This window comes from Streptomyces pseudovenezuelae (genome assembly GCF_001513955.1).
In the GTDB taxonomy this organism is placed as follows: domain Bacteria; phylum Actinomycetota; class Actinomycetes; order Streptomycetales; family Streptomycetaceae; genus Streptomyces; species Streptomyces pseudovenezuelae.
The window spans coordinates 1,127,764-1,343,015 of record NZ_KQ948144.1 but is presented as its reverse complement, the minus strand read 5'-3'; the positions used below and the strand labels follow the sequence as shown (position 1 = coordinate 1,343,015).

The 215,252-nt window shown below is 71.4% G+C and carries 197 protein-coding genes and 2 riboswitches (1 of these 199 running past the window's edge); of the genes, 72 read left to right on the top strand and 125 right to left on the bottom strand.

Annotated features, from left to right (window positions below; genetic code table 11):
- From AQI94_RS42540 to AQI94_RS05875, 6 genes are all read right to left on the bottom strand, one after another.
- Positions 1–1,183, bottom strand: a 1,183-nt coding sequence (locus tag AQI94_RS42540; protein WP_225890154.1) for a lysine N(6)-hydroxylase/L-ornithine N(5)-oxygenase family protein, incomplete at its 3' end; no start/stop codon positions are given.
- Positions 1,180–2,574, bottom strand: coding sequence for a pyridoxal phosphate-dependent decarboxylase family protein (locus AQI94_RS05895; RefSeq protein ID WP_031041957.1), 1,395 nt, complete (start codon positions 2,572–2,574; stop codon positions 1,180–1,182). The genes AQI94_RS05895 and AQI94_RS42540, both read right to left, overlap by 4 nt.
- A gap of 116 nt (positions 2,575–2,690) precedes the next feature.
- Complete coding sequence (gene pepN, locus AQI94_RS05890; protein WP_031041960.1) at positions 2,691–5,177, bottom strand: aminopeptidase N; 2,487 nt, start codon at positions 5,175–5,177, stop codon at positions 2,691–2,693.
- Positions 5,178–5,233: 56 nt separating this feature from the next.
- Entirely contained in the window at positions 5,234–5,785 is a 552-nt protein-coding gene (locus tag AQI94_RS05885) for a response regulator (protein ID WP_031041963.1), read from the bottom strand.
- A gap of 139 nt (positions 5,786–5,924) precedes the next feature.
- Positions 5,925–6,275: a chorismate mutase gene (locus AQI94_RS05880; protein ID WP_031041965.1), complete on the bottom strand. Its 351-nt coding sequence runs from the start codon at positions 6,273–6,275 to the stop codon at positions 5,925–5,927.
- A gap of 598 nt (positions 6,276–6,873) precedes the next feature.
- Positions 6,874–7,746, bottom strand: a complete 873-nt coding sequence (locus tag AQI94_RS05875) for a helix-turn-helix domain-containing protein (protein ID WP_062229609.1) — start codon at positions 7,744–7,746, stop codon at positions 6,874–6,876.
- Between the two features lie 84 nt (positions 7,747–7,830).
- Here AQI94_RS05875 and AQI94_RS05870 point away from each other — a divergent pair, with 84 nt between their 5' ends.
- Together AQI94_RS05870 and AQI94_RS05865 are read left to right on the top strand one after the other, a co-directional pair.
- Positions 7,831–9,600 carry a glycoside hydrolase family 35 protein gene (locus AQI94_RS05870; protein ID WP_031052743.1) on the top strand — a complete coding sequence of 590 codons (1,770 nt, stop codon included), beginning with the start codon at positions 7,831–7,833 and terminating at the stop codon, positions 9,598–9,600.
- 53 nt (positions 9,601–9,653) lie between these two features.
- Positions 9,654–10,550, top strand: a complete 897-nt coding sequence (locus tag AQI94_RS05865; protein ID WP_031052740.1) for a hypothetical protein — start codon at positions 9,654–9,656, stop codon at positions 10,548–10,550.
- Between the two features lie 111 nt (positions 10,551–10,661).
- Here AQI94_RS05865 and AQI94_RS05860 read toward each other — a convergent pair whose 3' ends face one another.
- Together AQI94_RS05860 and AQI94_RS05855 are read right to left on the bottom strand one after the other, a co-directional pair.
- Positions 10,662–11,567 (bottom strand): SDR family oxidoreductase, encoded by a 906-nt coding sequence (locus AQI94_RS05860; protein ID WP_062229608.1) that lies wholly within the window; start codon positions 11,565–11,567, stop codon positions 10,662–10,664.
- Between the two features lies 1 nt (position 11,568).
- Complete coding sequence (locus tag AQI94_RS05855; RefSeq protein ID WP_031049410.1) at positions 11,569–12,309, bottom strand: SDR family oxidoreductase; 741 nt, start codon at positions 12,307–12,309, stop codon at positions 11,569–11,571.
- Positions 12,310–12,363: 54 nt separating this feature from the next.
- On the opposite strand from AQI94_RS05855, the gene AQI94_RS05850 reads away from it, so the two are divergent.
- The 4 genes from AQI94_RS05850 to AQI94_RS05835 are packed head-to-tail and all read left to right on the top strand — an operon-like array spanning position 12,364 to position 15,671.
- Positions 12,364–13,107: an enoyl-CoA hydratase family protein gene (locus AQI94_RS05850; RefSeq protein ID WP_031049409.1), complete on the top strand. Its 744-nt coding sequence runs from the start codon at positions 12,364–12,366 to the stop codon at positions 13,105–13,107.
- Complete coding sequence (locus tag AQI94_RS05845; protein WP_031049408.1) at positions 13,104–13,925, top strand: CoA transferase subunit A; 822 nt, start codon at positions 13,104–13,106, stop codon at positions 13,923–13,925. Before AQI94_RS05850 ends, AQI94_RS05845 begins: the two co-directional genes overlap by 4 nt.
- Positions 13,906–14,622 carry a CoA-transferase subunit beta gene (locus AQI94_RS05840; RefSeq protein ID WP_031049407.1) on the top strand — a complete coding sequence of 239 codons (717 nt, stop codon included), beginning with the start codon at positions 13,906–13,908 and terminating at the stop codon, positions 14,620–14,622. The genes AQI94_RS05845 and AQI94_RS05840 overlap by 20 nt, the downstream gene beginning before the upstream one ends.
- Positions 14,622–15,671 (top strand): NAD(P)H-dependent flavin oxidoreductase, encoded by a 1,050-nt coding sequence (locus tag AQI94_RS05835; RefSeq protein ID WP_031049401.1) that lies wholly within the window; start codon positions 14,622–14,624, stop codon positions 15,669–15,671. Before AQI94_RS05840 ends, AQI94_RS05835 begins: the two co-directional genes overlap by 1 nt.
- On the opposite strand, the gene AQI94_RS05830 is transcribed toward AQI94_RS05835, so the two are convergent.
- The 3 genes from AQI94_RS05830 to AQI94_RS05820 are packed head-to-tail and all read right to left on the bottom strand — an operon-like array spanning position 15,655 to position 18,245.
- The gene (locus AQI94_RS05830; protein ID WP_031049399.1) at positions 15,655–16,812 is read right to left on the bottom strand and encodes an acetyl-CoA C-acetyltransferase; all 1,158 of its coding nucleotides are present in this window, start codon (positions 16,810–16,812) and stop codon (positions 15,655–15,657) included. The genes AQI94_RS05835 and AQI94_RS05830 overlap by 17 nt on opposite strands.
- A 17-nt stretch (positions 16,813–16,829) precedes the next feature.
- On the bottom strand, positions 16,830–17,444 hold the full coding sequence (locus AQI94_RS05825; RefSeq protein WP_031049397.1) for a TetR/AcrR family transcriptional regulator: 615 nt from the start codon (positions 17,442–17,444) through the stop codon (positions 16,830–16,832).
- A gap of 15 nt (positions 17,445–17,459) precedes the next feature.
- Positions 17,460–18,245 carry an SDR family oxidoreductase gene (locus AQI94_RS05820; RefSeq protein WP_031049395.1) on the bottom strand — a complete coding sequence of 262 codons (786 nt, stop codon included), beginning with the start codon at positions 18,243–18,245 and terminating at the stop codon, positions 17,460–17,462.
- A 48-nt stretch (positions 18,246–18,293) separates the two neighbouring features.
- Here AQI94_RS05820 and AQI94_RS05815 point away from each other — a divergent pair, with 48 nt between their 5' ends.
- From AQI94_RS05815 to AQI94_RS05800, 4 genes are all read left to right on the top strand, one after another.
- Positions 18,294–19,424 carry an acyl-CoA dehydrogenase family protein gene (locus AQI94_RS05815; RefSeq protein ID WP_031049393.1) on the top strand — a complete coding sequence of 377 codons (1,131 nt, stop codon included), beginning with the start codon at positions 18,294–18,296 and terminating at the stop codon, positions 19,422–19,424.
- Positions 19,424–20,383 carry an acyl-CoA dehydrogenase family protein gene (locus tag AQI94_RS05810; protein ID WP_031049391.1) on the top strand — a complete coding sequence of 320 codons (960 nt, stop codon included), beginning with the start codon at positions 19,424–19,426 and terminating at the stop codon, positions 20,381–20,383. Before AQI94_RS05815 ends, AQI94_RS05810 begins: the two co-directional genes overlap by 1 nt.
- 118 nt (positions 20,384–20,501) lie before the next feature.
- Positions 20,502–21,419 (top strand): rhomboid family intramembrane serine protease, encoded by a 918-nt coding sequence (locus tag AQI94_RS05805; protein ID WP_031049389.1) that lies wholly within the window; start codon positions 20,502–20,504, stop codon positions 21,417–21,419.
- Positions 21,416–22,348, top strand: a complete 933-nt coding sequence (locus AQI94_RS05800) for a chitosanase (RefSeq protein ID WP_062229607.1) — start codon at positions 21,416–21,418, stop codon at positions 22,346–22,348. Before AQI94_RS05805 ends, AQI94_RS05800 begins: the two co-directional genes overlap by 4 nt.
- Here the strand turns inward: AQI94_RS05800 and AQI94_RS05795 are convergent.
- Together AQI94_RS05795 and AQI94_RS05790 are read right to left on the bottom strand one after the other, a co-directional pair.
- Positions 22,333–23,352 (bottom strand): glycoside hydrolase family 113, encoded by a 1,020-nt coding sequence (locus tag AQI94_RS05795; RefSeq protein ID WP_031045611.1) that lies wholly within the window; start codon positions 23,350–23,352, stop codon positions 22,333–22,335. The genes AQI94_RS05800 and AQI94_RS05795 overlap by 16 nt on opposite strands.
- Before the next feature lie 35 nt (positions 23,353–23,387).
- Entirely contained in the window at positions 23,388–25,190 is a 1,803-nt protein-coding gene (locus AQI94_RS05790) for a DUF2334 domain-containing protein (protein ID WP_225890153.1), read from the bottom strand.
- A 425-nt stretch (positions 25,191–25,615) separates the two neighbouring features.
- Between AQI94_RS05790 and AQI94_RS05785 the strand changes: the two genes are divergently transcribed.
- The 3 genes from AQI94_RS05785 (at position 25,616) to AQI94_RS05775 (ending at position 28,803) form a co-directional block, all read left to right on the top strand.
- Complete coding sequence (locus AQI94_RS05785) at positions 25,616–26,860, top strand: glycosyltransferase family 2 protein (protein ID WP_031045605.1); 1,245 nt, start codon at positions 25,616–25,618, stop codon at positions 26,858–26,860.
- A 120-nt stretch (positions 26,861–26,980) separates the two neighbouring features.
- Entirely contained in the window at positions 26,981–28,144 is a 1,164-nt protein-coding gene (gene wecB / locus AQI94_RS05780; RefSeq protein ID WP_051832215.1) for a non-hydrolyzing UDP-N-acetylglucosamine 2-epimerase, read from the top strand.
- On the top strand, positions 28,141–28,803 hold the full coding sequence (locus AQI94_RS05775) for a LamG domain-containing protein (RefSeq protein WP_037942407.1): 663 nt from the start codon (positions 28,141–28,143) through the stop codon (positions 28,801–28,803). The genes wecB and AQI94_RS05775 overlap by 4 nt, the downstream gene beginning before the upstream one ends.
- A gap of 110 nt (positions 28,804–28,913) precedes the next feature.
- On the opposite strand, the gene AQI94_RS05770 is transcribed toward AQI94_RS05775, so the two are convergent.
- The 3 genes from AQI94_RS05770 to AQI94_RS05760 all read right to left on the bottom strand — a co-directional run bounded on the left by AQI94_RS05770 (position 28,914) and on the right by AQI94_RS05760 (position 36,076).
- The gene (locus AQI94_RS05770; protein ID WP_031045597.1) at positions 28,914–30,374 is read right to left on the bottom strand and encodes a glutamate synthase subunit beta; all 1,461 of its coding nucleotides are present in this window, start codon (positions 30,372–30,374) and stop codon (positions 28,914–28,916) included.
- Positions 30,367–34,965 (bottom strand): glutamate synthase large subunit, encoded by a 4,599-nt coding sequence (gene gltB, locus AQI94_RS05765; protein WP_078902739.1) that lies wholly within the window; start codon positions 34,963–34,965, stop codon positions 30,367–30,369. The genes AQI94_RS05770 and gltB overlap by 8 nt, the downstream gene beginning before the upstream one ends.
- Before the next feature lie 379 nt (positions 34,966–35,344).
- A complete protein-coding gene (locus AQI94_RS05760) occupies positions 35,345–36,076 on the bottom strand; it encodes a VIT1/CCC1 transporter family protein (RefSeq protein ID WP_031045589.1) in 732 nt (243 codons plus the stop codon).
- 288 nt (positions 36,077–36,364) lie between these two features.
- Between AQI94_RS05760 and AQI94_RS05755 the strand changes: the two genes are divergently transcribed.
- From AQI94_RS05755 to AQI94_RS05725, 7 genes are read left to right on the top strand one after another with little or no spacing between them, the layout of a single operon-like run.
- The gene (locus AQI94_RS05755; protein ID WP_031045586.1) at positions 36,365–37,462 is read left to right on the top strand and encodes an ADP-ribosylglycohydrolase family protein; all 1,098 of its coding nucleotides are present in this window, start codon (positions 36,365–36,367) and stop codon (positions 37,460–37,462) included.
- Complete coding sequence (locus AQI94_RS05750; protein WP_225890152.1) at positions 37,459–38,769, top strand: ADP-ribosylglycohydrolase family protein; 1,311 nt, start codon at positions 37,459–37,461, stop codon at positions 38,767–38,769. Before AQI94_RS05755 ends, AQI94_RS05750 begins: the two co-directional genes overlap by 4 nt.
- Positions 38,770–38,777: 8 nt before the next feature.
- Positions 38,778–39,944 (top strand): ADP-ribosylglycohydrolase family protein, encoded by a 1,167-nt coding sequence (locus AQI94_RS05745; protein WP_031045581.1) that lies wholly within the window; start codon positions 38,778–38,780, stop codon positions 39,942–39,944.
- Positions 39,932–41,290: an ADP-ribosylglycohydrolase family protein gene (locus AQI94_RS05740; protein WP_062229606.1), complete on the top strand. Its 1,359-nt coding sequence runs from the start codon at positions 39,932–39,934 to the stop codon at positions 41,288–41,290. Before AQI94_RS05745 ends, AQI94_RS05740 begins: the two co-directional genes overlap by 13 nt.
- A complete protein-coding gene (rbsK, locus tag AQI94_RS05735) occupies positions 41,287–42,180 on the top strand; it encodes a ribokinase (RefSeq protein WP_031048169.1) in 894 nt (297 codons plus the stop codon). Before AQI94_RS05740 ends, rbsK begins: the two co-directional genes overlap by 4 nt.
- Positions 42,177–43,367: a CaiB/BaiF CoA transferase family protein gene (locus AQI94_RS05730; protein WP_031048166.1), complete on the top strand. Its 1,191-nt coding sequence runs from the start codon at positions 42,177–42,179 to the stop codon at positions 43,365–43,367. Before rbsK ends, AQI94_RS05730 begins: the two co-directional genes overlap by 4 nt.
- Positions 43,364–44,197 (top strand): HpcH/HpaI aldolase/citrate lyase family protein, encoded by an 834-nt coding sequence (locus AQI94_RS05725; protein ID WP_031048165.1) that lies wholly within the window; start codon positions 43,364–43,366, stop codon positions 44,195–44,197. Before AQI94_RS05730 ends, AQI94_RS05725 begins: the two co-directional genes overlap by 4 nt.
- A 57-nt stretch (positions 44,198–44,254) precedes the next feature.
- Here the strand turns inward: AQI94_RS05725 and lgt are convergent, their stop codons facing one another.
- From lgt to hisI, 11 genes are all read right to left on the bottom strand, one after another.
- Positions 44,255–45,205, bottom strand: coding sequence for a prolipoprotein diacylglyceryl transferase (gene lgt, locus AQI94_RS05720; RefSeq protein WP_031048163.1), 951 nt, complete (start codon positions 45,203–45,205; stop codon positions 44,255–44,257).
- 103 nt (positions 45,206–45,308) lie between these two features.
- Positions 45,309–46,082: a DsbA family protein gene (locus tag AQI94_RS05715; protein WP_031048159.1), complete on the bottom strand. Its 774-nt coding sequence runs from the start codon at positions 46,080–46,082 to the stop codon at positions 45,309–45,311.
- Between the two features lie 104 nt (positions 46,083–46,186).
- Positions 46,187–47,005, bottom strand: a complete 819-nt coding sequence (gene trpA, locus AQI94_RS05710; RefSeq protein WP_031048154.1) for a tryptophan synthase subunit alpha — start codon at positions 47,003–47,005, stop codon at positions 46,187–46,189.
- On the bottom strand, positions 47,002–48,288 hold the full coding sequence (gene trpB / locus AQI94_RS05705) for a tryptophan synthase subunit beta (RefSeq protein WP_031048151.1): 1,287 nt from the start codon (positions 48,286–48,288) through the stop codon (positions 47,002–47,004). The genes trpA and trpB overlap by 4 nt, the downstream gene beginning before the upstream one ends.
- 75 nt (positions 48,289–48,363) lie before the next feature.
- Positions 48,364–48,558, bottom strand: a complete 195-nt coding sequence (trpM, locus tag AQI94_RS46540) for a tryptophan biosynthesis modulator TrpM (protein WP_078902787.1) — start codon at positions 48,556–48,558, stop codon at positions 48,364–48,366.
- A gap of 22 nt (positions 48,559–48,580) precedes the next feature.
- A complete protein-coding gene (gene trpC, locus AQI94_RS05700) occupies positions 48,581–49,390 on the bottom strand; it encodes an indole-3-glycerol phosphate synthase TrpC (RefSeq protein ID WP_031048148.1) in 810 nt (269 codons plus the stop codon).
- Between the two features lie 138 nt (positions 49,391–49,528).
- Positions 49,529–49,969, bottom strand: a complete 441-nt coding sequence (locus tag AQI94_RS05695; protein WP_031048146.1) for a DUF2752 domain-containing protein — start codon at positions 49,967–49,969, stop codon at positions 49,529–49,531.
- A gap of 78 nt (positions 49,970–50,047) precedes the next feature.
- A complete protein-coding gene (locus tag AQI94_RS05690; RefSeq protein ID WP_031048141.1) occupies positions 50,048–50,296 on the bottom strand; it encodes an HGxxPAAW family protein in 249 nt (82 codons plus the stop codon).
- A gap of 162 nt (positions 50,297–50,458) precedes the next feature.
- Positions 50,459–51,100, bottom strand: coding sequence for a TIGR02234 family membrane protein (locus AQI94_RS05685; protein WP_031048140.1), 642 nt, complete (start codon positions 51,098–51,100; stop codon positions 50,459–50,461).
- Positions 51,101–51,171: 71 nt separating this feature from the next.
- Complete coding sequence (locus AQI94_RS05680) at positions 51,172–52,650, bottom strand: anthranilate synthase component I (protein ID WP_031048138.1); 1,479 nt, start codon at positions 52,648–52,650, stop codon at positions 51,172–51,174.
- Between the two features lie 11 nt (positions 52,651–52,661).
- Complete coding sequence (hisI, locus tag AQI94_RS05675) at positions 52,662–53,060, bottom strand: phosphoribosyl-AMP cyclohydrolase (protein ID WP_031048135.1); 399 nt, start codon at positions 53,058–53,060, stop codon at positions 52,662–52,664.
- 83 nt (positions 53,061–53,143) lie between these two features.
- On the opposite strand from hisI, the gene AQI94_RS05670 reads away from it, so the two are divergent.
- Entirely contained in the window at positions 53,144–53,779 is a 636-nt protein-coding gene (locus AQI94_RS05670; protein WP_031048133.1) for a TIGR03085 family metal-binding protein, read from the top strand.
- Positions 53,780–54,632: 853 nt separating this feature from the next.
- On the opposite strand, the gene AQI94_RS05665 is transcribed toward AQI94_RS05670, so the two are convergent.
- The 10 genes from AQI94_RS05665 to hisD all read right to left on the bottom strand — a co-directional run bounded on the left by AQI94_RS05665 (position 54,633) and on the right by hisD (position 62,321).
- On the bottom strand, positions 54,633–55,886 hold the full coding sequence (locus tag AQI94_RS05665; protein ID WP_031048753.1) for an MFS transporter: 1,254 nt from the start codon (positions 55,884–55,886) through the stop codon (positions 54,633–54,635).
- A gap of 67 nt (positions 55,887–55,953) precedes the next feature.
- The gene (locus tag AQI94_RS05660; protein ID WP_031048751.1) at positions 55,954–56,541 is read right to left on the bottom strand and encodes an ArsR/SmtB family transcription factor; all 588 of its coding nucleotides are present in this window, start codon (positions 56,539–56,541) and stop codon (positions 55,954–55,956) included.
- A gap of 72 nt (positions 56,542–56,613) precedes the next feature.
- The gene (hisF, locus tag AQI94_RS05655) at positions 56,614–57,369 is read right to left on the bottom strand and encodes an imidazole glycerol phosphate synthase subunit HisF (protein WP_031048748.1); all 756 of its coding nucleotides are present in this window, start codon (positions 57,367–57,369) and stop codon (positions 56,614–56,616) included.
- Positions 57,366–57,764: a RidA family protein gene (locus AQI94_RS05650; RefSeq protein ID WP_007381379.1), complete on the bottom strand. Its 399-nt coding sequence runs from the start codon at positions 57,762–57,764 to the stop codon at positions 57,366–57,368. Before AQI94_RS05650 ends, hisF begins: the two co-directional genes overlap by 4 nt.
- A complete protein-coding gene (priA, locus tag AQI94_RS05645; protein ID WP_031048746.1) occupies positions 57,761–58,498 on the bottom strand; it encodes a bifunctional 1-(5-phosphoribosyl)-5-((5-phosphoribosylamino)methylideneamino)imidazole-4-carboxamide isomerase/phosphoribosylanthranilate isomerase PriA in 738 nt (245 codons plus the stop codon). Before priA ends, AQI94_RS05650 begins: the two co-directional genes overlap by 4 nt.
- Complete coding sequence (gene hisH / locus AQI94_RS05640; RefSeq protein ID WP_391273112.1) at positions 58,498–59,145, bottom strand: imidazole glycerol phosphate synthase subunit HisH; 648 nt, start codon at positions 59,143–59,145, stop codon at positions 58,498–58,500. The genes priA and hisH overlap by 1 nt, the downstream gene beginning before the upstream one ends.
- Complete coding sequence (locus tag AQI94_RS44985) at positions 59,142–59,306, bottom strand: hypothetical protein (RefSeq protein ID WP_007381382.1); 165 nt, start codon at positions 59,304–59,306, stop codon at positions 59,142–59,144. Before AQI94_RS44985 ends, hisH begins: the two co-directional genes overlap by 4 nt.
- Positions 59,303–59,896 carry an imidazoleglycerol-phosphate dehydratase HisB gene (hisB, locus tag AQI94_RS05630; protein ID WP_031048741.1) on the bottom strand — a complete coding sequence of 198 codons (594 nt, stop codon included), beginning with the start codon at positions 59,894–59,896 and terminating at the stop codon, positions 59,303–59,305. The genes AQI94_RS44985 and hisB overlap by 4 nt, the downstream gene beginning before the upstream one ends.
- Complete coding sequence (locus AQI94_RS05625; protein WP_031048739.1) at positions 59,893–61,002, bottom strand: histidinol-phosphate transaminase; 1,110 nt, start codon at positions 61,000–61,002, stop codon at positions 59,893–59,895. The genes hisB and AQI94_RS05625 overlap by 4 nt, the downstream gene beginning before the upstream one ends.
- Positions 60,999–62,321 (bottom strand): histidinol dehydrogenase, encoded by a 1,323-nt coding sequence (gene hisD / locus AQI94_RS05620; protein WP_031048736.1) that lies wholly within the window; start codon positions 62,319–62,321, stop codon positions 60,999–61,001. Before hisD ends, AQI94_RS05625 begins: the two co-directional genes overlap by 4 nt.
- Before the next feature lie 157 nt (positions 62,322–62,478).
- Here hisD and AQI94_RS05615 point away from each other — a divergent pair, with 157 nt between their 5' ends.
- The 4 genes from AQI94_RS05615 (at position 62,479) to ybaK (ending at position 66,502) form a co-directional block, all read left to right on the top strand.
- Positions 62,479–64,056 carry a hypothetical protein gene (locus tag AQI94_RS05615; protein WP_031048735.1) on the top strand — a complete coding sequence of 526 codons (1,578 nt, stop codon included), beginning with the start codon at positions 62,479–62,481 and terminating at the stop codon, positions 64,054–64,056.
- Between the two features lie 162 nt (positions 64,057–64,218).
- A complete protein-coding gene (locus AQI94_RS05610; protein ID WP_031048731.1) occupies positions 64,219–65,229 on the top strand; it encodes a hypothetical protein in 1,011 nt (336 codons plus the stop codon).
- Positions 65,230–65,240: 11 nt separating this feature from the next.
- On the top strand, positions 65,241–65,981 hold the full coding sequence (locus AQI94_RS05605; RefSeq protein WP_031048728.1) for an LON peptidase substrate-binding domain-containing protein: 741 nt from the start codon (positions 65,241–65,243) through the stop codon (positions 65,979–65,981).
- Positions 65,982–65,998: 17 nt separating this feature from the next.
- Positions 65,999–66,502, top strand: coding sequence for a Cys-tRNA(Pro) deacylase (gene ybaK, locus AQI94_RS05600; RefSeq protein WP_031048726.1), 504 nt, complete (start codon positions 65,999–66,001; stop codon positions 66,500–66,502).
- Positions 66,503–67,020: 518 nt separating this feature from the next.
- Here the strand turns inward: ybaK and AQI94_RS05595 are convergent.
- The 4 genes from AQI94_RS05595 to AQI94_RS05580 all read right to left on the bottom strand — a co-directional run bounded on the left by AQI94_RS05595 (position 67,021) and on the right by AQI94_RS05580 (position 70,926).
- Positions 67,021–67,695 carry a DUF2567 domain-containing protein gene (locus tag AQI94_RS05595; RefSeq protein ID WP_078903013.1) on the bottom strand — a complete coding sequence of 225 codons (675 nt, stop codon included), beginning with the start codon at positions 67,693–67,695 and terminating at the stop codon, positions 67,021–67,023.
- Between the two features lie 34 nt (positions 67,696–67,729).
- Positions 67,730–68,554 carry an ABC transporter permease gene (locus AQI94_RS05590; RefSeq protein WP_062229605.1) on the bottom strand — a complete coding sequence of 275 codons (825 nt, stop codon included), beginning with the start codon at positions 68,552–68,554 and terminating at the stop codon, positions 67,730–67,732.
- A gap of 73 nt (positions 68,555–68,627) precedes the next feature.
- Positions 68,628–69,602 (bottom strand): ABC transporter ATP-binding protein, encoded by a 975-nt coding sequence (locus AQI94_RS05585; RefSeq protein ID WP_031048381.1) that lies wholly within the window; start codon positions 69,600–69,602, stop codon positions 68,628–68,630.
- A 106-nt stretch (positions 69,603–69,708) separates the two neighbouring features.
- On the bottom strand, positions 69,709–70,926 hold the full coding sequence (locus AQI94_RS05580; protein WP_031048384.1) for an NYN domain-containing protein: 1,218 nt from the start codon (positions 70,924–70,926) through the stop codon (positions 69,709–69,711).
- Positions 70,927–71,147: 221 nt separating this feature from the next.
- Between AQI94_RS05580 and AQI94_RS44980 the strand changes: the two genes are divergently transcribed.
- A complete protein-coding gene (locus AQI94_RS44980; protein WP_020119929.1) occupies positions 71,148–71,312 on the top strand; it encodes a hypothetical protein in 165 nt (54 codons plus the stop codon).
- A 94-nt stretch (positions 71,313–71,406) separates the two neighbouring features.
- Here the strand turns inward: AQI94_RS44980 and dnaE are convergent, their stop codons facing one another.
- Positions 71,407–74,946, bottom strand: a complete 3,540-nt coding sequence (gene dnaE, locus AQI94_RS05575; protein ID WP_031048387.1) for a DNA polymerase III subunit alpha — start codon at positions 74,944–74,946, stop codon at positions 71,407–71,409.
- Between the two features lie 203 nt (positions 74,947–75,149).
- On the opposite strand from dnaE, the gene AQI94_RS05570 reads away from it, so the two are divergent.
- The 4 genes from AQI94_RS05570 to AQI94_RS05555 all read left to right on the top strand — a co-directional run bounded on the left by AQI94_RS05570 (position 75,150) and on the right by AQI94_RS05555 (position 79,910).
- The gene (locus tag AQI94_RS05570; protein WP_007381396.1) at positions 75,150–76,475 is read left to right on the top strand and encodes a DUF2252 domain-containing protein; all 1,326 of its coding nucleotides are present in this window, start codon (positions 75,150–75,152) and stop codon (positions 76,473–76,475) included.
- Between the two features lie 91 nt (positions 76,476–76,566).
- On the top strand, positions 76,567–77,259 hold the full coding sequence (locus AQI94_RS05565; protein ID WP_031048390.1) for a hypothetical protein: 693 nt from the start codon (positions 76,567–76,569) through the stop codon (positions 77,257–77,259).
- A 96-nt stretch (positions 77,260–77,355) separates the two neighbouring features.
- Positions 77,356–78,171 (top strand): thioredoxin domain-containing protein, encoded by an 816-nt coding sequence (locus tag AQI94_RS05560; RefSeq protein WP_031048391.1) that lies wholly within the window; start codon positions 77,356–77,358, stop codon positions 78,169–78,171.
- 83 nt (positions 78,172–78,254) lie between these two features.
- Complete coding sequence (locus AQI94_RS05555) at positions 78,255–79,910, top strand: alkaline phosphatase D family protein (protein WP_031048394.1); 1,656 nt, start codon at positions 78,255–78,257, stop codon at positions 79,908–79,910.
- 7 nt (positions 79,911–79,917) lie between these two features.
- Here the strand turns inward: AQI94_RS05555 and AQI94_RS05550 are convergent, their stop codons facing one another.
- The gene (locus tag AQI94_RS05550) at positions 79,918–80,487 is read right to left on the bottom strand and encodes a dienelactone hydrolase family protein (RefSeq protein ID WP_031048398.1); all 570 of its coding nucleotides are present in this window, start codon (positions 80,485–80,487) and stop codon (positions 79,918–79,920) included.
- A 119-nt stretch (positions 80,488–80,606) separates the two neighbouring features.
- Between AQI94_RS05550 and AQI94_RS05545 the strand changes: the two genes are divergently transcribed.
- The gene (locus tag AQI94_RS05545) at positions 80,607–81,725 is read left to right on the top strand and encodes a mechanosensitive ion channel family protein (protein WP_031048401.1); all 1,119 of its coding nucleotides are present in this window, start codon (positions 80,607–80,609) and stop codon (positions 81,723–81,725) included.
- Positions 81,726–81,827: 102 nt separating this feature from the next.
- Here AQI94_RS05545 and AQI94_RS05540 read toward each other — a convergent pair whose 3' ends face one another.
- The 6 genes from AQI94_RS05540 to AQI94_RS42530 form a co-directional block, all read right to left on the bottom strand.
- Positions 81,828–82,568, bottom strand: coding sequence for an SDR family NAD(P)-dependent oxidoreductase (locus AQI94_RS05540; RefSeq protein ID WP_031053761.1), 741 nt, complete (start codon positions 82,566–82,568; stop codon positions 81,828–81,830).
- 53 nt (positions 82,569–82,621) lie between these two features.
- The gene (locus AQI94_RS05535) at positions 82,622–84,196 is read right to left on the bottom strand and encodes a Na+/H+ antiporter (protein WP_062229642.1); all 1,575 of its coding nucleotides are present in this window, start codon (positions 84,194–84,196) and stop codon (positions 82,622–82,624) included.
- A 92-nt stretch (positions 84,197–84,288) separates the two neighbouring features.
- Entirely contained in the window at positions 84,289–84,759 is a 471-nt protein-coding gene (locus AQI94_RS05530; protein WP_031042880.1) for a GNAT family N-acetyltransferase, read from the bottom strand.
- Positions 84,756–85,700, bottom strand: a complete 945-nt coding sequence (locus tag AQI94_RS05525; RefSeq protein WP_031042878.1) for an RluA family pseudouridine synthase — start codon at positions 85,698–85,700, stop codon at positions 84,756–84,758. The genes AQI94_RS05530 and AQI94_RS05525 overlap by 4 nt, the downstream gene beginning before the upstream one ends.
- 72 nt (positions 85,701–85,772) lie before the next feature.
- Positions 85,773–86,348: a signal peptidase II gene (lspA, locus tag AQI94_RS05520; RefSeq protein ID WP_031042875.1), complete on the bottom strand. Its 576-nt coding sequence runs from the start codon at positions 86,346–86,348 to the stop codon at positions 85,773–85,775.
- A gap of 61 nt (positions 86,349–86,409) precedes the next feature.
- On the bottom strand, positions 86,410–87,744 hold the full coding sequence (locus tag AQI94_RS42530) for a TraR/DksA C4-type zinc finger protein (protein ID WP_078902687.1): 1,335 nt from the start codon (positions 87,742–87,744) through the stop codon (positions 86,410–86,412).
- 587 nt (positions 87,745–88,331) lie between these two features.
- Here AQI94_RS42530 and ileS point away from each other — a divergent pair.
- Positions 88,332–91,463, top strand: coding sequence for an isoleucine--tRNA ligase (ileS, locus tag AQI94_RS05505; RefSeq protein WP_031042868.1), 3,132 nt, complete (start codon positions 88,332–88,334; stop codon positions 91,461–91,463).
- A gap of 150 nt (positions 91,464–91,613) precedes the next feature.
- On the opposite strand, the gene AQI94_RS05500 is transcribed toward ileS, so the two are convergent.
- The 16 genes from AQI94_RS05500 to rsmH form a co-directional block, all read right to left on the bottom strand.
- A complete protein-coding gene (locus AQI94_RS05500) occupies positions 91,614–92,780 on the bottom strand; it encodes a DivIVA domain-containing protein (RefSeq protein ID WP_031042865.1) in 1,167 nt (388 codons plus the stop codon).
- Positions 92,781–92,832: 52 nt separating this feature from the next.
- Entirely contained in the window at positions 92,833–93,123 is a 291-nt protein-coding gene (locus AQI94_RS05495) for a YggT family protein (protein WP_031042862.1), read from the bottom strand.
- A 50-nt stretch (positions 93,124–93,173) separates the two neighbouring features.
- Entirely contained in the window at positions 93,174–93,815 is a 642-nt protein-coding gene (locus AQI94_RS05490) for a cell division protein SepF (RefSeq protein ID WP_007381413.1), read from the bottom strand.
- Between the two features lie 129 nt (positions 93,816–93,944).
- Complete coding sequence (locus AQI94_RS05485) at positions 93,945–94,664, bottom strand: YggS family pyridoxal phosphate-dependent enzyme (protein WP_031042860.1); 720 nt, start codon at positions 94,662–94,664, stop codon at positions 93,945–93,947.
- A 6-nt stretch (positions 94,665–94,670) separates the two neighbouring features.
- Positions 94,671–95,399, bottom strand: a complete 729-nt coding sequence (pgeF, locus tag AQI94_RS05480; protein WP_031042857.1) for a peptidoglycan editing factor PgeF — start codon at positions 95,397–95,399, stop codon at positions 94,671–94,673.
- On the bottom strand, positions 95,396–96,592 hold the full coding sequence (gene ftsZ, locus AQI94_RS05475; protein ID WP_007381416.1) for a cell division protein FtsZ: 1,197 nt from the start codon (positions 96,590–96,592) through the stop codon (positions 95,396–95,398). The genes pgeF and ftsZ overlap by 4 nt, the downstream gene beginning before the upstream one ends.
- Before the next feature lie 287 nt (positions 96,593–96,879).
- Complete coding sequence (locus AQI94_RS05470) at positions 96,880–97,674, bottom strand: cell division protein FtsQ/DivIB (RefSeq protein WP_031042854.1); 795 nt, start codon at positions 97,672–97,674, stop codon at positions 96,880–96,882.
- Positions 97,675–97,693: 19 nt separating this feature from the next.
- On the bottom strand, positions 97,694–98,788 hold the full coding sequence (gene murG / locus AQI94_RS05465) for an undecaprenyldiphospho-muramoylpentapeptide beta-N-acetylglucosaminyltransferase (protein ID WP_031042851.1): 1,095 nt from the start codon (positions 98,786–98,788) through the stop codon (positions 97,694–97,696).
- A 6-nt stretch (positions 98,789–98,794) separates the two neighbouring features.
- Positions 98,795–100,156 (bottom strand): putative lipid II flippase FtsW, encoded by a 1,362-nt coding sequence (gene ftsW / locus AQI94_RS05460; protein WP_031042848.1) that lies wholly within the window; start codon positions 100,154–100,156, stop codon positions 98,795–98,797.
- Between the two features lie 166 nt (positions 100,157–100,322).
- Positions 100,323–101,765, bottom strand: a complete 1,443-nt coding sequence (murD, locus tag AQI94_RS05455) for a UDP-N-acetylmuramoyl-L-alanine--D-glutamate ligase (protein ID WP_199814311.1) — start codon at positions 101,763–101,765, stop codon at positions 100,323–100,325.
- Entirely contained in the window at positions 101,747–102,820 is a 1,074-nt protein-coding gene (gene mraY, locus AQI94_RS05450; RefSeq protein ID WP_031042843.1) for a phospho-N-acetylmuramoyl-pentapeptide-transferase, read from the bottom strand. The genes murD and mraY overlap by 19 nt, the downstream gene beginning before the upstream one ends.
- Positions 102,817–104,217, bottom strand: coding sequence for a UDP-N-acetylmuramoyl-tripeptide--D-alanyl-D-alanine ligase (locus tag AQI94_RS05445; protein WP_031042840.1), 1,401 nt, complete (start codon positions 104,215–104,217; stop codon positions 102,817–102,819). The genes mraY and AQI94_RS05445 overlap by 4 nt, the downstream gene beginning before the upstream one ends.
- A gap of 4 nt (positions 104,218–104,221) precedes the next feature.
- Positions 104,222–105,742, bottom strand: a complete 1,521-nt coding sequence (locus AQI94_RS05440) for a UDP-N-acetylmuramoyl-L-alanyl-D-glutamate--2,6-diaminopimelate ligase (RefSeq protein ID WP_031042835.1) — start codon at positions 105,740–105,742, stop codon at positions 104,222–104,224.
- A 237-nt stretch (positions 105,743–105,979) separates the two neighbouring features.
- Positions 105,980–107,956 carry a peptidoglycan D,D-transpeptidase FtsI family protein gene (locus AQI94_RS05435; protein ID WP_062229604.1) on the bottom strand — a complete coding sequence of 659 codons (1,977 nt, stop codon included), beginning with the start codon at positions 107,954–107,956 and terminating at the stop codon, positions 105,980–105,982.
- Between the two features lie 5 nt (positions 107,957–107,961).
- Positions 107,962–108,543, bottom strand: coding sequence for a septum formation initiator family protein (locus AQI94_RS05430; RefSeq protein WP_031059399.1), 582 nt, complete (start codon positions 108,541–108,543; stop codon positions 107,962–107,964).
- 51 nt (positions 108,544–108,594) lie between these two features.
- A complete protein-coding gene (rsmH, locus tag AQI94_RS05425; RefSeq protein WP_078902975.1) occupies positions 108,595–109,551 on the bottom strand; it encodes a 16S rRNA (cytosine(1402)-N(4))-methyltransferase RsmH in 957 nt (318 codons plus the stop codon).
- 417 nt (positions 109,552–109,968) lie between these two features.
- Between rsmH and AQI94_RS05420 the strand changes: the two genes are divergently transcribed.
- From AQI94_RS05420 to AQI94_RS05405, 4 genes are all read left to right on the top strand, one after another.
- Entirely contained in the window at positions 109,969–110,511 is a 543-nt protein-coding gene (locus AQI94_RS05420) for a beta-class carbonic anhydrase (RefSeq protein ID WP_062229603.1), read from the top strand.
- Positions 110,512–110,759: 248 nt separating this feature from the next.
- Positions 110,760–111,794, top strand: a complete 1,035-nt coding sequence (locus tag AQI94_RS05415) for an AAA family ATPase (RefSeq protein ID WP_031059407.1) — start codon at positions 110,760–110,762, stop codon at positions 111,792–111,794.
- Positions 111,794–113,161 carry a DUF58 domain-containing protein gene (locus tag AQI94_RS05410; protein ID WP_031059415.1) on the top strand — a complete coding sequence of 456 codons (1,368 nt, stop codon included), beginning with the start codon at positions 111,794–111,796 and terminating at the stop codon, positions 113,159–113,161. Before AQI94_RS05415 ends, AQI94_RS05410 begins: the two co-directional genes overlap by 1 nt.
- Positions 113,161–115,569, top strand: a complete 2,409-nt coding sequence (locus AQI94_RS05405) for a transglutaminase TgpA family protein (RefSeq protein WP_031059417.1) — start codon at positions 113,161–113,163, stop codon at positions 115,567–115,569. The genes AQI94_RS05410 and AQI94_RS05405 overlap by 1 nt, the downstream gene beginning before the upstream one ends.
- 205 nt (positions 115,570–115,774) lie before the next feature.
- Here the strand turns inward: AQI94_RS05405 and AQI94_RS05400 are convergent, their stop codons facing one another.
- The 3 genes from AQI94_RS05400 to AQI94_RS05390 all read right to left on the bottom strand — a co-directional run bounded on the left by AQI94_RS05400 (position 115,775) and on the right by AQI94_RS05390 (position 117,942).
- Positions 115,775–116,170 (bottom strand): DUF3040 domain-containing protein, encoded by a 396-nt coding sequence (locus AQI94_RS05400; RefSeq protein ID WP_031059418.1) that lies wholly within the window; start codon positions 116,168–116,170, stop codon positions 115,775–115,777.
- A gap of 276 nt (positions 116,171–116,446) precedes the next feature.
- Positions 116,447–117,217 (bottom strand): methyltransferase, encoded by a 771-nt coding sequence (locus AQI94_RS05395; RefSeq protein WP_031059420.1) that lies wholly within the window; start codon positions 117,215–117,217, stop codon positions 116,447–116,449.
- A 155-nt stretch (positions 117,218–117,372) separates the two neighbouring features.
- Positions 117,373–117,942 carry an SAV_6107 family HEPN domain-containing protein gene (locus AQI94_RS05390; RefSeq protein WP_031059421.1) on the bottom strand — a complete coding sequence of 190 codons (570 nt, stop codon included), beginning with the start codon at positions 117,940–117,942 and terminating at the stop codon, positions 117,373–117,375.
- Between the two features lie 186 nt (positions 117,943–118,128).
- On the opposite strand from AQI94_RS05390, the gene AQI94_RS05385 reads away from it, so the two are divergent.
- The 5 genes from AQI94_RS05385 (at position 118,129) to AQI94_RS05365 (ending at position 124,165) form a co-directional block, all read left to right on the top strand.
- Positions 118,129–118,878: an ATP-binding cassette domain-containing protein gene (locus AQI94_RS05385; RefSeq protein ID WP_037945317.1), complete on the top strand. Its 750-nt coding sequence runs from the start codon at positions 118,129–118,131 to the stop codon at positions 118,876–118,878.
- Positions 118,850–120,934 carry a YhgE/Pip domain-containing protein gene (locus AQI94_RS05380; protein ID WP_031059423.1) on the top strand — a complete coding sequence of 695 codons (2,085 nt, stop codon included), beginning with the start codon at positions 118,850–118,852 and terminating at the stop codon, positions 120,932–120,934. The genes AQI94_RS05385 and AQI94_RS05380 overlap by 29 nt, the downstream gene beginning before the upstream one ends.
- 47 nt (positions 120,935–120,981) lie before the next feature.
- On the top strand, positions 120,982–121,614 hold the full coding sequence (locus tag AQI94_RS05375; protein WP_031059424.1) for a TetR/AcrR family transcriptional regulator: 633 nt from the start codon (positions 120,982–120,984) through the stop codon (positions 121,612–121,614).
- Positions 121,615–122,002: 388 nt separating this feature from the next.
- A complete protein-coding gene (locus AQI94_RS05370) occupies positions 122,003–122,617 on the top strand; it encodes a DUF4126 domain-containing protein (protein WP_031059425.1) in 615 nt (204 codons plus the stop codon).
- A gap of 45 nt (positions 122,618–122,662) precedes the next feature.
- Positions 122,663–124,165: a phytoene desaturase family protein gene (locus tag AQI94_RS05365; RefSeq protein ID WP_031059426.1), complete on the top strand. Its 1,503-nt coding sequence runs from the start codon at positions 122,663–122,665 to the stop codon at positions 124,163–124,165.
- A gap of 27 nt (positions 124,166–124,192) precedes the next feature.
- Here the strand turns inward: AQI94_RS05365 and AQI94_RS05360 are convergent, their stop codons facing one another.
- The 6 genes from AQI94_RS05360 to AQI94_RS05335 form a co-directional block, all read right to left on the bottom strand.
- Positions 124,193–125,164 carry an SCO2102 family sporulation regulator gene (locus AQI94_RS05360; protein WP_031059427.1) on the bottom strand — a complete coding sequence of 324 codons (972 nt, stop codon included), beginning with the start codon at positions 125,162–125,164 and terminating at the stop codon, positions 124,193–124,195.
- A 56-nt stretch (positions 125,165–125,220) separates the two neighbouring features.
- A complete protein-coding gene (metF, locus tag AQI94_RS05355; RefSeq protein WP_051832955.1) occupies positions 125,221–126,144 on the bottom strand; it encodes a methylenetetrahydrofolate reductase [NAD(P)H] in 924 nt (307 codons plus the stop codon).
- 123 nt (positions 126,145–126,267) lie between these two features.
- Positions 126,268–126,918, bottom strand: coding sequence for a thiamine phosphate synthase (gene thiE / locus AQI94_RS05350; RefSeq protein WP_031059429.1), 651 nt, complete (start codon positions 126,916–126,918; stop codon positions 126,268–126,270).
- A gap of 94 nt (positions 126,919–127,012) precedes the next feature.
- Positions 127,013–127,384, bottom strand: coding sequence for an Rv2175c family DNA-binding protein (locus AQI94_RS05345; protein ID WP_031059430.1), 372 nt, complete (start codon positions 127,382–127,384; stop codon positions 127,013–127,015).
- A 132-nt stretch (positions 127,385–127,516) separates the two neighbouring features.
- Complete coding sequence (locus AQI94_RS05340) at positions 127,517–128,731, bottom strand: NAD(P)/FAD-dependent oxidoreductase (protein WP_208611832.1); 1,215 nt, start codon at positions 128,729–128,731, stop codon at positions 127,517–127,519.
- Positions 128,732–128,763: 32 nt separating this feature from the next.
- Positions 128,764–129,114, bottom strand: coding sequence for a hypothetical protein (locus tag AQI94_RS05335; RefSeq protein WP_031044487.1), 351 nt, complete (start codon positions 129,112–129,114; stop codon positions 128,764–128,766).
- 52 nt (positions 129,115–129,166) lie between these two features.
- Positions 129,167–129,279, top strand: a riboswitch (TPP riboswitch).
- On the opposite strand from AQI94_RS05335, the gene thiO reads away from it, so the two are divergent.
- The 5 genes from thiO to AQI94_RS05310 all read left to right on the top strand — a co-directional run bounded on the left by thiO (position 129,277) and on the right by AQI94_RS05310 (position 134,504).
- A complete protein-coding gene (gene thiO / locus AQI94_RS05330) occupies positions 129,277–130,434 on the top strand; it encodes a glycine oxidase ThiO (RefSeq protein ID WP_031044489.1) in 1,158 nt (385 codons plus the stop codon). It overlaps the preceding riboswitch by 3 nt.
- The gene (thiS, locus tag AQI94_RS05325; RefSeq protein WP_031044498.1) at positions 130,431–130,631 is read left to right on the top strand and encodes a sulfur carrier protein ThiS; all 201 of its coding nucleotides are present in this window, start codon (positions 130,431–130,433) and stop codon (positions 130,629–130,631) included. Before thiO ends, thiS begins: the two co-directional genes overlap by 4 nt.
- A 3-nt stretch (positions 130,632–130,634) precedes the next feature.
- On the top strand, positions 130,635–131,429 hold the full coding sequence (locus tag AQI94_RS05320) for a thiazole synthase (RefSeq protein WP_031044501.1): 795 nt from the start codon (positions 130,635–130,637) through the stop codon (positions 131,427–131,429).
- A 118-nt stretch (positions 131,430–131,547) separates the two neighbouring features.
- Complete coding sequence (gene pknB, locus AQI94_RS05315; RefSeq protein WP_031044503.1) at positions 131,548–133,521, top strand: Stk1 family PASTA domain-containing Ser/Thr kinase; 1,974 nt, start codon at positions 131,548–131,550, stop codon at positions 133,519–133,521.
- A 119-nt stretch (positions 133,522–133,640) separates the two neighbouring features.
- Positions 133,641–134,504 (top strand): deoxyribonuclease IV, encoded by an 864-nt coding sequence (locus tag AQI94_RS05310; protein WP_078902713.1) that lies wholly within the window; start codon positions 133,641–133,643, stop codon positions 134,502–134,504.
- A 40-nt stretch (positions 134,505–134,544) separates the two neighbouring features.
- Here the strand turns inward: AQI94_RS05310 and AQI94_RS05305 are convergent, their stop codons facing one another.
- From AQI94_RS05305 to AQI94_RS05285, 5 genes are all read right to left on the bottom strand, one after another.
- Complete coding sequence (locus AQI94_RS05305) at positions 134,545–135,033, bottom strand: Pycsar system effector family protein (RefSeq protein ID WP_031044510.1); 489 nt, start codon at positions 135,031–135,033, stop codon at positions 134,545–134,547.
- Positions 135,030–136,106, bottom strand: a complete 1,077-nt coding sequence (locus AQI94_RS05300; RefSeq protein WP_031044514.1) for a hypothetical protein — start codon at positions 136,104–136,106, stop codon at positions 135,030–135,032. The genes AQI94_RS05305 and AQI94_RS05300 overlap by 4 nt, the downstream gene beginning before the upstream one ends.
- Positions 136,103–138,304 (bottom strand): hypothetical protein, encoded by a 2,202-nt coding sequence (locus AQI94_RS05295; protein ID WP_051832169.1) that lies wholly within the window; start codon positions 138,302–138,304, stop codon positions 136,103–136,105. Before AQI94_RS05295 ends, AQI94_RS05300 begins: the two co-directional genes overlap by 4 nt.
- Entirely contained in the window at positions 138,301–139,041 is a 741-nt protein-coding gene (locus AQI94_RS05290) for a nucleotidyl cyclase domain-containing protein (RefSeq protein WP_051832171.1), read from the bottom strand. Before AQI94_RS05290 ends, AQI94_RS05295 begins: the two co-directional genes overlap by 4 nt.
- Positions 139,042–139,146: 105 nt before the next feature.
- Positions 139,147–139,845, bottom strand: coding sequence for a Crp/Fnr family transcriptional regulator (locus AQI94_RS05285; protein ID WP_031044523.1), 699 nt, complete (start codon positions 139,843–139,845; stop codon positions 139,147–139,149).
- Between the two features lie 234 nt (positions 139,846–140,079).
- Between AQI94_RS05285 and AQI94_RS05280 the strand changes: the two genes are divergently transcribed.
- On the top strand, positions 140,080–140,586 hold the full coding sequence (locus AQI94_RS05280) for a DUF4396 domain-containing protein (protein WP_031044525.1): 507 nt from the start codon (positions 140,080–140,082) through the stop codon (positions 140,584–140,586).
- Between the two features lie 3 nt (positions 140,587–140,589).
- Here the strand turns inward: AQI94_RS05280 and AQI94_RS05275 are convergent, their stop codons facing one another.
- Complete coding sequence (locus tag AQI94_RS05275) at positions 140,590–141,222, bottom strand: sulfite oxidase-like oxidoreductase (RefSeq protein WP_031044528.1); 633 nt, start codon at positions 141,220–141,222, stop codon at positions 140,590–140,592.
- Positions 141,223–141,399: 177 nt separating this feature from the next.
- Here AQI94_RS05275 and bfr point away from each other — a divergent pair, with 177 nt between their 5' ends.
- A complete protein-coding gene (gene bfr, locus AQI94_RS05270; RefSeq protein WP_031044530.1) occupies positions 141,400–141,879 on the top strand; it encodes a bacterioferritin in 480 nt (159 codons plus the stop codon).
- Here the strand turns inward: bfr and AQI94_RS05265 are convergent.
- Both AQI94_RS05265 and AQI94_RS05260 read right to left on the bottom strand, forming a co-directional pair.
- Positions 141,876–142,094 carry a (2Fe-2S)-binding protein gene (locus AQI94_RS05265; protein WP_031044533.1) on the bottom strand — a complete coding sequence of 73 codons (219 nt, stop codon included), beginning with the start codon at positions 142,092–142,094 and terminating at the stop codon, positions 141,876–141,878. The genes bfr and AQI94_RS05265 overlap by 4 nt on opposite strands.
- A gap of 122 nt (positions 142,095–142,216) precedes the next feature.
- Entirely contained in the window at positions 142,217–143,569 is a 1,353-nt protein-coding gene (locus AQI94_RS05260; RefSeq protein ID WP_020119869.1) for a class II 3-deoxy-7-phosphoheptulonate synthase, read from the bottom strand.
- A 96-nt stretch (positions 143,570–143,665) separates the two neighbouring features.
- Here AQI94_RS05260 and AQI94_RS46535 point away from each other — a divergent pair, with 96 nt between their 5' ends.
- Positions 143,666–143,722, top strand: a complete 57-nt coding sequence (locus tag AQI94_RS46535; protein ID WP_071528813.1) for a trp operon leader peptide — start codon at positions 143,666–143,668, stop codon at positions 143,720–143,722.
- Positions 143,723–143,831: 109 nt separating this feature from the next.
- Positions 143,832–145,712 carry an anthranilate synthase family protein gene (locus AQI94_RS05255; protein WP_031044537.1) on the top strand — a complete coding sequence of 627 codons (1,881 nt, stop codon included), beginning with the start codon at positions 143,832–143,834 and terminating at the stop codon, positions 145,710–145,712.
- On the opposite strand, the gene AQI94_RS05250 is transcribed toward AQI94_RS05255, so the two are convergent.
- The 5 genes from AQI94_RS05250 to AQI94_RS05230 form a co-directional block, all read right to left on the bottom strand.
- Complete coding sequence (locus AQI94_RS05250) at positions 145,664–146,659, bottom strand: 2-hydroxyacid dehydrogenase (protein WP_031044539.1); 996 nt, start codon at positions 146,657–146,659, stop codon at positions 145,664–145,666. The two genes, AQI94_RS05255 and AQI94_RS05250, sit on opposite strands and share 49 nt — an antisense overlap.
- A gap of 67 nt (positions 146,660–146,726) precedes the next feature.
- Positions 146,727–147,755 (bottom strand): 6-phosphofructokinase, encoded by a 1,029-nt coding sequence (locus AQI94_RS05245; protein ID WP_031044542.1) that lies wholly within the window; start codon positions 147,753–147,755, stop codon positions 146,727–146,729.
- Positions 147,756–147,808: 53 nt separating this feature from the next.
- Entirely contained in the window at positions 147,809–148,483 is a 675-nt protein-coding gene (locus AQI94_RS05240) for a response regulator (protein WP_031044545.1), read from the bottom strand.
- Complete coding sequence (gene macS / locus AQI94_RS05235) at positions 148,480–149,706, bottom strand: MacS family sensor histidine kinase (protein ID WP_062229640.1); 1,227 nt, start codon at positions 149,704–149,706, stop codon at positions 148,480–148,482. Before macS ends, AQI94_RS05240 begins: the two co-directional genes overlap by 4 nt.
- 40 nt (positions 149,707–149,746) lie before the next feature.
- Complete coding sequence (locus tag AQI94_RS05230) at positions 149,747–150,523, bottom strand: lysophospholipid acyltransferase family protein (RefSeq protein ID WP_037945525.1); 777 nt, start codon at positions 150,521–150,523, stop codon at positions 149,747–149,749.
- A 147-nt stretch (positions 150,524–150,670) separates the two neighbouring features.
- Here AQI94_RS05230 and AQI94_RS05225 point away from each other — a divergent pair, with 147 nt between their 5' ends.
- Together AQI94_RS05225 and AQI94_RS05220 are read left to right on the top strand one after the other, a co-directional pair.
- The gene (locus AQI94_RS05225; RefSeq protein WP_031061929.1) at positions 150,671–151,450 is read left to right on the top strand and encodes an alpha/beta hydrolase; all 780 of its coding nucleotides are present in this window, start codon (positions 150,671–150,673) and stop codon (positions 151,448–151,450) included.
- Positions 151,443–152,042 carry a hypothetical protein gene (locus AQI94_RS05220; RefSeq protein WP_031061932.1) on the top strand — a complete coding sequence of 200 codons (600 nt, stop codon included), beginning with the start codon at positions 151,443–151,445 and terminating at the stop codon, positions 152,040–152,042. The genes AQI94_RS05225 and AQI94_RS05220 overlap by 8 nt, the downstream gene beginning before the upstream one ends.
- Before the next feature lie 192 nt (positions 152,043–152,234).
- Here the strand turns inward: AQI94_RS05220 and AQI94_RS05215 are convergent, their stop codons facing one another.
- The 6 genes from AQI94_RS05215 to AQI94_RS05190 all read right to left on the bottom strand — a co-directional run bounded on the left by AQI94_RS05215 (position 152,235) and on the right by AQI94_RS05190 (position 157,299).
- Positions 152,235–152,942, bottom strand: coding sequence for an endonuclease/exonuclease/phosphatase family protein (locus tag AQI94_RS05215; protein ID WP_037945527.1), 708 nt, complete (start codon positions 152,940–152,942; stop codon positions 152,235–152,237).
- 134 nt (positions 152,943–153,076) lie between these two features.
- Complete coding sequence (locus tag AQI94_RS05210) at positions 153,077–154,030, bottom strand: ROK family glucokinase (RefSeq protein ID WP_031061936.1); 954 nt, start codon at positions 154,028–154,030, stop codon at positions 153,077–153,079.
- Between the two features lie 67 nt (positions 154,031–154,097).
- Complete coding sequence (locus AQI94_RS05205; protein WP_031061940.1) at positions 154,098–154,580, bottom strand: DUF5304 family protein; 483 nt, start codon at positions 154,578–154,580, stop codon at positions 154,098–154,100.
- Between the two features lie 57 nt (positions 154,581–154,637).
- Positions 154,638–155,795: an ArsA family ATPase gene (locus AQI94_RS05200; protein WP_062229602.1), complete on the bottom strand. Its 1,158-nt coding sequence runs from the start codon at positions 155,793–155,795 to the stop codon at positions 154,638–154,640.
- A gap of 182 nt (positions 155,796–155,977) precedes the next feature.
- Positions 155,978–156,418, bottom strand: a complete 441-nt coding sequence (locus tag AQI94_RS05195) for an SRPBCC family protein (RefSeq protein WP_031049743.1) — start codon at positions 156,416–156,418, stop codon at positions 155,978–155,980.
- A gap of 83 nt (positions 156,419–156,501) precedes the next feature.
- Positions 156,502–157,299 carry a metallophosphoesterase family protein gene (locus AQI94_RS05190; protein WP_078902819.1) on the bottom strand — a complete coding sequence of 266 codons (798 nt, stop codon included), beginning with the start codon at positions 157,297–157,299 and terminating at the stop codon, positions 156,502–156,504.
- A 292-nt stretch (positions 157,300–157,591) separates the two neighbouring features.
- Here AQI94_RS05190 and AQI94_RS05185 point away from each other — a divergent pair, with 292 nt between their 5' ends.
- Entirely contained in the window at positions 157,592–159,388 is a 1,797-nt protein-coding gene (locus AQI94_RS05185; RefSeq protein ID WP_031049748.1) for an AMP-dependent synthetase/ligase, read from the top strand.
- Positions 159,389–159,403: 15 nt separating this feature from the next.
- On the opposite strand, the gene AQI94_RS05180 is transcribed toward AQI94_RS05185, so the two are convergent.
- Positions 159,404–161,035 carry a GMC oxidoreductase gene (locus tag AQI94_RS05180; protein WP_455712791.1) on the bottom strand — a complete coding sequence of 544 codons (1,632 nt, stop codon included), beginning with the start codon at positions 161,033–161,035 and terminating at the stop codon, positions 159,404–159,406.
- Positions 161,036–161,067: 32 nt separating this feature from the next.
- Positions 161,068–162,210: a glycosyltransferase family 4 protein gene (locus AQI94_RS05175; RefSeq protein WP_031049755.1), complete on the bottom strand. Its 1,143-nt coding sequence runs from the start codon at positions 162,208–162,210 to the stop codon at positions 161,068–161,070.
- A 120-nt stretch (positions 162,211–162,330) separates the two neighbouring features.
- Here AQI94_RS05175 and AQI94_RS05170 point away from each other — a divergent pair, with 120 nt between their 5' ends.
- A complete protein-coding gene (locus AQI94_RS05170; protein ID WP_031049758.1) occupies positions 162,331–163,572 on the top strand; it encodes a glycosyltransferase 87 family protein in 1,242 nt (413 codons plus the stop codon).
- On the opposite strand, the gene AQI94_RS05165 is transcribed toward AQI94_RS05170, so the two are convergent.
- The gene (locus AQI94_RS05165; protein WP_062229601.1) at positions 163,530–164,843 is read right to left on the bottom strand and encodes an MATE family efflux transporter; all 1,314 of its coding nucleotides are present in this window, start codon (positions 164,841–164,843) and stop codon (positions 163,530–163,532) included. The two genes, AQI94_RS05170 and AQI94_RS05165, sit on opposite strands and share 43 nt — an antisense overlap.
- Before the next feature lie 106 nt (positions 164,844–164,949).
- Here AQI94_RS05165 and AQI94_RS05160 point away from each other — a divergent pair, with 106 nt between their 5' ends.
- Positions 164,950–165,480, top strand: coding sequence for a PadR family transcriptional regulator (locus AQI94_RS05160; protein WP_031050316.1), 531 nt, complete (start codon positions 164,950–164,952; stop codon positions 165,478–165,480).
- Here the strand turns inward: AQI94_RS05160 and AQI94_RS05155 are convergent.
- The 5 genes from AQI94_RS05155 to AQI94_RS05135 form a co-directional block, all read right to left on the bottom strand.
- A complete protein-coding gene (locus tag AQI94_RS05155) occupies positions 165,468–166,661 on the bottom strand; it encodes a hypothetical protein (protein WP_031050313.1) in 1,194 nt (397 codons plus the stop codon). The two genes, AQI94_RS05160 and AQI94_RS05155, sit on opposite strands and share 13 nt — an antisense overlap.
- A gap of 33 nt (positions 166,662–166,694) precedes the next feature.
- Complete coding sequence (locus tag AQI94_RS05150; RefSeq protein ID WP_031050311.1) at positions 166,695–167,711, bottom strand: C40 family peptidase; 1,017 nt, start codon at positions 167,709–167,711, stop codon at positions 166,695–166,697.
- 203 nt (positions 167,712–167,914) lie between these two features.
- Positions 167,915–168,949 carry a C40 family peptidase gene (locus tag AQI94_RS05145; protein ID WP_031050308.1) on the bottom strand — a complete coding sequence of 345 codons (1,035 nt, stop codon included), beginning with the start codon at positions 168,947–168,949 and terminating at the stop codon, positions 167,915–167,917.
- Between the two features lie 209 nt (positions 168,950–169,158).
- On the bottom strand, positions 169,159–170,502 hold the full coding sequence (locus tag AQI94_RS05140) for an NYN domain-containing protein (protein ID WP_031050307.1): 1,344 nt from the start codon (positions 170,500–170,502) through the stop codon (positions 169,159–169,161).
- A gap of 35 nt (positions 170,503–170,537) precedes the next feature.
- The gene (locus AQI94_RS05135) at positions 170,538–170,777 is read right to left on the bottom strand and encodes a hypothetical protein (protein ID WP_007381473.1); all 240 of its coding nucleotides are present in this window, start codon (positions 170,775–170,777) and stop codon (positions 170,538–170,540) included.
- Between the two features lie 171 nt (positions 170,778–170,948).
- Between AQI94_RS05135 and AQI94_RS05130 the strand changes: the two genes are divergently transcribed.
- Positions 170,949–171,689, top strand: coding sequence for a rhomboid family intramembrane serine protease (locus AQI94_RS05130; RefSeq protein ID WP_031050304.1), 741 nt, complete (start codon positions 170,949–170,951; stop codon positions 171,687–171,689).
- Entirely contained in the window at positions 171,686–171,967 is a 282-nt protein-coding gene (locus AQI94_RS05125; protein ID WP_020115829.1) for an Lrp/AsnC family transcriptional regulator, read from the top strand. The genes AQI94_RS05130 and AQI94_RS05125 overlap by 4 nt, the downstream gene beginning before the upstream one ends.
- Here the strand turns inward: AQI94_RS05125 and AQI94_RS05120 are convergent.
- The 7 genes from AQI94_RS05120 to ctaE form a co-directional block, all read right to left on the bottom strand.
- A complete protein-coding gene (locus AQI94_RS05120; protein WP_062229600.1) occupies positions 171,964–174,105 on the bottom strand; it encodes a protein kinase domain-containing protein in 2,142 nt (713 codons plus the stop codon). The genes AQI94_RS05125 and AQI94_RS05120 overlap by 4 nt on opposite strands.
- Before the next feature lie 68 nt (positions 174,106–174,173).
- A complete protein-coding gene (locus AQI94_RS05115) occupies positions 174,174–175,535 on the bottom strand; it encodes an aminotransferase class V-fold PLP-dependent enzyme (RefSeq protein WP_031058217.1) in 1,362 nt (453 codons plus the stop codon).
- A gap of 120 nt (positions 175,536–175,655) precedes the next feature.
- A riboswitch (SAM riboswitch) is annotated at positions 175,656–175,772 on the bottom strand.
- 72 nt (positions 175,773–175,844) lie between these two features.
- On the bottom strand, positions 175,845–176,909 hold the full coding sequence (gene trpD / locus AQI94_RS05110) for an anthranilate phosphoribosyltransferase (protein ID WP_031058214.1): 1,065 nt from the start codon (positions 176,907–176,909) through the stop codon (positions 175,845–175,847).
- Between the two features lie 226 nt (positions 176,910–177,135).
- Entirely contained in the window at positions 177,136–178,773 is a 1,638-nt protein-coding gene (qcrB, locus tag AQI94_RS05105; protein ID WP_031058211.1) for a cytochrome bc1 complex cytochrome b subunit, read from the bottom strand.
- Positions 178,770–179,825: a cytochrome bc1 complex Rieske iron-sulfur subunit gene (gene qcrA / locus AQI94_RS05100; RefSeq protein WP_031058210.1), complete on the bottom strand. Its 1,056-nt coding sequence runs from the start codon at positions 179,823–179,825 to the stop codon at positions 178,770–178,772. The genes qcrB and qcrA overlap by 4 nt, the downstream gene beginning before the upstream one ends.
- A complete protein-coding gene (qcrC, locus tag AQI94_RS05095) occupies positions 179,822–180,631 on the bottom strand; it encodes a cytochrome bc1 complex diheme cytochrome c subunit (RefSeq protein WP_031058207.1) in 810 nt (269 codons plus the stop codon). The genes qcrA and qcrC overlap by 4 nt, the downstream gene beginning before the upstream one ends.
- Positions 180,632–180,691: 60 nt before the next feature.
- On the bottom strand, positions 180,692–181,312 hold the full coding sequence (gene ctaE / locus AQI94_RS05090; protein ID WP_031058204.1) for an aa3-type cytochrome oxidase subunit III: 621 nt from the start codon (positions 181,310–181,312) through the stop codon (positions 180,692–180,694).
- 145 nt (positions 181,313–181,457) lie between these two features.
- Between ctaE and AQI94_RS05085 the strand changes: the two genes are divergently transcribed.
- Complete coding sequence (locus AQI94_RS05085; protein ID WP_031058202.1) at positions 181,458–181,859, top strand: response regulator; 402 nt, start codon at positions 181,458–181,460, stop codon at positions 181,857–181,859.
- A gap of 99 nt (positions 181,860–181,958) precedes the next feature.
- On the opposite strand, the gene AQI94_RS05080 is transcribed toward AQI94_RS05085, so the two are convergent.
- From AQI94_RS05080 to ctaC, 4 genes are all read right to left on the bottom strand, one after another.
- Positions 181,959–183,221, bottom strand: a complete 1,263-nt coding sequence (locus tag AQI94_RS05080; protein ID WP_031058199.1) for a L,D-transpeptidase — start codon at positions 183,219–183,221, stop codon at positions 181,959–181,961.
- Between the two features lie 131 nt (positions 183,222–183,352).
- Positions 183,353–183,751, bottom strand: coding sequence for a cytochrome c oxidase subunit 4 (locus AQI94_RS05075; RefSeq protein WP_031058197.1), 399 nt, complete (start codon positions 183,749–183,751; stop codon positions 183,353–183,355).
- Entirely contained in the window at positions 183,748–185,490 is a 1,743-nt protein-coding gene (gene ctaD / locus AQI94_RS05070; protein ID WP_031058195.1) for an aa3-type cytochrome oxidase subunit I, read from the bottom strand. The genes AQI94_RS05075 and ctaD overlap by 4 nt, the downstream gene beginning before the upstream one ends.
- On the bottom strand, positions 185,487–186,452 hold the full coding sequence (ctaC, locus tag AQI94_RS05065; RefSeq protein ID WP_031058193.1) for an aa3-type cytochrome oxidase subunit II: 966 nt from the start codon (positions 186,450–186,452) through the stop codon (positions 185,487–185,489). The genes ctaD and ctaC overlap by 4 nt, the downstream gene beginning before the upstream one ends.
- 247 nt (positions 186,453–186,699) lie before the next feature.
- On the opposite strand from ctaC, the gene AQI94_RS05060 reads away from it, so the two are divergent.
- A complete protein-coding gene (locus AQI94_RS05060) occupies positions 186,700–188,061 on the top strand; it encodes a cysteine desulfurase/sulfurtransferase TusA family protein (protein WP_031058191.1) in 1,362 nt (453 codons plus the stop codon).
- 4 nt (positions 188,062–188,065) lie between these two features.
- Here the strand turns inward: AQI94_RS05060 and AQI94_RS05055 are convergent, their stop codons facing one another.
- Complete coding sequence (locus tag AQI94_RS05055; protein ID WP_031058188.1) at positions 188,066–189,040, bottom strand: carbohydrate kinase family protein; 975 nt, start codon at positions 189,038–189,040, stop codon at positions 188,066–188,068.
- A 151-nt stretch (positions 189,041–189,191) separates the two neighbouring features.
- On the opposite strand from AQI94_RS05055, the gene AQI94_RS05050 reads away from it, so the two are divergent.
- Together AQI94_RS05050 and AQI94_RS05045 are read left to right on the top strand one after the other, a co-directional pair.
- Positions 189,192–189,401, top strand: coding sequence for a hypothetical protein (locus tag AQI94_RS05050; RefSeq protein WP_031058185.1), 210 nt, complete (start codon positions 189,192–189,194; stop codon positions 189,399–189,401).
- A 465-nt stretch (positions 189,402–189,866) separates the two neighbouring features.
- Positions 189,867–191,690, top strand: a complete 1,824-nt coding sequence (locus tag AQI94_RS05045) for a hypothetical protein (protein ID WP_404817883.1) — start codon at positions 189,867–189,869, stop codon at positions 191,688–191,690.
- An 80-nt stretch (positions 191,691–191,770) separates the two neighbouring features.
- Here the strand turns inward: AQI94_RS05045 and AQI94_RS05040 are convergent, their stop codons facing one another.
- Positions 191,771–192,127, bottom strand: a complete 357-nt coding sequence (locus AQI94_RS05040; RefSeq protein ID WP_020137379.1) for an iron-sulfur cluster assembly accessory protein — start codon at positions 192,125–192,127, stop codon at positions 191,771–191,773.
- A gap of 254 nt (positions 192,128–192,381) precedes the next feature.
- Here AQI94_RS05040 and nadA point away from each other — a divergent pair, with 254 nt between their 5' ends.
- Positions 192,382–193,566 carry a quinolinate synthase NadA gene (gene nadA, locus AQI94_RS05035; RefSeq protein ID WP_031058178.1) on the top strand — a complete coding sequence of 395 codons (1,185 nt, stop codon included), beginning with the start codon at positions 192,382–192,384 and terminating at the stop codon, positions 193,564–193,566.
- Positions 193,567–193,584: 18 nt separating this feature from the next.
- On the opposite strand, the gene AQI94_RS05030 is transcribed toward nadA, so the two are convergent.
- The 7 genes from AQI94_RS05030 to AQI94_RS05000 form a co-directional block, all read right to left on the bottom strand.
- Positions 193,585–195,828, bottom strand: a complete 2,244-nt coding sequence (locus tag AQI94_RS05030) for a serine/threonine-protein kinase (protein ID WP_031058176.1) — start codon at positions 195,826–195,828, stop codon at positions 193,585–193,587.
- A 92-nt stretch (positions 195,829–195,920) separates the two neighbouring features.
- Positions 195,921–197,066 (bottom strand): RNA polymerase sigma factor, encoded by a 1,146-nt coding sequence (locus AQI94_RS05025; protein ID WP_031058173.1) that lies wholly within the window; start codon positions 197,064–197,066, stop codon positions 195,921–195,923.
- Positions 197,059–197,481: a YciI family protein gene (locus AQI94_RS05020; protein ID WP_031058170.1), complete on the bottom strand. Its 423-nt coding sequence runs from the start codon at positions 197,479–197,481 to the stop codon at positions 197,059–197,061. The genes AQI94_RS05025 and AQI94_RS05020 overlap by 8 nt, the downstream gene beginning before the upstream one ends.
- Before the next feature lie 122 nt (positions 197,482–197,603).
- Complete coding sequence (locus AQI94_RS05015) at positions 197,604–198,281, bottom strand: response regulator (RefSeq protein WP_031058167.1); 678 nt, start codon at positions 198,279–198,281, stop codon at positions 197,604–197,606.
- Positions 198,278–199,507: a sensor histidine kinase gene (locus AQI94_RS05010; RefSeq protein WP_031058165.1), complete on the bottom strand. Its 1,230-nt coding sequence runs from the start codon at positions 199,505–199,507 to the stop codon at positions 198,278–198,280. Before AQI94_RS05010 ends, AQI94_RS05015 begins: the two co-directional genes overlap by 4 nt.
- Before the next feature lie 186 nt (positions 199,508–199,693).
- Positions 199,694–199,972, bottom strand: coding sequence for a PspA-associated protein PspAA (pspAA, locus tag AQI94_RS05005; protein WP_031058163.1), 279 nt, complete (start codon positions 199,970–199,972; stop codon positions 199,694–199,696).
- A 22-nt stretch (positions 199,973–199,994) separates the two neighbouring features.
- A complete protein-coding gene (locus AQI94_RS05000; RefSeq protein ID WP_234438850.1) occupies positions 199,995–200,774 on the bottom strand; it encodes a PspA/IM30 family protein in 780 nt (259 codons plus the stop codon).
- A gap of 217 nt (positions 200,775–200,991) precedes the next feature.
- Between AQI94_RS05000 and AQI94_RS04995 the strand changes: the two genes are divergently transcribed.
- The 3 genes from AQI94_RS04995 to AQI94_RS04985 all read left to right on the top strand — a co-directional run bounded on the left by AQI94_RS04995 (position 200,992) and on the right by AQI94_RS04985 (position 203,585).
- Positions 200,992–201,669 carry a DUF3043 domain-containing protein gene (locus AQI94_RS04995; protein WP_078902941.1) on the top strand — a complete coding sequence of 226 codons (678 nt, stop codon included), beginning with the start codon at positions 200,992–200,994 and terminating at the stop codon, positions 201,667–201,669.
- Positions 201,670–201,752: 83 nt separating this feature from the next.
- Positions 201,753–202,454, top strand: a complete 702-nt coding sequence (locus AQI94_RS04990; protein ID WP_031058154.1) for a class I SAM-dependent methyltransferase — start codon at positions 201,753–201,755, stop codon at positions 202,452–202,454.
- 57 nt (positions 202,455–202,511) lie between these two features.
- Positions 202,512–203,585: a S1C family serine protease gene (locus AQI94_RS04985; protein WP_031058152.1), complete on the top strand. Its 1,074-nt coding sequence runs from the start codon at positions 202,512–202,514 to the stop codon at positions 203,583–203,585.
- A 43-nt stretch (positions 203,586–203,628) separates the two neighbouring features.
- Here AQI94_RS04985 and AQI94_RS04980 read toward each other — a convergent pair whose 3' ends face one another.
- Entirely contained in the window at positions 203,629–203,844 is a 216-nt protein-coding gene (locus tag AQI94_RS04980) for a hypothetical protein (RefSeq protein ID WP_020115856.1), read from the bottom strand.
- 175 nt (positions 203,845–204,019) lie between these two features.
- On the opposite strand from AQI94_RS04980, the gene AQI94_RS04975 reads away from it, so the two are divergent.
- Positions 204,020–205,222 (top strand): bifunctional adenosylcobinamide kinase/adenosylcobinamide-phosphate guanylyltransferase, encoded by a 1,203-nt coding sequence (locus tag AQI94_RS04975; RefSeq protein ID WP_062229599.1) that lies wholly within the window; start codon positions 204,020–204,022, stop codon positions 205,220–205,222.
- Here AQI94_RS04975 and AQI94_RS04970 read toward each other — a convergent pair.
- Positions 205,211–205,804: a methyltransferase domain-containing protein gene (locus tag AQI94_RS04970; RefSeq protein ID WP_037943538.1), complete on the bottom strand. Its 594-nt coding sequence runs from the start codon at positions 205,802–205,804 to the stop codon at positions 205,211–205,213. The two genes, AQI94_RS04975 and AQI94_RS04970, sit on opposite strands and share 12 nt — an antisense overlap.
- A gap of 126 nt (positions 205,805–205,930) precedes the next feature.
- Here AQI94_RS04970 and cobT point away from each other — a divergent pair, with 126 nt between their 5' ends.
- The 3 genes from cobT to AQI94_RS45275 all read left to right on the top strand — a co-directional run bounded on the left by cobT (position 205,931) and on the right by AQI94_RS45275 (position 209,593).
- On the top strand, positions 205,931–207,031 hold the full coding sequence (cobT, locus tag AQI94_RS04965; RefSeq protein WP_031051440.1) for a nicotinate-nucleotide--dimethylbenzimidazole phosphoribosyltransferase: 1,101 nt from the start codon (positions 205,931–205,933) through the stop codon (positions 207,029–207,031).
- 61 nt (positions 207,032–207,092) lie between these two features.
- Positions 207,093–208,856 (top strand): phosphatidylglycerol lysyltransferase domain-containing protein, encoded by a 1,764-nt coding sequence (locus tag AQI94_RS04960; RefSeq protein WP_031051438.1) that lies wholly within the window; start codon positions 207,093–207,095, stop codon positions 208,854–208,856.
- A 38-nt stretch (positions 208,857–208,894) separates the two neighbouring features.
- Positions 208,895–209,593, top strand: coding sequence for a hypothetical protein (locus AQI94_RS45275; protein WP_031051436.1), 699 nt, complete (start codon positions 208,895–208,897; stop codon positions 209,591–209,593).
- 266 nt (positions 209,594–209,859) lie between these two features.
- On the opposite strand, the gene AQI94_RS04950 is transcribed toward AQI94_RS45275, so the two are convergent.
- Positions 209,860–210,615: a hypothetical protein gene (locus AQI94_RS04950; RefSeq protein WP_031051433.1), complete on the bottom strand. Its 756-nt coding sequence runs from the start codon at positions 210,613–210,615 to the stop codon at positions 209,860–209,862.
- 73 nt (positions 210,616–210,688) lie between these two features.
- Between AQI94_RS04950 and AQI94_RS04945 the strand changes: the two genes are divergently transcribed.
- A complete protein-coding gene (locus AQI94_RS04945) occupies positions 210,689–211,471 on the top strand; it encodes an adenosylcobinamide-GDP ribazoletransferase (RefSeq protein ID WP_062229598.1) in 783 nt (260 codons plus the stop codon).
- A gap of 10 nt (positions 211,472–211,481) precedes the next feature.
- Here the strand turns inward: AQI94_RS04945 and AQI94_RS04940 are convergent, their stop codons facing one another.
- Positions 211,482–212,264, bottom strand: a complete 783-nt coding sequence (locus AQI94_RS04940; RefSeq protein WP_031052243.1) for an endo alpha-1,4 polygalactosaminidase — start codon at positions 212,262–212,264, stop codon at positions 211,482–211,484.
- 231 nt (positions 212,265–212,495) lie between these two features.
- Here AQI94_RS04940 and AQI94_RS04935 point away from each other — a divergent pair, with 231 nt between their 5' ends.
- Together AQI94_RS04935 and lpdA are read left to right on the top strand one after the other, a co-directional pair.
- On the top strand, positions 212,496–214,028 hold the full coding sequence (locus tag AQI94_RS04935) for a leucyl aminopeptidase (protein WP_031052246.1): 1,533 nt from the start codon (positions 212,496–212,498) through the stop codon (positions 214,026–214,028).
- A 476-nt stretch (positions 214,029–214,504) separates the two neighbouring features.
- A protein-coding gene (gene lpdA, locus AQI94_RS04930) for a dihydrolipoyl dehydrogenase (protein ID WP_031052248.1) crosses the window boundary here: on the top strand, positions 214,505–215,252 show its 5' portion. The gene runs 641 nt beyond the window's last position; 748 of the gene's 1,389 nt are visible here — the first part of the coding sequence; the start codon lies at positions 214,505–214,507; its stop codon lies off the right edge, out of view.

Here is a 215,252-nt window from a genome sequence, read left to right as displayed (position 1 = left end):
TGACGGAGGGGTCGAGGACGAGGCGGAAGTGTTCGTCGACGCGGGGGCGTTCGCGGCTGTCGCGGCGCATGTAGGGGTCGAGTCCGGCGAGGATGCGGTCGAGGGGGCGTTCGCGGTGGCCGGTGGCGAGGACTACGGCGTCGGTGGTGAGGCGGGAGCGGCTGCCCTGCTGGATGTGTTCGAGGTGGAGCTCGATCTTCGTGGTGGCGATTCTGCCGGCGGTGCGGACGCGGACGCCGGGGGTGAGGACGGTGTCGGGCCAGCCGCCGTGCAGGGTGCGGCGGTAGAGCTCGTCGTGGATGGCGGCGATGGTGTCGGTGTCGATGCCGCGGTGGAGCTGCCACTGGGTGGTGCCGAGGCGGTCGCGGACGCTTTCGGACAGGGCGTGGAAGTAGCGGGTGTAGTCGGGGGTGAAGTGTTCGAGGCCGAGCTTGGAGTACTCCATGGGTGCGAAGGCCTCGGTGCGGCCGAGCCAGTGGAGTTGTTCGCGGCCGGTGGGGCGGTGGCGCAGGAGGTCGAGGAAGATCTCGGCGCCGGACTGTCCTGAGCCGACGACGGTGACGTGGCCGGCGGCGAGGAGGCTCTCGCGGTGGGCGAGGTAGTCGGTGGCGTGGACGACGGGCACGCCGGGGGCCTCGACGAGGGGCTTCAACGGTTCCGGCACGTAGGGCTCGGTGCCGATGCCGAGGACGATGTTCCTGGTGTAGGTGCGGCCCAGTGCTTCGGCTTCGCCGTCGGTGTCGAGCTGGGTGAAGTCGACCTCGAAGACGTCGCGTTCGGGGTTGAAGCGGACGGCGTCGACCTGGTGGCTGAAGTGGAGTCCGGGGAGGTTCTCGGCGACCCAGCGGCAGTAGGCGTCGTATTCGGCGCGCTGGATGTGGAAGCGCTCGGCGAAGTAGAAGGGGAAGAGCCGCTCGCGGGTCTTGAGGTAGTTGAGGAAGGTCCACTGGCTGGCGGGGTCGGCGAGGGTCACCAGGTCGGCGAGGAAGGGGACTTGGACGGTGGCGCCGTCGATGAGGAGTCCGGTGTGCCAGCCGAACGCGGGGCGCTGTTCGTAGAAGACGGTGTCGAGGGCGGGGAGGGGCTGGGCGAGGGCGGCGAGGGAGAGGTTGAAGGGGCCGATGCCGATGCCGACGAGGTCGCGGGGTGCGTCGGGCTCGTGGTGTGGGGGGTGGGGGTTCATCGGGGGGTGGTTCCTTCCACGAGGTGCAGGAGTCCGGCGAGGTCGGCCGGCCGGGTGGTGGGGTTGAGGAGGGTGGCCTTGAGCCAGAGCCGGTGCGCCGCGCGGGCTCGGCCGAGGACGGCGCGGCCGTCTTGGAGAAGTTGTCGGCGTACGGCGGCGACGGCGTCGTCGGTGGCGCCCGCGGGGCGGAACAGGACCGTGCTGATGGTGGGGGGTGCGTGGAGTTCGAAGCCGGGGTGGTCGTGGACGAGATGCGCGAACTCCCGTGCTTGCTCGCAGACTTGGTCGACCAGGGCGCCGAGTCCTGTGCGTCCCAGGGTTTTCAGGGTGACGGCGATCTTGAGGATGTCGGGGCGGCGGGTGGTGCGCAGGGAGCGGCCGAGGAGGTCGGGGAGGCCGGCTTCGGTGTCGTCGTCGGCGTTGAGGTAGTCGGCGCGATGGGTCAGGGCGGCGAGGTCTTGGGCGTCTCGGACGGCGAGAAGGCCTGCGGCGACCGGCTGCCAGCCGAGTTTGTGGAGGTCGAGGGTGACGGTGTCGGCGGCGGTGAGTCCGTCGAGCTTTCCGCGGTGGCGGGTGCTGAAGAGGAGGCCTCCGCCGTAGGCCGCGTCGATGTGCAGCCGGGCGCCGTGCTGCGCGCACAGGGCGGCGATCTCGGGCAGGGGGTCGATGAGGCCGGCGTCGGTGGTGCCCGCGGTGGCTGCGATGAGCAGCGGTCCTGGTGGGAGTGTTTCGAGGGCTGCGGGGTCGAGGGTGCCGTGCGGAGTGGGGACGATCACCGGCTCGGGCAGGCCCAGGAGCCAGGCGGCCCTTGGGAGGGAGTGGTGGGCGTTCTCGCCGCGGACGAGGCGGACGCCGGGGCCCAGGGCTTCTCTGGCGAGGAGGAGGGCGAGTTGGTTGGATTCCGTGCCACCGGTCGTGAGCAAGGCGTCGGGTCGGTGGGGGCTGGTCGCGCAGTTCCCCGCGCCCCTGGGTGTCTCGGCGTAGACCTCGTCTGCCAGTGCACGTGTCACCAGTGCCTCGAGTTCCGAGGCTGCCGGGGCCTGGTCCCACGAGTCCATCGAGGGGTTCAGAACGCTCACAGCCAGGTCTGCCGCTGCCGCCACCGCCAGCGGGGGGCAGTGGAGGTGGGCTGCGCAGAAGGGGTCCGCCGGGTCCGCGGAGCCTTCCGCCAAGGCGCGCACCAGGCGCCGTAGGGCCTGCGGGTCGCCCTCGTGCGGGAGTACGTCCCCCACCGCGGCCCGCATCCGCTCGGCGACCTCGGGCGGGCCCCCGGCCGGCAGCGGGCCGTTCCTCAGACGTGCCCCCTCCCCCAGCGCGTCGAGAACCGTGTCGAGCAGCGGGCGCAGCTCATCGGGGCCTTCGGGGCCCGAAGCCAGGGGCGGCGTGTTCATCGTCGACCTCCGGGGGCGCTGGGGGCTTCCAGCCTGGACGCGGTTGCCTGGGCGCGCCCGGAGAGTTCAACGATCCTGACCCGAAAGGGGGTACTCCCGTACGGGGAAAATCCGCGCTACGGCTGCCTCACCCGCAACGCCCGTCCCAGGTCGTCGAGTTGGTCGACCAGTTTGCGGCGCAGGGCGGGGATGGGGTCGGCGTCGCGCAGGCAGGCCTGGCCGAGAGCCTGGTTGTCCTCGTCGATGGCGTGGTCGGGGAAGGCCCAGCGGCCGGCGGCGTCGGCGATCGCGGGGCCCCGGCGGGCTGCGAGGGCGACGGCGTCCTCGTAGTAGCGGGGCACGTACGGGCGGACGAGGTCGGTCTGTTCGGGTTGCCAGAAGCCCTGGGCGGTGGCGGTGAACAGGTAGTTGGAGAGGTCGTCGCGGGTGAACATCGCTTCCCAGGCCTGTGCCTTGGCCTCTTCGGTGGGCAGGGCGGCGCGGCAGCGGGCGGCGCCTTCCTGGCCGGTGGCGGAGGGGTCGCGGGCGAGTTCGGCGGCGATCGCGGTCTCGTCGGTGGCGCCGAGGACGGCGAGGCGGGCGAGGACGCGCCAGCGCAGTTCGGGGTCGAGTTCGGGGCCGCCGGGGACGGTGCCGTCGGCGAGCCAGGCGGCGATGGTGTCGGGGTGGGCGGCGACGTTGATGCAGTGGCGCACGGCGATGAGGCGCAGGCCGGGGTTGTCGCCGTCCTCGGTGCGGCGGATGAGGTCGCGGCACAGGGAGGAGAGGGTGGCGAGGGCGGCGGGGCGCTGTTCGGGGGTGACGTAGCGGTCGGCGACGTAGGTGGAGGCGAAGGCGAGGACGCCCTGGACGAGGGCGAGGTCGGTCTCGTGCGGGAGGTGGGTGCGGGCCGCGTCCAGGTAGGCGGTGGGCGGGAGTTCGCCGTCGCGGACCGCGTCCCTGAGGGCGTTCCAGACGACGGCGCGGGTCAGGGGCGAGGGCAGGCCGGACAGGCTCGCGGTGACGGCTTTGAAGGACTCGGGGTCGAAGCGGACCTTGGTGTAGGTGAGGTCGCCGTCGTTGAGCAGGAGGAGGGTGGGGCGCTTGCCGATGGGCTGCGGGGTGCTCTGCGGGACGTCGAGGTCGAGGCGGTCGCGCAGGGCCAGGTGGCGGCCCTCGTCGGAGACGTCCTGGTCGTAGAGGCCGACGGCGATGCGGTGCGGGCGGCTGCCCTTGTGCTCGACCTGGAGGGTGTACGTGCCTTCCTCGCCGCGGGTGACCACGGGCCGCAGGGTGTCGACGCCGGTGGTGCGCAGCCAGGCGTCGGCCCAGGCGTGGACGTCGCGTTCGGTGGCGGAGGCGAGCGAGTCGATGAAGTCGGCGAGGGTGGCGTTGGCGAACTTGTGGCGGGCGAAGTGGGTGTTGATGCCGGCGAGGAAGTCCTTCTCGCCGAGCCAGGTCACCAGCTGGCGCAGAGCGGAGGCGCCCTTGGCGTAGGAGATGCCGTCGAAGTTCAGCAGGGCCGATGCCGTGTCGTCGACGGCTTCGGGGGCGACGGGGTGAGTGGAGGGGCGCTGGTCGGCGTCGTAGCCCCAGCCCTTGCGCATGACACCGAAGTCGACCCAGGTGTCGGTGAAGCGGGTGGCTTCGGTGAGGGTCTGGTAGCCCATGTACTCGGCGAAGGACTCGTTCAGCCAGATGTCGTCCCACCAGCGCAGGGTGACGAGGTCGCCGAACCACATGTGGGCCATCTCGTGGGCGATGACCATGGCGCGGGTCTGGCGTTCGGTGTCGGTGACGGCGGAGCGGTAGACGAACTCGTCGCGGAAGGTGACGAGGCCGGGGTTCTCCATGGCGCCGGCGTTGAACTCGGGGACGAAGGCCTGGTCGTAGGAGTCGAAGGGGTAGGGCTCCTCGAACTTCTCGTGGTAGCGGTCGAAGCACTGCCTGGTGATCTCGAAGATCTCGTCGGCGTCCGGGTCCAGGTAGGGCGCGAGTGAGCGGCGGCAGTGGATGCCGAAGGGCAGGCCGCGGTGCTCGGTGTGCACCGAGTGCCAGGGGCCGGCGGCGACGGCGACGAGGTAGGTGGAGATCAGGGGGGTGGTGGCGGCCTGCCAGTGGCCGTCGCCGAGGTCGGTGGTGATGCCGTTGGCGAGGACGGTCCAGTCCTCGGGGGCCTTCACGGTCAGGTCGAAGGCGGCCTTGAGGTCGGGTTGGTCGAAGGCGGCGAAGACGCGCTGGACGTCGTCCATGAACAGCTGGGTGTAGACGTAGGTCTCGCCGTCGGTGGGGTCGGTGAAGCGGTGCATGCCCTCGCCGGTGCGGGAGTACCGCATGACGGCGTCGATGCGCAGTTCGTGCTCGCCGGCGGTCAGGCCAAGGAGGGGCAGCCGGTTGTCCTGGAGGGTCTCCGGGTCGAGGGGGTGGCCGTCGAGGGTGGCCTGACGCAGTTCGGCCGGCTTGAGCTCGACAAAGGTGTCCGCTGCGGCGCGCGCCGTGAACCGGACGACGGTCCGGGACTCGAAGGTCTCGTCACCGGTGGTGAGGTCGAGCGCGATGGCGTAGTGGTGAACGTCGAGGAGCTTGGCACGGGTCTGCGCTTCGTCGCGCGTCAGTACGGACATGCAGGACATGCTGCCTGATGGCACGGGCAACTCACAGAGGCGGATCGGTACACGCCTTATGTCCGGTCCTGTTCGAGCTCCCCGGTGTGCGCCCCTTCGCCGCGCTGCAGCGGAACCCGGGCGTCCGGGTGGGGCAGGGCGCGGCGGGCGGCGGGCTCGCCGTCCTCGCCGTGGCCCTTGACGAGGGCGCGTAACTCCCGCACCTCGTGTTCGAGGGCGAGGTGGCGGCGGTGGGTGTCGAAGAGGTAGCGGACCTTGGTGCGCAGGGCCCAGGGGTCGATGGGCTTCATCACCAGGTCGGCGACGCCGAGGCCGAAGGCGGCGGAGGTGAGTTCGTTGTCGGGGCCGAAGCCGGTGAGCAGGACGACGGGGATGTGCTGGGTCTGCTCCACGCGCCGCATGTAGCGGACCACGTCGAGGCCGCTGACGCCGGGCATCCGTACGTCGAGGAGCAGGAGGCCGACCTGGCCCCGGAGCACCTGCTTGAGGGCCTCGTCACCGCTGGTGGCGCGGCCCAGCCGGTAGCCCAGCGGGGCCAGGGCGCTCTCCAGGGCGTAGAGCGTGTCCTCGTGGTCGTCGACGATGAGGATCTTGGCATCCGAAGGCATGGCCCGACGTCCCTCCCCTCGCGGACAGTCAGCCTACTCCCGCGTGTTGACGCGGTGTGCTCGTGGACTGACAAGGAGTGCTCAGCGCAGCATGCCGTGTGCCGGCCGCCGTGTCACCTCCCCGGGGCGTCGGCCGAGGTCAATCGGCCAGCGGGGCCGAGCCGTTCACGGTGTCCTCGGCGATGCGCTCGTGGTGTCTGATCACCTCGGCGATGATGAAGTTCAGGAACTTCTCAGCGAAGGCCGGGTCGAGTTTGGCGTTCCCGGCGAGGGTGCGCAGCCGCTCGATCTGGCGGGCCTCGCGGGCCGGGTCGGCGGGCGGCAGCTGGTGGCGGGCCTTGAGGTGGCCGACCTGCTGGGTTGCCTTGAAGCGCTCGGCGAGCATGTGGACGACGGCCGCGTCGATGTTGTCGATGCTGTCGCGCAGCCGGGCGAGCTCTTCGCGGACGGCGGGGTCGACGTCACCGGATCCGGTGTTGCTGGTGGTCATGGGCAACAACCCTACGGGGACACGGCGACCGCCTCACCGGCGGATCATCCGAGCGGACGACCACCCGCGGGGTGCCGACGGAACGGGCGGGGTCGGATCGGGGGGCCAGGGGTGGGCTGCCGCCTGAGCGGCCGCATCTGGCGGACCAGAGCCCCGACTACCCACGGAACGGCCGGCGCCGGATCAGAGGGCCAGAGGTGGGCGGCCGCCTGAGCGACCACATCTGGCGGACCAGAGCCCCGACCGCCGACGGAACGGCCGGCGCCGGATCGGAGGGCCTGAGCCTCGACTGCCGACAGAACGACGGCATCGGGTGGCCCTGAGCGTGGGCTGCCGACGGAACGGCCCGGACCCGGAGGGCCTGAGCCTCGGCTGCCGAGGGAATGGCCCGGGCCCGGAGGGCCTGAGCCTCGACTGCCGAGGGAATGGCCCGGGCCCGGAGGGCCTGAGCCTCGACTGCCGAGGGAATGGCCCGGGCCCGGAGGGCCTGAGCCTCGACTGCCCGGCGGATCGACCGGACCGGGGGTGGGCTGCCTCCGGATCCTCGGCAGACCGGCCGGCCCCGGCCCCGTGCACCCACCTCCCCCACCCCCACCCCTCAAACCCTCGGCGGATCATCCGGATCAGGGACCCGGTTGCTCCAGCCGCCCGGTACTGTCCGGCTCTCCTGGGCGCGGAAGCGGATCGGGGCCATGCCGACGCGGCGGGTGAAGAGGCGGGAGAAGTAGGCGGGGTCGTCGTAGCCGACGCGGCGGGCGACGGCGGCGACGGGGAGTTCCGTGGCGGCGAGGAGTTCCTTGGCGCGGCCGAGGCGGATGCCGAGGAGGTAGTCCTTGGGGCTGCACCCGGCGCCGCGGCGGACGGCGGTGCGCAGCTCGGCGAGGGTCATGCCGTGCCGGGTGGCGTGGTCGGCGACGGACATCGGTTTGAAGGCGTCGCGGGCGAGGGCCTTGAGGACGGGGTCGCCGTCGGGGGCGAGGTCGGCGCGGGCGCGGCGCAGGGCGACCAGGAGTTCGTGGACGGCGGCGCCGGTCTCGACCTCCAGGAGCGGGTTGTCGCGGCGGGCGGCCCGCGCGATGCGGGCGATGACCGCGCGCGGGCCGGTCGCGTCGGACAGGGGCACGACGGGACGGTCGGGTTCGATGTAGCCGAGTTCGGTGTAGGTGGCGGTCGCGGGGCCGGTGAAGCCGACGAAGCCCTCGTCCCAGCCGGTCTCCGGGTCGGGTCCGTAGTGGTGGGGAATGCCGGGGGTGAGCCACAGCAGCGAGGGCGCGGTGACCGTCGTACGGCGGCCGTCGGGGGTCTCGTACCACCCGGTGCCGGTGCTGATGACGACGGCGACGTGGCTGTCGAGGGTGCGGGGGCCGACGGTGGGCAGCGCGCCGTACTGGAGTCCGACTCCCAGACAGACCACGCCCAGGCGGTGGTGGACGGGGCTGGGACTGAGGAATCGCATCCAGGTGTGGTACATCGCGCTCCTTGCCTGCGCTTCGGTCCAAGCAGCGCCGATCTTTGTCCATGGACCTGATCGCCGCCAGTGGCGAAGGTGGAGCCTATGAGCGAGTTCACGGTGGGTGAAACCGATTTCCTGCTGGACGGCCGGCCGGTGCGGCTGCTGTCCGGAGCGCTGCACTATTTCCGGGTGCACGAGGCCCAGTGGGGGCACCGGCTGGCGATGCTGCGGGCGATGGGCCTCAACTGCGTGGAGACGTACGTGCCGTGGAACCTGCACGAGCCGCACCGGGGTGACTTCCGGGACGTGGAGGCGCTGGGCCGGTTCCTGGACGCGGCCCGGGAGGCGGGGCTGTGGGCGATCGTCCGTCCCGGTCCCTACATCTGCGCGGAGTGGGAGAACGGCGGGCTGCCGCACTGGCTGCGGGGTCACGCGCGTACGAGCGACGAGCGGTACCTCACCGAGGTCGAGCGCTGGTTCGGGCGGCTGCTGCCGCAGGTCGTGGAGCGGCAGATCGACCGCGGCGGCCCGGTGATCATGGTGCAGGCGGAGAACGAGTACGGCAGCTACGGGTCGGACGCCCGGTATCTGCTGCGGCTGACCGAGGTGCTGCGCGCCGAGGGGGTCACGGTCCCGCTGTTCACCTCGGACGGTCCCGAGGACCACATGCTCACCGGCGGCTCGGTCCCGGGTGTCCTCGCCACGGTGAACTTCGGCTCCGACGCCCGCACGGCCTTCGAGGTGCTGCGCCGGTACCGGCCGGACGGCCCGCTGATGTGCATGGAGTTCTGGTGCGGCTGGTTCGAGCACTGGGGCGGTGAGCCCGTCGTACGGGACGCGGAGGACGCGGCAGCGGCGCTGCGGGAGATCCTGGAGTGCGGGGCCTCGGTGAACCTGTACATGGCGCACGGGGGCACGAACTTCGCGGGCTGGGCGGGCGCCAACCGGGGCGGGGGCGCGCTGCACGACGGTCCGCTGGAGCCGGACGTGACGTCGTACGACTACGACGCGCCGATCGACGAGTACGGCGGGCCGACGGAGAAGTTCTGGCGCTTCCGTGAGGTGCTGGCTGCGTACGGCCCGGTGGCGGACCTGCCGCCCGCGCCGGAGGTCGTGGATGCCGACGCTGACGTGGACCTGACCGCGTGGGCCCCGCTGTCCGCCGTACTGGAGGAGCATGGCGGACCGCCCCACGAGGGGCCCGTGCCGCCGACCTTCGAGGAGCTGGACGTCGACCGGGGGCTGGTGCGGTACGAGGTGACCGTGCCGGGGCCGCGGCAGCCGTACCCGCTGATCGCGCGAGGGCTGCGGGATCTCGCGGTGGTGTACGTGGACGGGGAGCGGGCCGGGGTGCTCACCGAGGACGACCCGCAGCTCAAGGAGCCGGTCGCGGGGTACGCGCGCGTGGAGCTGTGGGTGGAGTCGCTGGGGCGGGTCAACTACGGGCCCAGGAGCGGGGAGGCCAAGGGGATCACCGGGGGCCTGCTGCACGAGCGCCAGTTCCTGCACGGGGTGCGGGCGCGCGGGCTGCGGCTGGACGCGCTGGACTCGGTGACCGGGATCGGCTTCGGGGCGGTTCCGGGGGACGGCTCCCCGGGGCTGTACCGGGGTGAGGTGAGTGTGCGGGGCGCCGGGGACGCGGTCCTTGAGCTGCCGGGGTGGACCCGGGGGTTCGTGTGGGTGAACGGTTTCAGCCTCGGCCGGTACTGGTCCGCGGGCCCGCAGCGGTCGCTGTACGTGCCCGGGCCGGTGCTGCGGGAGGGCGGCAACGACGTGTGGGTGCTGGAGCTGGAGGAGGCACCGGCGCACGGGCCCGCGCTCCGGCTCCGTGCGCCGGATCCGGCCCACGGGAATCCGCACGGGACCTCGTAGACACGCGACCTCGTAGAGTGGAACCGGGTTCAGGGCGTCTTGGGGGTACGGGCGTGACGAACGACGGACCGGTCCAGCACGGCTACCCGCACCTGGAGACGGTGCGGGCCTCGATCAACGCGCTCTACAAGCGGCTCTCCTACGACACCGTGCACACGTTCGAGACGAGCGTGGCGCCGGTGGACGTGGCGTTCTGCGACACCGACGATCTGTATCTCGGAGCGCAGCGGGTGGCCCGCGAGCTGGTGCGGCACTACCGGCTGCCGGACGCCCGGTTCGTGGTCAGCTTCCGGGAGATGACCCATGCGGCGAACGTCGAACTCACCGCGGGCCCCGAGTACTTCGTCGAGCTCAACGACCGCTTCCGCACCCATCGGCGGGACATCGGCGCTGCGCTGGCCCATGAGGTCATGCACGTGTACCTGCACCGGCTGGACCTGTCCTTCCCGGGGGTGCGCGAGAACGAGATCCTCACGGACACGGCGACGACGTACCTGGGCGCGGGGTGGCTGCTGCTGGACGCCTACCGGGAGGACGCGGCGTCCTCGCAGAAGCTGGGATATCTCACGCCGGAGGAGTTCGGGTACGTGCTGGCGAAGCGGTCGCTGGTGTTCGGGGAGGACCCCTCGGTGTGGTTCACGAGTGCGCAGGCGTACACGGCGTACGTGAAGGGGATGGCGCGGGCCCGGCAGGACGAGCAGCAGCCGCCGCTCACCGCCGCGGGGTGGGCGGGCAGGCGCCGGTACGCCCACGACCGGCGGCACGCGGGGCCGGGGCCGGGGCCGGGGCCGCAGCCCGGGGTGCCCTATACGTTCACCCCCGACGGGGGCGGGCGGCTGCGGGTGTCCTTCCCCTGCCCCACGTGTCACCAGCGGATCCGGGTGCCTGTGCGCGGGCGGGTGCGGGCACGATGTGCTGTGTGCCGGACGGTTCTGGAGTGCGACACCTAGGGTCTGCGCCCGTCTGCGCGTGTCCTGTGGCTGGGCGTCCGGGGCTTTGCGCCCGTCTGCGCGTGTCCTGTGACTGGTCGCGCAGTTCCCCGCGCCCCTGGGCAGGTTCCGTCACGCGCCATACACCGGGGCCGGTGTCTCCGCCTCGCCCAGCAGCTTCCGTGCCGTCTCTCCTGCCTCGGCCGGCGTCCACCTCGCGCTTCGGTCGGCGGTAGGGCCCGGTCGCCAGCCCTCCATCACCGTGATCCGGCCGCCCTCGGCCTCGAAGACCCGGCCCGTCACCCCCGCGCTCGCCTCCGAGCCCAGCCACACGACCAGCGGGGACACGTTCTCCGGGGCCATCGCGTCGAAGCCGTCGGAGGGAGCGGCCATGGTGTCTGCGAAGGCGCGCTCGGTCATCCTCGTCCGTGCCGCGGGGGCGATCGCGTTGACCTGGACGCCGTAGCGGGCGAGTTCGGCCGCGGCGACCAGGGTGAGGCCGACGATGCCGGCTTTCGCCGCGCTGTAGTTGCCCTGTCCCACCGAGCCCAACAGGCCTGCTCCGCTGGAGGTGTTGACGATCCTGGCCTGCGGGGTGCGGCCCGCCTTCGTCTCCGTCCGCCAGTGCGCGGCCGCGTGTTGCAGGGGGAGGAAGTGCCCCTTCAGATGGACTCGCATGACCGCGTCCCAGTCGTCCTCCGCCAGGTTCACCAGCATCCGGTCGCGCAGGAATCCGGCGTTGTTGACGAGGGTGTCGAGGCGGCCGTAGGTCTCCAGGGCTGCCCGGACCAGGGAGGCGGCACCGTCGGAGGTCGCGATGTCACCGCCGTGGGCGAGCGCCTCACCGCCCGCCGCGCGGATCTCCTCGGCGACGAGGCGGGCGGGGCTGTCGGGGTCCGGTGTGCCGTCGAGGCCGACGCCGAGGTCGTTGACGACGACCCGGGCGCCCTCGGCGGCGAAGGCGAGCGCGTGGGCGCGGCCGAGACCGCGGCCCGCGCCGGTGACGACGACGACCCGGCCGTCGCAGATTCCGGTCATCTCACGTCTCCTTGTTGACGGATGCGGCGTCCAGGAACGCCGGCCGCTCCCCGCCGCCGTGCACCAGCAGCGAGGCCCCGCTGATGTACGCGGCGGCGTCCGAGGCGAGGAACACGGCTGCCGCGCCCACGTCGGAGGGCTCGGCCAGGCGGCCGAGCGGGACCGAGCGGGAGACCGCCGCGATGCCCTCCTCGTCGCCGTAGTGCAGATGAGACTGCTCGGTGCGGACCATGCCGACGACCAGGGTGTTCACGCGGACGTCCGGCGCCCACTCCACGGCCATCGAGCGGGCGAGGTTCTCCAGGCCCGCCTTGGCCGCCCCGTACGCGGCGGTGCCGGGCGAGGGGCGGCCGCCGCTGACACTGCCGATCATGACAATCGAGCCGCGGGTCCGTCTCAGGTGCTCGTGCGCGGCGAGGGAGACCGTGAGAGGGGCGAGGAGGTTCAACTCCAGGACGCGGAGGTGCCGTTCGGGTCCGGCGTCGGCGAGCAGCCGGTAGGGGGCGCCGCCCGCGTTGTTGACCAGGACGTCCAGGCGCGGCAGTGCGGCGAAGAAGTGCCGTACGGCGTCGGTGTCCCGGACGTCCAGGGGTGCGAACCGCGCCTTCGGCAGGGGGACTTCGGGTGGTCTGCGGGCGCAGACGACGACTTCCGCCCCCGCCTCGGCGAAGGACCGGGCGATCCCGGCGCCGACTCCGCGCGTCCCGCCGGTGACGACCACGACCCTCCCGCTCAGCTCCATTCACCGCTACCCTTCACCTAACAAACGTTTGGTGGAAAGGTAGCTGATGCGGCCATGGGTGTCTCCACCTCGTCCCCGGAAAAGGGGATCGTCCTGGTCCGGGTCGACTTCCCGCCGGTGAACGCCCTGCCGGCGGACGGCTGGTTCGCCCTGGCCGACGCCGTGCGCGCGGCGGGCCGTGATCCGGAGGTCCGGTGTGTGGTCCTGGCGGCCGAAGGGCGTGGTTTCAACGCGGGCGTGGACATCAAGGAGATCCAGAGGCGCGGCGCGGCCGCCCTCGTCGGCGCCAACCGCGGCTGCTTCGAGGCCTTTTCGGCGGTGTACGACTGCGAGGTGCCCGTGGTGGCGGCCGTGCGGGGATTCTGCCTGGGCGGAGGCATCGGCCTGGTGGGCAACGCGGACGTGATCGTGGCGAGCGAGGACGCCACCTTCGGCCTGCCCGAACTGGACCGCGGGGCCCTCGGCGCGGCCACCCACCTGGCCCGCCTGGTCCCCCAGCACCTCATGCGCGCCCTGTACTTCACCTCGCGCACGGTCACCGCCGCCGAGCTGCACCGGCACGGTGCGGTGTGGAAGGTCGTCCCGGGCGAGGAACTCGCCGCCGCCGCCCTGGAGTCGGCCCGCGAGATCGCCGCCAAGGACGGCGAGCTGCTGCGCCTGGCCAAGGCGGCCATCAACGGCATCGACCCGGTCGACGTCCGCCGCAGCTACCGCTACGAACAGGGCTTCACCTACGAGGCGAGCGTCAGCGGGGTCGCCGACCGGGTCCGTGACAGGTTCGGCGGGGAGGCCGAGTGAGCGACAAGACCATGACGGCCGACGAGGTCGTCTCCCGGCTGCGCAGCGGCATGACCCTCGGCATCGGCGGCTGGGGTTCGCGCCGCAAGCCGATGGCGCTGGTGCGCGCACTGCTGCGCTCGGACGTCACCGACCTGACGATCGTCTCGTACGGCGGCCCGGACGTCGGGATGCTCGCCGCCGCCGGGCGTATCCGCAAGCTCGTCGCCCCTTTCGTCACCCTCGACTCGATCCCGCTCGAACCGCACTACCGGGCGGCCCGCGAGGCCGGTGCCTTCGCGCTCATGGAGATCGACGAGGCGATGTTCATGTGGGGCCTGCGGGCGGCGGCGCACCGGCTGCCGTTCCTGCCGGTGCGGGCCGGGATCGGTTCGGACGTCATGCGGGTCAACCCGGGCCTGCGGACGGTGACTTCGCCGTACGACGACCGGGAGACGTTCGTGGCCATGCCCGCGCTCGCCCTGGATGCCGCCCTGGTGCACCTGAACCGCGCCGACCGGCTGGGCAACGGCCAGTACCTCGGCCCCGACCCGTACTTCGACGACCTGTTCTGCGAGGCGGCCGACGCCGCGTACGTCTCCTGCGAACGGATCGTGGACACCGCGGAGCTGACCAAGGAGGCACCGCCGCAGTCGCTGCTGGTCCAGCGGCACACGGTGACCGGCGTGGTCGAGGCTCCCGGCGGCGCGCACTTCACCTCCTGCGCCCCCGACTACGGCCGGGACGAGGCCGGGCAGCGGGAGTACGCGAGCACACCCTGGCCGGAGTTCGCCGCACGGTATCTCGGGGGAGGACTGCATGACCGCGACCCGGAGTGAGTACTGCGTGATCGCCTGCGCCGAGGCCTGGCGCGACGCGGGCGAGATCCTGGCGAGCCCGATGGGCCTGATCCCCTCGATCGGCGCCCGCCTCGCCCGCCTCACCTTCTCCCCCGACCTGCTGCTGACCGACGGCGAGGCCCTCCTGGTCCGCCCGGACGGCACGCCCGAGGGCTGGCTGCCCTACCGCCGCCATCTCGCCCTGGTCACCGGCGGCCGGCGGCACGTGATGATGGGCGCGAGCCAGATCGACCGGTACGGCAACCAGAACATCTCCTGCATCGGCGACTGGGCGCGGCCGAAGCGGCAGCTGCTCGGGGTGCGGGGCGCGCCGGTCAACACCCTCAACAACCCGACGAGTTACTGGGTGCCGAGACACTCCCGGCGGGTGTTCGTCGAGAAGGTCGACCTGGTGTGCGGGGTCGGGTACGACCATGCCGCCGGGGCACGGTTCCACCGCATCCCGCGGGTCGTCTCCGACCTGGCCGTGTTCGACTTCGACACCCCGGACCGCTCGATGCGGCTGGCCTCGCTGCATCCCGGGGTGACCGTGGAGCAGGTGCGGGAGGCCACCGGTTTCGAACCGGCCGTCCCGGACGAGGTGCCGTTCACCCGCGAACCGACCGCCCGCGAGCTGGAGTTGATCCGTGAGGTGCTCGACCCGGCCGGTGCGCGCGCACGGGAGGTCGCTTCCTGATGGACACCGCGCTCACCCGGCTCGTGGGGGTCCGCCATCCGATCGTGCAGACCGGGATGGGCTGGGTGGCGGGACCCCGCCTGGTCTCCGCGACGGCGAACGCGGGCGCGCTGGGCATCCTGGCGTCCGCGACGATGACCCTCGACCAGCTCCGGGACGCCGTGCGGGAGGTGAGGTCCCGTACCGACGCGCCGTTCGGGGTCAATCTGCGGGCCGACTCGGCGGACGCCGGGGACCGGGTACGGGTGATCATCGACGAGGGTGTGCGGGTAGCGTCCTTCGCCCTGGCGCCCTCGGCCGAGCTGATCGGCGTGCTCAAGGAGTCGGGGGTGGTCGTCATCCCCTCCGTCGGCGCCCGGCGCCACGCGGAGAAGGTCGCGGCCTGGGGCGCGGACGCGGTGATCGTGCAGGGCGGCGAGGGCGGCGGACACACCGGGGAGGTGGCCACGACCGTCCTGCTGCCGCAGGTGGTGGACGCGGTGGACATCCCCGTCGTGGCGGCGGGCGGCTTCTTCGACGGACGGGGCCTGGTCGCGGCGCTGGCGTACGGGGCGGCGGGCGTCGCCCTGGGCACCCGCTTCCTGCTCACCTCGGACTCGACGGTGCCGGACGCGGTGAAGGCCCGCTATCTGGCGGCGACGGTCAAGGACGTGACGGTGACGCGGGCGGTGGACGGTCTTCCGCACCGCATGCTGCGGACCGACCTGGTGAGCGCGCTGGAGGACTCCGGGCGCGTGAGGTCCCTGTCGCGGGCCGTCCGCCGGGCGGCCGGATTCCGGCGGCTGTCCGGGCTCACCTGGCGGCAGCTGGTGCGCGACGGACTCGCCATGAAACACGGCAAGGACCTCACCTGGAGCCAGGTCCTCCTCGCCGCCAACACCCCCATGCTGCTCAGGTCCGCGATGGTGGACGGCCGTACGGATCTCGGGGTGATGGCCTCCGGGCAGGTCGCCGGGGTGATCGACGACCTGCCGTCGTGCGCGGAGCTGGTGGAGCGGATCATGAAGGAGGCCGAGGGCGTCCTTCAGGGCCTCACAGCCTCTCGATGACCGTCACGTTCGCCTGCCCACCGCCCTCGCACATGGTCTGGAGCCCGAACCGGCCGCCCCTGCGCTCCAGTTCGTGCAGCAGGGTCGTCATCAGCTTCACGCCCGTCGCCCCCAGCGGGTGCCCGAGGGCGATCGCGCCGCCGTTGACGTTGACCTTCTCCGGGTCGGCTCCCGTTTCCTTCAGCCAGGCCAGCACGACCGGCGCGAAGGCCTCGTTGATCTCGACGAGGTCGATGTCGTCGATGGTGAGGCCGGTCTTCTTCAGGGCGTGCGCGGTGGCCGGGATGGGGGCGGTGAGCATACGGATGGGGTCCTCGCCGCGCACCGAGAGGTGGTGCACGCGTGCGCGGGGGGTGAGGCCGTGTTCGCGCACCGCCCGCTCCGAGGCCAGCAGCATGGCCGCCGCGCCGTCGGAGACCTGCGAGGAGCAGGCCGCGGTGATGGTGCCGCCCTCGATCACCGGCTTCAGGCCGGCCATCTTCTCCAGGGAGGTGTCCCGGCGCGGGCCCTCGTCGACCGCGACCGGGCCGTAGGCCACGGTCTCGCGCTCGAAGCGGCCCTCGTCGATGGCCCGCAGGGCCCGCCGGTGGGACCGGAGCGCGAACTCCTCCTGGTCCTCGCGGCTGATCCCCCACTTCCCGGCGATCGTCTCGGCGCCGACGAACTGGTTCACCGCCCGGTCCCCGTACCGCGCCCGCCACCCCTCACTCCCCGCGAAGGGCCCCTGGGTCAGCCCGAGCGGCTCGGCGGCCTGCCGGGTCGCGAAGGCGATGGGGATCATCGACATGTTCTGCACCCCGCCGGCGACCACCAGGTCCTGCGTCCCGGACAGCACGCCCTGCGCGGCGAAGTGCACGGCCTGCTGCGAGGACCCGCACTGCCGGTCCACGGTCACCCCGGGCACCTCCTCGGGCAGCCCGGCCGCCAGCCACGCGGTCCGCGCGATGTCCCCGGCCTGCGGCCCGACCGCGTCCAGACACCCGAACACGACGTCCTCGACGGCACCGGGATCGACCCCTGCCCGCTCGACCAGCGCGCGCAGCACATGCGCGCCCAGATCGGCCGGGTGGACCGCGCTCAGTCCTCCCCCGCGCCGCCCGACGGGCGTACGGACCGCTTCGACGATGTAGGCCTCGGCCATGGCAACTCCCCAGTGAGTTACGTACGTACGGCGATCCCGTCCAGCACCATCGACAGGTACTGCCGGGCGATCTCCTCCGGGCTGTGCTGTCCGCCGGGCCGGTACCAGGACGCGGCCACCCACACGGTGTCGCGCACGAACCGGTACGTCAGCCGTACGTCGAGGTCGGCCCGGAACACCTCGGCCGCGACCCCGCGCTCCAGCGTGGACAGCCAGGCCTTCTCGAACCTGCGCTGCGACTCGGCGAGGAACGCGAACCGCTCCTGCGCCACCAGCTGCCTGCTCTCCTTCTGGTAGATCGCGACGGCGGCGCGGTGCCGGTCGATCTCCCGGAACGACTCGGTGACCAGGGCCTCCAAGGTCTCGCGCGGGCCCAGCTCGGCGCCCAGGACGGCGTCGTAGCCGCCCCAGAGCTCGTCGAGGAAGGTCCGCAGGATCTCCTCCAGCATCGATTCCTTGGAGTCGAAGTGGTAGTAGAGGCTGCCCGCGAGCATGCCCGCGTGGTCCGCGATCTTGCGTACGGTCGTGGCGTTGTAGCCCTGTTCGGCGAAGACCTCGGCGGCGGTGTCGAGGAGTTCACGGCGGCGCGCGGGCGCGGCGGCGCTCACCTGGGGCTTCTTCTTGGTCGGCACGGAGTCATTGTCGTCCTATGCGTGCTGGCTGCTGACGGCGACGACCTCGCCGGTCATGTACGAGGAGTAGCCGGACGCCAGGAACACGATCACGTTGGCCACCTCCCAGGGCTCGGCGTACCGCCCGAAGGCCTCCCGCGCGGTCAGTTCCTCCAGCAGCTCCGCCGACGTCACCTTCACCAGGTGCGGGTGCATGGCGAGGCTCGGTGACACGGCGTTGACGCGGACGCCGTACTCGGCGGCCTCCAGGGCCGCGCACCGGGTCAGCGCCATCACCGCGGCCTTCGCGGCGGCGTAGTGCGCCTGGCCGGCCTGGGCGCGCCAGCCGACGACGGAGGCGTTGTTGACGATCACGCCGCCGCCGGAGTCCCGCAGGTGCCGCAGGGCCGCCCGGGTGCAGCGGAAGGTGCCGTTGAGAGTGACGTCCAGGACGCGGGTCCACTGGTCGTCGGTCATGTCGACGAGCGCCGAAGTGCCGCCCAGGCCCGCGTTGTTGACGACTATGTCCAGCCGTCCGTGCTCCCGTACGGCCGCGTCGAAAAGTGCCCGCACCTGCGCCTCGTCGGTGACGTCGCACGGCATGAAGGTCACCGCGCCCTGGAACTCCCCTGCCAGCTCGGCGCCGTACTCCTTCAGCCGCCGCGCGTGCGCGTCGCTGATCAGGACGCGCGCGCCCTCCTCCAGGAAGCGGCGCGCGGTCGCCCCGCCGATGCCCGCGCCCGCGGCGGCGGTGATGACGGCGGTGCGTCCTTTCAGCAGCCCGTGCCCCGGTTCGTACACCGGACTCTCGACGCCTGTCATGGCGCCACGCTAACCTACCAAACACTTGTTAGGGAAGGACGGGTGTCCATGGATCTGGCGTTCACGCAGGAGGAAGAGGCCTTCCGTGCCGAGGCCCGCGCGTGGCTGCGCGCGCATGTGCCCGCCTCCCCGCTGCCCTCCCTGGAGACCGAGGAGGGCTTCGCGGCCCACCGCGGCTGGGAGGCCGAACTCGCCGCGGACCGCTGGTCGGTGGTCGACTGGCCCGCCCAGTACGGCGGCCGGGACTCCGGGCTGGTCCGCTGGCTGGTCTTCGAGGAGGAGTACTACGCCGCCGGGGCGCCCGGACGGGTCGGCCAGAACGGCGTCAGCCTCCTCGCCCCGACCCTCTTCGACCACGGCACACCGGAGCAACGCGCCCGCGTGCTGCCGTCGATGGCCACCGGCGAGGTGGTCTGGGCGCAGGCCTGGTCGGAGCCGGAGGCGGGCTCGGACCTGGCCTCCCTGAGGTCCAGGGGGGTGCGTACGGAAGGCGGCTGGCTGCTCAGCGGGCAGAAGACCTGGTCCTCCCGGGCCGCCTTCGCGGACCGCGCGTTCGGGCTCTTCCGCACCGACCCGGACACCCCGAGGCCCCACCAGGGCCTGACCTACCTGATGTTCGACCTGCGCGCCCCCGGAGTCACCGTCCGCCCGATCCGCCGCCTGGACGGGAAGCCGGCCTTCGCCGAGATCTTCCTGGACGAGGTGTTCGTGCCGGACGAGGACGTCATCGGCGGGCCCGGCCGGGGCTGGCGGATCGCGATGTCGACGGCGGGCAACGAACGGGGGCTGATGCTGCGCTCACCGGGCCGTTTCCTGGCGGCCGCCGACCGGTTGGCCGCGCTGTGGGAGTCGCGCGGCGAGCCGGGGAGCGCGCGGACCCGGGTCGCGGACGCCCTGATCGGCGCCCGCGCCTACCAGCTCTTCACCTACGCGGCAGCCGCCCGCTTCCTGGACGGCGAGACGCTCGGCCCCGAGTCCAGCCTCAACAAGGTCTTCTGGTCCGAGTACGACCTCGCGCTCACCGAGACGGCGCTGGACCTCCTCGGTGCGCAGGAGGACCCCGACTGGTCCGAGCGCTATGTCTTCGCCCTCGCCGGCCCGATCTACGCCGGCACGAACGAGATCCAGCGCGACATCATCGCCGAACGCCTGCTGGGCCTGCCGAAGGGACGCCGCTGATGCGCTTCCGCCTCGACCCCGAGCAGCGGCAGTTCGCCGACTCCCTGGACGCGATGCTGACGGCCGCGGACACCCCGTCGGTCGTACGGGACTGGAGCCGCGGCGACCACGGCAACGGCCGTGCGCTGTGGCGCCGGGTCGCCGGGGCGGGGGTCTTCGCACTGGCGGTGCCCGAGGCCTACGAGGGGCTGGGCCTGCGTCCTGTGGACCTCGCGGTCGCCTTCGTGGAGCTGGGACGGCACGCGGTACCGGGCCCCCTGGTGGAGACGGTGACGGCGGCGGCGCTGCTCACCGAACCCGGGGTGGCGAAGCGCCTGCTCCCGGCGCTGGCCTCGGGAGAGACCATGGCCACCGTCGCCCGCGACGGCGGGTACGCCCTGGACGGCCACATAGCGGACCTCCGCCTCGCCCTGACCGCCGAGGGCCTGAGTCTCGCCCCCGGCCACGGCCCGGGGCACCCCACCCTCGACCCCGCCCGCCTGCTCACCCCACTGGCCCCGGGCGGCGAACTGCTCGCCGGAGACCCGCCCGTCGCCGCCGCCCTCCTCCTCGCCCGCCTCACCACCGCCGCCCAGGCCCTCGGCGTCGGCCTCGCCCTCCTCGACAGGACCGTCTCCTACGTCGGGCAGCGCACCCAGTTCGGCGCCCCCGTCGGTTCCTTCCAGGCGGTCAAGCACCGGCTGGCCGACGCGAAGATCGCGCTGGAGTTCGCGCGCCCCCTGCTCTTCGGCGCCGCCCTGACGATGACCGCGGAGGACGTCGCCGCCGCCAAGGTCACGGCGTGCGAGGCGGCGTACCTGACCGCGCGGACCGCGCTCCAGCTGCACGGCGCCATCGGGTACACGGCCGAGTACGACCTGTCCCTGTGGCTCACCAAGGCCCGCGCCCTGCGCACCGCCTGGGGCAGCCCCGACGAGTGCCGCGACACGGTCCTCGGTGCCGGTGGCCGCCGCTGGTGAGCGGCCGAAGATCACGACCATGGCCCCGCCGCACTCCTCCCGTATCGGCGTTCGCTATTTTGTTCGCCGCCGACCCCACCGGCTCGATCATCGTCCCCGTCACTTCGAGGAGCCGGCCGTGGAACCCGAATCCACCGTCACCACCTGTTATCGCCATCCCACGGTGGAGTCCCATGTCCGCTGCACCCGCTGTGAGCGGTACATCTGCCCGCACTGCATGCGGGAGGCGGCCGTCGGCCACCAGTGCCCCGACTGCGTGCGGGAGGGCGCGCGGTCGGTGCGGCAGGCCCGGACCGCGTTCGGCGGGCGGATCACGGCCGTCCCGCTGGTGACGTACGTCCTCATCGGCCTCAATGTGCTCGCCTACGTCGGCGAGCTGGTGCGCCCGGCGATCGTGGACCGGTTCGAGATGCTGGGGGTCGGCCTGGTGGGCCCGGACGGCGGCCACTACGTGTGGCAGGCCGCCTATCCCGCCGCCTTCCACGCCGAGGGTGTCGCCGAAGGCGAGTGGTACCGGCTGCTGACCGGGGCGTTCCTCCATCTGCCGCCCACCGAGGGCACGTTCGGGATCCTGCACATCGTGATGAACATGGTGTCGCTGTGGAACATCGGCCGGGTCGTCGAGCTCCAGCTCGGCCGGCTCCGGTACCTCGCCCTCTATCTGCTCTCGGCGCTCGGCGGCTCGGTCCTGGTCCTGCTGATCGCGCCCACCGAGGCCACGCTCGGCGCGTCCGGCGCGATCTTCGGGCTCGGGGCCGCCTACTACGTGATGGCCCGCCGGCTCGGCGCCGACATGGCCCAGGTCAACCGCTTCATGGCGGGCCTGCTGCTGTGGCTGGTGATCTCCGCCTTGCAGACGTCCTGGCAGGGCCACCTCGGCGGCCTGCTCGCCGGTGCCGTCGTCGCCCTCGCCTACGCATACGCACCCCGGGACGGCCGTCGTGCCCTGGTGCAGGCGGGGACGTGCGCCGTCCTGCTCGTGATATTGCTGGTGTCCACCTGGGCCAAGGTCACCGAACTGACGGGAACTCAGTGAAACGCGCCCGCCTGCTGCTCCTCGCGGCCGTCCCCGTGCTCGTCACGGCGTCGGTCTATGTCCTCGCGCCCGAGGACCCCGGCGCGGGAGGGGCGGGCCCGGACCTCTCCTCCGCCTACCGGTCGCAGGCGGCCCAGGACACCAAGGGGGCCCAGGGCGCCAAGACCTGGGCCGAGGGGACCGCCGGCGCGGCGAGCGGCGACGTGCTCGCCGACGCGCCGGCCGGCCTGGCCGCCCCCGCCAGGAAGGACCTCGCGCAGCAGCTGGTGGCGAGCGCCGAGAACTCCACCCTCGACTGGCGCAGCGCCTACGCCTACATCGAGGACATCGGCGACGGCCAGGGCTACACGGCCGGCATCATCGGCTTCTGCACCGGCACCAACGACCTGCTGACCCTCGTCGAGGGCTACACGAAGGCCCACCCGGACAACGGCCTCGCCACGTACCTCCCCGCCCTGCGCGCGGTCGACGGCACGGACTCCCACGAGGGCCTGGACCCGGGTTTCACGGACGCCTGGAAGGCGGAGGCAGCGGTCCCGGCCTTCCGGAGGGCCCAGGACACAGCCCGCGACCGGGTCTACTTCGACCCCGCGGTCCGCCTCGCCAAACTCGACGGACTCGGCCCGCTCGGCCAGTTCGTCTACTACGACGCCATGGTCTTCCACGGCCCCGGCACCGACGCCACCGGCTTCTACGGCATGCGCGAGCGCGCCCTCGGGAAGTCCGACAGCCCGACCGAGGGCGGCTCGGAGAAGGCGTACCTGGACACCTTCCTCGACATCCGCCGCGCGGCCATGAAGAGCCGCGATCCGGACATCGACACCACCCGCGTCGACACCGCGCAGCGGCGCTTCCTGGACGAGGGGAACCTCCAGCTGCGGACGCCACTGGAGTGGCAGGTGTACGGGGAGACCTACCGGGTGCCCTGAGCGGGGCCCCACCTCTCCCGCAGCACCGCCTCCGCGGGCTTTCCGTGCGGGGTGTAGGCGAGCCGGGCCGGTGTCTCGCCGCTGTCCGGCCAGTCGTCCCACATCCACCAGCACACGCCCGCCCACCAGTCCCGGCCCGTGAAGGAGTCCAGCAACGCCCGGTAGGCGGCGGCCTGTTCGTCGGGAGCGGCCCGGTCGCTGACGGTCCAGGAGTACGGGGCGGTCGTGGCCCCGCGCTGACTGACGTAGCCGGCCTCGGTGAACAGGACGCGGCGGCCCTGTTCGCGGGCGAACGCGGCGAGTTCGGCACGGATCGGCCGCCAGGCGCGGCGCAGCCGGGCGGGGTCCGTCGTGGGTGTCCCGGACAGCGGCCAATAGGCGTCGATGCCGATGACGTCGAGGTCCTTCCAGAAGCGGACCCTGCGGTACTCGTCGTAGTTGGCGGCGTAGGTGAGAGGCCCGTCGTAGTGCTCGCGGACTTCCGCGACGACCTCCTTCCAGGCGGCCGTGTCGCCGGACACCCCGGCGAGTTCGGTGCCCACGGCGAGCTGCTCGGTGCCGGTGTCGGCGGCGAGGTCGGCGTAGTGGGTGAGGAAGCGGCGGTACGCGGTGAACCACGCGTGGCGGTCGCGCGGCGCGATCTCGGCGCGGTCCTGGTCGCCGGGCAGGTCGACGTGCGGCTTGATCATCACCTTGAGGCCGAGGGCGTGGGCGCGGCGCACGATCCGGCGCACGCTCGCGTCGCTCGCCGTCTCCTCGGTGGTGTGCATCCCGGAGTCGCTGACGCGGTTCTGGTACCAGGTCGGGGTGAGGGTGATCCAGCGGGCGCCGGTGGCGCGGATGCCCCGCAGATAGCGGTCGGCGGCCGGGCTGTCGTAGTCGGTGCGGTACCAGGAGGGCAGGGTGATGCCCCGCAGGGTCGCCCGGCCGTCCTTGCCGGTGTCCGGGGCCCCGCCCCCGGCGGTCGTGCAGCCGGAGACGACGGCGAGGAGGACCGCCACCACTGCGGCGACGGCCCTCCCCCTCGGATGCGGTGGCCTCACAGGCTCGTGGGGCTGACGAAGGTGTAGCCGAGGGCCTTGATGCCGTCGACGGTGTCCTTGAGCGGCTGGGTCGGGTAGTAGGGGTGGTAGAAGAAGCTGGCGAACCCGTCCCGGACGGCCAGGTTGGCCTTCGCCGAGGCGACGAGGTCGGCGGGCAGCCGGGCCGGGTGGTTGTTGAAGGCCTCGGGCTCGTAGTTGCCGATGTTCTCGGGCAGCACCTTGGTGCCGTACACGTCCTTCACCACGTACGGGAAGAACTGTCCGATGAAGGCATTGGGTCCCGCGGAGTTCCCGCCGAGCGTGCCGGAGAAGTACAGCGAACGCTCCAGGCGGGCCGAGAAGTTGGAGCTGAACACCTTGTAGTCGGCGGCGGAGGCGGCGTAGTGCGGGGTGGTCCACAGGGCCGGCTTCGGCAGCCCGGCGAGGGTGAACTGGGTCAGCGCGGCGGCCACCCGGCCCTGCGCCCACAGCGCGGAGTCCTCGGCGACCGGGCCGTCGTAGACCACGTTGTCCGCGGAGTCGACGTGGGCCCGGTAGAACTCGAAGTCGTCGCCGGTGACGCCGTTGTAGGGGTTGGCGACATTGCCGTACTGGTGCGTGTAGCCGTGGTCCATGAGGACCGCGCCGCGGGCCAGCATGTACTTGAGGGCGCTGACGACCTGCGGGCGCTGCACCAGCGTGATCGTCTGGGCGGTGCCGTTGTTGTAGGTGCCCTTGGGGTCCTTGTAGACCGGGATCACGTTGACGCCGTACGGGATCTTCTGCGCGTAGAGGTAGTCCGCCATGGTCCGCAGTTCGGCCGGGTCCGAGGCGGGGCTGATGTCCTCCAGGCGCAGCATCGCGCGGTGGCGTTCGGCGGTGGCCGGGGCGAGGGCGTCGAAGAGGAGGTCCTCGGCGGCGATGACGCGGTCGCTCTCGGAGACGTAGGCGAAGGGGATCTCGCCGACGTAGGTGAGGTTGGCGGAGCGGACCGCCCAGCCGAAGGTGTGCCCGTTGGAGCTGTCCAGTCCCTCGGCGAGCCGGGTGACCTCGGGATATCCGGGGCCGGTGAGGATGTTGGGGCGCAGCACTCCGCCGTCCTGGCCGGCCGGGATCTTCCGGGTGAGGGTCTGGTTCCGGTACGTCACCTGCGTGACGGTGCCGACGGAGCCGCCGTCCTCGTAGTACGAGCTGGTCGGGTCCCAGCCGTAGCGCTGCGTGAACTGGGCGGTGCCCACCGAGTTGGCCATGTTCCAGATGTTGGCACCCATCCAGATGACCGGCTTGGTGCTGGTGGAGACGTCCTGGTAGAAGGCGGCCGGGATGGCGTCCGGGACGTCACAGCAGTAGTAGGTCGAGCCGATGTAGATCACGGCGGTGTACGAGCCGATCATCCCAGCGGTGTACTGCTGGACCGGCTTCGCGGTCACCGTGCCGAAGTGGCCCGCGAGGTTGGCCGCGGCCATGGCGTACAGCTCGCCGAGCCGGCCGTAGGGGCCCGCGGTGTCGTAGAGCACGAGCGTGGTGGGGTCGGCCGCGGCGGCCGCCCGGACGAAGCCCGCCTGGCGGACCGCGGTGACGGCGCCGGACCTGGCGGCCGTGGGTGAGACCGCCGTCTTCGGCCGCGGCTGTGCGCGCCGTTCCTTGTCCGAGGCGATCTGCTCCTTCGCCCACCCCTTGAGGTCGACGCTGCCGAGTCCGGACCGCTCGCCGACGGCCTCGTGCCCGTGCCGGTGACCGGGTGGCGGCACGCTGCCCGCCTGTGCGCTCCAGGCGAGGAAAGTACCCCCGAGCACGGCCGCGACCAGCAACAGGATCACGGGGAACTTCGCTGTTCCCCGTCTCCTGTGTGAAATCAGTGGTCCCACATTCATCCCCCCGCCTTGCCGGTATTGGCAAGGTCTTTACCGATACGAAGTCACTGATTTTCATGACGACCATGAAGCGTGTCAAATGCAGGATCGAGGGGACCGGAAACCTGCTACGTTCCATTTCGCGCGTTGGGGACGCGCATCAGAACGTGGGGGGAAAATGTACGGACGACCTGCCCTGGGCTCTTTGCTGCCTCTGGCCGGGGCAATGACCGCCCCGGAGGCAATACCGGGGCTACCTCTGGCCAGAGCATTGCAGGAAACCGCGGGAGTCGGATTTCTGTTCTATTGCCTGACGGCTTGCGTCATATTGCTGGCCCGGGCACGGCTGCGGAGCCAGGCGCAAAGGATGCGCGCCGATACCGGGGGCGGCAATGATCACTGAACTGTTCCTGTGGTCGAGCATCTCGCTGATCGTGCTGGCCGCCTGCTACAACACGACACTTTTCGTGCTCTCCAGGCGAAGAATCAGACGCTCCCGGATCGAGAAGAGAGAGCGCTTCTACATATTCCTGCTCGCCTGTCTCAACGAGGAGAAAGTGCTCGCCGAAAGCCTGGCGCGCATCACCTCGCTCCCGACCGCCAACTACATGGCGCTGGTCATCGACGACGGCTCGGACGACCGCACCTCCGACATCGCCCTGGCCGCCGACCCGGCCGTCGTCCAGCTGCTCCGGCGCGACCCGCCGAACGCACGCAAGGGAAAGGGCGCCGCCCTCAACGACGGGGTGCGCCACCTCAGGGAGTCCGGTCTGCTCCTCGGCCGGGACCCCGCGGACGTGGTCGTGTGCGTGCTCGACGCGGACGGCCGGCTCGACCCGCACGTCCTCCAGTCGGTCGACCCGTTCTTCGACGATCCGGGCACCGGCGCGGTCCAGGTCTGCGTGCGGATGTACAACCGGGGCCTCGGGCTGCTCGCCCGCATGCAGGACATGGAGTTCGTCGTCTACGGCGACGTCTTCCAGAGCGCACGCCGCTTCATCGGCAGCGTCGGCATGGGCGGCAACGGACAGTTCATGCGGCTCGCCGCCCTCAACACCCTTGACGGGGACGGCCCGTGGAGCGACAGCCTCACCGAGGACCTCGACCTCGGGGTCCGGCTGATCGCCAAGGGCTGGACCAACATGCACTGCACCACCGCCGCGGTCTCCCAGCAGGCCGTGCTCAGCCTCAGGCGTCTGATCCGCCAGCGCTCGCGCTGGTTCCAGGGCCATCTCCAGTCGGCCGGACTGGTCCCGCTGATCCTGCGGGACGTACCGACCAGGCCCGCGCTCGACCTGCTGTACCACCTCTCCAGCCCGGTGCTCATCCTGCTCACCTCGCTGCTGCCGCTGTCCTTCCTCGTCGCCCTGTGCGCCACCACCGTGGCCTCGGTACAGGTCGGACACCCGCTCGTGTCGCCCATGTGGCTGCTCGGCCCGTATCTGCTCTCGTTCACCACCGCCTACGCGTACGGCTTCGTGTACGCCAGGCGGGAGCGCGAGCTAGGGCTGGTGCGCTCGGTGCTGCTCGCCCATGTCTTCGTCTTCTACGGCTACATCTGGTTCGCGGCCGGCTGGTGGGGGTTCTGGCGGATGCTCACCGGTCAGCGGACCTGGCTGAAGACCGCGCGCACCTGAAGTCCGCGCGCATCTGAGGACGTTCAGGCCGCGCCCCCACCCGGGCCGCGGGTCCTCGCTTCCTTTCTCTCATCACTTCACGCGGTCGCCGTGCCGACCGCGCACGCCCAAGGGGGGCTCATGTCCACACCCACGTCCGTCGTGCCCGTACGCGCCATGCTGGTGCTCGGCACGAGACCGGAAGCGATCAAACTGGCGCCCGTGGCACGGGCGATGGCCGCCGGTTCGCAGTTCGAGCCGATCGTCGTCACCACCGGCCAGCACCGCGAGATGCTCCACCAGATGCTCGGCCTGCTGTACGTCGACGTCCGGATCGCACTCGACGTGATGCGCCGACGGCAGCAACTGTCCGACCTCACCGCCCGGTTGGTGCGCGACCTCGGCGTCGTCATGCGGGAGCAGCGCCCCGACCTGGTCCTGGTGCAGGGGGACACCACGACCGCGCTGGCCGGCGCGCTGGCCGCCTTCTACGAGAAGATCCCGGTCGCCCACGTCGAGGCCGGACTGCGCACCGGAGTCATCGACAACCCGTTCCCGGAGGAGCTCAACCGGAGCCTGATCGGACGCATCGCCCGCTGGCACTTCGCGCCGACCCCGGCGGCCGCCCGGCATCTGACCGGCGAGGGCATCCCCGAGGAGCAGGTCTTCGTCACCGGCAACACGGTCATCGACAACCTGATGTGGGTGCTGGCCGAGGGCACCGGCACCTCCGCGTTCGGGGGCGCGGCGAAGCGGATCCTGGTCACCCTGCACCGTCGCGAGAACCAGGGCGAGCGGATGCGCGGCATGGGCCGGGCGCTGACCCGGCTCGCGGCGCGCGGGGACGTGGAGATCGTGCTGCCGTTGCACAAGAGCCCGGCCGTACGGGAGGTGCTGCTGCCCGAACTCGAAGGACAGCGGGGCATCTCGCTCGTCGAGCCGCTCGGCTACCTGGACTTCGCCGCCACGCTCGCCGAGTGCGACCTGGTCCTCACCGACTCCGGCGGGATCCAGGAGGAGGCCCCGAGCCTGAGCAAGCCCGCCCTGGTGCTGCGGACCACCACCGAGCGGCCCGAGGCGGTGGAGGCGGGCGCGGCCCGGCTGATCGGCACGGACCCGGAGGCCATCGTGTCCTGGGCGAACAGGCTCCTCGACGATCCGGCGGAGTACCGCAGGATGGCGACCGCGGGCAACCCGTTCGGCGACGGCACGGCCAGTGCCCGCATTCTGTCCCAGCTGGCCGAGGACTTCGCCGCCGACGTCCCGGTCGGGCTCACGGCGTCCGGACCGTACTCGACGGCATGACACACCGGGGTCGTACCGCCACGCGGCTGGCGCTGGCACTCACGCTGGCCGCGCTCCTCGCGCTCGCCCTGAGCCGGTGCCAGGGCGACGGCCCGCCACCGCCGAAGCCGTGGATCGACGGTACGACCCACGGCCGCTGGCTGTCGGTGTTCAACGGCATGGGCACCAACCACGGCGACGACACCTCGCTCTCGCTCTCCCCCCTGGCCGCCGAGGACCCCGGCACCACCCACGCGGGCCTGGTGGTGAGCACCGCCTCCTACACCGACGTGCGGTACGAGGCACGGATGCGGACCCTGAAGCAGCTGCGCTCCCCGAAGCCGAACCCGTGGGAGGTGCCGTGGCTGGTCTGGGCGTACACCGACCCGGAGCACTTCTACTACGTCACCCTCAAGCCGAACGGCTGGGAACTGGGCAAACGCGATCCCGCCTATCCGGGGGGCCAGCGCTTCCTGGCGACGGGCCGGACGCCGTACCCCGTCGGGGACTGGTACGACGTGACGGTCGTCCAGCGGGGCGCGGTGCTGTCCGTCGCGGTGGGCGGGAAGCCGCTGGTGACGTTCACCGACGCCGAACTGCCGTACCTGCGGGGCCGGGTGGGTGCGTACAGCGAGGACGCGACGGTGGAGTTCGAGGGCCTGGAGGCCGCTTCGGGGTGAGCTCTCCGCCGCAAAGGCGACGGTGCCCGCTCCCAGTCCGGTCGGGGACTTCGGGGGCGGACACCGTCGGCGTTCCGTACGGCTTTGTACGGGACGTTCTTGAGGGACCGTCAGACCATCAGGGAACGGTCCGTCGGGCGGATCGGCGCGGGCAGTTCGCTCGCGCCGGTCAGGAAGCGGTCGCAGCCGCGGGCGGCCGAGCGGCCCTCCGCGATCGCCCACACGATGAGCGACTGGCCGCGGCCGGCGTCACCGGCGACGAAGACACCCGGCACGTTGGTCTGGAAGTCGGCGTCGCGGGCGATGTTGCCGCGCTCGTCGAGCTCCAGGCCGAACTGCTCGACCAGGCCGTTCTCACGGTCGGTGCCGGTGAAGCCCATGGCCAGCGTCACCAGCTGGGCGGGGATCTTGCGCTCCGTGCCCGGCTTCGAGGTCAGCTTGCCGTCGATGAACTCGACCTCGCTCAGGTGCAGCCACTGGACGTTGCCGTCCTCGTCGCCCTCGAAGTGGGTCGTCGAGACGGAGTAGACCCGCTCGCCGCCCTCCTCGTGCGCGGAGGTGACCTTGTAGAGCATCGGGAAGGTCGGCCACGGCTGGTGCGGGGCACGGTCCTCGCCCGGACGCGGCATGATCTCCAGCTGCGTCACCGAGGCCGCGCCCTGGCGGTGGGCGGTGCCCACGCAGTCGGCGCCGGTGTCGCCGCCGCCGATGACCACGACGTGCTTGCCCTCGGCCGAGATCGGGGGCGTGACGTAGTCGCCCTCCTGGACCTTGTTGGCCAGCGGCAGGTACTCCATGGCCTGGTGGATGCCGTTGAGCTCGCGGCCGGGGACCGGGAGGTCACGCGCGGTGGTCGCGCCGGCGGCGATGACGACGGCGTCGTACCGCTTCTTCAGGTCGGTCGCCTTGAGGTCGCGGCCGATCTCGATGCCGGTGCGGAAGCGGGTACCCTCCGCGCGCATCTGCTCGATGCGCCGGTTGATGTGCCGCTTCTCCATCTTGAACTCGGGGATGCCGTACCGCAGGAGGCCTCCGACGCGGTCCGCGCGCTCGTAGACGGCGACGGTGTGACCGGCCCGCGTGAGCTGCTGCGCGGCGGCGAGACCGGCGGGTCCTGACCCGATCACCGCGACGGTCTTGCCGGACAGACGCTCCGGGGCCTGCGGCTCGACGTCACCGCTGTCCCACGCCTTGTCGATGATCGAGACCTCGACGTTCTTGATGGTGACGGCCGGCTGGTTGATGGCGAGCACACACGCCGACTCGCAGGGAGCCGGGCACAGCCTGCCGGTGAACTCCGGGAAGTTGTTGGTCGCGTGCAGACGCTCGGAGGCGGCGGACCAGTCCTCGCGGTAGGCGAAGTCGTTCCACTCGGGGATGAGGTTCCCGAGCGGACAGCCGTTGTGACAGAACGGGATGCCGCAGTCCATGCAGCGGCTGGCCTGCTTGCTGATGATCGGCAGCAGGGAGCCGGGGACGTAGACCTCGTTCCAGTCCTTCAGACGTACGTCGACCGGGCGGGACTTGGCGACCTCACGGCCGTGGTTCAGGAAGCCCTTCGGGTCAGCCATTGATCGCCGCCTCCATCATCTTCTCGGTGATCTCGGACTCGGAGAGTCCCGCCTGCTCGGCGGCGTCCTTGGCGGCGAGCACTGCCTTGTACGTGCTGGGGATGATCTTGCTGAAGCGCTCGACCGCGGTGTCCCACTCGGCCAGGAGCTTCTCGGCGACCGTGGATCCGGTCTCCTCCTGGTGGCGGCGCACCACGTCGTGCAGCCACTGCTTGTCGGCGTCGTCCAGGGCCTCGACCGCGTCCACGTTGCCCACGTTGACGTTGTCGCTGTCCAGGTCGATGACGTACGCGACGCCGCCGGACATGCCGGCCGCGAAGTTGCGGCCCGTCTCGCCGAGGACGACCGCGTGACCGCCGGTCATGTACTCGCAGCCGTGGTCGCCCACGCCCTCGGAGACGACCGTGGCACCGGAGTTGCGGACACAGAACCGCTCACCGGTACGGCCGCGCAGGAACAGCTCGCCGCCGGTCGCGCCGTAGGCGATGGTGTTGCCCGCGATCGTGGAGAACTCGGCGAGGTGGTCGGCGCCCCGGTCGGGACGGACGATCACCCGGCCGCCGGAGAGGCCCTTGCCGACGTAGTCGTTGGCGTCGCCCTCCAGGCGCAGCGTGACACCGCGCGGCAGGAAGGCGCCGAAGGACTGGCCGGCCGAGCCGGTGAAGGTGATGTCGATGGTGTCGTCGGGCAGGCCCGCGCCACCGAACTTCTTCGTCACCTCGTGGCCGAGCATGGTGCCGACCGTGCGGTTGATGTTGCGGATCGCGACCTGGGCGCGCACCGGCTGGGCGTCGGTGGCCGAGTCGGCGGCGAGCGCGTCGGCGGCGAGCTTGATCAGCTCGTTGTCGAGCGCCTTCTCCAGGCCGTGGTCCTGCTCGATGACCTGGTGCAGCGCGGCACCCTCGGGCAGTTCGGGCACGTAGAAGAGCGGGGCCAGGTCCAGGCCCTGCGCCTTCCAGTGGTTGACGGCCCGCTCGACGTCGAGCGTCTCGGCGTGGCCGACGGCCTCCTCGATGGAGCGGAAGCCCAGCTCGGCGAGGATCTCGCGGACCTCTTCGGCGATGAACTTGAAGAAGTTCACGACGTACTCGGCCTTGCCGGTGAACCGGTCGCGCAGCACCGGGTTCTGGGTGGCGATGCCGACCGGGCAGGTGTCCAGGTGGCAGACGCGCATCATGACGCAGCCGGAGACGACGAGCGGCGCGGTCGCGAAACCGAACTCCTCGGCGCCGAGCAGCGCGGCGATGACGACGTCACGGCCGGTCTTGAGCTGGCCGTCGGTCTGGACGACGATCCGGTCCCGCAGGCCGTTGAGCAGCAGGGTCTGCTGGGTCTCGGCGAGACCGAGCTCCCAGGGACCGCCCGCGTGCTTCAGCGAGGTCAGCGGGGAGGCACCCGTACCACCGTCGTGACCGGAGATCAGGACGACGTCCGCGTGGGCCTTGGAGACACCCGCGGCGACCGTGCCGACGCCGACCTCGGAGACCAGCTTCACGTGAATCCGCGCCTGCGGGTTCGCGTTCTTCAGGTCGTGGATCAGCTGGGCCAGGTCCTCGATCGAGTAGATGTCGTGGTGCGGCGGCGGGGAGATCAGACCGACGCCCGGGGTCGAGTGCCGGGTCTTGGCGACCCACGGGTAGACCTTGTGGCCGGGCAGCTGGCCGCCCTCGCCGGGCTTGGCGCCCTGGGCCATCTTGATCTGGATGTCGTCCGCGTTGACCAGGTACTCGGAGGTCACGCCGAAGCGGCCGGAGGCGACCTGCTTGATCGACGAACGCCGCGCCGGGTCGTACAGCCGGTCCGCGTCCTCGCCGCCCTCACCGGTGTTGGACTTGCCGCCCAGCTGGTTCATGGCGATGGCGAGGGTCTCGTGCGCCTCCTTGGAGATGGAGCCGTACGACATGGCGCCGGTGGAGAAGCGCTTGACGATCTCGGAGACCGGCTCGACCTCGTCGACGGAGATCGGCTGACGGTCCGACTTGAAGCCGAACAGGCCGCGCAGCGTCATCAGGCGCTCGGACTGCTCGTTCACGCGGTCCGTGTACTTCTTGAAGATGTCGTAGCGGTTCGCGCGCGTGGAGTGCTGGAGGCGGAAGACCGTCTCCGGGTCGAACAGGTGCGGCTCGCCCTCGCGGCGCCACTGGTACTCGCCGCCTATCTCCAGGGCGCGGTGGGCCGGCGCGATGCCGCTCGCCGGGTACGCCTTGGCGTGCCGGGCGGCGACTTCCTTGGCGATGACGTCGATGCCGACGCCGCCGATCTTGGAGGCGGTACCGCTGAAGTACTTCTGCACGAAGCCCTCTTCGAGACCGACGGCCTCGAAGACCTGGGCGCCGCGGTAGGAGGCGACGGTCGAGATGCCCATCTTCGACATGACCTTGAGGACACCCTTGCCGAGGGCGTAGATCAGGTTGCGGATGGCCTGCTCGGCCTCGATGTCGGAGAGGAAGGTGCCCGCGCGGACCAGGTCCTCGACGGACTCCATGGCGAGGTACGGGTTCACGGCCGCGGCGCCGAAGCCGATCAGCAGGGCGACGTGGTGGACCTCGCGGACGTCACCGGCCTCGACCAGCAGGCCCACCTGGGTGCGCTGCTTGGTGCGGATGAGGTGGTGGTGGACGGCCGCGGTGAGCAGCAGCGACGGGATCGGCGCGTGCTCGGCGTCCGAGTGGCGGTCGGAGAGCACGATCAGCCGGGCGCCGTTGGCGATGGCGGCGTCGGCCTCGGAGCAGATCTCCTCGATGCGCGCGGCGAGGGAGTCGCCGCCGCCGGAGACCCGGTACAGCCCGGACAGGGTCGCGGCCTTGAAGCCGGGCATGTCGCCGTCGGCGTTGATGTGGATGAGCTTGGCCAGCTCGTCGTTGTCGATCACCGGGAAGGGCAGCACGACGGAACGGCAGGAGGCGGCGCTCGGGTCGAGCAGGTTGCCCTGCGGGCCGAGGGCCGAGCGCAGCGAGGTGACGAGCTCCTCGCGGATCGCGTCCAGCGGCGGGTTGGTGACCTGCGCGAACAGCTGGGTGAAGTAGTCGAAGAGCAGTCGCGGACGCTCGCTCAGCGCGGCGATCGGCGAGTCGGTGCCCATCGAACCGATGGGCTCGGCACCGGCCTTGGCCATCGGCGCGAGGAGAACACGGAGCTCTTCCTCGGTGTAGCCGAAGGTCTGCTGGCGGCGGGTGACCGAGGCGTGGGTGTGCACGATGTGCTCGCGCTCGGGCAGGTCGCCGAGCTCGATCTCGCCGGCCTCCACCCACTCCGCGTAGGGCTGCTCGGCGGCGAGGCCGGCCTTGATCTCGTCGTCCTCGATGATGCGGTGCTCGACGGTGTCGACGAGGAACATCCGGCCCGGCTGGAGCCGGCCCTTGCGGACGACCTTGGCGGGGTCGATGTCGAGGACGCCGACCTCGGAGCCAAGGACGACGAGGCCGTCGTCGGTGACCCAGTAGCGGCCGGGGCGAAGGCCGTTGCGGTCGAGGACCGCGCCGACCTGCTTGCCGTCGGTGAAGGTGACACAGGCCGGACCGTCCCAGGGCTCCATCAGGTTGGAGTGGAACTGGTAGAAGGCGCGGCGGGCGGGCTCCATGGAGTCGTGGTTCTCCCACGCCTCCGGGATCATCATCAGCACGGAGTGCGGCAGCGAACGGCCGCCCAGGTGCAGGAGTTCGAGCACCTCGTCGAAGGACGCCGAGTCGGAGGCTTCCGGCGTACAGATCGGGAAGACCCGCTCGATGGCCTTGTCGTCGTTGCCGAACAGGTCGGAGACCAGCTGCGATTCGCGGGCCGCCATCCAGTTGCGGTTGCCCTTGACGGTGTTGATCTCACCGTTGTGCGCGACGAAGCGGTACGGGTGCGCGAGCGGCCACGACGGGAAGGTGTTCGTGGAGAACCGGGAGTGCACGAGCGCGATCGCGGAGGCGAAGCGGCGGTCGGACAGGTCCGGGAAGAACGGCTCCAGCTGACCGGTGGTCAGCATGCCCTTGTAGACGATGGTGCGCGCGGACAGCGAGGGGAAGTAGACGTCGACCTCGCGCTCGGCGCGCTTGCGCAGCACGAACGCCTTGCGGTCGAGGGCGATGCCCTCCGACGAACCGTCGGTCACGAAGACCTGGCGGAAGGCCGGCATCGTCGAGCGGGCGGTGGCGCCGAGCAGCTCGGGGGCGACCGGGACCTCGCGCCAGCCGAGGACGGTGAGGCCCTCCTCGGCGGCGATCGTCTCGATCTTCGAGACGGCGTCCTCGATCCGGTCCTCCGGAAGGAAGGCGATGCCTACCGCGTATCCACCGGCCGCGGGCAGTTCGAAGCCGGCGACCTCACGGAAGAACGCGTCCGGAACCTGGGACAGGATGCCCGCTCCGTCACCCGAGTCGGGCTCGGATCCGGTGGCACCGCGATGCTCCAGGTTGCGCAGAACCGTGAGCGCCTGCTCGACCAGCGCATGGCTCGCCTCGCCGGTGAGGGTGGCCACGAAGCCGACGCCACAGGCGTCGCGCTCGTTGCGGGGGTCGTACATACCCTGCGCAGCAGGGCGAGCATCCATGAACGACCACTTCTGGCCACTCGTGGAGTGCTGGGACGGCTGGCGCGGCGTACGCATCGGCTCTCCCGTCGTCGTCAATTGGCATATTCAGCTTGCCGAGGGACGACGTTGGCCCTCTGCGTAAGTGCAAAATTTCGTGCAGGTTACATGATGGGGCGGATCTCGGGAACCGGATACTCCGTTCCAGCATGCGGACGCCACGCGGTGCGAGGGGGGTGTCGCACACGTGGCTTGAAGTATGTGGGGACCGAGCCGGACTGATCGGTCAGATCGTCGCCCATCGGTCCCGGGGGCGGCGAAGGCGTCGTCGCCGACCCCGCGAGCGCGCCGCAAGCGTCATTGCCCGCAGCGCTTACGGCTCATGCCCAGCGGTTAAGCATTCGAAACCAGCGAGTAACGGCTACTTATGCGGCCCAACGCATAAGTAGCAGCCGACCTATCCTACGGCCGTTCCGAAGAAACTGCCCAGGGCGTACGTCACACCGGCCGCCGCGCCTCCCAGCACGAGCTGCCGCAGTCCGCTGTACCACCAGGTCCGCGCGGTCACCCTGGCCACGACGGCCCCGCACGCGAAGAGCCCGAGGAGGGCGAGCAGCAGGGCGGGCCACAGCACGGTCGCGCCGAGCAGATACGGCAGGACGGGGAGCAGGGCGCCCAGGGCGAAGGACCCGAAGCTGGACACGGCGGCGACCAGCGGCGAGGGCAGATCGCCCGGGTCGATCCCCAGCTCCTCGCGCGCATGGATCTCAAGGGCCTGCTCGGGGTCCTTCGACAGCTGCCGCGCTACCTCCCTGGCCAGCTCGGGCTCGACCCCGCGCCCCTCGTACAGGGCGGCGAGCTCGGCCTCCTCGTCCTGGGGGTGCTTGCGCAGTTCCCGGCGCTCCACGTCCAGCTCGGCCTCGACGAGCTCGCGCTGGGAGGCGACGGAGGTGTACTCACCGGCGGCCATGGAGAAGGCGCCGGCGGCGAGCCCCGCGAGTCCGGTCAGCACGATGGTGTTCTGGCCGACGGCCCCACCGGCGACACCGGTCATCAGCGCGAGGTTGGACACCAGTCCGTCCATGGCACCGAAGACGGCGGGCCTGAGCCAGCCGCCGTTCACATCGCGGTGCGTGTGGTTGTCCCGGTGCGCCTCGTGCAGTGGCGCCTCGATGTCGATGATGGCCATTCCGGTCCCCCAGGGAAGCTAAGCCAAAGCTAACTTTGGACACGTTCTAATTCTTAACAACGCTCACGGTACGACGGCCCATTCCTCTTCCGCCAGCAAGGAAAGGCTCGGCTAACCTGCGGATTTGCCTTCGCGCGCGCGGACGATCACGACGCTCCGCCCGGATGTCGACCGGGTGACGTTGAGGCGAGGGAGGCTGAGGTCAACCGCCGATGGTGGGACATATGCGGCAAAAGGTTCCGCTCCCTGCGCGAACCCCCTCTGCTCCCTGTCGTGGAGAGGCCGCGTATGACATCGATCGCCCGCGTTTCCTCGGTCCCGGCCCCCCAGGACGCCACCGAACTCCGCGAGCGGGCCCGCGGCGCCCTGCTGGGCCTGGCGGTCGGGGACGCCCTGGGAGCCCCCGCCGAGAACATGAAGCCGTCGCAGATCCGCGCCCGCTGGGGCCGTATCGAGGGCTATGTGGAGGACGAGCCGGCCGGCACGGACGACACGGAGTACGCGATCTTCTCCGGTCTGCTCCTCGCCCGCCACGGCTCCGCCCTCACCTCCTGTCATGTGGGAGCGGCCTGGCACGAGTGGATCGCGGACCGCGACGAGGGCCCGTTCCGGGGCGCCGGCTTCAGCGAGCGCGGCACGCTGGAGAACCTCCGCCGCGGTCTGGCCGCCCCCATCTCGGCCCAGCACCGCCACGCCTGGAGCGACGGCCTCGCCATGCGGGCGGCCCCCTTCGGTGTCTTCGCGGCGGGCCGCCCCGCGGAGGCGGCCCGCCTGGTGGCCGTCGACGGCTCGGTGAGCCACGACGGCGAGGGCATCTACGGCGGCCAGGCGGTCGCGGCGGGAGTGGCCGCGGCGATGGCGGGCGCCCCGACGATCGCCGTCGTCGCCTCCGCGCTGGCGGTGATCCCGGACGACAGCTGGACGGCCCGCTCCCTGCGCCGCGCCGTGGCGGTGGCCCACCGGGGCGAGCGCTCGATCCGGTCCTCCGTCGTGATCGGCGGCTATCCGTGGACCGACCTGGCCCCGGAGGCGGTGGCCCTGGCCTTCGGCGCGTACGCGGCGGCGGACGGCGACTTCCGCGAGGCGGTCCTCACGGCGGTGAACATGGGGAGGGACGCGGACACGACGGCGGCGGTGGCGGGAGCCCTGGCGGGCGCGACGCGGGGCGCGTCGGCGATCCCGGCGGAGTGGGCCGCGGCGATCGGCCCGGCGAAAGGCAGTTGTCTGCCCTCCATGGCGGGCCATCACGTGCTGGACGTCGCCGAGTTGCTGGTGGCGGGCGAGGACGGGAAGTGGGCCACGACCGGCCTCGCCCAGGAGTGGCCGCCACCCGACCCGGACGCCTTCACCCTGGCGGCGGGCACCGAGCCGGGGACGGACCGGTGAGGCCGCCGGGGCCGTGGGGCGAAGCCTCGACACAGGCACCGGCACCCGTAGCCGCAGTCGCCGACGGCGAGAACACCCCACAGGGGCCACCCGCACCCGACCACGAATCCCGCACGGCTGGTGCGGGTGGGAACACCCATGCCGAAGGCGAAGCCGAGGCCACCGACACAACAACCCTGCCGCCGGCAACACCCCGCCAAAGAGTCCAAGGCCTCCTGCTCGGCCTGGCCGCAGGCGACGCCGCCGGCTGGCCCGCCGCCCGTCACAGAGCCGCCCGCATGCCCGACTGGACCCGCCGCCTCACCCGCGAACTGGACACCTTCGCCGAACAGAACGCCACCACCACCCTCCCCGTCCCCATCGCCCTGAACCAACCCCCCGAACCCCTCCGCCTCGGCCCCTCCGACGACGCCGAATGGGCGGCCTTCACCGCGGAGGCCCTCCTGAGAGCGGGCGACGACACCGCCCTGGGCGACCTGACCAGACAACGCCGTACGAGAGCCGCCATCGACCTCGCCTGGAACGCCCTCGCCGCCGAAGTGGCCGCCGCCGCGGACCGCGCCCCCGAGATCGAGTCCGCCGTCCTGCCCCTCCGCGCGCGCATCTCCGTGCGAGCGGGACTGGGCAACCTCGCCACCGGACTGCGCCCACCCGCCACCGGCCACGACAACCCCCACTACTTCGACGACGCGGCCTGCGTCAGGGCCTGTGTCCTCGCCGTCGCCCACCCCGGCGACCCCCGACTCGCCGCGGACCTCGCCGAGTTCGACGCCCGCTACACCCAGGACGGAGACGGGGTGCACGGAGCGAGGGCGATGGCCGCGGCCGTCTCCCTCGCCCTGACCGGCGCCCCCGTCGAAGCCTGCGTGACCGCCGCCCTCGGCGAGCTCCCCGAGCGGACGGAGATCGGCCGCAACACCCGCCACGCCCTGCGCCTGGCCCGGACCGCCGGCCACGCCTTCGCCCTGATCCCGGCCCTGGAACACGAGATCGTCGACCACGTCTACAGCTACGGCATCGCGGCCGCCGAGACCGTCCCCGTGGCCCTCGCCCTGGCCACCGCCGCGCAGGGCCGCATCGCCGAGGCGATCCCCGCGGCCGCCTGTCTCTCCCGGGTCGCCGACTCGGCCCCGGCCCTGGCGGGCGCCCTGACCGGCGCACTCGGCGGGGCCGGCGCGATCCCCGCCTCGTGGCGGGACGCGTGCCGCACCCTCTCCGGCTGCGCACTCCCCCGTCTCACCGGTACGGACCTCGTGGAACTCGCCGGGCTCCTGGAAGCCGCACAACCGCCCCTCCCAGGAGGATGATTCCGGGCATGACGCCCAAAAACACAGAATGCAGCCTTGAGGACCGGATCACCGGAGCCCTCGTCGGCGCGGCGGTGGGCGACGCCCTCGGCGGTCCCGTCGAGGGCTACTCCCCCGACCAGATCCTCGAACGCCACGCCGGCCGCGTCCACGGCGTCGTCGGCCCCTGGAACGGCGACGCCTGGCGCACCGCCCGCCCCATCGCCCCGTACCACAAGGGCGACGGCCACGTCACCGACGACACCTTGATGACCCACGCGCTGATCCGCGTCTACGACCGCGTCGAAGACCACCTCGACGCGTACGCAATCGCCGACCACCTGGTCCCCGACCTGATGACGAACCCGCACTGGATCCCGGAACTGGAGTCGGAGGCCCTCCTGCTGCACCGCGTCTTCCTCGCGGAGAAGTGGCTGGTCACCCGCCTCCACTACGGCCACATCGACCCCCGCGAAGCAGGTGTGGGCAACATCGTCAACTGCGGCGCGGCGATGTACATGGCCCCGGTCGGCCTGGTCAACGCGGCCGACCCACGGGCCGCCTACGCCGAGGCCCTGGACATCGCGGGCGCCCACCAGTCGTCGTACGGCCGGGAGGCGGCGGGAGTCCTCGCGGCGGCCGTAGCGGCGGCGGCCGCACCGGGAGCGACGCCGGACTCCGTGGTGACGGCCTGCCTCTCGCTGGCCAAGGACGGCACCCGTACGGCGATCGAGCAGGTCTGCGAAGCGGCCGCCCGCCACACGGACTTCGAGTCGGCCCTACGACCGCTGCGGGACGCCGTGGCTCCCTACGACACGGTCGGCCCCGACTACCGCGCCCCCTCCCTCGGCGCCCGCCGCCCCTCCCGCCTCCACTCGATCGAGGAACTCCCCGTCGCGCTCGGGATGTTGGTGGTGGCCGGGGGCGACTACCGGCAGGCCGTGCTCGGCGCGGTGAACTACGGCCGGGACTGCGACTCGATCGCCACGATGGCCGGCGCCCTGTCGGGCGCCCTGGGCTCCCCGGTCCCGGACGACTGGTCGAAGACGGTCTCCGAGGCCAGCCGTCTGGACCTGTGGGAACCGGCGGCGACGCTGACCGCCGTGGCCCGGCGGATCTTCGAGAAGGACGTGGCCCGGCGCAGGACCCACGAGGCGGCCTTCGCGGAACTCGGAGGCCCGAGATGCTCCGACTGACCTGGGTGCAGCCGGAGGACCTCATCGGTCACGAACTGCGCCAGGCGGCCCAGGACGGCCGGGAGCCGTCGGCGATCGCGGCGAGGTGGCGGGCGGCGGGAGGCCGGCAGGCACCGGCCCGGGCGGGCGCCTCGGCGGAGCCCGCGTCCCGATACCTGCGCCAGCTCGCGGAGGACCTGCTGGACGAACTGGCGGACCTGCCGAGCGCGTTGGCGGACGACGAGCCCACCGACCTCGCGCGGATCAGGGCCCGCTGCCGGACCTGGCCGGCGCCCGCCTGCGCGGCTCCCCTCTCCGAGGCCCGCCTGGAGGCGGCCTGGCTGGGCCGGGCCGTGGGCTGCCTGCTGGGCAAACCCGTGGAGAAGCTCCCCCTCGAAGCCATCCGCGCACTCGCCCGCTCCACCGGCAACTGGCCCCTGAGCGGCTACTTCACGGCGAAGGGCGTCCCCGCCGACCTCCTCGCCGCGCACCCCTGGAACCGCCGCTCCGCCGCGACCTCCCTCGCCGAGAACATCGACGGCATGCCCGAGGACGACGACCTCAACTACCCCTTGCTGAACCTGCTGTTGCTCCAACGCCACGGCAGGCGCTTCACCACCGCGGACGTGGCGCGGCTCTGGCTCGACGAACTGCCCGCCGGCCGTACCTTCACCGCCGAACGCGTCGCCTACCGCAACCTCCTGCAGGGCCTGGAACCCCCCAGAACGGCCCGCCACCGCAACCCCTTCCGCGAATGGATCGGCGCCCTGATCCGCGCGGACGTCCACGGCTGGACCAATCCCGGCGATCCGGCGGCCGCCGCCGAGCAGGCCCACCGGGACGCCACCCTCACCCACACCGCGAACGGCGTCTACGCGGCGATGTTCACGGCCGCCGTGATCGCCCAGGCGGCGGCGACCCCCGACATCCACACCTGCCTGCGCACCGGCCTCACCGTGATCCCCCCGAAGTCCCGCCTCGCCAGGGCCGTCACCCACAGCGTCCAACTAGCTCTGGAGAACGCCGACTTCGACAAGGTCGTGGACGAGCTCCACGCCACCCACGGCGCGGCCCACCACTGGGTCCACGCGATCCCCAACACCGCGCTGATCGCCGCCGCCCTCACCCACGCCGACGGCGACTTCACCGACTCCGTCTGCAAGGCGGTCAGCGGCGGCTGGGACACCGACTCCAACGGCGCGACAGCGGGAAGCATCGCCGGTCTCCTCTCCGGCGCCCCGGAAAGCCTCCCCGACCGCTGGACCACCCCCCTGAAGAACCGCCTGGCCACCTCCGTCGCCGACTTCAACGGCACCGGCTTCGACACCCTGGCCCACCTCACCCACCGGGAGGCTGCTCGCCCATGACCCACATCGCCGTGCTCGGCAGCACCAACATGGACCTGGTCGTCTACGTCGAAAAGCCACCCCGGCGCGGAGAGACCGTCACCGGCAGGGAGTTCCGTACGATCCCCGGCGGCAAGGGCGCCAACCAGGCGGTCGCCGCGGCCCGCGCCGGAGCCACCGTCTCGATGATCGGCGCGGTCGGCCACGACACCTTCGGCACCCGCCTGCGCTCCACCCTCGAACACTCCGGTGTCACCACCGACCATCTGCGCACCGTCGAGGGCCCCTCCGGCACCGCGCACATCGTCGTGGACGACGAGGGCGGCAACGCGATCGTCGTCATCCCCGGCGCGAACGGCACCGTCGACCACCTCGTCCCCGGCGACGAGGGCCTGATCGCCTCCGCCGACGCCCTGCTCCTCCAGCTGGAGATCCCCCTGGCCGCGGTCCTCGCGGGCGCGCAGACGGCACGCGCCCACGGTGTCCGGACGATCCTCACCCCCGCCCCGGTCCAGCCCCTGCCGCCCGAACTCCTCGCCGCGACCGACCTGTTGGTCCCCAACGAGCACGAGGCGGCCACCCTCACCGGCCTCGCCGACCCGTTCGCCGCGGGCGCCGCCCTGCTCGACCGGGTCCCGCGTGTGGTGATCACCCTGGGCGCGGCGGGCAGCGTGTATCTGACCCGGGACGCCGAACCCCTCGCCGTTCCCGCACCGCGGGTCACCGCGGTGGACTCCACGGGTGCGGGCGACACCTACGTGGGCGCTCTCGCCGTCGCCCTCGGCGAGGAACGGCCCATCCGGGAGGCGATGACCTGGGCCGCCGCGGCGGCCGCGCTGTCCGTCCAGCGGGAGGGCGCCTCGGCGTCCATGCCCTACCGCTCCGAGATCGAGGCCCGGTACCCGTCATGACCGAGACCCCCCTCCACGGCCTGCGCGTGCTCGACACGGCCACCCTCTTCGCCGGCCCCCTGGCCGCCACCCTGCTCGGCGACTTCGGCGCGGAGGTCGTCAAGATCGAGCACCCCACGAAACCGGACCCCTCCCGCGGCCACGGCCCCTCGAAGGACGGCATCGGCCTGTGGTGGAAGGTCCTGGGCCGCAACAAGCGCACGATCACCCTGGACCTGTCCAAGCCGGGCGGCCGGACCACCTTCCTCAGGCTGGCCGCCTCCGCGGACGTGGTCGTCGAGAACTTCCGCCCCGGCACCCTGGAGAAGTGGGACCTCGGCTGGCCCGAGCTGTCCGCCGTCAACCCCCGCCTGGTCCTCACCCGCGTCACCGGCTTCGGCCAGTTCGGCCCCTACGCCCACCGCCCCGGCTTCGGCACCCTCGCCGAGGCGATGAGCGGCTTCGCGGCGATCACCGGCGAACCGGACGCGCCCCCGGTCCTGCCGCCCTTCGGCCTGGCCGACTCCATCGCGGGCCTGGCCACGGCGTACGCGGTGATGACGGCCCTCGCGGCCCGGGAGCGCACGGGCGAGGGCCAGGTCGTCGACATGGCACTCATCGAGCCGATCCTGACGGTCCTCGGCCCCCAGCCGACCTGGTACGACCAGCTCGGTCACGTCCAGGAGCGCACCGGCAACCGCTCCGCCAACAACGCCCCGCGCAACACCTACCGGACGGCCGACGGCACCTGGGTCGCCGTCTCCACCTCGGCCCAGTCGATCGCGGAACGCGTGATGCACCTGGTGGGGCGCCCGGAGCTGATCGACGAGCCGTGGTTCGCGACGGGCGCCGAGCGGGCCGCCCACGCCGACGTCCTCGACGCGGCGGTCGGCTCCTGGATCGCCCGCCGCAGCCGCGCCGACGTCCTCGCGGCGTTCGAGAAGGCGGAGGCCGCGATCGCCCCGATCCAGGACGTCCGGGACGTGCTGGCCGACCCGCAGTACCAGGCACTCGACACCGTCACCACCGTCGACGACCCGGATCTCGGTCCCCTGCGCATGCAGAACGTCCTCTTCCGGCTCTCCTCGACCCCGGGCGCGATCCGCTGGGCGGGCCGCCCGCACGGCGCGGACACGGACGAGATCCTGCGGGAACTGGGGCTGACCGAGGCCGAGTTGACGGCCCTGCGCACGGAGGGCGCCCTGTGAGGCCGTACCCTCTGACCTGGCTCTACGTCCCCGGTGACCGCCCCGCGACCGTCACCAAGGCACTCGCGGCCGGCGCCGACGTCGTGGTCGTCGACCTGGAGGACGCGGTCGCCCCCGACCGCAAGCGGTACGCCCGCGAGGCGACGGCCGAACGTCTCGGCGACCCTCAGCCGGTCCCGGTCCACGTCCGGGTGAACGCCCTCGACGGCCCCCTGGCGGCAGCGGACCTCGCAGCGCTCGCCCCGCTCCCTGGCGTCTGCGGTCTCCGCCTGCCCAAGGTCACCTCCCCCGCCCAGATCACCCGCGTCGCGCGGAGGACGGCCCGGGCCGAAGGAGGCGTCGCCCCACCCCTGTACGCCCTCCTGGAATCGGCCCTGGGCATCGAGCGCGCCTACGCCATCGCCACCGCCCACCCGAACCTGCGAGGCCTCTCCCTCGGCGAGGCGGACCTGCGAGCCGACCTGGGCGTACGCCACGACAGGGGCCTGGACTGGTCCCGCTCCCGCGTGGTGGTGGCGGCGAGAGCGGCGGCCCTTCCTCCCCCGCCGCAGTCCGTCCACCCCGACATCCGGGATCTGGAGGGCCTGCGGACCTCCTGCGCCCATGGCCGGGCCCTGGGCTTCCTGGGCCGGGCAGCCGTCCATCCCCGCCAACTCCCGGTGATCGAGCGCGCGTTCCTGCCCACCGAGGAGGAGATCGAGCAGGCGGAGACGATCCTCAAGGCGGCGGAGGCCCACCAGGGGGCCCAGGCCCTCGCGGACGGCACGTTCATCGACGCGGCGGTGGTGACCCAGGCCCACCGCACCCTCTCCCTCGCCCACCGCGCCTGACATACGACGAGGGCGCCCCGATCGCTCGGGGCGCCCTCGTCGACGTACGACGGACCGTCAGGTCTTCTTCGCGGACTCGGCCTCGTCGGACACCTCTGCGGTGTCGGCCTCGGCAGCGGGCTCGGTCTTCTCCTCGCCCTCGGCAGCGTCGCCGGTCTCGGTCTCACGGCCGGACTCGGTCTCGTCGTCGGTGGCGCCCGGCTCGACGGTTTCCTCGCGGCCGGGCCTCTTCTTCGCCGACAGCACGAAGTACGTCACCGCGAGCAGGAACACGATGATCGCGGTCCAGACGTTGAGCCGGACCCCCAGGATGTGGTGGGCGTCGTCGATGCGCATGTACTCGATCCAGCCGCGCCCCGTGCAGTACGCGGCGACGTACAGCGCGAACGCCCGTCCGTGTCCGAGCGTGAAGCGGCGGTCGGCCCAGATGACGAGAAGCGCGACACCGATGCACCACAGCGACTCGTAGAGGAAGGTCGGGTGGTAGTAGCCCGGTACCCGGCCGTCCGTGGAGGACGTGATGTGCAGGGCCCACGGCAGGTCGGTCGGCTTGCCGTACAGCTCCTGGTTGAACCAGTTGCCCCAGCGGCCGATGGCCTGCGCGAGGGCGATACCGGGGGCGAGGGCGTCGGCCCAGGCGGGCAGCGGGATGCCCCGGCGCCGGCAGCCGATCCACGCGCCCACCGCACCGAGCGCGATCGCGCCCCAGATGCCGAGGCCGCCCTCCCAGACCTTGAAGGCGTCCACCCAGTCACGGCCCTCGCTGAAGTACAGCTCGTAGTCCGTGATCACGTGGTAGAGGCGGCCGCCGAGCAGTCCGAACGGCACGGCCCAGACCGCGATGTCGGCCACCGTGCCGGCCCGCCCGCCCCGGGCGATCCAGCGCTTGTTGCCGAGCCAGACGGCAACGAAGACGCCGATGATGATGCAGAACGCGTAGCCACGCAGCGGGATGGGACCGAGGTGGTACACCCCGTGCGACGGGCTGGGAATGTAGGCAAGTTCCATGGCAGGGTCGACGCTACCCTGCCGGGCCGGGCCAACGGCAGGCGGCCCGGCAACGGGTCCATAACAGGCGGGTGAGAGAAGGCGGCCGCCGCCTTACCTCCCGTCACCCCTTGTTGGCGGCCTCCACCTGCTGCTTCAGCTTCGCCGGGGTCATCGTCCGGTCCTGGTAGATGTTCTTGCCGTCGAGCAGCACGGTCGGGGTGCCGGAGAAGCCGCCGTTGCGGAAAGCGGCCGCGGACTTCTCCACCCAGCTGTTGTGGGTGCCCTTCTCGACACAGGTGCGGAACGCGGGCGTGTCGAGGCCGTCGACCTTCTTGGCCAGGTCGAGCAGCTTCGCGTTGTCGGCGTAGTCGTCGCTGGTTTCGTCGGGCTGGTTCTCGTACAGCACGTCGTGGTAGCCCGGGAACTTCCCGGCGTCCTGGGCGCAGGCCGCGGCATTGGCCGCGTTGCGGGAGCCGGTGCCGCCCATGTTGCCGTCGATGATCGTCGCCAGGTGGTACTCGACCTTGAGCTTCCCCGATCCGGTGAGCTCGTGGACGGTCGGGCGGTACGCCGTCTCGAAGGCCTTGCAGGCCGGGCAGCGGAAGTCCTCCCAGACGACGAGCGTCGACCCGGCGCCCTCCTTGCCGACCGGGATGGCGAGACTGTCCTGGCCCTGGGCCCCCGAGGGCGCCACCACCGGTCCCGAGGATTTGTCCTTGTCCTTGCCGGTGTTGGCCGCGACCACGCCGACCACCGCCGCGAGACCGAGGACGCACACGACACTCGCGCCCACGATCAGCACCCGGCGCCGCTTCTCCGCGGTCTTCTGCTTCGCGCGCTCCTCCGCCAGCCGCTCCCGGGCGGTGCGCTTTCCCTCACGGTTCTTCTCGCTCACACCCGCAGAACGAACCGGGGAGGCGCACCGCGCCTCCCCGGCCCCAGGTCCACCCGTTCGAGTGACCGGCTGTCCCGTCGCACCATGACGGGCGTACGGCCTGTCTACGCCTGTCGGCGCACGCCCTTCGCCAGCTCGCCCGCGAGAGCGCGGACGCCCTCGATGCCCGCCTTGTCGTCGGGCGCGTCCAGCATCCGCTTCACGAAGGCCGAACCGACGATCACGCCGTCGGCGAAGCCGGCCACCTCGGCGGCCTGTGCGGCGTTGGAGACACCGAGCCCGACGCAGACGGGCAGACCGGCACCGGCGGCTCGGGTGCGCTCGACGAGGTCCTGGGCCTGCGCCCCGACCGACTCACGCGTGCCCGTGACGCCCATCAGCGAGGCGGCGTACACGAACCCGCTGCCCGCCGCGGTGATGTCGGCGAGCCGCGCGTCCTTGCTGCTGGGCGCGACCACGAAGACCGTGGCGAGCCCGTGCTTCTCGGCGTGCTCGCGCCACAGCGCCGACTCCTGCACGGGCAGGTCGGGCAGGATGCAGCCGGCGCCGCCCGCCTCGGCGAGCTCGGCGGTGAAGCGCTCGACGCCGTAGCGGTCGATGGGGTTCCAGTACGTCATCACGAGCACCGGCTTCCCGGTGGCCTCGTAGGTCTCCTTGACCGTGCGCATGACGTCCGCGATCTTGACGCCGCCGCGCAGGGCGATGTCGTCGGCGGTCTGGATGACGGGGCCGTCGAGGACGGGGTCGCTGTGCGGCAGACCGACCTCGACGATGTCCGCGCCGCCGTCGAAGGCGGCCTTGATCGCCTCGATGCCGCCGTCCACGGTCGGGAACCCGGCCGGGAGGTAGGCGATGAGCGCGGACCGGTCCTCGGCCTTGGCGGCGGCGAGGGTGTCCGACAGCAGTTGGATGTTCCCGCTCACTTGGCGTCCCCCTCGATCTCCGCGCCGGTGCCGGCCTCGTCCGCCGCGACCGCGGCGTCGGTGTCGTACAGGCCGAAGTAGCGTGCGGCCGTGTCCATGTCCTTGTCGCCGCGACCGGAGAGGTTGACGACGATCAGCCCGTCCTTGCCGAGCTCCCTGCCGACCTCCAGGGCGCCGGCCAGCGCGTGGGCGCTCTCGATGGCCGGGATGATGCCCTCGGTGCGCGACAGCAGGCGCAGGGCCTGCATGGCCGCGTCGTCGGTGACCGCGCGGTACTCGCCGCGGCCGGAGTCCTTGAGGTAGGAGTGCTCGGGGCCGATGCCCGGGTAGTCCAGACCGGCCGAGATGGAGTACGGCTCGGTGATCTGGCCCTCCTCGTCCTGGAGGACGTAGGAGCGGGAGCCGTGCAGGATGCCGGGCTCGCCCGCGGTGAGGGTGGCCGCGTGCTCGCCGGTCTCCACGCCGTGCCCGGCGGGCTCGCAGCCGATGAGGCGCACGCCGGCGTCCGGGATGAAGGCATGGAACAGGCCGATGGCGTTCGAGCCGCCGCCGACGCAGGCGATGGCCGCGTCGGGCAGCCGGCCGACCCGCTCCAGGAGCTGTCGGCGGGCTTCGACGCCGATGACCCGGTGGAAGTCGCGGACCATGGCCGGGAAGGGGTGCGGTCCCGCGACCGTGCCGAACAGGTAGTGGGTGCGGTCGACGTTGGCGACCCAGTCGCGGAAGGCCTCGTTGATGGCGTCCTTCAGCGTGCGGCTGCCGGACTTCACGGCGATGACCTCGGCGCCCAGCATGCGCATCCGGGCCACGTTGAGGGCCTGGCGCTGGGTGTCGATCTCGCCCATGTAGATGGTGCATTCGAGGCCGAAGAGCGCGCAGGCGGTGGCGGTTGCGACGCCGTGCTGGCCGGCGCCGGTCTCCGCGATCACCCGGGTCTTGCCCATGCGCTTGGTGAGCAGGGCCTGACCGAGCACGTTGTTGATCTTGTGGGACCCGGTGTGGTTGAGGTCCTCCCGCTTCAGGAAGACCGTGGCGCCGCCGGCGTGCTCGGCGAACCTCGGCACCTCGGTCAGCGCGGAGGGGCGGCCGGTGTAGTGCACGAGCAGGTCGTCGAGCTCACGAGCGAACTCGGGATCGTGCTTGGCCTTGTCGTACTCGACGGCGACCTCGTCCACGGCGGCGACGAGGGCCTCCGGGATGAACTTGCCGCCGAACGCGCCGAAGTAGCCCTCGGCACTGGGGACCTGACCCTCGGGGTCGGGAATGAAGAACTCGCTGGGCATGACGGAACCTCACGGTGAGTGTGTATCGAGCACTGATCGCCGTGGGGGCACAGGGGATCGGACGGCCTCAGACCGTCAGTGGCTGGTCGCGCAGTTCCCCGCGCCCCTGGAAGGTCGCCATCGGCGCCCGTTGACCTGCCCGGGTTCGTCTCCGATGACGTATCTGACCCTGCGGCCGTGCACCCGGCGGGCCGGGGCACGGCAGCCTCGCGGCCGGCAACCGCGCGCGAGGCGGGCGTGCCGGTCCACGGTGGTCAGGGTCAGAGTCATCGGCGCCAAGCCTATCGAAAGATCATCCGCGCCCGTGCCGCAGCGCGGGATGCTCGCCCGCCGCCACCAGGTCCGACACCGCCGTCTTCGGGTCCTTGCCCGTCACCAGGGACTCGCCCACCAGGACCGCGTCGGCGCCGGCGTTGGCGTAGGCGATCAGGTCGTGCGGGCCGCGGACGCCGGACTCGGCGACCTTGACCAGATGGGCGGGGATCTCGGGGGCGATGCGCTCGAACGTGCCGCGGTCGACCTCAAGGGTCTTGAGATTGCGCGCGTTGACGCCGATGATCTTCGCTCCGGCGTCCACCGCGCGCTCGACCTCGTCCTCGTCGTGCACCTCGACGAGCGGGGTGAGCCCGATGGACTCGGCGCGCTCGATCAGGGACTCCAGGGCGGGCTGCTCCAGGGCCGCCACGATGAGCAGCGCGAGGTCGGCTCCGTAGGCCCGGGCCTCCCAGAGCTGGTACGACGTGACGATGAAGTCCTTGCGCAGGACCGGGATGTCCACGCGCGCGCGGACGGCCTCCAGGTCGGCCAGCGAGCCGCCGAAGCGGCGCTGTTCGGTGAGGACGGAGATGACGGCCGCGCCGCCCGCCTCGTAGTCGGCGGCGAGGCCCGCCGGGTCGGCGATCGCGGCCAGCGCGCCCTTGGACGGGCTGGAGCGCTTGACCTCGCAGATGACCTTGACGCCGTCGCCGCGCAGTGCGGCCACGCCGTCCTTGGCCGCGGGAGCCTTCGCCGCGCGCTCCTTGAGCTCGTCGAGGCTGACGCGCGCCTGCCGTTCCGCGAGGTCGGCACGGACTCCGTCGATGATCTCGTCGAGCACACTCACGCGAGCGGCCCCCTTCCAGACGGTTGACAGTTCCAGCGACCGATGAAAACAGGTGGTCACTGCGATGGTATCCGCAGGAGGGCGTAGCCCTCGCATCCGGTTGACGCCGGTCCCACTACCTGGACGTTCGCCAGTTGATCAAGGATGTAGCCAGCCACCGAACGGCAGGTTCCGGACAACCGTGAAGACCAGCAGCAATGTCCCCGCCGTCCACAGGTGCACCGGCCCGAGTCCGAGCCTCAGCGGCCGGCCGCGGGCCGCGCGGACCACCCAGACGGTCCACAGCACGGCGAAGCCCAGATAGCCCAGCACGGCCGGCGCGTTGTCCTGGAGCGCGGCCAGGAAGTCGCCGTGGACGAAGGCGTGCGCGCTGCGCAGTCCGCCGCAGCCGGGGCAGTAGAGGCCGGTGATCCGGTAGAGCGGGCAGACGGGGTAGTGGCCGGGCTGGTTGGGGTCCACGGCCCCCACGTACGCGAAGGCCCCGGCGACGGCGGCCAGGATCCCGCCCGGGACGGCGAGGCGTCCCGGCAGGCCGGTCCGGGGCAGCGCCCGCTGCGTTTCGGCGTTCACGTCCGCCATTGTCCCCCGCCCTCCCGTCGAACGCGTGAGGGGCGGCCCCGGCACTTTCGCGGGCCGCCCCTTCACGAGGTGCGTGTGTCAGCTCTTGGCGTCCGCCGACTCGGGGCGCGAGGTCGCGAGCGGCTTGTGGGCGTCCTTGGGCATGCCCATCCCCATCGCGCTCATGATCCAGCCGACGACACCGCCGATGACCACGATCGCCATACCGGCCCAGAAGCCCGCCGGCTGGGCCATCACCATGAAGGCGCCCGCGACACAGAAACCGATGAAGGCGATAGTGACACCGGTCCAGGCGGCCGGGGTGTGACCGTGGCTGCTGCCCGCCATTGCTTGCTCCTAGGTGCTGAGGTACGAGTCCGAGCCGGAAGCTCGGGGCCCATTGTTCCGCACGCACGGCCGCGATGTGTCCGGGGGTCACCTAGACGCGTCCCGGCGGGCGCGCGGGGAGCCGCGCGCCCGGTCGCACCGCCTGAGCTCCGAGGACGACCGTCACGCGCCTGTCGGGTCCTCGCCCCGGTCGAGCGCCTTCCAGATGTCCTCGGGCCGGTCGGGATCCACGACAGCGGCCTTGCGGCGTGGCCGGGGTGCCCCGTCCCGCTCGTAGCGCCCGGACATCGCGGGCCACAGGCGTCCGTACCGCAGCGCGAGCAGCCCGGCGAGCAGAATCAGCGCACCGCCCACCACGGCGACGTACGGCCAGGCGGTGTGCGAGAGCGAGGCGACCGTCGCCGAGGTGTCGCCGGAGGCCTTCGCCGCCTGCTCGTCCAGTGCGGACGAGTCGCCGGCCCCGACCAGCGCGGCGGCGACGATGCCGGCGCCGGAGAGCGCGAGCACCCCGGCGACCAGGAGACGGCCGGCCTTGCGGACGGCGAAGACGGCGACGAGCGCGGCGAGACCCACTATGGCCAGGGCCGCGGGAACGCCCGTGACGTCACTGCCCTTGGCGGTCAGGGGGAAGGCGCCGCCCGCCACGGTCGCGGTGCCCTCCGCCCACTGCTGACGGGTGGCCAGCAGCGCCACGGCGGCGCCGAGCGCGCCGCCCAGCAGGGCTACGGCGAGACTCAGACGTCCGGCCCTTGCGGGTCCGGCGGCTTCGGAACGGGGGTGCGGTACAGCAGTCACGTACCCCACTATCACCCGAACCCCGGGCGAACGGGCACCCGGGGTTCCGTGAGAAGCGCCCCATTCGGCGCCGAAGCCCCCTACTTGCCGAGCCGGTTCGCCGTGTGCACCGCCCGCAGGACCGCCGCGGCCTTGTTGCGGCACTCCGTGTCCTCGGCGACCGGGTCGGAGTCGGCGACGATGCCGGCGCCGGCCTGGACGTAGGCCGTGCCGTCGCGCAGGAGGGCCGTGCGGATGGCGATCGCGGTGTCGGAGTCGCCCGCGAAGTCGAGGTAGCCGACGCAGCCGCCGTACAACCCGCGCCGGGACGGCTCCAGTTCGTCGATGATCTGCATCGCGCGGGGCTTGGGGGCGCCGGAGAGGGTGCCCGCCGGGAAGCAGGCGGTCAGGACGTCGAAGGCGGTGCGGCCCGGGGCGACCTTGCCGGTGACCGTGGAGACGATGTGCATCACGTGGGAGTACCGCTCGACGGACATGAAGTCGACGACCTCCACCGAGCCGGGCTCGCAGACCCGCCCCAGGTCGTTGCGGCCGAGGTCCACCAGCATCAGGTGCTCGGCGCGCTCCTTGGGGTCGGCGAGCAGCTCGTCGGCGAGGGCCTGGTCCTCCTGCGGGGTCGCCCCGCGCCAGCGGGTGCCGGCGATGGGGTGCACCATGGCGTGCCCGTCCTCGACCTTGACCAGGGCCTCGGGGGACGAGCCCACGACGTCGAAGCCGTCGAAGCGGAACAGGTACATGTACGGGGAGGGGTTGGTGGCCCTGAGGACCCGGTAGACGTCCAGCGCGCTCGCCGTGCAGGGCGTCTCGAAGCGCTGGGAGGGCACGACCTGGAAGGCCTCGCCGGCCCGGATGCGCTCCTTGATGTCCTCGACGGCCTCCTGGAAGTCGGGGCCGCCCCAGAGCGCGGTGTACTCGGGCAGCTCGGAGGGGGGCAGGACCGCCGGGGGCTGGGCCACCGCGCGGGACAGGTCCGCCTCCATGGCGTCCAGGCGGGCCACCGCGTCCGCGTGGGCCTCGTCGACACCGGTGTCGAGGTCGTTGTGGTTGATCGCGTTGGCGATCAGCAGGACCGAGCCCTCCCAGTGGTCCATGACGGCGAGGTCGCTGGTGAGCAGCATGGTCAGCTCGGGCAGCTTGAGGTCGTCGCGCTCCCCCGGGCCGATCTTCTCCAGACGGCGGACGATGTCGTAGCCGAGGTAGCCGACCATGCCGCCGGTGAAGGGCGGCAGGCCTTCCTGGTGCGGGGTGTGCAGGGCCTCGATGGTGGCGCGCAGGGCGGCCAGCGGGTCGCCGTCGACGGGGACGCCGACCGGTGGGGTGCCGAGCCAGTGCGCCTGTCCGTCACGCGCGGTCAGGGTCGCGGCCGAGCGGACGCCCACGAAGGAGTAGCGGGACCACGAGCGGCCGTTCTCCGCGGACTCCAGCAGGAAGGTGCCGGGGCGCTCGGCGGCGAGCTTGCGGTAGAGGGCGACCGGGGTGTCGCCGTCGGCCAGGAGCTTGCGCGTGACGGGGATGACACGGCGGTCGGTGGCCAGCTTGCGGAAGGTCTCGAGGTCCATGGCGGCTGACCTTACTGATCCGAGGCGGCGGGACCGGAATCAGCGCCGTCCTTGAGGAGCACGTCCTCGTCGAAGCAGGTCCGCGCGCCGGTGTGGCAGGCAGCGCCCACCTGGTCCACCTTGACCAGCAGGGTGTCGGCGTCGCAGTCCAGGGCGACGGACCTGACCCACTGGAAGTGGCCGGAGGTGTCGCCCTTGACCCAGTACTCCCGGCGGCTGCGCGACCAGTAGGTGCAGCGGCCGGTGGTCAGCGTGCGGTGCAGCGCCTCGTCGTCCATCCAGCCGAGCATGAGCACCTCACCGGTGTCGTACTGCTGGGCGATGGCGGGGACGAGCCCGTCGGCGCTGCGCTTGAGGCGCGCGGCGATCTCGGGGTCGAGGCTGCTGCTGGGCGGGGGCGTGCTGGTCATGGGTGCCATTGTGCCGCGCGCAACTGACAGCCCCGGGGCCGTGTCCACTGTGCGGACCCGCGAGGGGGTCGTAGGCTGACTGCATGTCGACTTTCGCCAAGCGTGAACGACTTCTCCTCGCCGACCTGTTGGAGGCCGAGGGCCCCGACGCCCCCACCCTCTGCGAGGGCTGGCTCACCCGCGACCTCGCGGCGCACGTGGTGGTGCGCGAGCGCCGTCCCGACGCCGCCGGCGGTCTGCTGATCAAGCAGCTCGCGTCCCGCCTGGACCGGGTGATGACCGAGTTCTCCGAGAAGCCCTACGAAGAGCTGATCCAGCTGATCCGCACCGGCCCGCCGCGGTTCTCGCCGTTCCAGCTCAAGCAGGTCGAGGAGCTCTCGAACACGGTGGAGTTCTACGTCCACACCGAGGACGTCCGCCGGGCCCGCCCCGACTGGACGCCCCGCGAGCTGGACCCGGTCTTCCAGGACACCCTGTGGTCCCGCCTGGAGCGCACCGCCCGGCTGATGGGCCGCGGTGTCCCCACCGGTCTGGTGCTGCGCCGCCCGGACGGCCAGACGGCGGTCGCGCACCGCGGCACTCCGGTCGTGACGGCGACCGGTGAGCCCTCGGAACTGCTGCTGTTCCTCTACGGCCGTCAGAGCGCGGCCAAGGTGGAGCTGGACGGCGACAAGGAGGCCATCGCCAAGCTGCACGAGGCGAAGGAACTCGGGATCTGAGGGGGCCGTCTCGGGAGTTCGGCCGCGCCGCCCCGGAGCCCGGCCCCGCCTCGGGAGTTCAGCCACGTCTCGGAGCTCGGCCCCGCCTCGGGCGATCAGCCACGCCCCGCGGCTCGGCACCCGCCTCGGGAGTTCGGCCGCGCCCCGGACCTCGGTCCCGCCTCAGGAGTTCGGACCTGCCTCGGGCGATCAGCCACGCCCCGCGGCTCGGCACCCGCCTCAGGCGATCCGCCACACCCCGCAGCACGGCCCCCGTCAGGCGATCAGCCGCGCCCCGCACCTCGGCACCCGCCTCGGGAGTTCGGCCCCGCCTCGGGCGATCAGCCACGCCCCGGAATTCGGCCCCGTCTCGGGAGTTCGGCCGCGCCCCGGACCTCGGTCCCGCCTCAGGAGGTCGGACCTGCCTCGGGCGATCAGCCACGCCCCGCGGCTCGGCACCCGCCTCAGGCGATCCGCCACGTCTCGGAGCTCGGCCCCGCCTCGGGAGGTCAGCCTCGTCTCGGAGCTCGGCCCCGCGTCAGGTGATCCGCCATGCCCCGCACCTCGGCACCCGCCTCGGGAGGTCGGCCTCGTCTCTGAGTTCGGCGCCCGCCTCGGGCGACCAGCCGCGCCCCGCAACTCGGCACCCGCCTCAGGCGATCCGCCACACCCCGCACCTCGCCACCCGCCTCGGGAGGTCAGCCTCGTCTCGGAGCTCGGCCCCGCCTCAGGCGACCAGCCACGCCCCGCAGCACGGCGCTCCCTCAGGCGATCCGCCACGTCTCGGAGCTCGGCCCCGCCTCCGGCGATCAGCCGCGCCCGGCCGCACGGCACCCGCCCCGGGAGTTCCGCCGTGCTTCCGGAATGCGGACGGTCAGGTCGGGAGTTCGGCGCGGCGCAGGTTCGGTGCGCAGAGTGCGACGGCCCCGCCGAGTCCGCACACCAGCGCGCTGGTGACGAAGACCGGCCCGGTGCCCCAGGCGCCGATCGCGGCGGCCGACAGCGGCATGCTGAGCGGGGCGAAGCCGAGGCTGACCAGTGAGGACACGGCGGTCACCCGGCCCAGGCAGGCCGGGTCCGACTGCGTCTGGAGCAGCGCCCCGCACAGGGCGCCGCTGAGCCCGGCGAGCAGTCCGATCAGCAGGGCGACCCCGGCGGCCGCGACGACGCCCGGGACGAAGGCCAGGGCGCCGATGGCGACCGCCCCGCTCAGACAGGCGTACGCCATGACGTGGCCGGCGTGCGGCACGCGCCCGCGTACGGCGAGCAGCAGCGAGGCGACACCGGCCCCGGTCCCGAACCCGCCGAGCACCCAGCCCATCCCGGCGGCGCCCCAGCCGCGCTCGTCGGCCAGCAGGGTCAGCCCGACATTGAGCGGCCCGACGAAGCCGAGGTCGCCGAGCGCGATGGCCAGCATCAGCGGGGCGAGGACGCGGTGGCGGCGGATGTACCGCAGTCCGGCGCGCAGGTCGTGCCACGCGGTGCCGGCGGCCTTCGTGTCGTCGGCGGGCAGTTCCCGGATCCGCACGGCGACCAGCAGCGGCACTGATATCGCGATCAGCACGCCCGCGAGGGCGAACGCGGCCGTCGCTCCCCCGGCCGCCACGGCGAGTCCGCCGAGCGGTCCGCCGACGACGCTCGCGAAGCGGATGCCGAGCCCGCGCATGCCCTGCACACGCGTGAGCTGTCCACGACTCGTCACGCGCGCGGGGAGGGCTCCCAAAGCCGGCATGAACACGGCGTCGACGGTCCCGAAGACAAGGCCCAGCACGGCCAGCGGCCACAGCCCAGGGCTGGTGAGGAACAGCAGCGCCGCCACCGCGAGTACGGCCGCGCAGCGCACCGCGTCACTGCCGATGACGACCCTGCGCGGCCCGAGCCGGTCGGCGATCACTCCGCCGCCGAGCATCAGCAGCGCCCGCGGCAGGGCGCTGACCGACATCACGATGCCGGCCTGCGCGGGCGTGCCGTTCTGGACGGCCGCCCAGGACAACGCGATGTAGTACACGCTGTCGCCGGTCATCGAGGCGGTGTAGGCGGCGAGCCAGCGCAGGACGTTGCCGTCGCGGTGGGCGGGGACCTCGACGGCCTCGGCCGGGGCGGTGGGCGTGGCGGTGGTGGCGGTCACGGGTGGGACCCTCTCGGACGCGGAGCAGGAGTTAGACGCGGAACGGGAGTCGGACGCGGAGCGCGGATCAGACCCGGAACGGGAAGCCGTACAGGTGCAGCGCGACGTTCTCGCGCCCCTCGGTGTCGCCCGCGGCCTCGGCGGCCCGGCCCTTGTCGTCGTACTTCCTGGCGAGGGCGAGCAACTCCTCGCGCAGTTCGTCCAGTTCGCCGGCCGTCAGGCGCAGCAGGGACTCGCTGTCCGGGGCGGCCGCGTTCCACTCGGCGCTCCAGGTGGGCCGTTCGTCGAGGTAGCGGCGGTACATGTCGGCGCGCTGCTCGTGGAAGAGCCGGGTGGCCGCCAGGTGGGCGGCGGCCCGCTCCGGCGCGTCCCGGAAGTCCCGGTCGCGGATGCTCACGCCCTCCGAGGAGGGCTGCCACCAGCGCTCCCGCCCGTCCCCGCTCCGCGCCTCGGCCTCCTCGATCAGCCCGTGCTCGGCCAGCTTGCGCAGGTGGTAGCTGACCAGGGACACGGCCTCGTCGACCTGGTCGGCGAGGTGCGAGGCGGTGGCCGTGCGGGACACGCACAGCAGGCGGTACAGCCGCATGCGCAGCGGGTGGGCCAGCGCCTTGAGCGTGCCGAGGTCGGTGATCGGGCGATTCTGCTCGCGTGACATGACCTCACCGTAGATACGAAAGAAAAGTTGCACAATATTTTTTGCGCAACTTCTCTTTCGCATCTGGTGGGTTCAGCGGACGGGGTGCCCCGCCCCCCGCAGCGTCTCCTTCACCTCGCCGATCCGCAGATCGCCGAAGTGGAACACCGAGGCCGCCAGCACCGCGTCCGCGCCCGCCCCGATGGCCGGCGGGAAGTGGTCCAGCCGCCCCGCACCGCCGGAGGCGATCAGCGGCACCGTCACGTGCTTGCGGACGGCCTCGATCATCTCCAGGTCGTAGCCGTCCTTGGTGCCGTCCGCGTCCATCGAGTTGAGCAGGATCTCACCGGCGCCCAGCTCGGCGGCCCGGTGCGCCCACTCGACGGCGTCGATGCCGGTGCCCTTGCGGCCGCCGTGCGTGGTCACCTCGAAGGAGCCCGACTCGGTGCGCCGCGCGTCCACCGACAGCACCAGCACCTGCCGGCCGAACCGCTCGGCGATCTCGCGGATCAGGTCGGGGCGGGCGATGGCCGCGGTGTTCACGCCCACCTTGTCCGCCCCGGCCCGCAGCAGCTTGTCGACGTCGTCGGCCGCACGGACACCGCCGCCGACCGTGAGCGGGATGAACACCTGCTCGGCGGTGCGGCGCACCACGTCGTACGTCGTCTCGCGGTTGCCCGACGAGGCGGTGATGTCCAGGAAGGTCAGCTCGTCGGCGCCCTCGGCGTCGTACACCTTGGCCATCTCGACGGGGTCGCCCGCGTCGCGCAGGTTCTGGAAGTTGACACCCTTGACGACCCGGCCGTTGTCCACGTCCAGGCAGGGGATGACTCGTACGGCGAGGGTCATGCTGCGGTGTCTCCTCGGAACGCCTCCACCTCGACCTCGACGACCAGGCTGGGGTCCACGAAGCCGGAGACGATGATCATGGATGCGGCGGGCCGGACGGCGTCGAACAGCTCCTTGTGCGCGCGGCCGACCTCCTCCACGTCCCGGGCGTGGGTGATGTACAGGCGCGTGCGCACCACGTCGTCCCGGCCGAGCCCCAGCTCCTTCAGTGCCGCGAACGCGACGTTGAAGGAGTTGACCGTCTGCTCGTACGGATCGCCCGCGACGATCTCGCCGTCCACCACCGAGGTGCAGCCGGAGACCAGCACCAGGCCGTTGGGGAGTTCCACCGCGCGGGAGTACCCGAAGGTGTCCTCCCAGGGCGCACCGGTCGTGACGCGTCGCAGATCGCTCACTGAGCCACCGCCTCCAGAGCCTCTTCCAGGGTGAACGCCTTCGCGTACAGCGCCTTCCCGACGATGGAGCCCTCGACACCGAGGGGGACCAGCTCGGCGATGGCCCGCAGGTCGTCCAGCGAGGACACCCCGCCGGAGGCCACCACCGGGCGGTCGGTCGCGGCGCACACGTTGCGCAGCAGCTCCAGGTTGGGGCCCTGGAGCGTGCCGTCCTTGGCGATGTCGGTGACGACGTACCGGGCGCAGCCCTCCTTGTCGAGCCGCTCCAGCGCCTCGTAGAGGTCGCCGCCCTCGCTGGTCCAGCCGCGGCCCTTGAGGGTCGTACCGCGGACGTCGAGACCGACCGCGATCTTGTCGCCGTGCTCGGCGATGACCTTGGCGACCCACTCCGGGCTCTCCAGGGCGGCCGTGCCGAGGTTCACCCGGGTGCAGCCGGTGGCGAGGGCGGCGGCCAGCGAGGCGTCGTCGCGGATGCCGCCGGACAGCTCCACCTTGATGTCCATGGCCTCGGTGACCTGCCGGACCAGCTCCCGGTTGTCGCCGGTGCCGAACGCCGCGTCCAGGTCGACCAGGTGCAGCCACTCGGCACCCGACCGCTGCCAGGACAGGGCGGCCTCCAGGGGGGAGCCGTACGAGGTCTCGGTCCCGGACTCGCCGTGCACGAGGCGGACGGCCTGGCCGTCGCGGACGTCGACGGCGGGCAGGAGTTCGAGCCGTGAGGGCTTCGAGGACATCACAGGGTTCCGATCCAGTTCTTCAGCAGCTGCGCACCGGCGTCGCCGGACTTCTCGGGGTGGAACTGCGTGGCCCACAGGGCGCCGTTCTCCACGGCGGCCACGAAGGGCCTGCCGTGGGTCGCCCAGGTGACCTTGGGCGCGGTCATCGCCGTGTTGTGCGTCTCCAGCGACCAGTCGTGGACGGCGTAGGAGTGCACGAAGTAGAAGCGGGCGTCGGCGTCCAGCCCGGCGAACAGCTGGGAGCCGTCCGGCGCGTCGACGGTGTTCCAGCCCATGTGGGGCACGATGTCGGCCTTCAGCGGCTCGACCGAGCCGGGCCACTCGTCCAGGCCCTCGGTCTGCACGCCGTGCTCGATGCCGCGCGCGAAGAGGATCTGCATGCCTACGCAGATGCCCATGACCGGGCGCCCGCCGGACAGCCGGCGGTCGATGATCCAGTCACCGCGCGCCTCGTGCAGCCCCTTCATGCAGGCGGCGAAGGCGCCGACGCCGGGCACCAGCAGGCCGTCGGCGTTCATGGCCCGGTCGTAGTCGCGCGTTATCTCGACCTCGGCTCCCGCGCGCGCGAGGGCGCGCTCGGCGGACCTCACGTTGCCGAAGCCGTAGTCGAAGACGACGACCTTCTTCGAAGTCGGAGCGCTCAATTCCACACCTCCAGCCTCATGACGCCGGCGACGAGACACATCCCGGCGGCGATGGAGAGCAGCACGATGAGGCCCTTGGGCATCTGCTGCTTGACGAAGGAGTAGATGCCGCCGGCGAGGAAGAGGCCGACGACGATCAGGAGGGTCGACAGGCCGGTCACAGCGCGCCCTTCGTGGAGGGGAGGATGCCGGCCGCGCGCGGGTCGCGCTCGGAGGCGTAGCGCAGGGCCCGGGCCAGCGCCTTGAACTGGCACTCCACGATGTGGTGGGCGTTGCGCCCGTACGGCACGTGCACGTGCAGGGCGATCTGCGCCTGGGCCACGAAGGACTCCAGGATGTGCCGGGTCATCGTGGTGTCGTACTCGCCGATCATCGGCGCCATGTGCTCGGGCTCGGTGTGCACGAGGTAGGGGCGGCCGGACAGGTCCACGGTCACCTGGGCGAGCGACTCGTCCAGGGGGACCGTGCAGTTGCCGAAGCGGTAGATGCCCACCTTGTCGCCGAGCGCCTGCTTGAAGGCGGCGCCGAGGGCGAGGGCGGTGTCCTCGATGGTGTGGTGCGAGTCGATGTGCAGGTCGCCCTCGGTCTTCACGGTCAGGTCGAACAGACCGTGCCGGCCGAGCTGGTCGAGCATGTGGTCGTAGAAACCGACGCCCGTCGCCACCTCGACCTTGCCGCTGCCGTCGAGATCGATCTCGACGAGCACCGAGGTCTCCTTGGTCACTCGCTCCACGCGTCCCACGCGGCTCATGTGCTCTGCTCCTTCTTCAGTTCGCGTACCGCGTCGAGGAACGCGTCGTTCTCCCGCGGGGTTCCGGCGCTGACCCGCAGCCACCCCGGGATGCCGTTGTCCCGGACCAGGACGCCCTGGTCGAGGATCTTCTGCCAGGCCGTGTGGGAGTCCTCGAAGACGCCGAACTGCACGAAGTTCGCGTCCGACTCCACGACCTCGAAGCCGATCGCGCGCAGCTCGCTCACCAGCCGGTCCCGCTCGGCCTTCAGCTGCTCGACGTACTTGAGCAGCGTGTCGGTGTGCTCCAGGGCGGCCAGCGCGGTCGCCTGGGTGACGGCCGACAGGTGGTAGGGCAGCCGTACCAGCTGGACGGCGTCCACGACCGCGGGGTGCGCGGCCAGGTAGCCGAGGCGCAGTCCGGCCGCTCCGAACGCCTTCGACATCGTCCTGGAGATGACGAGATTCGGCCGTCCTTCGAGCAGCGGCAGCAGCGAGTCGCCGTGGCTGAACTCGATGTACGCCTCGTCGACCACGACCATGGAGGGCTTCGCGGCCTGCGCGGCCTCGTACAGCGCGAGGACCGTCCCGGGCGGGACCGCGTTGCCGGTCGGGTTGTTGGGGGTCGTGATGAACACGACGTCCGGCCTGTGCCAGGCGATCGCTTGGGCGGCCGTCCCGACGTCGATGGAGAAGTCCGCGTTGCGCGGGCCCGAGATCCAGCCGGTTCCGGTGCCGCGCGCGATGAGGGCGTGCATCGAGTACGACGGCTCGAAGCCGATCGCCGTACGGCCGGGGCCGCCGAAGGTCTGCAGCAGCTGCTGGATGACCTCGTTGGAGCCGTTGGCGGCCCAGACGTTGGCGAGGCCCACCTCGTGGCCCGAGGTGTCCGTCAGGTACTTCGCGAGCTGGGTGCGCAGCTCCACGGCGTCCCGGTCCGGGTAGCGGTTGAGGTCGCGGGCGGCCTCACGGACGCGCTCGGTGATGCGCTCGACCAGCGGCTCGGGCAGCGGGTAGGGGTTCTCGTTGGTGTTCAGCCGTACGGGGACGTCCAACTGGGGCGCGCCGTAGGGGGACTTGCCGCGCAGCTCGTCCCGTACGGGGAGGTCGTCGATTCCGAATGTCACTTGCCGGGCACCTTCCAACCGAACCGAGCCTTGATCGCCGCCCCGTGGGCCGGCAGGTCCTCCGCCTCCGCCAGCGTCACCACGTGGTGCGCCACGTCCGCGAGCGCGTCCTTCGTGTAGTCGACGATGTGGATGCCGCGCAGGAAGGACTGGACGGACAGGCCCGAGGAGTGGCAGGCGCAGCCGCCGGTGGGCAGGACGTGGTTGGAGCCCGCGGCGTAGTCGCCGAGGGACACGGGGGCCCAGGGGCCGACGAAGACCGCGCCCGCGTTGCGGACCCGGTCGGCGACCGCGGCGGCGTCGGCCGTCTGGATCTCCAGGTGCTCGGCGCCGTACGCGTCGACGACCCTGAGGCCCTCCTCGATGCCGTCGACGAGGACGATCGCGGACTGCCGGCCCTTCAGGGCGGGCACGATCCGGTCCTCGATGTGCCGGGTGGCCGCGACCTGCGGTTCCAGCTCCTTCTCGACGGCGTCCGCGAGTTCGACGGAGTCGGTGACCAGGACGGCCGCGGCCAGCGGGTCGTGCTCGGCCTGGCTGATCAGGTCCGCGGCCACGTGCACCGGATCGGCGGAGGAGTCCGCCAGGACCGCGATCTCGGTCGGGCCGGCCTCGGCGTCGATGCCGATCCTGCCGGTGAAGTAGCGCTTGGCGGCGGCGACCCAGATGTTGCCGGGGCCGGTGACCATGTTGGCGGGCGGGCAGGACTCGGTGCCGTACGCGAACATCGCGACGGCGGTCGCGCCACCGGCGGCGTAGACCTCGTCGACGCCGAGCAGCGCGCACGCGGCGAGGATCGTCGGGTGCGGAAGGCCCCCGAACTCGGCCTGGGCCGGGGAGGCGAGGGCGATCGACTCGACCCCCGCCTCCTGCGCGGGCACCACGTTCATGATCACGGAGGACGGGTAGACGGACCGGCCGCCGGGCGCGTACAGCCCGACCCGGTCGACCGGCACCCACTTCTCGGTCACGCTGCCGCCGGGCACGACCTGAGTCGTGTGGGTGCCGCGGCGCTGTTCGCGGTGGACGAGGCGGGCGCGGCGGATGGACTCCTCCAGGGCCGCCCGCACCGCCGGGTCGAGCTCCTCCAGCGCGCGCGTGAGGGCCTCGGCGGGCACCCGCACCCGCTCCAGCCGCACACCGTCGAACTTCTCGGCGAAGTCGATCAGCGCCGCGTCACCCCGATGATGCACGGCCTCGCAGATCGGACGCACCTTCTCCAGGGCGGCCGAGACGTCGAAGTCGGCTCGGGGCAGCAGGTCGCGCAGGGCCGGGCCCTCGGGGAGGGCGTCGCCGCGCAGATCGATTCGGGAGATCACTCGTCAATTCTCTCAGACCCGCCTCAGGGCCCGTTCGCGCATTCCAATGGCTGATACGCAACCCGGAAGATCCCCTTCACGTCTAGCGTTCGGGGGGTTACTCAGCGGGCATGAACGGTTGTACGAATCCCACGAGCCGCAAGGAGCTGGAAGAACCGTGACCGAGGGGGCCGGCATCCGGGACGGAGACCTGCCGGACGATCTGACCGCCGCCGAGGCCGGCATGTGGCAGGCCTTCCGCAACGGCACCGTGTACGACCTCAGCAGCGGCGACACCGTCGTCGACGATCCGCACGGCGGGCACCCCTGGGGCCCCGAGCGGACGGTCCGCGCACGGATCGTGTGCTGGCTGCTCCTGGACGGTCCGCCCGCGCTCGCGGGCCGGGTGTCCTCCCTGAAGCTCGCCGGCGTGCAGATCAGCGGCACCCTGGACCTCGCGGGCGGCACGGTGGTGCCGTACATGGAGATGAAGGGCTGCCGCTTCGAGCGGGAGATCCTGCTGCCGGAGGCCCGCTTCACCACCGCGCGGTTCGTCAACTGCTCGGTGCCGCGCCTGGAGGCCGCCCGGGTGCACACGGAGGGCGATCTGCACCTGCCGCGCTGCCGCTTCCACAACGGCGTCCGGCTGACCGACGCGCACATCGGCACCGACCTGCTGATGAACCAGGCGATCGTCTACCGCGACCGCAGCGGCCGCTCCATCGCCGCCGACGGCATGACCGTGGGCCAGGACCTCCAAGCCGAGCTCCTGGAGTCGCACGGCGAGCTGAGCCTGCGCAGCGCGACGATCGGCGTCTCCCTGAGCCTGCGCGGCGCCCGGCTGACCAACCCGTACACCCGGCTCGCGCTGAACGCCCCCCAGCTGACCGTCGAGCGCACGCTGTACCTGACCCCGGCGGGCGTCGGCGCCGCCATGCTGAGCGGGGCGACTCCCGCGCGCGGGACGCGGATCCAGCGCTTCGAGTGCCAGGGCGGGGTGCGGCTGGACGACGGCCGGTTCGGGGACGCCGTGGACCTGGAGCGGGCCCGCTTCACCTTCACCGACGAGCAGGAGCTGTCACTGCGCCGCATCCAGGCGCCCGAGCTGCGCTTCCTCGGCGAGAAGCCGCAGCGCGGCAAGGTGGTGCTGTCGGGCGCGCGGGTGGGCAACCTCGTGGACCGGGCGAGCGCCTGGCCGGGGCCCGGCAATCTGCACATGGGCGGCTTCGCCTACGAGAACCTCGTGCCGCACGGCCCCTTCCCGCTGGCCGAGCGGCTGGAGTGGGTGGCCGCCGCGACCGCCGAGTACAACCCGGAGCCGTACGAGAGGCTCGCCGCGGTGCTGCGGGCCGGCGGCGAGGACGAGGACGCGCGCGAGGTGCTGCTCGCCAAGCAGCGCCGGCGCCGCGAGAGCCTGCCGCCGGCCGCCAAGCTGTGGGGGTACGTGCAGGACTGGACGGTCGCCTACGGGTACCGGCCGGGGCGGGCCGCCGTGTGGATGGCGGTGCTCTGGGCGGCGAGCTCCGTGGCGTTCGCACACGCGAGCCATCCGCCGCTCAAGGGCGGCGACCATCCCGTCTGGAATCCCGCCCTCTTCGCGCTCGACCTGCTGCTCCCGGTGATCGACCTGGGGCAGGTCGGTTTCTGGCAGTTGCGCGGCGGCTGGCAGTGGCTGGCGGCGGCGATGGTCCTCCTCGGCTGGATCCTGGCGACCACGGTGGCGGCGGGGGCCACAAGGCTGCTCCGGCGGAACTGACGGCCTTGTGAAGAATTCGGCAGGACACCGGTCGGGACCGGTGAGACCGCTGGTCAGAGAGTTGTTCAACGGTCACCTTTTTAATCTCCCTTGACCCCGCGGCGTACAACTTTCCACGAATTGCACGTTCGCACTGGCGCAGCCTTCTCCGTCGGACTTTCAATGGTCGACACCATGGCCCTGCTGCCCCCTTTCATCCGCGCGGCGCGGATGCCCCCGTACCTCACCGGCGGACTGTCCGCCGACGACGAGGTGCTGCTCGACGCGCCCGACGACCGGCTCGGACCCGCGCTGGTCGCCGCCGGCCAGGGTGGGTACGGGCGCGCGGCCCAGCTGCTCCGCGCGACCCGCGAGGACTGCGCCTGGGAGCTGCGCGACCGGTACGTCCGACGCCTCTCCGCCTTCGCCCGCTCCCGCCCCGAGTGGTACGACGCCTGGCGCGCCGAAGCCCCGTACGACCCGGACCGGCTGCTGCTCGGCGCCCAGCTCGCGGTGGACCGGGTGTGGGACTCACCGGCCCGGGCGGAGCTGCTGCGCGAGGTGAGCCCGCTGATCACGGCCGCGGCCCGCGGTGAGGACCGGGACCCGGTGCCGTGGCGGATCGCGCTGGACCACGCGCGCGGCTCGCAGGCCGGGCCCACCTACTTCGGGGAGCTGTGGGAGGCGGCCCTCAGGCGCGCCCCGCTGCACTACGGCTGCCATGTCGCCGCCCTGCGCTATCTGGCGACGTCCTGGCGCGGCTCGTACCGCGAGTGCTTCGACTTCGCCGACCGGGCCGCTCAGGACGCCCCGCCCGGCTCTCTCGTCCAGGCGCTGCCCGCCCGGGCGGCCCTCGCGTGTCTGACCGAGGCCGGCTCCGCCGCGGTACCGCGCGAGCGGCTGGACGCGGCCGCCGACCGGGCGATCGAGCTGTCCGCCACGTTCGCGCCGGCCGACCCCTGGCCGGCCGAGATCCGCAACAAGCTGGTGTACGTCCTGGTGCGGCTGGGCCGCTGGCCGGACGCCCTGGAACAGCTGCGGATGCTGGGCCCGTACGCCACCTCGTTCCCCTGGGGCCGGGATGCCGAGGACCCGCTGGGCCGCTTCCTGGAGGTCCGGGAGGAGGTCCGGCGGCACGCCCTGATCCATCCACGAAGTGGGCTCGGGGGACGTGTCCGCTCCGCGGGCCATTAGGCTTTGGCGCCGTGACCACCGTGCGGCTCCCGCTCTTCCCCCTGAACTCTGTGCTGTTCCCGGGGCTCGTGCTTCCTCTCAACGTCTTCGAGGAGCGCTATCGCGCCATGATGCGCGAACTGCTGAAGACGCCCGAGGAGGAACCGCGCCGGTTCGCCGTCGTGGCGATCCGTGACGGCCACGAGGTGGCGCCCAGCGCCCCCGGCCTGCCGGACCGGGCGGCCGTGCCCGACAGCGGCCCCGCGGCCGGCTTCGGTGACGACCCCGTCAAGGCGTTCCACGCGGTCGGCTGCGTCGCGGACGCGGCGACGGTCCGGGAACGGGCCGACGGCACCTTCGAGGTCCTGGCGACGGGCACGACCCGGGTCAGGCTGCTGTCCGTCGACGCCTCGGGCCCCTATCTGACGGCCGAACTGGAGGAGCTGCCGGAGGAGGCGGGCGACGAGTCCGGGCCGCTGGCAGAGGGCGTCCTGCGGGCCTTCCGCCAGTACCAGAAGCGCTTGGCGGGAGCCAGGGAGCGCTCCCTGTCGTCGGGTGCGGACCTCCCGGACGAACCGTCGGTGCTCTCGTACCTGGTGGCGGCCGCGGTGATGCTGGACATCCCGACCAAGCAGCGCCTGCTCCAGGCCCCCGACACCGCGTCCCGGCTGCGCGACGAACTGAAAATCCTGCGCGCGGAGACGGCGATCATCCGTAATCTGCCGTCGTTGCCGGCGTCGGAACTGACGCGCGGCCCGACGAGCCTGAACTGAGGGCCGGAACCCGTCAGATGGCGAAGAAGTCGAAGAAGCAGCAGCAGCCGGGGGGCACCCCCGCGACCGTGGCCCTGACCACGGCGGGCGTTTCCTTCACCGTGCACGCCTACGACCACGACCCCGCCCACCCCTCCTACGGCGAGGAGGCGGCCGAGGCGATGGGCGTCGCGCCGGACCGCGTCTTCAAGACGCTGGTGGCGGACGTGGACGGCACGCTGACGGTCGCGGTGGTCCCGGTGGCGGGCTCCCTGGACCTGAAGGCCCTGGCGACGGCCGTGGGCGGCAAGCGGGCGGCCATGGCCGACCCGACCCTCGCCGAACGCACCACGGGCTATGTCCGGGGCGGCATCTCCCCGCTGGGCCAGCGCAAGAAGCTCCGCACGGTCCTGGACGCCTCGGCCTCCGACCACGACACGATCTGCGTCTCCGCCGGCCGCCGGGGCCTGGAGGTGGAGGTCGCGCCGAAGGACCTGGCCGATCTCACGAACGCGGTCCTGGCGCCCATCGCCCGCGCGTGACCCCTCGACGAGGGCCCCTTCCTGGACTAAGCAGAAGGGGTATGTCGAAGAGGACGCGCAAGCGCAGATGGCGTACGAAGAAGGGCCGCTCGAACCACGGCAGGCGCCCGGCATAGCGGGGGCCGACTCCGGCCCGGCTGACTCCACGCCTTCCGGTGTACGCCTTTCGGAGCCCCTACCGCACAGGTGCCCCGTACCCGTCCCCCGGAACCACCGCCCCGTACGGCTCAGAATCCCGGCGCCCGAACAGCACCGTGAGCCACGCCCGGCACACCGGGGGGGCCGACTCCGGCCCAGGCAACCGCACCCGTCCCGAGTGCGAGGACAAGGCGCGCCTTTCGGAGCCCCTACCGCACAGGGGTCCCGTACCCGTCCCCCGGAACCACCGCCCCGTACGGCTCAGAATCCCGGCGCCCGAACAGCACCGTGAGCCCCGCCCGGCACACCGGAGGGCCGACTCCGGCCCAGGTAACCGCACCCGTCCCGAGTGCGAGGACAAGGCGCGCCTTTCGGAGCCCCTACCGCACAGGGGTCCCGTACCCGTCCCCCGGAACCGCCGCCCCGTACGGCTCAGGGTCCCGGGGCCCGAACAGGGCCGTGAGACCGAGATGCACGACAAGGCCGGCGAAGGACCAGGCGAGCAGCGCGCCCTTCGCTCCCAGCTTCAGCGGCGCGGAGAACGTGACTCCCTTGCCCACGGCCTTCGCGTGGGCGAGCACGTCGGACGAGGGCCCGAGCCACGTCCCCACCCGCCACGCGAGCAGGGAGCCGAGCACTCCCCCGACGGCCAGCCCCACCACCAGCGGCACCCCGCCCCTGCGCCGCCACAGGAAGACGGCCAGCGCGCTCACGAAGCCGAAGGCCAGGGCCAGCAGAGTGAGCGTCCCGTCCGCCCCCACGGCCTGCTCCCCCTCGGTGTCCTTGAGATAGACGGCCCAGTTCCCCTGCGCGTCCACGTCCCCGACCAGCGGCACATGCGGCGCCAGCCACCACCACAGGACCCCGAGCAGCGCCCCGGCGAGCGCCACGGCGACCATGATCACCGCGCCTTCCAGCAGCTCGGTCTTCATCCCGGGCCCGCCCTGCCCGTACCGGGGTTCGGCGGGAGCCGCGTAGCCGGCATCGGGAGCCTGCCAGGCATCGTGCGAGGACGGTTCGTGCGGCGGCGGAGGAGGCGTCAACGGAGCGGTCACCCTGACATCGTGCCAGGCCCGCCTGAGCGGCGCGTCACCGGACGGCCGCCCGGCGATAGGCCCAGGTGGCGACGGCCAGCGAGATCACTCCCACGCACGCGCACACGGCGAGGTCACCGAGCACGAAGGCCCAGTCGGGATGCGGCCCGAAGGTCCGGGCGAAGGCCTCGACACCGTAGGTCGACGGCAGCAGGTCCCGGGCGAACCGCACCACCTCGGGCATCCGGTCGGCGGGCAGCACCCCGAGCAGCAGCGCGGCCGACATCCCGAGCTGTCCCAGCAAGGTGGCCAGCTCCGGCCGGGGCGCGAGCAGTCCGAGAGCCGCACCGAGTCCCGCCAGAGCGGCTCCCGCCAGCGGAATCACCGCCACCAGCACCCACAGGTGCGCCAGCGGCAGCCCGAACAGCACGCACCCGAAGACGGCGGTCACCACGGTCCCGGGCACGGTGAAGGAGGCGTACGCGCCCGCGGCGCCGAGCACCACGGCGGCGGGCGGCACCGGCAGGGTGGCGTAGTGGTCTAGCCCGCCGCTCGCCCGCAGCTGCCCGAAGTACTGCGCGAGCAGATTGAGCGCGACGAAGGCCACGACCAGCACGGACGCCCCGGCGACCACGGACCGCGCCTCGCCCCCGCCGTCCACGACCCCCCGCATCAGGATCATGATCCCGATCGACTGGAAGGTCGCCACGAACAGCAGCGGGATGCGGGCGACCCGCGCGCGGGACAGCTGCGCCCGGTACACGGCCACCAGCGAGGGCCACAGCCGCGCGCGCGGCCCGAGCTCGGCCGCCGCGTCCCGGCCCGTCTCCTCGACGGCCGCCGCGCCGCCCTGCAGAACCTCGGCGGGTACGACACTCACGTGGCTCTGCTCCTCTTCGCTCCGGCACTCGCCCTGTGACGTACGGACAGGGCCGTCCACGTACTCAAAGTGCTCAAGCCTTCACCAGCCCCTGCTGCGCGGCCCCGCCCAGCGCGAGGTACACGTCCTCCAGGCTGGGCGTGGCGAGGGTGAAGTCGTCCAGCGCGGCGAACGCGGCCCCGCCGGTGACGGTGGCGACGACCGCGCGGGCCTCCTCGGGGGCGAGCCGCAGCGTCCAGCGGCGCCCGGCGGCCACGGCCCGCTCCTGGAGCGCGGCCACCTCGGGCACGTGCAGCGGGGCCGCCTCGCGCCACACGAGGTCGACGCGGACCTCGCCCGCGACCTGTTCCTTGAGGCCGGTCGGCGTGTCGCAGGCGATCACCCGGCCCTGGTCGAGGACGGCGACCCGGTCCAGGACCGTCTCCGCCTCGATGACGTTGTGGGTGACGAGCAGCACGGTCGTCCCGCGCTCTGCCCGCCGCCGGTCCACGGCGGACCACACCGCGCGCCGCGCCACGGGGTCCATCGCGGTGGTCGGCTCGTCGAGCACCAGCAGCGGCCGCTCCCCCACGAGCGCCGACGCGAAGCACGCGAGCCGCCGCTGCCCGCCGGACAGCTTCTTCAGCGGCCGCCCGGCGATGGGCGTGAGCCCCAGCTCCTCGAGTACGGCGTCCCGCTCGGCCCGCGCCTTCCTGGCCTCCAGGCCGCGCAGCCGGCCGGTGGTCTCGGCGGCCAGGGAGACGGTGAGTTCGTCGAGGGCGGTGGACTCCTGGCCGAGGTAGGCGAGGATCCGCGAGGCCCGGTCCGGGTGGCGCACGATGTCGTGGCCGAGGATCTCGACGCTGCCGCTGTCGGGCCGCATCAGGCCGGTGAGCTGCCGTACGAGTGTGGTCTTCCCGGCGCCGTTCGGCCCGAGCAGCCCGAAGATCTCACCGCGGCGGATGTCCAGCCGTACGTCGTCGGTGGCCCGCACCTCGGGCGTCGCCGGCGTCCCGCGCCGCCCGCGCACCGCGGGGTAGGTCTTGGTCAGTCCGCGCACCGCACACACGACATCACCACGGTGTCGAAGTGCCGGTGCAGCGCGCGTACTCACAAGGAACGAGACTACGGGGTCGGGGAGCCCCGCTCGCCCCTGGGGCGGCGTATGTGCCGTTTCACTCCCCGGCGGGGGCGTGCTCCGCGGCCGTGCGCACATCGATCTCCCGCCAGAAGCCGGCGCGGATCGCGTAACGGTCGTGCTCGTCGATCTGGTCGTCCTTGTGCGCGAGCAGCCCGAACCGGGCCGCGTACCGCAGCAGCTCCCCGTCGATCCGGTGCGGCACCCGCGGATACATCCCGGACAGCCGCTGCAGATGCGCCTGGTCGCCGAGCCGCTCCATCCACCGCCGAGCGAAGACCTGGCCCACCTCGAACGGATCGCCGCCGACCGTGGTGATGTCCTCCTCCCGGTCGGCCCACCGCTGCTCCGCCGTGGTCAGCTGCGCGAGCGTCGGCATGGAGGCCACCTCGGGCGGCTCGGCGGCACCGCCGGGCCGGTCGACCCAGCCTTTGTCCGAGGACCAGCGCAGGGTCGCGCTCGCGGGGTGCTGGGCGGGCTGGGCGCCGGGGGCCCGCAGGGCGGCGAGGTCCTTGGGCGTGGGCACCCCCTTCGGGGCCGGCACCCGCTCCTGCGTGCCGTTCTCCGAGGCGGCCGCCGGGGCGTGCTCGGTCTCCTCCGCGGTCCGCTCGGGCGCCTGCGAGAGCGAGGACTCGGGCAGCGGCGCGGACAGGATCGCGGCGATCTCGGGCCGCGGCACGGGCGGCGGCGCGCAGATCCCGCCGAGCTCCTTCGCGCGTACGGCCTTCGTGATCCACGCGCGGTCCAGCACCCGCCGCTCGTCCGCCTCGGCGACCAGGTCCTCCGACTGGTTGTAGTCCCCGTCGGCGGCCTGCACGGCCCACAGGTGTACGGCGACCCCGTGCTCCTTGGCGGCCATCATGCCCGGCAGCAGGTCGCCGTCGCCGGTGACGAGCACGACGTCGGAACAGGCGCGGTTGCGGGCCAGCTCGGTGAGCTCGGCGTGCATGGCGGCGTCCACGCCCTTCTGGGCCCAGCGGCCGTCGCTGCGGGTCAGGGCGCCGAGCCGGACGGTGACCCGGGGCATCACCCGCAGTCTGCGGTGCTCGGGCTGTGGGACGCGGTCGGGGGCGCCGTCGAACCAGTAGATGCGCAGCAGGGGCCGTTCGGTGTCGGACTCGGCCCGGTCGCGCAGCCCCTGCACGAGGGCGGCGTGGTCGACGGTGATACGGGAGCGGGAGGGCTCCCCGGCAAGGAGACTGGCGGCGGCCCCCAGCAGATACCCGGCGTCCACCAGGACGATGCAGCGGTCCACGCGATCCACCCTCTTTCCGGGAGGTTTGCTTCGGGCTTCCTTCGAGTCTGCCCGACCACGCGAGGGTTAACGGCCGGAACTCGATCTTCGGCGTGGCGTTTCCGGGCATTGCCTCGCGACATTCCCTGTCACACACGGTAATTATCCGAAATGCGCCTGTTGTCAGCCTATGTGAATCTGGTCCAGGCCCTGGCCCCTAGATCCCCACAGGAGGCACCACCATGGCCAAGAACAAGAAGCAGAACCGAAAGCCGTCCCAGACCGAGCGTGCCGGGCAGGAGCCCCAGCACTCCTCGATGGAGACGCCGACCGAGCAGCATGCCCCGCAGGTGACCCCCGGCGACGTGGCCCGCAAGGGGCGGCAGAAAAGCTTCGGCCACAACTGACATCTGCATAAAGGGTTGTTGAGACCCAGACTCGCAGAAGGGCGCACCCCGTCAGGAGTGCGCCCCTCTGCATGACCGGTGCCGCCCGGGTCGCTCAGCCCGCCAGGCAGGACGGTCCGAGCAGCACCTTCAGATCACCGAAGAGCGCCGGGTCCGGCTTCACCCGGTGCCGGTCCAGCCGCAGGACCGTGGTCTTGCTGGGCCCCTGGAGCCTGATCCGGACCTCGCTCTCCCCCTTGTGGTGGCTGAGGATCTCCCCGAGCCTGCTGACCATCGGCGGGGTGACCTTCAGCGCCGGGATGGTGAGGATCACGGGCGCGTTGGTGCCGGCGTTGGACAGGTCGGGGACCTGGAGCTCCATCGCGACCAGCCGCGGCACGTCCTCGCGCTTGTCGAGGCGGCCCTTGACGAACACCACGGCGTCCTCGACGAGTTGGGTCGACACCAGCTGATAGGTCGCCGGGAAGAACATGCACTCGATGGAACCGGCGAGGTCCTCGACGGTGGCGATCGCCCAGGCGTTGCCCTGCTTGGTCATCTTGCGCTGGAGGCCCGAGATGATGCCGCCGATGGTGACGACCGCGCCGTCGGCGTGTTCGCCGCCGGTGAGCTGGGCGATGCCCGCGTCGGCCTTGTCGGACAGCACGTGCTCCAGGCCGAAGAGCGGGTGGTCGGAGACGTACAGGCCGAGCATCTCCCGCTCCTGGGCGAGCAGATAGGTCTTGTCCCACTCGTCGGTGGTGAACTCCACGTCGAGTCCGAAGCCGGGCTCGCTGCTGTCCGCCTCGCCCATCCCGCCGAAGAGGTCGAACTGTCCCTCGGCCTCCTTGCGCTTGACCGCGACCACGTTGTCGATCATCGAGTCGAAGTGCGCGGTGAGGCCCTTGCGGGTGTGCCCCATGGTGTCGAACGCGCCCGCCTTGATCAGCGACTCCGTGGTGCGCTTGTTGCAGGCGACCGCCTCGACCTTGTCGAGGTAGTCGGGGAAGGAGGCGTACTTCCCCTTGGCCTTGCGGCTGCGGATGATCGACTCGACCACGTTGGTACCGACGTTGCGCACCGCTTCGAGCCCGAAGAGGATCACGTCGTCGCCCTGGGCCGCGAAGTTGTGCTCCGACTCGTTGACGTTCGGCGGGAGCACCTTGATCTTCATGCGCCGGCACTCGTTGAGGTAGACGGCCGACTTGTCCTTGTCGTCCTTGACCGAGGTGAGCAGCGCGGCCATGTACTCGGCCGGGTAGTTGGCCTTGAGGTACGCGGTCCAGTAGGAGACCAGGCCGTACGCGGCGGAGTGGGCCTTGTTGAAGGCGTAGCCGGCGAAGGGGACCAGGACGTCCCACAGGGCCTGGATGGCCTCGTCGCTGTAGCCGTTCTTCTGGGCGCCGGCCTGGAAGATGGTGAAGTTCTTCGCCAGCTCGTCGGGCTTCTTCTTGCCCATCACGCGGCGCAGGATGTCGGCCTCGCCGAGCGAGTACCCGGCGATGATCTGGGCGGCCTTCTGCACCTGCTCCTGGTAGACGATCAGGCCGTAGGTGACCGCGAGGACCTCCTGGAGCGGCTCCTCCAGCTCCTTGTGGATCGGCGTGATCTCCTGGCGGCCGTTCTTGCGCTCCGCGTAGTTGATGTGCGAGTTCATGCCCATCGGGCCGGGCCGGTAGAGGGCCGAGACGGCGGAGATGTCCTCGAAGTTGTCGGGCTGCATCTGGCGGAGCAGCGAGCGCATCGGGCCGCCGTCGAACTGGAAGACACCGAGGGTGTCACCGCGGCAGAGCAGTTCGAAGGTCTTGGGGTCGTCCAGCGGCAGGGCGAGCATCTCCAGATCGATGCCCTTGTTGGCCTTCACCATCTTGATGGCGTCGTCCATGATCGTGAGGTTGCGCAGGCCCAGGAAGTCCATCTTCAGCAGGCCGAGCGACTCGCACTGCGGGTAGTCCCACTGCGTGATCGTCACGCCGTCGGTGTGCCGCACCCAGATCGGGGCGTGGTCGACGATGGGCTCGCTGGACATGATCACGCCGGCCGCGTGCACACCCATCTGCCGGACCAGGCCCTCGACGCCCTTGGCGGTGTCGATGACCTTCTTCACGTCCGGTTCGTTCTCGTACATCCCGCGGATCTCGCCGGCCTCGCTGTAGCGCGGGTGCGAGGGGTTGGTGATGCCGTCGAGGTCGATGCCCTTGCCCAGGACGTCGGCGGGCATGGCCTTGGTGAGGCGGTCGCCCATCGCGTACGGGTAGCCCAGCACACGCGCGGAGTCCTTGATCGCGTTCTTGGCCTTGATCTTGCCGTAGGTGCCGATCATGGCGACCTTGTCGGCGCCGTACTTCTCCGTCACGTACCGGATCACCTCGACGCGCCGACGCTCGTCGAAGTCGATGTCGACATCGGGCATGGAGACGCGCTCGGGGTTGAGGAACCGCTCGAAGATCAGACCGTGCGGGATCGGGTCGAGGTCGGTGATGCCCATGGCGTAGGCGACGATCGAACCGGCCGCGGAGCCTCGGCCGGGGCCCACCGCGATGCCGTTGTTCTTGGCCCACATGATGAAGTCGGCGACCACGAGGAAGTAGCCGGGGAACCCCATCTGGATGATGACGTCCATCTCGTAGTCGGCCTGCTTCTGGCGGTCCTCGGGGACGCCGCCGGGGAAGCGGCGCTCCATGCCGCGCCGGACCTCCTCCTTGAACCAGGTGACCTCGGTGTAGCCCTCGGGGATGTCGAACTTCGGCATGAGGTTCTTCGCCTCGAACATGCCGGTGGTGTCGACCATCTCGGCGACCAGGAGGGTGTTGGCGCAGCCCTCCTGCCAGGCGTCCGAGGAGTCGACGGCGTACATCTCGTCCGTGGACTTCAGGTAGTAGCCGGTGCCGTCGAACCTGAAGCGGTCGGGGTCGGAGAGGTTCTTGCCGGTCTGGATGCACAGCAGGGCGTCATGGGCGGTCGCCTCGTGCGCGTACGTGTAGTGCGAGTCGTTGGTGACCAGCGGGGGGATGCCGAGCTTCTTGCCGATCTCCAGGAGGCCGTCGCGGACCCGGTGCTCGATCTCGATGCCGTGGTCCATCAGCTCCAGGAAGTAGCGGTCCTTGCCGAAGATGTCCTGGTACTCGGCGGCCGCCTTCAGTGCCTCGTCGTACTGGCCGAGGCGCAGCCGGGTCTGGAGCTCACCCGAGGGGCAACCGGTGGAGGCGACGATCCCCTCGGACCACTGGGAGATCGTCTCCTTGTCCATGCGGGGCCACTTCTGCAGCCAGCCCTCGGCGTAGGCGTCCGAGGAGAGCTTGAAGAGGTTGTGCAGGCCGGTCGAGTTCACCGCCCACATCGTCTTGTGGGTGTAACCACCGGAACCGGAGACGTCGTCCCGCTTCTGGTGCGGCTGGCCCCACTGGATCTTGCGCTTGTTGCGCCGGGACTCGGGCGCCACGTACGCCTCGATCCCGATGATCGGGGTGACCCCGGCCTTCTTCGCGGTGTGGAAGAAGTCGTACGCCCCGTGCAGGTTGCCGTGGTCGGACATGGCGATATGGGTCATGCCCATCTCGTTGCACGCGTTGAACATGTCCTTGAGCCGCGCGGCACCGTCCAGCAGGGAGTACTGGGTGTGGACGTGCAGGTGCGTGAACGGCGGCTTTGACACGGCGTGGCCTCCATGGAAAACGCTCGACGACAGGCGGGCGGACAGTTCGGGGGACAGCGTCGAAGTCTATGCCTCGGCACTGACACTCAGAGGGCCGCCCCGCGTACCTTCACAACGAGGGTCGCGGGCACTTTCGCCGGGACCCGCCCGTTGGAGAGACGACAGAAACGCTGTCGTACACATGCACCAGGAGGCACCCCGCGATGTCGGTACCGCAGCTCAACGACGAGCACCGCGGCGAGGAGATTCTCGCTGTCTTCGACACCGCCTTCGGCGAGCTCCTGGCCGCCGATCCGGCCGCGTTCCGCGTGAAGTTCCGGAAGATGGCGGCCTCGGCGTTCGCGTTCTACCGGGGTACGGCGTGCCTCTTCTACCACGACCTGGACGCGGAGAAGCGGGGCGGCCCGTACCTGGACGAGCGCACCTCGCGCGTGTGGATCCACGGCGACCTGCACGCGGAGAACTTCGGCACCTACCTGGACGCCAACGGCCGGCTGATCTTCAACGTCAACGACTTCGACGAGGCCTACGTCGGCCCCTTCACCTGGGACCTGAAGCGCTTCGCCGCCTCGGTCGCGCTGATCGGGTACGCCAAGGCGCTCGGCGACGAGCAGATCACCGAGCTGGTGGAGGTGTACGCGGGCGCGTACCGCGAGCGGATCCACGCCCTGGCCACCGGCGCCAAGAGCGACGAGGTACCGCCCTTCACCCTGGACACCGCCCAGGGCCCCCTCCTGGACGCGCTGCGTGACGCCCGCTCCCTGACCCGCTTCGGCCTCCTGGAGTCGATGACGGAGATCCGCGACTTCGAGCGCCGCTTCGCGCCGGGCGGCGGCTCCATCGAGCTGGACGCCGCCACCCGCTACAAGGTGCTCGCGGCCTTCGACGGCTATCTGGAGACCCTCCCGGAGGCGTCCCTGGCCCGCCCGGACTCCTACCGCGTCAAGGACGTCGTCGGCCGCCGCGGCATCGGCATCGGCTCGGCCGGGCTGCCCTCGTACAACATCCTTCTCGAAGGGCACACCGACGCCCTGGAGAACGACGTGGTGATCTACATCAAGCAGGCCCAGACCCCGGCCGTCTCCCGCCACATCACCGACCCGGCGATCCGCGACTACTTCCAGCACGAGGGTCACCGCACGGTGATCTCCCAGCGCGCCCTCCAGCAGCACGCCGACCCCTGGCTCGGCTGGACCGAACTGGGCGGCGCGGGCCAGCTGGTCGCCGAGATCTCGCCGTACGCGGTGGACCTGGACTGGGGTGACATCGACGACCCGGAGGAGATCGCGGCGGTCGTCGCCGACCTCGGCCGGGCCACGGCCACGATGCACGCGGCGGCGGACGACACCTCCGGCGAGTCCCTGGTGCCCTTCTCCACCGAGCGGGCCATCGACGCGGCCATCGCGGCCGACGAGGACGGCTTCGCGGGCCTTCTCGTCGACTTCGCGCACAGCTACGGCGCCCGCGCGCGTGCCGACCACCAGACCTTCGTCGACCTCTTCCGCAACGGCCGCATCCCCGGCCTGTGACAGGCCCCCTACCGCCGTCGATAACGATAGGGCCGCTCACAGGGACCCTTTAGGGGTCCCTTACAGGCCCGCGTGACACACTCTCCACGCTATGGACATATCCGGGACCCACCTACGAGCGCTCCGCGCGGCGCTGTTCACGGCACTCGTCGTGACGCTCAGCACCGCGTCGCACGTGCTGCTGTCCCGGGCTCCCCTGCCGCTCAACACGGTGGCGGCGGTCGCCGTCGCCGTGTTCGCGCTCACCTACGCGCTGGCCGGCCGGGAGCGCGGCTTCGGGCGGATCGCCGTCGTGCTGATCCCGCTGGAGCTCGCCGCCGACACCGTCTTCACCACCGGCCAGCACGTCTGCTACGGCGCCGCGGGCGGCCCGGTGGCGGGCCCGCTGCGCTCGGTCGGCTGGGACGTGTTCTGCGGCGACGGCACCAGCGTCGGCTCGCCGCTGGCCCGGGTGACCGGTACCGACCCCGGCCGGCTCGGCGGCCTGCTGGCCCACGCCGATGCGCAGACCGCCTGGCTGCTGCTGGGCGCCCACCTCTGCGTCGGCCTCCTGGCGGCCGCCTGGCTGCGCCGCGGCGAGCGGGCCCTGGCCCAGCTGCTGCGGGCCGTGGCCGCCACCACCTTCCGGCCGCTCCTCCTCGCGGCCGCCGCGCTGACCGTGCGGTCGGCGCCGGAACCGGCCCGTCCGGTGCGCCCCGGCCGCCGTACGGCCGTCGTGCTCGACGAGATCCTCGTGCACTCCCTGGGACGGCGTGGACCGCCGTGCTCACCCGCTGTCGCCTGAGCCTCACCCGCTCGTGCAGCACCTGAGCACCACCAGTCCCGACCTACGTATCCCCGCACACGTCGTGTGCGCGTCCCCGTGATGGAGAACACCACCATGAGCAAGCGGAACAGCCAGGCCGCGAAGACCGCCGCCCGCGAGCGGCTGCGGCAGGAGCGCGAGCGCCAGGCCAAGCGCGACAAGATCAAGCGGCAGGTCATCGTCGCCTGCTCCATCGTCGGCGTCCTGGCGATAGCCGGCGGCATCAGCTACGCGGTCGTCCAGAGCAACAAGCCCGGCTACTGGGAGGCGGCCAAGGACGACAAGCTCGTCAAGCCGGCCAACAGCACGGGCGCCAACGGCACGACGGTCGTCATCGGCAAGAGCACCGCCAAGAAGACCCTGGTCATGTACGAGGACCCGCGCTGCCCCGTGTGCGCGCAGTTCGAGCAGACCGTGGGCTCGACCGTCGACAAGGACGTCGAGGACGGCAAGTTCAAGCTCCAGTTCGTCGGCGCCACCTTCCTCGACGGCAACCTCGGCGGCGAGGGTTCCAAGAACGGCCTCAGCGCCCTCGGCGCGGCGCTGAACGTGAGCACCGACGCGTTCCTGAAGTACAAGACCGCGATGTACTCCACGAAGTGGCACCCCGAGGAAAGCGGCCCCGACAAGTTCAAGGACGACGCCTACCTCATCAAGATCGCGCAGACCGTCCCGGAGCTGAAGGACAACAAGACCTTCCAGAACGCCGTGAAGAACGGCACCTACGACAAGTGGGCCCTGGAGATGTCCGACAAGTTCAACAAGGACGGCATCAGCGGCACCCCGACCCTGAAGATGGACGGCAAGACGCTGACCGGTTCCGACGGCAAGAGCGCGCCGATGACGGTCGCCGACTTCAACACGGCGCTCCAGGCGGCGCTGAAGGGCTGATCCCGAACTCTTCGGGCAAAGAGCGGGCGAACTTTCACGGGTTCGCCCGCTCTCGTTCATACCGATCAGTAACCTGATCGGCCGTGACTAGTAGACAGAGCACAGCCGGGAGCAACTCCCCGTCCCCACGCCGCCGTACGGTCGTCAAGGCCGCGGCGGCCACTGCTGTCCTGGCCGCCCCGCTCGCCGCCGCCTGGCCGGCCGGCGCGGTCGAGGCCCCCGCCTTCCTGCACGGTGTGGCCTCCGGCGACCCGCTCCCGGACGGCATCCTGCTGTGGACCCGGGTGACCCCGACCGCAGAGGCCGTACCGGGTTCCGGGCTCGGCCCGGACATCGAGGTCGGCTGGGTCGTCGCCAGGGACAAGGCCTTCACGACCGTCGTCGCCAAGGGTTCCGTCACCGCGACCGCCGCCTCCGACCACACGGTCAAGGCGGACGTGCGGGGCCTGGCCCCCGCGACCGACTACTGGTTCCGCTTCTCCGCGGGCGGCACCGACTCCCCGGCGGCGCGCACCCGCACCGCGCCGGCGGCGGACGCGGCCGTCGCGAACCTCCGCTTCGGCGTGGTCTCCTGCGCCAACTGGGAGGCCGGCTACTTCTCCGCCTACCGCCACCTCGCGGCCCGCGGCGACCTGGACGCCTGGCTGCACCTGGGCGACTACGTCTACGAGTACGGCACCGGCGAGTACGGCACCCGCGACACCGTCGTACGGCAGCACGCGCCGACCCACGAGATCCTCACCCTCGCCGACTACCGGACCCGGCACGGCAGGTACAAGACCGACCCGGACCTGCAGGCCCTGCACACGGTCGCCCCGGTCGTGGCGATCTGGGACGACCACGAGTTCGCCAACGACGCCTGGTCGGGCGGCGCCGAGAACCACACCGAGGGCACGGAGGGCGCCTGGACGGCCCGTCAGGCCGCGGCCAAGCAGGCCTACTTCGAGTGGATGCCGGTCCGTACGGCGATCGCCGGCACCACCTACCGGCGGCTGCGCTTCGGCAAGCTCGTCGACCTCTCGCTGCTCGACCTGCGGTCCTTCCGCTCGCAGCAGGTGGCCGTGGGCAACGGCTCGGTGGACGACCCGGACCGCACGATCACCGGCCGCGCCCAGCTGGACTGGCTCAAGGCGGGACTGAAGTCCTCCGACGCCACCTGGCGGCTGGTCGGCAACTCCGTGATGATCTCGCCGTTCGCGATCGGCTCGCTCTCCGCCGACCTGCTCAGGCCGCTCGCCGAGCTGCTGGGCCTGCCGAAGGAGGGCCTCGCCCTCAACCCCGACCAGTGGGACGGCTACACCGACGACCGCCGCGAACTCCTGGCCCACCTGCGCTCCAACGCCATCCGCAACACCGTCTTCCTGACCGGTGACATCCACATGGCGTGGGCCAACGACGTGCCGGTGGACGCCGGTACCTACCCGCTGTCGGCCTCGGCCGCCACGGAGTTCGTCGTCACCTCGGTGACCTCCGACAACCTCGACGACCTCCTGAAGGTTCCCGAGGGCACGGTCACCGCGCTCGCGGCGCCGGTCATCCAGCTCGCCAACCGGCACGTCCACTGGGTCGACACCGACCGGCACGGCTACGGCGTCCTGGACATCACCGCCGACCGGGCGCAGATGGACTACTACGTGCTGTCCGACAAGACCAAGGCGAACGCGACCTCGTCCTGGGCGCGTTCGTACCGCACGCGCAGCGGCACGCAGAAGGTCGAGCGGACGTACCAGCCGGTCTAGGGCCGCCCTAGAGGCTGTCGAGGAAGCCGAGGGCCACTCTCCAGGTGGCCTCGGCGGCCTCCTCGTCGTAGTCCGGCAGACCGGGGTCGGTGTAGAGGTGACCGGCCCCGGCGTACCGGTAGATCTCCACGTCGGCGCCGGTGCGGCCGATCTGGAGGTACCAGGCGCTCAGCCAGTCGTCGGTCTCGAAGGGGTCGGGCTCGGCCACGTGCAGCTGGACCGGCAGCTCGTCCGCGGTCGCGTTCGGCGCGATGTCGGAGGTGCCGTGCAGGAGCAGCAGCCCGCGGGCCTTCTCGTCGCCGAGGGCGAGGGTCTGCGCGATCGAGGCGCCGAGCGAGAACCCGGCGTAGACGAGGCCGCGCTTGGAGTAGGGCGCGGCGGCCAGGACGGCCCGCTTGAGCAGTTCGTCCTTGCCGATCTCCTCGTTGAAGGCCATGCCCTCCTCGACCGTCTCGAACGTGCGCCCCTCGAAGAGGTCCGGCGTCCACACCTCGTGCCCGGCCTCCCGCAGCCGGTCGGCGGCCTGACGGACGGCGGGCCTGAGGCCGTAGGTCGAGTGAAAGAGCATGATGTTCATGAGGCCATGGTGCCAGCCTGCACCGACAGTGCCGTTCCACGGGCACGGCGGCGCCCGTACCCACTTCGCGGCGGAAGTCACATGTTCATGCCTCCCCCGGGCCGGTTAGGTTCGGGGTCATGGAGAACGTACTCCGCCCACTGATCGTGGTCGGCGGCTCGGTGCTGCTCACTCTGGTGATCGGCTGGGCCACCGACCTTCTGCTGCGCAAGGCCGACGCACGCCACAGCGAGACCCCGATGTGGGGTCTGCTGCGCCGGGGCCGCATCCCCTACATGCTCGTGCTGTGCGCCGCGATGTTGAGAGGGGCGTACGACGAGGCAAGGGTGCTGGAGCGGCACAGCGCCGGCATCGGGCAGACGCTGACACTGGTGCTGATCGGGGCCACCGCCTGGCTGGTGATCCGGATCGCGGCGGCCGTGGTGGAGACGACGTACACCCGTTACGCGCGTGCCCACCACGACGCCGCCCGGGTCCGCCGGGTGCGCACCCAGGTCACGCTGATCATGCGGGTGGTCGCGGCGACCGTCGGCGTGGTGGCGGTGGCCGCGATGCTGCTGACCTTCCCGGCGATGCGCGCGGCCGGTGCCTCACTGCTGGCCTCGGCCGGAATCCTCGGCATCGTCGCCGGTGTGGCCGCCCAGTCGACGCTCAGCAACATGTTCGCGGGGCTGCAGATCGCCTTCGGCGACATGGTGCGCATCGGCGACACCGTGGTGGTGGACGGCGAGTGGGGCACCGTCGAGGAGATCACCCTGACCTTCCTGACGGTCCGGACCTGGGACGAGCGCCGGATCACCATGCCGGTGTCGTACTTCACCTCGAAGCCGTTCGAGAACTGGTCGCGCGGCACCCCGCAGATGACCGGCATCGTCTACTGGCACGTCGATCACACGGCCCCGGTGGAGCTGATGCGCGAGCGCCTGCGGGACATCCTGCGCGAGTGCCCCGCCTGGGACGGCCGCGACTACGGCCTCGCCGTCACCGACACCACCCCGAACACCATGCAGGTGCGTGCCCTGGTGACCGCCAAGGACGCCGACGACATCTGGACGGTACGGGTCACGGTCCGCGAGCAGATGGTCCGCTGGCTCACCGACAACCACCCGTACGCCCTGCCGCGGGTCAACACGGCGGACGCGACGCTGGCACCGGGGTTCCGGCGGCTCAACGGCCACGAGAGGGACGGCGAGACACCCCGCCGCGCCCACGAGTCCCCGCGAACGGGACGCGGCTAGACGGTCCGTCGTGGCGCCGGTGCCTGCACTGACCCAGGGGCGCGGGGAACTGCGCGACCGGCCACGACGGACCCGCACCCGCCAACGGCCGCGCAGCCCCCGTCACCTCCCGCGCTCAGCACCACCATTGACCTGCACGATCTGAGACGTCACATGCCCCGCCCCCGCCGACGCCAGCCAGTGCAGCGTGGCGGCGACATCCCCCGGCGTCCCCGCCCGCCCGTTCAACGTGTCACCGACAAGCCGCTCCCGCCGAGCGGGATCAATGGCCGCCCCGAAGAACTCCGTGTCCTCGACATACCCCGGCGCCACCACGTTCGCCGTGATCCCCCGCGGCCCCAGCTCCCGCGCCAGATCGTGCGCGTACGGATGCAGCCCCGCCTTCGCCGCCCCGTACGCCCCGCTCCCGGACCCCCGGTAGGCGGCGATGGAGCTGACGAACAGCACCCGCCCGCCGGGGGAGGCGAGCCGGTTCTTCAGTCCCTCGGTGAGCAGCGCCGCGGTCAGCACATTGAGCCGGAAGTTCACGGTCCAGTTGTGGGCGACGGCGTCGAGCGGATCGGAGACGTCGGCGGGCGGTTCGAGCTGCCCGGTGCCCCCGGCACTGTGGATCAGCACGTCCACGGCCCCGAACTCCCGCTCCACGAAGCCGACGACGCCGCGCACCTGGCCGACGTCGGCCAGATCGGCGGCGTACGTCAGCGCCCCGGGCACCCCGGCCTTCTCCAGCACCTCGGGGCGCCGCCCGAGCAGCAGCACCCGGTCCCCTTCCGCGGCGAACACCTGCGCCGCCGCGAGCCCGATTCCCGTACCACCACCGCTGATCACCACGTTGCGAGCCATGACCGCACCCTACAAAACGGGCCCTTGGGGAGTGCATCCCCGTGTCCGCGGACTCACCGCAGACTGCGGACGTCCAGGTGCCGCAGCACCCGGTCCACGACCTCGGGGTCGGCCCCCGGTTCGCTGCGCGCCGCCAGCACCTCGTGCCGCGCCGCGCTCAGCAGCTCGCCCTGGATCCGTCGCATCCGCTTGAGCCGCCTCCTGGCCTCGCGCCGCTCCTCGCCCCCCGTCTCCGGATGGATCCGCACGGCGATCTCGAACGCCCGCCGCTGCATCTGCTCGGCCAGTTCCTCCGGCAGCTCCTCCACGGCCTCGATCTCGCGCAGCCGCCGCTTGGCCGCCTTCGCCGCCCGGACCGCGAGGGCCTTCTCGAACTCCATCTCCCGCTCGCTGTCGGCCTGCACCCCCAGCCGCTTCACCAGCCACGGCAGGGTCAGCCCCTGGAGCACCAGCGTGGCCATGATCACCCCGAACGCGATGAAGACGATCTCGTCCCGGTCGGGAAAGCCCGCCCCCGTGTCGGTCTCCAGCGGAATGGCCAGGGCCAGCGCCACCGACGCCACGCCCCGCATTCCGGACCACCACATGATGACGGTCTCCCGCCAACTGGTCGGGATCTCCTCGCTGTAGTCCCGTTTGGCGTGCATCCGTTTGGTGAGCCAGGTGGCCGGCATCAGCCAGGCGAGCCGCACGAGCACGACCACGGCCACGATCGCCGCGGCCCAGCCGAGCATCTCGCCCCAGCGGCCGGACGCGGTCCGGATCGCGTTGTGCAGTTCGAGCCCGATCAGCCCGAACGCCACCCCGGTGACGAGCGTGTCGACGATGTCCCAGAAGGTGTGCCCGGCCAGCCGGGTCATCACGTCGTCGGCGTCCGTGCCGTACTCGGCGAGGAACAGGGCGGTGGTCAGCACGGCGAGCACCCCGGAGCCGTGCAGCTCCTCGGCGAGCACGTAGGAGGCGTACGGCACGAGCACCGTCAGCCCGATCTGGAGGGTGGCGTCGCCCAGCAGGTCCATCAGCTTGTTGGCGCCCCAGCCGAGCGCGAGCCCCACGGCGACGGCGACCACCGCGGAGAGCACGAGCTCCAGGCCGGCCTCCCCGGCCGTGAACGAGCCGCTGACGGCCGCGGCGACCGCCACGTGATAGAGCACGATCGCCGTGACGTCGTTGAAGAGCCCCTCGCCCTCCAGGATGGACACCAGCCGGCGGGGCAGCCCCAGTTGGCCCGCCACGGCGGTCGCGGCGACCGGGTCGGGCGGCGCGACCAGCGCGCCCAGCGCGAGGGCGGCGGCGACCGGCAGCCCCGGCACGATCGCATGGGCGACGGCGGCGACACACAGGGTCGTCACGAACACGAGCGCGACGGCGAGCAGGAAGATCGGCCGTTTGTTGGCCGTGAACTGGCGCCAGGAAGTGCGCCGCACCGCCGCGTAGAGCAGGGGCGGCAACAGGATGGGCAGGATCAGCTCGGGCGGGATGTCGACATTCGGTACGAAGTCCAGGACCGCGAGCACTATGCCGAGCAGCGTCATCAGCACCGGCGCGGGCAACCCGAAACGGTCCCCCACCGGGACACTGATCAGAGCCCCAAGCAACAACACGAACAACAGGGCCAACTGATCCACGGTCAAAGCTCCGGGCAGATCGACAGAACATCGGTCACTTCAGTCTGCCCGCAAAACGCCCGAACCCTCCCGACCGCCGCTCCCGCCGACCGTCAGAGAACGCGCCGCATGGCCCGGTGCGGCATCCCCGCGTCCAGGAACCCGGGCCCGTACGCCACGTACCCCAGCCGCTCGTAGAACCCCAGCGCGTGCGTCTGGGCGTGCAGGTCCACAGCCGCCAGCCCCCGCGCGCGTGCCGCCTCCTCGACGGCCCGCACAAGGGCGGCCCCGACCCCGAGCCCGCGCGCGTCCTGGGTCACGGCGAGCCGCCCCAGCGAACCCACCGACTGGTCACCGCCGGTCTTCCCGGCCGCCGCGTCGCCGAACAGCAGCCGCCCGGTCCCGAGCGGCACCCCGTCCTCCCGCACGGCCAGCACATGGACCGCCACGGCGTCGTAGGCGTCGTACTCGATGTCCTCGGGCACGCCCTGCTCGCCGACGAAGACCTCCTTGCGCACCGTGAAGCAGGCCTCACGGTCGGCGGGGTCCTCGGCGACCCGCACCTCGTACGCGGGCGTGCTCACCCGTAGGTCTCCTCACGCACCAGGTCCAGGGCCTGCTGGAGGTCGTCCGGATACTCGCTCGCGAACTCCGCCCACTCCCCGTCCCCGGGGTGCTCGAAGCCGAGCCGCACGGCGTGCAGCCACTGCCGGGTCAGCCGCAGCCGCTTGGCGAGCGTCGGGTCGGCGCCGTACGTCAGGTCGCCGACGCACGGGTGGCGGTGGGCCGCCATGTGGACGCGGATCTGGTGGGTGCGCCCGGTCTCCAGCTTCACGTCGAGCAGGGAGGCCGCGCGGAACGCCTCGATGAGGTCGTAGTGCGTCACGGACGGCTTGCCCTCGGCGGTGACGGCCCACTTGTAGTCGTGCTGGGGGTGCCGGCCGATGGGGGCGTCGATGGTGCCGCTGGTCGGGTCCGGGTGGCCCTGGACGAGCGTGTGGTACCGCTTGTCGACCGTGCGCTCCTTGAACTGCCGCTTGAGCGAGGTGTACGCCCGCTCCGACTTGGCCACGACCATCAGCCCCGAGGTGCCCACGTCCAGCCGGTGCACGATGCCCTGGCGCTCGGCGGCACCGGAGGTGGAGATGCGGTACCCGGCGGCGGCGAGCCCACCGATCACGGTCGTCCCGGTCCAGCCCGGCGACGGGTGCGCGGCCACGCCGACCGGCTTGACGATCACGACCACGTCGTCGTCGTCATGGACGATCTCCATGCCCTCGACCGGCTCGGCGACGATCTGCACCGGCGCGGGCGCCTGGGGCATCTCGACCTCCAGCCAGGCCCCGCCGTGCACCCGCTCGGACTTCCCGACCACCGACCCGTCGACCATGACCTTCCCCGAGGCGGCGAGCTCGGCCGCCTTGGTGCGGGAGAAGCCGAACATGCGGGAGATGGCGGCGTCGACGCGCTCGCCCTCCAGGCCGTCGGGCACGGGCAGGGTACGGACCTCGGGAATGGTGCTCACCCGTCGAGTATGCCGGACGGGTGAGACAGCCCCGACCGAGCCTGTGGAAAACCCGGGCTCAGTCCTTGTGGATCAGTCCTTGTGGACGGTCCCGTCCGGGTCGAGGCCCTTGAAGGACAGCAGCACGATCAGGATGCCGCCGCACACGATCGCCGAGTCGGCGAGGTTGAAGACCGCGAAGTGCTTGGGCGCGATGAAGTCCACGACCGCGCCCTCGAAGACGCCGGGCGAGCGGAAGAGCCGGTCGGTGAGGTTGCCGAGCGCGCCGCCGAGCAGCAGCCCGAGCGCGATCGCCCAGGGCAGGCTGTAGAGCTTGCGGGCGAGCCGCGCGATGACCACGATCACGGCCGCCGCGATCACCGTGAAGATCACGGTGAAGGCCTCACCGAAGCCGAAGGCCGCGCCCGCGTTGCGGATCGCCTCCAGCTTCAGCCAGTCCCCGATGATCTCGATCGGCTCGTGGTGCTCCAGCCTGGCGACCACGATCATCTTGCTGACCAGGTCGAGGGCGTACGCGAAGGCGGCCACCGTGAACAGCACGGCGATCCTGCGCTTGCCCCTGGACCGCGCCGTCCGGTCCTGCTCCGGCTCGGCCCCCGCCGCCTCTGGGGTATCCGGCGTACCGATGATGCGCTCCGCCTCTGCCACGTGAGTCCCTCGACCTAGGTACCTGACTGAGGACGAGGGTACGACACGCCTGCAAGCACCCTCAGTACCGGCGTTCCTGCTTCTGCTTGCACTCCACGCACAGGGTCGCGCGCGGGAAGGCCTGCATCCGCGCCTTGCCGATGGGGTTGCCGCAGTTCTCGCACAGGCCGTAGGTGCCGGCGTCGAGCCGTCCCAGGGCCCGTTCGGTCTGGATCAGCATCTCGCGCGCGTTGGCCGCGAGGGCCATCTCGCTCTCGCGCGTGATGTTCTTGGTCCCGGTGTCGGCCTGATCGTCGCCGGCGCCGTCCCCGGAGTCCCGCATGAGCCCCACCAGGGACTCCTCGGACGTGGCGATCTCGGTGCGCAGCCGCAGGGCCTCGGCCGTCAGCTCGGCGCGCGCCTCCGCGACCTCGTCGGGCGTCCACGGATCCTCACCTGGGCGCACCGCGAGTTCGCCGGGCTCCACCGCGGCGACACGCGCGTTGGGTAGGGCGGTCTTCGCCGCTGTGGCCGTGCCAGGGGTCTTCTTCGCAACCACGGTCGTGGCTCCCGTCTGCTTCGCGGCCTCGGCCGCGCCCGCCTTCTTGGCCGTGCTCTTCCTGGCCGCCCTCCTGCTGAGGGTGTTCTTCCCGGAGGTGCCCTGCCCGGCGTCCCCCTGCGGGACCCCGGCCTCCGTGGCGGCCGTCTCCTCGACCGCGGTGTCCTTCACGGCCGTCTTCTTCCCCGCGGCCTTCGTCGCGGCTGTTTTCCTGACCGCGCTCTTCGGCGCGGCTGTCTTCCCGGCCGCGCTCTTCGGCGCCGCCGTGCTCTTCGCCGCGCTTCCGGTCGCGGCCGTGCTTTTCGCGGCGGTCTTCTTCGTGACCGCCTTCTTCTTCGGCGCCGACGCCGCTTTCCCGGCAACCGGGCTCTTCTCGGCGACCGCCTTCCCTGCGGCCGCCTTCTTGGTGACAGCGGACTTCTCCGTCACCGCTTTCTCGGTCACCGCTTTCTTCCTGACCGCCTTCTTCGCGCCCGCTTTCTTCGTGACGGCCTTCTTCGCGCCCGCGGTCTCTTCGGTGCTCCCGGCCTTCTTCGTCGCCGAGGCCTTGGCCGTCGCCGTCTTCTTCTTCGTGACCGAGGCCTTGCCGACGCCCTTGGTGGCCTCCGTCGTCCCACCGACCGGAGCCTCCTCCGCCCCGGCCAGGGAACCCGTGGCCTTCTTCGCGACGCTCTTCGCCGCCGCCCCGACCGCCTTCACGGCTTTGGCCGCCACGTCCTTGCCGGAGGACGCGGCCCCGGACGCCACCCCGCGCGCGTGCTTCTTCCCGCCCGCGTCCTTGGCCTCGCCGCCAGAGGCACGGGCATGGGTGGACCGGCCCGACGCCGACTGCTGTACGGCGGTCTTTTTCGCCACCATGCCGCGGCCCCTTCACATATTGTGATCTTGCTCGCGAATCGTGCTGGGACGATAAATCGACTTGAGTCCCGCGGCAACGGGGCACGCCGCCCGATTCGCCCTCCCCGCGCGTGCGGGGCGGGAAGCATGCATGCGTTGTGCCCAGCTCCCCGCCGGGTAATCCGCCCGGCTGTCCGTCCCGGAATCCGAACAGCCGTGCCGCTCCATTCGGGTCACGCGACGCCCCCGGTCGGCCTCCGCGCCCGGCCCCGGAAATCCGGTCGGCCACTGTCCCCGGGGCGCCGTACACTGGGCGGAGCGAAAAGCGTGGATGGGGACGAGTAGCGGCGTACGCAGCCCAGAGCGACCCGGGGACGGTGGAAGCCCGGGGGCGAGCGCGACGCGAAGATCACCCCGGAGCCGCCGGAAGAACCTCCAGCAGGGGGCGTAGACCCGGCATCGCGACCCCAATGAGGGGGCTCACCGGCACACACCCCGTGTCGGCGGGCCAAGGAGGGTGGTACCGCGGGAGCGCGCCGAGACCGGCGTAGAGAAGAAGGCTCTCGTCCCTCCGGACGGAAGGCAGCACATCCGCCGGAGGAAGACTGATGACGCAGTACCGCCAGGTGCCCGCCCAGGTCGACCTGCCCGCCCTCGAGCACGCGGTGCTCGACTTCTGGCGTGAGCAGAAGATCTTCGCCAAGACCCTGGAGCAGTCCGAGGGCCGCCCCGAGTGGGTGTTCTACGAGGGCCCGCCCACCGCCAACGGCATGCCGGGCGCCCACCACATCGAGGCCCGCGTCTTCAAGGACGTCTTCCCCCGCTTCCGCACCATGCGCGGCTACCACGTGGCCCGCAAGGCCGGCTGGGACTGCCACGGCCTCCCGGTGGAGCTGGCGGTCGAGAAGGAGCTCGGCTTCAGCGGCAAGAAGGACATCGAGGCGTACGGCATCGCCGAGTTCAACGCCAAGTGCCGCGAGTCCGTGACCCGCCACACCGACGCCTTCGAGGCGCTCACGACCCGCATGGGCTACTGGACCGACCTCCAGGACCCGTACCGCACGATGGACCCGGAGTACATCGAGTCCGTCTGGTGGTCGCTGAAGACGATCTTCGACAAGGGCCTGCTGGTCCAGGACCACCGCGTCGCCCCCTGGTGCCCCCGCTGCGGCACCGGCCTGTCCGACCACGAGCTGGCGCAGGGCTACGAGACGGTCGTGGACCCGTCCGTGTACGTCCGTTTCCCGCTCACCTCCGGTCCGCTCGCCGGCGAGGCAGCGCTCCTGGTGTGGACGACGACCCCCTGGACCCTGGTGTCCAACACGGCGGTCGCCGCGCACCCGGAGGTCACCTACGTCGTCGCGACCGACGGCGAGGAGAAGCTCGTCGTCGCCGAGCCGCTGCTCGCCAAGGCGCTCGGCGAGGGCTGGGAGCCCACCGGCCAGTCCTTCACCGGCGCCGAGATGGAGCGCTGGACCTATCAACGTCCGTTCGAGCTGGTCGAGTTCCCGGCACCGGCGCATTACGTCGTGAACGCGGAATACGTCACGACCGAGGACGGTACCGGCCTGGTCCACCAGTCCCCCGCCTTCGGTGAGGACGACCTCAAGGTCTGCCGCGCCTACGGCCTGCCCGTGGTGAACCCGGTCCGCCCCGACGGCACCTTCGAGGAGGACGTCCCCCTCGTCGGCGGCGTCTTCTTCAAGAAGGCGGACGAAAAGCTCACCGAGGACCTCCAGCAGCGCGGCCTCCTCTTCCGGCACATCCCGTACGAGCACAGCTACCCGCACTGCTGGCGCTGCCACACCGCGCTCCTCTACTACGCGCAGCCTTCCTGGTACATCCGCACCACCGCCGTCAAGGACCGCCTCCTCCAGGAGAACGAGAACACCAACTGGTTCCCGGAGACGGTCAAGCACGGCCGCTTCGGCGACTGGCTGCAGAACAACATCGACTGGGCGCTGTCCCGCAACCGCTACTGGGGCACCCCGCTGCCGATCTGGCGCTGCGAGGACGACCACCTCACCGTCGTCGGCTCCCGCGCGGAGCTCACCGAGCTGACCGGCACGGACCACTCCGAGCTGGACCCGCACCGCCCGTACATCGACGACGTCACCTTCGCGTGCCCCCAGTGCCAGAAGGCGGCCACGCGCGTGCCGGAGGTCATCGACGCCTGGTACGACTCGGGTTCGATGCCGTTCGCGCAGTGGGGCTACCCGTACAAGAACAAGGAACTGTTCGAGTCCCGCTACCCGGCCCAGTTCATCTCCGAGGCCATCGACCAGACGCGCGGCTGGTTCTACACGCTGATGGCCGTCGGCACCCTGGTCTTCGACAAGTCGTCGTACGAGAACGTGGTCTGCCTCGGCCACATCCTCGCCGAGGACGGCCGCAAGATGTCCAAGCATCTGGGCAACACCCTGGAGCCGATCCCGCTGATGGACCGGCACGGCGCCGACGCGGTGCGCTGGTTCATGGCGGCCGGCGGTTCCCCGTGGGCGGCCCGCCGGGTGGGCCACGGCACCATCCAGGAGGTCGTCCGCAAGACGCTCCTGACGTACTGGAACACGGTCGCCTTCCAGGCCCTGTACGCCCGTACGTCGAACTGGGCGCCCAGCGCGGCGGACCCGGCCCCGGCCGACCGCCCGGTCCTGGACCGCTGGCTGCTGTCCGAACTGCACGCGCTGACCGACCAGGTCACCCAGTCCCTGGAGGCGTACGACACCCAGCGCGCCGGCAAGCTCCTGTCGGCGTTCGTCGACGACCTGTCCAACTGGTACGTACGCCGGTCCCGGCGCCGCTTCTGGCAGGGCGACAAGGCCGCGCTGCGCACGCTGCACGAGGTCGTCGAGACGGTCACCCAGCTGATGGCCCCGCTGACGCCGTTCATCACCGAGCGGGTCTGGCAGGACCTGGTCGTGCCGGTCACCCCGGGCGCCCCGGAGTCGGTGCACCTGGCCTCCTGGCCGGAAGCGGACCTCTCCGCGATCGACCCGGAACTGTCGAAGCAGATGGTCCTGGTGCGTCGGCTCGTCGAGCTGGGCCGCGCCACGCGCGCGGAGTCGGGTGTGAAGACCCGTCAGCCGCTGTCCCGGGCGCTCATCGCCGCGACCGGGTTCGACGCCCTCGACCGCGAACTGCACGCGCAGATCACGGAGGAGCTGAACGTGACCGCGCTCGCCTCCCTCAGCGAGGTCGGCGGCAGCCTGGTCGACACCACGGCGAAGGCCAACTTCCGCGCGCTCGGCAAGCGGTTCGGCAAGCGCGTCCAGGACGTGGCCAAGGCCGTCGCGAACGCCGACGCGGCCGCGCTCTCCCTCGCCCTGCGCGAGGGCACGGCGTCGGTGGAGGTCGACGGCGAGACGATCACGCTCGCCCCCGACGAGGTGATCATCACGGAAACGCCGCGCGAGGGCTGGTCGGTGGCGTCCGACTCGGGTGCGACGGTGGCCCTGGACCTGGAGATCACCGAGGAGCTGCGTCAGGCCGGCCTCGCCCGTGACGCGATCCGCCTGATCCAGGAGGCCCGCAAGAACAGCGGCCTCGACGTGGCCGACCGCATCGCGCTGCGCTGGACCTCCGCGGACCCGGCCGTGATCGCGGCCCTGTCCGAGCACAGCGCCCTGATCGCCGACGAGGTCCTGGCGACGGACTTCGCCCAGGGCGAGGCGGACGACACCTACGGCGAGCCCTTCACCGAAGAGGGCCTGTCCCTGACCTTCCGTCTGCGCAAGGCATAAGGCAGAGCGAGAAGGCCCGGTCCTCTCGGGGACCGGGCCTTCCTCATGCCTACGACACTGTGATCAACACGCGTAAAAGGGAGGGGCCCCGGATGAAAATCCGGGGCCCCTCCCTGAACGCTGCCGACGCCTAAGGCGTACTAGAGGCCGTCAGTTGTCGTCCTCGTCGATGAGGAAGCCACGCATGGGCGAGGGAGCCTGCCCCATCGGGCCGGGACCCTGCGGCCGCACCGGCGCCATCGGCTGGGTCATCGCGGGCGACATCTGCTGCTGGCCGCCGTAGGACGGACCGGCCGGCGAAGGACCGCCGCCCATGCCCTGGTTGCCACCGTACGCCGGGGCGCTCGCACCGGCCGGAGCCATGGAAGGCGCCGGGGACGGCGGCAGCGACGCGGTCGCCGGGGTACGCGGCGGAGCCAGCGAGTCGTCGGCCTGGGTCTCCAGCTGACGCAGCTGGGACTCGAGGTACGACTTCAGACGCGTGCGGTACTCGCGCTCGAAGCCGCGCAGGTCCTCGACCTTGCGCTCCAGCGTGGCGCGGGCGGACTCCAGGGAGCCCATCGCGACGCGGTGCTTCTCCTGCGCGTCCCGCTCCAGGGCGTCGGCCTTGGCACGGGCGTCACGCTCAAGACCCTCGGCACGCGAACGCGCCTCGCCGACGATCTTGTTGGCCTCGGAACGGGCCTCCGCGATCGCCTGGTCGGCGGTCTGCTGGGCCAGCGAGAGGACTCGGGCGGCGCTGTCGCCACCGGGGCCCTGACCGGGGCCGCCCATCGGACCACCCATGGGGCCGCCCATCGGGCCACCCATCTGCTGCTGCATGGGCGGCTGACCGCCCATGGTGCCCTGACCCATCGGACCCTGACCCATGGGCCCCTGGCCCATCGGACCGGGACCCTGCGGGCCTCCCTGGCCGCCACTGGGACCGGCAGGCAGCTGCGGCGCACCGCTCGGCAGCTGGGGCGGGCCACCCATGGGGCCACCCATCTGCTGCTGCGGCGGACCGGATATGCCGGCCGGCACGGGGCCGCCGGGACCGGGCCCACGCATGCCCTGCTGCGGCATCCCCTGGCCGGGCATGCCACCCTGCTGCTGGTCCTGCTGCTCCGGGGGCTTGCGCATGTTCTGCTGGTTCTGGGCAGCAGCACGCGTCGCCGCGGCCAGCTTGGCGCGCAGGTCCTCGTTCTCGCGCAACAGGCGGGTCAGTTCGGCTTCGACCTCGTCGAGGAAGGCATCGACCTCGTCCTCGTCATAGCCTTCTCGGAGGCGGACGGTCGTGAACTGCTTGTTCCGCACGTCCTCGGGGGTCAACGGCATCTCTTCACCTCAACGTAGTCATCGGCAGTCGGCAAGACCGTATCGTCCACAGTCACCTCGCCAGGTTTCCCATGACGGTGATGAGGATGTAGACGATGATCATCAGCACGAAGAAGGACAGGTCGAGCGCCACGCCCCCGAGACGCAGCGGCGGGATGAACCGCCGCAGAAGCTTCAACGGTGGATCGGTGACAGTGTAGGTGGCCTCCAGAACGACCACCATCGCCTTGCCGGGTTGCCACGAGCGGGCGAACTGGAAGACGTAGTCCATGACCAACCGGAAGATGAGCACGATGAGGAACACCATCAGCGCGATGTAGATCACCTGCGCGAACACGCTCATGGTCTTTCTTTCCCTCTCCCCTGTTCGTACTTCGTTCCGGTTGTTGCTTCTCAGCTCTGGTTGAAGAACCCGCCCTCTGCGATGCGGGCCTTGTCCTCCGCCGTGACATCGACGTTAGCAGGCGACAACAGGAACACCTTCTGCGTCACCCGCTCGATGCTGCCGTGAAGACCAAACACCAAACCGGCCGCAAAGTCGACAAGTCGCTTGGCGTCTGTGTCATCCATCTCAGTCAGATTCATGATCACCGGGGTGCCCTCACGGAAGTGTTCCCCGATGGTACGGGCCTCGTTGTAGGTCCGGGGGTGAAGTGTGGTGATCCGGTAAGGCTCTCGTTCCGACACGACCTTGGGCATGATCACCGGTGCGTTCTTCTCCAGGCTTGCGCGCTCTTGTGTGATGGATGCCACGGGCGCGATGCGCGCCGGACGCACCGATTCCGCGGCGAGCGAAGAGGATCGGGGCACCGGGTCGCGCGGCACCGAGGACTGCACAACTCTGACCGATTCGTCCCTTTCAGGCTGAAGTGCCTGATGTGACTGATGAGACGGCTCATGCCGTCGACGGTCCCGCTCGGGCTCCGGATCGAGTTCCGGTTCGAAGTCGTCGTCGGGGTCGAAACCGCGGCCGTCGTACCCATCGTCCTCCACGAGGCCGAGGTAGACCGCCATCTTGCGCATCGCGCCGGCCATTCTCTGAGTCCTCCGCTCTGTGGTGGATCGGCTGACGACTGCCAAGTGCCCGCGATCCACGAGGTCGTTATGACCGCCTTTCGGCGGTAATGACCATATTTTCTGCTGTGGTCCGACTTCCTGGCGACGTTACCCGAGCCTGGGGCGGACTCCGAGTACCGCGGTGCCGACGCGCACATGTGTCGCCCCTGCCGCCACGGCCTGTTCGAGGTCCGCGCTCATCCCTGCCGAGACCATGTTCGCAGCCGGATGGTCCCGGCGCAGGTCGGTCGACAAATCCATCAACCGCTCGAACGCCGCCTGTTCGCGTCCCGCGTACTCCCCGGTGAGCGGAGCGACGGTCATCAGTCCGTCGAGCCGCAGCCCCGGAGCCCGGGCCACGAGACCGGCCAACTCCCCGATTCCGCCCGGTGCCACACCACCCCGCTCCCCTCGCTCGCTCGCACCGGCGTCGAGGGCCACCTGGATCAGGCAGCCCACCTCGCGCTCGGCCTTCACGGCCTCCTTGGAGAGGGCCGTCACCAACTTCGAACGATCGACGGACTGCACGAGATCCGCGTAACCCACCACGGATCGCACCTTGTTGGTCTGCAATTGACCAACAAAGTGCCAAGTCAGTGGCAGATCCGAGCATTCGGCGGCCTTGGGGGCCGCGTCCTGGTCCTTGTTCTCGGCGACGTGGCGCACCCCGAGCTCGGCGAGGATCCGCACATCGCTCGCGGGGTAGGTCTTGGTGACCACGATGAGGGTCACCTCGTCCCGCGCCCGCCCGGCGGCCGCACACGCGGCAGCGATCCGCTGCTCCACCTTCGCCAGGTTTGCGGCGAGTTCGTCCTTACGGTCCGTCATGCCCCATCAGTCCAGCCAGACATATCCCGCGAGTCGCCCCGTGGTGCGATCGCGGCGATACGAGAAGTGGTCGTCCGACTCCAGCGTGCACACCGGCGACTGCCACCGGTCGCGCACCCCGAGCCGGTCGAGCTGCGCGTGCACCGCGGCGGTCACGTCGACCGCGGGCGTGCCCCAACTCGTTTCGGCGTGCGCCGCGGGCTCGACCGCGGCGACGTCGGCGCGCATCTCCTCGGGCACTTCGTAGCACCGGCCGCAGACGGCGGGGCCGGTGCGGACGACGATCCGGGCGGGATCGGCGCCGAGTTCGGTCATCGCGCGTAGCGCGGCCGGGACGACTCCGGCCACCATGCCGGGGCGGCCCGCGTGGGCCGCCGCGGCGATCCCGGCGACCGGGTCGGCGAGCAGCACCGGGGTGCAGTCGGCGGTGAGGACGGCGAGGGCGAGACCGCGTTCGGCGGTGACGACCGCGTCGACCCGGGGCACCGGCTTGTCACCCCAGGGCTCGGAGACCACCACGACGTCCGCCCCGTGCACCTGGTTCATCCAGACCACCCGGGCGGGATCGAGTCCGAGCGACTTGGCGGCCAGTTCGCGATTGGTCCGTACGGCGTCGGGGTCGTCGCCGACCGCCCCGCCGAGGTTGAGCTCCTCATACGGAGCGGCGCTCACCCCGCCCCACCGGTCGGTGAAGGCGAAGTGCGCGCCGCTCACGCTGTCGCGCTGTCCTATCACTTCAGGAAGTCCGGCACGTCCAGCTCCTCGGCCGCACTGTCCGAGTAGCTCCGGGACGGCGGGACGGGCGGGGCCACCGGGAGGTCGGCGGCCGGCTCGGGCGCGGGCTCCGGGTCCTCCTTCGGCGTGACGCTGCCGAGCGAGCCGAAGGACGGACGGCTCTCGGTCTGCCGTACCGGAGTGGGCTCCTCGCGGCGGGCCGAGGTGGAGGACGAACCCATGACCGTCTCGCGGCGGGTCGGGGGCTGGCCCCCGTCGAAGCCGGCGGCGATCACGGTGACGCGGACCTCGTCGCCGAGGGCGTCGTCGATGACCGCACCGAAGATGATGTTGGCCTCGGGGTGGGCGGCCTCGCTCACCAGCTGGGCCGCTTCGTTGATCTCGAACAGACCGAGGTCGCTGCCGCCGGAGATGGAGAGCAGCACGCCCCGGGCGCCGTCGATGGACGCCTCCAGGAGCGGCGAGGAGATCGCCATCTCGGCCGCGGCCACCGCGCGGTCGTCGCCGCGGGCCGAGCCGATGCCCATGAGTGCCGAACCGGCCTCGGACATGACCGACTTGACGTCGGCGAAGTCGAGGTTGATCAGGCCGGGTGTGGTGATGAGGTCGGTGATGCCCTGGACACCGGAGAGCAGGACCTGGTCGGCCGACTTGAAGGCGTCGAGCACCGAGACCTGGCGGTCCGAGATGGACAGCAGCCGGTCGTTGGGGATGACGATGAGGGTGTCGACCTCTTCGCGGAGTTCCGCGATGCCGTCCTCGGCCTGGTTGGCGCGGCGCCGGCCCTCGAAGGTGAACGGCCGGGTGACCACGCCGATGGTGAGGGCGCCCAGCGAGCGGGCGATGTTGGCCACGACGGGCGCGCCGCCGGTGCCGGTGCCGCCGCCTTCACCGGCCGTCACGAAGACCATGTCGGCCCCCTTGAGGACCTCCTCGATCTCCTCGCGATGGTCCTCGGCGGCCTTGCGGCCGACGGCCGGGTTGGCGCCGGCGCCGAGTCCGCGGGTGAGTTCGCGGCCGACGTCGAGCTTGACGTCGGCGTCGCTCATCAACAGCGCCTGCGCGTCGGTGTTGATGGCGATGAACTCGACGCCCTTGAGACCGACCTCGATCATCCGGTTGATGGCATTGACACCACCGCCGCCGACACCGATGACTTTGATGACTGCGAGGTAGTTCTGCGGTGCTGCCACGTCGAAGGCCTCTCGCCTCGAGTTACGTGTCGCCGAACCGGCGAAGCACTGCTGCCTCGCGATCCGTCGACTGATGCCGAATGGGACGGTCCGTAGCGCCGACCCGAACCCTAACGCTGAAGTTTAGGGTTACCAGTGTGTCTGTTCCCTGGAGTCTTCTGAACAGGACACTAAGTCGACAAGTGGCGCACGTTCAACGAACACGCCGAACCTCCCGTTTTTCTTTTCACCCTATGTGATCAGCCGTAGCAGTGCCCAACCAGGGTGCTGGCCTGCGCTGATGTGCGTCAACTCCCCGATGACGCAGGGGCCGTGGGAACGCTGACGTCGAAGTGCCGCGCATCGGGGGCGGCTTTCATGAGAGCGGTGAGCGTACGGGCCTTGGCGGCGCCGCTCTCGCCGCTCCCCCAGGCGACGGTACGGCCGCCCCTCAACTCCAGTGAGATGTCGTCGTACGAACGCACCTTGACGGAACGGGTCGCGCGCGCGACGTCGACCGGAATGTCACCTGCCACGCGCACCGCTTCGCGCACGAGGCGCACCTCGCCGAAGCGGCGCAGGCTCGCGGCGCGGGTGTCCGGTCGGCCGAGCGTCAATTCCAGTGCGGGGACGCCTTTCGGGGCTACGGGAACCGTGGCGAACCGGACACCTTCATCGTCCACTTCGACAAAGTTTCCGCCCTTTTGGACAAGCAGAACCGGAGTACGCTCAGTCACTTTCAGCCCGATTCCATGGGGCCAGGATCGAGCGACATCAACCGAGTCAATTCGGGGCAATTTCCGGCGCAGTCGTGCCTCGATCGCATCGGTGTCGACGGAAATCAGCGGTGCGCCGACCGGAACGTCCGCGGCTTCGCGGACCTGTTCCGGAGTCAGCACCAGGGTTCCCGAGACCGACACGCGCTCGACACGGAGCCACTGGGAGCCGTACAACAGCCAGACGGCGCCCGCGGAGAGCAGCGCGAGCGCCACGGCGAGGATGATGATCGTACGAAGTCGACGCACCCTCAACCGCCGGGCGGGAGGCGGGCCGGACGACTCCTGCTGGCGTTCACCGCGCTCGGCGGTCGTCGATCCGGCCACGCCCACTCCCTCTTCCTGGCTACTGGCGTCGGTGCGAGGCGATCGCCTCGTACACCATGCCGACGAGCAGGTCGTCGGCGTCCCGGCGGCCGAACTCGGCGGCGGCGCGGGACATCTCGTACAGCCGGTGCGGGTCGGCGAGCACGGGCAGGACGTGACCCCGTACCCACTCGGGCGTCAGTTCCGCGTCGTCGACCAGCAGTCCGCCGCCGGCCTTGACCACCGGCTGGGCGTTCAGCCGCTGTTCGCCGTTGCCGATGGGCAGCGGGACGTAGGCGGCCGGAAGCCCGACGGCGGAGAGTTCGGCGACGGTCATCGCGCCCGCGCGGCAGAGCATCATGTCGGCCGCGGCGTACGCGAGGTCCATCCGGTCCAGGTAACTTACCGGGATGTACGGGGGCATTCCCGGCATCTGCTGCACATGCGGCAGTTCGTTCTTGGGACCGACCGCGTGCAGGATCTGGATCCCGGCCTGCTGGAGCAGGGGCGCGACCTGCTGGACGACCTCGTTGAGGCGCCGGGCGCCCTGCGAGCCGCCGGAGACCAGCAGCGTCGGCAGGTTCGGGTCGAGGCCGAACATGTGCCGGGCCTCGGGGCGGACGGCGGCCCGGTCCAGGGTGGCGATGGTGTGGCGCAGCGGGATGCCGATGTAGCGGGAGTTGCGGAGCTTGCTGTCCGGCGTGGCGACGGCGACCTGGGCCGCGTACCGGGAGCCGATCTTGTTGGCGAGGCCGGGACGGGCGTTGGCCTCGTGGATCACGATCGGCACGCCGAGCCGCTTGGCGGCGAGGTAGCCGGGCAGCGCCACATAGCCGCCGAAGCCCACGACGGCGTCGGCCTTGGTGCGCTCCAGGATCTGCTCCGTGGCCTTGATCGTGCCGCGCAGCCGGCCCGGGACGGTGATCAGCTCCGGGGTCGGCTTACGGGGCAGCGGGACGGCCGGGATGAGCGCGAGCTCGTAGCCGCGCTGCGGGACGAGCTTGGTCTCCAGGCCCCGTTCCGTGCCCAGGGCCGTGATCCCCACGGTCGGGTCCTGCCTGCGCAGGGCGTCCGCGAGGGCGAGCGCGGGCTCGATGTGGCCGGCGGTCCCCCCACCGGCGAGTACGACATGCACCGAAATTCACCGCTCTCCGGACGAGCGCGCCGGTGAGGCGCGCCGTCGCATCGTGTTCCATCTCCGAGGCCCCCGTGCCGGCACGGCGCCTCCCGCCCGCTTTCTACCAAAGCGGGGTTGCCGCATCGAAAGCGCCACCCGCGCAGCGGGATCGTCACGCGCGAACGCGATCAGCAGCCCGATGGCGAACATGGTCGGCAGCAGGGCGGACCCTCCGTAGGAGAACAGCGGGAGCGGGACACCGGCGATCGGCAGCAGACCGAGCACCGCACCGATGTTGATCACTGCCTGAGCGGTGATCCAGGTGGTCACGCCTCCCGCGGCATACCTCACGAAGGGGTCCTCCGTGCGTCCGGCCACGCGGATACCCGCATAGCCTAGAGCCGCGAAGAGAGCGAGTACCGACAGCGTCCCCGCGAGGCCCAGTTCCTCACCGGTGACGGCGAAGATGAAGTCGGTGTGGGCTTCGGGTAGTTGGCCCCATTTTTCCACACTGGCGCCGAGCCCGGAGCCGAAGATTCCGCCGGAGGCCAGGGCATAGATGCCGTGCACGGCCTGCCAGCAGTCGGCGCCCCCCGACCTGGGCTCGGTGGCGCCGATGCAGGCGAGCCGGGCCATGCGGTTGGGGCTGGTCTTGATGAGGATCACCCCGATCAGCCCGGCGATCGACAGCACCCCGACGAACAGCCGGGTCGGGGCCCCCGCGAGCCACAGCAGGCCGAACAGGATCGCCGTCAGGATGATCGCCGTGCCCATGTCGCCGCCGAGCATGATCAGTCCGAGCAGCAGGAAGGCGACCGGGACGAGCGGCACCAGCATGTGCTTCCACTGGGTCAGCAGCTTCTTGTCCTGCTTGCGGGCGAGCAGGTCGGCCGCCCACAGTACGAGGGCGAGCTTCCCGAACTCACTGGGCTGGATCTGGAAGGAGCCGCCGAGCGAGATCCAGTTCTGGTTGCCGTTGACCGACATCCCTATCCCCGGCACCTGCACGAGGGCCATCAGGAAGACCGCGCCCGCCAGGATCGGGTAGGCGAGTGCCCGGTGCAGCTTGACCGGCATCCGGGAGGCGATCAGCAGCAGCACGGCACCGATGGCGGCGGCCAGGAACTGCTTGCGGAAGAAGAAGGATCCCGGCAACGACATCTGCAGGGCCGTGATCTGGGAGGCCGAGTACACCATCACCAGACCGAGCACGGTGATCAGCAGGCTGCCGCCGAGGATCAGGTAGTAGGCGGTCAGCGGCCGGTCCCAGGCCTTTCGCGCACGCGTGTAGAGCCGCAGGACGGGGTTCTCGCGTGCGGGCCCGGGAGCGGCGGGACGCCTGGGGGCCCGCTGGACGGGCGGCCGTCCGGTCCGGCTAGTCGGCATGCCTCACCGCCAGCCCCCTGGGGGCGCGGAACTGCGTCGAATCCGCGGCTACCGCCGCGTGGGCGCGAGCGGCCCCCACGACCCGCAGCCGACAACGAACCGCCCACATCCGAGTCACCCGTCCCTCCAAGGGTCCCGTGGCGCCCGACCCGGCCGAGACCCGCCGTCAGGCGCCCGCGCCGGCGAGTCCGCGAACCGCCTCCGCGAACGCTTCCCCGCGCTTGTTGTAGTTGGCGAACATGTCCATCGACGCACAGGCCGGCGCCAACAACACGGTGTCGCCTGCGACGGCGAGACGCGAAGCCTCCTGGACAGCCGCCGGCATCGCCCCAGTGTCGGTCCGGTCGAGGTCCACCACGGGTACCTCCGGGGCGTGTCGCGCGAGGGCTTCACGGATCAGGGCGCGGTCCTGGCCGATGAGCACGACCCCGCGAAGTCGCTTTGCCGACTTGGCGACGAGCTCGTCGAAGGTCGCGCCCTTGGCGAGCCCGCCCGCGATCCACACGATCGACTCGTAGGCCGCCAACGAGGCTTGTGCCGCGTGGGTGTTGGTGGCCTTGGAGTCGTCCACGTAGGCGACCGAGTCCACGTCGGCCACGTGGGAGATGCGGTGGGCGTCCGGGGCGAAGTCCCGCAGCCCGTCCCGTACGGCCCTCGCGGGCACCCCGTATGCGCGTGCGAGGGCCGCCGCGGCAAGGGCGTTGGCGATGTTGTGCGGGGCCGGCGGGTTCACGTCGGAGACCTCGGCGAGCTCCTGGGCGTTCTTGTGCCGGTCCTCGACGAAGGCCCGGTCGACCAGGATGCCCTCGACGACACCGAGTTGGGACGGCCCGGGGGTGCCGAGGGTGAAGCCGATCGCCCGGCACCCCTCCTCGACGTCCGCCTCTCGCACCAGGTCCTCGGTGGCCTTGTCGGCGACGTTGTAGACGCAGGCGACCCGATTGCCCTCGTAGATCCGGCCCTTGTCGGCGGCGTACGCCTCCATGGAACCGTGCCAGTCGAGATGGTCGGGCGCGAGATTGAGCACGGCGGCGGAGTGGGCGCGCAAGGAGGGCGCCCAGTGGAGCTGATAGCTCGACAACTCCACGGCCAGGACGTCGTACTGCTCGTCGCCGAGCACCGCGTCCAGGAGGGAGACACCGATGTTGCCGACGGCGGCGGTGCGCAGGCCCGCGGCCTTCAGGATCGACGCCAGCATCTGGGTGGTGGTCGTCTTGCCGTTGGTGCCGGTGATCGCCAGCCAGGGGGCCGCGTCGGGGCCCCTGAGACGCCAGGCGAGTTCGACGTCGCCCCAGATCTCCAGGCCGGCCTCACGGGCCGCCGTGAACAGCGGCTTGTCCGGCTTCCAGCCCGGTGCGGTGACGACGAGTTCGGTGCCCTCGGGCAGGGTCGCGCCGTCACCGAGGCGCACGGTGATGCCCAGCGCCTCCAACTCGGCGGCCTGCTCACGCGCGCGTGCGTCGTCGCCGTCGTTGACGACCGTGACGTGCGCCCCGCGCGCGTGCAGCGCCTTGGCCGCCGGGATGCCGGAGACACCGAGTCCGGCGACGGTGACGTGCCTGCCCTGCCAGTCGAGGTGCTCCGACGAGGTCACTTTTCCGCTGCCCATCCCGCGTAGAAGAGGCCCAGGCCGACGATCACACAGATGCCCTGGATGATCCAGAAACGGACCACGATGAGGACTTCGGACCAGCCCTTGAGTTCGAAGTGGTGCTGGAGCGGCGCCATCCGGAAGACGCGCTTGCCGGTCAGCCGGAACGAACCGACCTGGATGACCACCGACATGGTGATGAGGACGAACAGACCGCCCATGATGGCGACCAGGAGCTCCGTGCGGGAGAGGATCGCGAGGCCGGTCAGGACACCGCCGAGCGCGAGCGAGCCGGTGTCGCCCATGAAGACCTTGGCCGGTGAGGTGTTCCACCACAGGAAGCCGAGACAGGCGCCCATCAGCGCGGAGGCGATGACCGCCAGGTCGAGTGGATCTCGCACCTCGTAGCAGGCACCCGGGTTGGTCAGGGTCTGCGCGTTGGCGCAGGACTCCTGGAACTGCCAGACGCCGATGAACGTGTAGGCGCCGAAGACCAGCACCGAGGCACCCGTGGCCAGGCCGTCCAGACCGTCCGTGAGGTTCACGCCGTTCGACATCGCGAGGATCATGAACAGCGCCCAGACCACGAACAGGATCGGGCCGATCTTCCAGCCGAAGTCGGTGATGAACGACAGCTTCGTGGAGGCCGGGGTGTTGCCGCGGGCATCCGGGAACATCAGCGCGAGCACCGCGAAGCTGATGCCGACGATCAGCTGACCGGCCATCTTCGCCTTGGCGCGCAGGCCCAGCGAACGCCGCTTGACGATCTTGATGTAGTCGTCGAGGAAGCCGACCAGGCCCATGCCGCACATCAGGCCGAGCACCAGCAGACCCGAGAAGGTGGGCGGGTAACCGGTGATGACCTTGGACAGGAAGTAGGCGACGACCGTCGCCAGGATGAAGGCGATACCGCCCATCGTCGGCGTACCGCGCTTGCTGGCGTGCTCACGCGGGCCGTCGTCCCGGATGTACTGGCCGTAACCCTTGCGCGCGAGCAGCTTGATCAGCAGCGGGGTGCCGACCAGGGTCAGAAAGAGGCCGATGACTCCTGAGAACAGGATCTGCTTCATCATCGGGCGGCAACCTCACCCTCGGCGTCGAGCAGCGCCTGGGCGACGCTCTCCAGACCGACCGAACGGGACGCCTTCACGAGGACGACGTCTCCCGGGCGCAATTCACTGCGCAGCAGGTCGACCGCCGCCTGTGCGTCGGACACGTGCACCGACTCCTCACCCCACGAACCCTCGTTATATGCGCCCAGTTGCAGCCAGGACGCTTCCCTGCCCCCGACCGCGACGAGCTTGCCGACATTGAGCCGGACGGCGAGCCGTCCGACCGCGTCGTGCTCGGCGAGTGCCTCGTCCCCGAGCTCGGCCATCTTGCCGAGCACCGCCCAGGTCCGCCGCCCCTTGCCCATCGCCGCGAGCGCGCGCAAGGCCGCTCGCATGGACTCGGGGTTCGCGTTGTAGGCGTCGTTGACGATGGTCACGCCGTCCGGGCGCTCGGTGACCTCCATACGCCAGCGGGAGAGGGAGCCCGCCTCGGAGAGCGCGGTGGCGATCTCGGTTGCGGACATGCCCAGCTCATGGGCGACGGCGGCCGCGGCGAGCGCGTTCGACACGTGGTGCTCACCGTACAGGCGCATGGTCACTTCGCTTGCACCGGAGGGTGTGTGAAGCAGGAAGGCGGGCTGTCCGCTGTCCGTGAGTCGTACGTTCTCGGCGCGAACGTCCGCTTCGCCGGACTCTCCGAAAAGGATCACCTTCGCCTTCGTTCGGGACGCCATGGCCCGTACGAGAGGATCGTCGGCGTTGAGGATCGCCGCACCCTCCTCGGGGAGCGCCTCCACCAACTCGCCCTTGGCCTGCGCGATCTGCTCACGGCCGCCGAACTCGCCGATGTGGGCGGAGCCGACGTTGAGGACCAGGCCGATCTTCGGGGGCGTCAGATCCGTGAGGTAGCTGATGTGGCCGATCCCGCGGGCACCCATCTCCAGGACGAGGAACTTCGTCTCCTCGGTGGCGGTGAGCGCGGTGAGCGGCAGCCCGATCTCGTTGTTGAGCGAGCCCGGCGTGAACACCGTCGGCGCCTTGCGCCGGAGCACCTGCGCGATCAGGTCCTTGGTGCTGGTCTTGCCGGCCGAGCCGGTCAGGGCGACGAGGGTCGCGCCGAGCCGTCGTACGACATGACGTGCGAGGGCGCCGAGGGCCGTCTGGACGTCGTCGACGACGATCGAGGGCACCCCGACCGGACGCTGCGCCAGCACGGCCACCGCGCCCGCCCGGACGGCCTGGTCGGCGTAGTCGTGGCCGTCGACGCGCTCCCCCACGAAGGCGGCGAACAGGCTGCCGTCCTTCACCTGCCGGGAGTCGATGACGACGGGCCCGTGCACCTGCGCCGACGGATCCGGTATGTCGTGCGTCTGCCCGCCGACGACTGAGGCGATCTCGGCGAGAGAGAGGGCGATCACAAGTTCATCCCTGGGTCTTCTGGATGGCTTCTCGAAGCACCTGGCGGTCGTCGAAGGGACGGACCACCCCGGCGATGTCCTGGCCCTGCTCGTGGCCCTTGCCGGCGACCAGTACGGTGTCGCCCGGCCGCGCGCGGGCGACTGCTGCGGCGATCGCGGCGGCCCGGTCCTCGAAGACCTGGACCTCGCCACGCTCGTGTGCCGGTACGGACGCCGCCCCCTGGAGCATGGTTGCGAGAATCGCGAGGGGATCCTCGGAGCGGGGGTTGTCGGAGGTCAGTACGGCGGTGTCGGCGAGGCGGGCCGCGGCCGCGCCCATGGGCCCCCGCTTGGTCGTGTCACGGTCGCCTCCGCAGCCGAGCACGATGTGCACCCTGCCCTCGGTGACCTTGCGGAGCGCCTTGAGCACCGACTCGACGGCGTCGGTCTTGTGGGCGTAGTCCACGACCGCGAGGTAGGGCTGCCCGGCGTCCACGCGCTCCAGACGGCCCGGTACGCCCGGTACCGCGGCGACGCCGTCGGCGGCGGTCTGCGGGTCGAGGCCGGCCGCGGCCAGGGCGACGATCGCGGCGAGGGTGTTCGCCACGTTGAAGGGGCCCGCGAGCGGAGACCTGGCGCTGATCCGCTCGTTCTTGGGGCCGATCACGGTGAACGTCGAGTCCATGGGGCCGACTTCGACGTCCTCGGCACGCCAGTCGGCGTCCGGGTGGCCCTCCGCGGAGAAGGTGACGACCGGGACCGTGGCCTCCTTGACGAGCCTGCGGCCGTACTCGTCGTCGAGGTTGACGACGCCGAGACGGCTGCGTTTCGGCGTGAAGAGCTGCGCCTTCGCCTGGAAGTAGTCCTCCATGTCGGAGTGGAACTCCATGTGCTCCGGACTGAGGTTGGTGAAGACCCCGATGTCGAAGACACAGCCGTCGACCCGGCCGAGGACCAGGGCGTGGCTGGAGACCTCCATGGCGACCGCCTCGACCCCGCGCTCGCGCATGACCGCGAACAGGGCCTGGAGGTCGGTGGCCTCGGGCGTGGTGCGCTCGGACTTGATGCGTTCGTCGCCGATGCGCATCTCGACGGTGCCGATCAGACCGGTGGACCTGACCCCCTTGAGACCGCCCTCGACGAGATAGGCCGTGGTGGTCTTGCCGGAGGTGCCGGTGATCCCGATCTGGAGCAGGTCCTGGCCGGGGTGGCCGTAGATCGTGGTGGCCAGTTCGCCCATGCGTGCGCGGGGGTCCTCGACGACCAGCACCGGAAGCCCGGTCGCGGCGGCGCGCTCGGCGCCCGTCGGGTCGGTCAGCACCGCGACCGCGCCGAGGCCGACGGCCTGGGTGACGAAGTCGGCGCCGTGCAGACGGGCGCCGGGGAGGGCGGCGTACAGGTCGCCGGGGCGGACGGCGCGCGAGTCATGGGTGATCCCCGTGACCTGCGCGGCGTGCTGCGGCGGCTCGGCACCCAGCTGATCGGCGAGTTCCGCGAGGGGTGTGGCGGAGACCCGGACCGGCCGGGGCGGTCCCGGATAGGTCACGGGTGCGCCCTTCTGGGTGGTTTGGGACTGATCAGCGTGTGGCACGGCGGTGAGCGTACCGGGCGCACCCGCCTCTGGGCGAAGTGAGGGGCGGGGGACGCCCTGGTTCCCGGGATCGGAGGTGATCGTCGTCACGAGGTGGTTCCTGGTGGCCTTTCCGAGGTGCTGATGAGGTGCTGATGAGGCGTTGGCGAGGTGGTGCGGGCGAGGTGCCCGCCGGTGCCGACGCCGTGCCGATCAGGGCGTGTAGGTCACTGGCAGCTTCGCGGCCTTCGCCCCCGTGGGCGGGACCTGGAGGGTCTTCAGGGCGAACTCCATGACCTGCTTGTAGACGGGTCCGCAGATCTGGCCGCCGAAGTAGCTGCCGCTGGTGGCGTTCTGGATGGCGCAGTAGACGGTGATCCGGGGCTTGTCGGCGGGCGCGAAGCCGGCGAACGACGAGGTGTAGCCCTTGTACTTGCCGGTGGCCGGATCCACACGGTTGGCCGTGCCCGTCTTGCCCGCGACCCGGTAGCCGGGGATGCGCGCCTTGGTGCCGGTGCCCTCCTCGTCGTCCACGACCGACTCCAGCATCTGGGCCAGCGTCCTGGCCGTCTTCGCGCTGACGACCCTTGTCTCCTTGGGCTTGGCGGCGGGTGTGAAGCGTCCGTCGGGCCCCTTCGTGCCGCGCACGAGCGTGGGTTCGACGCGGACACCGCCGTTGGCGATCGTCGAGTAGACGGACGCGGCCTGCATGGCGTTGAGGGACACGCCCTGGCCGAAAGGAATCGTGAACTGCTGCGAGGTCGACCAGTCCGCGGGCTTGGCCAGGATGCCCGGCGTCTCGCCGGGGAAGTCGAGCCCGGAGTAGCGGCCGAGGCCGAACTTGCGCAGGTAGGAGTAGAGGACCTGGTTGGCCTGCGCCTGGGTCTTGCCGAGCTGGCCGGTGGCCAGGATGGTGCCGATGTTGCTGGACTTGGCGAGCACGCCGTTGAGCGTGAGGTACCAGGTCTCGTGGTCGATGTCGTCCTTGAAGAGCCGGTCGCCGCGGTGCAGCCGGTTGGGCACGATCACGTGCGTGAGCGGAATGGCGACGCCCTGTTCCAGTACGGCGGCCATGGACATGACCTTGGCGGTGGAGCCGGGCTCGTAGGCGTCCTGGAGGGCCGCGTTGCCCATGTTCACCGAACTCGCCTTGGACAGGTCGTTCGGGTCGAAGCCGGGCGAGTTGGCCATGGCGAGGACCTGGCCGGTCCGCGTGTCCTGCACTATCACGTACCCGCGGTCCGCCTTGGACTCCTTCACCTGGTCGGTGATGGCCTGCTGGGCGGCCCACTGGATGTCGCGGTCGATGGTGAGCTCGACGTCGCTGCCGGGTACCGCGGGGGTCTCGGTGGAACCCACGGTGGGCACCTGGCGGCCGCCGGACTGGGCGTAGCGGATCTTGCCGTCCTTGCCGGCCAGCAGGGAGTTCAGCTGCTGCTCGACACCGCCGCCGCCCTTGCCGTCGGCGTTGACCCAGCCCAGTATCCCGGCGGCGAGATCGCCGTTCGGGTACACGCGCTTGGTCGTCGGCACGGACAGGACGCCCCCGAGGACGTTGGCCGTGCCCGGGTCGGTCTCGCTCTTGGTGGCGAGCGCGGACCTGAGGTCCTTGATCTGCTTCCACACCTGCGGGGTCTGCCGGTTGGCGAGCAGGACGTAGCGGAGCTTCTTGTCCTTGGGCCGCAGCTTCCTGACGATCGTCTCCTGCTCCTGCCCCAGGATCGGGGCGAGCAGGGCGGCGGCCTGCTCGGGGCCGTCGTCGATCTTCAGCTGCTTGCGGGTGAACAGCGTGGGGTCGGCCGTGATGTCGTACGCGTCCTCGCTGGCCGCGAGGGCCACTCCGTCGCGGTCGGTGATCCCGCCCCGCTCGGCGGCGAGCGTGTAGCCGACGTACCGGTTCTGCTCGGCCTTGGCGGCGTACGTGCTCGCGTCGACGGCCTGCACCTGGAGCAGGCGTACGACGAAGGCGGCCAGCACCAGCGTCAGCGCGAGGCCGACCAGGCGCAGCCGGGGGCGGGGGCTGCCCAGGCGGATGGTCTTGGGGGCCGCGGGGCGGGGCGCCGACGGGCGGCGGGCCGGGCGGGCGCCGGGGCCCGGGCGCGGCCGGCCGACGGGGCGGGCGGAGCGCTCGGGGCGCGCGGGTCCCGGCACGCGGCGGCGCGGCGGCTGCCTGCCGAAGTCGTCGGACACTTCCGTCACCTGCCGGGGGTCGGGGTCGAGGGGAGCGGGACGTCCGAGGGAACGGCCTCGGGGGCTTGCACGACGGTCTCGGGGGCCCGTCCGGCCTCGGGTGCCTGGCCGACCGTCTCCGTCGGGGTGGGGCCGGCCGCCGGTGTCGCGGCGGCCGCGCCGTCGATCACCTCGGGCGCGAGGACGAGCGGCATCCGGTAGGAGAGCGGTTCGGCGTCGGAGGCGGGGGACGGGACGCCCTCGACGGTGCCGTCGGGGTCCAGGAAGGCCGGGTCACCGCCGGGCACCATGCCGAGTTCCCTGGCGCGGCGCAGCAGCGCGTCGGGCGCGGAGTAGGCGTCGATGTCCCGCTGCAGGGCCTGCTGCTCGTCGGTGAGGCTCTTCGTGTCCTTCTGCAGGTCGGTGAGCTCGAACGACCCTTCGCTCAGCGCGGAGTTCAGCACCAGCAGCCCGATGAGGCCGCCGCCGAGCAGCAGGACCACCAGGAGCACGAAGGGGGTGCGGGCCGCCTGTCCGGGGCTCGCCGTGCCGGGGAGGAGACGCGCGAGACGAGCCGCCCTCCCCCTCAGTTCGGGTTTCCTACGCACACACCCTCCAGTGAGTCCGGTTTCCCAACCCACTGACGCGCCTCACGCGTTTCACTCGATGTCCTCCCTGATGCGCTCGGCGCCTCTGCAACGCGCCGGTGCGGCCCGCCGGTTCTCGGCGATCTCTTCCTCGGTGGGAAGTTCGGCACCGCGCGTGAGCAGCTTGAGCCGGGGCTGGTAGCGCTCGGGGACGACGGGCAGCCCGGGCGGGGCGGTGGTGGCGGCGCCGGCCGCGAAGACCTGCTTGACCAGCCGGTCCTCCAGCGAGTGGTACGACAGCACGGCGATCCGGCCGCCCACGGCGAGTGACTTCACCGCGGCCGGGATCGCCCGTTCCAGGACGGAGAGTTCGCCGTTGACCTCGATGCGCAGGGCCTGGAAGGTCCGCTTGGCCGGGTTGCCGCCGGTGCGCTTGGCGGCCTGCGGCAGGGAGTCCCGGATCAGCTCGACGAGCCGCGCGCTGTTGGTGAACGGCTCCTTGTCGCGCTCGCGCACGACGGCGGACACGATCCGCTTGGCCTGCTTCTCCTCGCCGTACGCCCTGAGGATCCGGACGAGTTCGCCCGGCGGGTAGGTGTTGAGGACCTCGGCCGCGCTCATGCCGGTCGTCTGGTCCATGCGCATGTCGAGCGGGGCGTCCTGGGCGTAGGCGAAGCCGCGGTCGGCCTCGTCGAGCTGCATGGAGGAGACCCCGAGGTCGAAGAGGACGCCCTGCACGCGCGCGATGCCGAGCCGGTCGAGGACGTCCGGGAGTTCGTCGTAGACCGCATGGACGAGGGTGGCGCGCTCACCGAAGGGTGCGAGCCGCTCGCCGGACAGGCGCAGGGCCTCCTTGTCGCGGTCGAGGGCGACGAGCCGGGCCTCGGGGAACCGCTGGAGCAGGGCCTCGCTGTGGCCGCCCAGGCCGAGCGTGCAGTCCACGACCACCGACCCGGGCCGCTCGAGTGCGGGGGCCAACAGGTCCAGGCACCGCTGGAGCATCACCGGGACGTGTCGACTCTGGCTCAAGGGGCCCTCTCAGGTCCGGCACGGGCCGTACGCACCGCCGGGTCCCCGCCCGCTCGTCGAAGGGGAGGCCTGCCGGCGCCGGAAGCGTCAGTCGACCGGGAGCGGGAGGAGGCCGAGCCGTACGTACGCGCCGCGCACGTGGGGAGACCGTCCGCGCGCGGGCCGGGGTCTCCGGGGAAAGTCAGCAAGGAGGCCTCGCCTCCCGCTTCGCGTCACTTTAGTCCACGGTGTCTCGCGGTCAATCAACCGGCCTGCGCGTCGCGCACCGGCGCGGATCCGACGCCTCGAAAGCGCGGAAAACACCCGTTCGGGTGCATCCGATCCCCTTGTGGGGTACCTCACACACGCGGCGTGATGACGCTCTTTTTCCCTTCTCACGGCAGGACCGCGACGGCGGTGACCAGTACCGTCATGGTTATGACGACTTCCGCATCCGTACCCACCGAAGGCGCCATATCCCGCGACGGCGGCGTGACCGACCGGCTGGTCGACGCCAACGAGCGGTACGCCGCCGCGTTCACCGATCCCGGGATGGACGCCCGCCCGGTCCTGCACGTCGCCGTCGTGGCGTGCATGGACGCCCGCCTCGACCTGCACGCCGCGCTCGGCCTGGAGCTCGGCGACTGCCACACCATCCGCAACGCGGGCGGTGTGGTCACCGACGACGTGATCCGCTCGCTCACCATCAGCCAGCGCAAGCTCGGCACCCGCAGCGTCGTGCTCATCCACCACACCGGGTGCGGGCTGGAGGCGATCACCGAGGACTTCCGCACCGATCTGGAGATGGAGGTCGGCCAGCGTCCCGCGTGGGCCGTGGAGGCCTTCCGCGACGTCGACCAGGACGTACGGCAGTCCATGCAGCGGGTGCGCACCTCGCCGTTCCTGCTGCACACCGACGACGTGCGCGGGTTCGTGTTCGACGTGAAGACGGGCCTGCTGCGCGAGATCGACCCCGCCTGACGGCCACCGCCACGGCCCGCCGTAGCTGTCGTTTCGCTGTTGATTTCTCCCCTCGGGGTGCCCAAAACACCGCAAGACCCGACATAGTGCAGCCAGTTGTCCACAGTCGAGTGACACGAATCGGTAACGGCAGCAAGAATGCGGGTGTGGCGTCACGCGGAACTTTTCACGCGTGGTGTCCGTGATTCGGGGTGGGCCGGTTGCGCATCACAGCGTCGGCCCGGAAAGTACGGGCCGAGGAGGGCCGGGTGACCACCTATGACGATCGATCGAGCCTCACTGATCTGACCGCCGTCGTCGAGCGGGTTCGCAGTTCGGTGGAGGGCGTGATCGAGGGGAAGCCCGAGGTCGTACGGCTTTCACTGACCGTGCTGCTCGCCGAGGGACATCTTCTGATCGAGGATGTCCCCGGCGTCGGCAAGACCATGCTGGCCAAGGCGCTGGCGCGGTCCATCGACTGCTCCGTGCGCCGCATCCAGTTCACGCCGGACCTGCTGCCCTCGGACATCACGGGCGTGTCCATCTGGGACCAGCAGCGCCGGGACTTCGAGTTCAAACCGGGCGCGATCTTCGCCCAGATCGTGATCGGCGACGAGATCAACCGCGCCTCGCCGAAGACCCAGTCCGCGCTCCTGGAGTCGATGGAGGAGCGCCAGGTCACCATCGACGGACAGACCTATGAGCTGCCCAGCCCCTTCATGGTGGTCGCCACGCAGAACCCGGTCGAGATGGAGGGCACCTACCCGCTCCCGGAGGCCCAGCGCGACCGCTTCATGGCCCGGGTCTCGGTCGGCTACCCCAGCGCCGAGGCCGAGCTGCAGATGCTCGACATCCACGGCGGGGCGAGCCCTCTGGAGGACCTCCAGCCGGTGGCGCACGCGCACGACATCGTGAAGCTCATCGAGGCGGTGCGCGGCGTCCACGTCGCCGAACCGGTCCGGCGCTACGCCGTCGACCTGGTCGCCGCCACGCGCACCCACCCCGACCTCAGACTCGGCGCCTCCCCGCGCGCGACGCTGCACCTGCTGCGCGCCGCCAAGGCCTCCGCCGCCCTCAGCGGCCGCGAGTTCGCGCTGCCGGACGACATCCAGGCGCTCGCCGTGGCCGTCCTCGCCCACCGTCTGCTGCCCACCGCCCAGGCCCAGCTGAACCGGCGCAGCGCCGAACAGGTCGTGCAGGAGATCCTCCAGCGCACCCCTGTCCCCGCGGCTCCCCAGCAGGGCGGACTCGGGATCGGCCGCCCCACGCCCACATACCCGCAGCAGCCGCCGCGGGGCCTGTGATGTCCACCGGGGTGCCCTCGGCCGGCGGCCCCGAGGCCGACCGGGGCGACAAGGGCGGGGTACGCACCGCACTGGCCGGGCTGACCACCCGGGGCCGCTCCTTCTTCGCCGCCGGCATCGCCGCGGCGATCTGCGCCTACGTCCTCGGTCAGTCCGACCTGCTGCGGGTCGGACTCCTGCTGGCCGTGCTGCCCCTGGTCTGCGCCGCCGTGCTCTACCGCACCCGCTACCGGGTCGCGGGCAGCCGCAGGCTCTCCCCCGCGCGCGTGCCCGCCGGCAGCGAGGCCCGTGTCCATCTCCGGATGGACAACGTCTCCCGCCTGCCCACCGGCCTGCTGATGCTCCAGGACCGGGTCCCCTACGTCCTCGGCCCGCGCCCCCGGTTCGTGCTCGACCGCGTCGAGCCGGGCGGCCGCCGCGAGGTCTCCTACCGGGTCCGCTCCGACCTGCGCGGCCGCTATCCGCTGGGCCCGCTCCAGCTGCGCCTGACCGACCCGTTCGGCATGTGCGAGCTCACCCGCTCCTTCTCGACGTACGACACCCTGACCGTGATCCCGCGCGTGGAGGCGCTGCCGCCGGTGCGGCTGAACGGCGAGGCCAAGGGGTACGGCGAGGGACGGCAGCGCTCCCTCGCCCTGGCCGGCGAGGACGACGTGATCCCGCGCGGGTACCGCTACGGCGACGACCTGCGCCGGGTCCACTGGCGCTCCACCGCCCGCTACGGCGAGCTGATGGTCCGCCGTGAGGAGCAGCCCCAGCGCGCCCGCTGCACGGTGCTCCTGGACACCCGGGGCCTCGCCTTCGCGGGCGCGGGCCCGGACTCGGCCTTCGAGTGGGCCGTCTCGGGCGCCGCCTCCGTCCTGGTCCACATGCTCGAACGAGGCTTCTCCGTAAGGCTGTTGACGGACACCGGCAACTCCGTGCCCGGCGAGGGCGCCGACGGCTTCGCGGGCGCGAGCCAGGGCACGGCGGACGCGGCCGGGCTGATGATGGACACCCTCGCGGTGATCGACCACTCCGACGGCGTCGGCCTGTCGCGCGCGTACGACGTGCTGCGCCGGGGGAACGAAGGACTGCTGGTGGCCTTCTTCGGCGACCTCGACGAGGAGCAGGCCGCCGTGGTCGCCAAGATGCGGCAGCGCAGCGGGGGCGCGCTGGCGTTCGTGCTCGACAGCGAGAGCTGGGTGCGGGAACCCTCCGATGTGCCCGGCCCGTCGGGCGGGCGCGAGGAGCGGCTGCGGATGCTGCGCGAGGCGGGCTGGACGGCACTGGGCGTGCCGCGGGGCGCCTCCCTGGAGGAGCTGTGGCGTCTCGCGGACCGCGAGCGCACGGGCGTCGGTACGGCCGGCGCCGGGGAGGCGTCGTGATGAGCGGGCGGGGACGACTGGCGCTGTGCGCGTGGGCGGCCACGCTGATGGCCGCGTGCGCCCTGCTCCCGCTGGTCGAGCCGGTCACCTGGATCGTGCAGGCCGCCTTCCTGCTCGGCGTGCAGACGGCCGTGGGCGCGGCGACCAGGCGGATCCCGCTGGCCCGTCCGCTGACGGTCGCCGCCCAGGCGCTGGTCACACTGGTCATGCTGACCCTGGTCTTCGCCCGTGACCACGCCTTCCTGGGGCTGATCCCCGGCCCGGGCGCCATCCTGCACTTCGGGGACCTGCTCCAGCAGGGCGGCGACGACATCGCGCGGTACGCGATCCCGGCGCCGCTGGCGTCCGACGGCATCAAGCTGATGGTCCTCGGCGGTGTCCTGATCGTCGGACTCATGGTGGACACCCTCGCCGTGACGTTCCGCAGCGCGGCCCCGGCGGGTCTGCCGCTGCTCGCGCTGTACTCCGTCGCCGCGGGACTGTCCGAAGGCCACGCCGACTGGTTCTGGTTCCTGGTCGCGGCGATCGGCTACCTGCTGCTGCTCCTGGCCGAGGGGCGCGACCGGCTCTCCCAGTGGGGCCGCGTCTTCGGCGGGGCCGCACGCTCCTCCGCCATCGACTCCGGCCCGGTGGCGCCGGTGCGCACCGGCCGGCGGATCGGCGTCGCGAGCCTCGGCATCGCCCTCGTGGTGTCGGCCGTCCTGCCCTCGATGAACGGCGGCCTCCTGGGCCCCGCCGGGGCGGGCGTGGGCGCCGGGAACGGCAGCGGCGGCACGATCTCCGCGGTGAACCCGCTGCTCTCGCTGCGCGACAGCCTGAACGTGGACGAGGACCGCCAGGTCCTGTCCGTGCGGACCAAGAGCAACGACACCTCCGACCTGTATCTGCGGATCGTCTCCCTGGACGACTTCGACGGCCGGACCTGGAAACCGTCCAAGCGGTCCATCGGCGCCGTGCCGAGGGACTTCCCGACCCCGATCGGCCTCGGAGCCGACGTCAATCGCACGGAGGTCGAGACGACCATCTCGGCGGCGAACTGGTACGAGCAGAGCTATCTGCCCATGCCGTACCCGCCCAGTGGCGTCAAGGTCGACGGCAACTGGCGCTACGAGCCCGAGGGCATGGCGCTCGTCGGCGACCACGGGCAGAACACACGCGGGCTGACGTACGAGGTGAAGAGCCTGGACGTGGAGCCGACGGCCGAGCAGCTCGCCGCCGCACCGGCCGCGCCCTCGGCCATCGAGCGCGAGTACACCGACCTGCCGGACTCGCTGCCGGGGGTGGTGGCCAGGACCGCCCGCGAGGTCACCGCGGGCGCGAAGAACGCCTACGAGCAGGCGGTCGCGCTCCAGGACTACTTCGCGGTGACCGGGGGCTTCGAGTACGACACCCAGGTGCAGGTCGGCGACGGGCCCAACGCGATCGCCAACTTCCTGCGGGACAAGCAGGGCTTCTGTGTCCACTTCTCCTTCGCCATGGCGGCGATGGCCCGCTCGCTGGGCATTCCAGCCCGGGTCGCGGTGGGCTTCGCGCCCGGTACCCCGCAGGCGGACGGCTCGGTGTCGGTGGGTCTCAAGGACGCCCACGCCTGGCCCGAGCTGTACTTCGAGGGGGTGGGCTGGACCCGCTTCGAGCCCACCCCGACCCGGGGCACGGTGCCCTCGTACACCGTCCCGGACGCCGGCGGCAGCGTGGACCCCGGCGTGACACAACCCTCCGCGGGGTCGTCCACGGCGCCGTCCGCCTCGGCCTCGGCGAGCGAGAGCTGCACGGCCCAGCTGCGGAAGCTGGAGGGGTGCGACAGCGCGTCCCCGGCGGCCGCGGCCGCCCAGGGCGGTGACGGCCCCTGGTGGGCCGTACAGGGCCCGTGGTGGTATCTGAAGCTGCTGTTCTGGCTGTTCGTCGGGCTGCTCGTGCTGGCGGTCCCCTCGGCGCCGATGCTGTGGCGGCTGCGCACCCGTTCGGTACGTCTGGGCGGGCACGGCCGCAGTGCCGAGGGAGCCGCCGCGCACACCCTGGCTGCCTGGCAGGAGCTGACCGACACGGCCTGGGACTTCGGGATCCTGCCGGACGACTCGCAGACGCCACGCAGGGCGGCCGCGCGGATCGTCCGGCTCGGGCACCTCGACCCGACGGCCGCGGCCTCGGTGCACCGGGTGGCGGACGCCGTGGAGCAGGTGCTCTACGCGCCGCGGCCCCGGCCCCCGGCCGGACTCGCGCAGGACGTGCACCAGGTGATCGGCGGACTGCGCGACTCGGTCAGCCGGCGCACCAGGGCGCGTGCCCTGGTCGCCCCGCGTTCCACCGCGCGGGTGGCGTGGACCGTCTCGGAGTGGTGGGCCGGGGTCAGGGCCCGCCTGGCAGCGGCCCGGCCGACCCTGCGCAGGCCGTCCCGGCAGAGCGGCTGAAAAGCGCCGCCCCGCAGGCGGCGGTACGGCGGTGGCCCGAGCCTCTCGAAGGCTCGGGCCACTGTGCTGCGAAGGGTGGGCGCGCGCCCGCGGAAGCGGTGGGCGCTTGAGGACATACGTGAGGGGGTGAGCGCCCGGCCGGGCGCTCACCCCCTCAGAACGTCTGTGAGAGCTTGCTCGTGGCGACCGCGATGCGGGGGCCGGGTTACTGGCCGCCCTGCTCGTCGCGGCGGCGCTGCCAGCGCTGCTCGATCCGGTCCATCACCGAGCGCTTCTGGCGTCCCTGGCGACGGGCGTGCGGAGCGCCCGCTGCGGGTTGCTCACCTGGCTTGGGGGCCTTGCGCCAGCCGGTCACGGCGAGCACCGCGCACCCCAGCATGACGAGGAAGCCCACCACGCTGAGCCACACCTGCTTGGCGACCATTCCGGCCATGAGGAGCGCGATACCCACGAGGAAGCCGGCAACTGCCTGGTAGACCCGCCGCCGGGTGTACGTACGCAGCCCGCTTCCCTCGAGCGCCGACGCGAACTTGGGATCTTCGGCGTACAGCGCTCGCTCCATCTGCTCGAGCATGCGCTGCTCGTGCTCCGAGAGCGGCACGGAGTCCTCCTCATCGTGCAGTCGCCGGGGCGACTCGGGGGGTCCCTTCAGGATAGGCAGGGAATCGCCCCCGTGAAACCCGCCCCTCTGCGCCAATTGGCCAACCGGATTCCGCCATGAACGCTCCGGCTGCTGAATCTTGTCATTCCCCAGCGGCCGTCCCGTCATGCCGGGCGGTCTCCCTCGATCATACGGCGCTGAGCGCGCGATCGGGGGGCCTGTGGCGTACTCCATGCGCCGGCAAGTACCTGATCAGCACTCCGGCACAGGGGCGGCTCAGGCCTCGGTGGCCTCTCTCGTCTCACCGAGCACATGGAGCTGCGTGGCCACGGAGTGGAAGGCGGCCAGCTCGGCCGCCGCCTCCTCCAGCTTCAGCAGGGCTTCCAGGGCTCCGGGCTCGGTGTCCACGAGCACCCCGGGGACGAGGTCGGCGAAGACCCGTACGCCGTGCACAGCGCCCACGGTCAGGCCCGCGCCCTCGACGAGCGCGGTGAGCTGGTCGGCGGTGAAGCGGCGCGGCACGGGGTCGCCGTCGCCCCAGCGGCCGTCCGGGTCACCGAGGGCCTGCCGGGCCTCCTTGAAGTGGCCTGCCAGGGCCCGCGCGAGCACGGCGCCGCCGAGACCGGCGGCGAGCAGGCTGAGGACGCCCTCGGGGCGCAGGGCGGCCACCACGTTGCGCACGCCCTCGGCCGGGTCGTCCACGTACTCCAGGACGCCGTGGCACAGCACCACGTCGTAGCCGCCGCGCTCGGCCACGTCGAAGAGGCCGTGGGCGTCTCCCTGGACCCCGCGCACCCGGTCGGCGACACCGGCCTCGGCGGCACGGCGCTCCAGGGCGAACAGCGCGTTGGGGCTCGGGTCGACGACGGTGACCTGGTGGCCGAGCCGGGCCACGGGCACCGCGAAGTTGCCGCTGCCGCCACCGGTGTCGAGAACGTCCAGCGCCTGGCGTCCCGTGGCCTTGACCCGGCGGTCGAGGGCGTCCTGGAGGACCTCCCAGACCACGGCGGTACGGAGGGAGGCGCGGGGTCGCAGCGGGTCCGACACGACAGTTGACTCCTCGGCGCGGAAGGGAAGGCTTCAGGCGCCCTCCACCCTATTGCCTCCGGTACCCCACCTGGTCACTCCGGTGCCGCGCCCGGCCGCTCGTCTCGTACGGCGGACCCTGGCGGACCTCGGTGGCCCGTGGCGCGGCGCGCCGGTCACCCGGCGTCCGGGAAGTCGCGGTCGGTGCCGTGACCGCCGTCCTGCGGCCCCTCCGCGTCCTGGCGCGGCTGCGGCAGGACCGGCTGGAGCACCAGCATCCGCTCGACGAGACGCAGGAACATCGCCACGTCACGTATGAGGTCGTCCGCGTCCCGGCGGCTGGCCGCGCCCTGGATGCCGGCCTCGGCACGGGCGCGGCGCCGGGCCCCGGAGGCGAAGAGCGCGCTCCACTCGGCGAGCTCGGGCGCTATCTCGGGGAGCACTTCCCAGGCGCTCCGGATCTTGGCGCGGCGCCGGGGCGTGGGCTCCGGGCGGCCTCGGGCGGCCAGCACGGCGGCCGCGGTGCGCAGGGCCGCGAGATGGGCCGTCGCATAGCGCTCGTTCGGCGTCTCCAGTGCCGAGGCCTCGTCGAGGCCGGCGCGGGCCTGGGCGAGCAGGTCGAGGGCGGCGGGCGGGGCCGTCGCCCGGCGCAGCACAGGGTGCACGTCGCTCGCCGGGCCGGTCAGTGAGGGGGCAGGGCCGGTGGCGCGGCGCCGACGGGCGGCGGCTGCGTGGTAGCTGGCCATGACGAACCTCCTGTCGTCTGGTTGACGGCAGCTCGCGCTACGGAGTGCCGTATGTGCCCATCGTGAGGTATGCCACTGACAATCCGTTCTGACCTGCGCTTTTGCTTCGATCGAAGGTTCGGGTTAGTTTTTGCACTGACCAGTCAGTTCAAAAAGTTCGCGATTCAAGAAGATCAGGGGGTGGCCGTGGACGGAGTCGCTGTCACGGCCGAGGGATTCGGCCTGAAGGGGCCCCGCGGCTGGGCGTTCCGCGGAATCGACCTCGCCGCGGAGCCCGGCGCGTTGATCGCCGTGGAAGGACCCTCGGGGTCCGGCCGTACGAGCCTGCTGCTCGCGCTCACCGGACGGATGAGGGCCACCGAGGGGACGGCGGCCGTGGGCGGGGCCCGGCTGCCGAAGCAGCTCGCGATGGTGCGCCGGTTCAGCGCGCCGGCCAACGTCGCCGGGGTCACCGACCTCGACCCGGCACTGACCGTCGGGGAGCATCTGCGCGAACGGGCGCTGCTGCAGAGCCGGTTCGGCGACTCGGTGCGCGCCCTGCTGCGGCCGCGCGAGGAGCGCAGGGCCGAGGCGAGGCTGCGGATCGACACCGCGCTGTCGGCCGCCGGGCTCGACCGGGAGGCGCTGCCCAAGGGCGCGCGGACCACCGTACGGGACCTGGAACGCCTGGAAGCCCTGCGGCTGTCGATCGCCCTGGCGCTGATCGGCCGGCCGCGGCTGCTCGGCGTCGACGATCTGGACCTGAAGCTGTCCGACGCCGAACGCACCGAGGCCTGGGCGCTGCTCAGGTCCCTCGCCGCGGCCGGGACCACGGTCGTGGCGGTGTGCAGCGAGGCCCCGGAGGACGCCGTGAGGGTGTCCACGCGACCGGCGGCCGACAAGGACGAGACCCGTGAGGAGACCACCGATGCGTTCGCCGGGACTGGCCGCGCTTGAACTGCGCCGCTTCGGCAGGGGGAAACTGCCGCGCGCCGCCCTGGTGGCCCTGTTGGTGCTGCCGCTGCTGTACGGCGCCCTGTACCTGTGGTCCTTCTGGGACCCGTACGGCCGCCTGGACCGCATCCCCGTCGCCCTCGTGAACGACGACAAGGGGGCCACCGCCGACGGGAAGAAGCTGACCGCGGGCGACGACCTGACCAAGGGGCTGCGCGAGAGCGACACCTTCGACTGGCACGAGGTCGGCGCCGCCGAGGCGCGCGAGGGCGTCGAGGACGGCACCTACTACCTGTCGCTCACCATGCCGGACGACTTCAGCCGGCGGATCGCCTCCAGCGCGGGCGACTCCCCCGAGACCGGCGCCCTGCAGGTCCGTACGAACGACTCCAACAACTACATCGTCGGGCAGATCTCCCGGACGGTCTTCGCCGAGGTGCGGCAGGCCGCGTCCACCAAGGCGTCGCGGTCCTTCCTGGACCGGATCTTCATCTCCTTCTCCGACATCCACGGCGCCACCGTGAAGGCCGCGAACGGGGCCGACGACCTCGAGGGCGGCATCGGCAAGGCGGAGAAGGGGTCCCAGGACCTCGCCACGGGCCTTCAGCAGGCCGAGGCCGGAAGCGGCAGGCTCTCCGACGGGCTGACGAAGCTCGACACCGGCTCGGGTGAGCTCGCGGACGGCGCACGGCAGGTCGCCGACGGCACCCAGCGCCTCGCCGCCAGGGTCAACGGGATCGCGGACAAGGCGGGTCCCTTCCTCGACGACAACGCGAAGACCATCGGCGACACCGCCCGGCTCGTTGCCGACTCGGCCGGGGCCGTCCGCCACAACCTCGGCACCCTGGTCAGGACCGCCCCGGCGGCCGCCCAGGGCGCGCACAGGGCCGCCACCGCCCTGAACTCCGTCTACAAGGCGCGCTGCACGGACCCGGTGCTGCCGGACCCGGCCTGCGCCGACCTGAAGAAGGCCCAGCAGGCCGCCGCCGACGTGGCGAGGGTCGCCGACGACGTCAACGCGCTGGTCGCCGACCAGAACGGCGACCTGAAGAAGCTCGACGGCCGGCTCGCCACCCTCCAGCAGCAGGCCCGGACCCTGGCCGCCCGGTCGCCCCACCTCTCCGAGGACCTCGACGACGCCGTGGCGAAGATCAACAAGCTGAACCAGGGCGCCGCCCAGGTCGCCGCCGGCGCCGGGAAGCTCCACTCCGGCCTCGGCACCGCGAGGACCGGCGCCCAGGACCTGGACGAGGGGGTCGGCAGGCTCAAGACCGGGGCCGACACCCTGAGCGGCGGCATGTACAAGCTCGCGGACGGCTCAGGCAAGCTCTCCGACGGGCTGCACGACGGTGCCTCACAGATCCCCGACTACGACAAGAAGGACCGCGACCGGCGCACCGACGTGATGGCCGACCCGGTCAAGCTGGTCTCCAAGGACCTGCACAAGGCGCCGAACTACGGCACCGGATTCGCCCCGTACTTCATCCCGCTGTCCCTGTGGGTCGGCGCGATGGTGGCGTACATGCTCATCGCGCCGATGAACCGGCGTGCCCTGGCCGCCGGTGCCGCGGCCTGGCGGGTCGCGCTGGCGGGATGGCTGCCCGTGGTGGCGATCGGGGTGCTCCAGGTCGTGGCGCTGATGTCGGTGCTGCACTGGGCGATCGGCCTCCAGATGGTGCGGGCGGCCGGGACCGTGGGCTTCCTGTTCCTGGTGACGGCCTGCTTCGCGGCGATCGTCCAGTGGCTGAACGCACGCTTCGGAGCGGCGGGCCGGATCCTCGTCCTGGCCCTCCTGATGCTCCAGCTCACGTCCGCGGGCGGCACGTACCCCGTGCAGACCAGCCCGGGATTCTTCAACGCGCTCCACCCCTTCCTGCCGATGAGCTACGTCGTCGAGGCCCTCCGCAGGCTCATCACGGGCGGCGGCCTCACTCCGGTGTGGCACGCGTGCGTGGTGCTCCTCGCCTTCACCGCCGGCGCCCTCGCGCTGACCGCCCTCTCGGCCCGCCGCCGGCAGGTGTGGACACTGGACCGGCTGCACCCGGAGCTGACCCTGTGAGTCCTTCCGCGACCTCAGGGGCGCCCTCACCTGTGAGAATCAGGACCATGGAAAGCAGCAGCGCCACGGCGGGCGTCAGTACGCGCCGCGAGGCCACCCGGCAGAAGCTCTACGAGGCGGCCGTCACGCTCATCGCCGAGCAGGGCTTCTCCGCCACCACGGTCGACGAGATCGCCGAGCGTGCCGGAGTCGCGAAGGGCACGGTCTACTACAACTTCGCGAGCAAGTCCGTCCTCTTCGAGGAACTGCTGCGGCACGGCGTGGGCCTGCTCACCGCCTCTTTGAGGGAGGCGGCGGAGGCGACGGCACGCGCGGGCGGCGGCAAGGTGGACGCCCTGGACGCGATGATCCGCGCGGGCCTCGTCTTCATCGACCGCTACCCGGCCTTCACCCAGCTGTACGTGGCCGAGCTGTGGCGCACCAACAGGGCCTGGCAGTCCACGCTCATGGTGGTCCGTCAGCAGGCGGTGGCGGTCGTGGAGGGCGTGCTGCGCGAGGGCGTGGAGAACGGCGAGTTCAGCGACGAGATCGACGTACCGCTGACCGCCTCCGCCCTGGTCGGCATGGTCCTGGTGGCCGCCCTGGACTGGCAGTCCTTCCAGCCCGAGCGCTCTCTGGACGACGTGCACGCGGCGCTGTCGCGGCTGTTGCAGGGCCGGGTGAGCGGGCGCAACGGATGACACCGGGCTGACAGGCGAAAGCGCCGGTCCGATGTGGCCGCGTCCCCCGCGGGCCACCTCGAACCGGCGCCTCCCCTGCTCCCCCGACCCCCCGTTTCCCCGTCCCCCCGTTGGGCCCCCGTTCGGTCGTTCCCCCGCTTTCCGGGTTCCCCCGTGCCTCGCTCCCGCCGACCTCGGCCGGCGGAAGGAGCGGATCCGGGGCGGCTCCGTTCCGGCGCCCCGTGTCGCCGGTGCCGGAGCCGTTCCCCTTCGCCGTGCCTCCACTCTCCCGTCCACGCAGGTCGAGGCCCATCCGCGCGCGTACTCAACTCACCCACTAGGTACGCGTACTCAGACGTCCGTACTCACCCCCACGACGAGCCGTGGCCGACTGGTTACCATCGCGTCCGTGTCCGTACTCCCCTTGGTGTTCACCAGCGGCTGGGCCAGCGGTGTCAACGCGTACGCGGTGGTGCTGCTGCTCGGCGTGTTCGGCGCGACAGGGCTGAGCGACGACGTCCCCGAGACCCTGCAGCGCCCCGAGGTCCTCGTGGTGGCGGGCGTGCTGTTCCTGTGCGAGGCGGTGGCCGACAAGATCCCGTACGTCGACTCGGCGTGGGACTCCGTGCACACCGTGGTCCGGCCGGTCGCCGGCGCCTGGGTCGGGGCGCTGCTCGCCGGTCAGAGCGGTTCGCTCAACGACGTGGTCGCGGGCCTGGTCGGCGGTTCGACGGCGCTGGCGAGCCACACCGTCAAGGCGGGCACCCGCATGGCGGTGAACGCCTCCCCCGAACCCTTCAGCAACATCGCCCTGAGCCTGGCGGAGGATCTCGGCGTCGGCGGCATCGTCGCCTTCGCGATGTTCCACCCGGAGGCGGCGGCGATCATCGCGGGCCTGCTGCTGACGGCCGGGCTGGTGGTGCTGTTCTTCCTGATCTCCCGGATCCGCAGATTCCGGCGCCGCCGGGCCCAGCGCCGGGAGGAGAAACAGCTGGCGGCACGCATGGAGCGACCACCGGGCTGACGGCCCGCGGCCGGAGTGTCAGTGGCGGCCGATAAAGTCGCAGGCATGGCACGGATTGCGGTGATCGGCGCCGGGATGGGCGCGATGGCGACCGCTGCCCGGCTGGCCGTCGCGGGCCACCGGGTGGCGGTGTACGAGCGTACGGAGACGTACGGCGGGGCGGTGCGCCGCCTGGAGCGGGACGGGTTCGCCTTCGACACCGGGCCGGGGCTGCTCACGCTCCCCGCGGTCTACCGCGACCTGTTCATCAAGACCGGCAAGGAGCCGCTGGAGTCCCTGGTCGAACTGGTCCAGGTCGACCCGTCGTCGCGGCACGTGTTCACGGACGGCACCGAGGTCTCCCTGCCGAACGCCTCACGCGCGGGCGTGGTCGCCGCACTGGACGAGGCGCTCGGCGCGGGTGCGGGGGCACGCTGGGGCGACTTCCTCATCCGGGCCCGCGAAGCCTGGGACAGGACCCGCAGGCCGCTCCTGGAGGAGCCCCTGTGGCCCAACTGGCAGGTGCTGGGGCGCGAGCCCTACCCCGCCGTGCCGCACAAGCGGCTGCTGCGCACCCGCCGCGCCTGCACCCTGGCCGAGATCGGCGCCTGGGAGCTGCGGGACCCCCGGCTCGCGGCCCTGCTGTACGGCCACGCGCTCGCGTACGGCGTCGACCCCGGCTCGGCACCGGCGAGCGCGTCCGTCCTGCCGTACATGGAGCACGCCTTCGGTACCTGGTATGTCCGCGGCGGCATGAGGGAGTTGGCGCGGGCGGTGTACGAGCGGTGCGTCCGGCGCAAGGTCGAGTTCCACTTCGGCGCGGAGGTGACGGGCGTCCTGGAGAAGGACGGCCGCGCGGCGGGCCTGGAGCTGTCCGACGGGACGCTCGTGGAGGTGGACACCGTCGTCGGCACCGGACCCTGGCGGCTGCGCCATCTCGTGCCGGGCCGTGAGCTCCACGGGCCGAAGGACGTCCCTGCCGACGCCGAGGACCTGCAGCCGGGCCGGGTCGTGGTCTGCCTCGCACTGCGTGGCGCGCGGGAGCCGGGCGCCGCGCACCGCACGGTGGTGTACGGCCCCGATCCGGAGGGCGAGCTGGACCTGTTCGTGCACGGGGAGACGCCGGAGCCCACGGTCCGGATCGACCGGCCGGACGACCCTGCCCTGCGCCCCGACGCGGACCACGAGTCCGTGGTGCTGACGGCGACCGTGCCCTGCGGACTCGGGCACGACTGGGCCACGCCTGCCGTGGTCGAGACCTTCGCCGACCGGATGGTCGCCGCCGCCGAGCGGGCGGTCCCGGGCCTGCGCGAGCGGATCCTGTGGCGTGAGGTGCGGACGCCGGTGCACACCGAGCGGGAGACGGGGGCCACGGGCGGGGCCGTCCCCCCGCCCTCGCTGGCCGGTGGCGAAGGCACCCTGCACCCGTCCAACAGCACGGCGGTACCCGGCCTGTTCACGGCCGGTGGCTGGTCGCACCCCGGCGGCGGCCTCGCCCACGCGGGCATGTCGGGCGCGCTGGTGGCCGGACTGATCGTGGAGGGACCGGAGTTCCGCGGCTCTCAGTGAGGGAGCGGTGAGGGCAGCCGCCCGGCCTCAGAAGCGGTACTGCTCGTCGTAGCCCTGGCCCTGGTTCTGCTGCCCCTGGCCGTTGTCGGGGTAGTAGCCCTGCTCGGGCGGGAGTTCGCCGCCGTAGGACTCGTCGGTGCGCTGCTGCGGCACCCACACCCCGCCGGCCGGGGTCTCCCCGCCGTACGTCCCGCCGTACTGGTCGTAGCCCTGCTGGGCGAACTGCTGCTGGCCGCCGTAGGAGGTGTCGTACGACCCCGTGCCGTAGGTCTGGGTGCCGATGTAAGGGTCGGAGTAGGCGGCGTACTGCTGCTGTCCGGCCTGGTCGTAGCCGTACTGCTGCTGGTCGTAGCCGGTGTAGCCGTCGTAGCCGTAGGTCTGGTCGGCGGCGGCCGTCGCGTACTGGTCCTGGGTCTGGTCCGCGGCGGCGTAGGACTGGTCACCGGCGTAGGCGGAGTCGTTGTACACGCCGTAGGAGCCGGTGTCGTCGGGCAGGGGCTGCGGCTCGTAGACCGCGGTGGTCTCGGCGGCCGTGGCGGCGGAGCGCGCGGGCGTGAAGACGTCGTCGCGGTCGTACTCGTCGTCGTGGCCGTAACCGGCGGTGGCCGGGCGGCCCTGGTCGTATCCGAGCTCGTCGCCGTAGGCCGCCTCACCCTGCTCCGGGTCGGAGACCGCCAGAGCGGGATCCTCGCTGCCGCGCTCCCGGCGGCTCTTCTTGCCGCCGGTCAGACCGCCCAGCGCGGCCGGCGGGTTGACCGCCCAGCCCTGTTCGAAGCCGCGGCGGAAGGAGAGGGTGACGTAGGTCTGACCGACCGCGAAGGCGATCGCGCCCAGCCCGATGACGATCACCTGCGACATCAGCACGCCGAGGACCACGCCGAGGAAGCCGACAAAGGCGAGCAGCCGCCAGCGCAGTCGCGCCTTGTACTGCAGCAGCACCTCGCCGAGCAGCCACAGCGCGACGAATCCGAACGCGATGTAGAGGACCGTCCAGCCCATGTACGCCCCTCTCCCAGTGACCGCTACGCAGTGTGTCGTATATCCGTGCGGCCGGTCTAGGCCTGCGGTCGATGGTGCAGACCCAGGTTTTCGTAGATTTCCAGCGTCGCCGTGGAGTTGTTGAGCGTGATGAAGTGCAGTCCGGGCACTCCCTCGGACAGCAGCCGTGCGCAGAACTCCGTGGCGAACTCGATTCCGATCGAGCGTACAGCGGCCGGATCGTCCTTGGCTGTGAGGATCCGCTCTTCCAGGGCGGAAGGGATGCTCGCGTTGCTGAGCTGCGGGAGCCGCTCCAGCATCCGCACGCTGGTCACGGGCATGACCTCGGGAATCACGGGGGTCTCGCAGTCGGCCGCGTGGACTCGGTCACGCAGCCGCAGATAGGACTCCGGCTGGAAGAACATCTGGGTGATGGCGTAGTCGGCGCCGGCGCGGCACTTGTCGACGAAGCGCGCCACGTCGGTGTCCCAGTCGGCCGAGCGCGGGTGCATCTCCGGGAAGGCGGCGACACCGACACAGAAGTCGCCCGACTCCTTGATGAGCTGGACGAGTTCGGCGGCGTAGGTCAGACCCTGCGGGTGGGCGAGCCAGTCGCCCATGGGGTCGCCGGGCGGGTCGCCGCGCACGGCCAGGATGTTGCGGATCCCGGCGTCGGCGTACTGGCCGATGATGTTGCGCAGCTCCGCGATGGAGTGGTTGACCGCGGTGAGGTGGGCGACCGGGGTCAGGGTGGTGTCCGCGACGATCTGCTGGGTCTCCTTGACGGTGCCCGCGCGGGTGGAGCCGCCGGCGCCGTAGGTGACGGAGACGAAGTCCGGGGCGACCGCCTCCACTCTCCTGAGGGCGCTCCACAGGTTCCGCTCACCCTTGGGGGTCTTCGGCGCCGAGAACTCGAAGGAGTGCGTCGTCTTGCCCGCGGCGAGCATGTCACGCACGGTGCGTGCGCGGTCAGTCCTGGTGGATGCGGTTCCTAGGGCCATACCGGCAGGTTAGCCAGGGGGCAGCGGTCACCCAACCAGATCACGGAAATTTGCCCGTTTTGTCGACTTGTTGTCCACCCCTCGGACACCGGGCCGATCATGCGACCGGCCGGCACCGGTTCGTCACCGCGTGTCACGCAGGCGCTTCGCGAACTCCGCGGCGGCCGCGCCCGGGTCGTCCGCCTCGGTGATCGCCCGGACGACCACCACCCGGCGGGCCCCGGCCTCCAGGACCTCGTCGAGGTTGCCGAGGTCGATACCGCCGATGGCGAACCACGGGCGGTCGGTGCCGAGGGCGGCGGTGTACCGGACCAGGTCGAGGCCGGGAGCGTGGCGGCCGGGCTTGGTGGGGGTGGGCCAGCAGGGACCGGTGCAGAAGTAGTCCACGCCGTCCTGCACGGCGGCCGCGGCGGCCTCGGACTCGGCGTGCGTGGAGCGGCCGACGAGGACGTCGTCGCCGAGGATCGCGCGGGCGGCGGGCACGGGCAGGTCGCCCTGGCCCAGGTGCAGTACGTCGGCGCCGGCCGCATGGGCGACGTCGGCCCGGTCGTTGACCGCGAGCAGCTTGCCGTGCCGCGCGCAGGCGTCGGCGAGGATCTGGAGGTGCTCCAGCTCCTCGGCCGCCTCCATGCCCTTGTCCCGAAGCTGCACGATGTCGACGCCGCCGGCCAGGACCGCGTCCAGGAACTCGGCGAGGTCGCCTTGGCGTCCGCGGGCGTCCGTGCACAGATAGACGCGGGCGTCGGCGAGCTGGGTGCGGGCGCTGTCGGGCATGCGTGTGTCTCCCCCGGGTTCGGTGGCGTACGGGCCGTGCCGGACCGGGGCCGTGGCCCCGGCGGTCACGGCCCGTACACCGGTGTGGTTCGGATCAGACGGCGAGCGCCTGGGCCCGGCGCTTCACCTCCGTGCCGCGATTCTCGCTCAGGGCCTGCGCGGGGGTGCCGGGCAGGCTCTCGTCGGGCGTGAAGAGCCACTCCAGCATCTCTTCGTCGGTGAAGCCGTCGTCCCTCAGGAGCGTCAGGGTCCCGGCCAGGCCCTTGACGACCTTCTGCTCGGCCCCGTCGATGAAGGCGGCGGGGACGTGCAGCGCGCGGTTCTCACCACGGCGTACGGCGATGAGCTGGCCGTCCTTGACCAGCTGCCGCACACGCGTCACCTCGACATCGAGGATCTCCGCGATGTCGGGGAGGGTGAGCCAGGCGGGGACGAGAGCATCGATCTTTGCGTCAATCTCGGTCACGGGATCAAGCGTGCCATCTCGCACTGACAGTCGGAAGCCGGGGCACCTCCGGCGGGGGAACCGGGACACCTCCGCGGGAGCGCGCGACGGCCCGGGGAACGGCTCCGGCGGAACCACGCGGCCGGTCGCCGACTACGCCGTGGCCGCCTTCAGGGGGCGCGCCGGGTCCACCAGCAGCTCCGGGTCCATCTCCGCGCCGGCCTCGATCAGGCGGCGGCCCTGGGCCAGGTCGCGGGGCCTGCCCACGGCGAGGAGCGCCACCAGGCGGTTCTCCCGCAGCCAGCACACCGACCAGGCGGGGCCCGAGGGCTCGCCGCGCCACAGGGTCGTGTCGGCGGACGCGTGGTGGCCGGCGTACTGGACGAAGCGGCCGAACTGCTCGGACCAGAAGTACGGGACCGGGTCGTAGACCGTGGGGGTCTCGCCCAGGATGTCGGCGGCCACCGTGCGGGGCCCCTGGAGGGCGTTGTCCCAGTGGTGGACCAGCAGGCGCTCGCCGTACCGGCCCGAGGGGAAGGAGGCGCAGTCCCCGACCGCGTGGACGTCCGGCACCGAGGTCCGCAGCCGGTCGTCGGCGACGACCTCGCGGTGGGCGCCGAGCTCGATCCCCGAACCGGCGAGCCAGGCCGTGGCGGGCCGGGCACCGATGCCGACCACGACCGCGCCCGCGGCCACCCGGGACCCGTCGTCCAGGACGACCGCGCCGGGCTCGACGCGCTCCACGCGCGCGCGGGTACGCAGTTCGACGCCCGCGTCGGCGTACCAGGAGGTCATCGGCGCGGCCACCTCGGCGGGCAGCGCGCCGGCGAGGGGCCGGTCGGCGGCCTCCACGACCGTCACCGCGCAGCCCGCCTCGCGCGCGGCGGTGGCGAACTCGGCGCCGATCCAGCCCGCGCCGACGACCACGACGTCGTGCTGCCGGGCGAGCACGGGGCGCAGCCGCTCGGCGTCGTCCAGGGTGCGCAGCAGATGCACCCCGGGCACGCCCTCCGTGCCCGGCAGCCGGATCGGCTCGGCGCCGGTGGCGAGGACCAGGACGTCGTACGGGAAGGGGCCGTCCTCGGTGTCCAGCTCGTGCGCCTCGGGGCGCACGCCGAGCACCTCACGGCCCAGCAGCAGTTCGATGCCGAGAGCCTCGAAGTCCACGTCGAAGGCGGAGCCCTCGGCCTTGCCCAGCAGTACGGCCTTGGAGAGCGGCGGACGGTCGTACGGCTGATGGGGCTCCGCGCCGATCAGCGTGACGGTTCCTCCGAAGCCCTGTTCGCGCAGGGCGACCGCGGTCTGCACCCCCGCCATGCCCGCGCCAACCACGACCACCCGCCGCTGCGCCTGCGTCTGCTCGCTCATTTGATCACCCTAGCCACCTGACAATCAGTCAGTCAGGAGTCGTGCGCAGTGACCTGCTCCACAACGCTCGTCCCGCTGCCCGCCTGCGACTCCCACTCCCAGGTCTCCTCCAGCCGCACCCGCCCGTCGGGGAGTTCCACGACGGTCGAGACGCAGTGCCCGGAGGAGGTCGTCCCGTCGTGCTTGAGCTGTACGTAACGGAAGTCGAGCCGGTCCCCCGCGCGCGTGCCGACCAGATGCCCGCGTACGACGTCACCGCCCGCGTACTCGGCCCAGATCGCCCCGTCCTGCTCGTGGTAGGTGAAGCGGGTGCGCGTACCCACCTGGCCTGGGGCCTGATCGGCCACCGGGGCGAGGACGAGGCCGTCGAGCGAGCGGGGCATGGTGGAAGGCTCCCTTACAGAGGCACACGGGCACGGGCTAGGGTGGCCAACGTAGAGCACTCGCGGGAGCCCGGACGCACCGGGCTGAGAGGGAGGCTGGGCGGCCTCCGACCGTACGAACCTGATCCGGGTCATGCCGGCGAAGGGAGGGGCTGGACGCCCATGTCCTCACGTACGTCAGACGTCCTCGTCGTCGGGGGCGGCATCATCGGCCTGGTCACGGCCTGGCGGGCCGCGCAGCGCGGTCTCACCGCGGCCGTCGTGGACCCCGAACCGGGCGGCGGGGCCGCCCAGGTGGCCGCCGGGATGCTGGCCGCGGTCACCGAACTGCACTACGGCGAGCAGACCCTGCTGGGCCTGAACCTCGCCTCCGCGCACCGCTATCCCGCCTTCGCGGCCGAGCTCACCGAGCTGACCGGGCACGACCTCGGCTACCGCAGGTGCGGCACGCTCGCCGTGGCCCTGGACGCCGACGACCGCGCCCATCTGCGCGAACTGCACGCGCTCCAGCGGCAGTCGGGGCTGGAGTCGGAGTGGCTGTCAGGCCGGGAGTGCCGGCGCCTTGAGCCGATGCTCGCGCCGGGGGTGCGGGGCGGGCTGCGGGTGGACGGCGACCACCAGATCGATCCGCGCCGCCTCACGCGCGCGTTGCTGGTCGCGTGCGAGCGGGCGGGTGTGCTGTTCCACCGCACGTGGGCGCGGCGTCTGCGGGTCGTACGGGACCGGGCCGCCGGGGTCACCACCACGGACGGCGCGGAACTGGCGGCGGACCAGGTGGTGCTCGCCGCCGGCAGCCTCAGCGGCCGCCTGGAAGGGGTCCCGGAGGCCCTCCTGCCTCCCGTACGGCCCGTCAAGGGGCAGGTGCTGCGACTGACCGTGCCGCAGCGCCACGCGCCCTTCCTGAGCCGTACCGTGCGGGCCGTCGTGCGCGGCAGCCACGTCTACCTGGTGCCGCGCGAGAGCGGCGAGCTGGTGATCGGCGCGACCAGCGAGGAGCTGGGCTGGGACACCACGGTGACCGCGGGCGGCGTGTACGAACTGCTGCGGGACGCGCACGAACTGGTCCCCGGCATCACCGAGCTGCCGCTGACGGAGACCCGCGCGGGTCTGCGCCCGGGCTCCCCGGACAACGCCCCGCTGCTCGGCCCGACGGACCTGCCCGGCCTGCTGCTGGCCACCGGGCACTACCGCAACGGCGTGCTGCTGACGCCGGTCACCGGGGACGCGCTGGCACACGCCCTGACGACCGGTGAACTGCCGGAGGCGGCCCGCCCGTTCACCCCGGGGCGTTTCCTCAAGTCCGTGGAGCAGCCGGCATGAACATCTCCGTCAACGGCGAGCCGCGCCGGTTCGCTCCCGGCACGGCTCTCGACACCGTCGTGCGGGCGCTGACGCCGGCGCCCTCCGGGGTGGCCGCCGCCCTCAACGAGACCGTGGTCCCGCGCGCGCAGTGGCCCTCGACGCCCCTCGCCGAGGGAGACCGCGTGGAAGTCCTCACCGCCGTCCAAGGAGGCTGACCCATGGCCGACGATCCCTTCGTCCTCGGCGGTGCGCCCTTCTCGTCCCGGCTGATCATGGGCACCGGCGGGGCGCCCAGCCCGGACGTGCTGGAGCGGGCGCTCATCGCCTCCGGCACCGAGCTGACGACGGTCGCGATGCGCCGCGTGGACCCCTCGGTGCACGGCTCGGTGCTGTCCGTGCTGGACAGGCTCGGCATCCGGGTGCTCCCGAACACGGCGGGCTGTTTCACCGCGGGGGAGGCCGTCCTGACGGCCCGCCTCGCGCGCGAGGCTCTCGGCACCGACCTGGTCAAGCTGGAGGTCATCGCCGACGAGCGCACCCTTCTGCCGGACCCCATAGAGCTGCTGGACGCGGCGGAGACCCTGGTGGACGACGGCTTCACGGTGCTGCCGTACACGAACGACGACCCGGTGCTCGCCCGGAAGCTGGAGGACGCGGGCTGCGCGGCGATCATGCCGCTGGGCTCACCGATCGGCTCGGGCCTCGGCATCCGCAACCCGCACAACTTCCAGCTGATCGTCGAGCGCGCGCGCGTGCCGGTGATCCTGGACGCGGGGGCGGGCACGGCGTCGGACGCGGCCCTGGCGATGGAACTGGGATGTGCCGGTGTGATGCTCGCCTCGGCGGTGACGCGGGCGCAGGAGCCGGAACTGATGGCGCACGCGATGCGGCACGCGGTGGAGGCGGGCCGGCTGGCGTACCGGGCGGGGCGCATCCCCCGGCGGCATTTCGCCGAGGCCTCGTCGCCGGCGGAGGGCAGGGCCGTACTGGATCCGGAACGCCCGGCGTTCTGAACACGCGTTCGATCCTGGATACGGCCAGGTGCGAGCTCCGTCACAGGTCAGCTGCAGTACGGCCGCCAAATCCGCCGAACCGGATGGACTGTCGGCGGCGGCTCGTAGACTCGCCTGCGTGGATACGACCCTTCAGGACCCGCTGGTCGGGCAGGTGCTCGACGGCCGCTATCGCGTGGACGCGCGGATCGCGGTCGGCGGGATGGCCACGGTCTACCGGGCCCTGGACACCCGTCTGGACCGCGTGCTCGCGCTCAAGGTGATGCACCCCGCGCTCGCGGCCGACGGGACCTTCGTCGAGCGGTTCATCCGGGAGGCCAAGTCCGTCGCCCGGCTCTCCCACCCGAACGTCGTGCAGGTCTTCGACCAGGGCACCGACGGGTCGTACGTCTACCTCGCCATGGAGTACGTCGCCGGCTGCACCCTGCGTGACGTGCTGCGCGAGCGCGGGGCCCTGCAGCCGCGTGCCGCCCTGGACATCCTGGAGCCGGTCCTCGCCGCGCTCGGCGCCGCGCACCGCGCCGGTTTCGTGCACCGGGACATGAAGCCGGAGAACGTCCTGATAGGGGACGACGGCCGGGTCAAGGTCGCCGACTTCGGTCTGGTGCGGTCCGTGAACACCGTGACCAGCACCACCGGAGCCGTCCTCGGCACCGTGTCCTATCTCTCACCCGAGCAGATCGACCAGCCCGGCACGGCGGACGCCCGCGTCGACGTGTACGCGTGCGGTGTCGTCCTGTACGAGATGCTGACCGGCAGCCAGCCGCACGAAGGCGACTCCCCCGCGATAGTCCTCTACAAGCACCTCCACGAGGACGTCCCGCCCCCCTCGGCCAGGGTCCCGGGGCTGCCGTACGAACTGGACGAGCTGGTCGCGTCGGCGACCGCCCGCACCCCGGACCTGCGTCCGTACGACGCCGTGGCCCTGCTCGCGCAGACCCGCGAGGCCCGCGGCAGGCTGAGCCCCGACCAGCTGGACGCGGAGCCCCCGCAGGCCCTCACCACGCAGTACGGAGGCGCGGAGAACCGTACGAGCGTGATCCCGCGCTCGCTGACCTCTCCCCTGCCCGGCGCCGCTCACGCGGGGGGATCCCCGGCACGCCTGCTGCCGGTCGACGGGGACGAGCCCGAGCAGGGGTACCACCGCACCAGCGTCCTGCAGAGCCCCCCGCTGCCGCCGTCCCGGCGTGAGCGCTCCTCCGGCCGCCCCCGGCGTGGCCCGCTCCTGATCGTCGCCGCGGTCCTGCTGGCCCTCGGGCTCGGCGCAGGTGTCTGGTACATCAACTCCGGGCAGTTCACCCACGTCCCGGCCCTCCTGGCGAAGACCGAGGCACAGGCCCGGGACCGGCTGGACCAGGCCGGTCTGGAGACCGGCAAGGTCACCTACGACTACAGCGACACCGTCAAGCGCGGCACCGTGATCAGCACGGACCCGGGGGTCGGCAGCCGGATCCGGAACCACGACTCCGTGTCGATCACCGTCTCCAGGGGCCCGCAGACGGTGAAGGTGCCCGACGTGGAGGGGTGGTCGCTGGGCAAGGCGAGAGCCCGGCTGAAGTCGGAGGATCTGGAACCGGGCATGGTCACCCGGGAGTTCAGCGACGACGTCCCGAAGGGGTTCGTGATCAGCACCGACCCCGGGAGCGGCACCACGCTGCGCGCCGGCGCGGCCATCGCGCTCACCGTCAGCAAGGGCGCCCCGGTCGACGTCCCGGACGTCAGCGGCGAGGACCTGGCCGACGCCAAGGCCGATCTGGCGGAGGCCGGCCTGAAGGTCGAGGTCGCCACCACCCGGGTCAACTCCGAGTTCGACGCGGGCCAGGTCGCCAAGCAGACCCCGGCCGCCGACAGCCAGGCGGCCGAGGGCGACACCGTCACGCTGACGGTGTCCAAGGGCCCGGTCATGGTCGAGGTCCCGGACGTCACGGGCGACAGCGTGGACGACGCCAAGTCCGAGCTGGAGGACGCGGGCTTCCAGGTCGACGAGGACCGTGGCCTGCTGGGCCTGTTCGGCGACACGGTGAAGAAGCAGTCGGTGGAGGGCGGGGACACGGCCCCCAAGGGCTCGACCATCACGATCACCATCCGCTGACGGACGCCCCCTGCGTTTGGGGGCGCGGGGAACTGCGCAAAACGCCCGCCCCCACCGAACCCGCACCCGCACCTGAACCCGCACCGCCCCAGCGCCGCAGGCAATGGCACCCTTGACCGGTGACAACTCAGCGCAACCCCGTCGGCGGTCACGTCCCCGTGGCCGGCGGCCTGCACTCGGTGGGCCTGTCGTACGCCCAGGACCTCGACGCCGAGACCGTGCAGGTCTTCGTCGCCAACCCGCGCGGCTGGGCCACCCCCGTCGGAAACCCCCGCCAGGACGAGGCGTTCCGCGAGACCTGCGCGGAACGCGCGATCCCGGCGTACGTGCACGCCCCGTACCTGATCAACTTCGGCTCGCACACCGAGGCGACGGTGGAGAAGTCGGTCGACTCGCTCCGGCACTCGCTGCGGCGCGGGCGCGAGATCGGGGCGCTCGGTGTCGTCGTGCACACCGGCAGCGCGACCGGCGGCCGGGACCGTTCCGTGGCCCTGAAGCAGGTCCGCGAGCATCTGCTGCCGCTCCTCGACGAACTCACCCACGACGACGACCCGTACCTGCTCCTGGAGTCGACCGCCGGCCAGGGTGCCTCGCTCTGTTCCCGCACCTGGGACTTCGGCCCGTACTTCGATGCCCTGGACGCCCACCCGAAGCTGGGCGTCTGCCTGGACACCTGCCACATCTTCGCCGCCGGCCACGACCTCACCGGCCCCTGCGGCATGCACCAGACGCTCGACCTGCTGGTGGACACGGTCGGCGAGGGCCGCCTGAAGCTGATCCACGCCAACGACTCCAAGGACGTCGTCGGCGCCCGCAAGGACCGCCACGAGAACATCGGCTCCGGCCACATCGGCGAGGACCCGTTCCGCGCCCTGATGACCCACCCCGCCACCGAGGGCGTCCCCCTGATCATCGAGACACCCGGCGGCAAGGAGGGGCACGCGGCCGACGTGGAGCGGTTGAAGAAGCTCCGGGACGGCTGAGGACGCCCCAGGCCGGCGGAGGAAGCCGGGGACGGCCCGGTCAGCTCACGAGGGCTGACAGGAACGCCAGCAGCAGCCCCGCCCCGAGCAGCACCATCGACCGACGCAGCCAGCGGTACTTGGCCGAGAGGATGACGCTGACGTCCTGGAACTGGGTCAGCAACCAGCTCACCCGGTCCGCGCCGGCCTCGGCGGTGGCACGGCGCAACGCCTCCAGGTCCGTGTCACGAAGGACGTCCGCGTAGTACGTCGGACCCGGGACCGAGCGGACCGTGCCGGTGCGGGGCAGGATCACCGCCAGGAGCAGCAGCGTGCCGACCGCCCAGAGCGCCGCACCCGCCGCGAGGAGCGCCGTGGCGGCCCCCGAGGCCTCGCTCGGTACTCCTCGGCCGAGCGCCAGCGCCGGCACCGCCACGGCACCCGAGAGCAGGATCGACGCCTTGACGTCCGCTCTGCCCAGATCCTCACGGACGGTCAGCAGCAGCCGCTCGGCGACGTAGTGCGCGGCCTCCGGTGCGTCCGGGGTCACTCGCGGGCCCCGGAACCCGATTCGTACTCCATCCCCGTGCCCTGGCCGGGAACCGAGTCGGTCGGCGACGCGGGAGGAGCCGGCGGTGCGTCGGCCGGAGGCAGCGGCGGTGCGGGCGGCATCGGGGGTATCGGCAGCGAGGTCGGGGCCGACGGGAGCCCGTGGGGAAAGACCCCGCCGGCGACCGTGCGGCTGTAGTCGATGAGGGCCTGGACCTGGTCGTCGATCTGGTGCCGCTGGACCACGCCCTGGTTGATCAGGTTGGTCAGGTAGTCCAGGGCGCCCTGGCGCTGCTCGCGGGCCTGCTGCTGGAGCACGCCGAGGATCTCGTGCGCCCGGCTCGGGTCCTGGGCCAGCATCGTGGCGTACTGGACGGTCTCGCCGGCGCTGATCAGCTTCTGCGCGTCGGCGAGGTTGGCGGCGATCCGCGCCTTGTGCGCGATGTCCATGGCCTCCTGGACCTTGCTGCCCGTCTCCACCGCGACCATCTGGGCCTGGTGGTCGGCGGCCGCCTGGCCGAGGTCGATGCGGATGAAGACCTGGGTGACCAGACCGAGGTCGGCGCCGAAGTCGTCCCACCGCCCGCTGGCCAGCTCGTCCTGGATCGCCTCGTCGACCTGCTGCGCCGAGTCCAGGCTGTGGCGTCGGCTGATCCCTCGCAGCCGGGCCTCCAGCGGCGGCCGGAGCATGCGTTCCACGTCGACCACCCGCTTCTCCGCGGCCAGGTAGAAGTCGCGCACCTCCCAGTTGACGTCGGCGCCCGCCTTGAACCGCGACCGGTCGCCGAGGGTGGGCAGTTCGAGCTGGAAGGAGACCTGGTGCTGACCGCGGGCGATCCAGCAGACCGAGGTGGGCTTGGCCATCAGCGGCTTGTTGAAGTGCTCCGCGCCGCGCACGGTGAGGATGCTGTAGCCGCCGTTCTTGTAGTAGAGCACCGAGGCCACCTGGCTGTTGCGGTGCCGGTAGGCGGCCTGTGGGGCGAACTCGCGTACGAAGGGGCCTCTGAGGTCGTGCGGGAGGACGAACTCCTCGTCCTGGCGCGGCCACTGCTGCCCCCACTGGTTGTGCGTCATGGTGTACTCGCTCCCTGGACCGCCCCCCACAGGCGGCGGACCTGCTGTTCGTTCAGTGGTTGGTCGGGGTCTTCGGTCAGTTCCGTGATCAGGGACAGCAGCCGGTCCCGGTCGTCCTGGCTGTGCACGAGCATCGGCAGGAACCGCTCCAGCGCCTCGGCCCAGGGCTGGTCGGCGGAGTCGCGCAGCCAGCCGGACAGGGTGTCGACGGCGGCCTCGTAGGAGCGTGGGGTCCGCAGGGCCGTCCACAGGAGCCCGGCGAGTTCCGCGGCCTGCGCGGGCCGTACGGCGGCGAGGGCCAGCATCAGCGGCCAGTCCCCGTGGCCCTCCAGATCGTCGTGCTGGTTCCAGAGATCGACCACGGTGACGGACGCCAGGAAGATCGTGCTCTGCAGACCGAGGTCCTGCTGGGGCCGGCGTTCGTCGGAGAGCCAGGCCCGGATCCGGCTCGGGGTACGGCCGTCGGGGTGGGCGCCCGCGAAGTGGGCGACCTGGACGGCCGCGTCGGCCCGGAGCCGGCCCTCGTCCCAGACGCCGATGCCGCCGAGCAGGTCCAGCGTCTCGCGCAGGGTGGCCGTGGCGCGCCCCCTGCCGAGCACGGCGCCCGCCGTCCAGCGCAGCTGCTGGTCGCCGTGCCGGGCCCAGGAGCCGACCAGGGCGCGGATCGCGCTGCCGACGTCCGGGGAGCGCAGGGCCACGTCGAGCACGGTCGCGGCGAACAGCCGGCGCCGGGCCTGCTTGGCCTGGGCCATGGGCTGGACCAGTTCGTGCACGGTGTGCGACAGGTCGAGGCGGCACAGCTGTCCGGCCGCGACGGCGGCCCGCACCCAGACCTGGGGCCGGTCGTCCTCGCACAGTCCGGACAGCCACCGCAGCACGGGCCCGCGTGCGTTGTGCCGGTGCTGCCAGAGGTGGCCGAGGACGGCCGGGGCGAGGGCTTCACCGGCGAAGCGCACCGTGCGGACCGGGACCTCCTCGGTGCCGACCTCCTCCGTGCCGAGTTCGGCGACCGCGCGGGCGGAGACCAGCCGGGCGTCGACGCCGTCGCTGAACAGCGGGCGGCCGGGGGTCGCCTCCGGGTCGACGGTGACGGCCAGTTCCCAGGCGAGCACCTCGGCGGCCTCGGCGACGGCGCTGAGCGAAGCCCCGTCCAGGACGGCGACGGCGATCCGGTAGGCCGCGTCCCGTAACCGCTCGGGGGTCTCGGAGCGGACGCCTCCGGCGAACCACTCGGCGGCCTGGTTCTCGGCGAACTTCCGGCATGCGGCGAGCAGTTCGTCGTGCGTGAGCTCGCCCCGGGTGTTGCGGGCCAGCAGGGTCGCGAAGTGGGCGGCCTCCGCCGGCCGCAGGTCGTCGAGGCCCCGCGCCTCCTCCACCTCGGGATCGAGGGCCATGGCCCGGGCGCGCTCGTACGACTCGGGCCCCGCCTCGTCGAGTTCGTCGGCGAGGTGCCCTTCGAGTACGGCGGTGTGGGCGACCGGGGTGTGCACGCGGTAGTAGCGGCCGCCGCGGGAGAGCACGTCCCCGGGTTCGGGGGTGGCCAGCAGGACGGCGTACGCCTGCTTCTTGCGCAGCAGTTCGCACAGCCGGTCCAGGCCGGTCTCGTCGGGCAGTCCGACCGCGCTGGGTTCCAGCACATAGCCGTGGCCCTCGTCGACCTGGCCGTCGTCCAGGTGGTCCAGGTCGGTCCGTGGGTCGAGCCGCGAGACCTGGCCGCGGGTCAGGTCGTCGAGCAGGGACAGGGCGGTGTACGAACGGCCGGTGCCGGGTCGGCCGAGCAGGACCAGAAGCCGTCCGTCGCGCAGTTGCTCGCGGTACTCGTCGTAGTCCTCCGGTTCCTGGAAGACCCGGCGCAGCCTGCGCAGTTCGTCCTCGGGGAGGGGGCCGGCCAGCAGCCGCTCGGCCGGCTGTCCGCCGTAGAAGTTCATGGTGTGGACGGATCCGGAGCTGATGAGCGTGCCGGAGCCGTGCGAGGACACGGTCGAGCGGTAGATCCGGGAGGCGGCGGCCGCGGCCCCGGGCAGCGCCTCCTCGCCGAGCGGGTCGGCCGCGGTGCCGCCGATGACGTCGGACTGAGGCTGCTCCGGGCCGCTGCCCGCCTCGGGGCCGGCGGCCTTGTCCGGCTCGGCCTTCTGCTGCGGCTGTTGCTGCTGGGGCTTCGGGGCGCCCTGAGGGGGCTGGGGGCTCTGGGCGTTCACCGGTCACCGCCGTACTGGTCGATGTGCAACGTGTCGACCTTGCCGTTGGCGATGAACTGGCCGCTGCCGTGGTGGTGGTTGTTCTGGACGAAGCTGTCCCCGGTCCCCTGGGGCTGCGGCGGCTCGGGCCGGGGTGCCGTCGCCGTGGTCGCCGGGTCGGGAGGCCGAGGCAGCCCGGGCACGGTGAACCAGGCGGCCTTGCGGCCCTCCTTGAGCTCGACCTCGTGGCGGCGGTAGCGGTCCGGCTCCACCCAGCGTCCGCCGGCGAGGACGACGTCCTCGTACAGCCGGTCGGAGGCGACCGCCACCAGGGGTGACCCTTCCGCGGCCTTGAGGATCGCCTTCGCGGTGTCGCAGTCCCCCAGCCGGCAGGCCAGGTCGACCGCGCGCCCGGAGCGGCCGTGCTCGTCGGCCGTGACGGGACCGATGTGCAGGCCCACGCGCAGCCGCAGCGGTGTCCTGAGGCCGCGGTTGAGCTGGCGGAGGTCCTGGTGGAGGTACTCCAGCCACTCCCCCACCACCCGCCTGGGCGGTACGTCGGCCGCCAGGACGCTGAGGATGCCGTCGCCGCGGTCCTCCTGGTACAGCCGGGGAGCACGGATACGGGCCTGCTCGAAGGCGGCGTTCGTGACCTCGTAGAGTCTGCGCCGCATCTCGGGTTTCTCGGTGTCGGTCAGCAGGCCCGAGCCCTGCGCGTCCACGTTGACGATGAAGCCGTACGCGGCTTCCCCCTCCATCGTTCTCTCCTCCCTGCCGTCCCGTCGAACCACCGGCTCCTCGGATGGTCGCGGAGTCGGCCGAGCACCGCTGTAGCCGTTTACACAGCGCGGCACCCGGTGCTGCTAGGTGTGTGTGCCATGAGGCTGTCCGGCGGCGAGCAGGCGGAGCGGATCCAGGTCGGCGACGGCGAGGGTGCCGGGGCCGGTGCGGACCAGGCCCTGTTCGCGTAACAGGCGCAGGGCCTTGGCGACGGCCTCGCGGGTGGAGCCCACCGATGCGGCCAGTTCGTGCTGCGCGAGGGGGAGCCGTATGGTCACCGCCTCGTTCTCCAGGCGGCCGGTACGGTCGGCGAGTTCGACCAGGCGTTCCGCCAGCCTCTGCAGCACGGTCATGGAGGCGAGGGCCCGGCGCTCGTGGTCCGCGCTGCGCAGCCGCTCGGTGAGCTGGATCGTCATCAGCGCGTTGGCGTGCGGCCGCGAGGCGAGGAAGTGCCGGAAACGCTCGCCGGACACGACCAGGCCGGTCAGCGGGCCGAGGGCGCTCACCGAGGCGCTGCGGGGACGGCCGTCGAGTGCCGCCATGTCGCCCACGAGTTCACCGGCCCGCCGCAGGGCCAGGATCAGACGGCCGCCGCGCTCGGTCGGCGTCCACACCGTGCACCAGCCGCTGAGCAGGACGACCACGAAGGTGGTGCGGTCCCCCTCCGCGAGGAGCGTGTCGTGCGGCGGGTACTCGTGCCGGGTGCCGAGACTCGACAACGCCTCCCGGTCCGCCGGGCCGAGACCCCCGAAAAAGGTATGCCGCTCACCGAACAGCCCCACCGTCGTCCCCCGAACCGCTCTCCCCCGAACCGGATCGCAAGCGGAACCCCGCGGGCCCCTCGAATCCGTCTCCACCCGGCCTTCCCCGCCAGGCAAGGATCACAGCGTAGCGCTCTGGGCACGGAATGTTCCGTCCGTTCCCTGAACGACGCCCGAACCTTCACAGGAATACCCCCAGGGGGTATACAGTTGACTTCAGTCGAAGCATCCGCCAACCGACACCGGGGGTCAGCCGTGGACCACGAGCACACCGCACACACTCACACCCACACCGCGCACACCGACGCCGCACAGGCGAGCGGCGCCACCTGGTCCACCGCCGCCCAGGCCACCCTGCACTGCCTCACCGGCTGCGCCATCGGCGAGGTGCTCGGCATGGTCATCGGTACCGCGCTGGGCTGGGGCAACCTGCCGACCACCGTGCTGGCGATCGTCCTGGCCTTCTTCTTCGGCTACTCCCTCACCCTGCGCGGGGTCCTGAAGGCCGGCATGGGCTTCCGGGCCGCGCTCCGGGTGGCACTGGCCGCCGACACGCTGTCCATCGCCGTGATGGAGCTGATCGACAACGGCGTGATCGTCCTGTGGCCGGACGCCATGGACGCGGAACTCGCCGATCTGCTGTTCTGGGTGTCACTGGCGATCTCGCTGGCCATCGCGTTCGTCGTGACCGTGCCGGTCAACAAGTGGATGATCGGCCGCGGCAAGGGGCACGCCGTGGTCCACCAGCACCACGCGCACTGACCGTCACAGCTCGGGGCCGTCCCCCGGCTCCTCCTGGTACGAGTACCGCTGTTCCTTCCAGGGGTCGCCGACGTTGTGGTAGCCGCGCTCCTCCCAGAACCCGCGCCGGTCGGCGGTCATGTACTCCACGCCGCGGACCCATTTGGGCCCCTTCCAGGCGTACAGATGGGGGACGACCAGCCGGAGCGGGAACCCGTGCTCCGCGGTCAGCAGCTCGCCGTCCTTGTGGGTGGCGAAGATCGTGCGCTCGGACGCGAAGTCCGCGAGGCGGAGGTTGGAACTGAAGCCGTACTCGGCCCAGACCATCACATGGGTGACCGCCGGCGCGGGCGGGGCGATGTCCAGGATGGCGCGGGCCGGGATGCCGCCCCACTCGGCGCCCAGCATGCTGAACTTCGTCACACAGTGCAGGTCACCCACGACGGTGGTGTACGGCAGGGCCGTGAACTCCTCGTGGTTCCAGCAGTGTTTCTCGTCGTCCTCGGTGGCGCCGAAGATCCGGAACTCCCAGCGCTCGGGCCGGAACCTGGGGACCGGCCCGTAGTGCGTGACGGGCCAGCCTCGCTGCAGTCGCTGCCCCGGCGGAAGCTCGGAGTACGCCGCTTCTCCACTCTCCCGCTCCACCGGCTGACCCATGCCTTCCATCCTGACAGACCCGAGGCGATGCACCGGACCAGCCCCAGCCCAACACGCCTCAAATCGGACTAAGCATGCCCTTACTTACTAAGTGAAGACTTACTGGACGATCTTCTTCCCCGGTGCAAGGATGCGGCGCAGCCTGCCAGTTCCCCACGGTTGGAAGGAGCCTCTGCGATGCAGGGCGACCCCGAGGTCATCGAATTCCTCAACGAGCAGCTCACGGGCGAGCTCACCGCGATCAACCAGTACTTCCTGCACGCGAAGATGCAGGAGAACTTCGGCTGGACGAAGCTCGCGAAGTACACCCGGCACGAGTCGTTCGACGAGATGAAGCACGCCGAGGTCCTCACCGACCGGATTCTCTTCCTGGAGGGGCTGCCGAACTACCAGCGGCTGTTCCACGTGCGCGTGGGCCAGACCGTCAAGGAGATGTTCGAGGCCGACCGGCAGGTCGAGGTCGAGGCCATCGACCGCCTCAAGCGCGGTATCGAGGTGATGCGCGCCAAGGGGGACATCACCTCGGCGAACATCTTCGAGTCGATCCTCGCGGACGAGGAGCACCACATCGACTATCTCGACACCCAGCTGGAGCTTGTGGAGAAGCTCGGTGAGGCGCTCTACATCGCGCAGCTGATCGAGCAGCCGGAGAGCTAGGCGGCCTCGTCCAGTTCGACGCGCTCGGGACGCTCGACGAGTTCGGGACGCGGGTACGCGCCCCGGCCGAGGATCGCCTGGATGCGCCGCACGCAGGAACCGCAGTCGGTGCCCGCCTTGCAGGCGGAGGCAATCTGGCGCGGCGTGCAGGCGCCGTTCTCCGCGTGATGCTTGACCTGCGTCTCGGTCACACCGAAGCAGCTGCAGACGTACACGCGGATTCACCTCCTGCCGGGATCGTTAAGGCTAACCTAACCTTACCCGGCGCCGGGTGACCACAAAAGTGGTGTGGGGCGCGGATCGTATGTGATCCGCGCCCCACAGCCGTCTCAGGGACTCACTGGTCCCGGTACATCTCCGCGACGAGGAACGCCAGGTCGAGCGACTGGCTGCGGTTGAGCCGCGGGTCGCAGGCGGTCTCGTAGCGCTGGTGCAGATCGTCGACGAAGATCTCGTCGCCACCGCCCACGCACTCGGTGACGTCGTCACCGGTGAGCTCGACGTGGATGCCGCCCGGGTGGGTGCCGAGGCCCTTGTGGACCTCGAAGAAGCCCTTGACCTCGTCGAGCACGTCGTCGAAGCGGCGGGTCTTGTGACCGGAGGCCGCCTCGTAGGTGTTGCCGTGCATCGGGTCGGTGATCCAGGCGACGGTCGCGCCGGAGGCGGTGACCTTCTCGACCAGCTCGGGCAGCTTGTCGCGGACCTTGTCGGCGCCCATGCGGACGATGAAGGTCAGCCGGCCGGGCTCACGGTCGGGGTCCAGGCGCTCGATGTACTGGAGCGCCTCCTCGGCCGTGGTGGTCGGGCCGAGCTTGATGCCGATCGGGTTGCGGATCTGCGAGGCGAACTCGATGTGCGCGTGGTCCAGCTGCCGGGTGCGCTCACCGATCCACACCATGTGCGCCGAGACGTCGTACAGCCGCCCGGTGCGCGAGTCGACGCGGGTGAGCGCCGACTCGTAGTCGAGCAGCAGCGCCTCGTGCGAGGAGTAGAACTCGACGGTCTTGAACTCCTCCGGGTCGGTCCCGCAGGCCCGCATGAAGTTCAGCGCCTGGTCGATCTCGCGGGCCAGCTGCTCGTAGCGCTGGCCGGAGGGGGACGACTTCACGAAGTCCTGGTTCCAGGCGTGCACCTGGCGCAGGTCGGCGTAGCCGCCGGTGGTGAAGGCGCGCACCAGGTTGAGCGTGGACGCGGAGGCGTTGTACATCCGCTTCAGGCGCTCGGGGTCCGGGATCCGGGCCTTCTCGTTGAACTCGAAGCCGTTGACGGAGTCGCCGCGGTAGGTCGGCAGGGTCACGCCGTCGCGGGTCTCGGTGCCCTTGGAGCGCGGCTTGGAGTACTGGCCGGCGATGCGGCCGACCTTCACGACCGGCACCGAGGCGGCGTACGTCAGCACGGCGCCCATCTGGAGCAGGGTCTTGAGCTTGTTGCGGATGTGGTCCGCGGACACGGCGTCGAAGGCCTCGGCGCAGTCGCCGCCCTGGAGGAGGAACGCCTCTCCCTTGGCGACGGCCGCCAACCGGGCGCGCAGCTGGTCGCACTCGCCCGCGAAGACGAGCGGCGGATACGACTCGAGGTCCGCGATCACTGCGCGCAGAGCCTCGGTGTCGGGGTACTCGGGCTGCTGCGCCGCGGGCAGGTCTCGCCAGGTGTTGCCAGCGCTCGCGCTGGTCTTAGCGTTCACGGTCACGGCATCAACATTACGGGGTCGTGTCGGGGCTCCCGGGCCATGCCCAGCAAATGAGACACGGGGTACAAGGGTCGGACATGGGATAAGGTGCGTCGCATGTTCGCGCACTCGACCCAGAACTGGTGGTGGACCGCTCATCCGGCGGCCCACTGACTGCGCGTACGCAAGACTTCGCGAAGGCCGCCCGAGGGGCGGCCTTCGGCGTTTCCGGGGCCGTTCCTCTCCGACATCGAGTCATTGACTCATCGAGAGCTGAGGAACCATGGACCTGACACGTCTGCCGGCCGACGACCGTCCGTTCGCCCTGGTCCGGCGCCGCACCCCGGGCCACGACGAGAACTCCGTCGAACTGCTCGTCGGCCCGGTCGCCACCTACGACCGCCTCGCGGACCTCCCCGACCAAGGGCTCGCGCTCATCCCGTTCCGGCAGATCCGCGAGCGCGGCTTCGACGTCCGGGACGACGGCACACCCCTGACGGTGCTGACCCCCGAGGAGACGTACGACCTCCCTCTCGCCACGGTGCTGGAACAGCTCCCCACCCATGACGTCCGGGTCGAGGACGGCGGCTTCGACGTCGCCGACGAGGAGTACGCCGAGATCGTCGTACGGGTCCTGCACGAGGAGATCGGGCGCGGCGAGGGCGCCAACTTCGTGATCCGGCGGACGTACGGGGGCGAGATCCCGGGCTTCTCCCGCGCGGACGCCCTCGCGCTGTTCCGGCGGCTCCTGGTGGGCGAGCGGGGCGCCTACTGGACCTTCGTCGTCCACACCGGTGACCGCACGCTGGTCGGTGCCAGCCCCGAGGTGCACGTGCGGATGTCCGGCGGGACCGTCGTCATGAACCCGATCAGCGGCACGTACCGCTATTCCGCCGAGGGCCCGACCCCCGAGCACCTGCTCGACTTCCTGGCCGACGGCAAGGAGATCGAGGAGCTGTCGATGGTCGTCGACGAGGAACTCAAGATGATGTGCACCGTCGGTGACATGGGCGGGGTCGTCGTCGGGCCCCGGCTCAAGGAGATGGCCCACCTCGCGCACACCGAGTACGAACTGCGCGGCAAGTCCTCGCTGGACGTGCGGGAGGTCCTGAAGGAGACCATGTTCGCGGCCACCGTCACCGGCTCTCCGGTGCAGAACGCCTGCCGGGTCATCGAGCGGCACGAGGTCGGCGGGCGCGGCTACTACGCGGGCGCGCTGGCGTTGCTCGGCCGGGACTCCGGCGGGGCGCAGACCCTGGACTCCCCCATCCTCATCCGCACGGCGGACATCTCCGCCGGGGGACGGCTGAGGGTCCCGGTCGGCGCGACCCTCGTGCGCGGCTCGGACCCGGCGAGCGAGGTCGCGGAGACCCACGCGAAGGCGGCGGGGGTGCTGGCGGCTCTCGGCGTACGGCCGTCCCGGCCCCGTGCGGACCACGCGCGCGTGAGCCTCGCCGACGATCCACGCGTGCGTGCCGCACTCGACGGGCGGCGCACGAACCTCGCCCCCTTCTGGCTGCGGATGCAGGAGCGGTCGGACGACCTCGCGGGACACGCCCTCGTCGTCGACGGCGAGGACACCTTCACGTCGATGCTCGCCCATGTGCTGCGCTCGGGCGGGCTGGAGGTGACCGTGCGGCGCTACGACGAACCCGGCCTCACGGACGCCGTGCTCGCGCACGAGGGGCCTCTCGTGCTCGGCCCGGGCCCGGGCGACCCCTCCGATCTCGACGATCCCAAGATGCGGTTCCTGCGCGCCCTGACCGCCGACGTCCTCCGCGGCCACCGGCACGGCGTGCTCGGCGTCTGCCTCGGCCATGAGCTGATCGCGGCCGAGCTGGGCCTAGGGATCGTACGCAAGGAAGTGCCGTACCAGGGGGCGCAGACGACCGTCGACCTGTTCGGGCGGCCGGAGACCGTCGGCTTCTACAACAGCTTCGTGGCGCGCTGCGACGACGAGGAGGCCCGGGAGCTGGCCGCGCACGGCATCGAGGTGAGCCGGAGCGACACGCACGAGGTCCATGCCCTGCGCGGGCCGGGCTTCGCCGGGGTGCAGTTCCACCCCGAGTCGGTCCTGACGCTGAACGGTGCCGCCGTCGTACGGGAGCTGCTGGCTCAGCTGCGCGGCACCAGCACGTTCTCGGAGCGGCGGCCCGCCTTGTAGTCGAGGACGTTCCTGACCGTGGCGTCGATGATCTGCCCGACGGCGTCCTCGGTGTAGTAGGCCTGGTGGGAGGTGACCAGGACGTTCGGGAAGGTGACCAGGCGGGCCAGGGTGTCGTCCTCGATGGCCTCCAGGGACCGGTCGACGTAGAACAGGCCCGCCTCCGCCTCGTAGACGTCGAGGCCGACGCCCGCGAAGCGGCCGGCGCGCAGTTCGCCGACCAGGGCCGCGGTGTCGATGAGGCCGCCGCGACTGGAGTTGACCAGGATCGCGTCGTCCTTCATCGCCTTCAGGGCCTCGGCGTCGAGGAGGTGGGTGGTCTCCGGCATCAGCGGGACGTGCAGGCTGATCAGATCGGACTCGGCGAGCAGTTGTTCCTTGGGGACGTACGTCATGCCGAGTTCCAGGCAGCCGGGGTTCTCGGTGACGTCCCAGCCGAGCAGCCGCATGCCGAAGCCGTGGGCGATCCGGGTGAAGGCCTCGCCGATCTTGCCGGTGCCGAGGACGCCGACGGTACGGCCGTGCAGGTCGCGGCCCATCAGGCCGTCGAGCCGGAAGTCGAAGTCACGCGTGCGCGTGGAGGCGCGCACGACCCGGCGGTTGACCGCCATGGCGAGGGTCCAGGCGAACTCGGCGACCGAGTACGGCGAGTAGTACGAGACCCGGGCGACCGTCAGGCCGAGGCGCTCGGCGGCCTTGAGGTCGATGTTGTTGAAGCCGGTGGAGCGCTGGGCGACCATCCGTGTGCCGCCCGCCGCGAGGACCTCCAGGACACGGGCGCCGAGTTCGGCGTTGACGCTGGTGGAGACGGTCTCGTAGCCGACGGCGATGGGGGCGGTGTCCTCGTTGAGGAAGACGTCCAGGCAGCGGACCTCGTGGTGCCCGGCGAACGCGCGCTCGATCAGGGGCCGCTCGTCGGCCTGCACGCCGAATGCCAGGATCTCCACGGAGACGGCTCCCCTTCTGGTGTGATTGTGGGCCGAATATACGGCCCACAACCACACCGTGCCGGGCTCAGCCGAAGAAGACCCCCACCTCCTCGTAGAGCTTCGGGTCGACGGTCTTCAGCCGCGCCGTCGCCTCGCCGATCGGCACGCGCACGATGTCCGTCCCGCGCAGCGCGACCATCTTGCCGAAGTCGCCGTCGCGGACGGCCTCGATGGCGTGCAGGCCGAAGCGGGTGGCGAGCCAGCGGTCGAAGGCGCTGGGGGTGCCGCCCCGCTGGATGTGCCCGAGGACCGTGGTGCGGGCCTCCTTGCCGGTGCGCTTCTCGATCTGCTTGGCCAGCCATTCGCCGACGCCGGACAGCCGCACATGCCCGAAGGAGTCGAGCGACTGGTCCTTGAGGACCATGTCCCCGTCCTTCGGCATGGCGCCCTCGGCGACGACCACGATCGGGGCGTACGACGCCTTGAAGCGGGAGGTGATCCAGGCGCACACCTGGTCGACGTCGAAGCGCTGCTCGGGGATGAGGATGACGTTGGCGCCGCCCGCGAGACCGGAGTGCAGGGCGATCCAGCCGGCGTGACGGCCCATCACCTCGCAGACCAGGACCCGCATATGGGACTCGGCGGTGGTGTGCAGCCGGTCGATGGCCTCCGTGGCGATGCCGACCGCGGTGTCGAAGCCGAAGGTGTAGTCGGTGGCGGAGAGGTCGTTGTCGATGGTCTTCGGTACGCCGACACAGGGCACTCCGTGCTCGTCGGACAGTGCCGCGGCGACGCCGAGGGTGTCCTCGCCGCCGATCACGATGAGCGCGTCGACCTCCCGTTCGGCCAGGTTCTCCTGGATCCGGCGGATGCCGCCCTCCTGCTTCAGCGGATTGGTGCGCGAGGAACCGAGGATCGTGCCGCCGCGGGGCAGGATGCCGCGGACGGCCGGGATGTCGAGACGCACTGCGGCGTCCTCCAGTGGACCTCGCCAGCCGTCCCGGAAGCCGGTGAAGTCATAGCCGTACTCCTGAACGCCCTTGCGGACGATGGCCCGGATGACGGCGTTGAGGCCGGGGCAGTCGCCGCCTCCGGTCAGTACTCCGACGCGCATGGACAGTTCCCTTCGCCGCAGGTGCCTGACGAAGGGTCAGTGTGACGCCCGTCTCACTCGTCGTCGAGGCCTCGTTCGATGGCGTAGCGGACGAGCTCGACCCTGTTGTGGAGTTGCAGCTTGCCGAGGGTGTTCTGGACGTGGTTCTGGACCGTGCGGTGGGAGATCACCAGGCGCTCGGCGATCTGCTTGTAGCTCAGTCCCTTGGCGACCAGCCGCAGCACCTCGGTCTCGCGCTCGGTGAGCTGCGGGGCCTTGGGCTGGTCGGGGTCGGAGGCGGGCGTGGGGTCGGAGGCGAGGCGGCGGTACTCACCGAGGACCAGGCCGGCGAGTCCGGGCGTGAACACCGGGTCGCCGACGGCCGTGCGGCGGACCGCGTCCAGGAGTTCCTCGGTCGAGGCCGACTTGAGCAGATAGCCGGTGGCGCCGGACTTCACGGCCTCCAGGACGTCGGCGTGCTCACCGCTCGCCGACAGGACGAGGACCCGCAGGGCCGGGTTGTGGCCGACGAGTTCCTTGCAGACCTGGACGCCCGGCTTCACCGGCAGGTTCAGGTCGAGGACCAGGACGTGCGGGTCCGCCGCCTTGGCCCGGCGTACCGCCTGGTCGCCGTCGCCCGCGGTGGCGACCACGTCGAAGCCGGACTCGGCCAGGTCCCGGGCGACAGCGTCTCGCCACATGGGGTGGTCGTCGACCACCATCACCTTGATCGGGTCCTTGTCGCTCATCGCTGTCCTGCCTTCCCCCGTGAGATCTTCGGTACCTTCAGCTCGACCTCCGTGCCCTGCCCCGGAGGCGAGATCAGCTCGGCGCTGCCGCCGAGGTCACGCAGCCGGCCCCGGATCGACTGGGCCACCCCGAGCCGCCCCTCCCCCTCGGCCTGGGCGAGTCGCCCCTCGGCGATGCCGGGTCCGTCGTCCCGTACGGTCACGATCACCTCGTCGGGCTCGTCCTCGACGAGGATCCACGCGCGCGCGTGCTCACCGGCGTGCCGGTGCACGTTGTCCAGGGCGGCTCCGACGGCCGCGGCCAGCTCGCGCGCGGCGGGCGGGGGCAGCGGGACGGGGGCGCCGGGCTCGACGAGGGAGACCTTCGCCGAGGCGTAGGGGGCGAGCAGCGCGCGCAGGTCGAGCGGTCCGTCGGCCGACCCGCCGTCCGGCTCGTCGTCGACGACATGGACGACCGCCCCCTGGGCCGCGTCCCGGGACACCCGGGAGACGGACGTCAGACCGCCGGAGACCAGGGTGCGCAGCGCCACCTCCTGCTCACCTGCCATCCGGCCCAGCTCGGCCGCCTCGCCGCCCAGGACCGCGCCCCGGCGCTGCACCATGGCGAGCACCTGGAGGACGCTGTCGTGGATGTCCCGGGCCAGCCGCTCGCGCTCCCGGGTGGCCGCCTCGATCTCCAGGGCGCGGGCGAGGGTGCGCTCGGAGGCGCGGGCGACCTCGACGACGTAGCCGATGGCGATGGAGGCGACCCAGACGAGGATCACGTTGTGGACGGTGTCGCGGGCCGGCTGGCCGCGCTCGAGCAGGTTGGCGGCGGCGACCGGTGTGGAGGCGAGCGCGGCCCAGCGCCAGCCGCCCTTGATGGCGAACGCGAGCACGGAACCGGCGGTCCATATCGACGGCAGGGTGGGGCCGCCGCTGTCGATGTGGTACTGGTCGACGACCAGCGGGGTCAGCACGATGCCGGTGAGCGCGATCGCGAGGTCGACGGCGAGGAAGCGCTTGGTGCACGCGGCCGCGTTCTGGACGCGGGGCAGCGTGGCGAGCGTCCAGACGCACAGGACGACGTAGTAGGCGATGGCGATGCCGGGCCGGTCGAACTGGTCGTACTCGGTGGCGAAGAGCCCGACCGCGTACAGCATGGTGAGCACGCGGTACCCGGTCAGGGCACGCCACAGCGGCTGCTCGACCGACATGCGCATGACGCGTACTTGTTTGGCCATCTCCCCCACCCCCGGGCCCGGACCGCCGTGTCCCAGGATCCTAGGACGCGGAGCTCTCGGGCTTGTCCTTCTCGGCCTGCACGACGGCCGCCTCGGCTTTCGCGGCAGCCGCCTTGGCGGCCTTCTCGGCCTTGGCCGCTTCCGAGATCCGCCGCTTGGCGGCGGTCGCGTAGATGTCGACGTACTCCTGGCCGGAGAGCTTCATGATCTCGTACATGACCTCGTCGGTCACCGCGCGCAGTACGAAGCGGTCGTGCTCCATGCCCTGGTAGCGGCTGAAGTCCAGCGGCTCGCCGATGCGGATCCCCGGCCGCATCAGCTTGGGCATGACCTTGCCGGGCGGCTGGATCTTCTCGGTGTCGATCATGGCGACCGGGATGACCGGGGCGCCGCTGGCGAGCGCCACGCGCGCGAGGCCGCCGGGCTTGCCGCGGTACAGACGCCCGTCGGGCGAGCGCGTGCCCTCGGGGTAGATGCCGAACAGCTCACCGCGCTCCAGGACGTCGAGGCCGCTCCTGATGGCCGCCTCGCCCGCGCCGCGCGCGCCGGAGCGGTCCACCGGGAGCTGGCCGACCCCCTTGAAGAAGGCGGCCGTGAGCCGGCCCTTCACCCCGGGCGTGGTGAAGTACTCGGCCTTCGCGATGAAGGTGACCTTGCGGTCGAGGACCGCGGGCAGGAAGAAGGAGTCGGAGAACGACAGGTGGTTGCTCGCCAGGATGGCCGCTCCCTCGGCGGGAATGTTCTCAAGGCCTTCCACCCAGGGCCTGAAGGCGACCTTCAGCGGCCCCCCGATGGCGACCTTCATCGTGCCGTACAACAACCGAGTGCCTCCTGTGTTCGTCGAACAGACCTTAACCCGGAGCCCCGTCAAACAGACCGACGGCCCTGGTCGGTGTCAGTGCCGTCGCGTACGGTGAACCACACCTGGACTTGCTCACGCTTCTTTCATGAACAGGAGACCTAGGTGCCGGTCCTCCCCGGAGCCGAGCCGTTCCGCCATGAGGGCGGGGAGGCCGGTGTCCTTCTCTGCCACGGCTTCACCGGTTCCCCCCAGTCGCTGCGTCCCTGGGCCCAGCACCTCGCCGAGCACGGCCTGACGGTCTCGCTGCCGCTGCTGCCCGGGCACGGCACCCGCTGGCAGGACATGGCCCTCACCGGCTGGCAGGACTGGTACGCCGAGGTGGACCGCGAGCTGCGCGCCCTGACCGAGCGCTGCACCTCCGTGTTCGTGGCCGGTCTGTCCATGGGCGGGACCCTGGCCCTCAGGCTGGCCGCCAAGCACGGGGACGCGGTGCGCGGTGTCGTCGTCGTCAACCCGGCGAACCGCATGCACGGCCTCGCGCCGTACGCCCTTCCGGTGGCCCGCCACTTCGTCCGTACGGCGCCCGGGATCGCCAGTGACATCAAGAAGGAGGGCAGCGTCGAGCTGGGGTACGACAAGGTGCCGCTGCACGCGGCGCACTCCCTGCGGACCTTCTTCCGCCAGGTCGACGGCGAGCTGCCGCAGGTCACGCAGCCGCTGCTGGTGCTGCGCAGCACGCAGGACCATGTGGTGCCGGCGGCCGACTCCGCGCGCGTGCTGAGCCGGGTGTCGTCGACGGACGTGACCGAGATCGTGCTGGAACAGAGCTACCACGTGGCGACGTTGGACCATGACGCGGAGCGGATTTTCGACGAGAGCCTCGCGTTCATCGGCCGGCACACCACCGGCATCGGCAGTGAAGGGACGGCCGCCCGTGGCTGAGCACGACTCCGAACGCGAAGACCGCGAGGGCCACGAGCCGGAGGAGCAGGGCGTCCCGTTCGACGAGGAGGCCGCGTGGGCGGCCATCGTCGCCGGGTACGGCGAGGAGCCGAAGGACCCGCCGGGCACGAAGCCGTTCAAGTCGGTCGAGGATCTCGCGCTCCTGGAGCCCGAGACGAACGACGAGCCGACGGTGACGGCTCTGGACAAGCCGGAGCCCGGGCCGAAGAGGGACGAGAAGCCGGCGAAGCCGCTGGGCGGTTCCGTCTCCTTCGCGCCCGGTGTCGGGCCCCGCGACTACAGCGCCCCGGAGGCCTCCGAGGACGACTTCGAGGAGGACGACGAGGGGCACTTCGTGCCGCCGGAGCCGCCCGCGCTGCCGGCCGCCGACACCACCTCGAAGTTCGCCTGGCTGGGCGTGCTGGGCGGACCGGTCCTGCTGCTGGTCGCGGTGCTGCTCGGCTGGGAGATGACGTGGTGGCTGGCCACGGTCGGGATCGGCGGGTTCCTGGGCGGTTTCGTCACGCTGGTGACGCGGATGCGGACGGACGACGAGGACGACGAGGATCCCGGACGGGGAGCCGTCGTCTAGGGCCTGTCGTTTGGATCAGGCCGGCCGTGAGGTGCGGTGCTTTTCTGCCGACGCGAGCGGGGTCTGGTGCGTGCAGCCGCAAGGCGGAGGAGGGAGTCGACGCGGAGCGTCGGCGACCGACGACAACGCCGCAGATGTGCGTGCCAGACCCCGCGACGCCGGGCTGATCCAAACGACAGGGCCTAGTCCGGCTCAGGGCACGGGAATGCCGAGGGTGGCCAGGACCGGAAGGTGGTCGGTGGCCGCCCTCAGGTCTGTCTCCGTGATGCCGGGGAGGTCCACCGGGACCCCGCAGCCGAGCACCTCGATGCCCTTCGTGGCGAAGATCGCGTCGATGCGCCGGTGGGGTTCGGTGCGGGTCCAGGTGTGTTCGCCACCCTGAGGGCCGGCCGCCCAGCAGTCCTGGAGGTTGGCGGCGACGCGGGTGAAGGCGGGGCCGGTGGGACCTTCGTTGAGGTCGCCCCCGGCCACGGCGTGGTCCACGCCCATGCCGGCGAGGCGGTCGAGGAGGGCGCTCGCCTGGTCGTGGCGTTCGTCCTTCTGCAGGGACAGGTGACAGCTCAGTACGCCGAGGCGGGCCCCCGCGATGTCGACGACGGCTGTGGCGAAGCCTCGCCTGTGCTGGCCCGGGGTGAGCGGGAGGAGCACGTCCTCCGTGCGCTCGACCGTGGCCCGCAGGTTGCAGAGGATGGCCGGTCCCGCGGCTGTACCGCCGCCGGTGAGGACGACCAGATCCGAGGCCGAGGCCAGCCGTGCGAGTTTCTTGCGCCAGCGGAAGAACCGGGGGGCTTCCTGGATCAGGACGAGATCCGGTGCGCAGGCCCTGATGACTCGGGCCAGCGCGTCGGTGTCGTCCCGCATGGAGCGGATGTTGTAGCTCAGGACCTTGACCGGAACCATGTGGATCAATTTACGCCCAAGAGGGAGGGGCGGGGGGATCGTGCGCGACTGCCGGTTCGTCGTGGCTGGTCGCGCCCGCGCGGCGGAGCCGCACATTTGTACAGCCCCGCGCCCCTCCGTGGACAAAGCCACCCCTACATGATCGGGTCGGGCTCTCTCGCCAGGTCCGCCGCGCCCACCAGGCCCGCCTTGTTGCCCAGTTGGGCGGCGATGACGTCCGCCACCGGGCGCCAGTTGCCGCCCACCAGCCAGCGCTTGTAGGACTTGCGGATCGGGTCCAGGACCAGTTCGCCCTCGTCGGACAGGCCGCCGCCGACGATGAAGGCGGAGGGGTCGAAGAGGGAGGCCAGGTCGGCGAGGCCCGCGCCGGCCCAGCGGGCGAGCTCGCGGTAGGAGTCGACGGCGACCGGGTCGCCCTGCCGGGCGGCCATGGAGATGTGCTTGCCCTCGATGCCGTCGGGGCTGCCGTCGCCGAGTCCGAGGAGGATCTCGGCGTTCTCCGGGGTGGCGTTGGCGCGCTGCTTGGCGTACCTCACCAGGGCGCGGCCGGAGGCGTACTGCTCCCAGCAGCCCTGCGAGCCGCAGCCGCACAGGAGTCCGTCCGGGACCATCCGGATGTGGCCGAACTCGGCCGCGACACCGAAGTGGCCGCGGCGCAGCTTGTTGCCGATGATGATGCCGCCGCCGAGGCCGGTGCCGAGCGTGATGCAGATGACGTTGCGGTGGCCCTTGCCCGCGCCGAACTTGTACTCGCCCCACGCGGCCGCGTTGGCGTCGTTCTCCACGACGACCGGAAGGCCGACACGGGTCTCGACCTTCTCCTTCAGCGGCTCGTTGCGCCAGTGGATGTTGGGGGCGAAGTAGACCTCCGAGCGCTGGCGGTTGACGTATCCGGCCGCACCGATGCCCACGCCCACGATCGCGTGCCCGGCGCGCGCGCCCTCCACCGCCGAGGCGATCGCGTCCACGATGCCTTCGGCCGTGCCCGGGGTCGGCACCTTGTGGGTCGAGAGGATGTTGCCTTCCTCATCGACCACGCCGGCCGCGATCTTCGTGCCGCCGATGTCGACGCCGATGGTGAGTCCCATGAATCCCTCAGTTTCGGTCGAGCCCCGCTACGGCCAACCGTACCCGAGGCCCTGCCGTCAGGGGGTTTCAGTCCAAGTCGATGCGCTCGGGGCCGGGGTCCTCGCCCCTGTCCCGCAGGGTCTCGTCACGTCGGCTCCAGCGCTGTTCCTGCGCCTGGACCGCGGAGCGGTACGCGGCGAGGAGTTCGCCACCGGCGGCGGCGAGGTGGTCGAAGACATCGGGGTTGCGCTCGATGACCGGCTCGACAGCGGCCTTGGCCTGCTGGACGACCTGCTTGACCACCTGCTGGGCGGCGGGTCCGGCGATGCCCCCGAGGAGCGGGGACTGGAGACCGGACAACTTCTCGGCGACGTTGTCGACCAGCTTGCGCAGTTCCTCGGCGGCCGAGCCCGGGGGCGGGCCGTACTGGGTGCGGCGGCGGGCCTTCTCCGCCGCGAGATCCTCGGCGGCCGCCGTCGCCCACGCGTCGGCGTCGGTCGCCCGTACCTCGTCGACGGCGTCCGCGGGCTCACGGTCAGCGGCGTCGGACGGGGGGAGCTCTTCGCTCATGACGGACTCCTGACTACGGTTCGTCCCTACGACGTTACCCGAATGGGCGTACGCGGTTCACGGGGTGCGGGGCCACAGATCCGGGTCCGGCGCGAACCGGATCCGCAGCTCGCCCTCGCGCAGGGCGGCGCCGGCGACGGTGCAGCGGCGCAGGGCCGAGGGCAGCGGGACGATCCGGCGGAACTGCCCCGCGCTGACGAGGAGTTCGTCGCCGCGCCGGATCAGGTCCAGCTCGTCGCGGTGGGCGCCGGGCAGCGGGATGTGCCACACCAGCACGCCGTCCTCGGCGAGGTGATCGACGACGGGCCACTCGACGGTGGAGGTCGTGTCGTTGACCTCGGGGACGGCGAGCGCGCCGAGATCGTCGTCGCCGCGCGGGTCGTGGCCGAGATGCGGGAGGGCCCGGACGTCGTAGGACTCCTGCCATTCCTCCAGCGCCTTGCGCTGCTGGGCGACGAGCCCCGCGGGCCAGTCCTGCGGTACCACCCGGTTGGCGATCAGGAGGTCGGGGCGCAGGCCGCGCAGGGCGAGGGCGAGGCCGGCGGCGCGTACCGCGTCGGTGCCGGCGGGGCCGGGTTCGGCGACGAGCCGCACCACGGCCTGCCGGTCGGCGAGGACGGCCTGGACCGCGCCGAGTTCGGTGTCCCAGCGGGCGGCCGTCTCGTACAGCCACTCCGAGGGCATGGGAACGCCGGCGAGCCGTCCGAGGACGGGGCGCAGGCCGGCGGCCGCCTGCCGCTCGGCGGGCAGGAGCCGGCGCAGGTAGCGGCGCAGTTCCTCGGGGAGGGAGAGGAGGGCTAGGGCCTGCGCGGTGGGCGGCAGATCCACGACCAGCAGCTCATGCCGCTCGGAGAGGGCCGCGTCGCGCAGGGCGCGCAGGAGGGTGAGTTCCTCCGCGCCGGGGAGGGGGGTGACCTCCTCGGGGTCGAGCCGGGAGGCGCCGAGCAGGTCGAGCACCCGGGAGGCACGGTCCTGGAAGGCGGCGAGGTCGTCCCGGAAACCGGCGGTGGCGTCGGGACGCCAGGCGGTGAGGGTGGGGGTGACCTGGGTGGGGGTGGGGCCGGTTCTCGCACCGAGGACCGTGCCCAGGGTGTCCGTCCGGTCGGCGCTCAGCACAAGGGTGCGGATTCCGTCGCGGGCGGCGGCGAGCGCGGTGGCGGCGGCGGTGGTCGTACGGCCACTGCCGCCGGGGCCCGTGATCAGGATGGTGCGCATAGGGGTGAACCGTAACGGACGCGGCGGTTCAGTCTGGCTGGAGGCCGGTGGGGGCTGGTCGCGCAGTTCCCCGCGCCCCTGAGTGGGTGCAGTCAGGGCCTGCCTGGCTGTACCCACCGCTTTTAGGGGCGCGGGGAACTGCGCGACCAGCCACGACGGACCCGCACCCGAAAACGCGACCTCTACTGCCCGGACTCGACCCGCTTCTTCAACCCCGCCAGCGCGCGGTCGATGATGACCTTCTCCGCCTTGCGCTTGATCATGCCGAGCATCGGGATCTTGACGTCGACGGTCAGCAGGTAGGTGACCTCCGTCGCCCCCGCTCCCGCCGGCTTCAGCACGTACGAGCCGTCCAGCTGCCGCAGCATCTGGGACTTGACCAGCGTCCAGGAGACCTCGTTGGCGCCGGTCCAGGTGTAGCCGAGGACCTGGTCGTCCTTGATGGCGCCCGCGTCCATGACCAGCCGGACCTGCTCGGCACGGCCGGACGCGTCCGTGGAGAGCACCTCCGCCTGCTTCACCTCGCCCGTCCAGTCCGGGTAGCGGGCGAAGTCGGCGATCACGGCCATGACGTCGGCCGGCTCAGCTTCGATCGTGATGCTCGAACTGGTGTGTTCCGCCATCGCCGTGGCTCCTCCAGATAAGGTCCGGTGAGGAAGGGTGGTACGCACGTCTGTGCAGCGTGAAGGCTACCGCGCGGACGGAGTCACCATTCCAGCGCCCACGGCTTGCCGCTCCCGGCGAAGTGCCCCACGTTCACGCACTCGGTCGCCCCGATCCGCATCCGCCGGACCAGGGGCTGGTGGACATGACCGAACAGCGAGTAGCGGGGCCGGGTGCGGCGGATCGCGGCCAGCAGCGCCCGGCTCCCCCGCTCGAACCGCCGCGCCACCGTGTCGTAGACCAGCTCCGGCACCTCCGGCGGGATGTGGGTGCACAGCACGTCCACCTCGCCGACGGCCTCGATCTTGGCCGCGTACTCCTCGTCGCTGATCTCGTACGGCGTCCGCATCGGGGTCCGCAGACCGCCGCCGACGAAGCCGAACGTCCAGCCGCCGATCTCCACCCGCTCGCCGTCGAGCACGGTCGTGCCGGGTCCGGCGTACTCCGGCCACAGCGGCGGCATGTCGACATTGCCGTAGGTCGCGTACGTCGGTGTCGGGAAGGCGGCGAACATCTCGGCGTACTGCTTGCGCACCGCCGTCTCGATCACCGAGCCCCGGTCGGCGCCGATCCCGCCCCACAGCCGGGCGCCGAGCTCGCGCGCCTCCTCGAAACGGCGGGCGGTGCGCAGCTCCACGATGCGGTCCGCGTTCTCCACCCCGAACAGGTCGGGGAAGATGCCGCGCGAGTGGTCGGCGTAGTCCAGGAACAGCACCAGATCGCCCAGGCAGATCAGGGCATCGGCACCCTCGCCGGCTCTGGCCAGGTCACGGGCGTTGCCGTGCACGTCGCTGACCACATGTACGCGTGTCTTCCGGTTTCCGGCCGGTGTGGGTGCCATGACGATCAAGGGTAGGCCTGTGGGGCATACGTGAACAGTGCCGACCGGGCCTGCGGTTACTGGCCAGTCGGCAAGCAGGTGGACTACTGTGCCGGGGAACCCCAATCCGTGTGACGCAGCGAACATCTCGCCGGGACCCCCTGTCGAAGAAGCCATACCGGCGGGTAACGTCCGGGCAGTCCAGTCGTGCTCAGCATTCAATTACTGAATCCCTGAGCACCTGCCCGAGCCTTGGACCGACCGTCGCATCACACAACGTCGTGGCGCCGGCGCCCTATGAGGAGCAGCAGTCTTGCGCGAGTTCAGCCTTCCGGCTTTGTACGAGGTCCCTGCGGACGGCAATCTCACCGACATCGTCCGTAGAAACGCCGCGCAGCATCCCGACGTCGCCGTCATCGCCCGCAAGGTGGGCGGACAGTGGCAGGACGTGACGGCCACGGCGTTCCTCGCCGAGGTGCACGCCGCCGCCAAGGGGCTCATCGCCTCCGGCGTCCAGCCGGGCGACCGGGTCGGTCTGATGTCGCGTACCCGCTACGAGTGGACACTGCTCGACTTCGCGATCTGGAGCGCGGGCGCGGTCACCGTGCCGGTGTACGAGACCAGCTCGGCGGAGCAGATCCAGTGGATTCTCAGCGACTCGGGCGCCACCGCCTGCGTCGTGGAGCTGGACGGTCACAGCGCGGCCGTGGAGTCGGTGCGCGAGCAGCTGCCCGCGCTCAAGCACGTGTGGCAGATCGAGGGCGGTGGGATCGAGGAGCTGGGCCGCGCCGGCAAGGACATCAGCGACGCGGCCGTCGAGGAGCGCAGCTCGCTGGCGAAGGCCGACGACCCGGCGACCATCGTCTACACCTCCGGCACCACCGGCCGCCCCAAGGGCTGTGTGCTGACCCACCGCAGCTTCTTCGCGGAGTGCGGCAACATCGTGGAGCGGCTGCGCCCGCTGTTCCGCACCGGCGAGTGCTCGGTCCTGCTCTTCCTGCCGCTCGCGCACGTCTTCGGCCGGCTGGTGCAGATCGCGCCGATGATGGCGCCGATCAAGCTGGGCATGGTCCCGGACATCAAGCAGCTCACCGACGAACTGGCGTCCTTCCGGCCGACGCTGATCCTCGGCGTCCCGCGCGTCTTCGAGAAGGTCTACAACTCGGCGCGCGCCAAGGCGCAGGCCGACGGCAAGGGCAAGATCTTCGACAAGGCCGCCGACACGGCGATCGCCTACAGCAAGGCCCTGGACACCCCGTCGGGCCCGTCGCTCGGTCTGAAGATCAAGTACAAGACCTTCGACAAGCTCGTCTACAGCAAGCTGCGGGCCGTGCTGGGCGGCCGCGGCGAGTACGCCATCTCGGGCGGTGCCCCGCTCGGCGAGCGCCTGGGCCACTTCTTCCGCGGTATCGGCTTCACGGTCCTGGAGGGCTACGGCCTGACCGAGTCGTGCGCGGCGACCGCCTTCAACCCCTGGGACCGCACGAAGATCGGCACGGTCGGGCAGCCGCTGCCGGGCTCGGTGATCCGGATCGCGGACGACGGCGAGGTGCTGCTGCACGGCGAGCACCTGTTCAAGGGCTACTGGAACAACGAGGCCGCGACCGCCGAGGCGCTCACCGACGGCTGGTTCCACACCGGTGACATCGGCACCCTCGACGAGGACGGCTACCTCAGGATCACCGGCCGCAAGAAGGAGATCATCGTCACCGCGGGCGGCAAGAACGTCGCCCCGGCCGTGATCGAGGACCGCATCCGGGCGCACGCGCTGGTCGCGGAGTGCATGGTGGTGGGCGACGGGCGGCCCTTCGTGGGCGCGCTGATCACCGTCGACGAGGAGTTCCTGGGCCGCTGGGCCGAGGAGCACGGCAAGCCGGCGGGTTCCACCGCGGCGTCGCTGGCCGGGGACGCGGACCTGAACGCGGCGATCCAGGCCGCGATCGACGACGGCAACGCCGCGGTGTCGAAGGCGGAATCGGTGCGGAAGTTCCGCATTCTGTCCTCCCAGTTCACGGAGGAGACGGGCCACCTCACGCCGTCCCTGAAGCTCAAGCGGAACGTGGTGGCGAAGGACTACGCGGACGAGATCGAGGCGATCTACGCGAAGTAGTCACCCGTACGAGACCTATGGCGCGGTGTCCTCCACGAGGACCCGCGCCATCGTGCGTTCGGCGAGCGCGGTGATGGTGACGAACGGGTTGACCCCGATGTTGCCCGGGACCAGCGAGCCGTCGGTGACGTACAGCCTCGAATAGCCCTTCACCCGGCCGTAGTTGTCGGTGGCCTTGCCCAGTACGCAGCCGCCGAGCGGGTGGTAGGTGAAGTCGTCGGCGAAGACCCGGCTCGGGGTGCCGAAGAGGTCGTACCGGTAGATGGTCGAGTTGGCGGAGTTGATCCGGTCGAAGAGCTTCTTGGCCATGCCGGAGGAGACCGCGCTCTGGGCGGCGCTCCAGTCGAGGCTCAGTCCCCCGCTGCCGTACGAGAACCTGGCGCGCTGCGGGTTCTTGGTGATGGCCAGGTACAGGCTCACCCAGTGTTCGAGTCCGGTGGGCAGGGGCGCGATCTCGGCGAAGACCGGGTTGTCGGCGTTGGCCCAGTCGTCGATGCCCATGACCGGCATGGTCGACTGGTTGGCGCCGACGGTGTCCCACAGGTGGTTGGCCCGGCCGAGCATCGTGTTGCCGTTGGGCCCCCAGCCCGCCCCGACGCTCGCGTCCAGCGCCGGGAGCGTGCCCGACTGCCGTGACCGCAGCAGGAGTTCACTCGTGCCGAGGCTGCCGCCGCCGAGGAACAGATAGGTGCAGCCGTACTGCTTGGTCTCGACGACCGCTCCGCTGTAGTCGATGCGCTCGGCGCTCAGCACCCAGGTGCCGTCGCTCGCCCGGCTGATCCCGGTGACCTTCTCCAGGGTGTGGATGGTGACGTTGCCGGTGCCGAGCGCGGACGCCAGATACGTCTTGTCGAGGCTCTTCTTGCCGAAGTTGTTGCCGTAGATGACCTCCTGGCCGAGGGCTGACTTGGTGGCGGTGCCCGCGGCCTCGCGCTGCATGTAGCCGAAGTCGTAGACGCTGGGCACGAAGGTGGTCTTCAGGCCGGTGTTCTGGGCGTGCTTGCGGGAGACGCGGCTGAACCGGTACCACTCGGTCGACTCGAACCAGGCCGGGTCGATCGTGCTGACGCCGAGCATGGCGCGGGCGCGGGGGAAGTACGTGCCGTACATCTCCGCGGTGTCGACGGTCGGGAACTGCTCGGCGAAGTAGGACTGGAGCGGGGTGACCGCCATCGAGCCGTTGACGAGGGAGCCGCCGCCGACCCCGCGGCCCACGAAGACGGACATGTCGGAGAAGCGGACCCGGTCCAGGACGCCCGGGTAGAGGCTGATGTCCTTGTTGACGACGTCCAGCCACAGGAAGGTGGCCAGCGGGGCCTCGGTGCGGGTGCGGAACCACATGGAGCGCTGGTCGGGGTTGGCGGTGTTGCAGAAGACCTTTCCGTCGGAACCGGCGGTGTTCCAGAGCCGGCCCATCTCGAGGACGAGGGTGCGGATGCCGGCCTGGCCGAGGCGGAGGGCGGCGACGGAGGCGCCGTAGCCGGAGCCGACGACGATGGCGGGCGCGGACTCGACCGCGGCGGGCTCGTCCGCGCGGGCCGACTGGAGCCCGACACGCGTGAAGCCGAGAGTGGCCGCCGTCTGGAGGGCGGCCATACCAAGGATCTGACGTCTAGTCAGCTGACGCTGTATCAGTTTTGCTGTCATGCGCGCAGCATCGGCGGATTATCCGCCTCCGGCTAGAGCAGCGTCTTCAACTTCTCCGCCAACAAATCCCAGCGCCACTTCTCCTCGACCCACTCACGTCCCCGCTCCCCCATGCGCCTCCGCAGTTCCGCGTCGGCGAGCAGGACGGTGATCCGCTCGGCGGCCTCCTCGGGGGAACCGCCCCGCACCACCCAGCCGGTCTCGCCGTCGAGCACGGCGTCGGGGGCCCCGCCCGAGTCCCCGGCGACGACGGGCAGTCCGGTGGCCGAGGCCTCCAGGTAGACGATCCCCAGCCCCTCCACGTCGAGCCCGCCCCGGCGGGTGCGGCACGGCATCGCGAAGACGTCCCCGGCGCCGTAGTGCGCGGGCAGCTCCGCCCACGGCACCGCCCCGGTGAAGCGGACCGAGCCGGCGACCCCGGTCTCGTGGGCGAGCCTGCGCAGCTCCTTCTCGTAGGGCCCGCCGCCGACGATCAGCAGTACCGCCTCGGGCTCCTCGGCGAGAATCCGCGGCATGGCGAGGATCAGCGTGTCCTGCCCCTTGCGCGGCACGAGCCGGGACACGCACACGACCACCGGCCGGTCCGTCAGCCCCAGCCGCGCCCGCACGGCGTCGCCGCCCGACCCGGGATGGAAGGTCTTCTCGTCGACCCCCGGCGGCAGCTGCACCATCCGGGCGGCCGCCTGCGGGCTCAGCGCATCGGCGATCCGCGACCGCGTGTACTCGCCGAGGTAGGTGATCGTGTCCGTCGATTCCCCGATCCGCCCCAACAGCTGCCGCGCGGCGGGAAGTTGGGCCCACCCCGCCTCATGTCCGTGGGTCGTGGCCACCAGCCGCCGGGCCCCGGCCCTCCTGAGCGCGGGCGCCATCAGCCCGAGCGGCGCGGCCGCCCCGAACCACACCGACGTACAGCCGTGCTCCCGCAGCAGCCCGACGGCCCTCCGGGTCGCCGCGGGCGTCGGCAGCAGCATGGTCGTGGAGTCCCGTACGACGGTGAAGGGCTGCTCGGCGTCGAAGGCGGCGGTCGCCTCGACGCCCTCCCGGCTCCGCTTCCAGGTGGAGGCGTAGACGACCAGGCGCTCGGGGTCGAGCCGCAGGGCCATGTTGTGCAGGAACGCCTGGATACCACCGGGGCGGGGCGGGAAGTCGTTCGTCACGATCAGGGTCTTGTGCATCGCCGCAGACCCTACCGAACCGGCTGCTCACAGCCGGGCGCGGCCACGTTTATGGCACCCTCACAGGAGAGCGGGACATCATGTTCTCCTCAAGGACGCACGAGGACGGCAGGGGATCACGTGGAGACGAAGGCCGTGCGGTGGTCCCTGACGGGACTGCTGCTGACCTGGGGCGTGACCAGGCTGCTGCTCCTGCTGTGGGTCTTCGGGGTGTACGTCTTCCCGGGCCCGGACGTCACGAGCGACGTGTCGGTCATCTACCAGGGCTGGTACGACGTCCTGCGCACCGGAACGTTCCCGCAGCAGGACGTGACCTGGCAGTATCCGCCGGCCGCGGCCCTCGCGATCCTCTCGCCCGCCCTGCTGCCCTTCCTGGAGTACACCCAGGCCTTCTTCGTCCTGGCCTTCGCCGCCGACCTGGTCGTCCTCCTCCTGCTGCTGTACGTGGGCCTGCGGGACGGGCGGCGGCTGCGGGGGGCCTGGGTGTGGGTGGTGGGCGTACCGCTGCTCGGCCCGACCGTCTACTCCCGCTACGACGTGATGGTGACCGCCGTGGCGGTGGCGGCGGTGCTCGCGGCCGCCCGGCATCCGAAGGCGGCGGGGGCACTGGTGGGCTTCGGCGCGCTGCTGAAGGTGTGGCCGGCGCTGATCCTGGTCGGGATCCGCAGGCGGAGCGTCTGGGCCTCGGCGGTGGCGACGGTCGTCGCGGTGGCCGGGCTGTTCGCCGTGGCGATGCCCGGCGCCTTCGCGTTTCTGACCTTCCAGCGGGAGCGGGGCACCGAGGTGGAGTCGCTGGGCTCCCTGGTCTTCCACATCGCCCGCCACCACGGCTGGGACGGCTCGGTCCTGCTCAACTACGGCTCGGTCGAGTTCCTGGGCCCCTGGGTGACCGCCGTCAGCACGGCCGCGCTCGTGCTGACCGGCATGGCCTTCGGACTGCTGCTGCTGTGGCGGCTGACGGCGACCCGGTTCGAGGCGCACACGGCGGCGGACGCGGCGCTCGTGGCGGTGCTGATGTTCACCACCACCAGCCGGGTGATCAGCCCGCAGTACATGGTGTGGCTCGTCGGTCTCGCGGCGGCCTGTCTGTGCTTCCGCGCCAGCCGCATGGGCGTCACGGCCGTCCTGGTGCTGGTGGCGTGCTTCGTGACGGTCCTGGAGTTCCCGATCTGGTTCGCCGACGTGGTGGGCAGCACCCCGCTCGGCATCACCCTCCTGCTGGTGCGCAACGGCCTGCTGGTCCTGGCCACGGTCGTCGGCATGCGCGAACTGTGGCGGGCGACGGTCCCGGAGCGGACCCCACCGCCCCCGGCCCCGGATCAGACCACCACCCCGGCCCGCGAGACCTCGCCCTCTCCCTGACCCCGGGCACCCGCCCGTCGCAACAGGAGCACGGCGATCCCGCACTGCAGGGCCATGGCCAGCGCGAGGGCCAGGCACACGCCGGGCAGGCCCAGGCCGGTGCAGGCGTACGCCAGGGCCAGCTGGACCGCCGTGCCGAGCAGCGTCACCTTGAGCAGTGCCGGCGCTCCCCCACTGCCCTCGAAGACCCCGCCGAGCGCGATGAAGCAGGCCATCAGCAGCAGGTAGGGCCCAACACAGCGCAGGAACAGCACGCCGTCGTGGGCGACTTCGGGCCCCGCGCCGAAGGCGGCCATGATCCAGGGGGCGGTCACGAGAAGCAGCACCGCCGCCGCGAGCCCGACCGCCCCGGAGACCAGCACCGCCTCCCGTCCGACCGCCCGTCGCGCGTCCCGCCCGGCGCCCCGCAGCTGCGCGGTGTGGATCGAGGCGGCCTGCCGCACCGCGTAGAAGGCCATCGTCGCCACGTACATGACCTTGTAGGCGATGGCGTACGCGGCCACCGCCGTCACCCCGAGCCGCGCCACGATCGCGACGAGGACGAGCGCACCGCCCTGCCGCACGGTGAAGTCGGCGGCCATGGGCAGCCCGGTGCGCAGGGTGCCGCGCGGGGAGACACCGGCCGGAGCCCCCGCGCAGGACCGCAGCAGCGCGTTCCGGCGCAGGACGACCAGCCCCGTCCCGAGGGCCACCGCCCGGCACAGCACGGTCGAGGCGGCGGCGCCCCGGACGCCGTACGCCTGGGTCAGGAAGGGGTCGCAGACGAGGATCAGGCCGTTCGCGAGGAGGGCGAGCCGCATGGGCGTCCGGGTGTCTCCCGCGCCCTTGAGGATGCCGTCGACGAGCTGCTGGGCGAAGAAGACGGTGATGCCGGGCAGGGAGACCGCGAAGTAGGCGGTGGCCAGGGACACGGCCGGGCCGCCGTCGAGCACCAGCCGGGCCAGCGGCTCGCGGAGCAGGAAGCCGCCCACCGCGGCCACCGGCGTGACCAGCGCCCACAGTGCCACGCCGCCGCGCACGGCCGCCCGCACCCCGCCGGGGTCCCGCGCGCCCCGGGCGTGCGCCACCAGCACGGTCGTACCGGAGCCGAAGACGAGCGCGACACCGAGCAGCACGTTCTCGCTGTTGGTCGCCACGGCCACGGCGGCCACGGCGGAGCCGCCGAGCCGGGAGACCCACACGGTGTTGATGATCCCCGCGGCGACGGAGGCCAGCAGGCCGAGGTAGACGGGGTGGGCGAGTGCGACGAGCTGCTTGCGATGGCTGTTCACCGATCGGATCCCCCTCGATACGAGCTACCTCGATAAGATCTACCTCTAATCGAGGTAGCTCGATAAGAGGTAGCATGGCGCCACGACCCCCGCAAGGAGGAATGCAGTGCTGGAGCTGTCGATCCTCGGCTTCCTCGCCGAGGAGCCGCTGCACGGCTACGAGCTCAAGGAGCGCATCAAGGCGCTGACCGGCCATGTCCGCCCGGTCAGCGACGGGGCGCTCTACCCGGCGATCACCCGGCTCGTCGCGGCGGGCCTGCTCGACGAGCGGGCGGAGCCGGGGACGAGCGCAGCGCCGCGCCGGACGCTGTCCCTCACCGAGAAGGGCCGCGAGGACCTCCTGGAGCGGCTACGGCATCCCAAGCAGGGCGAGATCAGCGACCAGGTCCGCTTCAACACCGTCCTCGCGTTCCTCCGGCACCTGCCGGACCGGCGCGAGCAGGCGGCCGTGCTGCGGCGGCGGCTGGAGTTCCTGGAGACACCGACGAGCTTCTTCTACGACGGCGGCGAACCCGTGGGCGCGGAGGACACGGACGACCTGTTCCGGCAGGGCATGCTGCGGGTGGCGCGGGCCACGGGCCGGGCCGAGCGGGCGTGGCTGGCGGAGGCCGTCGGGCTGCTGGATCAGCCGAGCTGAGCGCGCAGGTACTCCTGCCACTCGGCGGTGAAGGCCTTCAGGTCGGTGCCGAGCACCTTCGCCATGGCCTCCTCCACCGCCCCCGGCCGCTTGGTGTGCGTGCCCACGGACCGGTAGAACGCGCCGAGCTTCGCCTCGCCCCACCGGTCCGCGATCATCCGGCAGGCCATCCAGCCGCTCTCGTAGGACACCGCGAGCCCGGACGCGCTGCCGTCGAAGCCGAAGTCCGCGTCGGTCGGCAGGGCCGTCGGCACCCGGCCCGCGGCGACCGCCTCCCCCAGCTCCGGCGCGACCTCGGCCGGAGCGCGCCCGGTGCGCCGGTACCCGACCCAGTCGGCATACCCCTCCGACAGCCACAGCGGTGTCGCGGCGGTGGTGTCGGCGCGGGTGGCGACATGGGTGGTCTCGTGGGTGAGCACGACCTGCCTGCCGAGGGTGCCGAGCAGACCGTACGCGTCCGGGTTGACGATGATCCGGTCCGCGGGCGCCTGCGCCGGGGCACCCGTCTCACCGGTGGTGACCGCCGCGATCCCGCGGTACGAGGAGGCCGGCGAGCCGAGCAGTCCCGCCATCCCCTCCAGGGACCTGGGTACGAGGACGACGACGTGCCGGGACCACGCGGTGCCCCAGGCGTCCGACACGGTGGGCACCGCGCGGTCGGCCAGGTCCGCGAAGACATGCAGCCGCTCACCGGACTGGCCGACGCCGAGGACGATGCTGTGCCGTCCGCGGACGACGGTCACCTCGCCCTGGTCCCACAACTGCTGCGAGGCCTTCTCGGCGGGCTGCTCCCTGACGACGTACCACCGGCCGGACGCGTCCAGGGACAGGTCCAGGACGCGGGCGACGGTGACGGGGGCCTGGTCGTATCCCTGGACCTGGTAGCGGAGTTCGGCGTCCGCGGTGACCGTGGAGCCGGCGCGGCGGACGCCGGTGACCTTGTAGGCCCAGGAGGCGAGCGGCACCGCGCTCACGTCCTCGTACCAGCCCGCGGCGCCCGTCCTGGCCACCGCCGCCCTGTCGCGGTCGAGGACGGCCGCGGCCCGCCGGTCGAGCACGTGCTGCACGTCGGCCGTGACGGTGTCGGTGGCCGTCGGCCGCCCGCCGCAGGCCACCAGCGAGACGAGCAGCAGGCACAGCACCACGACACCGTGTTTCGGCACCCGCCTACGACCAGCCATGTTTCCCGATCGTACGGGTATCGCGGCCGTCGGTCAGGGGCGCGTGACCGTCGCCCCCGGCATCATGCCCACCGGGTCGTAGCGCACCGGGGCCCCCGGGTAGGGGGCGTGCACGACCTGGCCGTTGCCCACGTACATGCCGACGTGGCTGGCATCGCCCCGGTAGGTGACCAGGTCGCCGGGCCGCGCCTGGGAGAGGGGCACCTGGCGGCCGGCGTAGCGCTGGGCCTGCGAGGTGCGCGGGAGGGAGACGCCGGCCTGGGCGTAGGACCACTGCATCAGGCCCGAACAGTCGAAGCCGTTGGGCCCGTTGGCGCCCCACACGTACGGCTTGCCGATCGCGGACTGTGCGGCGGCCACGGCGGCGGCGGCCCGGCCCGAGGGCGCCGCGGCCCCCGAGAGGTCGGGCAGGTCGGAGCGCCCGGAGCGGGAGACCCGGTCGTAGGCGGCCCGCTCGTCGGACGGCAGGGAGTTGAGCAGCTCGCGCGCTCGGGCGAGCTTCCTCTCGACGGTCCGCTTGTGGGAGGCGACGGCCTTGCGGCTCTTCTCCAGTTCACCGAGTTTGCGGGCCGCCTCGCTGCGCTCCTGGGCGAGTTCGCGCATGGCCTCCTGGAGGTCCTTGAGCTCGCCCGCCTGACGGGCGTTGACGCGGTCCAGGACGGTGGCCTTGTCGAGGTAGTCGTCCGGGTCGTCGGAGAACAGCAGCGCGAGGGAGGGGTCGAGGCCGCCGGAGCGGTACTGCGCCCCGGCCAGGGAACCGAGCGCCTCCCGCATGGAGTTGATGCGCTCCTGCTGCCGGGCGATCGCGTCCTGAGCGGTGCTGACGTCCTCACGCAGCGAGTCGGCGCGCTCGTCGGCCTTGTTGTAGGCCTCGGTGGCCTGCTCGGCCTGCTCGTAGAGGCGGTCCACCTCGGCCCTGGTGTCGTCGGTCGGAGCGGCGGCGGCCGGTACGGCGCCGAGCGCGGCGGCCGCCGCGGACAGCACGCACAGGGCGGTACCGGCGCCCCGGTTGAACCCGGACGTCTGGACAAGGCGGCGATGGGACCCCACGGAGGCCGCGCTCCTTCCCTTGGCGGACGAGAACGCGGCAGACAGTAGCCCCGGGAACGGGACCCGGCCAAAGACCTCAGCGGGTACACAAAGTGACGCCCCGCCTCAGACGCAGGTCATGGGCGGGGCGTGGGGTCAGATGAAGTTGTCGCGATTCGCCCGAACGGGGGGTGAGTCGTCGCGATCTTGAACGGCCGCGGGTCTCAGATCCGCACGCCGAACTGGAACGGCATGTTGTTGATCGACTCGTAGCGCACGACCGTGCCGGTGCGCGGGGCGTGGATGACCTGGCCGTTGCCCGCGTACAGGGCGACATGGTGCAGGTCGCCGTAGAAGATGACCAGATCGCCGACCTTGAGGTCGCTCATGCTGTAGATGCGGGTGCCGGCGTTGGCCTGGGCCTGCGAGGTGCGCGGGATGGTGATGCCGGCCTGCGCGTAGGCCCAGGAGGTCAGGCCCGAGCAGTCGTAGGAGGCGGTGCCGGTGGCGCCGTAGACGTACGGCTTGCCGAGCTGGGTCTGGGCGGCGCTGAAGGCCGCCTGGGCCCGGGCGGAGGACGCGGGGGCGTCACCGAGGTCCACGCGCTCGCTGGCGGAGCGGCTGGCGCGGGCGTCGGCGGCGGCGAGGGCGGCCTTCTCGGCGGCGGTCAGCGAGTTGAGGAGCTTCTGCGCCTCGGCGAGCTTGCCCTGAACGGACTTCTTCTGCTTGGCCAGTTCGGTGCGGGTGCTCGCGAGGTCCTTGAGCTTCTCGGAGGCCTCGGCCCGGTCCTGGGCCAGCTCGCGCTGCTTCTCCTGGATCTTCTTCAGCGCCTCGACCTGCTGGGAGCTGAGCTGGTCGGCGGTGGACGCCTTGTCCAGGTAGTCGTCCGGGTTCGACGACAGGAAGAGCTGGAGCGAGGAGTCGATGGAGCCGGTGCGGTACTGCGCGGCGGCCGCCATGCCCATGGAGTCACGGAGTTCGTTCAGGTCGTCCTGGCCGCGGGCCACGTTGTCCTGGATGGTGGAGATCTCCTTCTGGAGCTTCTCCTGCTTCTCCTTGGCCCCGTTGAGCTTCTCGGTGGCCTGCTCGGCCTGCTCGTACAGGGCGTCGACCTTCGCCTTGACCTCGTCCTTGCTCGGCTTCTCGCTCGGCGCGGCATTGGCGGCATTGGCACTGAGGGCCACGGCGGCAGCCGCTGCGGTCGTGAGCACGGTCACGCGCGTACGGCTCGGCTGCTTGGGTCGACGGTGGGACGCCACGGAGGTGAACTCCTTCTTTTGAGTGATCACCCGCTCGGAGGTTCGAGCCCAGACCCTAGTGACCTTCCCGTGATCAGTTCAAATCCTCAGGAGCAAAATCTCGTCACAGCGTGCATTCTTTGCACATAACTCACATGCAGTGAGGCGGGCTTGACGCTACGTTGCGTGATGATACGGCCAATTCGGGCATTAAACCTGGACTTTGATGTTTAGGACAGGCGCTTGAGAAGCACCGCAGATGCGACCGGCCGCGCGCCCGCCTTGGCGATGCCGTCGGCGACCTCGCGATCCGTCGAGGCGACGATCACCGGCCGCCCGGGCGGCTCGGCGCGCACCAGCTGGCGGATCAGCTCGTCGGCGGTGACACCCGCCTTGGAGAACAGCACCCGCACCCCGCGCGGCGGCGCGAGCAGCACCGGCGCGGCGAGTTCGGCCCCGTCGAAGACGCAGGTCACCTCTGCCCCGGTCTGCGCGGCGAGCTGGGAGAGCTGCCCCAGCAGTCTGAGGCGCTGCTTCTCCAGCGGCATCTGGGGATAGCCGGTCTTGGTGACGTTGTAGCCGTCGACCACCAAGTGCGCCTGGGGCAGGGCGAGAAGCTGGTCCAGGATGGCGGGGTCGTTCTCGGACAGGGCCCGCGCGGCGATGTCCTTCGGGGTCATGCGGCCCGGTTCGACCGCGTCCACCGTCTCGGCGGGCCGGACGGAGACCGGCGGCAGGGCCAGTTCCCGGCGCAGCCCCTGGGCCGCGTCCAGGACGGTGTCCAGAAGCAGACGCACGCGCATGTCCTCGACACTGCGCCCCTCCCGTGCCGCTCTGCGCGTGGCCTCCAGAGCGGCCTCAGCCTCCCCCAGGCGTGCCTTCAGGCGCCGGGACTCGCTCTCGGCGGCGGACACCTGGGCGTGACCCTCCGCGCGTACGGTCTCCGTCTCGGCCCGCAGCTTGCGCAGGGCCGCCTCACCGCGCTTGACGTCACTGAGTGCCGCGCGCAGCTTCCGGTGAAGCGATTCGGCTTCCTTCTTGGCGGACTCCAGCTCGGTGCGCAGCCGCTCGGTCTCGGCGCGCGTCTGGCCACGGGCGGCCGCGAGTTCCTCGCGCAGCCGCTCCAGCTCGGCGCGGCTCTCCTCGTCGGCCCGCTCGGCGTCGGCGCGCTGGGCCTCCTCGCCGGCCGCGGTGACCAGCTTGACCCAGCCGGTGGGACGCAGAACATAGGCCGCGGCCGCCACATCGAGCGGATCCGCGGCCGGGGGCGGGGAACCGGAGTCGAGGGCGCCGGCCAGCTCCGGCTGGGCCTCTCTGAACTTCTCCCCGATGCGCTGACGGAACAGCGGATCGGTCTCCAGCGCGGCCGCCATCGCGTTGCCCGCGAACTTGGCCCGCCGGTTCGGCGCGAAGCGCGCGTACTGCCTCAGCTGCGCGGGCAGTTCGCCGACGGTCAGCCCGCCGAACCCCTCGGAGACGATGTGCACGACCCTGCGCCGCACACCGTCGGGCAGCGGACGGTCGAGCACCTCGGCGGCGCCGTCGCCCGGCTCCCCGCCTTGTGTCTCCACCATCCCTCACACCCCATCACTGTGCGGGGCCGGCCCGGTCAGGAACCGGCGCCCGGCCTGTCCACGAGTTCCACCTGGTCCACGGCGTTGCACCAGCGGCAGCGCACCGACTCGATGGTCTCACTGACCACCTCGCGCTCCTCGACCTTCGGGTCTCCCGCCAGGTCGAGATGGACGTACTCGACGACCTTCGACGAGCGGGTCACGTCGAAGCGCGTGAGGTTGCCGCAGAGGGTGCAGCGCCACCGCGTCGAGGCGGTCGGGAGGGGAACCGTCATCGTGCCTGTGCTCTTTCCTACTAGCCATTGTCGGTGACGCACCGGCGTCCCGGTGCATGTGGCTCGTAACCCTACGGCCTGGCGAGTACTCGCCGCTCGGACGTCCACAGGACCTCTCCGGCGGCGAGGCGCTCTGTTCGCTTGCGTCCCGTTACGTCATGCTCTGTGTTCATGATCCGCAACTGGAGGGTGACACTCGGTGGAGCAGGCAGGACGCTGTGGGGGCCGGCTCCGGTCACCTACGGCCTCATCGCCGTGTGCACGCTGGTCTTCGTGATCGGCCCCGCCTCGGGTCTCGACCCGGCCTACGGCTCCGGGGACGCGGCCCTGGCCGCCCAGCGCGCCTGGTTCCACCGCTGGGGCGTGGTCCCCGCCGAGCTCTTCGAGGGCTCCCCGGGCGCCGCCCTCACCCCGGCCACCGCACTGTTCGTGCACGGCAGCTGGGTGCACCTGCTGGGCAACATGCTCTTCCTCTACGTGTTCGGGGTGATGACCGAGGAACGGATGGGCCGGGTGCAGTTCCTCCTGTTCTACGTCGGCTGCGGCTACCTCGCCCTGCTGGGCTACGCGGCCGCGAACGCCGACTCCGGGCAGTCCCTGGTCGGTGCCTCCGGGGCGATCTCGGCAGTCCTCGGCGCGCTTCTCTTCCTGTTCCCCGGGGCCCGGGTGACCAGTCTGCTGCCGTTCCTGTTCTTCCTGCCGCTGCGCTTTCCCGCCTGGGTCGTCCTGCCCTTCTGGGCGGCGCTGCAATGGCTCGCCGCGGGCCGGGCCTCCGACGGCCCCGGGGTGGCCTATCTGGCCCACCTGGTGGGCTTCGGCCTGGGCCTGGTCTTCGCCTGGGTGCGTTTCGGCCGTACGACTAGAGTGAGGGCCGCCCCAGCCCCGGCACCCGAGGGAGAGAACCAGCCGTGATCACCGCGATCGTCCTCATCAAGACCAGCGTGGACCGGATCCCCGAGATCGCGGAGCGGATCGCCGCGCTGGAGTCCGTGAGCGAGGTCTTCTCCGTGACGGGCACGTACGACCTGATCGCCATGGTCCGGGTCAAGCAGCACGAGGACCTCGCCGAGGTCATCCCCGGCAGCATCAGCAAGATCCCGGGCGTCGAGGGGACCGACACCCACGTGGCCTTCCGCACGTACTCCCAGCACGACCTGGAAGCCGCGTTCGCGATCGGCCTCGACAGCTAGGAATCCAGCGCGAGCACGGTGAGGCCGTCGGCGGTCGCCACGTAGACCCGGCCGCCCCGGACCACCGGGGACTGGGTGCCGACGGACGCCCCGCCCTCGACGCGCTTGTGCCAGGTCTGCCTGCCCGCGCGGTTGACGCCGTAGAGGGTCGAACCGCGGCGCACGTAGACGGTGTCGCCGGAGACCACCGGGTCGCTGTACTGGCTCCCCTCGTCGGTGAACCGGAAGGACCACGCCGTCGATCCGTCGGCCGGGTCCAGGGCGACCAGTTCGTAGTCGGACGCGGTGACGCCCAGGCCGCCGAACGGCACGCAGGTGAAGTAGCGGCTGCCGTACGCCTTGTCGTTGGTCGAGTCCCACAGGGGCGTGCCCGTGCGGCCGATGCCGTGCAGCGTCTGCTCGCCGCCCGACCCGACGATCAGCGTGTCGCCGACCGGGGTGGGCCGCCCGGTGTCGAGGCCGGCCTTCGTCGCCCAGAGCCGCTTTCCGTTCTGCGCGTCCAGGGCCTGGACCTGGTCCCCGAAGGTACCGACGTAGACGACCCCGTCCGCCACGGTGGGCTCGCTGGTGGGCGCGGCGCCGGTCGACGTGGACCAGCGCACGCTGCCGTCGGGGGCGTAGGCCCGCACCCCGCCCGCGTCCGAGCCGTGGCCGTAGGACACCAGGACCAGTCGGCCCGCGGCGACCGGGAACTGACTGTTCGCGGCGAACGACCTGGTCCAGCGGATCCTGCCGCCCCGGCCGAGCGCGCACAGCTTGGAGGCGCCCTCCTGGCCGTCCTCCAGCAGGCAGTACACGCCGTCGGCGGTGGCGAGCGGGGACATGGCCTCGGCGCCGAGCCTGGTCCGCCACACGGTCCGCCCGTCCAGGTCCAGCCCGTGCAGCGCGCCGTCCGCGCCGCCCACGTACACCCGGGCGCCGTCGGGCGAGACGGCCGCGCAGGGGCCGCGCCGCCCGCCGAGCCCCTGGACCTCGTACTGCCAGCCCGTCGCGGGCGTGCCCGTCGGGCCCCCCGCCCCCGTCTTGGCTGATCGGTCCGGCGTCTCCCGCAGCCACAGCCACCCGCCCAGCCCTCCGGCCGCGACCACGCCGACGCCGCCCGCCACGGCCCGCAGCAGCCCGCGCCGGGACGGCGGGGCGGTGGCCGGCGTCACCGGGGTGACCGCGGGGACGTCCATGAGGGTCACCGGCGCCATGTACTCGACCCGGCTCCCCCGCTCCCCGGAGTCGTGCGCGGGAACCCAGTGAGCACCGCTGTGGACGGTCTCGGGCTCCTTCTCGGCACCGGGGGCGTACCACCCCGGCCGCAGGCCGGCACGCAACGACCCCGCGCTGTGCCCCGCGGCCACGACCAGCTCAGCGGGGGCCGGCCGCGCGGCGGGGTCGTCCCGCAGACAGGCCTCGACCAGCGGCAGCTGCTCCGCCGGTACGGCGGACAGGTCGACGTCCCCGGTCAGGATCCGCAGCAGGACGACCGAGTCCTGGCCCTCGCCGAAGGGTTCCTTGCCGCCTGAGGCGTAGGCGAGCACCGCGCCCAGGGAGAAGACGTCACTGGCCGGCACGACCTGGGCGCCGTTGCGGATCTGCTCGGGCGAGAGATAGCCGACCGACCCGACGACCACGCCGGTCCGGGTCAGGGCGGTGCCCTCCAGGGCCCGGACGATCCCGAAGTCGATGACCCGGGGGCCGTCCGGCGCGAGCAGGATGTTCGAGGGCTTGAGGTCCCGGTGCACCAGCCCCTTGGCGTGGATCGCGGCGAGCGCCTCGGCGAGCGCGGCCGCCAGCAGCCGTACCGCGTCCGCGGGCAGCGGTCCCCGGTCGAGCACCGCGTCCCGCAGGTTCGGGCCCTGCACGAACTCGGTCGCCATCCAGGGCCGGGCGGCCTCGGTGTCCGCGTCCACGACCCGTGCGGTGTAGGTGCCCGCCCCGCCGACGGTCTGCGCGGCCCGCACCTCGTGCCGGAACCGGGCGCGGAAGGTGCGGTCCTCGGCGTGCTCGGCCCGTACGACCTTCACCGCCAGCCGCAGCCCGCCCCGCGCCTCGGCGAGATACACCTCGCCCATGCCGCCGGACCCGAGTCGGCCCAGGACCTCGTAGGGCCCGATGGTCCGCGGGTCCGTCTCGCGCAGCTCCTGCACCCCGTGCTCCCCCTGCATTCCGTACGGCTGCTGAGGGGGAGCGTATACGCGTGCCGGACGTCAGTACGTCAGACGGCCGGGACGCAGCGGCCGTCCTCGGTGCGGTACGTCCACTTCGCACCGTCCGCGACCAGTTCCTTCACGGCCTTCACGAACCGCTCCACGTGCTCGTCCGGCGTGCCCGCGCCGAAGCTCACCCGGATCGCGTTGAGGGACTTCTCGCCGGGCGCGGCCTCGGGGGCACCGCACTCGCCCTGTGACTGCGGGTCGCTGCCGAGGAGGGTGCGGACCAGGGGGTGGGCGCAGAAGAGTCCGTCGCGGACGCCGATGCCGTACTCGGCGGAGAGGGCGGCGGCGAAGTGGGAGCTGTTCCAGCCCTCGACGACGAAGGAGAGCACTCCGACGCGGGGGGCGTCGTCGCCGAACAGGGACAGGACGCGCACCTCGGGGACCCCGGCCAGCCCTTCGCGGACCTTCTCGATCAGGTGCTGCTCGCGCGCGACCAGGCTGTCGAAGCCGGCCTCGGTCAGCGCCTTGCAGGCCGACGCGATGGAGTACGCGCCGATGACGTTCGGGGAGCCGGCCTCGTGGCGGGCGGCGCTGTCGTGCCACTCCACGTCCACTCCCCCGTCCTCGCGCCGGGTGACCTTGCGGCTGGCGCCGCCGCCCGCGAGGTAGGGGTCGGCGGCGCGGAGCCAGTCGGCGCGGCCGGCCAGGACGCCGGAGCCGAAGGGGGCGTAGAGCTTGTGGCCGGAGAAGGCGACCCAGTCGACGTCGAGCTCGCGGACGCTCACCGGGTGGTGCGGGGCGAGCTGGGCCGCGTCCAGCACGATACGGGCACCGTAGGAGTGAGCGGCCGCCGCGAGCTCTCGTACGGGCCACAGCTCACCGGTGACGTTGGAGGCGCCGGTGACGCACACCAGGGCCGGACCGTGGGAGTCCCGGCCGGCGAGGGCCTTCTCCAGGGTCTCGACGGCCTGCCCCGGGGTGCGGGGGGCGTCGAGGTAGCTGACCTGGGCGTCCTGCCAGGGCAGCAGGCTCGCGTGGTGCTCGGTCTCGAAGACGAAGACCTGGCAGTCGGCGGGGAGCGCGGCGGCGAGGAGGTTGAGCGAGTCGGTGGTGGAGCGGGTGAAGATCAGCTGGTCGTCGTCGCGGCAGTCGAGGAACTCGGTGACGGTCCTGCGGGCGTTCTCGAACAGGTCGGTCGACAGCTGGGAGAGGTAGCCGGCCCCGCGGTGCACGCTGCCGTAGTAGGGCGCGTACGCCGCCACGTCGTCCCAGACCCGCTGGAGGGCCGGTGCGCTGGCCGCGTAGTCGAGCGCCGCGTAGGTCACCTCGCCGCCGGTGACGAGCGGGACGGTGACATCTCGCCCGAGCACGGCCAGAGGGGCACAAACGGTCTGGACGGAGGCAACGGTGGACACGGACATGGGGGTCTCCCGTGAAAAGTGAAGGGTGAGATGGGTGTGCGGAGGCGGGGCTCGGCGCCCTATCGCATTCGCTTGCTCACGGAAGACTCCTCGAACGACCAGGATCCCTGGTTCGTGAGGGATCCGCGCTTGCCGCAGACCTCGCTGCCTACGGCCTGGTCTTCACCCGGGGCACCCCGCCACGGACGGAGGGTTGCCGGACAGTCGGCCGGGGCCTCATGACTGTCACTCATGACCTGGTACAGGAACGTACGTGAGGTGATCGCGGTCCCGCAACTCGTGTCCGAACTGCGGGACCGCGACCGTCCGCTAGGCGTTGCTCGCGGCCACCCAGCGGGCCAGGGCGCGCTTCGCCGCCCCCGAGTCGATCGACTCCGCCGCCTTGTCCATCCGGTCTCGCAGCTGTTCGGCCAGCGTCCCGGTGCCGGGATTCAGGGCGACCAGGGCGGCCGCCGAGTTCAGGAGCACGGCGTCTCGCACCGGGCCCGTCTCGCCGTCCAGCAGCCGGCGCGCGACCTCGGCGTTGTACGACGGGTCGCCACCGCGCAGGGCCTCCACCGGGACGCGCTCGATGCCGACGTCCCGGGGGTCGAAGCTCTCCTCGGTCACCTTGCCGTCGCGGACCACCCAGACGCGGGAGGTCGACGTGGTCGTGAGCTCATCGAGTCCGTCGTCGCCCCGGAAGACCAGCGAGGAGTTGCCGCGCTCGGCGAAGACGCCCGCGACGATCGGCGCCATGCGGGGATCGGCCACGCCGACCGCCTGGGCGCGCACCCGGGCCGGGTTGGTCAGCGGACCGAGGACGTTGAACACCGTGCGGATGCCCAACTGGCCTCGGGCGGCGCCCACATGGCGCAGCGCCGGGTGGAACTTGATGGCGAAGCAGAAGGTGATCCCGGCTTCCTCGGCGACCTCGGCCACCCGCCGCGGGGTCAACTCCAGGTTGACGCCGAGCTTCTCCAGGACGTCGGAGGCGCCGGAGGCCGAGGAGGCGGCCCGGTTGCCGTGCTTGACGACCTTGGCGCCGGTGCCGGCGATGACGATCGAGGACATCGTGGAGATGTTCACGGTCTTCGCGCCGTCGCCGCCGGTGCCGACGATGTCGACGGTCGGGCCGGACACCTCGATCACGTTCGCGTGCTCGTACATCGCCCGCACCAGACCGGTGATCTCCTCGACGGTCTCGCCCTTGGCCCGCAGCGCCACCACGAACCCGGCGATCTGGGCGTCGGTCGCCTCACCACGCATGATCCGGTCCAGCGCCCAGAACGTGGCGTCGGCCTCCTGGTCCCGCCCGGACAGCAGACCGTTCAACACCTCGGGCCAGGAACGGCCCGCCGCGGTGTCGCCTCCAGCGGGGGTCACAGCGCTCATGGGGCCGCTCCAGATGTCGTAGAAAACCGTCCCCACACCCTATCCAGCCCACAGCACGACACAGGCTCCCGTCCGGTGTTCGGACGGGGCCCTTGTTCAGGGGCGCGGGGAACTGCGCGAAGGCGCCCGCCCCCACCCAGCCGCACCCATGGCACGGCAAAGGGCCCGTCCGGTGTACCGGACGGGCCCTTCGACCGCGCGTGGCGAGCGCAGCGACAAGCAGTGATCAGTGGTGGCCGTGGCCGCTCGTGATCTCCTTGTACTCCTCGACGGTCGGCTTGGGGATCTGGGACTCCTCGCCGTAGTACGCCTCGCTCAGCTTGGCGCGCAGCTTCTCGGCGCCCTTCACCTTGCGCTCGACGCCGTTCTCGTCGACCGTGGCGCCGATCGCGGCCGGCGCGTACTGCTCGTGCGCCGTGAGCGTGTGCAGCTGCTCCTGGCTGAGCGGCTCGTGCACCTCGATGAACTCACCGTGCGGCAGGCGCTTGATGATGCCGGACTCGCGGCCGTGCAGCACCTTGTCCTTGTCGCGGCGCTGGAGGCCGAGGCAGATCCGCTTGGTGGCGACGAACGCCAGGACCGGGGCGACGAAGAACGCGACCCGGACGAACCAGGTGATGGCGTTGATCGACAGGTGGAAGTGGGTGGCCCAGAGGTCGTTTCCACCACCGATCAGCAGCACCATGTACCAGGTGATCCACGCGACACCGAAGGCCGTACGCGTCGGCGCGTTGCGCGGGCGGTCCAGGATGTGGTGCTCGCGCTTGTCGCCGGTGACCCAGGACTCGATGAACGGGTAGACCGCGATCGCGACCAGGACCAGCGGGAAGATCACCAGCGGGATGAACACACCCAGGACGAGCGTGTGACCCCAGAAGTTGATCTCCCAGCCCGGCATGACACGGATCAGGCCCTCGGAGAAGCCCATGTACCAGTCCGGCTGGGCGCCCGTGGACACCTGGTCGGGACGGTAGGGGCCCATCGACCAGATCGGGTTGATCGAGGCGATCGCCGCGATGGCCGCGATGACACCGAAGACCAGGAAGAAGAAGCCTCCGGCCTTGGCCATGTAGACCGGCAGCAGCGGCATGCCGACCACGTTGTTGTTGGTCTTGCCGGGACCCGCGAACTGCGTGTGCTTGTGGTAGAAGACCAGGATCAGGTGCGCCACCAGCAGGCCGAGCATGATGCCCGGCAGCAGCAGGACGTGGATCGAGTAGAAGCGGGCCACGAAGTCGCCGCCCGGGAACTCTCCGCCGAACAGGAAGAACGACAGGTACGTGCCGACGACCGGCACGGACAGGATCGCGCCCTCCATGAAGCGGACACCGGTGCCGGAGAGCAGGTCGTCCGGCAGCGAGTAACCGGTGAAGCCGGTGAACATGCCGAGGACGAACAGCAGGAAGCCGAACAGCCAGTTGACCTCACGCGGCTTGCGGAACGCGCCCGTGAAGAACACCCGCATCATGTGCACGAACATGCCGGCGAGGAAGATCAGCGCCGCCCAGTGGTGGATCTGCCGGATCAGCAGACCACCGCGCACATCGAAGGAGATGTGCATGGTCGAGTTGAACGCCTCGGACATCAGCTGTCCCTGCAGCGGGACGTAGCTGCCGTGGTACTCCACCTCGTTCATCGACGGGTGGAAGAACAGCGTCAGGTACACACCCGTGAGGATGATGATGATGAAGCTGTAGAGGCAGACCTCACCCAGCATGAACGACCAGTGGTCGGGGAAGATCTTGCGCATGTTGGACTTGGCCAGGGAGTAGATCCCCAGCCGTCCGTCGGCCCAGTCGGCGACGCGCTCGCCGGCCGGCGCCTTCCCGCGTGCGCGGGACTCGGAGGACTCGTTAGTGCTCATCCGCGCTCCCAGAATGCAGGACCGACAGGCTCGTCGAAGTCGCCGAGCGCTTCGAGGTAGCCCTGGTCGTTCACGCCGATGCGCAGCTGCGGCAGGGCGTGACCGGCGGGGCCGAAGATCACCCGGGCACCGTCGGAGAGGTCGAAGGTGGACTGGTGGCAGGGGCAGAGCACGTGGTGTGTCTGCTGCTCGTACAGGGAGATCGGGCAGCCCACGTGGGTGCAGATCTTCGAGTACGCGACGATTCCCTCGTACGACCACTCGAGCTCGCGCTTGTCCTTGATGTTGTCCGGCTGGATGCGGACGATCATCAGGGCGGCCTTGGCGATCTCGGTCTGGAACTCCTCGTCGTGCTCCTCCAGGCCCTCGGGCTTGGCGAAGGTCAGCGAGCCGACCGCGACGTCGGAGGGACGCAGCGGCTCGTTGGTGTTCATGTTGACGAGCTGCAGGCCCTTGCGCCACATGGTGTGGCGGAGCTTCGTGCCGGGCAGCGGACCGAGGTCGCGCAGCAGCATGACGCCGGAGAGCGGGAACAGGGCCAGCGCGCCGAACATCGTGTTGCGGATCAGCTTGCGCCGGCCGAGCGCCGACTCCTTGGCACCCTGCTTGAAGTCCGCGTGGACCTTCGCGCGGACCTCGGGCGGCGCCTCGATCGGGTGACGCTCGTCGGCGACCTCCTCGTCGGACATCAGGGTGCGGGCCCAGTGGACCGCGCCCGCGCCGATCGCGAAGAGGGCGAGACCGAGGGTCAGACCCAGCGCGAAGTTGAGCGCGTTGATGTGCCCGATCGGGAAGACGAAGATCGACTTGTCGTGGGGGATGCCCACGTACGAGGCGATGAACCCGACGGTGGCCAGCATCGACACCGTGAACAGCATGGCCACCGTGCGCTCGGACCGCCTGGCGGCCCGCTCGTCGATGTCCTGCACCCGGTGCTCGTGGGGCGGGAGACCGGGGTCCGCGAACGGGTTCTTGTCGTCCGCGACGCCTACCGCGCCGTGCGCGTCCTGCTCTGCGGGCAGGTTCTCTTCTGGAATGTCTTGGCTACTCATGACTTCTTGGCCTTTGCGGTCCGAGCGGCGACCCAGACGGCGACCGCGATCAGCGCGCCGAGGCCGAAGATCCAGGCGAACAGGCCTTCGGAGACCGGGCCGAGACCGCCCAGCTCAAGGCCGCCGGGGCTCACGGTGTCGTCGCCGTTGACCGCGTTCAGGTACGCGATGATGTCCTTCTTGTTCTGCTCCGACAGCGTGGTGTCGGGGAACGACGGCATGTTCTGCGGGCCGGTCTGCATGGCCTCGTAGATGTGCTTCGGAGAGACACCTTCGAGGCTCGGCGCGAACTTGCCGTGCGTCAGCGCGCCACCCTTGCCGGTGAAGTTGTGGCACTGCGTGCAGTTGTCACGGAACAGCTCGCCGCCCTTGGCGATGTCGGCGCCGTCGGGGCCGTACTGCGCCTCGGTCGGGACGGACGGACCGGCACCCAGCGAGGAGATGTACGCGGCCAGCTGGTCGATCTCGGCCTGCGTGTAGATGACCTTCTTGCGCGGAATCTGCGCGCCCGGCTGCTGGGCCGGCATGCGTCCGGTGCCGACCTGGAAGTCGACGGCCGCGGCGCCCACGCCGACGAGGCTCGGGCCGTCGGAGGATCCCTGACCGCCGGTGCCGTGGCAGCTGGCACAGCCTACGGCGTAGAGCTTCTTGCCCTCGTCGATGGCCAGGGACTGGGCGGTTTCATCTGCCTTCGCCTTGTCCGCGGGGGCGAACACGGCGTACAGCCCCCCGGTGCATGCCAGCGCGAGGAGTAGGACGACGAGCGCCGCCAGCGGGTGGCGTCGTCGTGCGGAGAGCTTTTTCACGGATTACCCCGGTGTCAGGATCTTCTGCGTCGATGCTTGCGATGTCGGGAGCGGGCCCGGCTACTTGATCATGTAGATCGTGGCGAAGAGGCCGATCCAGACGACGTCGACGAAGTGCCAGTAGTAGGACACGACGATGGCCGCGGTCGCCTGCTCGTGGGTGAACCTCTTGGCCGCGTAGGTACGCCCGAGAACGAACAGGAACGCGATGAGGCCGCCCGTCACGTGCATGCCGTGGAAGCCGGTGGTCAGGTAGAACACCGAGCCGTACGGATCGGAGGAGAGCGAGAGCCCGTCCTTCTTCACCAGCTCGGTGTACTCGTAGATCTGACCGCCGATGAAGATCGCGCCCATGATGAAGGTGATGATGAACCAGCCCCGGAGCTTCTTCACGTCACCGCGCTCGGCGGCGAAGACGCCGAGCTGGCAGGTGAGAGAGGAAAGCACCAGGATCGTGGTGTTCGTCGCCGAGAACGGGAAGTTCAGGCTGGACGCCATTTCCTTCCAGTGATCAGGACCCGTCACCGATCGCAGGGTGAAGTACATCGCGAAGAGGGCCGCGAAGAACATCAGCTCGGAACTCAGCCAGATGATGGTTCCGACGCTGGTGAGGTTCGGCCGGTTGACCGATGGGTGCGCGTGCCCGGTTGTGTCTGTCGTTGCTGTCGCCACGACCGACATTATGTCGGTCGCTTATCCCGCCCTCACCCCGGGGGGTGCCGTTCGGAGTGTCTCCCTGCTCCATACCGGTGTTGACGTGGTGTTCAAGGGAGTAGCATCCGGCCCAACGGGCCTGTCCTTACGACGCTGACGTCACGGAGGAACAATGCAGCCGACCGCCACGGTGCTGGTCTACAGCGACGATTCCAACACCCGCGAGCAGGTGCGGCTGGCCGCCGGCCGGCGACCGGCCCCGGACGTCCCGTTGGTCGAGTTCCTGGAGTGCGCCACGCCCGCCGCGGTGCTGAAGGAGCTGGACAAGGGCGGGATCGACGTCTGTGTGCTGGACGGGGAGGCCGTGCCGATGGGCGGCATGGGCCTGTGCCGGCAGATCAAGGACGAGGTGTTCGACTGCCCGCCGGTGCTGCTGCTGATCGGGCGGCCGCAGGACGCGTGGCTGGCCACGTGGAGCCGGGCGGAGGGGGCGGTGACCCATCCGGTGGATCCGGTGGAGTTCGCCTCGGCCCTGGCCTCTTTGCTGCGGGACCGGAAGGCCTTGAGCGCCTAGGAACTCGGAGGCTTCTGCGGTTCGGGCGACTGCGGGCCGTCCATGGCCGGTCGCGCAGTTCCCCGCACCCCTGAGCGGGCGCTGCCCCCGAGCCCCGCTCTAGACGCTCTCCGGCCTCAGTCTGGCCTGCTGTGCCGCGCTCGGGGCGTCCGGGGTGCCGGCCACCAGGGCGCTGCCCTCGCGCCACTTCTTCCAGTCCAGGTTCCAGTCCCCGAAGCCGTTGCCGAAGGTCTCCATGGTGTGGCCCTCCGAGTTGACGACCTGGACCACGTCGCCCTCGTGGACGGTGTCGAAGAACCACTCGGCATTGGACGTGCTCATGCCGGTGCAGCCGTGGCTGACGTTGGCGTAGCCCTGGGAGCCGACCGACCAGGGGGCGGCGTGGACGTACTCGCCGCTCCAGGTGACGCGGGTGGCGTAGTACACCGGGAGGTCGTACGACTCCGAGGAGCCCTCGGCGATGCCGATGCTGGTTCCGCGCATACGTACGAAGTACTCCTTGCCCAGCACGACCTTGACGCCGTTGCGGGTGTCGAAGCCGGGCTTGCCGGTGGTGACCGGGAGCTCCTTGATGACCTCGTTGTTCCGGTACACCGTCATCGAGTGCGAGGCGGCGTCCGTCACGGCGATGATGCGGTCCCCGGTGGTCAGCTTCAGGGACTTGCCCTTGCCGCCCCAGAGCCGGTCGCCGATCTTGATGCCCTCCAGGTCGCTGCGGACCTGGACGGTGGCGTGGGCGGGCCAGTACTCCTTGGGGCGGTAGTGGAGTTCCTTGTCGTCCACCCAGTGCCAGGCGCCCGGCACGGCGGGCGTGGAGTCCACCCTGAGGGCACGCTCGACGACGGCCCGCTGGGCCTTGTCCTTGACGGGCCTGTCCAGCTTGGCGGTGATGGGCTGGCCGACGCCGTACGTGCCCGCCTTGGGGCCGAAGGTGACGTTCAGGCGCGTCTTGCCCAGGGGTTTGCTGGTGTCGAAGTCGAGGACCTTGCGGCCGGGTGCCCCGTCCTCGTCCTCGGTGCTCACCCGGACGGTGTAGTGGGCGTTTGCGGCCAGCGGGGAGGTGCTGTGCCAGCGGGTGCCGTCGTCGGAGAGTTCGCCCGCCACATAGCGGCCTGTGGCGTCCGTGGCGGTGACGTCGGTGATGCGGCCGTCGTCGTCCTCGGCGGTCACCTCCAGCGGCTTGTCCGGGTCGGCCTTCTTGTCGTCGCCCGTGGGCGCGTTGAAGGCGATCTGGTCCGCCGCGTCGTACGGCGTGGCCGCCAGCGGGTTCCCGTCGGACCCGCAGGCGGTGGCGCTCGCGCCGAGGGCGATCACCAGCAGCGTGCAGCTGACGACGGTGCGGGTACGCGGTGCGTGGTTCATGACTTCACGCTAGGAAGCCCCGTCAAGAACGGCACGCCGAGTGACTCGAACGAGGGACACCGATTGCTGCAAAGGCAGGGGCCCGGACGCTCCTGACGGAGTGTCCGGGCCCCTGATGGGCTCAGCTCGTGCTACTGGGTGCGGTTCTCACCGCGGTAGTACTCGAAGACCCAGCCGTACAGGCCGACCAGGATCACCGGCAGCGAGAAGTACAGCAGCCACCAGCCGATCGCGACCGACAGGAAGGCGAGGGCGCCACCGAAGCCGAGGGCGAGCGGCTGCCAGCTGTGCGGGCTGAAGAACCCGACCTCACCGGCGTCGTCCGCGACGTCGGCCTCCTTGTTGTCCTGCGCGCCGGCGTCCACCCGCTTGGCCGTGAAGCCCAGGTAGAAGCCGATCATGATGGACAGGCCGAAGGCCAGGAAGAGCGCGGTGGTACCGGCCGGCTCCTTCGACCACACGCCATAGACGATCGCCATGGCGAGGATGAAGATGCTCAGCCAGAAGAACATCCGTCCCTGGATCTTCACTTCCCGGCCTCCTTGCCGCCGTTGCCGGCCAGAGCCTTCTCACCGTGACCGGCGTTCTCGAGCTGGTCGAGAGCGGCGATCTCCGGGTGGTGCAGGTCGAACGCCGGGGATTCGGAGCGGATCCGCGGCAGGGTGAGGAAGTTGTGGCGCGGCGGCGGGCAGGAGGTCGCCCACTCCAGGGAGCGGCCGTAGCCCCACGGGTCGTCGACGCCGACCGGCTTGCCGTACTTGGCCGTCTTCCACACGTTGTAGAGGAACGGCAGGATCGACAGGCCGAGCACGAACGAGCTGATCGTCGAGATCGTGTTCAGGGCGGTGAACCCGTCGGCCGCCAGGTAGTCGGCGTAACGACGCGGCATGCCCTCGGCGCCCAGCCAGTGCTGGACCAGGAAGGTGCCGTGGAAGCCGATGAACAGCGTCCAGAACGTGATCTTGCCGAGGCGCTCGTCGAGCATCTTGCCGGTGAACTTCGGCCACCAGAAGTGGAAGCCGGAGAACATCGCGAACACCACGGTGCCGAAGACGACGTAGTGGAAGTGCGCCACCACGAAGTACGAGTCCGAGACGTGGAAGTCCATCGGCGGCGAGGCCAGGATGACACCGGTCAGACCACCGAAGGTGAAGGTGATCAGGAAGCCGGTCGCCCACAGCATCGGCGTCTCGAAGGACAAGGAGCCCTTCCACATCGTGCCGATCCAGTTGAAGAACTTCACGCCCGTCGGCACGGCGATCAGGAACGTCATGAAGGAGAAGAACGGCAGGAGCACACCGCCGGTGACGTACATGTGGTGCGCCCACACCGTCACGGACAGACCCGCGATCGCGATGGTCGCCGCGATCAGACCCATGTAGCCGAACATCGGCTTGCGGGAGAAGACCGGGATGACCTCGGAGATGATGCCGAAGAACGGCAGCGCGATGATGTACACCTCTGGATGGCCGAAGAACCAGAAGAGGTGTTGCCACAGCAATGCCCCGCCGTTCGCGGCATCGAAGACATGTGCCCCGAATTTCCGATCCGCCTCCAGCGCGAACAGCGCGGCGGCGAGGACGGGGAAGGCGAGCAGGACCAGCACCGCGGTCAGCAGCACGTTCCACACGAAGATCGGCATGCGGAACATCGTCATGCCGGGCGCGCGCATGCAGATGATGGTGGTGATGAAGTTGACCGCACCGAGGATCGTGCCGAAGCCGGAGAAGGCCAGACCCATGATCCACAGGTCGGCGCCGATGCCCGGGGAGCGGACCGCGTCCGACAGCGGGGAGTAGGCGAACCAGCCGAAGTCGGCCGCGCCCTGCGGGGTCAGGAAGCCGCCCACGGCGATCGTCGAGCCGAACAGGTAGAGCCAGTAGGCGAACATGTTCAGCCGCGGGAACGCCACATCGGGCGCGCCGATCTGCAGCGGCATGATCCAGTTGGTGAAGCCGGCGAACAGCGGCGTCGCGAACATCAGCAGCATGATCGTGCCGTGCATCGTGAACGCCTGGTTGAACTGCTCGTTCGACATGATCTGCAGACCCGGACGGGCCAGCTCGGCGCGCATGAAGAGCGCCATCACGCCGCCGATCAGGAAGAACGCGAACGACGTGACCAGGTACATCGTCCCGATCGTCTTGTGGTCAGTGGTGGTGAGCCACTTGATGACCACGCTGCCGCGGTTCTGGCGCCGGACCGGCAGCTCGTCCGTGTAGTGGGACCCTGCCGCCGCGGCACCCTGGGGTTCGTTGAGGATGCTCACAGGTTCGTCGTCTCCCGGTCCTTCTCGTGGGCGGTCTGCTCGATGCCCGCGGGAACGTAACCGGTCTGCCCCTTCTTCGCGAGGTCCTTGAGGTGCTGCTCGTAGCGCTCGGGGGAGACGACCTTCACGTTGAACAGCATCCGGGAGTGGTCGACGCCGCAGAGCTCGGCGCACTTGCCCATGAAGGTGCCCTCCTTGTTCGGAGTCACCTCGAAGGCGTTGGTGTGACCCGGGATGACGTCCTGCTTCATCAGGAACGGCACCACCCAGAAGGAGTGGATGACGTCACGCGAGGTGAGGACGAAGCGGACCGTCTTGCCCTTGGGGAGCCAGAGGGTCGGGCCGGGGTTGCCGGTCTGCGGGTTCTTCGTGGCCGGCGTCCCGAAGTCGTAGACACCGCCGGCGTTCGCCGGGAAGTCGTTCTTGAACCGGGTCGGAATCGCGTCCAGGTTCTTGTCCGTCTTCGCGTCGCCCGTCGAACCCGCGACGGGCTCGACGTAGTTGAAGGCCCAGCTCCACTGGTAGCCGACGACGTTGATGGTGACGTCGGGCTGCTTCTTGAGGCTGAGGAGCTTCGATTCGTCGCGGGCCGTGAAGTAGAAGAGGACCGAGACGATGACGAGCGGAACCACGGTGTACAGCGCCTCGATGGGCATGTTGTACCGGGTCTGCGGAGGTACCTCGACCTTGGTGCGGCTGCGCCGGTGGAAGATCGCGCTCCAGATGATCAGACCCCACACCAGCACGCCGACAGCGAGCGCGGCGGCCCAGGAGCCCTGCCACAGGGAGAGGATCCTCGGAGCCTCTTCCGTGGTCGGGGTGGGCATACCAAGGCGGGGGAAGTCTTCCCAGTTGTACGAGCAACCGGTGGCTGTCGCCAGGACCAGGCCCGCAGTCATTGCCTGCAGCAGCTTCCGCCGCATCGGGCGCCGCGGCGAGCGGTCGGAGCCGTTGGGACTCACGTAGCGCCTTCCCGAGAGTCTCGCCCGCGCGTATCGGCTGCGGCCTGGCCCTACTCGGTGGTCGGTCGCCGCCCTGCGTCGGGCAGGGGTTTGGATGTTTATGCGGACCAAACCCTAGCCGACGCCCTCCGGGGGTTCAGCGGGAGGGGGGCCTAGTCACTCCGTGGCTTCGCTTGATTGGCGGCTGCGGGTGCTTTGTGGCTGATCGCGCAGTTCCCCGCGCCCCCAAGGAGGTTAGCGTTTCCGTGTGTCCTACTTCGACGCTGCTTCCGCTGCTCCCCTTCACCCCGTTGCCCGTCAGGCGCTGTTGGCCTCTCTGGATGAAGGGTGGGCTGATCCCTCTCGGTTGTACCGGGAAGGGCGGCGGGCCCGGATGCTGCTGGATGCCGCTCGTGAGGCCGCTGCCGAAGCCGTGGGGTGTCGTCCCGATGAGCTGACCTTCACCTCTTCCGGGACGCGGGCCGTGCACAGCGGGATCGCTGGGGCGATGGGTGGACGCAGGCGGGTCGGACGTCACCTGATCGTGTCAGCGGTCGAACACTCCTCGGTACTCCATTCGGCGGAGCTGTTCGAGGTGACCGAGGTGCCGGTGGACCGAACGGGGGCCGTGAGTGCGCGGTCGTACGCCGATGCTCTGCGCCCCGACACCGCGCTGGCGTGCCTCCAGTCGGCCAACCACGAGGTGGGGACCGTTCAGCCGGTGGCCGAGGTGGCCGCCGGGTGCCGGGAGGCCGGGGTGCCGCTGCTCGTGGACGCGGCGCAGTCGCTGGGGTGGGGGCCGGTCGAGGGCGAGTGGTCCCTGCTGACCGCCAGTGCGCACAAGTGGGGCGGCCCGTCGGGGGTCGGTCTGCTCGCCGTACGCAAAGGTGTCCGGTTCGCACCCCAGGGACCGGCCGACGAGCGGGAGTCGGGGCGGGCGCCCGGCTTCGAGAACCTGCCGGCGATCGTCGCGGCGGCGGCCTCGCTGCGGGCGGTGCGGGCCGAGGCGGCGCAGGAGGCCGCACGGCTGCGGGAACTGACGGCGCGGATCCGTTCGCGCGTGCCGCGGCTGGTGCCGGACGTGGACGTGGTGGGCGATCCCGAGCGGCGGCTGCCGGGGATCGTCACCTTCTCCTGTCTCTATGTCGACGGGGAGACACTGCTGCACGAACTGGACCGGGCGGGTTTCTCCGTTTCCTCCGGATCGTCCTGCACGAGCAGCACCCTGACGCCGAGCCATGTGCTGAAGGCGATGGGGGTGCTGAGTGAGGGGAATGTGCGGGTGTCGTTGCCGTTCGGGGCGGTCTCCGAGGAGGTCGACCGGTTCCTGGGGGTGCTGCCGGCGGCGGTGGCGGCGGTACGGGACAAGCTGGGCGCGCCGACGCCTTCGGCCGTCGCCCACGAGGACTCGCTGGTCGTCGACGCCCTGGGCAAGCGGTGCCCGATCCCGGTCATCGAGCTGGCCAAGGTGATCGGGGACGTGCCGGTGGGCGGGACCGTCCGGGTCCTGTCGGACGACGAGGCGGCCCGCCTGGACATCCCCGCGTGGTGCGAGATGCGGGAGCAGGAGTACGTGGGAGAGGAGCCGGCGGACCGGGGTTGCGCCTACGTGGTCCGCCGGATCTCCTAGCCGGTCACTTGAGGTGGGTGCGGACCTCGTCGGCGGCCTCGTCCCCGTAGGCCTTGGTGAAACGCTCCATGAAGTGGCCGCGCCGCAGCCGGTACTCCTGCGTGCCCACGGTCTCGATGACGAGCGTGGCCAGCATGCAGCCCACCTGGGCCGCCCGCTCCAGGGAGACACCCCAGGCGAGCCCCGACAGGAAGCCGGCGCGGAACGCGTCGCCGACGCCCGTGGGGTCGGCCTTGCGCTCCTCCTCCGCGCAGCCGACGACGATCGGCTCCTGGCCGACCCGGTCGATCCGCACGCCCTGCGCGCCGAGCGTGGTGACCCGGTGGCCCACCTTCGCGAGGATCTCCTCGTCGGACCAGCCCGTCTTGGACTCGATGAGCCCCTTCTCGTACTCGTTGGAGAAGAGGTACGTGGCGCCGTCCAGCAGGATCCGGATCTCGTCGCCGTTCATCCGGGCGATCTGCTGGGAGAAGTCGGCGGCGAACGGGATGCCGCGGGACCGGCACTCCTCGGTGTGGCGGAGCATCGCCTCGGGGTCGTCGGCGCCGATGAGGACGAGGTCGAGGCCGTCCACGCGGTCGGCGACCGTCTTGAGCTCGATCTGGCGGGCCTCGCTCATCGCGCCCGTGTAGAAGGAGCCGATCTGGTTGTGGTCGGCGTCGGTGGTGCACACGAAGCGGGCGGTGTGCAGCGTCTCGGAGATCCGGACGGACGCGGTGTCCACGCCGTGCCGGTCCAGCCAGGCGCGGTACTCGTCGAAGTCGAAGCCCGCGGCGCCGACGAGGATCGGGTTCGTGCCGAGCTGGCCCATGCCGAAGGCGATGTTCGCGCCGACGCCTCCCCTGCGGACATCGAGGTTGTCGACCAGGAAGGAGAGCGAGACCGTGTGCAGTTGGTCCGCGACGAACTGGTCGGCGAAGCGGCCGGGGAAGGTCATGAGGTGGTCGGTGGCGATGGAGCCGGTGACTGCGATGCGCACGGCGAGGCTCTCCAGAGGAAGGGTGTGTTGACGGTTAACGCTATCCGGTCCGTATGGAGTACTGCGAGGCGACGGACGGCGCGGTGAAGCAGGAAAAACTACCCGATAGTAGATCTTTCTTCGCGGGCTCCGGCGTGCTTACGGTTCCAGCATGACGAACCTTGAGCTGTACGCCTCCGCCCCGGCCGACCTGGACGGAGACCTCGCCTCGCTGCGCGGTGACTGTGCCCGGATGGCTCCGCACTGGACGGTTCCCGACCGGATCGTCGCCCTTCCGGTCTCTCCCTCGCTGATCCACGGTGTGACGGTTCCCGAGGGGTCCGCCCGGCTGCTGGAGGCCATGTCGGAGTACGGCGACTGAGTCACCGCGGCCGGCTCACGGCCTCACGGCGCGTGCGTCGGCGCGTATGTCGGCGCGTTGGAGGGAACCGCGCGCTCCCCCGCTGCGTCCCATCGCCGTCCCCCGGAAAGGGGATGCGGGATACGACCCGTGCACCGACCTTTTTGACAGGGTCGGGTCAGGGTCGAGGGACAGTTGCGCAGCAGAAGGAGCGATGCGGTGAACACCGAGCGACCCGACGACCACGACCCCGGCGAGGCCTCCGGCGGCGAGAGCGGGAGTGCCGCGGAAGCGCACGGTGCCGGTGGAGCGAGTGCCGCGGAGCAGCGGGGCCTCAAGGCCTCGGGCGACGAGAAGACGAACGGCGTGGGGACTTCCCGCACGGAGGACACGGACGCCGGGGCCGGTCCGGACCGTGGCGCCGAGGAGGCTTCCGGTGCCGCCGAGGGCTCGGCGGGAGAGGCCGCACGAGTCACCGACGCCGACATGGACGACCGCCCGGCCCACGACAGCGGTATCGCCGCCGAGCCGGACGGAGCCGCCGAGGGCGCTCCGGCCTCTGATGCCGTCGCGGCCGCGGCCCTGGAGGGCCGGTCGGACCGTGACGAGCCCCGGGCTTCCGGCGGTGCCGGATTCACCGGACCCGAGGCCGCCGCTCCTGATGAGCCCGTGCACCCCGGCCGGCCCCGGCCCGCTGACGGCACCGACGCCTCCGGCACCCGTGACGAGCCCCCGGCTCCCGACGGTGCCGATGCCGAGCCTGGCGTGTCCGCGGGCCAGGGCGCCGCTACCGATGCCGCGCCCGGTCCGGCGCACTCCCCTCACGCTCTCCCCGACTCCGAGATCCCCCGGCACGAGGATGCCGACGCCCCGCGCCCGGCCAGGCACCGCTCCCCCGTCGCCATCGCCGCCGTGGCCGCCGCCGTGCTCCTGGTCGGAGGGGGTGGGGCGTACCTCGCCGCCAGCGCCTCCGGAGGGTCCGGTGACGAAACGACCTCCGGCGCGTCCGGGGACGGCACTCCGCCGCCGCTCGCGCTCGACGGTTACCGAGCGGCCGGTGGGGAGGGGAACGGCATCGCGCCCGGGGAGCCGAATCCGTACGGCGTGACCTATCGCGTGGACGGCAGCCTGCCGGACGGCCCCGGCTCGGCGCCTGTCTACCGGGTCCAGGGGCAGGTCACCGAGGACGACGTGACGCGGCTCGCCGAGGCGCTCGGGGTGGACGGGACGCCGGTCGCGCAGGGGCAGGTCTGGCGGGTCGGGGTCAAGGACGGTTCGGGGCCGAGTCTCCAGGTGAACCGGCAGGCGCCGGGCGCATGGACCTTCCAGCGCTACTCCCCCGTCGTCGACGACTGCACCGGTGCCACCGTGTGCGGGAAGGAGCAGACCCCCACCGGCCGTCCGGTGAGCGAGGCGGTCGCGGAGAAGGCCGCCGCGCCGGTGCTCAAGGCGGTCGGCCAGGGTGCCGCGAAGCTGGACGCGAGCCAGGTCATGGGCGCCCAGCGGGTCGTGAACGCCGATCCGGTCGTGGGCGGGCTGCCCACGTACGGCTGGGCGACCGGCGTCACGGTGAACGGCCAGGGTGAAGTGGTCGGCGGCACCGGCCAGTTGAAGGCGCCGGTCAAGAGCGACGCGTATCCCGTGCTGAGCGCCGAGAAGACGCTGGGCCTGCTGAACAAGGTGCCCGCGTCCGACCACCGCATGGGCATCGGCGGCTGCGCCAGTCCCGTACCGCTGAAGGACCGGCTCGAGGCGCCCTGCGGGGAGTCGACGGCGAGTCCGGCGAAGAGCACGCTCACCGTCGAGAAGGCGGTGTTCGGGCTGGCGTCGCATTTCGTGGGCGGCCGGCAGGCGCTCGTGCCGTCCTGGCTGTTCGAGGTGCGGGCGACGGGCGCGAAGGACCCCTTCACGGTGACGTATCCGGCGGTCGACCCGAAGTACATCGCCTCTCCGGCGACCGCGACGCCGACCAAACCCGCCTCCCCCACCGCGCCCTCCGCCGCGCCGAAGACACGGGACGTCGAGGTGGACGGCTACACCGCCGAGGGCGACGAGCTGACCGTGAGCTTCACGGGCGGGGTGTGCGGGGACTACACGGCGACGGCGAGCGAGAGCGCGGACGAGGTGCGGGCCACCGTCACCTACACGCCCTGGCCGGACAAGGTCTGCATCATGATCGCCAAGGAGATGCAGAAGACCGTGCCGCTGGACGCGCCGCTCGGTGACCGCAAGGTCGTGGGCTCGGACGGCAAGGACATCCCGCTGAAGAAGGCGGGGGCACGACTGCCGGAGACCTCCGGGGCCCGCTGACCCCGCGGACGCGCGAAGGCGGCGGCCCCGTCGGAGGGGGCCGCCGCCTTCTGCCGTTCCGAGCCTGTCGAACTCCGGGCTCAGCTGAAGGAGTCGCCGCAGGCGCAGGAGCCGGTCGCGTTCGGGTTGTCGATCGTGAAGCCCTGCTTCTCGATGGTGTCCACGAAGTCGATGGACGCGCCGCCCAGGTACGGGGCGCTCATGCGGTCGGTGACGACCTTGACGCCACCGAAGTCCTTGACGACGTCGCCGTCGAGCGAACGCTCGTCGAAGAAGAGCTGGTAACGCAGGCCGGAGCAGCCGCCGGGCTGAACGGCGACGCGCAGGGCCAGGTCGTCACGGCCTTCCTGGTCGAGCAGGGCCTTGACCTTCGCCGCGGCGGCGTCGGACAGGATGATGCCGTCGGTGACGGTGCCGGTCTCGTCCGATACGGACATCTACATCTCTCCCGGGTTGTACGGAGACTGCTTGCCGACTGGTTCAACCGGCAAGGCCGCGGATTCATTCCGGGCCGGACGCCGGTTTTCCGGCGCCTTCTTCATGCTCGCACACGCGGCGGGGAGCGGAAAACGGCTCATCCGCCGTTCTTCGGGATTCACGTCACATCGACGCAATGACCATCGTCAAAGTGACGTGAACCGGGTTATGATAGATAACGTCAGTTCGACGAAAAGTAGAAAGGGTGCGTGTCGTGACCACCGCCCAGACCACGGAGCTCGACGTACAGCCGACTCCGCTCGCCCTGTTGCTGCTCGGCCGCGAGGCCGACCCGAGGAGTGAGCGGGGCGTCGAGTGTCCCGGCGATCTGCCCTCGCCGTCCGACCCCGACCTGGTCGAGCGCGCCCGCGCGGCCAAGGAGAAGCTCGGCGACAAGGTGTTCGTCCTCGGCCACCACTACCAGCGTGACGAGGTCATCCAGTTCGCCGACGTCACGGGCGACTCCTTCAAGCTGGCCCGGGACGCGGCCGCGCGCCCGGAGGCCGAGTACATCGTGTTCTGCGGTGTGCACTTCATGGCCGAGTCGGCGGACATCCTCACCTCCGACAACCAGAAGGTCGTCCTGCCCGACCTCGCCGCCGGCTGCTCGATGGCCGACATGGCGACGGCCGAGCAGGTCGCCGAGTGCTGGGACGCGCTCACCGACGCCGGCATCGCCGAGCAGGTCGTGCCGGTGTCGTACATGAACTCCTCGGCGGACATCAAGGCGTTCACGGGCAGGCACGGCGGCCTGATCTGCACGTCGTCGAACGCCGAGCGGGCCCTGAACTGGGCCTTCGAGCACGGCGAGAAGGTCCTCTTCCTCCCCGACCAGCACCTCGGCCGCAACACCGCGGTCCGCGACCTGGGCATGTCTTTGGAGGACTGTGTCGTCTACAACCCGCACAAGCCGAACGGCGGTCTGACCGCCGAGCAGCTGCGGGACGCGAAGATGATCCTGTGGCGCGGGCACTGCTCGGTGCACGGCCGCTTCTCGCTGGAGTCCGTGGAGGACGTGCGCGCCCGCATCCCCGGGGTGAACGTCCTGGTGCACCCCGAGTGCAAGCACGAGGTCGTGGCCGCGGCGGACTACGTCGGCTCGACCGAGTACATCATCAAGGCGCTGGAGGCGGCCCCGGCCGGCTCGAAGTGGGCGATCGGCACGGAGCTCAATCTCGTACGCCGCCTGGCGAACCGTTTCGCCCCCGAGGGCAAGGAGATCGTCTTCCTCGACAAGACGGTCTGCTTCTGCTCGACCATGAACCGCATCGACCTGCCCCACCTGGTCTGGACCCTGGAGTCCCTGGCCGAGGGCAAGCTGGTCAACCGGATCGAGGTCGACAAGGAGACGGAGGCGTTCGCGAAGCTGGCGCTGGAGCGGATGCTGGCGCTGCCGTAGCACCGTCGTCAGGCGCGCTCACCCCGACGCGGAGGTCCGCTCGGGGTGGGCGGGGTCGAGGGTGAAGACGTCGCCGGCCAGGGTGGGGACGACCAGGGCGCCCTTGTTGAGCAGCACCTGGGGCAGCACCTCGCTCTGCGAGTTCACCCACTTGGCGCGCGGCGGGGTCTCCCACAGCGGTGTGCCCTTGTCGGCGTCCAGGGCCGCGACCCGGCCGCTCGCACCGGTCAGAAAGACCACGCGGCTGGCCGGGGCGGGGGTGACACCGCCGGGCTGCTCCAGGCTCGTCGTGGTCTGCCACAGCTGCCTTCCGGTGTGGACCGACACGGCGGTCACCCGGCCGGAGGCGCCGGTGAACCACAGGGTGCCGTCCGCCGTCGTCGCGGTACCCTCGACCTCCTTCGCGAGCTCCTTCGTCGTGACGGCGCCGGTGTCCGGGTCGACCAGCCGGATCCTGGAGAAGGGTCCCTTCTCGCCGGAGCTCGGGTGCCCCGGCCCGTCCTCGACAGCCTCCAGGTAGAGCAGGCGGCCCTCGTACGTGCCGACGAGGGTCGGGTGACCGGGCACCTTCAGGCGCCGCACCGAGCCGTCGGAACGGTCGAAGCCCAGGAGCAGGATCTCCTGGGCGGACGTCTCGCCGGAGGTGCACTCCAGGTAGAGGCCCACGTTCGTCCGCGCGGGGTCGCACTGCATCCCCGACGGAAGCGGCGCCGTCCAGCGCTGGGCGCCGGTGCGCACCGAACGGGCGGTCAGCGTTCCGCGCCCGATGTCCGGGACGAGCACCAGGTCACCGGAGACGGACACGTGGGTCGCCTGCTCGTCCACCGTGCGGTGCCACAGCCGCTTTCCCGTGCGGGTGTCGAGGGCGCTGACGGAGATCACGAGGTCGCCACCCTCGGGCTGGTACTGCTGCTTGACCAGCATGACGTCGTCCGCGACCCCGAGCAGCCAGAAGAAGTACGACCTCTTCTTCGGGAGCGACGGCACCCCGTCGGCACGCCAGTCGACCCGTCCGGTGACGGCGTCCAGGCGCACGGGCAGCACCGCGTCACCCGCGCAGTAGAGGGCGCCCTCGTACATCTGGCACTCCGGGCCGCTGTCCATCCCTCCGTCCAGGAGGGTGATCCCCTTCTTCAGGCCGTGCTCGGCGGTGGCGTACACCGTCGTCTGCCAGGGCTGCCATCCGTTGGGCAGCTGCGTCCAGCGCGAGGCGGCGGTCTTCGCCCGGGCCGCACCGCCCTCGCCGTCGCCGCCGTCCGTGCGTCCCGGGCCGCCCAGCAGGTACGAGGTCAGCCCGAGAGCCAGTACGCCGATGGCTGCGGTCGCCGCCCACAGCGGGCGCAGCCGGCGCCGACGGCCCGAGGACGTGGCCGACCTCGGGTCCGGGACGCCGGTGTCGGACGGGTCCGGCAGGTCCTCGCGCAGCGTCACCGTCGCGGGGCCCTCCGCCGCCTCCTCGGGCAGCACCCGCGCGAGCTCCCGGGCCACGTCGTCCAGTCCGGGCCGGTCCGCGGCCTTCTTGGCCAGACAGCGCTGCAGGACCGTCCGCAGTTCCTCCCGTACGCCGTCCAGGACGGGTTCGTCGTGCACCACCTGGTACGCCGTGAGGTAGGGGCTGTCCGCGTCGAACGGCCCCCGGCCCGTGACGGTGTACACCAGCAGCGCACCGAGCGCGAAGACGTCGGAGGGCGGCCCGACCGTGCGGGCGTCGGTGAGCTGTTCCGGGGACATGAAGGGCGGGGTGCCGATCATCTGGCCGGTCTCGGTGAGGGGGTTGTTCTCCGCCGCCCGGGAGATGCCGAAGTCGATGACACGGGGGCCGTCACCGGCCATCAGGACGTTGGCGGGCTTGAGGTCGCGGTGCACGACACCGGCCCGGTGGATGTCCCGCAGGGCCTCCACCAACCCCAGCGCCAGGCCCCGCAGTTCGGCCTCCGGCAGCGGGCCGAGCTCCGACATCCGGTCGGCGAGCGAGCGGCCGGGCACGTACTGGGTGGCCATCCACGGCCGGGCCGCCTCGGGGTCGGCGTCCACGACGGGTGCGGTGAAGGCACCGCTCACCTTGCGGACGGCCTCGATCTCCTGGCGGAAGCGGGTGCGGAAGACGGGGTCCCCGGCGTACTGGGCGTGCACGACCTTCACCGCGACCTCGCGTCCGGAACGCGATCTGCCCCGGTAGACGGTGCCCATTCCCCCGGCCCCGAGACGGTCGACCAGCTTGTACCCGCCGACCGATTTCGGGTCGTCCTTGTGCAGCGGCATGCCCGCATCCCCTTCCCCCGTGCGGCAGTCCGAGCGCCCAGCATATGTAACGGGGTGGCCCGAGCCGCCCGGGGAAGGTGCCGGTCGGCCCGTCAGTGCCGCCCGCGGGAGTTGAGCCGGGCCGCCTGGCGGGTCAGGTAGTCGCGTTCGGCGAGGTTGGGGGCCTTGTGGGCGGCTTCGGCGTACAGGCGGGCCGCGGTCGTCAGGTCGCCGGCGCGCTCGTGGAGATAGGCCACTGCCGCGGTGTGGCGGGGCAGGGAGTCGTCGATGGCCGCCAGGGCGGCCAGGCCCGCGCGGGGGCCGTCCGCCTCGCCCACGGCGACCGCGCGGTTGAGGCGGACGACGGGACTGTCGGTGAGACGGGCGAGTTCGTCGTACCACTCGACGATCTGCACCCAGTCGGTCTCCTCGGCGGTGGGGGCGTCGGCGTGCAGGGCGGCGATGGCGGCCTGGGCCTGGAACTCGCCCAGCCGGTCGCGGGCGAGGGCGGCCTGGAGGATCTGCACGCCCTCGGCGATCGCCGCGGTGTCCCAGCGGGTGCGGTCCTGCTCGGCGAGCGGCACCAGACCCCCGTCCGGGGCGGTGCGGGAGGCGCGGCGGGCGTGGTGGAGCAGCATGAGGGCGAGCAGCCCCGCGACCTCGGGATGGTCGATGGCGGCGGCGAGCTGCCGGGTGAGCCGGACGGCCTCGGCGGCGAGGTCGACATCGCCGGAGTAGCCCTCGTTGAAGACGAGGTAGAGCACGCGCAGCACGGTGGCGACATCGCCGGGCCGGTCGAAGCGGACGCCGGAGACGGTGCGCTTGGCCCGGCTGATGCGCTGCGCCATGGTCGCCTCGGGCACGAGGTAGGCCTGGGCGATCTGGCGGGTGGTGAGTCCCCCGACGGCCCGCAGGGTGAGGGCGACCGCGGCGGACGGGGTGAGCGAGGGGTGGGCGCACAGGAAGTACAGCTGGAGCGTGTCGTCCACGGCGGGCGCGGGGCCGGGCACCGGTTCCTCGTCGATACGGCCCTCTCGCCGGCGGCGGGCGGTCTCCGAGCGGGTGGCGTCGAGGAACTTGCGCCAGGCCACGGTGACGAGCCAGCCCTTGGCGTCCCGGGGCGGGTCGGCCGGCCAGACCCGCACCGCCTCGACGAGCGCGTCCTGGACGGCGTCCTCGGCCGCGGCGAAGTCGGCTCCACGGCGGACGAGGACGGCGAGCACGCTCGGCGTGAGGCTTCTGAGCAGCGTTTCATCCACCGGCGTGGCACTCCGGGGCGGTGGGCGAGGCCGGGTAGAGGGGGCGCAGCTCCAGCCACTCGTGGATCGGCCTCCCGCCGGCGCCGGGGGCGGCCGACAGCTCTCCGGCCAGCTCCAGGGCCCGCTCGTGGCTGTCGACGTCGATCATCGTCCAGCCCGCGATGAGGTCCTTGGTCTCGGCGAACGGCCCGTCGGTGACGGGCGGGCGCCCCTCGCCGTCGTAGCGCACCCATGTCCCCTCGGGAGCGAGCGCCTGCCCGTCGACGTACTCCCCGGTCTTCACCAGCCGGTCCGCGAAGTCCCGCATGTACTGCACATGCGCGGAGATCTCCTCCGGCGTCCACTGCTCCATGGGTACGTCGTTGGCCGGAGCGGGGGCGCCGCGGTAGTGCTTGAGCAGCAGGTACTTGGCCATGTCGTCTCTCCTGGGTCCCGGTGCGACCCTCATTCTGGCCGCTCTCGACAAGGGGACGGAGCGGGGCACGGGTTCTCGACACCGCCGCGCGGTTTTCTTTCCGCCCCTCGGCCGGCCCCTGCTCACTCCACCCGTGGACGTACCAGCCCCGACTCGTACGCGATCACCACGAGCTGGGCCCGGTCCCGGGCGCCCAGCTTGGCCATGGCCCGGTTGACGTGGGTCTTGACGGTGAGCGGGCTGACCTCCAGGCGCTCGGCGATCTCGTCGTTGGAATGACCGCCGGCGACCTGGACGAGGACCTCGCGCTCGCGGACGGTGAGGGCGGCGAGGCGTTCGGAGCTCACCGGGTCCTTGTCGTCCGCGTCGCCCTGCGCGAGGAAGCGGGCGATCAGGCCCTTGGTGGCGGCCGGGGACAGCAGGGCCTCGCCGCCGGCCGCGATCCGGATGGCGCTGAGGAGTTCCTCGGGTTCGCTGCCCTTGCCGAGGAAGCCGGAGGCGCCGGCGCGCAGGGACTGCACGACGTAGTCGTCGACCTCGAAGGTGGTCAGGATGACCACGCGGACGTGGGCGAGGGAGGGGTCCTCGCTGATCGAGCGGGTGGCCGCGAGACCGTCGGTGCCGGGCATCCGGATGTCCATGAGGACGACGTCGGCGCGCTCCTGCCGGGCCAGCCGGACGGCCTCGGCGCCGTCGGACGCCTCGCCGACCACCTCCATGTCCGGCTCGGAGTCGACGAGCACCCGGAAGGCGCTGCGCAGCAGTGCCTGGTCGTCGGCGAGCAGGACACGGATCGTCATACGGGCTCCCCCGGTCGGTCCCTTGCTGCGGTGCGGGTCTTGACCGGAAGGATCGCATGGACGCGGAAACCGCCCCCGTAGCGGGGACCGGTGGTGAGGGTGCCGCGCAGGGCGGTGACCCGCTCACGCATGCCGAGCAGGCCGTGGCCGCCGCCGTTGTCCGGGTCGTCGTCGTCGCCCGCGCCGTCGTCGAGGACCGTGATCTCCACGTGGGGGCCGACGCGTACGACGCTGACCTCGGCCTTCGCCTGGGCTCCGGCGTGTTTGCGGACGTTCGTGAGGGCTTCCTGGATGACCCGGTAGGCGGCCAGGTCCACGGCGGCCGGCAGGGTGGTGCCGTGGTCGGCGCGGGCGACCTCGACGGGGAGGCCCGCGCTGCGGAAGGTGCCGACGAGTTCGTCGAGGCGGGCCAGGCCGGGGGCGGGTTCGGTGGGGGCCTCGGGGTCGCCGGACTGCCGCAGCAGGCCGACGGTGGCGCGGAGTTCGTTGAGGGCGGAGCGGCTGGCCTCGCGGACGTGGGCGAGGGCCTCCTTGGCCTGGTCGGGGCGCTTGTCCATGACGTGCGCGGCGACTCCGGCCTGGACGTTGACCAGGGCGATGTGGTGGGCGACGACGTCGTGCAGGTCGCGGGCGATGCGCAGACGCTCCTCGGCGACCCTTCGCCGGGCCTCCTCCTCGCGGGTGCGCTCGGCCTTCTCGGCGCGCTCCCTGATGGCCTGGACGAAGGCGCGGCGGCTGCGGACGGCGTCGCCGGCGGTGGCGCCGATGCCGGTCCAGGCGAAGATGCCGAGGTTCTCCTGGTCGTACCAGGGCAGCGGGCCGGCGAGCATCGCGGCGCCGGTGAGCAGGGTCATGGTGAGCAGGCCGACGCGCCAGGTGGTGGGGCGGTCGGTGGTGGAGGCGACCGTGTACAGGGCGATCACGGCGGCCATGGCGACGGGGGCGCGGGGGTCGCCGGTGACGCACTCGATGATGGAGGCCGTGCCGGTGAGGGCGAGGACGGTGAGGGGGGCGCGGCGGCGGAAGACCAGGGCCGCGGCGGCGAACGTGATGAGGACGAGACTGAGGGGGGCCGGGGTGCGGATGCTCCAGCTCACGTCCTGCTCGCCGTGGGGGTCCACGAAGGAGCCGGCCACCATGCAGACGAGGACGCCTGCGGCGAGGACGGCGTCCGCGGCCACGGGGTGGGCCTTGAGGTGGCGGAGCACTCGGTCTCGGAGGGTCACGTCTGCCAACGGTACGGGGTCCTGCGTCGCTGGGACCGGGGGCTACCTGTACGTTTCCGGCCTCGGGTGGGTGGGGGTTGCGCGTCCCTGGGGGCTGCGCCCCCAGACCCCCATCGGCCCGAAGGGCCTCGTCCTCAAACGCCGGACGGGCTGGATTGCCTCGACCGGCATCGACAGACGCAGGTCTCAGCCCGGGATCAGGCCGTCGTCGCTGAGCAGTTCCCGGACCTCCTCCAGCGTGGCGTCCGGGGAGGGAAGGATCAGCTCCGAGGGCTCCAGGGAGTCGTCCGGGAGCGGGGTGCCCAGTTCCCGGACGCGGGTGAGGAGGGCTTGGAGGGTGCGGCGGAAGCCCGGTCCGTCGCCCTTCTCCATCTCGGCCAACAGTTCGTCGTCGAGCTTGTTCAGGTCGGCGAGGTGGCTCTCGGCCAGCCTCACCTGCCCCTCCCCCATGATCCGTACGATCATGTCGCCCTCCTCGGCGTGGGACCTACTGCTTGTCGAAGCGCGGAGTGTCCTGCGGCTGCTGGGACTGCGACTGGCCGGTACCGCCCTCGATGGCCTGCTGCGACGAGGAGCCTCCCGCCAGCTCCGCCTTCATGCGCTGCAGCTCCAGCTCTACATCCGTACCACCGGAGAGCCGGTCCAGCTCGGCCTGGATGTCGTCCTTGTGCATGCCGGACTGGTCGTCCAGGACACCCGAGGCGAGGAGCTCGTCGATGGCGCCGGCCCGGGCCTGGAGCTGGGCGGTCTTGTCCTCGGCCCGCTGAATGGCCAGGCCCACGTCGCCCATCTCCTCGGAGATGCCGGAGAAGGCCTCGCCGATCCGGGTCTGCGCCTGGGCCGCGGTGTAGGTCGCCTTGATGGTCTCCTTCTTGGTGCGGAAGGCGTCCACCTTGGCCTGGAGGCGCTGGGCCGCAAGGGTGAGCTTCTCCTCCTCGCCCTGCAGCGTCGAGTGCTGGGTCTCCAGGTCGGTCACCTGCTGCTGGAGCGCGGCACGGCGGGACAGCGCCTCCCGGGCGAGGTCCTCACGTCCGAGCGCGAGCGCCTTGCGGCCCTGGTCCTCCAGCTTCGAGGACTGCGACTGCAGCTGGTTCAGCTGGAGTTCCAGGCGCTTGCGGGAGGTGGCCACGTCGGCCACGCCCCGGCGCACCTTCTGGAGCAGCTCCAGCTGTTTCTGGTACGAGTAATCGAGGGTTTCGCGCGGGTCCTCGGCCCGGTCAAGGGCCTTGTTCGCCTTCGCGCGGAAGATCATCCCCATACGCTTCATGACACCGCTCATGGGCTTCGCGCGCCCCCTTCTGACGGACTTCCAGCTCCAGCTCTGCGACAGAACCCACAGTACGGGCCCTGCATCCATTGACGCACTGTTCCGGGGCGGATGCGCTCATCCCCAAGGACGACTGACCAGCCCCTTGCTCCGGCGTAAGGAGTAGGTGACCTTCAGGGTGAGCAACCGACACCGGACGTCCCCTCTGTCCCCCTGCATGACGACTGGTGTTGCCGGATCGTTCCCCACCGGGCTGGGGTCCAACCCCGGACACCCCTTACCCTTGGGTTTTGTGTTCCGTAGCCGTGCCACCAAGGAAGAGAAGGCCGCCGTCGCCGACAAGGCGCAGCTGACCGACTCCAAGCAGCCCCGCGACCCGCAGGCCCCCAAGGGCCGGCCCACGCCCAAGCGCAGTGAGGCCCAGTCCCAGCGCCGCAGCGTCGCCAACACGTCGCTCACCCGCAAGGACGCCGCCAAGCGTCAGCGCGAGGAGCGCCGCTCGGCGCTGGAGAGGCAGCGCCAGGCGCTGGCCGGCGGTGACGAGCGGTACCTGCCCGCGCGGGACAAGGGCCCGGTGCGCAAGTTCGCCCGCGACTCCATCGACGCGCGATTCAACGTGGCGGAGTTCTTCCTGCCGATGGCCGTGGTCATCCTCGTGCTGAGCCTGGTGCAAGTGGGCGCGCTCCAGAGCATCGCGCTGCTGCTGTGGCTCGTCGTGATCGTGCTCATCGTGCTCGACTCGATCGTCACCGGTTTCCGTCTGAAGAAGCGGCTCGCCGAGCGCTTCCCGGACCAGAACCGCAAGGGCGCGGTCGCCTACGCCCTGATGCGCTCCCTCCAGATGCGTCGCCTCCGGTTGCCGAAGCCGCAGGTCAAGCGCGGAGAGCGGCCCTGAGTACGACGTCTTTCTCCGGGGGTGCGGCCGATGCCTGGCTGGACAAGCTGGGCGGGCTGCGAAATGTCGTACGACAGGAGCTGGTGGCCCGGCAGCTCGACGAGCAGATAGTGGGGCGGTACCCGGTCGGACAGCGGCTGCGGGTGCTCGACGTGGGGATGGGGCAGGGCACGCAGGCGCTGCGGCTGGCCCGGGCCGGGCATCAGGTGACCGGGCTCGAACGGGACGCCACCATGGTCGCGGCGGCCCGGGAGTCCCTGTCCGCCGAGCCCGAGGGCATCCGGGAGCGGATGCGGATCATCGAGGGGGACGGCCGGGACACCGGGGTGCACTTCCTGCCGGGCAGCTTCGACGTGGTGCTGTGCCACGGCGTGCTCATGTACGTGGAGGAGCCGGATCCGCTGCTGGCCGGGCTGGCGCGGATGCTGGCACCGGGCGGGCTGCTGTCGCTGCTGGTGCGCAACGGTGACGCGCTGGCGATGCGGGCGGGGCTGGCCGGGGACTGGGCCGGCGCGCTGGGGGCCTTCGACACCACCGCGTACCGCAACCGGCTGGGGCTCGATGTGCGGGCGGACCGGCTGAGCACGCTGACCGCGACGCTCGCCGGTATCGGGGCGCCGCTCCAGGCCTGGTACGGCGTGCGGGTGTTCACGGACACTGCGGCGGACGACGCCGAGACGCCGGCCGATGTGGAGGCGCTGCTGGCCTGCGAGGAGCGGGCCGGGCGGACGGATCCCTACCGTGGGGTGGCCGCTCTGCTGCACCTGTGCGGCGTGCGGGGCTGAGCCCGTTCGGGCGAACAGCGCAGGCCCGGGTGTCGGCGCCGACGTGAGACTCGGGGCATGAACGCTTCGCGTACCCGTGCTCTGCGGCTGCCGTTGGCGGCGCTGGTGTGTTCCGTCGTGCTTGTGTCCGGGTGCTCCGACTCCGGTTCCTCCGGGCGGAAGAAGACGTCGACCACACAGGCCGCGCAGGCCGTCGCGCCCGCCGCCGACGGCGATCTGCAGAGCAGCTACCAGAAGGTGATCAGGGGCGTTCTGCCGTCGGTCGTGCAGATCCAGGCCAGCAATGATCTGGGCTCCGGGGTGGTGTACGACGACAAGGGACACATCGTCACCAACGCGCATGTGGTCGGGAACGAGAAGACCTTCAAGGTGACCACGGCGAACAGCGAGAACGAGCTGACCGCGACGCTCGTGTACTCCTACCCCGAGCAGGATCTCGCCGTCATCAAGCTGGACAAGGTGCCGGACGGGCTGCGGGCGGCGAGCTTCGGGGACACCGCCAAGGTGCAGGTCGGGCAGATCGTGCTCGCCATGGGATCACCGCTCGGGCTGTCGTCCAGCGTGACGCAGGGCATCGTCTCGGCGACCGGACGGACCGTCAGCGAGGGGGGCGGCGACGGCGAGGCCGGAGCGACCATCGCCAACATGGTGCAGACCTCCGCGGCCATCAACCCGGGCAACAGCGGTGGCGCGCTCGTCAACCTGGACAGCCAGGTCATCGGCATCCCGACGCTCGCCGCGATCGACCCCAACATGGGGAACAGCGCGGCGCCCGGGATCGGGTTCGCCATCCCCGCGTCGATGGTGAGGACGGTCGCCGACCAGATCATCAAGGACGGCAAGGTCACCGACTCGGGCCGGGCCGCGCTCGGCATCACCGGCCGGACGGTCGTCGACGACAGCTTCCGGCCCGCCGGGGTCGCGGTCGTCGAGGTCAAGAGCGGCGGGGCCGCGGACAAGGCCGGCATCGAGCCCGGGGACGTCATCACGAAGCTGGGCGACACCGGGGTCACGACCATCACCACGCTGTCCGAGGCACTCGCGGCGGACAAGCCGGGTCAGAAGACCTCCGTCACCTTCACCCGGAACGGCAGCACGAAGACGGTGGACGTGACGCTGGGCGAGCAGTAGCGGTGGTGGGCGAGGGGTCCGCTGTGGCCCTCGCCCACCCCGGTCACGCTTCCTCCGCCGCCTTCAGGCTCATCGGGCCGTAGATCTCGGTGGCGTCCTCGAACAGCCGCACCTGTTCCGCGCCGCCGGCGAGCAGGGGCTTCCAGTACTCGCCGAGCCAGGACTCGGCGTCGCCCTGGGTGGTGAACTCCTCCGGCTCCACGGCGGGTTGGGTCTCCGCGCCGTCGGCCTTCTCGAATCGCCAGGTCCATGTCGCCATGTGAGCCTCCCGTGTTTGATCCGTTACGAAGAGCACCCTAAGCGGTAGTTCGCGGACTGCGGGCCGGTGGGGGCCGCGCGCGCCTCCGCCGCGGAGCCGCAGATCGGCGCCGCCCCGCGCCCTGAAAGCGGCTCCGCGCGCGCTGGATCACCGGGGACCGGCGAGAATCGGTTGCGTGGAACTGACTCTGCTCGGCACCGGCGCCCCCGCCGGTCTCCCCCGGCCCTTCTGTCCCTGTGCCGCGTGCGCCACCGCGGTCGGTGAGAACGCGCGGGCGGCCACCGCCGTGCTCGTCGACGAGATCCTGCTGCTCGATCTCACTCCCGGTGCCGCCTTCGCCGCCGCCCGGGCCGGGCACTCGCTCGCCGACGTGCGCCAGGTCCTGCTCTCGCACCCCCATGACGGACCCCCCGTCGAGGTGCCCGCCGGGCTTCCGCAGCCGGGGCGGGTGCCGGACGGACGGGAGTTGACGTTGCTGACGGGGCATCGGGTGCGGGCCGTGCCGATGGACGCGCCGGGGACCGGGTACGCCGTCACCGGGCCCGACGGGCAGCGGGTGCTGTACCTGCCGCCCGGGGGTGCGCCCGCGGGGCTGGAGAAGGGGGCCGTGGAGTCGTACGACATGGTGCTCGCCGATGTCGTGCGGCGGCCCGACGCTCTCGCCCGGCTGCGGGCCGTCGGGGCCGTGGGGCCCACGACCGACGTCGTCGCCGTGCATGTCGACCACGATGTGCCGCCCGGCCCCGAACTGCGGCGGAGGCTGGCCGCGGCCGGGGCGCGGGCCGTGCCCGACGGGGCGACGCTGGCCGTCGGCGCCTACGAGGACGTACCCGATGTGCCGCGGCGGACGCTGGTGCTGGGCGGGGCGCGGTCCGGGAAGTCGGTGGAGGCCGAGCGGCGGCTGGAGGCGTTCCCCGACGTGCTGTACGTGGCGACCGGCGGGTCGCGGAACGGGGACACCGAGTGGGCCTCCCGGGTCGCCGCCCACCGTGAGCGGCGGCCCGGATCGTGGCGTACGACGGAGACCTGCGACCTGGTGCCGCTGCTGAAGGACGACGGGGCGCCGCTGCTGGTCGACTGTCTGTCGCTGTGGCTGACGGACGCGATGGACGCCGTGGGGGCGTGGGACGACGCGGAGTGGGCCGGCGGCGGGGAGCGGGAACTGCGGTCGCGGGTGCGGGAGTTGACGGAGGCGGTGCGGGAGACCCGGCGGACCGTGGTGGCCGTGTCGAACGAGGTGGGGTCGGGAATCGTGCCGGCCACCGCGTCCGGTCGCCGGTACCGGGACGAACTGGGGCGGCTGAACGCGGCGTTCGCGGGCGAGTGCGAGCAGGTGGTGCTGGTGGTGGCGGGGCAGGCGACGGTCCTACGGGGCTGACGGGCCCTTGCGGGCGATCACCCGGTAGGCCCTCGCGAAGCGGGTGCCGGCGAGGAGGAGGGCCAGGGTGTGGTCCAGCGCTCGCGCGATGGCGGCCGGCAGTCCGGGGGCGCCGGGCAGACGGGCCGTCAGCCGGGCCGGGACATGCGCGGATCGGCGGGCCGTCGCGATGACGGTGCAGCCCCGGGACACCAGTTCGGGGCGGGGGTCGTCCCGGGACTCCACCAGGAGGTGGCCGCCGGGGCGCAGGACGGCGAGGGCCGCCTGGAGTTCCGCGGGGTCCGAGCGGTGGTTCAGCAGGCTGACCACGTCGTAGCGAGCCCGCAGGCGGGCGGTGATCCGCGGGTCCGACAGACGGCCCTGGTAGCCCTCCTCCAGGCGCTCGACCGCCTGGGCGCGCAGGACGCGGGGGGTGGGGTCCAGGCCGTCGAAGGCCGTGTAGGGGAAGAACGCTCTCGCCGCCTCCGGGAAGTCCGCGTCCCCGGTGTCCACGTCCAGCCAGCTCTCGGGCTCGGGGAACGGCAGTATGGCGCGGGCGGTGGAGCGAAGGCGCCGTACGGAGGGGGCGGTTGGTGCGGGCATGGGGTCTCCCGGGGACGCACGGCAATTCGCTACAAAACGGAACGTATGGGATCCCGATCCCGGGTGCAATGACGTCCTGGCCATGTGGCACCCCCGTGTTCGATCAGGGCCGGTACTGTTCGGCGAATGAGCTCGCTTAATCTCGACGACTTCACCGATCTGATCGAACGCCCCGACGGCGGGGTGCGTCGCGACGCCGAGGCGCGCCGGGAGCGTCAGATCGTGCCTCCCGGGGCGCTGGGCCGCCTCGACGAACTGGGTGAGTGGCTGGCGGCGGCACAGTCGGCGGTACCGGTCCGGCCGGTCGAACGGCCGCGGGTGGTGCTGTTCGCCGGTGACCACGGGATCGCCGAGCTGGGTGTCTCGGGGCGGGCCGCGGGCAGCGCCTCGGAGTTGGTGCGGGAGGTCCTGGAGGGCGCCCGTCCGGTGTCGGTCCTCGCCCGGCGCCTCGGTGTGCCGGTGCGGGTCGTGGACATGGCGCTGGACTGCGACCCGGACGAGCTGCCCGAGGACGTCGTACGGCATCGGGTGCGGCGCGGGAGCGGCCGTATCGACGTCGAGGACGCGTTGACCCCCGAGGAGGCGGAGGCCGCCTTCCGGGCCGGGATCGCGGTGGCCGACGAGGAGGCCGACTCCGGTACGGACCTCGTGGTGCTCGGCGATGTGAACGTGGGCGGGACCACGGCGGCCGGGGTGCTGGTCGCCGCGCTGTGCGGGACCGACGCGTCCGTCGTGACCGGGCGCGGCGGGACCGGGATCGACGACCTGGCGTGGATGCGCAAGTGCGCCGCGATCCGGGACGCGCTGCGACGGGCGCGGCCGGTGCTCGGGGACCAGCTGCAGTTGCTGGCGGCGGTAGGCGGGGCCGACCTCGCGGCGATCACCGGGTTCCTGCTGCAGAGCGCGGTGCGCAAGCTGCCCGTCGTGCTGGACGGGGTGGTCGTGGCCGCCTGTGCGCTGGTGGGACAGCGGATCGCGTTCCGGGCGCCGGACTGGTGGCTGGCCGGGCAGAGCAGCGGTGAGCCGGGGCAGGCGAAGGCACTGGACCGGATGGCCCTCGAACCGCTGCTCGACCACGGTGTGACGGTCGGGGAGGGCGCGGGCGGACTGCTCGCACTGCCGCTGGTGCAGGCCGCGGCGGCGCTGGCCGCCGAGCTGCCCGAGAAGCCCGCGGTCCCCGAGGAGCCGCGCGAGGAGGAACCGGAGAAGGCCTCCGCCGAGGAGTAGTCGAGGACGGACGAGTGCCCTTGCGACCAAATCGCCGGCGCAACGGGCATGATCGCCCTTCATGGGAGATGTCCGAGTCGCACCTGTTCGGGATGTACGGTCCACCGCCGCCTCACGACGGGCCGCCGGGTTCGCCGTCTGGTATCTGCGGGTCGTCGCGTTCGTCAACTTCCTCAGCGCGGTGTGGGTGTCGCTGGGGCAGGACGTAAGGCGCCACAACCAGCAGGACCTCTTCACGCCGTATCTGCTGACGGCGGGCTTCGCCTCCGGGGTGTTCACGGTCTTCCTCGCGATCACCATGCGGCGGCGCAAGCGCGCGGCGTGGATCCTGAACCTGGTGCTGTCGGGGGCGTTCCTCGCGCTGTTCGTCTTCGCGATGGCGTTCCCTGAGATCAGGCGGTACGCGCAGAACTGGATCTCCCTGTTCCTCACCGCCGCCTTCGTGGTGGCCCTGCTCGTCGGGCGGCGGGAGTTCTACGCCAAGGGCGACCGGTCCAACCCGCGGCTCGCCGCCGCCGTGGCCGTGGGCGGACTGCTGGTGTGCTCGCTGCTGGCCGCGCTGCTGGTGACCGTCACCAACCAGGCGTCACGCTCGTCGGCCTTCGTGGAGCGGTGGTGGTACGGCACGCTGCGGCTGGTCTCGGTCGCCGCCGACGACTCCCGCTTCGACGGGATCCTCACGCCGAACTGGGTCAACGTCGTCATCAACGTGCTCAGCACGGTCCTCGTCCTCGCCGTCCTCTACGCCGCCTTCCGCTCCCGGCGTGCCCTCGACCCGCTCACCGAGGACGACGAGCGGCGCCTGCGGGAGCTGCTGGAGCGGCACGGGGAGCGGGACTCGCTCGGGTACTTCGCGCTGCGCAGGGAGAAGAGCGTCGTCTGGTCGCCGACCGGGAAGGCGGCCGTGACCTACCGCGTGGTCAGCGGGGTCTCCCTGGCGTCCGGGGACCCGATCGGCGACCCCGAGGCCTGGCCGGGGGCGATCGAGCCGTGGCTCGCCGAGGCCCGGGCGCACGGGTGGCTGCCGGCCGTGATGGGCGCGGGCGAGGACGCGGGGACGGTGTACGCGCGGCACGGCCTGGACGCGCTGGAGCTGGGCGACGAGGCGATCGTGGAGGTCTCCGAGTTCACGCTGGAGGGGCGGGCGATGCGGACCGTCCGGCAGGCCTACAACCGGGTCAAGCGGGCCGGGTACACCGTGCGCATCCGCCGCCACGAGGACATCCCGGCCGAGGAGATGGAGGCACTCGTACGGCGGGCCGACGACTGGCGGGACGGGGCGACCGAGCGCGGGTTCAGCATGGCGCTGGGCCGGCTCGGGGACCCGGAGGACGGGCGGTGCGTGGCACTGGAGTGCAGCGACGCCGACGGGGAGCTGAAGGCGGTGCTCTCCTTCGTGCCGTGGGGGCCGCACGGGCTGTCCCTCGACCTCATGCGCCGGGACCGCGACGCGGACAACGGCCTCATGGAGTTCATGGTCATCGAGCTGCTGAACCGGGCCCGGGAGATCCAGATCACCCAGGTCTCGCTCAACTTCGCGATGTTCCGTTCGGTCTTCGAACGTGGGGCGCGTCTTGGCGCCGGACCGGTGCTGCGGCTGTGGCGGTCGCTGCTCAGCTTCTTCTCCCGCTGGTGGCAGATCGAGTCCCTGTACCGGGCCAACGCCAAGTACCGGCCCATCTGGGAGCCGCGGTTCCTGCTCTTCGAGAAGAGCGCGGACCTGCCGCGCATCGGCATCGCCTCCGCCCGCGCGGAGGGGTTCCTGGAGGTGCCGGGGCTGCCGAGGTGGCTGCGGCGCCGGGAGCACTTGAGCACGCACAGATGAGGACCGCCGGATGAGGACCGTGGGATGAGGACCGTGGGATGAGAACGCTCGCCCGCTGGGCCCGCGCGGAGTGGGGCGAGCTGTACGCCACCGTGCGCGGGCCGCTGCTGCGGCGGCGTTGGCGGGCGGTCCCCCTGGCCCTGGCGGCCGTGTGCCTGACCGCGGCCCTGCACTTCGTGCACAACCGGTCGTGGGGTTACGACTTCGTCCAGGACGTCGGTGCCGTGCGCGCCGCGGACCCCCTCTGGCTCGCTCTGCTCCGCACCCCGCTCTCCCTGTTCGTGCCGGCCCTGGACCTGCCGGTGTGGGGTGCGCTGGCGCAGATCCTGTTCGTGTTCGGGATCGCCGAGATCTGCCTGGGCCGGTGGCGGACGCTCACGCTGGCGTACGCGGCCACGCTCGCCGGCACGCTGTACGCCCGCGTGGGCATCTGGCTCGGCCCCGACAGCCCGCTGGGCCTGCCCGCCTCGGACGCCCACGTCGTCGACACCGGCCCGTCGGCGGCGGTGGTGGGCCTCGCCGTCTTCCTCGGCTGGCGCTACGGCGCCCGGGTCACCGCGGGTGCCGTGATCGCGGCGATGGTGGTCGAGGTGCTGGCGAAGGAGAACCTCGCCGGCCGGGAACACCTGGCGGCCATCGCGGCGATGCTGGCCGTGTGCAGCCTCTCGGCGGCCCGCCGCCGGCACGCCCGCAACCGTGAGCACACCGACTCCGGCCTCCCACCCCTCGGCCCCTGAACCGGCCGACGCCTCCACCCCGCACCACCACCGCCGCACCCCGGCTGCCTGCGCACCCGGCTGGCCACGCCGCACCCCGGCTGCTTCCGCCCGCCCAGGAACCGGCAAGCTCCCGAAGCCGACCAGGACCTGCGCGACCCCTGGCACCGCCCATCGACCACACCGAGACCGCCGGCGACCCCGCGACCCCGCGACCCCGCGACCAGTCAGGATTCCCCACACCCCACCCAAAGCCCCGATCAAGCACCCGCGGCGGGACCGAAGCGTCACTGCCCGACCGGCGGTGCCGGGTCCGGTTTGCCGCCGATCAGGTCCTGGAATCTGCGGCGGGGGCCCGACCAGCGTTTGTCGCGGTGGTAGGCGCGCAGTACGGCTCGGGCGCGGGCGCGCGGGCGGCGGGCGTAGAAGCGGCGGGCCCAGGGGGAGCCGGGGCGGGCCAGCCGGATCAGGCCGATGAGTCCGACGAGGGGGACGATCACGCTGAAGATCGCCATGCGGGTCTTGCCCTTGAGCAGGACGAGCATCGCGAAGAGGAAGTTGACCACCACGCTGCTGATGACCCCGCCGCGGTCCTGCGCCTCGCCCTGGGTCACGTCGTTGACGCCGAACGGCGAGAACCCGGCGAGCACCAGCCCCACCAGCGCCACGGTGAGGACGACGACCTCGACACTCTTGCGGCCCTCCTCGCTCCAGTACACGTCGTCGAGATGCAGGATCAGCGCGAACTCGTCCAGGACCAGCCCCGCGCCCATCCCGAAGACCACCGCGCACAACCCCGCTCCGAAACCGTGCCGCCCGCTGGCCACCGCGCCGAAGCCGCCGACGACGGTGAGGACGACTCCCGGCACCACGTGGTGGATGTGCACGCCGCCGGAACTGACGTTGCCGAAGGGGCCCTTGCCCGCCCTGATCATCCGGGTGACGACCCGCGTGATCAGGAAGGTCAGCACGAACGCGCTCAGGGCGAGGAGCAGCGGCAGCTTGCCGGGCTCGACGATGTTGCGGTGCAGCCAGTGGCCCATGGCCCCAGTGTCCGGTCGCGAGGGGCGGGCCGCCCGGCGGCTACGGCGTCCGGGCTACCCTGCCGACGTGTCCATGACCCCGCCCCCGCTCGACGGCCTCCGCTTCGCCTTCGGCACGCTCAGCGTGCTCCCCGTGAAGGTGACCCGCTGGGACCGGGAGGCGGCGCGCGGCGGCATGCTCTGCGCCCCGCTGGTCGGGGTGGTGCTGGGCGTGCTGTCGGCCGCGCTGGGCCTTCTGCTGCTGGCCCTGGGCTCCTCCGGACCGCTCGCCGCGGTGGCCACGGTGGCCGTGCCCGCGGTCCTCACGCGGGGTCTGCACCTCGACGGTCTCGCGGACACCGCGGACGGCCTGGGCAGCGGCAAGCCCGCCGAGGACGCCCTGCGGATCATGAAGCAGTCGGACATCGGCCCGTTCGGGGTGATCGCCCTCGTCCTCGTGCTCCTCGCCCAGGTGGCCGCGCTGTCGCAGATGTACGGCGACTCGTGGGCGCGGGGCGCGACCGCCGCGGTGGTCGCGGCGACGGCCGCGCGCCTGGCCCTGACCCTCGCCGCCCGCACCGGGGTCCCGCCGGCCCGGCCGGAGGGGCTCGGGGCCGCGGTGGCAGGGGTCGTACCGGTCCGGGGCGCGGTACTGACGGCGGCCGCCGTGACGCTGGGGGCGGCCGGGGCGGGAGCGCTCCTCGGGTCGTACGACATCGTCCGCGCGGTCCTCGCGGTCGCCGCCGCCGTGGGAGTGGCCGAAGTTCTCCTGCGGCACTGCACGCGCCGCTTCGGCGGGGTGACCGGGGACGTGTTCGGGGGTCTGGCGGAGACGGCGGCGACGACCGCGCTGGTGGTCCTGTCGCTGAACTTCTAGCAGGGAACTTCTAACAGGCCTCGCGCCACACCCCGAGCTCGTACTTCTTCCGCATCGAACTCAGCTTCAGCCGCCGGGACTCGGCGCAGAAGCGGCTGACGGGGAGTTCGTACTCGACGTGGAAGACCGCCTTGCCGGCCTTGACGAACGGTTCCATGTCCCCGCACTCGTCGTACTGGGCGCACTGCTCGTTGACCGCGAAGTCGAAGTCGCCCACCAGCTGCGGTATCTGGTCGAGGTCGTTCTTCAGGCCGACCGACAGGCCGCGTTCGTGGGCCAGTCGCGCGATCAGGCGGTTGTAGCGGAGCTGGTCGGCCGCCGTCAGTGCGAAGCCCGTGCGGTTCCTGTAGCCGTCCATGTTGTCCGGCTCCACCGCGTCGAAGCCCTTCTCACGGCACATGTCGAGGCGGTCCGCCATCAGCGGTTCCAGGACGTCCGTGGCGCGGATGTCGAGCCAGCGCTCCCCCTCCCAGCCGTTGCCCCGCCCGATCACCGACCTGGGGAACCGGTCGGCGTCGGGACGCCAGTCCTCCCACGCGCCCGTGGAGAGGTAGCAGATGACCTTGCGGCCCTTGCCGTGCAGGGCGGACACCACCGGCCTCGACTGGTCGAAGCCGTCGATGTCGTACACCGGCACGTCCACGGAGGTGTCGACCCGGCCGGTCAGCTGCCACTGCCAGGCGATGCCGGGGCGGGGCCGCCAACGAGAGTCGCCGGACGGGGAGTCGGGGGTGGCCGAGCAGGCCGTGACCAGGAGGAGCAGGCCGGCGAGGAGGACCAGGGGGCGTTTCAACGGAGGGACTCCAGACAGTGCGGCGGGGTACCCCGGGAATGATCTCTCGTGCGGCGGCCGGAGGTACGCTCGGCCGACCCGAGCGTAGGCTCGTCCCGGGTGGTCGCCGACAGGGGTGAAGGCCCCGATCGGGATCCGGATCCGGACAAGAAATAGGGTCGGCCGTCGGGCCCGGTCGAGCCCACCCCCTCGACCCAAGCAACTTCACATCGGAAGCGAGAATTCACCACCGTGACTGCTCTCACTCTCAGCACCTCCGCGGCGCCCGGCCTGCGGGCCGACGCGATCGTGATCGGTGTCGCCAAGGGCGCGAAGGGCCCGGTCGTCGCACCGGGCGCCGAGGCCGTGGACAAGGCCTACGACGGCAAGCTCGCCGGTGTCCTGGAGACCCTCGGTGCCTCCGGGGCCGAGGGCGAGGTGACGAAGCTGCCCTCGCCCGCCGGCCTCAAGGCCCCGCTCGTGGTGGCGGTCGGCCTGGGCGCCGAGCCCGAGAAGGACTCCGCCTTCGACCCTGAGGCGCTGCGCAAGGCCGCCGGTGTCGCCGCCCGCGCGCTGGCCGGCGTGAAGAAGGCCGCGTTCGTGCTGCCGCTGGGCGACGCCGCCGACCTCGGCGCGGTCGCCGAGGGCCTGCTGCTCGGGGCGTACTCCTTCACGGCCTACAAGGAGAGCGCGTCGAAGAACGACGCCAAGGCCAAGAACGGCAAGGCTCCGCTGGCCGAGGCCGCGCTGCTGGGCGGAAAGCCGCGGGACGCCGCCCACAAGGCCGCGCTCGCCCGGGCCACCGCGGTCGCCGAGGAGCTCAACCGCGCCCGCGACCTCGTCAACATGCCGCCCAACGACCTGAACCCCGAGGCCTTCGCCTCGATCGTGCAGGCCGCGGGCAAGGAGCACGGCCTCAAGGTGCAGGTGCTCGACGTGAAGGCCCTGGAGAAGGGCGGCTACGGCGGCATCCTCGGCGTCGGCGCGGGGTCGACGTCGGGGCCGCGGCTGGTGAAGCTGTCGTACACCTCGTCCAAGGCGAAGAAGCACCTCGCGCTGGTCGGCAAGGGCATCACCTACGACTCGGGCGGCATCTCGCTGAAGCCGGCGGGCCACAACGAGACGATGAAGTGCGACATGAGCGGGGCGGCGGCGGTGTTCGCCGCCGTGGTCTCGGCCGCGCGTCTCGGCCTTGAGGTCAACGTGACCGGATGGCTGGCGCTGGCCGAGAACATGCCGTCGGGGTCCGCCACGCGTCCCGGTGACGTGCTGCGCATGTACAGCGGCAAGACGGTGGAGGTGCTCAACACCGACGCCGAGGGCCGGCTGGTGCTCGCGGACGCGCTGTGGGCGGCGTCGGCGGAGAAGCCGGACGCGATCGTGGACGTGGCGACGCTGACCGGGGCGATGATGCTCGCGCTGGGCAGCCGGACCTTCGGGATCATGGCCAACGACGACGCGTTCCGTACGGCGGTGCACGAGGCCGCGGAGGAGGTCGGGGAGCCGGCGTGGCCGATGCCGCTGCCGGAGCACCTGCGCAAGGGGATGGACTCGCCCACCGCCGACATCGCGAACATGGGTGAGCGGATGGGCGGCGGACTGGTCGCGGGTCTGTTCCTGCGGGAGTTCGTGGGCGAGGGGATCACCTGGGCGCACCTCGACATCGCGGGACCCGCGTTCAACGACGGGGGGCCGTTCGGCTACACGCCGAAGGGCGGCACGGGGTCCGCGGTGCGGACGCTGGTGCGGCTCGCCGAGTTGACTGCGTCGGGTGACCTGGGCTGATGTCCGCCTAGGAACCCGGCTCCCGAGGGGCGTGGGCGGCTGCGGGCCGGTTGTGGCTTTTTGCGCAGTTCCCCGCGCCCCTGGGTGGGTTACGGCGCCCCTTGTCCGCCCGTGGACGTGGAGGATGGTCGCGCCCACGCGGCGGAGCCGCAGATCGATCCAGCCCCGCGCCCCTGGGTGGGGCACGGCGCCCCTTGTCCGCCTGTGGACGTGGAGATGGCCGCGCCCGCGCGGCGGAGGTGCGGATCGGTACGGCCCCGCGACTCCGGTCGGCGTCTCACCGGAGCTTGTCCTCTCATGTGAGCGTGTGGTGTCTCACACCCCGGCCCGGCGTCTCGTTCAGGGCCGACAAGTGCGAAGATGGGGCTCGGCAGGACAGGGCCCCCACCACAGGGCCGAAGAAAGAGCGGCCGGACACCAGCCGCCGCCCGGTCACTGCAGACCGGCGTACGGCGCACATGCATGGAGGACGTGACGTGGCGAACGACGCCAGCACCGTTTTCGACCTAGTGATCCTCGGCGGTGGTAGTGGCGGTTACGCCGCGGCCCTGCGCGGGGCGCAGCTGGGGCTTGACGTCGCCCTGATCGAGAAGGACAAGGTCGGCGGTACCTGCCTGCACCGGGGATGCATCCCCACCAAGGCCCTGCTGCACGCGGGCGAGATCGCCGACCAGGCCCGCGAGAGCGAGCAGTTCGGTGTGAAGACCACCTTCGAGGGCATCGACATCGCCGGGGTGCACAAGTACAAGGACGGCGTGATCGCCGGTCTGTACAAGGGCCTCCAGGGGCTCGTCGCCTCCCGGAAGGTGCACTACATCGAGGGCGAGGGCCGGCTGTCGTCGCCGAGCTCCGTCGATGTCAACGGCCAGCGCATCCAGGGCCGTCACGTGCTCCTCGCGACCGGCTCCGTGCCGAAGTCGCTGCCGGGCCTGGAGATCGACGGCAACCGGATCATCTCCTCGGACCACGCCCTCGTCCTGGACCGGGTGCCGAAGTCGGCGATCGTCCTCGGCGGCGGTGTCATCGGCGTCGAGTTCGCCTCCGCCTGGAAGTCCTTCGGGACCGACATCACCATCATCGAGGGCCTCAAGCACCTCGCCCCCCTCGAGGACGAGAACTCCTCCAAGCTTCTTGAGCGCGCGTTCCGCAAGCGCGGCATCAAGTTCAACCTGGGCACCTTCTTCCAGAAGGCCGAGTACACCCAGGACGGAGTCAAGGTCACCC

Excerpts from the sequence above, each read along its gene's own strand:
- AQI94_RS05775 (WP_037942407.1), top strand. The coding sequence starts at position 28,141 with ATGACACACCGGGGTCGTACCGCCACGCGGCTGGCGCTGGCACTCACG.
- qcrA (WP_031058210.1), bottom strand. The coding sequence starts at position 179,825 with ATGAGTAGCCAAGACATTCCAGAAGAGAACCTGCCCGCAGAGCAGGAC.
- AQI94_RS04995 (WP_078902941.1), top strand. The coding sequence starts at position 200,992 with ATGACGACTGGTGTTGCCGGATCGTTCCCCACCGGGCTGGGGTCCAAC.
- AQI94_RS05275 (WP_031044528.1), bottom strand. The coding sequence starts at position 141,222 with ATGGGTCAGCCGGTGGAGCGGGAGAGTGGAGAAGCGGCGTACTCCGAG.
- AQI94_RS05045 (WP_404817883.1), top strand. The coding sequence starts at position 189,867 with ATGGACGACCGCCCGGCCCACGACAGCGGTATCGCCGCCGAGCCGGAC.
- AQI94_RS05820 (WP_031049395.1), bottom strand. The coding sequence starts at position 18,245 with ATGACAGGCGTCGAGAGTCCGGTGTACGAACCGGGGCACGGGCTGCTG.
- AQI94_RS05565 (WP_031048390.1), top strand. The coding sequence starts at position 76,567 with ATGGACATATCCGGGACCCACCTACGAGCGCTCCGCGCGGCGCTGTTC.
- AQI94_RS05200 (WP_062229602.1), bottom strand. The coding sequence starts at position 155,795 with ATGCGCACCATCCTGATCACGGGCCCCGGCGGCAGTGGCCGTACGACC.
- AQI94_RS05610 (WP_031048731.1), top strand. The coding sequence starts at position 64,219 with ATGGTCGACACCATGGCCCTGCTGCCCCCTTTCATCCGCGCGGCGCGG.
- AQI94_RS05210 (WP_031061936.1), bottom strand. The coding sequence starts at position 154,030 with ATGGGACTCACCATCGGCGTCGACATCGGCGGCACGAAGATCGCGGCC.
- rbsK (WP_031048169.1), top strand. The coding sequence starts at position 41,287 with ATGACCCACATCGCCGTGCTCGGCAGCACCAACATGGACCTGGTCGTC.
- AQI94_RS05730 (WP_031048166.1), top strand. The coding sequence starts at position 42,177 with ATGACCGAGACCCCCCTCCACGGCCTGCGCGTGCTCGACACGGCCACC.
- AQI94_RS05245 (WP_031044542.1), bottom strand. The coding sequence starts at position 147,755 with ATGCGCGTCGGAGTACTGACCGGAGGCGGCGACTGCCCCGGCCTCAAC.
- qcrB (WP_031058211.1), bottom strand. The coding sequence starts at position 178,773 with ATGAGCACTAACGAGTCCTCCGAGTCCCGCGCACGCGGGAAGGCGCCG.
- AQI94_RS05680 (WP_031048138.1), bottom strand. The coding sequence starts at position 52,650 with ATGGACCTCGAGACCTTCCGCAAGCTGGCCACCGACCGCCGTGTCATC.
- ileS (WP_031042868.1), top strand. The coding sequence starts at position 88,332 with ATGACGCAGTACCGCCAGGTGCCCGCCCAGGTCGACCTGCCCGCCCTC.
- AQI94_RS05560 (WP_031048391.1), top strand. The coding sequence starts at position 77,356 with ATGAGCAAGCGGAACAGCCAGGCCGCGAAGACCGCCGCCCGCGAGCGG.
- pspAA (WP_031058163.1), bottom strand. The coding sequence starts at position 199,972 with ATGATCGTACGGATCATGGGGGAGGGGCAGGTGAGGCTGGCCGAGAGC.
- AQI94_RS05850 (WP_031049409.1), top strand. The coding sequence starts at position 12,364 with ATGGGTGTCTCCACCTCGTCCCCGGAAAAGGGGATCGTCCTGGTCCGG.
- AQI94_RS05670 (WP_031048133.1), top strand. The coding sequence starts at position 53,144 with ATGTCGACTTTCGCCAAGCGTGAACGACTTCTCCTCGCCGACCTGTTG.
- AQI94_RS05755 (WP_031045586.1), top strand. The coding sequence starts at position 36,365 with ATGACATCGATCGCCCGCGTTTCCTCGGTCCCGGCCCCCCAGGACGCC.
- thiO (WP_031044489.1), top strand. The coding sequence starts at position 129,277 with ATGTCCTCACGTACGTCAGACGTCCTCGTCGTCGGGGGCGGCATCATC.
- AQI94_RS05300 (WP_031044514.1), bottom strand. The coding sequence starts at position 136,106 with ATGACGCACAACCAGTGGGGGCAGCAGTGGCCGCGCCAGGACGAGGAG.
- AQI94_RS05015 (WP_031058167.1), bottom strand. The coding sequence starts at position 198,281 with ATGACGATCCGTGTCCTGCTCGCCGACGACCAGGCACTGCTGCGCAGC.
- AQI94_RS05155 (WP_031050313.1), bottom strand. The coding sequence starts at position 166,661 with ATGGCTGGTCGTAGGCGGGTGCCGAAACACGGTGTCGTGGTGCTGTGC.
- AQI94_RS44980 (WP_020119929.1), top strand. The coding sequence starts at position 71,148 with ATGGCCAAGAACAAGAAGCAGAACCGAAAGCCGTCCCAGACCGAGCGT.
- wecB (WP_051832215.1), top strand. The coding sequence starts at position 26,981 with ATGTCCACACCCACGTCCGTCGTGCCCGTACGCGCCATGCTGGTGCTC.
- AQI94_RS05785 (WP_031045605.1), top strand. The coding sequence starts at position 25,616 with ATGATCACTGAACTGTTCCTGTGGTCGAGCATCTCGCTGATCGTGCTG.
- AQI94_RS05745 (WP_031045581.1), top strand. The coding sequence starts at position 38,778 with ATGACGCCCAAAAACACAGAATGCAGCCTTGAGGACCGGATCACCGGA.
- AQI94_RS05880 (WP_031041965.1), bottom strand. The coding sequence starts at position 6,275 with ATGACCACCAGCAACACCGGATCCGGTGACGTCGACCCCGCCGTCCGC.
- trpM (WP_078902787.1), bottom strand. The coding sequence starts at position 48,558 with ATGACTCTGACCCTGACCACCGTGGACCGGCACGCCCGCCTCGCGCGC.
- AQI94_RS05375 (WP_031059424.1), top strand. The coding sequence starts at position 120,982 with ATGGAAAGCAGCAGCGCCACGGCGGGCGTCAGTACGCGCCGCGAGGCC.
- AQI94_RS05390 (WP_031059421.1), bottom strand. The coding sequence starts at position 117,942 with ATGGCCAGCTACCACGCAGCCGCCGCCCGTCGGCGCCGCGCCACCGGC.
- AQI94_RS05545 (WP_031048401.1), top strand. The coding sequence starts at position 80,607 with ATGGAGAACGTACTCCGCCCACTGATCGTGGTCGGCGGCTCGGTGCTG.
- AQI94_RS05030 (WP_031058176.1), bottom strand. The coding sequence starts at position 195,828 with ATGCCGCTGCACAAGGACGACCCGAAATCGGTCGGCGGGTACAAGCTG.
- AQI94_RS04980 (WP_020115856.1), bottom strand. The coding sequence starts at position 203,844 with ATGGCGACATGGACCTGGCGATTCGAGAAGGCCGACGGCGCGGAGACC.
- trpD (WP_031058214.1), bottom strand. The coding sequence starts at position 176,909 with ATGAGCGCTGTGACCCCCGCTGGAGGCGACACCGCGGCGGGCCGTTCC.
- AQI94_RS05485 (WP_031042860.1), bottom strand. The coding sequence starts at position 94,664 with ATGACGGACCGTAAGGACGAACTCGCCGCAAACCTGGCGAAGGTGGAG.
- AQI94_RS04945 (WP_062229598.1), top strand. The coding sequence starts at position 210,689 with ATGACCCCGCCCCCGCTCGACGGCCTCCGCTTCGCCTTCGGCACGCTC.
- AQI94_RS04985 (WP_031058152.1), top strand. The coding sequence starts at position 202,512 with ATGAACGCTTCGCGTACCCGTGCTCTGCGGCTGCCGTTGGCGGCGCTG.
- AQI94_RS05860 (WP_062229608.1), bottom strand. The coding sequence starts at position 11,567 with ATGACCGGAATCTGCGACGGCCGGGTCGTCGTCGTCACCGGCGCGGGC.
- AQI94_RS05205 (WP_031061940.1), bottom strand. The coding sequence starts at position 154,580 with ATGAGCGAAGAGCTCCCCCCGTCCGACGCCGCTGACCGTGAGCCCGCG.
- AQI94_RS05500 (WP_031042865.1), bottom strand. The coding sequence starts at position 92,780 with ATGCCGTTGACCCCCGAGGACGTGCGGAACAAGCAGTTCACGACCGTC.
- AQI94_RS05540 (WP_031053761.1), bottom strand. The coding sequence starts at position 82,568 with ATGGCTCGCAACGTGGTGATCAGCGGTGGTGGTACGGGAATCGGGCTC.
- AQI94_RS05870 (WP_031052743.1), top strand. The coding sequence starts at position 7,831 with ATGAGCGAGTTCACGGTGGGTGAAACCGATTTCCTGCTGGACGGCCGG.
- gltB (WP_078902739.1), bottom strand. The coding sequence starts at position 34,965 with ATGCGTACGCCGCGCCAGCCGTCCCAGCACTCCACGAGTGGCCAGAAG.
- AQI94_RS05420 (WP_062229603.1), top strand. The coding sequence starts at position 109,969 with ATGACGACTTCCGCATCCGTACCCACCGAAGGCGCCATATCCCGCGAC.
- AQI94_RS05140 (WP_031050307.1), bottom strand. The coding sequence starts at position 170,502 with ATGGTGGAGACACAAGGCGGGGAGCCGGGCGACGGCGCCGCCGAGGTG.
- AQI94_RS05695 (WP_031048146.1), bottom strand. The coding sequence starts at position 49,969 with ATGGCGGACGTGAACGCCGAAACGCAGCGGGCGCTGCCCCGGACCGGC.
- AQI94_RS05020 (WP_031058170.1), bottom strand. The coding sequence starts at position 197,481 with ATGGCCAAGTACCTGCTGCTCAAGCACTACCGCGGCGCCCCCGCTCCG.
- AQI94_RS05340 (WP_208611832.1), bottom strand. The coding sequence starts at position 128,731 with ATGAGCGAGCAGACGCAGGCGCAGCGGCGGGTGGTCGTGGTTGGCGCG.
- AQI94_RS05240 (WP_031044545.1), bottom strand. The coding sequence starts at position 148,483 with ATGAGCGACAAGGACCCGATCAAGGTGATGGTGGTCGACGACCACCCC.
- AQI94_RS05570 (WP_007381396.1), top strand. The coding sequence starts at position 75,150 with ATGTCGGTACCGCAGCTCAACGACGAGCACCGCGGCGAGGAGATTCTC.
- AQI94_RS05740 (WP_062229606.1), top strand. The coding sequence starts at position 39,932 with ATGCTCCGACTGACCTGGGTGCAGCCGGAGGACCTCATCGGTCACGAA.
- AQI94_RS05215 (WP_037945527.1), bottom strand. The coding sequence starts at position 152,942 with ATGGTTCCGGTCAAGGTCCTGAGCTACAACATCCGCTCCATGCGGGAC.
- AQI94_RS05255 (WP_031044537.1), top strand. The coding sequence starts at position 143,832 with ATGGACCTGACACGTCTGCCGGCCGACGACCGTCCGTTCGCCCTGGTC.
- priA (WP_031048746.1), bottom strand. The coding sequence starts at position 58,498 with ATGTCCTCGAAGCCCTCACGGCTCGAACTCCTGCCCGCCGTCGACGTC.
- AQI94_RS05000 (WP_234438850.1), bottom strand. The coding sequence starts at position 200,774 with ATGAAGCGTATGGGGATGATCTTCCGCGCGAAGGCGAACAAGGCCCTT.
- AQI94_RS05835 (WP_031049401.1), top strand. The coding sequence starts at position 14,622 with ATGGACACCGCGCTCACCCGGCTCGTGGGGGTCCGCCATCCGATCGTG.
- AQI94_RS05815 (WP_031049393.1), top strand. The coding sequence starts at position 18,294 with ATGGATCTGGCGTTCACGCAGGAGGAAGAGGCCTTCCGTGCCGAGGCC.
- pepN (WP_031041960.1), bottom strand. The coding sequence starts at position 5,177 with ATGTCCGTACTGACGCGCGACGAAGCGCAGACCCGTGCCAAGCTCCTC.
- AQI94_RS05855 (WP_031049410.1), bottom strand. The coding sequence starts at position 12,309 with ATGGAGCTGAGCGGGAGGGTCGTGGTCGTCACCGGCGGGACGCGCGGA.
- hisI (WP_031048135.1), bottom strand. The coding sequence starts at position 53,060 with ATGACCAGCACGCCCCCGCCCAGCAGCAGCCTCGACCCCGAGATCGCC.
- AQI94_RS05195 (WP_031049743.1), bottom strand. The coding sequence starts at position 156,418 with ATGGCGGAACACACCAGTTCGAGCATCACGATCGAAGCTGAGCCGGCC.
- AQI94_RS05490 (WP_007381413.1), bottom strand. The coding sequence starts at position 93,815 with ATGGCCGGCGCGATGCGCAAGATGGCGGTCTACCTCGGCCTCGTGGAG.
- AQI94_RS05360 (WP_031059427.1), bottom strand. The coding sequence starts at position 125,164 with ATGGGCTGGACGGTCCTCTACATCGCGTTCGGATTCGTCGCGCTGTGG.
- AQI94_RS05135 (WP_007381473.1), bottom strand. The coding sequence starts at position 170,777 with ATGACGGTTCCCCTCCCGACCGCCTCGACGCGGTGGCGCTGCACCCTC.
- AQI94_RS05080 (WP_031058199.1), bottom strand. The coding sequence starts at position 183,221 with ATGAACCACGCACCGCGTACCCGCACCGTCGTCAGCTGCACGCTGCTG.
- AQI94_RS05335 (WP_031044487.1), bottom strand. The coding sequence starts at position 129,114 with ATGCCCCGCTCGCTCGACGGCCTCGTCCTCGCCCCGGTGGCCGATCAG.
- AQI94_RS05875 (WP_062229609.1), bottom strand. The coding sequence starts at position 7,746 with ATGTACCACACCTGGATGCGATTCCTCAGTCCCAGCCCCGTCCACCAC.
- AQI94_RS05085 (WP_031058202.1), top strand. The coding sequence starts at position 181,458 with ATGCAGCCGACCGCCACGGTGCTGGTCTACAGCGACGATTCCAACACC.
- thiS (WP_031044498.1), top strand. The coding sequence starts at position 130,431 with ATGAACATCTCCGTCAACGGCGAGCCGCGCCGGTTCGCTCCCGGCACG.
- AQI94_RS05115 (WP_031058217.1), bottom strand. The coding sequence starts at position 175,535 with ATGTCCGTGTCCACCGTTGCCTCCGTCCAGACCGTTTGTGCCCCTCTG.
- AQI94_RS05410 (WP_031059415.1), top strand. The coding sequence starts at position 111,794 with ATGTCCACCGGGGTGCCCTCGGCCGGCGGCCCCGAGGCCGACCGGGGC.
- lgt (WP_031048163.1), bottom strand. The coding sequence starts at position 45,205 with ATGGAACTTGCCTACATTCCCAGCCCGTCGCACGGGGTGTACCACCTC.
- hisB (WP_031048741.1), bottom strand. The coding sequence starts at position 59,896 with ATGAGCCGCGTGGGACGCGTGGAGCGAGTGACCAAGGAGACCTCGGTG.
- mraY (WP_031042843.1), bottom strand. The coding sequence starts at position 102,820 with ATGATGAAGCAGATCCTGTTCTCAGGAGTCATCGGCCTCTTTCTGACC.
- AQI94_RS04970 (WP_037943538.1), bottom strand. The coding sequence starts at position 205,804 with ATGCCCGCACCAACCGCCCCCTCCGTACGGCGCCTTCGCTCCACCGCC.
- ybaK (WP_031048726.1), top strand. The coding sequence starts at position 65,999 with ATGGCGAAGAAGTCGAAGAAGCAGCAGCAGCCGGGGGGCACCCCCGCG.
- murD (WP_199814311.1), bottom strand. The coding sequence starts at position 101,765 with ATGGGCAGCGGAAAAGTGACCTCGTCGGAGCACCTCGACTGGCAGGGC.
- AQI94_RS05660 (WP_031048751.1), bottom strand. The coding sequence starts at position 56,541 with ATGTCACGCGAGCAGAATCGCCCGATCACCGACCTCGGCACGCTCAAG.
- AQI94_RS05320 (WP_031044501.1), top strand. The coding sequence starts at position 130,635 with ATGGCCGACGATCCCTTCGTCCTCGGCGGTGCGCCCTTCTCGTCCCGG.
- AQI94_RS42530 (WP_078902687.1), bottom strand. The coding sequence starts at position 87,744 with ATGGTGGCGAAAAAGACCGCCGTACAGCAGTCGGCGTCGGGCCGGTCC.
- AQI94_RS05180 (WP_455712791.1), bottom strand. The coding sequence starts at position 161,035 with ATGACAGCAAAACTGATACAGCGTCAGCTGACTAGACGTCAGATCCTT.
- cobT (WP_031051440.1), top strand. The coding sequence starts at position 205,931 with ATGAGCTCGCTTAATCTCGACGACTTCACCGATCTGATCGAACGCCCC.
- hisF (WP_031048748.1), bottom strand. The coding sequence starts at position 57,369 with ATGACCCTCGCCGTACGAGTCATCCCCTGCCTGGACGTGGACAACGGC.
- AQI94_RS05405 (WP_031059417.1), top strand. The coding sequence starts at position 113,161 with ATGAGCGGGCGGGGACGACTGGCGCTGTGCGCGTGGGCGGCCACGCTG.
- AQI94_RS05885 (WP_031041963.1), bottom strand. The coding sequence starts at position 5,785 with ATGCCTTCGGATGCCAAGATCCTCATCGTCGACGACCACGAGGACACG.
- AQI94_RS05840 (WP_031049407.1), top strand. The coding sequence starts at position 13,906 with ATGACCGCGACCCGGAGTGAGTACTGCGTGATCGCCTGCGCCGAGGCC.
- AQI94_RS05380 (WP_031059423.1), top strand. The coding sequence starts at position 118,850 with ATGCGTTCGCCGGGACTGGCCGCGCTTGAACTGCGCCGCTTCGGCAGG.
- ctaE (WP_031058204.1), bottom strand. The coding sequence starts at position 181,312 with ATGTCGGTCGTGGCGACAGCAACGACAGACACAACCGGGCACGCGCAC.
- ftsW (WP_031042848.1), bottom strand. The coding sequence starts at position 100,156 with ATGCCGACTAGCCGGACCGGACGGCCGCCCGTCCAGCGGGCCCCCAGG.
- AQI94_RS05830 (WP_031049399.1), bottom strand. The coding sequence starts at position 16,812 with ATGGCCGAGGCCTACATCGTCGAAGCGGTCCGTACGCCCGTCGGGCGG.
- AQI94_RS05495 (WP_031042862.1), bottom strand. The coding sequence starts at position 93,123 with ATGAGCGTGTTCGCGCAGGTGATCTACATCGCGCTGATGGTGTTCCTC.
- AQI94_RS05760 (WP_031045589.1), bottom strand. The coding sequence starts at position 36,076 with ATGGCCATCATCGACATCGAGGCGCCACTGCACGAGGCGCACCGGGAC.
- bfr (WP_031044530.1), top strand. The coding sequence starts at position 141,400 with ATGCAGGGCGACCCCGAGGTCATCGAATTCCTCAACGAGCAGCTCACG.
- AQI94_RS05770 (WP_031045597.1), bottom strand. The coding sequence starts at position 30,374 with ATGGCTGACCCGAAGGGCTTCCTGAACCACGGCCGTGAGGTCGCCAAG.
- AQI94_RS05690 (WP_031048141.1), bottom strand. The coding sequence starts at position 50,296 with ATGGCGGGCAGCAGCCACGGTCACACCCCGGCCGCCTGGACCGGTGTC.
- trpB (WP_031048151.1), bottom strand. The coding sequence starts at position 48,288 with ATGCCCAGCGAGTTCTTCATTCCCGACCCCGAGGGTCAGGTCCCCAGT.
- AQI94_RS05130 (WP_031050304.1), top strand. The coding sequence starts at position 170,949 with ATGATCCGCAACTGGAGGGTGACACTCGGTGGAGCAGGCAGGACGCTG.
- AQI94_RS05810 (WP_031049391.1), top strand. The coding sequence starts at position 19,424 with ATGCGCTTCCGCCTCGACCCCGAGCAGCGGCAGTTCGCCGACTCCCTG.
- AQI94_RS05175 (WP_031049755.1), bottom strand. The coding sequence starts at position 162,210 with ATGCACAAGACCCTGATCGTGACGAACGACTTCCCGCCCCGCCCCGGT.
- AQI94_RS05040 (WP_020137379.1), bottom strand. The coding sequence starts at position 192,127 with ATGTCCGTATCGGACGAGACCGGCACCGTCACCGACGGCATCATCCTG.
- AQI94_RS05290 (WP_051832171.1), bottom strand. The coding sequence starts at position 139,041 with ATGGAGGGGGAAGCCGCGTACGGCTTCATCGTCAACGTGGACGCGCAG.
- AQI94_RS04950 (WP_031051433.1), bottom strand. The coding sequence starts at position 210,615 with ATGGGCCACTGGCTGCACCGCAACATCGTCGAGCCCGGCAAGCTGCCG.
- macS (WP_062229640.1), bottom strand. The coding sequence starts at position 149,706 with ATGGCCAAACAAGTACGCGTCATGCGCATGTCGGTCGAGCAGCCGCTG.
- AQI94_RS05190 (WP_078902819.1), bottom strand. The coding sequence starts at position 157,299 with ATGGCACCCACACCGGCCGGAAACCGGAAGACACGCGTACATGTGGTC.
- metF (WP_051832955.1), bottom strand. The coding sequence starts at position 126,144 with ATGGCCCTAGGAACCGCATCCACCAGGACTGACCGCGCACGCACCGTG.
- AQI94_RS05050 (WP_031058185.1), top strand. The coding sequence starts at position 189,192 with ATGACGAACCTTGAGCTGTACGCCTCCGCCCCGGCCGACCTGGACGGA.
- AQI94_RS05550 (WP_031048398.1), bottom strand. The coding sequence starts at position 80,487 with ATGAACATCATGCTCTTTCACTCGACCTACGGCCTCAGGCCCGCCGTC.
- AQI94_RS05895 (WP_031041957.1), bottom strand. The coding sequence starts at position 2,574 with ATGAACACGCCGCCCCTGGCTTCGGGCCCCGAAGGCCCCGATGAGCTG.
- thiE (WP_031059429.1), bottom strand. The coding sequence starts at position 126,918 with ATGCCCGACAGCGCCCGCACCCAGCTCGCCGACGCCCGCGTCTATCTG.
- AQI94_RS45275 (WP_031051436.1), top strand. The coding sequence starts at position 208,895 with ATGAGAACGCTCGCCCGCTGGGCCCGCGCGGAGTGGGGCGAGCTGTAC.
- AQI94_RS04960 (WP_031051438.1), top strand. The coding sequence starts at position 207,093 with ATGGGAGATGTCCGAGTCGCACCTGTTCGGGATGTACGGTCCACCGCC.
- AQI94_RS05365 (WP_031059426.1), top strand. The coding sequence starts at position 122,663 with ATGGCACGGATTGCGGTGATCGGCGCCGGGATGGGCGCGATGGCGACC.